The sequence below is a fragment of the Streptomyces sp. NPDC046887 genome, assembly GCF_040644755.1.
GTDB lineage: Bacteria > Actinomycetota > Actinomycetes > Streptomycetales > Streptomycetaceae > Streptomyces > Streptomyces lichenis.
Genome location: NZ_JBEYXH010000014.1, coordinates 1 through 168982, shown reverse-complemented (window position 1 = coordinate 168982; position 168982 = coordinate 1). Strand labels below are relative to the sequence as shown.

Annotated in this window: 127 protein-coding genes and 2 pseudogenes; 64 read left to right on the top strand and 65 right to left on the bottom strand. The window is 74.2% G+C overall.

The features are described 5' to 3' along the window. Positions 1 to 47: 47 nt before the first annotated feature. The 4 genes from ABZ945_RS16280 to ABZ945_RS16265 form a co-directional block, all read right to left on the bottom strand. Positions 48 to 1010, bottom strand: a complete 963-nt coding sequence (locus ABZ945_RS16280; protein WP_248637323.1) for an electron transfer flavoprotein subunit alpha/FixB family protein — start codon at positions 1008 to 1010, stop codon at positions 48 to 50. 90 nt (positions 1011 to 1100) lie between these two features. Then, entirely contained in the window at positions 1101 to 1886 is a 786-nt protein-coding gene (locus ABZ945_RS16275) for an electron transfer flavoprotein subunit beta/FixA family protein (RefSeq protein WP_248637322.1), read from the bottom strand. 259 nt (positions 1887 to 2145) lie between these two features. Continuing rightward, positions 2146 to 2667: a flavin reductase family protein gene (locus ABZ945_RS16270; protein ID WP_361269251.1), complete on the bottom strand. Its 522-nt coding sequence runs from the start codon at positions 2665 to 2667 to the stop codon at positions 2146 to 2148. Positions 2668 to 3004: 337 nt separating this feature from the next. Continuing rightward, positions 3005 to 3313, bottom strand: a complete 309-nt coding sequence (locus ABZ945_RS16265) for a thioredoxin family protein (RefSeq protein ID WP_361269281.1) — start codon at positions 3311 to 3313, stop codon at positions 3005 to 3007. A gap of 474 nt (positions 3314 to 3787) precedes the next feature. Here ABZ945_RS16265 and ABZ945_RS16260 point away from each other — a divergent pair, with 474 nt between their 5' ends. Then, entirely contained in the window at positions 3788 to 4510 is a 723-nt protein-coding gene (locus tag ABZ945_RS16260) for a lysophospholipid acyltransferase family protein (RefSeq protein ID WP_248637319.1), read from the top strand. A 61-nt stretch (positions 4511 to 4571) separates the two neighbouring features. Here the strand turns inward: ABZ945_RS16260 and ABZ945_RS16255 are convergent, their stop codons facing one another. The 4 genes from ABZ945_RS16255 to ABZ945_RS16240 all read right to left on the bottom strand — a co-directional run bounded on the left by ABZ945_RS16255 (position 4572) and on the right by ABZ945_RS16240 (position 8730). Continuing rightward, a complete protein-coding gene (locus ABZ945_RS16255; RefSeq protein ID WP_361269248.1) occupies positions 4572 to 5174 on the bottom strand; it encodes a transglutaminase domain-containing protein in 603 nt (200 codons plus the stop codon). Positions 5175 to 5268: 94 nt separating this feature from the next. Next, on the bottom strand, positions 5269 to 6372 hold the full coding sequence (locus ABZ945_RS16250) for a low specificity L-threonine aldolase (RefSeq protein WP_361269245.1): 1104 nt from the start codon (positions 6370 to 6372) through the stop codon (positions 5269 to 5271). A gap of 154 nt (positions 6373 to 6526) precedes the next feature. After that, positions 6527 to 7288 carry an SDR family NAD(P)-dependent oxidoreductase gene (locus ABZ945_RS16245; RefSeq protein ID WP_361269278.1) on the bottom strand — a complete coding sequence of 254 codons (762 nt, stop codon included), beginning with the start codon at positions 7286 to 7288 and terminating at the stop codon, positions 6527 to 6529. Positions 7289 to 7332: 44 nt separating this feature from the next. Then, complete coding sequence (locus ABZ945_RS16240) at positions 7333 to 8730, bottom strand: DUF6421 family protein (RefSeq protein WP_361269242.1); 1398 nt, start codon at positions 8728 to 8730, stop codon at positions 7333 to 7335. 477 nt (positions 8731 to 9207) lie between these two features. Here ABZ945_RS16240 and ABZ945_RS16235 point away from each other — a divergent pair, with 477 nt between their 5' ends. After that, positions 9208 to 9870, top strand: coding sequence for a glycerophosphodiester phosphodiesterase family protein (locus ABZ945_RS16235; RefSeq protein WP_361269275.1), 663 nt, complete (start codon positions 9208 to 9210; stop codon positions 9868 to 9870). Positions 9871 to 9997: 127 nt separating this feature from the next. Next, on the top strand, positions 9998 to 12583 hold the full coding sequence (locus tag ABZ945_RS16230) for an ATP-dependent Clp protease ATP-binding subunit (protein ID WP_361269239.1): 2586 nt from the start codon (positions 9998 to 10000) through the stop codon (positions 12581 to 12583). Positions 12584 to 12638: 55 nt separating this feature from the next. On the opposite strand, the gene ABZ945_RS16225 is transcribed toward ABZ945_RS16230, so the two are convergent. After that, on the bottom strand, positions 12639 to 13223 hold the full coding sequence (locus tag ABZ945_RS16225; RefSeq protein ID WP_361269236.1) for a GNAT family N-acetyltransferase: 585 nt from the start codon (positions 13221 to 13223) through the stop codon (positions 12639 to 12641). Positions 13224 to 13396: 173 nt separating this feature from the next. Between ABZ945_RS16225 and ABZ945_RS16220 the strand changes: the two genes are divergently transcribed. The 4 genes from ABZ945_RS16220 (at position 13397) to ABZ945_RS16205 (ending at position 16793) form a co-directional block, all read left to right on the top strand. Continuing rightward, positions 13397 to 14023: a DUF5134 domain-containing protein gene (locus ABZ945_RS16220; protein ID WP_361269233.1), complete on the top strand. Its 627-nt coding sequence runs from the start codon at positions 13397 to 13399 to the stop codon at positions 14021 to 14023. A 116-nt stretch (positions 14024 to 14139) separates the two neighbouring features. Beyond that, a complete protein-coding gene (locus ABZ945_RS16215; RefSeq protein WP_361269230.1) occupies positions 14140 to 15075 on the top strand; it encodes a M56 family metallopeptidase in 936 nt (311 codons plus the stop codon). Positions 15076 to 15236: 161 nt separating this feature from the next. Continuing rightward, the gene (locus ABZ945_RS16210) at positions 15237 to 15959 is read left to right on the top strand and encodes a phosphatase PAP2 family protein (protein WP_361269227.1); all 723 of its coding nucleotides are present in this window, start codon (positions 15237 to 15239) and stop codon (positions 15957 to 15959) included. Between the two features lie 138 nt (positions 15960 to 16097). Continuing rightward, positions 16098 to 16793, top strand: a complete 696-nt coding sequence (locus tag ABZ945_RS16205; RefSeq protein WP_361269222.1) for a helix-turn-helix domain-containing protein — start codon at positions 16098 to 16100, stop codon at positions 16791 to 16793. Here ABZ945_RS16205 and ABZ945_RS16200 read toward each other — a convergent pair. Next, positions 16766 to 18274, bottom strand: a complete 1509-nt coding sequence (locus tag ABZ945_RS16200) for a hypothetical protein (protein ID WP_361269272.1) — start codon at positions 18272 to 18274, stop codon at positions 16766 to 16768. The two genes, ABZ945_RS16205 and ABZ945_RS16200, sit on opposite strands and share 28 nt — an antisense overlap. 270 nt (positions 18275 to 18544) lie before the next feature. On the opposite strand from ABZ945_RS16200, the gene ABZ945_RS16195 reads away from it, so the two are divergent. Further along, positions 18545 to 19171 carry a DUF305 domain-containing protein gene (locus ABZ945_RS16195; protein WP_361269219.1) on the top strand — a complete coding sequence of 209 codons (627 nt, stop codon included), beginning with the start codon at positions 18545 to 18547 and terminating at the stop codon, positions 19169 to 19171. Positions 19172 to 19318: 147 nt separating this feature from the next. Here ABZ945_RS16195 and ABZ945_RS16190 read toward each other — a convergent pair whose 3' ends face one another. Both ABZ945_RS16190 and ABZ945_RS16185 read right to left on the bottom strand, forming a co-directional pair. Next, a complete protein-coding gene (locus ABZ945_RS16190; RefSeq protein WP_361269216.1) occupies positions 19319 to 20056 on the bottom strand; it encodes a GNAT family N-acetyltransferase in 738 nt (245 codons plus the stop codon). A gap of 71 nt (positions 20057 to 20127) precedes the next feature. Further along, a complete protein-coding gene (locus ABZ945_RS16185) occupies positions 20128 to 20484 on the bottom strand; it encodes a transcriptional regulator (protein WP_361269213.1) in 357 nt (118 codons plus the stop codon). Between the two features lie 219 nt (positions 20485 to 20703). Here ABZ945_RS16185 and ABZ945_RS16180 point away from each other — a divergent pair, with 219 nt between their 5' ends. Both ABZ945_RS16180 and ABZ945_RS16175 read left to right on the top strand, forming a co-directional pair. Beyond that, positions 20704 to 21783 carry an NADH:flavin oxidoreductase/NADH oxidase gene (locus ABZ945_RS16180; protein WP_361269210.1) on the top strand — a complete coding sequence of 360 codons (1080 nt, stop codon included), beginning with the start codon at positions 20704 to 20706 and terminating at the stop codon, positions 21781 to 21783. A gap of 125 nt (positions 21784 to 21908) precedes the next feature. Further along, positions 21909 to 22994, top strand: a complete 1086-nt coding sequence (locus ABZ945_RS16175; RefSeq protein WP_361269208.1) for an exo-alpha-sialidase — start codon at positions 21909 to 21911, stop codon at positions 22992 to 22994. A 42-nt stretch (positions 22995 to 23036) separates the two neighbouring features. On the opposite strand, the gene ABZ945_RS16170 is transcribed toward ABZ945_RS16175, so the two are convergent. Together ABZ945_RS16170 and ABZ945_RS16165 are read right to left on the bottom strand one after the other, a co-directional pair. After that, a complete protein-coding gene (locus ABZ945_RS16170; RefSeq protein ID WP_361269205.1) occupies positions 23037 to 23927 on the bottom strand; it encodes a diacylglycerol kinase family protein in 891 nt (296 codons plus the stop codon). Between the two features lie 28 nt (positions 23928 to 23955). After that, positions 23956 to 25671: an FAD-binding oxidoreductase gene (locus tag ABZ945_RS16165; protein WP_361269203.1), complete on the bottom strand. Its 1716-nt coding sequence runs from the start codon at positions 25669 to 25671 to the stop codon at positions 23956 to 23958. A 78-nt stretch (positions 25672 to 25749) separates the two neighbouring features. On the opposite strand from ABZ945_RS16165, the gene ABZ945_RS16160 reads away from it, so the two are divergent. The 3 genes and pseudogenes from ABZ945_RS16160 (at position 25750) to ABZ945_RS16150 (ending at position 28403) form a co-directional block, all read left to right on the top strand. Further along, entirely contained in the window at positions 25750 to 26349 is a 600-nt protein-coding gene (locus ABZ945_RS16160; RefSeq protein ID WP_361269200.1) for a helix-turn-helix domain-containing protein, read from the top strand. Beyond that, positions 26346 to 27938 carry a glycerol-3-phosphate dehydrogenase/oxidase gene (locus tag ABZ945_RS16155; protein WP_361269198.1) on the top strand — a complete coding sequence of 531 codons (1593 nt, stop codon included), beginning with the start codon at positions 26346 to 26348 and terminating at the stop codon, positions 27936 to 27938. Before ABZ945_RS16160 ends, ABZ945_RS16155 begins: the two co-directional genes overlap by 4 nt. Before the next feature lie 178 nt (positions 27939 to 28116). Beyond that, positions 28117 to 28403: pseudogene (locus tag ABZ945_RS16150) on the top strand (tetratricopeptide repeat protein). A gap of 1045 nt (positions 28404 to 29448) precedes the next feature. On the opposite strand, the gene ABZ945_RS16145 reads toward ABZ945_RS16150, so the two are convergent. After that, positions 29449 to 30126: a uracil-DNA glycosylase gene (locus ABZ945_RS16145; protein ID WP_361269196.1), complete on the bottom strand. Its 678-nt coding sequence runs from the start codon at positions 30124 to 30126 to the stop codon at positions 29449 to 29451. Between the two features lie 158 nt (positions 30127 to 30284). Between ABZ945_RS16145 and ABZ945_RS16140 the strand changes: the two genes are divergently transcribed. Further along, a complete protein-coding gene (locus ABZ945_RS16140) occupies positions 30285 to 31205 on the top strand; it encodes a hypothetical protein (protein ID WP_361269193.1) in 921 nt (306 codons plus the stop codon). Positions 31206 to 31468: 263 nt separating this feature from the next. On the opposite strand, the gene ABZ945_RS16135 is transcribed toward ABZ945_RS16140, so the two are convergent. From ABZ945_RS16135 to ABZ945_RS16110, 6 genes are all read right to left on the bottom strand, one after another. Beyond that, the gene (locus ABZ945_RS16135) at positions 31469 to 32521 is read right to left on the bottom strand and encodes a lactonase family protein (RefSeq protein ID WP_361269191.1); all 1053 of its coding nucleotides are present in this window, start codon (positions 32519 to 32521) and stop codon (positions 31469 to 31471) included. Positions 32522 to 33014: 493 nt separating this feature from the next. After that, the gene (locus tag ABZ945_RS16130; RefSeq protein WP_361269188.1) at positions 33015 to 34529 is read right to left on the bottom strand and encodes an FUSC family protein; all 1515 of its coding nucleotides are present in this window, start codon (positions 34527 to 34529) and stop codon (positions 33015 to 33017) included. Between the two features lie 229 nt (positions 34530 to 34758). Beyond that, on the bottom strand, positions 34759 to 35229 hold the full coding sequence (locus ABZ945_RS16125; protein WP_361269185.1) for a protein-tyrosine phosphatase family protein: 471 nt from the start codon (positions 35227 to 35229) through the stop codon (positions 34759 to 34761). A 71-nt stretch (positions 35230 to 35300) separates the two neighbouring features. Further along, complete coding sequence (locus ABZ945_RS16120) at positions 35301 to 36572, bottom strand: cation:proton antiporter (RefSeq protein WP_361269183.1); 1272 nt, start codon at positions 36570 to 36572, stop codon at positions 35301 to 35303. Positions 36573 to 36578: 6 nt separating this feature from the next. Next, positions 36579 to 37064 carry a TrkA C-terminal domain-containing protein gene (locus tag ABZ945_RS16115; protein ID WP_361269180.1) on the bottom strand — a complete coding sequence of 162 codons (486 nt, stop codon included), beginning with the start codon at positions 37062 to 37064 and terminating at the stop codon, positions 36579 to 36581. A gap of 614 nt (positions 37065 to 37678) precedes the next feature. Then, entirely contained in the window at positions 37679 to 37966 is a 288-nt protein-coding gene (locus ABZ945_RS16110) for a DUF3040 domain-containing protein (RefSeq protein ID WP_361269178.1), read from the bottom strand. 280 nt (positions 37967 to 38246) lie between these two features. Here ABZ945_RS16110 and ABZ945_RS16105 point away from each other — a divergent pair, with 280 nt between their 5' ends. Together ABZ945_RS16105 and ABZ945_RS16100 are read left to right on the top strand one after the other, a co-directional pair. After that, positions 38247 to 39263, top strand: a complete 1017-nt coding sequence (locus tag ABZ945_RS16105) for a histidine kinase (RefSeq protein ID WP_361269175.1) — start codon at positions 38247 to 38249, stop codon at positions 39261 to 39263. Positions 39264 to 39310: 47 nt separating this feature from the next. Next, positions 39311 to 39991, top strand: coding sequence for a response regulator transcription factor (locus tag ABZ945_RS16100; protein WP_361269172.1), 681 nt, complete (start codon positions 39311 to 39313; stop codon positions 39989 to 39991). 22 nt (positions 39992 to 40013) lie between these two features. Here the strand turns inward: ABZ945_RS16100 and ABZ945_RS16095 are convergent, their stop codons facing one another. Then, a complete protein-coding gene (locus ABZ945_RS16095) occupies positions 40014 to 41072 on the bottom strand; it encodes a glucose 1-dehydrogenase (RefSeq protein ID WP_361269169.1) in 1059 nt (352 codons plus the stop codon). Between the two features lie 187 nt (positions 41073 to 41259). On the opposite strand from ABZ945_RS16095, the gene ABZ945_RS16090 reads away from it, so the two are divergent. The 3 genes from ABZ945_RS16090 (at position 41260) to ABZ945_RS16080 (ending at position 42914) form a co-directional block, all read left to right on the top strand. Further along, a complete protein-coding gene (locus ABZ945_RS16090; RefSeq protein ID WP_361269166.1) occupies positions 41260 to 41754 on the top strand; it encodes an Lrp/AsnC family transcriptional regulator in 495 nt (164 codons plus the stop codon). A gap of 46 nt (positions 41755 to 41800) precedes the next feature. After that, on the top strand, positions 41801 to 42496 hold the full coding sequence (locus ABZ945_RS16085) for an HAD family phosphatase (RefSeq protein ID WP_361269163.1): 696 nt from the start codon (positions 41801 to 41803) through the stop codon (positions 42494 to 42496). Between the two features lie 175 nt (positions 42497 to 42671). Continuing rightward, on the top strand, positions 42672 to 42914 hold the full coding sequence (locus ABZ945_RS16080; RefSeq protein ID WP_361269269.1) for a DUF2087 domain-containing protein: 243 nt from the start codon (positions 42672 to 42674) through the stop codon (positions 42912 to 42914). A gap of 36 nt (positions 42915 to 42950) precedes the next feature. Here the strand turns inward: ABZ945_RS16080 and ABZ945_RS16075 are convergent, their stop codons facing one another. Continuing rightward, positions 42951 to 44240 (bottom strand): bifunctional GNAT family N-acetyltransferase/ATP-binding protein, encoded by a 1290-nt coding sequence (locus tag ABZ945_RS16075; protein ID WP_361269160.1) that lies wholly within the window; start codon positions 44238 to 44240, stop codon positions 42951 to 42953. Positions 44241 to 44732: 492 nt separating this feature from the next. Between ABZ945_RS16075 and ABZ945_RS16070 the strand changes: the two genes are divergently transcribed. Continuing rightward, on the top strand, positions 44733 to 46877 hold the full coding sequence (locus ABZ945_RS16070; RefSeq protein WP_361269267.1) for an N-acetylmuramoyl-L-alanine amidase: 2145 nt from the start codon (positions 44733 to 44735) through the stop codon (positions 46875 to 46877). A gap of 92 nt (positions 46878 to 46969) precedes the next feature. On the opposite strand, the gene ABZ945_RS16065 is transcribed toward ABZ945_RS16070, so the two are convergent. From ABZ945_RS16065 to ABZ945_RS16055, 3 genes are all read right to left on the bottom strand, one after another. After that, complete coding sequence (locus ABZ945_RS16065; RefSeq protein ID WP_361269157.1) at positions 46970 to 47839, bottom strand: PRC and DUF2382 domain-containing protein; 870 nt, start codon at positions 47837 to 47839, stop codon at positions 46970 to 46972. Between the two features lie 224 nt (positions 47840 to 48063). Next, positions 48064 to 48438, bottom strand: coding sequence for a CrcB family protein (locus ABZ945_RS16060; RefSeq protein ID WP_361269154.1), 375 nt, complete (start codon positions 48436 to 48438; stop codon positions 48064 to 48066). Then, entirely contained in the window at positions 48435 to 48830 is a 396-nt protein-coding gene (locus ABZ945_RS16055) for a CrcB family protein (RefSeq protein WP_361269264.1), read from the bottom strand. Before ABZ945_RS16055 ends, ABZ945_RS16060 begins: the two co-directional genes overlap by 4 nt. Before the next feature lie 719 nt (positions 48831 to 49549). Here ABZ945_RS16055 and ABZ945_RS16050 point away from each other — a divergent pair. The 6 genes from ABZ945_RS16050 (at position 49550) to ABZ945_RS16025 (ending at position 59664) form a co-directional block, all read left to right on the top strand. Next, positions 49550 to 50416, top strand: coding sequence for an ABC transporter ATP-binding protein (locus ABZ945_RS16050; RefSeq protein ID WP_361269151.1), 867 nt, complete (start codon positions 49550 to 49552; stop codon positions 50414 to 50416). Then, positions 50413 to 51387: an iron-siderophore ABC transporter substrate-binding protein gene (locus ABZ945_RS16045; protein WP_361269149.1), complete on the top strand. Its 975-nt coding sequence runs from the start codon at positions 50413 to 50415 to the stop codon at positions 51385 to 51387. Before ABZ945_RS16050 ends, ABZ945_RS16045 begins: the two co-directional genes overlap by 4 nt. Positions 51388 to 51391: 4 nt before the next feature. Then, entirely contained in the window at positions 51392 to 53458 is a 2067-nt protein-coding gene (locus tag ABZ945_RS16040; protein ID WP_361269146.1) for an iron ABC transporter permease, read from the top strand. Between the two features lie 315 nt (positions 53459 to 53773). Next, entirely contained in the window at positions 53774 to 57928 is a 4155-nt protein-coding gene (locus tag ABZ945_RS16035) for a SpoIIE family protein phosphatase (protein WP_361269261.1), read from the top strand. After that, complete coding sequence (locus tag ABZ945_RS16030) at positions 57928 to 58248, top strand: STAS domain-containing protein (protein ID WP_361269143.1); 321 nt, start codon at positions 57928 to 57930, stop codon at positions 58246 to 58248. Before ABZ945_RS16035 ends, ABZ945_RS16030 begins: the two co-directional genes overlap by 1 nt. 213 nt (positions 58249 to 58461) lie before the next feature. Next, positions 58462 to 59664 (top strand): alpha/beta hydrolase family protein, encoded by a 1203-nt coding sequence (locus ABZ945_RS16025; RefSeq protein ID WP_361269140.1) that lies wholly within the window; start codon positions 58462 to 58464, stop codon positions 59662 to 59664. Between the two features lie 23 nt (positions 59665 to 59687). On the opposite strand, the gene ABZ945_RS16020 is transcribed toward ABZ945_RS16025, so the two are convergent. From ABZ945_RS16020 to ABZ945_RS16010, 3 genes are all read right to left on the bottom strand, one after another. Continuing rightward, the gene (locus ABZ945_RS16020) at positions 59688 to 60962 is read right to left on the bottom strand and encodes a VWA-like domain-containing protein (protein WP_361269137.1); all 1275 of its coding nucleotides are present in this window, start codon (positions 60960 to 60962) and stop codon (positions 59688 to 59690) included. Further along, positions 60959 to 62227 carry a MoxR family ATPase gene (locus tag ABZ945_RS16015; protein ID WP_361269134.1) on the bottom strand — a complete coding sequence of 423 codons (1269 nt, stop codon included), beginning with the start codon at positions 62225 to 62227 and terminating at the stop codon, positions 60959 to 60961. Before ABZ945_RS16015 ends, ABZ945_RS16020 begins: the two co-directional genes overlap by 4 nt. A gap of 122 nt (positions 62228 to 62349) precedes the next feature. Next, entirely contained in the window at positions 62350 to 63846 is a 1497-nt protein-coding gene (locus tag ABZ945_RS16010; protein WP_361269132.1) for a hypothetical protein, read from the bottom strand. Positions 63847 to 64036: 190 nt separating this feature from the next. On the opposite strand from ABZ945_RS16010, the gene ABZ945_RS16005 reads away from it, so the two are divergent. After that, positions 64037 to 65302 (top strand): serine hydrolase domain-containing protein, encoded by a 1266-nt coding sequence (locus ABZ945_RS16005; protein ID WP_361269129.1) that lies wholly within the window; start codon positions 64037 to 64039, stop codon positions 65300 to 65302. Between the two features lie 15 nt (positions 65303 to 65317). On the opposite strand, the gene ABZ945_RS16000 is transcribed toward ABZ945_RS16005, so the two are convergent. Together ABZ945_RS16000 and ABZ945_RS15995 are read right to left on the bottom strand one after the other, a co-directional pair. After that, positions 65318 to 66979, bottom strand: a complete 1662-nt coding sequence (locus ABZ945_RS16000; protein WP_361269127.1) for an amidohydrolase — start codon at positions 66977 to 66979, stop codon at positions 65318 to 65320. 30 nt (positions 66980 to 67009) lie between these two features. Next, positions 67010 to 68500 carry a cytosine permease gene (locus tag ABZ945_RS15995; RefSeq protein ID WP_361269125.1) on the bottom strand — a complete coding sequence of 497 codons (1491 nt, stop codon included), beginning with the start codon at positions 68498 to 68500 and terminating at the stop codon, positions 67010 to 67012. 212 nt (positions 68501 to 68712) lie between these two features. Here ABZ945_RS15995 and ABZ945_RS15990 point away from each other — a divergent pair, with 212 nt between their 5' ends. Both ABZ945_RS15990 and ABZ945_RS15985 read left to right on the top strand, forming a co-directional pair. Beyond that, the gene (locus tag ABZ945_RS15990; RefSeq protein ID WP_361269258.1) at positions 68713 to 69270 is read left to right on the top strand and encodes a TetR/AcrR family transcriptional regulator; all 558 of its coding nucleotides are present in this window, start codon (positions 68713 to 68715) and stop codon (positions 69268 to 69270) included. 54 nt (positions 69271 to 69324) lie between these two features. Continuing rightward, entirely contained in the window at positions 69325 to 69960 is a 636-nt protein-coding gene (locus tag ABZ945_RS15985) for a class I SAM-dependent methyltransferase (RefSeq protein ID WP_361269123.1), read from the top strand. Between the two features lie 9 nt (positions 69961 to 69969). Here the strand turns inward: ABZ945_RS15985 and ABZ945_RS15980 are convergent, their stop codons facing one another. The 7 genes from ABZ945_RS15980 to ABZ945_RS15950 are packed head-to-tail and all read right to left on the bottom strand — an operon-like array spanning position 69970 to position 76739. After that, the gene (locus ABZ945_RS15980; protein ID WP_361269120.1) at positions 69970 to 71100 is read right to left on the bottom strand and encodes an LLM class flavin-dependent oxidoreductase; all 1131 of its coding nucleotides are present in this window, start codon (positions 71098 to 71100) and stop codon (positions 69970 to 69972) included. A 44-nt stretch (positions 71101 to 71144) separates the two neighbouring features. Continuing rightward, the gene (locus ABZ945_RS15975) at positions 71145 to 72140 is read right to left on the bottom strand and encodes an ABC transporter substrate-binding protein (protein WP_361269117.1); all 996 of its coding nucleotides are present in this window, start codon (positions 72138 to 72140) and stop codon (positions 71145 to 71147) included. 52 nt (positions 72141 to 72192) lie between these two features. Next, entirely contained in the window at positions 72193 to 72963 is a 771-nt protein-coding gene (locus ABZ945_RS15970; protein ID WP_361269114.1) for an amino acid ABC transporter ATP-binding protein, read from the bottom strand. After that, positions 72960 to 73970 (bottom strand): amino acid ABC transporter permease, encoded by a 1011-nt coding sequence (locus ABZ945_RS15965; protein ID WP_361269112.1) that lies wholly within the window; start codon positions 73968 to 73970, stop codon positions 72960 to 72962. Before ABZ945_RS15965 ends, ABZ945_RS15970 begins: the two co-directional genes overlap by 4 nt. A gap of 38 nt (positions 73971 to 74008) precedes the next feature. Next, complete coding sequence (locus ABZ945_RS15960; RefSeq protein WP_361269110.1) at positions 74009 to 74962, bottom strand: ABC transporter substrate-binding protein; 954 nt, start codon at positions 74960 to 74962, stop codon at positions 74009 to 74011. Next, complete coding sequence (locus ABZ945_RS15955; RefSeq protein ID WP_361269107.1) at positions 74959 to 75549, bottom strand: GNAT family N-acetyltransferase; 591 nt, start codon at positions 75547 to 75549, stop codon at positions 74959 to 74961. Before ABZ945_RS15955 ends, ABZ945_RS15960 begins: the two co-directional genes overlap by 4 nt. Beyond that, positions 75546 to 76739: an LLM class flavin-dependent oxidoreductase gene (locus ABZ945_RS15950; protein WP_361269105.1), complete on the bottom strand. Its 1194-nt coding sequence runs from the start codon at positions 76737 to 76739 to the stop codon at positions 75546 to 75548. The genes ABZ945_RS15955 and ABZ945_RS15950 overlap by 4 nt, the downstream gene beginning before the upstream one ends. A gap of 763 nt (positions 76740 to 77502) precedes the next feature. Between ABZ945_RS15950 and ABZ945_RS15945 the strand changes: the two genes are divergently transcribed. Together ABZ945_RS15945 and ABZ945_RS15940 are read left to right on the top strand one after the other, a co-directional pair. Then, complete coding sequence (locus tag ABZ945_RS15945; RefSeq protein WP_361269102.1) at positions 77503 to 78564, top strand: amino acid ABC transporter permease; 1062 nt, start codon at positions 77503 to 77505, stop codon at positions 78562 to 78564. Further along, positions 78561 to 80477: pseudogene (locus ABZ945_RS15940) on the top strand (FAD/NAD(P)-binding protein); the annotation flags it as partial. The gene ABZ945_RS15945 and the pseudogene ABZ945_RS15940, both read left to right, overlap by 4 nt. 6 nt (positions 80478 to 80483) lie before the next feature. Here ABZ945_RS15940 and ABZ945_RS15935 read toward each other — a convergent pair. From ABZ945_RS15935 to ABZ945_RS15910, 6 genes are all read right to left on the bottom strand, one after another. After that, entirely contained in the window at positions 80484 to 82337 is a 1854-nt protein-coding gene (locus tag ABZ945_RS15935; protein ID WP_361269099.1) for a hypothetical protein, read from the bottom strand. A gap of 37 nt (positions 82338 to 82374) precedes the next feature. Continuing rightward, positions 82375 to 86073, bottom strand: coding sequence for a DUF5682 family protein (locus ABZ945_RS15930; RefSeq protein WP_361269096.1), 3699 nt, complete (start codon positions 86071 to 86073; stop codon positions 82375 to 82377). A gap of 2 nt (positions 86074 to 86075) precedes the next feature. Beyond that, positions 86076 to 87290 carry an AAA family ATPase gene (locus ABZ945_RS15925; protein WP_361269094.1) on the bottom strand — a complete coding sequence of 405 codons (1215 nt, stop codon included), beginning with the start codon at positions 87288 to 87290 and terminating at the stop codon, positions 86076 to 86078. Then, on the bottom strand, positions 87287 to 92473 hold the full coding sequence (locus ABZ945_RS15920) for a hypothetical protein (protein ID WP_361269092.1): 5187 nt from the start codon (positions 92471 to 92473) through the stop codon (positions 87287 to 87289). Before ABZ945_RS15920 ends, ABZ945_RS15925 begins: the two co-directional genes overlap by 4 nt. Next, positions 92470 to 93330 (bottom strand): DUF4132 domain-containing protein, encoded by an 861-nt coding sequence (locus ABZ945_RS15915; protein ID WP_361269089.1) that lies wholly within the window; start codon positions 93328 to 93330, stop codon positions 92470 to 92472. The genes ABZ945_RS15920 and ABZ945_RS15915 overlap by 4 nt, the downstream gene beginning before the upstream one ends. Positions 93331 to 93532: 202 nt before the next feature. Further along, the gene (locus ABZ945_RS15910) at positions 93533 to 94360 is read right to left on the bottom strand and encodes a PhzF family phenazine biosynthesis protein (protein WP_361269086.1); all 828 of its coding nucleotides are present in this window, start codon (positions 94358 to 94360) and stop codon (positions 93533 to 93535) included. Positions 94361 to 94598: 238 nt separating this feature from the next. Between ABZ945_RS15910 and ABZ945_RS15905 the strand changes: the two genes are divergently transcribed. Continuing rightward, positions 94599 to 95996, top strand: coding sequence for an FAD-dependent oxidoreductase (locus ABZ945_RS15905; RefSeq protein ID WP_361269083.1), 1398 nt, complete (start codon positions 94599 to 94601; stop codon positions 95994 to 95996). A gap of 36 nt (positions 95997 to 96032) precedes the next feature. On the opposite strand, the gene ABZ945_RS15900 is transcribed toward ABZ945_RS15905, so the two are convergent. Beyond that, on the bottom strand, positions 96033 to 96794 hold the full coding sequence (locus tag ABZ945_RS15900) for a DeoR/GlpR family DNA-binding transcription regulator (protein ID WP_361269081.1): 762 nt from the start codon (positions 96792 to 96794) through the stop codon (positions 96033 to 96035). A gap of 301 nt (positions 96795 to 97095) precedes the next feature. Here ABZ945_RS15900 and ABZ945_RS15895 point away from each other — a divergent pair, with 301 nt between their 5' ends. The 10 genes from ABZ945_RS15895 (at position 97096) to ABZ945_RS15850 (ending at position 109189) form a co-directional block, all read left to right on the top strand. Continuing rightward, a complete protein-coding gene (locus ABZ945_RS15895) occupies positions 97096 to 98520 on the top strand; it encodes a sugar ABC transporter substrate-binding protein (protein ID WP_361269079.1) in 1425 nt (474 codons plus the stop codon). After that, complete coding sequence (locus tag ABZ945_RS15890) at positions 98517 to 99497, top strand: sugar ABC transporter permease (RefSeq protein ID WP_361269077.1); 981 nt, start codon at positions 98517 to 98519, stop codon at positions 99495 to 99497. The genes ABZ945_RS15895 and ABZ945_RS15890 overlap by 4 nt, the downstream gene beginning before the upstream one ends. Continuing rightward, the gene (locus tag ABZ945_RS15885; protein ID WP_361269074.1) at positions 99494 to 100372 is read left to right on the top strand and encodes a carbohydrate ABC transporter permease; all 879 of its coding nucleotides are present in this window, start codon (positions 99494 to 99496) and stop codon (positions 100370 to 100372) included. The genes ABZ945_RS15890 and ABZ945_RS15885 overlap by 4 nt, the downstream gene beginning before the upstream one ends. Further along, on the top strand, positions 100369 to 101358 hold the full coding sequence (locus tag ABZ945_RS15880; protein WP_361269071.1) for a zinc-dependent alcohol dehydrogenase family protein: 990 nt from the start codon (positions 100369 to 100371) through the stop codon (positions 101356 to 101358). The genes ABZ945_RS15885 and ABZ945_RS15880 overlap by 4 nt, the downstream gene beginning before the upstream one ends. After that, positions 101355 to 102317, top strand: coding sequence for a PfkB family carbohydrate kinase (locus tag ABZ945_RS15875; RefSeq protein WP_361269069.1), 963 nt, complete (start codon positions 101355 to 101357; stop codon positions 102315 to 102317). The genes ABZ945_RS15880 and ABZ945_RS15875 overlap by 4 nt, the downstream gene beginning before the upstream one ends. A gap of 420 nt (positions 102318 to 102737) precedes the next feature. Next, positions 102738 to 104852 carry an elongation factor G gene (gene fusA, locus ABZ945_RS15870; RefSeq protein WP_361269066.1) on the top strand — a complete coding sequence of 705 codons (2115 nt, stop codon included), beginning with the start codon at positions 102738 to 102740 and terminating at the stop codon, positions 104850 to 104852. A gap of 200 nt (positions 104853 to 105052) precedes the next feature. Further along, a complete protein-coding gene (locus ABZ945_RS15865) occupies positions 105053 to 105814 on the top strand; it encodes a DeoR/GlpR family DNA-binding transcription regulator (protein WP_361269064.1) in 762 nt (253 codons plus the stop codon). After that, a complete protein-coding gene (gene pfkB / locus ABZ945_RS15860; protein ID WP_361269062.1) occupies positions 105811 to 106758 on the top strand; it encodes a 1-phosphofructokinase in 948 nt (315 codons plus the stop codon). Before ABZ945_RS15865 ends, pfkB begins: the two co-directional genes overlap by 4 nt. Before the next feature lie 154 nt (positions 106759 to 106912). Then, positions 106913 to 108871: a fructose-specific PTS transporter subunit EIIC gene (locus ABZ945_RS15855; RefSeq protein WP_361269060.1), complete on the top strand. Its 1959-nt coding sequence runs from the start codon at positions 106913 to 106915 to the stop codon at positions 108869 to 108871. Between the two features lie 39 nt (positions 108872 to 108910). Beyond that, on the top strand, positions 108911 to 109189 hold the full coding sequence (locus tag ABZ945_RS15850) for an HPr family phosphocarrier protein (protein ID WP_361269058.1): 279 nt from the start codon (positions 108911 to 108913) through the stop codon (positions 109187 to 109189). 120 nt (positions 109190 to 109309) lie between these two features. Here the strand turns inward: ABZ945_RS15850 and ABZ945_RS15845 are convergent, their stop codons facing one another. From ABZ945_RS15845 to ABZ945_RS15815, 7 genes are all read right to left on the bottom strand, one after another. Continuing rightward, positions 109310 to 109798: a hemerythrin domain-containing protein gene (locus tag ABZ945_RS15845; protein WP_361269056.1), complete on the bottom strand. Its 489-nt coding sequence runs from the start codon at positions 109796 to 109798 to the stop codon at positions 109310 to 109312. Positions 109799 to 109956: 158 nt separating this feature from the next. Continuing rightward, positions 109957 to 110682 carry a type I-E CRISPR-associated protein Cas6/Cse3/CasE gene (cas6e, locus tag ABZ945_RS15840; protein WP_361269053.1) on the bottom strand — a complete coding sequence of 242 codons (726 nt, stop codon included), beginning with the start codon at positions 110680 to 110682 and terminating at the stop codon, positions 109957 to 109959. Further along, entirely contained in the window at positions 110679 to 111614 is a 936-nt protein-coding gene (locus ABZ945_RS15835) for a type I-E CRISPR-associated protein Cas5/CasD (protein ID WP_361269050.1), read from the bottom strand. Before ABZ945_RS15835 ends, cas6e begins: the two co-directional genes overlap by 4 nt. Continuing rightward, positions 111611 to 112999 carry a type I-E CRISPR-associated protein Cas7/Cse4/CasC gene (locus ABZ945_RS15830; protein WP_361269048.1) on the bottom strand — a complete coding sequence of 463 codons (1389 nt, stop codon included), beginning with the start codon at positions 112997 to 112999 and terminating at the stop codon, positions 111611 to 111613. Before ABZ945_RS15830 ends, ABZ945_RS15835 begins: the two co-directional genes overlap by 4 nt. Beyond that, entirely contained in the window at positions 112996 to 113571 is a 576-nt protein-coding gene (gene casB, locus ABZ945_RS15825) for a type I-E CRISPR-associated protein Cse2/CasB (protein WP_361269044.1), read from the bottom strand. The genes ABZ945_RS15830 and casB overlap by 4 nt, the downstream gene beginning before the upstream one ends. Further along, on the bottom strand, positions 113568 to 115091 hold the full coding sequence (locus ABZ945_RS15820) for a type I-E CRISPR-associated protein Cse1/CasA (protein WP_361269041.1): 1524 nt from the start codon (positions 115089 to 115091) through the stop codon (positions 113568 to 113570). Before ABZ945_RS15820 ends, casB begins: the two co-directional genes overlap by 4 nt. A gap of 174 nt (positions 115092 to 115265) precedes the next feature. After that, on the bottom strand, positions 115266 to 115439 hold the full coding sequence (locus ABZ945_RS15815) for a hypothetical protein (RefSeq protein ID WP_361269038.1): 174 nt from the start codon (positions 115437 to 115439) through the stop codon (positions 115266 to 115268). A gap of 161 nt (positions 115440 to 115600) precedes the next feature. Between ABZ945_RS15815 and ABZ945_RS15810 the strand changes: the two genes are divergently transcribed. Next, positions 115601 to 119335: a hypothetical protein gene (locus tag ABZ945_RS15810; RefSeq protein WP_361269036.1), complete on the top strand. Its 3735-nt coding sequence runs from the start codon at positions 115601 to 115603 to the stop codon at positions 119333 to 119335. A gap of 94 nt (positions 119336 to 119429) precedes the next feature. Then, complete coding sequence (locus ABZ945_RS15805; protein WP_361269034.1) at positions 119430 to 127565, top strand: SDR family NAD(P)-dependent oxidoreductase; 8136 nt, start codon at positions 119430 to 119432, stop codon at positions 127563 to 127565. Here the strand turns inward: ABZ945_RS15805 and ABZ945_RS15800 are convergent. Further along, the gene (locus ABZ945_RS15800; protein WP_361269032.1) at positions 127559 to 128407 is read right to left on the bottom strand and encodes an NAD(P)H-binding protein; all 849 of its coding nucleotides are present in this window, start codon (positions 128405 to 128407) and stop codon (positions 127559 to 127561) included. The genes ABZ945_RS15805 and ABZ945_RS15800 overlap by 7 nt on opposite strands. Before the next feature lie 165 nt (positions 128408 to 128572). Between ABZ945_RS15800 and ABZ945_RS15795 the strand changes: the two genes are divergently transcribed. Continuing rightward, positions 128573 to 129595, top strand: a complete 1023-nt coding sequence (locus ABZ945_RS15795) for an AraC family transcriptional regulator (RefSeq protein WP_361269030.1) — start codon at positions 128573 to 128575, stop codon at positions 129593 to 129595. Positions 129596 to 129655: 60 nt separating this feature from the next. On the opposite strand, the gene ABZ945_RS15790 is transcribed toward ABZ945_RS15795, so the two are convergent. Together ABZ945_RS15790 and ABZ945_RS15785 are read right to left on the bottom strand one after the other, a co-directional pair. Continuing rightward, positions 129656 to 133051 (bottom strand): LamG-like jellyroll fold domain-containing protein, encoded by a 3396-nt coding sequence (locus tag ABZ945_RS15790; RefSeq protein WP_361269028.1) that lies wholly within the window; start codon positions 133049 to 133051, stop codon positions 129656 to 129658. A 252-nt stretch (positions 133052 to 133303) separates the two neighbouring features. Further along, a complete protein-coding gene (locus ABZ945_RS15785) occupies positions 133304 to 134398 on the bottom strand; it encodes an ABC transporter substrate-binding protein (protein WP_361269025.1) in 1095 nt (364 codons plus the stop codon). 94 nt (positions 134399 to 134492) lie between these two features. Between ABZ945_RS15785 and ABZ945_RS15780 the strand changes: the two genes are divergently transcribed. From ABZ945_RS15780 to sbnA, 12 genes are all read left to right on the top strand, one after another. Further along, complete coding sequence (locus ABZ945_RS15780; protein WP_361269023.1) at positions 134493 to 135326, top strand: hypothetical protein; 834 nt, start codon at positions 134493 to 134495, stop codon at positions 135324 to 135326. Between the two features lie 66 nt (positions 135327 to 135392). Further along, positions 135393 to 136421: an HtaA domain-containing protein gene (locus ABZ945_RS15775; protein WP_361269021.1), complete on the top strand. Its 1029-nt coding sequence runs from the start codon at positions 135393 to 135395 to the stop codon at positions 136419 to 136421. 221 nt (positions 136422 to 136642) lie between these two features. Further along, the gene (locus tag ABZ945_RS15770) at positions 136643 to 137191 is read left to right on the top strand and encodes a hypothetical protein (RefSeq protein ID WP_361269018.1); all 549 of its coding nucleotides are present in this window, start codon (positions 136643 to 136645) and stop codon (positions 137189 to 137191) included. An 89-nt stretch (positions 137192 to 137280) separates the two neighbouring features. Then, entirely contained in the window at positions 137281 to 139980 is a 2700-nt protein-coding gene (locus ABZ945_RS15765; RefSeq protein ID WP_361269015.1) for an immunoglobulin I-set domain protein, read from the top strand. Positions 139981 to 140151: 171 nt separating this feature from the next. After that, positions 140152 to 140616, top strand: coding sequence for an ATP-binding protein (locus ABZ945_RS15760; RefSeq protein ID WP_361269012.1), 465 nt, complete (start codon positions 140152 to 140154; stop codon positions 140614 to 140616). Positions 140617 to 140744: 128 nt separating this feature from the next. Further along, positions 140745 to 141311, top strand: a complete 567-nt coding sequence (gene sigK / locus ABZ945_RS15755; protein WP_361269009.1) for an ECF RNA polymerase sigma factor SigK — start codon at positions 140745 to 140747, stop codon at positions 141309 to 141311. Beyond that, complete coding sequence (locus tag ABZ945_RS15750; protein WP_361269006.1) at positions 141308 to 142132, top strand: anti-sigma factor; 825 nt, start codon at positions 141308 to 141310, stop codon at positions 142130 to 142132. The genes sigK and ABZ945_RS15750 overlap by 4 nt, the downstream gene beginning before the upstream one ends. Before the next feature lie 129 nt (positions 142133 to 142261). Next, a complete protein-coding gene (locus ABZ945_RS15745; RefSeq protein WP_361269003.1) occupies positions 142262 to 144778 on the top strand; it encodes a Pls/PosA family non-ribosomal peptide synthetase in 2517 nt (838 codons plus the stop codon). After that, positions 144775 to 147198 carry an amino acid adenylation domain-containing protein gene (locus tag ABZ945_RS15740; protein ID WP_361269000.1) on the top strand — a complete coding sequence of 808 codons (2424 nt, stop codon included), beginning with the start codon at positions 144775 to 144777 and terminating at the stop codon, positions 147196 to 147198. Before ABZ945_RS15745 ends, ABZ945_RS15740 begins: the two co-directional genes overlap by 4 nt. Beyond that, positions 147195 to 148193 carry a TauD/TfdA family dioxygenase gene (locus ABZ945_RS15735; RefSeq protein ID WP_361268998.1) on the top strand — a complete coding sequence of 333 codons (999 nt, stop codon included), beginning with the start codon at positions 147195 to 147197 and terminating at the stop codon, positions 148191 to 148193. The genes ABZ945_RS15740 and ABZ945_RS15735 overlap by 4 nt, the downstream gene beginning before the upstream one ends. 7 nt (positions 148194 to 148200) lie before the next feature. Then, on the top strand, positions 148201 to 149277 hold the full coding sequence (gene sbnB / locus ABZ945_RS15730; RefSeq protein WP_361268995.1) for a 2,3-diaminopropionate biosynthesis protein SbnB: 1077 nt from the start codon (positions 148201 to 148203) through the stop codon (positions 149275 to 149277). 33 nt (positions 149278 to 149310) lie between these two features. After that, positions 149311 to 150366: a 2,3-diaminopropionate biosynthesis protein SbnA gene (gene sbnA / locus ABZ945_RS15725; RefSeq protein ID WP_361268993.1), complete on the top strand. Its 1056-nt coding sequence runs from the start codon at positions 149311 to 149313 to the stop codon at positions 150364 to 150366. Here the strand turns inward: sbnA and ABZ945_RS15720 are convergent. From ABZ945_RS15720 to ABZ945_RS15680, 9 genes are all read right to left on the bottom strand, one after another. Next, positions 150305 to 151090, bottom strand: coding sequence for an FkbM family methyltransferase (locus ABZ945_RS15720; RefSeq protein WP_361268991.1), 786 nt, complete (start codon positions 151088 to 151090; stop codon positions 150305 to 150307). The two genes, sbnA and ABZ945_RS15720, sit on opposite strands and share 62 nt — an antisense overlap. Then, the gene (locus ABZ945_RS15715; RefSeq protein ID WP_361268989.1) at positions 151090 to 151305 is read right to left on the bottom strand and encodes a Trm112 family protein; all 216 of its coding nucleotides are present in this window, start codon (positions 151303 to 151305) and stop codon (positions 151090 to 151092) included. The genes ABZ945_RS15720 and ABZ945_RS15715 overlap by 1 nt, the downstream gene beginning before the upstream one ends. A 57-nt stretch (positions 151306 to 151362) precedes the next feature. Further along, a complete protein-coding gene (locus ABZ945_RS15710; RefSeq protein WP_361268986.1) occupies positions 151363 to 152268 on the bottom strand; it encodes a hypothetical protein in 906 nt (301 codons plus the stop codon). A 2-nt stretch (positions 152269 to 152270) separates the two neighbouring features. Beyond that, positions 152271 to 153083, bottom strand: a complete 813-nt coding sequence (locus ABZ945_RS15705; protein WP_361268984.1) for a class I SAM-dependent methyltransferase — start codon at positions 153081 to 153083, stop codon at positions 152271 to 152273. After that, entirely contained in the window at positions 153080 to 154417 is a 1338-nt protein-coding gene (locus ABZ945_RS15700; RefSeq protein ID WP_361268981.1) for a condensation protein, read from the bottom strand. The genes ABZ945_RS15705 and ABZ945_RS15700 overlap by 4 nt, the downstream gene beginning before the upstream one ends. Next, entirely contained in the window at positions 154414 to 158778 is a 4365-nt protein-coding gene (locus tag ABZ945_RS15695) for an alpha-(1->3)-arabinofuranosyltransferase family protein (RefSeq protein ID WP_361268978.1), read from the bottom strand. Before ABZ945_RS15695 ends, ABZ945_RS15700 begins: the two co-directional genes overlap by 4 nt. Further along, on the bottom strand, positions 158775 to 159494 hold the full coding sequence (locus ABZ945_RS15690; protein WP_361268976.1) for a class I SAM-dependent methyltransferase: 720 nt from the start codon (positions 159492 to 159494) through the stop codon (positions 158775 to 158777). The genes ABZ945_RS15695 and ABZ945_RS15690 overlap by 4 nt, the downstream gene beginning before the upstream one ends. Beyond that, positions 159491 to 160855, bottom strand: coding sequence for a glycosyltransferase family 4 protein (locus ABZ945_RS15685; protein ID WP_361268973.1), 1365 nt, complete (start codon positions 160853 to 160855; stop codon positions 159491 to 159493). Before ABZ945_RS15685 ends, ABZ945_RS15690 begins: the two co-directional genes overlap by 4 nt. Before the next feature lie 318 nt (positions 160856 to 161173). Further along, positions 161174 to 162148 (bottom strand): DUF3068 domain-containing protein, encoded by a 975-nt coding sequence (locus tag ABZ945_RS15680; RefSeq protein WP_361268970.1) that lies wholly within the window; start codon positions 162146 to 162148, stop codon positions 161174 to 161176. 185 nt (positions 162149 to 162333) lie between these two features. Here ABZ945_RS15680 and ABZ945_RS15675 point away from each other — a divergent pair, with 185 nt between their 5' ends. The 3 genes from ABZ945_RS15675 to ABZ945_RS15665 all read left to right on the top strand — a co-directional run bounded on the left by ABZ945_RS15675 (position 162334) and on the right by ABZ945_RS15665 (position 164907). Next, positions 162334 to 162486 carry a hypothetical protein gene (locus tag ABZ945_RS15675; RefSeq protein WP_248634001.1) on the top strand — a complete coding sequence of 51 codons (153 nt, stop codon included), beginning with the start codon at positions 162334 to 162336 and terminating at the stop codon, positions 162484 to 162486. Further along, a complete protein-coding gene (locus ABZ945_RS15670) occupies positions 162483 to 163697 on the top strand; it encodes a helix-turn-helix domain-containing protein (protein WP_361268968.1) in 1215 nt (404 codons plus the stop codon). Before ABZ945_RS15675 ends, ABZ945_RS15670 begins: the two co-directional genes overlap by 4 nt. Before the next feature lie 106 nt (positions 163698 to 163803). Beyond that, complete coding sequence (locus ABZ945_RS15665) at positions 163804 to 164907, top strand: AI-2E family transporter (RefSeq protein WP_361268965.1); 1104 nt, start codon at positions 163804 to 163806, stop codon at positions 164905 to 164907. Positions 164908 to 164966: 59 nt separating this feature from the next. Here the strand turns inward: ABZ945_RS15665 and ABZ945_RS15660 are convergent, their stop codons facing one another. Continuing rightward, positions 164967 to 166031 (bottom strand): S1 family peptidase, encoded by a 1065-nt coding sequence (locus tag ABZ945_RS15660; protein WP_361268962.1) that lies wholly within the window; start codon positions 166029 to 166031, stop codon positions 164967 to 164969. 382 nt (positions 166032 to 166413) lie between these two features. Between ABZ945_RS15660 and ABZ945_RS15655 the strand changes: the two genes are divergently transcribed. From ABZ945_RS15655 to ABZ945_RS15640, 4 genes are all read left to right on the top strand, one after another. After that, on the top strand, positions 166414 to 167349 hold the full coding sequence (locus ABZ945_RS15655; RefSeq protein ID WP_361268959.1) for an XRE family transcriptional regulator: 936 nt from the start codon (positions 166414 to 166416) through the stop codon (positions 167347 to 167349). A 157-nt stretch (positions 167350 to 167506) separates the two neighbouring features. Continuing rightward, complete coding sequence (locus ABZ945_RS15650) at positions 167507 to 167743, top strand: hypothetical protein (protein WP_361268957.1); 237 nt, start codon at positions 167507 to 167509, stop codon at positions 167741 to 167743. A gap of 192 nt (positions 167744 to 167935) precedes the next feature. Continuing rightward, positions 167936 to 168877, top strand: a complete 942-nt coding sequence (locus tag ABZ945_RS15645) for an SDR family oxidoreductase (RefSeq protein WP_361268954.1) — start codon at positions 167936 to 167938, stop codon at positions 168875 to 168877. Continuing rightward, positions 168874 to 168982, top strand: a 109-nt coding sequence (locus ABZ945_RS15640) for a catalase (RefSeq protein ID WP_361269255.1), incomplete at its 3' end; no start/stop codon positions are given. The genes ABZ945_RS15645 and ABZ945_RS15640, both read left to right, overlap by 4 nt.

The window sequence follows — 168982 nt, the reverse complement described above, 5'->3', positions numbered from 1 at the left end:
GGCGCAGTGCGCCACGCGGCCCCCGGACCGTCGATGAACCGAGCGGGTCAGCCCTTGCGGGACTTGACCTCCTGGGTCAGCTGCGGGACGACCTCGAAGAGGTCGCCGACCACGCCGTAGTCGACGAGGTCGAAGATCGGCGCCTCGGCGTCCTTGTTGACGGCGACGATCGTCTTGGAGGTCTGCATGCCGGCCCGGTGCTGGATGGCGCCGGAGATGCCGGTGGCGACGTACAGCTGCGGGGAGACCGACTTGCCGGTCTGGCCGACCTGGTTGGTGTGCGGGTACCAGCCGGCGTCCACCGCGGCGCGGGAGGCGCCGACGGCCGCGCCGAGCGAGTCGGCGAGCTCCTCGATGATCGAGAAGTTCTCGGCGCCGTTGACCCCGCGGCCGCCGGAGACCACGATCGCGGCCTCGGTCAGCTCCGGTCGGCCGGTGGACTCGCGCGGGGTGCGGCCGACGACCTTGGTGCCGGTGGCCTGGTCGGAGAAGGACACCGACAGGGCCTCCACCGCGCCCGCGGCCGGGGCGGCCTCCACGGCGGCCGAGTTCGGCTTGACCGTGATGACCGGGGTGCCCTTGGAGACACGGGACTTGGTGGTGAAGGAGGCGGCGAACACCGACTGGGTGGCCACCGGGCCCTCGGCGCCGGACTCCAGGTCCACGGCGTCGGTGATGATGCCGGAGCCGATGCGGACGGCGAGGCGGGCGGCGATCTCCTTGCCCTCGGTGGAGGACGGGACCAGTACGGCGACCGGGGACACGGCCTCGTGGGCGGCCTGGAGCGCGTCGACCTTCGGTACCACGAGGTAGTCGGCGAACTCGGGGGCGTCGGCGGTGAGGACCTTGACCGCGCCGTGCTCACCGAGCACCGCGGCGGTGGCCTCGGCGCCGGCGCCGAGCGCGACGGCGACCGGGTCGCCGACACGGCGGGCGAGGGTCAGCAGCTCCAGGGTCGGCTTGCGGACGGCGCCGTCCACGTGGTCGACGTAGACGAGGACTTCAGCCATGGGACTTCTTCTCTCCTGCTTGCGACGTGTGAAGGGGGGCGGGTGCGCGGCCGGAGCCGGTGCGGGGCTCCGGGCCGGCCGGGGCGGGGATCAGATGAACTTCTGACCCGCCAGGAACTCGGCCAGCTGCTTGCCGCCCTCGCCCTCGTCCTTGACGATCGTGCCGGCGGTGCGGGCCGGGCGCTCGTCCGCGGAGTCGACCTTGGTCCAGGCGCCCTCCAGGCCGACGAGCTCGGCGTCGAGGTCGAGGTCGTCCAGGTCCAGGGACTCCACCGGCTTCTTCTTGGCGGCCATGATGCCCTTGAAGGACGGGTAGCGGGCCTCGCCCGACTGGTCCGTCACGGAGACGACGGCCGGCAGGGACGCCTGGAGCTGCTCGGAGGCGGTGTCGCCGTCCCGGCGGCCGGTGACGGTGCCGTCCTCGACGCTGACCTCGGAGAGCAGGGTGACCTGCGGGACGCCCAGGCGCTCGGCGAGGATCGCGGGCAGCACGCCCATCACACCGTCGGTGGAGGCCATACCGCAGATGACCAGGTCGTAACCGGTCTTCTCGATCGCCTTGGCGAGCACCAGCGAGGTGCCCATGACGTCGGAGCCGTGGAGGTCGTCGTCCTCGACGTGGACGGCCTTGTCGGCGCCCATGGACAGCGCCTTGCGCAGCGCGTCCTTGGCGTCCTCGGGGCCCACCGTCAGCACGGTGATCTCCGCGTCGTCGGCCTCGTCGGCGATCTGCAGGGCCTGCTCGACCGCGTACTCGTCGAGCTCCGACAGCAGGCCGTCGACGTCGTCCCGGTCGACGGTCAGGTCATCGGCGAAGTGCCGGTCGCCGGTGGCGTCGGGCACGTACTTCACACAGACAACGATCCTCAAGCTCACGCCGGCTCTCCTACTGCATCGTCTTAACTGAGCTGCCTTCTTGCAGGCAGCATAGGCGCCTGATCGGGCGGTTTCCGCTCGGGGCGGAGGGTGCCGCCGCCGAAAATATTACTCGCCAGTACATCCACTCCGTACCCGCTGAGCAAGCGCTTTGCACTGTGACCTGAATTACGCTCCGTAACCGGAGCCGGGCGGTCCCGGCCGGTCCGGGGCCGGGCGGTGCCGGGAGCTTCCCGGCCGGCACGTCCGGCGTCCGAGGTCAGTCCCGCAGACCGCGGAAGCGGCCCTGGTGGTAGACGAGCGGGGCTCCGCCGGGCTCCTCGTCCAGGCCGCCCACCACCACCTCGGCCAGCACCAGCCGGTGGTCGCCGGCCGGGACCAGCGCCGCCACCCGGCACACCAGCCAGGCCGGTACCCCGTCGAGCACCGGCACCCCGTGCGGGCCGGTGGACCAGCGGGTGGGCGGGGCGAAGCGGTCGGCGCCACTGCGGGCGAAGGTGGCCGCCAGCTCCCGCTGGTCCTCGGCCAGGACGTGCACGCCCACGTACTCGGCCTCGGCGAGGACGGGCCAGCTGGAGGAGCCGGTGCCCACGCCGAAGGAGACCATCGGCGGTTCGGCGGAGACGGAGGTCACCGAGGTGGCGGTGAATCCCACCGGCCGTACGCCCGAAGCGGTGACGACGGCGACCCCGGCGGCGTGCCGCCGGAAGGCGGAGCGGAGCAGCGCGGGTGAGGCGGGGTGGCGGGCATGGGAGGTGGCGAGGTCCGGCTGGACCGTCATGGCGTCGTCCTTCTGCGTCGGGCCGCGTCGGGCGCGGGCGGGGTCCGGGGCTGTCGGCTACCCGTCGGCCGGGCAGGCCGAGCGGGTGTGCGCGGATGTCAGTCCGGACAGCGCGCGCTGGCGGTACGGAGAAGGTCGACATGGACCCGCCGGCGGAGAAGCAGTTTCCTGGCCACGGCGCCAGCCTGTCCGCGCGACGAGGGCGCAGTCAAGGGCGCCCGGACCGATGCGAGATGCATCACCGCACGTCAGTGGGGGTGCGATGGAGATCACGTGGGCCGGGCGCACCTCAGCGACCGGACGGCACACCCCAGAGGTCACCAGGGGCCTTGCGGGGTCAGCCGGCGGTAACGGCGGCACCGAGCGCGGCGACGACGTCGGCGGTACGCGGCTGCCCCTCGGCCCGCCGCACGATCCGCCCCGCGGCGTCCAGGACGAGGGTGGTGGGGGTGCGGGCGATGCCGAGCGCGCGGACCAGGTCGAGCTCCCGCTCGGCGTCGATCTCGATGTGCGCCACGCCCTCGACCATGGCGGCGACCCCGGCCAGCACCCGGCGGGTGGCCCGGCACGGCTGGCAGAAGGCGGTGGAGAACTGCACCAGGGTGGCCCGCTCCCCCGGCTGCGCGCCGAGCTCGGCCGCGCTCAGCCGGTCCGGCCCCGGCGACGACGGAGCAAGGCCCGGCGCCGGCCGAGCCGGGCCGGGCGTCGGCCGATCGGAGCCCGGCCGATCCGCTCCAGGGCGCCGGTTGTCCGGATCCACGCCCAGCGGGTCCGGCCCCGCACCCAGCCGGTCGGGGTGCGGGCCGCCGGGGCTTTCGGCGGGCGGGTGCGGTAGCACATCCGGTCGTGCGGGCGGGTGCGCGCCTGCCATCCGCTCCCCGCGTTCGCGCGGTTCGCCGCTTCCGTCCCGTACCGCCACCGCTCTCCTTCCCCGCCGTTCCCGGCACCCTCGCGGTCACACTCCGCCACAACGTGACGAGAATCTCGCTCTCCGGAGTCACCAGGGCTGGCCTGTCCGGCCGCCATGGTGCACGATCGGCCCAACGCGGGATACCTACGCCTGCGTAACCTTTCCGGGAGAACCCTCCCCAGTGCCCATCACCAGAAGGGTCATCTCCAGATGGCAGAGCTCGTCTATCGGCCGGTCGTCGGCGCCGCACTCACCCTGTTCAAGGCGCTGGACCTGAAGATCGACGTACAGGGCGCGGAGAACATCCCGCGCCGGGGCGGTGCGGTACTGGTCAGCAACCACATCAGCTATCTGGACTTCATCTTCACGGGGCTGGCGGCGCTGCCGCAGAAGCGCCTGGTGCGCTTCATGGCCAAGGACTCGGTCTTCCGGCATCGGATCTCCGGGCCGCTGATGCGCGGGATGAAGCACATCCCGGTCGACCGCGCGCAGGGCGAGGCCGCCTACCGGCACGCGCTGGAGTCGCTGCGCTCCGGCGAGATCGTCGGGGTGTTCCCGGAGGCGACCATCTCCCAGTCCTTCACCCTGAAGAGCTTCAAGTCGGGTGCGGCCCGGCTGGCCCAGGAGGCCGGGGTGCCGCTGGTGCCGATGGCCCTGTGGGGCACCCAGCGGCTGTGGACCAAGGGGCGGCCGCGCAACTTCAAGCGCCAGCACATCCCGGTGACCATCCGGGTCGGCGAGGCCGTGGAGGCTCCCACCGACCAGTACGCGGGCGCGATCACCCGGCGGCTGCGGGAGCGGGTGCAGGAGCTGCTGGAGGCCGCCCAGCGCGCCTATCCGGTACGGCCCAAGGACACCGGGGACACCTGGTGGGTGCCGGCCCATCTGGGCGGTACGGCGCCCACGCCGGCGGAGGTCCGGGAGGCCACCTGAGCCGCGCGGGGCGACGGGCCTGGCCCCGCGCCGCCGCACCGCATGTCGAGCGACCCCGCCGTCACCGTACGGCGGGGTCGTGCTCGTCCAGGCCCTGGGGCAGCAGGGTCTCCAGCTGGGCCACGTCCCGGGCCGAGCGCAGGGCGCGCAGCACGGCGGGGTGGGGCGCGGCGTAGAGCAGCGGGTGGTCCGCCTCGCCGGCCTCGGGCCGTACGGTGAACGCCAGCCGCTCCCGGTCGGCGGAGAAGCGCGCGGCGCTGCCGGGGGCTCCTCCACGCGGGTCCTGGCGTATCCACTCCGTCCGGCCGGGCAGCCGTACCGCGACCAGTCCGTGGACGACGGGGAAGGTCTGGTAGCACAGGGCCGCGGGGAGGGCGCGGGCGCGGAGCAGGGCGGCCAGGGCGTGTGCCTTGGCGTAGCAGATGCCGGTGCGCTGCCCGATGGCGTCGGAGGCGCGCCAGGTGACGCGGGGGTCGCCGGTGTCCATGGAGTGCTCGATGGCGTCGCGGACGAAGGTGAAGGCGGCCTCGGCGTAGGCGACGGGGCCGGGGTGCCGGGCGGTGAGGCGGTCCGCCACCTCGCGTACCCGCGGATGGTGGTGGTCGATGGCCTCGTCCGCGGCGAGGTAGGCGGAGAGGTCCGGGTCCCGCTGGACGAGTCGCATGGCAGCGACGGTAGGGGAACGGCCGACCGGATACCAATGGTTTTCCGGTCGGCCGTATGGTTATGCGCTTCGCGGTCGTGCCGGGGAGGGCCGCTCAGCCGCGGGCCATCTCCTCCTTGAGGGCGAGCAGGAAGGCGTCCACGTCGTCCTCGGTGGTGTCGAAGGAACACATCCAGCGGACGTCGCCGGCCGCCTCGTCCCAGAAGTAGAAGCGGAAGCGCTCCTGGAGGCGGCGGGTGACCTGGTGCGGCAGCCGTGCGAAGACGGCGTTGGCCTGCACCGGGTAGAGGATCTCCACCCCGTCCACCGCCCGTACGCCCTCGGCGAGGCGCTGGGCCATGGCGTTGGCGTGCCGGGCGTTGCGCAGCCAGAGGTCCTTGGCGAGCAGCGCCTCGAACTGCACGGAGAGGAAGCGCATCTTGGAGGCGAGCTGCATCGACATCTTGCGAAGGTGCTTCATATGGCGGGCGATGGCCGGGTCGAGAACGACGACGGCCTCGCCGAAGAGCAGCCCGTTCTTGGTGCCGCCGTAGGAGAGCACGTCCACGCCGACGGCGTTGGTGAACGCCCGCATGGGGACGTCCAGTGCGGCGGCCGCGTTGGCGATCCGGGCGCCGTCCAGATGCACCTTCATGCCGAGGCCGTGGGCGTGCTCCACGATGGCGCGGATCTCGTCCACCGTGTAGAGCGTGCCCAGCTCGGTGTTCTGGGTGATGGAGACGACCTGCGGCATGGCGCGGTGCTCGTCGTCGAAGCCCCAGGCCTGCCGGTCGATCAGCTCGGGGGTGAGCTTGCCGTCGGGGGTGGGCACGGTGAGCAGCTTGAGCCCGGCCATCCGCTCGGGCGCGCCGCCCTCGTCCACGTTGATGTGGGCGGACTCGGCGCAGATCACGGCGCCCCAGCGGTCGGTGAGCGCCTGGAGGGCCGTGACGTTGGCGCCGGTGCCGTTGAAGACCGGGAAGGTCTCGGCGGTGGGGCCGAAGTGGCTGTGCATGACCCGCTGGAGGTGGTCGGTGTACTCGTCCTCGCCGTAGGAGACCTGGTGGCCGCCGTTGGCGAGGGCGATGGCGGCGAGCACCTCGGGGTGGGCGCCGGCGTAGTTGTCGCTGGCGAAGCCGCGGACGGCCGGGTCGTGGCGCCGGCGGGCGTCGGTCTTCGCGGGGTGCGCGGTGGGTGCGGGCTGTGCGGGATGGCTCACGGCGTGGCGGTCCAAGCTTGGTCGGTCACGGCTCGGTCGAGGGGTCCCCGGTCGAGGGATCCCCGGTCGACGGGGCGGTGCGGCGGACGGGCGGGGGCGCCGGGGCCGCTCCCTCGCGGGGGCGGTCCCGGCGCCGGGGCCGGTGCCGGGTGGGTCAGGGCTGCGGGGTCAGCCATACGCGCTGGGCGTTGACGTCCGCGGCGGGCCGGTCCCAGATCCCGGCGATCTGCTCGGCCAGCTCGCCGACGTCGGTGAAGCCGGCGAACTTGGCGTTGGGGCGCTCGGCGCGCATGGCGTCGTGCACCAGGGCCTTGATGACCAGGACGGTGGCGGCGGCCTTCGGGCCCTGCTCGCCGCCCGCCTTGCGGAAGGCGTCGCCGAGGGCGAGGGTCCAGGCCTCGGCGGCGGCCTTGGCGGCGCCGTACGCGGCGTTGCCGGCGGTGGGCTTGCTCGCGCCCGCGGCGCTGACCAGCACATACCGTCCGCGGTCGCTGCGCAGCAGCGGGTCGTGGAAGGCGAGGGTGGTGTGCTGGACGGTCTTGACCAGCAGCTTCTCCAGCAGCGTCCAGTGGGACAGGTCGGTCTCCGGGAAGGAGGAGGAGCCGCGCCAGCCGCCCACCAGGTGGACCAGGCCGTCGATGCGGCCGAACTCCTTCTCGGTCTTGTCCGCCCACTCGCGGGTGGCGGCGAGGTCGAGCAGGTCGACGGTGTCGCCGGTGACGGTGGCTCCGCCGTGCGCGTAGCGGGCGGCGTCCACCGCCTCGACCAGCCGCGCGGGGTCGGCGTCGGCGCCGACCACGGTGGCGCCGGCCTCCGCCAGCCGCAGCAGTGCGGCGCGCCCGGCCGGCCCGGCGGCTCCGGCCACCGCGATCACCGCGCCGTCCAGCACTCCGCTTGTCTCGGCCTTGCCCGTCATCGCCGTCGCCTCCTCCGTACCCGTACCCGTACCTGTACCCGCGGTCACGCGGCCACCGGCCCGACCGTATCCGCGGTGATCCCCTTGGTGGAAGCGATCACGTGCTTCAGCTTCTTGGACAGGGCCTCATAGAACATGCTCAGCGGAAACTCGTCCGGGAGCACGTCGTCCACCAGCTTGCGGGGCGGCTGGGTCAGGTCGAGGGCGTCGGGGCCCTTGGCCCAGCGGGAGCCGGGGTGCGGGGCGAGGTAGGTGGAGACCAGGTCGTAGGCGGCGAACCAGTGGACCAGCTTGGGGCGGTCGATGCCGTCGCGGTAGAGCTTCTCGATCTCGGCGCAGAGCTGGTTGGTGACCTGGGGGGCGCGCTCCCAGTCGATGCGCAGGGTGTTGTCGGTCCAGCGGACGACATCGTGCTTGTGCAGGTAGGCAAAGAGCAGCTGGCCGCCGAGGCCGTCGTAGTTGCGGACCCGGTCGCCGGTGACGGGGAAGCGGAACATCCGGTCGAAGAGCACCGCGTACTGGACGTCCCGGCCGTGCGGGTTGCCCTCGGACTCCAGCTTGACCGCTTCCTTGAAGGCGGTGAGGTCGCAGCGCAGCTCCTCCAGGCCGTACATCCAGAACGGCTGGCGCTGCTTGATCATGAAGGGGTCGAACGGCAGGTCGCCGTGGCTGTGGGTGCGGTCGTGGACCATGTCCCAGAGCACGAACGCCTGCTCGCAGCGGGCCTGGTCGGCGACCATGGCCTGGATGTCCTCGGGCAGGTCGATGCCGAGGAGGTCGACGGAGGCCTCGGTGACCCGGCGGAAGCGGGCGGCCTCGCGGTCGCAGAAGATGCCGCCCCAGCTGAAGCGCTCGGGGGCCTCGCGCACGGCGATGGTCTCCGGGAAGAGGACGGCCGAGTTGGTGTCGTAGCCGGCGGTGAAGTCCTCGAAGGTGATGCCGCAGAACAGCGGGTTGTCGTAGCGGGTGGCCTCCAGCTCGGCCAGCCACTCCGGCCACACCATCCGCAGCACGACGGCCTCGAAGTTGCGGTCCGGGTTGCCGTTCTGCGTGTACATGGGGAACAGGACCAGGTGCTGGAGGCCGTCCACACGGTTGGCGGCGGGCTGGAAGGCCAGCAGCGAGTCCAGGAAGTCCGGTATGGCGAAGCCGCCGTCGGCCCAGCGGCGCAGGTCGGCGACGAGGGCGCGGTGGTATGCGGCGTCGTGCGGGAGCAGCGGGGAGAGCTGCTCGACCCCGGCCACGATCCGCTCGACGGCCGCCTCGGCGGTGGCCCGGGAGGGGGCGTCATCGGCGTCGAAGCCGATGGAGCCGTCCGCGGACTGCCAGACGCGGATCTCCTCCACGGCATTCTTGAGCTCGGACCACGCCGGGTGGCTGATCACCTGGGCTGCGGTGGATACGTCCGCGCCGACTACGTCCTGCACAAGAATTTCCGTCATCTCACTTCCTCCACGGGAGAACCTCGCGTCAACGCACCGTATCTATTCACGGATCTCCACCACAAGTGCGTTCGAAACAAATTATCCTGCGCAGCCGCATCGTTACCGGGAATCTTCCTGCGGGACAGCATGACCGGTGCCGGTACGCCGCCGGTCGCGGTGCGTAGTCCTCCCGGACGGTCTTCCGGGGCGGTCCTCCCGGGCGATCCTCCCGAACCGGTGCTTCCGGACGGTCCTCCGGTACGGGTCGGAGACCCACGGTCCCGTACCGGTGGCCGGGCCGCGACCCGGGCCGCCTCCAGCCGGTCGCGACCGGCGCCGGGGTGCGGCCGCTACCCTGCGGGTGACCGGCCGTACGCACTCCCCCGTACGCACTCCCCGGAGGCGCCCGTGAGCACGGTTCCCCCCACCGACCGGCCCGACCGGCCCACCGGCGGCCGGGGCCGCCCGTTCCGGCTGCTGGGCCACCGCGGGGTGATGGGCGTCGAGCCGGAGAACACCCTGCGCTCCTTCCGCCGCGCCGAACGCGCCGGGGTGGACGCCGTCGAGCTGGATCTGCATCTGAGCGCCGACGGGGCGCTGGTGGTGATGCACGACGCCGAGGTGGACCGGACCACCGACGGCACCGGGCCGATCGCCGGGCACACCCTGGAGCGGCTGCGGGCGCTGGACGCCGGGCGCGGCGAGCGGGTGCCGGTGTTCGAGGAGGTGCTGGACGCGGTGGAGTGCCCGATCCAGGCCGAGATCAAGGACGCGGCGGCGGCCCGGGCGCTGGCGGAGGTGGTGCGGGCGCGCGGGCTGACCGGCCGGGTGGAGGTGTCCTCGTTCCATGACGAGGCGGTCGCCGAGACCGCGCGGCTGCTGCCCGGCGTACGGACGGTGCTGATCGCCAGCCGCTGGGGCGAGGACATCGCCGAGCGGGCGCTCGCGGTGGGCGCGGCGACGCTGGCACTGAACATCCGCCGGCTCACCCTGGAGACCGTCGAGCGGGCCCGGGCCGCCGAGCTGGACCTGATCGGCTGGGTGGTCAACACCCCCGGGCACTGGCGGCTGGTGCGTGCCTTCGGGCTGGACGGGGCGACCACGGACTTCCCGCCCGAGCGCCCCCGGTCTCCGCAGTCCCGGACGCCCCAGGTGTAACGGGGAGGGCGCCGGGAACCCGCGTCGTGGACTCACGGCAGGTCTCACGTACAGCGTGTCCCGGTACGGCGTGCGCGTGCCGTACGACGTGTGCCCGCGCGCCCCGGGACACCGGAACGGAAGCGATATGAGCAGTGCTTTCCCGGGTCCGGAGGGATACGGCTCCGACCCCTTCAGCGAGTTCCTGGCCCGCTTCTTCGGCAGCGGGCCGGCATCGCCGGCGGGCGGACGCCAGGTGCCCCGGTACATCGACATCGGGCGGCTGATGAGCGAGCCGGCCCGGCGGATGGTCGGTGACGCCGCCTCCTACGCGGCGGAGCACGGCAGTACGGACCTGGAGACCGAGCACCTGCTGCGCGCCGCGCTGGCCACCGAGCCGACCCGCGATCTGATCGCCCGGGCGGGCGCCGACCCGGACGCGCTGGCCGAGCAGATCGACCGGTCCGCCGGGGACGGGCCGCCGCAGTCGCGGATCGCCGTCACCCCGGCGGTCAAGCGGGCCCTGCTGGACGCCCACGATCTGGCCCGGCACTCCGGCGCCTCCTACATCGGGCCCGAGCACGTGCTGTCGGCGCTGGCCGCCAACCCCGACTCGGCGGCCGGCCGCATCCTCAACGCCGCCAAGTACGACGGCGGCGGTGGGGCCGGGGTCCCCGGGCGCGGTCCGGGGCGCGGCGGCGGGCCGGGCCCGTGGGTGGGCGACCCGGAGGCGCGGCCCGCGCCGCAGCACGGCACCCCGACGCTCGACACGTACGGGCGCGATCTGACCGACATGGCCCGGGAGGGCCGGATCGACCCGGTGATCGGGCGCGATGACGAGATCGAGCAGACCGTGGAGGTGCTTTCGCGCCGCGGCAAGAACAACCCGGTGCTGATCGGTGACGCCGGTGTGGGCAAGACCGCGATCGTGGAGGGCCTGGCGCAGCGGATCGCCGAGAACGACGTCCCGGGCACCCTGCACGGGCGGCGGGTGGTCGCCCTCGACCTGTCCGGGGTGGTGGCCGGCACCCGCTACCGGGGCGACTTCGAGGAGCGGCTGAACGCGATCATCGAGGAGATCCGGGACCACTCCGAGGAGCTGATCGTCTTCATCGACGAGCTGCACACGGTGGTCGGCGCCGGCGGGGGCGGCGGCGGTTCGGAGGGCGGCTCGATGGACGCCTCCAACATGCTCAAGCCGGCCCTGGCCCGCGGTGAGCTGCATGTCATCGGCGCGACCACGATGGAGGAGTACCGCCGCCACATCGAGAAGGACGCCGCGCTCGCCCGCCGCTTCCAGCCGATCCTGGTGCCCGAGCCCAGTGCGGAGGACGCGGTGGAGATCCTGCGCGGGCTGCGCGACCGCTACGAGGCCCACCACCAGGTCCGCTACACCGACGAGGCGCTGCTCGCCGCGGTCGGGCTGTCCGACCGCTACCTCACCGAGCGGTTCCTGCCCGACAAGGCGATCGACCTGATCGACCAGGCCGGTGCCCGGGTGCGGCTGCGCACCCACACCGACACCGACATCCGGGCGCTGGAGCGCCAGATGGACCAGCTCACCCGGGACAAGGACCAGGCGGTGGCCGCCGAGCAGTACGAGCGGGCCACCGAACTGCGGGACCGCATCCAGGACCTCAAGACGCGGATCAGCACCGGCCGCAGCGAGGAGCCGGCCGGGGACGGCCGGGTGGTGGAGGTGACCGCCGAGGACATCGCCGAGGTGGTCAGCCGGCAGACCGGCATCCCGGTCTCCAGCCTCACCCAGGAGGAGAAGGACCGGCTGCTCGGCCTGGAGGAGCAGCTGCGCAAGCGGGTCATCGGCCAGGAGGACGCGGTCACCGCGGTGTCCGAGGCGGTGCTGCGCTCGCGGGCCGGTCTGGCCGATCCCAAGCGGCCGATCGGCAGCTTCCTCTTCCTCGGCCCGACCGGCGTGGGCAAGACCGAGTTGGCCCGGGCGCTGGCCGACGCGCTGTTCGGCAGCGAGGAGCGGATGGTGCGCCTGGACATGAGCGAGTTCCAGGAGCGCCACACCGTCAGCCGCCTGGTCGGGGCGCCTCCCGGGTACGTCGGCCATGACGAGGCCGGGCAGCTGACCGAGGCGGTGCGCCGCCACCCGTACTCGCTGCTGCTGCTGGACGAGGTGGAGAAGGCCCACCCGGACGTCTTCAATGTGCTGCTCCAGGTGTTGGACGACGGGCGGCTGACCGACTCCCAGGGCCGCACGGTCGACTTCAAGAACACGGTCATCGTGATGACCAGCAACCTGGGCTCGGAGGCGATCGGCTCCGGTCGGGGGCTGCTGGGCTTCGGGGCCGGGGGCGAGGGCGCGGACGACGACGCGGCCCGGGACCGGGCGCTGCGTCCGCTGCGGGAGCACTTCCGGCCGGAGTTCCTCAACCGGATCGACGAGATCGTCGTCTTCCGCCGCCTGGACGAGGAGCAGCTGCGCCGGATCACCGATCTGCTGCTGGACGAGACCCGGCGCCGGATGCGGGCGCAGGACATCGGGGTGGAGTTCGCCCCGGACGCGGTGGACTGGCTGGCGCGGCGCGGCCATGAGCCGGAGTACGGGGCCAGGCCGCTGCGCCGCACCATCCAGCGCGAGGTGGACAACCGGCTCTCCCGGCTGCTGCTGGACGGACGGCTGCCGGCCGGCTCCCGGGTGCGGGTGTCGGAGGGCGACGGAACCCTGGTGTTCCGCACCGACGAGCCGGGCGACCCCACGGAGTAGCCCGGGAGACCCGCGGGAAACGCCCCCGCCGGGTACGGAGGCGGCCGTTTCGGTGCTACGCCGCGGGCAGGTCGGGCAGGACCGTCAGAGCCGGGAGGTCCTTGACCAGCAGCTCGAACTCCAGGTCCGGGCGCTGCGGCAGACCGAAGCGCTCGTCGCCGTACGGGAAGGGGGTCATCGTCCCGGTGCGCCGGTAGCCCCGCCGCTCGTACCAGGCGATCAGCTCCTCGCGGACCGAGATCACCGTCATCTGCATCTGGCGGGCGCCCCAGTCGGCGGCGGCCAGCCGCTCGGCCTCGGCGATCACCTGGCGTCCCAGGCCCCCGCCCTGGAGCCCGGGGCGGACCGCGAAGGTGCCGAAGTAGGCGGCCTCGCCACGGTGTTCCAGCTGGCAGCAGGCGACCAGTGCGCCGTCCCGCTCGACCACCAGCAACCGGGAGGCGGGGTCGGTGATGACGGCCCGGATGCCCTCGGGGTCGGTGCGCCGGCCCTGGAGGATGTCGGCCTCGGTGGTCCAGCCCGCCCGGCTGGCCTCGCCCCGGTAGGCCGACTCGACGAGGACGACCAGCGCCGGGACGTCGGCCTCGGTGGCGTCCCGGTAGGTGAGGGCGTCCGCTCTGCGGGGTGCTGCGGTGTCCATGGCGGGTGGCTCTCCTCCGGTCGGCTCTGGCGGGCGGCCCCGAGCGTAACGCGCCGGCCGCACGCCCCCGTACACCCCTCGTACCTCCTCGCGCCCGCGTGCGCGACCCCGGGGCCGGGCATCGTCCAGGGCGGACGCCGGTCCGCCCTGGACCGCGCCGGGGGAGGTACGAGGTGCACGGACCCGTGGTGCCCGGCTGGCTGCTGGTGGCGTTGTGCGCGGTCGCCGGGGTGTCCTGTCTGGTGCGGGCGCGCGGCTGTGCCGGGCACGCCGGGCGGTCGGCCACCGGTGAGGCGGTGATGGGGCTGGGGATGGCCGCGATGGCGGTCCCGGCCGCGGTGCCGGCGCCGCCCGCCTGGGTGTGGGCCGGGTACGCGGCGCTGTTCACGGCGGCCGCCGTCCCCGCTGTCGGGGCTGTCGGGCCGCTGCGGCGCGGACGGACACGCACCCGCGGGCGGGCGGGTGGCCACGGGTGGGCGGGTGGCCACGGGTGGGCGGCGGACCACGGCCACCATCTGGTGGGGTCGCTGGCGATGGTCTATATGGCGCTGGTGATGGCGGTCGGCGGTGAGACGGGGCCGCATCCCGGGCACGGCGGGCCGGGTGGCGGGCTGCCGCTGCTGACGGCCGCACTCCTCGCGTACTACGCGGTGTACGTACTGCGCGCGGGAGGCCGGCTGGTGCCCGTGGCGACGGCGTCACCAGTGCCCCCGGGAGGCTGGGCCGCCGGGCCGCAGATGGCGCTCGCCTGCCGGCTGGCGATGGCCCTGGGGATGGTGGCGATGCTGCTCGCCCTGTGAACAGGCTCCCGGAGAGTGACGGAATCCGAAGCTCCGGTGCTGCGGATTTCGTGGTGTGCGTCACTTGGTGTGCGAGGCCGTATCTATCAACCCCGCCCCGCTCATAGGGTGGACGCATGGTCATCCCCCTGACGCTGCTGGCGCTCGGTGCCGTGGCCGCCGTACTGGCCCCCTCCCTGCTGGCGCGGGCGCGCTGGCCGGAGCGCGAACCGGTGGTGGCGCTGTGGGTGTGGCAGTGCGTGGTGGCGGGGGTGCTGCTCAGCTTCGCCCTGTCCATGGTGTTCAGCGCGGCCGCCGCCTGGCAGGAGGTGCGCGGGCATGTGTTCGCACCGGCCCCGCGAGCGGTGGTGGAGGCGTACGCGCTCGGCGCGGACGGCCCCTGGTCCGGTGCGCTGGCCGTGCTGCTGGCCTGCGGAGGACTGTGGAGCGGGGCGATGCTGACCCGCGAGGTGCGCCGGGCGCGGGCGCGCCGCCGCCGGCGCCGGGCCGAGCTGCTGGTACGGGCCCCGCTGCTGCCCGGTGAGGAGGCGAGCCGGGAGCCGCTGGTGCTGCTGGAGGGCGAGCGGCCGGACGCCTGGTGGCTGGCCGGGCCCACCCCTCAGCTGGTGGTCACCACGGCGGCGCTGCGCCGGTTGAAGGGGCGGCAGCTGGACGCCGTACTCGCCCATGAGCAGGGGCACGCCCGGGCCCGGCACGACTGGCTGCTGCACTGCTCCTCGGCGCTGGCCACCGGGTTCCCGCAGGTCCCGGTGTTCGCCGCGTTCCGCGACGAGATGCACCGGCTGGTGGAGCTGGCCGCGGACGACTCGGCCTCGAAGCGGTTCGGCCGGCTGACCATCGCGCTGGCGCTGGTGGAGCTGAACGAGGACCGAGGGGTCTTCGGCCCCTGCCCGGCGCAGGACGCCCAGCTGCCGCGGCGGGTGAACCGGCTGCTGACCGCCGAGCCCCGGCTGACCGCGGGCCGCCGGCTGCGGCTGACGGCGGCCGCGGCCCTGGTCCCGGTGGTGCCGCTGCTGGTGGCCTTCGTACCGGCGCTGCGCACTCTGGGGTAGGAGGGCCGCGCCCCCGGTGCCTTGCCCGTTTCCTGCGGTGTCCGTGGGTTTCCCTTCGGTGCTCTCGCGGTTTCCTTCCGGTGTCCTCGCGGTTTCCCCCGGGTTGACTCGGTGGGCGGGTCGGGGGGCGTAGCCGGGCGTTCGCCGGTAAGGATCAGGGCATGCACGCCCCCTCCCCCACTCGCGGCTCGGCCGTCTCCGTCGCCCTCTGGTCCGGTGCCCTGTCCGGGCTGCTGCTCGCCCTGGTGGTGGTCGAGGCGGGGCCGGTGGTCTCCTTCGACCGCACGGTGGCGGACGGGCTGCACGCCTCGGCGGTGCGCAGCCCGGTGCTCACGCGTACCGCCCGGGTGCTGACCGACTGGGTGTGGGATCCGTGGGCGATGCGGCTGCTGGTGGCGGCCGCGGTGGTGTGGCTGTGGGGCCGTGGGGAGCGGGCGCTGGCGGTGTGGGCGGTGCTGGTCAGCGCGGTGGGCACGACGTGGCAGCAGGGGTTGAAGGCGGTGGTGGGGCGGGAGCGTCCGGTGTGGCCCGATCCGGTGGACACCGCGCACTTCGCGTCGTTCCCGTCAGGGCATGCGATGACGGCGGCGTTCACGGTGGCGGTGCTGCTGTGGCTGGCCCGGAGGCTCGGCGCCGGCGGCTGGGTCTGGCGGCTGGCGGTGGTGGCCGGGGCGGTGTCGGTGCTGGGTGTGGGGGTGACCCGGCTGTATCTCGGGGTGCACTGGTTCTCGGATGTGCTCGCCGGCTGGCTGATGGGGGTCTGCTTCGCCGCGCTGGCGGTCTGGGCGTACGAGCGGTGGAGCGCGGGCCGGGGGCCGGAGGGCGGCGGGCCGGTGGTGACCGGCCGGGCGCCGGGCAGGCAACCCGGGCAACGCGGGCAGTGAGAAGCCGTGCGTCCCGGACGATCCCCCGCGTCGCCCGGTCCGCACGGCATCCACCGCGTCGGCCCTCGGGCAGCGGCCGTCGCGGTGGCGATGGCCCGAGTATATTGGCTGCCAGCCAGTCAACGCAGGAGTTAAAGCATGACCCCGCGGAGCGCATCGGTCAATGAAGAGCTCCGTCGGCGTTCCCGGGAGCGGCTGCTGCAGGCGGCGGTGGAGCTGGTGGCCGAGCGGGGGTATGAGGACACCACGCTGGGGGCCGTCGCGGACCGGGCCGGGTCGGCACGCGGGCTGGTGTCCTACTACTTCGCGAACAAGCGGGAGTTGCTGCAGTCCGCGGTGCACCGGCTGATGCATCTGAGGCTGGCGGAGGCGCTGGAGCGCGAGCCGCGCTCCGAGGACGGCCGGGAGCGGCTGGCCCGGGCCATCGACGCGGTGCTGGGGCTGGCGGTGGAGCAGCCCCGGCTGATGCGGACGCATATGGCCGGCATCCTGCAGGCGGAGGGGTTCGTCCGCTGCGACGAGCAGCAGCGGCTGGCGGCCCTGCTGCGGGACACGGTGGTCCGCTACGGCTCGCGGGATGTGGACGTGGACTATCCGCTGCTGCGGGCACTGCTGATGGGCGCGGTGTTCGCGGTGGTGCTGCCGGGGGCGCCGATGCCGCGGGCGCGGCTGCGTTCGGAGCTGTTCCAGCGCTACGGGCTGGACTGGGAGGCGGGTACGCCGCCGGGCGGCCCCGGTGATGGGGGGCCGCCCGGCGGTGGTACGTGGCCGTCCGGGCCCGGTGGACTGCCACCGGACCGGTGGGCTCAGTCGCGGTCGAAGTCCTCGAAGTAATCAGGCTGCGTCTGGACGTTGAGCTCGTCCATCCGCACCCGCTTCGCCGGGTCGGTGCGCCGGTCGTCGAGCTTCAGCACGTCGAAGCCCTTGGCCATGTCGTTGGAGTAGATGTGGCCGTTGTAGTAGTACGCGGACCACGAACCGCCGGTGACGAGCTGGGTGGTGCTCAGCGGCCCGCGCTCGAAGTAGGCGATCTCCTTGGGCTTGCGGGAGTCGGTGAAGTCCCAGACGGAGATGCCGCCCTGGTACCAGGCCTGGACCATCAGGTCCTTGCCCTTGACCGGGATGAGCGAGCCGTTGTGGGCGACGCAGTTCTCGGTGTCGGCCTGGTGGCGGTCGATCTTGAAGTAGCTGCGGAAGACCAGCTTGCGCTTGTCGCCGCGGCCCTTGATGTCGTAGATGCCGTCCGCGCCGCGGTTCGGGCCGACCTCGGCGTTGCAGGTCGGGGCGCCGCCGCCGCCGAGCTCGTCGGTGAAGACGACCTTGTCGGCCTTCTGGTTGAAGGTGGCCGAGTGCCAGAACGCGAAGTTCACGTTGTCCTGGACCCGGTCGATGACCTTGGGCCGCTCGGGGTCGGCGATGGAGAACAGGATGCCGTCGCCCATGCAGGCGCCGGCCGCGAGGTCCTTGCCGGGCAGCACGGTGAGGTCGTGGCAGCCGGTGGTCTTGGTGACGCCCGGGTTGGTCGGGGCGCCCGGGTTGCCGCCGCCGTCGGGGCCCTCGCCCGGGAAGAGCACCGGGAAGCCGACGAGCTTCGCCTTCTGCGGGGCCTTGCGCGGCACCTTGATGACGGAGATCCCGTCATGCGGGGGCTGGCAGTCGGGGAAGGCGGCGTTCGGCGCGTACGAGGAGACGTACACGTAGACGTTCCGCCGCTCGGGCACCAGGGTGTGGGTGTGCGAGCCGCAGGCGGTTTCGACGGCGGCGACATAGCGCGGGTTGCGGATGTCGCTGATGTCGAAGACCTTCACCCCCTCCCAGGAGTTCTTCTCGGTGGCCGGCTGGGTGGTGGACGAACACGAGTCGTCGCTGCGGGAGGAATCGGTCGACAGGAAGAGCAGGTCGCCGGAGACCGATATGTCGTTCTGCGAGCCCGGGCAGAGCACCTGGGCGACGGTGCGCGGCTTGGCGGGGTTCCTGATGTCGAAGATCCGGAAGCCGTCGTAGTTGCCGGCGAAGGCGTACCGGCCCTGGAAGGCCAGGTCGGAGTTGGTGCCGGGCAGCACGTCCTTGGGGATATTGGCGAGATGGGTGATGTTGGGGCTGTGCACGACCTCGTCCACACCGGGTATCTCGCCGGACCGGATGGCCGCGGTGGCCTCGGCCTTCTGATGGGCGGAGACGCTCCCGGAGACAGTGGGGGCGTCTCCGGGGTCGGGGGTGGCGGCGGCGGGGCCGGCGGTCAGCAAGGTGGCGAGCAGACCGGCCGCGGCGGTGGCCACGCCCAGTCGTCTGCGCCGAGCGCGTACGGTGCGCAGGATCACTACGTCCTCCCAGGTTTCCGTTCGGAGTTGAACGGTGCACGGACCACGGCAGTATCTTCTTTTGCATGCACATCTCAACAGATGGCAACAGCAACGTCATGAGGATTTCTCGACAGGTGGACATGCCGACCGCTTCGGCGCGCCCGCGCACCCGTCCACGGCCCCTGGGAGGCATCAGTGCGGAAGTCCGTTAGCGGTGCGGCCCGTTGGACTGCCCCGGCGACACGGGCGGTCAGGCCGCGGGCCGGGGTGCCGGCCGCCGCGGTGGCCGTCGCCCTGGCCGCGCTCCTCGGTCTGACCGGCTGCGACGACTCCACGGCGAAGCCGGACGCCACGCCGAAGGCGGCGGCCTCCGGCAGCGGCCCGGCGGTGGTGGCGCCCGGCCGGCCCGGCGAGCCGGCCCGCACGCTGTCCCCCGAGGAGGCGGCCCGCGAGGTGGTGCCGGACACGCCCAACTCGGCCGACTACAGCTACGCCCAGATGATGATCGTCCACCATGGGCAGGCCCTGGAGATGGCCGCCCTGGCACCCAGGCAGGCCTCATCGGCCCAGGTGAAGGGGGTGGCCGGGCGGATCGCCGCCGCCCAGGGGCCGGAGGTCTCCGCGATGCGCGGATGGCTGGACCGCAACGGCGGGCCCCGCGCCCAGAGCGGTCACGACCACGGGAAGATGCCCGGTATGGCCACCGCGGCGGAGCTGAAGAGGCTGCGCGCGGCCCGGGGCGCGCCCTTCGACGAGCTGTTCCTGAAGCTGATGATCACCCATCACCAGGGCGCCCTCGCCATGGCCACCGAGGCGCTGTCGGACGGCAACAACGTCCAGGTGGAGGAGATGGCGACCGATGTGATCGCCCAGCAGACCGCGGAGATCGAGCGGATGCGGCGGATGTGAGGCCCACGGGGCCGGGGAGCGGGTCCTCCGGCCCCGGCCCCGTGGGCGCGACCCTGTACGGGTAGGGCCGACGGGCCGGACGCGCCGGGCCCCGCCCACCCGGGCGGCGCGACCGTATACGGGGCGCGGCGGCGGACCGGGGGCGGGTCAGGGGTGGCGCATCCAGATGTTGGGCTCCTGGTAGACCCCGGTGCCGGCGGCCCGGTCGACGTGCAGCACCGTGAGCCCGCCCGGGATGACGTACTCCCCGGACTCGGGGAGGGCCAGGCCGGTCCACTTCTCCCACTCGGTGACGGAGCCGGTCATCGTCTGGGAGGCGGGCGCCGCGGCGAGCACGGTGGCCCCCAGCCGTTCATGGGTGCGGATCCAGGGGTCGAGCGCGGTGCCGTCCTCGCGGCGCCAGGTCATGAACCGCTCGATCGGCGTCAGCGGGTACCGCTCCTTGGTGGTGGGGCGGACCGGGGCGAGGACATGGGTGAGTCCGGCCGCGCGGCCCGTCTCGCGCAGAGCCGTCAGCATTCGCCCGGCCAGCCCCCGTCCCTGAAGGGCGGGGGTGACGACGGCGCCGCAGACGACCAGGGTGTTGGGGGTGCGCCCCCGCTCCCGGCCCTCGACCGCGCGGACCAGGGAGTCGGTGTACCCGGCGGGCAGCGAGGAGACCTCGCCGTCCCAGTGCAGCGGTACGCCCCAGCCGGCCGCCACCGGCACCCGGTCTCCGTCCACCAGCATCAGGTCCAGGTCGGCGAACCACTCCCGCACCCGGCCGATGTACTCGGTGACCACCCGGTCCGCCGTGATGAACTCCGGGAAACCCTCACTGAAGAGGCGTTCCAGCTGCTCCTGGGGCCGGTCCCGGGCATCGGTCCGCTCGACTGTCCATGTCACGGGCCGATCCTGGCACACCGGTCGAGGGCGGTCGGCACCGAGGACGATCTTCACGGGGCCTCGCCTGGAGCTCAGTCCTCGGTCGGGCCGAGGCGGGTGGCTTGGGCACCGGCGGCGGAGAGCACGGCGGCGAGCAGCCCGGGGAAGAGCGCCTCCAGCTCCTCGCTACGCAGGGCGTTCATCTTGGCGGTCCCCCGGTAGGCCTGCCGGATGACACCGCTCTCCCGCAGCACCCGGAAGTGGTGCGTGCTGGTCGACTTGGTGACCGGCAACTCCACTTCCGAGCAGGCGAGTTCGGCACCGGCCTCGGCGAGCCGGCATACCACGCGCATCCGCATCGGGTCGGCGAGCGCGTGCAGCACCTCGGCCAGCCGGATCCGGTCCGGCTCGGGGTGGGGCAGCTCCCGCCCGGGGGTCATGGTCGTCATGGCGGCTCCACACTCATCGACGGGCGGCTGCGGGGCGGGGACGGGCGACGCCCGAGGCAACAGCACCATCATAGGCCGACCCTCGGCATAGTCGGACGACTATCGTAGTTTGACAGCAACCGTAGTACGAGGTTTACCGTACTACCGGTCGGCCCCACCGACCCGCCCGCCGCCGGCCCGTGCCGCGGCGGCCGGTCCCGCCTTGAGAGGAGCGCCCCCATGAGCGCACTGTTCGAGCCCCGTACCCTGCGGTCGCTGACCTTCCCCAACCGTGTGTGGATGGCGCCGATGTGCCAGTACAGCGCCGAGGCGACCGGTCCGGACGCCGGGGTGGCCGGGGACTGGCACTTCGCGCACTACGCGGCGCGGGCGGCCGGCGGCACCGGGCTGATCCTGCTGGAGGCGACGGCCGTCTCGCCCGAGGGCCGGATCTCCCCGTACGACCTGGGCCTCTGGAACGACCGGCAGGCCGGGGCGCTCAAGCGGATCACCGACTTCCTGCGGACCCAGGGCACCGTTCCGGGCATCCAGCTCGCCCATGCCGGGCGCAAGGCGTCCACCGACCGCCCCTGGAAGGGCGGCGCCCCGGTGACGGACCCGGAGACCGGCTGGCGGCCGGTGGCGCCCAGCCCGCTGCCCTTCGACACCGGCCACCCGGTGCCGGAGGAGCTGACCACCGAGCAGATCGCCGCGGTGGTACGGCAGTTCGCCGACGCCGCCCGACGGGCCCGGGACGCCGGGTTCGACGTGGTGGAGGTGCACGGGGCGCACGGCTATCTGATCGGCGAGTTCCTCTCCCCGTACTCCAACCACCGCACCGACGCCTACGGCGGCTCCTTCGAGAACCGCGTGCGGCTGGCGCTGGAGGTGGTGGACGCGGTGCGCGCGGTGTGGCCCGAGGAGCTGCCGGTGTTCTTCCGCATCTCGGCCACCGACTGGCTGGACGAGGCGGGGTGGACCGCCGACGAGACGGTACGGCTGGCCGCGCTGCTGAAGGAGCACGGGGTGGATCTGCTCGACGTGTCCACCGGCGGCAACGCCCCGCGGGCGGCTATCCCGACCGGCCCCGGCTACCAGGTGCCGTTCGCCGCCCGGGTGCGGGCCGAGACGGGCCTGCCGGTCGCCGCCGTAGGGCTGATCACCGAGCCGGCCCAGGCCGAGAAGGTCGTGGCCAACGGGGAGGCGGACGCGGTGCTGCTCGGCCGCGAGCTGCTGCGCGACCCCTCCTGGGCGCGGCGCGCGGCGCGGACCCTGGGCGGGGTGGTGCAGGTGCCCGACCAGTACCACCGCTCGGTCTGAGCCCGGCCGCACAGGGTCTGACCTGCGGCGCCACCGCTGGGAGGGCCGTTGTCAGTGGGCGGGTGCAGACTGGCCCGTATCCGCGACAACGGCGTCAGCGGTGGCTACGGAGGAGTGGGCGCACCATGACCGACGTACTACTGACCGCGGGCACCCGCAAGGGGCTGTTCCTCGGCCGCAGGAAGGGCGGGCGGTGGGACTTCGAGGGTCCCTTCTTCAACGCCCAGGCGATCTACTCGGTCGCCATCGACACCCGCTCGGGCACACCCCGGCTGCTGGCGGGCGGGGACAGCGCGCACTGGGGCCCCTCGGTGTTCCACTCCGACGACCTGGGGGCGAGCTGGACCGAGCCGGCCCGGCCGGCGGTCTCCTTCCCCAAGGACACCGGGGCGTCGCTGGAGCGGGTCTGGCAGCTGCATCCGGCGGGCCCGGCCGCCCCGGGCGTGGTCTACGCGGGCACCGAGCCGGCCGCGCTGTTCCGGTCCGAGGACGGCGGGGAGAGCTTCACGCTGGTGCGGCCGCTGTGGGAGCACCCGACCCGCTCGCAGTGGGTGCCGGGCGGCGGTGGCGAGGGGCTGCACACGGTGGTCACCGATCCGCGGACGCCGGACGCGGTGACGGTGGCGGTCTCCACCGCCGGGGTGTTCCGGACCGAGGACGGCGGCGCGCACTGGTCCCCGTCCAACCACGGGGTGTCGGCGGTCTTCCTGCCGGACCAGCACCCGGAGTTCGGGCAGTGCGTGCACAAGGTCGCCCAAGGCGCGGGCGACCCGGACCGGCTGTACCTCCAGAATCACTGGGGTGTCTACCGCAGCGACGACGCGGGGGCGAGTTGGACCGACATCGGCGAGGGTCTGCCGTCCGACTTCGGCTTCGCCCTCGCCGCCCATCCGCACCGGACGGACACCGCCTACGTCTTCCCGATCACCGCGGACGCCGACCGGGTACCGGCCGACCGGCGCTGCCGGGTCTACCGCACCAGCGACGGGGGCGGCAGCTGGGAGGCGCTGTCGGCCGGGCTGCCGGAGCACGACCACTACGGCACGGTGCTGCGGGACGCGATGTGCACCGACGACGCCGATCCGGCGGGTGTCTACTTCGGCAACCGCAACGGCGAGTTGTATGCCAGCGGCGACGACGGGGAGAGCTGGGAGCTGCTGGCCTCCCATCTGCCCGATGTGCTCTGCGTACGGGCGGCGGTGGTCGGCTGAGCGCACCGGCCCCGGGACGGGCCCGGGGAGGCGCGGGCGGAATCAGGCGAGCACCTTCAAGGCGCCCGGCTGCACCCGCACGGTCACCGGCAGCACGGCGTCCACCTCGCCGTCGGCGCCGTAGGGCACGGGCCGGTCGGCCTCGATGCGGACCTCCTTGCCGCGCAGCACCCGCACCTGGGGGCGGGACAGGTGGGCGCCGGTCTTCAGCTCGTTCATGAGGGAGAAGAACAGCCGCCGGGGGCCGTGCCGGATCACGACCACGTCCAGCAGCCCGTCGTCCAGCAGGGCGCCGGGGGCGATGTTGCGGCCGAAGCCGTAGTAGCCGGAGTTGGCCGCGACCACGGTGTAGCCGCGCTCCCTGTGCTCGGTCCCGTCCACGGTGATCCGGTAGGCGGCGGGGCGCCAGCCGGCCACCGCCCGGACCCCGCCGACGTAGTACGAGGCGGCGCCGCTGAGCAGCCGCGAGGTGTTGGCGTGGCGGTTGGCCACGGCGTCCACCCCCGCGTAGACGCTGCCCAGCACCGAGATGCCGGAGTGGACGGCGGAGGTGACCGCGATGGTGTCCACCACCCTGGGGGTGGAGTGCAGCAGGGTCTTCGCGAGGGCGGGTACGTCGAGGGCCTTGCCGGTCCGGCCGAGGGCGCGGGCGAAGTCGTTGCCGCGCCCGGCGGGGACCAGGCCGAGGACGGCGCCGGTGCCGCTGAGGGCCCCGCCTATGCCGCCCGCGATGCCGTCCCCGCCGACCGCCAGCACCACCCGGCCGCGTCCGCCGGCCTCCCGGGCCAGCTCGCGGGCGTGCTCCAGACTGCGGCTGTAGCGGGTCTCCAGCCCCGCCCCGGCCTCCCGGAGGAGTCGGGCGAGCGCCAGCAGGTCCGCCGCGCCGCTGGAACTGCCGGCGGCCGGGTTGACCACGGCGGTGAACTGTCGCATGTGCGCGCCTCCAGGGGGCGGGGCCGGGTCAGGGCCGGTCGGCGGAAGAGGTGGCGGAAGGGGTACGGGAGGAGGGGTCGTCGGCCCGTGGCGGCGTCGGCAGGAGGATGCCGGGGTTGAGGATGCCGTCGGGGTCGAGGGCGGCCTTGACGGAGGTCAGGGCGCGGATGCCGAGCTCTCCGGCCTCCCGGGCGTACCAGTCGCGGTGGTCGGTGCCGACGCCGTGGTGGTGGCTGATGGTACCGCCGGCTTCGAGGATGGCCTCGTTGGCGGCGTGCTTGGCCGGCTCCCAGTGGGCCACCGGGTCCTCTCCCTGGGCGGAGACCACGGTGAAGTAGAGCGAGGCGCCGTTCTCGTAGACGTGCGAGATATGGCACATCACCAGCGGGGTGGTGCCGGCCTCGGTGAGGGTGTCGGTGAGGGCGCGGCGCACCCCCTCGTAGAGCGCGGGGATGTCCGACCAGAAGGCCGCGGTCTCCAGGGTCTCGGCGAAGGCGCCCGCCTCCAGCAGGGCGTCACGCAGATACGGGGCGTCATAGCGGCCGCGGGCCCAGTGCTCGCCGGGCTCCTCCCCCGCGTACGTACCGCCGGCCGCGGTCAGTGCCTTGCGGGCGGCCGAGCGGCGTTCGGCGGTGTCCTCGGCGGTGCCCTCGTAGCCGACGACGGCCATGCAGCCGGCCGCCTCCGGCGCGGTGGAGCCGATCCGGTCGGGGTGGGCGAGGCCGATGAAGGTCTCGGTCTCGTCGGACAGCCGCAGCACGGTGGGGCGCGGCCCGTCCTGGGCGAGCCCGCGCAGCGCCGCGGCGCCGGCCTCGAAGGAGGCGAAGCGCCAGCCCTCGTAGACCCGGCGGACCGGCAGCGGCCGGATCCGCACGGTCACCGAGGTGATCACGCCGAAGGCGCCCTCAGAGCCCAGGACCAGCTGGCGCAGGTCGGGGCCGGCGGCCGAGCGGGGGGCGCGACCCGCCTGCCAGCCGCCCTCGGGGGTGGCGACGGTCAGACCGAGCACCATCTCGTCGAAGCGGCCGTAGCCGGCGGATGCCTGGCCGCTGGAGCGGGCCGCGGCGAAGCCGCCGATGGTGGCCCACTCGAAGGACTGCGGGAAGTGGCCGAGGGTGTAGCCGCGTTCGTTGAGCAGGGCCTCGGCCCTCGGGGCGCGCAGCCCGGCGGGCAGGACGGCGGTGCGGGAGATCTCGTCGATCCGCGGCGGGGTGTTCAGCCGGCGCAGGTCCAGGGCGACGAAGGGCCGGACGCTTTCCGGGGCCAGTCCGCCGACCACGGAGGTGCCGCCGCCGAACGGCACGGCGGAGACCTGGTGTTCGGCGCAGATCCGGAGCACGGCCAGCACCTCGTCATGGCTGCCGGGCAGCAGCACGGCCGCGGGCAGGTCGGTGACGTCCCCGGCGCGCAGCCGCAGCAGGTCGGGGGTGGACTTGCCGCGGGTGTGGCGGACGCGGTCGGTGGCGTCGGTGCGGACGTACGCCCCCCAGCCGTGCTCCGTCCCGTCGCGCTCGGCCTCGTCGCGCTCGTCTTTACTCTGCTTCTGTCCGCCGAGGGCCTCGGCGAAGGCGGCGAGTGTCTTGGCGGAGAGCGGGCTCGGCGGGACCTCGATGTCGTCCGGGGCGGCCGGTACCGGCGTCTCCCGCGGGGTGACGCCGAGCATGTCGCGCAGCAGCCCGATCACGGAGTCCGGCAGCGGTTTCGCCCGGGCCGGGTCGCCCCAGCCGTTCCACAACATGTCCACTTCGGTCGTTCCTCACCGTCGACGGCGCGGGGGGCTGGTTGGGTGCCCCCCGGCTCCACTGGCATTACACTGTGACAGATGACGCCCATTCGTCACAACCATGCGGACGCCGACACCGTGCTCGACGCGGCCCGGGACTGCGTCCTCGCCGTCGGGGTGCGGCGCACCACGCTGACCGATGTGGCCCGGCGCGCCGGGGTCTCCCGGATGACGCTGTACCGCCGCTGGCCGGACGTGCGGACCCTCGTCGGCGATCTGATGACCCGGGAGTGGATCGCGGTCGCCATGTCGGTGATGCCGGAGCGGGAGGACGGCACGGCCACCCGGGGCCGGCTGGTCGACGGGCTGGTGGCGGGGGTGGCGGCGTTCCGCGCCCATCCGCTCTTCCACAAGATCCTCGACGTCGATCCCGAGCTGCTGCTGCCGTACATGCTCGACCGGCGCGGTGCCACCCAGGACGCCCTGCTCGGGCTGCTGACCGGCGCCCTCGCCGAGGGCCACGCCGACGGGTCGGTCCGGCCGGTCCACCCCGAACTCCAGGCCCGTTCGCTGCTGCTGGTCGTCCAGTCGTTCACCCTCTCGCTGCGCACCATGGCCGACGAGGCCGCCCCGGGGCTCGCCGAGGCGGACTTCCTGGACGAGCTGCGCACCCTGCTGGAAAGGACCCTCGCCCCATGACTCCCGCCCTGTCGCCCACCGGCCCCTCCCTGACCGCCGAACGCCGCCGCCGCGAGCTGGCCGAACTGGCCGGGCCGGGTGGGCCGGCCGGTGGGCGGCGGGTGGACGTGCTGGTCGTCGGCCTCGGCGCCACCGGTGCCGGGGTCGCCCTGGACGCCGCGTCCCGGGGGCTGAGCGTCGCCGCGATCGACGCCCATGACCTGGCCTTCGGCACCTCCCGGTGGAGCTCCAAGCTGATCCACGGCGGACTGCGCTATCTGGCCGGCGGGCAGCTCGACGTCGCCCATGAGAGCGCGGTCGAACGCGGGGTGCTGATGGAGCGCACCGCCCCGCATCTGGTGCGCGCCCAGCCGTTCGTGCTGCCGCTCACCCCGCTGGTGTCCCGGTCGCAGGCCGCGCTGGTCCGCGCCGGACTGCGCGCCGGGGACCTGCTGCGGGCCTCCGCCCGTACCTCCCGGGCCACCCTGCCCGCCCCGCGCGGGCTGTCCGCGGTGGAGACCCGCCATCTCGCACCGGTACTGCGGCCGGCCGGACTGCGCGGCGGACTGCTCTCCTGGGACGGCCAACTCTCCGACGACGCACGTCTGGTGACCGCGATCGCCCGCACCGCGGCGGGCCATGGCGCACGGATCCTCACCCGAGTACGAGCGCTCGCCCTGGACGCCGACGGGGCCCGCGTCCGGGACGAACTCACCGGCGAGGAGACCCGGATCGAGGCCCGGGCCGTGGTCAACGCGACCGGTGTCTGGGCCGGCGGACTGGACCCGAGCCTGCGGCTGCGGCCCTCACGCGGCACCCATCTGGTGCTGCGCTCCCCCGAGTTGGCCCGCCTCGGGGCCGGGCTGCACATCCCCGTACCCGGCGAGTCCAACCGCTTCGTGCTGGTGCTGCCGCAGGGCGACGGGCGCACCTATGTGGGGCTGACCGACGAGCCGGTGGACGGTCCGGTGCCGGACGTGCCCGAGGTGCCGGAGACCGACATCGGCTTTCTGCTCGATGTGCTCGGCTCCGCGCTGGAGGTCTCCCTGGACCGTACGGACGTGGTGGGCGCCTTCGCCGGGCTGCGGCCGCTCCTTGACACCTCCGACGGCACCGGAACCGCCCGTACCGCGGACATCTCCCGCCGGCACGCCGTCCTCACCTCCCCCGACGGGGTGGTGACCGTGGTCGGCGGCAAGCTGACCACCTACCGGCGGATGGCCCAGGACGCGGTGGACGCGGCCACCGCCGCCCGGGGCCTGACGGCCGGACCCTGCCGCACCGCCGCGCTGCCACTGGTCGGCGCCGCCGCCCCCGACCGGCTGGCCGCCCTGGACGCGCCCGCCCGGCTGGTGCGGCGCTACGGCACCGAGGCCCCGGCCGTGCACGCCCTCGCCCAAGCCGACCCGGCCCTCGCCGAGCCGGTGGCGCCCGGGCATCCGGTGACGGCAGCCGAACTGGTCTGGGCGGTACGCCATGAGGGCGCGCTCGACGCGGCCGACCTGCTCGACCGCCGCACCCGGGTGGGCCTGGTCCCCGAGGATCGCGCGACGGCGCTGGAGACGGCGAAGCGGGTGCTGGAGCGGTACGCGGAGAGTCGGGCGCGGTAGGGGGGCGGGGCGGTAGCGGCGGGCGGGGCCCGGGGCCCGAGGCGGTGCCTGTTGGTGGAATATTCAACTAACAAGGCCGGTTGTCAGGGCTGCGAGCCGGCACGGGGCCGGTCGAGGAGGGAGCGTCGTGAGCTACTACGAGTTCGGCACCGCCGCCGAGCGGTGGGACCGCGCCCGGATGTTCTTCGACGCCAAGGAGTACGTCACCGCCGCCCGCATCCTCGACGGACTGGTCGAGGAGGCCCCCGAGCAGGTCGCCCCGCGGCTGCTGCTGGCCCGCGCCTACTACCACTCGGCGCGGCTGGGCCGGGCGGAGAGCGAGCTGCGCGCCGTCCTGGAGCGCGACCCGGTGGAGCGGTACGCGCGGCTGCTGCTCGGCCCACCCTGGAGCGCCAGGGCCGGGACGCGGAAGCCGCTCCGCAGCTGCGGCTGGCGGCGGCGATGGGCGGCGAGCCGGTGGAGTGAGCCGGGGGGTGGTGGAGTCGGCGGGGCGGACGTCGCCCCGCCGTCCTGGGCCCCGGTGGCCTGGAGGATGATGACTCCGGGAGGGGGCTGTGATGGCGTGGCAGCAGCAGGTGGAACGGGGCGGACGGGCGGCGGAAGGGGGACAGCCGGGGCCGCCACCTGGAGCGTTCGAGCGGTTCGGCCGGAGTCTGCTGGTCTCGATGACGGCGCTGTTCTTCGAGACGGTGGTCGTCGTGCTGTGCCTGATGGCGTACAACGACACCCAGGAACGGCCGAACGCCGACGGGGGCGGTAGCGCCTTCGGCATGGCACTGGGGGTGCCCTGCGGGGCGCTCTTCGGGTTGCTGGTGTCGGTGACCCTGGTACTGCCGCTGGTGAATCTGGGCTTCTGGCTGGGGCGCCGGTTCGGCGGTCGGGACGCCTGGTGGTGGACCCCGGTCGTGGCCGCGGCCGCCGCCGCGGTGCTCGTACCGGCCGCCTGGCTGCCACTGGGCGCCGGTCTGGCGGAGACCGTCATGGCCTGGCTGACGGCCACGGCCTATCTGGCGGTGGCGGCGCTGGCGGTGCGCCCGGTCGCCGTACGTCCGAAGCCGGCCAATACCGGCTTCGCCTTCCTGATCACGGTGCTGGTCGGACTGACCGCGGCCGTCGCGGTGACCGGACTGGGAGCCGCGGCCACGGCGACGGGCGTGCTGACGTCGTACGTACCGCCGCAGCTGTCTCGCACGAAAGCCGTCGGCGTCTGGAGCGACGGGAAGGGCGGCACCCTGCGACTGGACGCGGACGGCACGGCCACCGCCCGGGGCGTCGACGAGTACGACGGCTTCGAGGACCGGCAGGGTGAGTGCTCGGGCGCCGGCGCCTGGAGCTATGACGAGGGCCTCTCCCCCTGGAGCCAGGCGGTGGACGTGTCGATCAGCGCCTGCGCCCTGAGCGACTGGAACGTGGGCGGGACGCCCGGCCGGGCCACCCTGTACAGCTACCCGGGGCGACCCGGACTCGGGCGACACCTATGTACTGCGCCGCGCTCCCAGGAAGTGACCGGCTACGGCAGGCGCCAGTCCACCGGCTCGGCGCCCTGCTTGGCCAGCAGCTCGTTGACCCGGCTGAAGGGACGGGAGCCGAAGAAGCCGCGGTCCGCCGACATGGGCGAGGGGTGGGCGGACTCGATGGCCGGCAGGTCGCCGAGGAGCGGGCGCAGATTGCGGGCGTCCCGGCCCCAGAGCACCGAGACCAGTGGCTTGCCGCGGGCGACCAGCGCCTTGATGGCCTGCTCGGTCACCTCCTCCCAGCCCTTGCCGCGGTGCGCGGCGGGCTTGCGGGGTTCGGTGGTGAGCGCCCTGTTGAGCAGCAGCACTCCCTGGCCGGTCCACGGGGTCAGGTCTCCGTTGGAGGGGCGCGGCAGGCCGAGGTCGTCGCCCATCTCGCGGAAGATGTTCTCCAGGCTGCCGGGCAGCCGGCGGACGTCGGGCGCGACGGCGAAGCTCAGCCCGATGGCCATGCCCGGGGTGGGGTAGGGGTCCTGACCCATGATCAGTACCCGTACGTCCTGGAAGGGCTGCTGGAAGGCGCGCAGGACGTTCGCCCCGGACGGGAGGTAGGTGCGGCCCGCCGCGATCTCCCCCCGCAGGAAGTCCCCCATCTGCGCGATGCGCCCGGCCACCGGGGCCAGCGCCTCGGCCCAGCCCGGCTCGACAAGTTCACTCAACGGTCGTGCTGCCACGCCGTCACTCTACTGGTGTAACGCGCATGCTCATGACGGCTCCGCGTATCCCGGGAACGGGCCGGTCCGGTCACATGACCCGACATAACCGGACCAAGGCCGCCCTACCTCCCCCTCCCCACACCTCGGTGCGGGGTGAACCAGTAGCATGCGGCGCCATGAGCACCCCCACAGGGCCCGACAACGGCCTTCCTGTACGAATGCCGCGTCCCCGCCAGCCGGGGCGGCACCGCCGACCCGAGCCTGCCGTGGCGCCCGAGGGGGCGCCCGCGCTCGTGCTCGCCGTACCCGGTACGCCCTCCCCCGCCGTCCGGGGAGTGGCGGAGGAGATCGTGAGCATCGCCCGCTCCGAGCTCCCCGGTCTGGAGGCGGCCGTCGGGTTCCTGGACGGCGACGACGTCGAGTTCCCCTCGCTCTCCTCGGTGCTGGCGCAGGCCGCCGCGCTGCGGATGGAGCGGTATGAGTTCGCGCGCGCGGCCGGGCGCGAGGTGGCCGAGCCGACGGGCCCGGCCGCCGTCGTGGTGCCGCTGCTGGCCGGTCCGGACGCCGTGCTGACGGGCCGGGTCCGGGAGGCGGCCGCGGCCAGCGGCGCGCCGGTCGAGCTGACCGATGTGCTGGGCCCGCACCCGCTGCTCGCCGAGGCGCTGCACGTACGGCTGTCGGAGGCCGGGCTGGCCCGCGCCGACCGGGCCCGGCTGTTCACGGTGGCCACGGCGGCCGACGGCATCGTGCTGGCGACCACCGGCGGTGAGGAGGCCGTGCAGGCGGCCGGGATCACCGGGATGCTGCTGGCCGCGCGCCTGGCCGTGCCGGTGATGGCGGCCGCGCTGGACCAGGAGGGCTCGGTGGCCGCGGTGGCGGAGCAGCTGCGCGGTTCGGGTTCTCAGGCGCTCGCGCTGGCGCCGTATCTGATCGGCCCCGAGCTGGCCGAGGGGCTGCTGGACGAGGCCGCGCGGGTGGCCGGCTGCTCGGTGGCCGAGCCGCTGGGCGCGTACCCGGCGGTCGGCAAGCTGGTGCTGTCGCAGTACTCGGCGGCGCTGGGCATCACCCCGCAGCCGCAGGGCGCCGCCGCGCGCTGAGCCGCTTTCCCGCGTTCGGCACGTTGTTTCGACGCCGAAGGGCCCGTACCGAGGGATCTCGGTACGGGCCCTTGGGGTTTCCCAGTTTCCCGGGTTGCCCTTGGGGTTTTCCGGGTTGCCTTGGGGTTTCCCGGGTTGCCCATAGGGTTTCCCCGGGTTGCCCACGGGTTTCCCCGGGTTGCCCGTGGTTTCCCGGGCTTCTTCCCAGGCCGCCGCTGCAGGACCGGCGACGGCGGCGGGCAGGCAACGGCGGGGGCGCGAGGTCAGGCGAAGACCACGCAGGAGGCGGCCGGTGCCTCGACCGATCCGGCCCGTACCGGGGTGCCGGTCTCGGGGTCGAGAGCGAACCAGGTGACATCGCCGGAGCGTTCATTGGCGGCGTACAGCCACTTCCCCGAGGGATGCAGGACCAGGTCGCGGGGCCAGACGCCGCCGCAGTCCACGGTGGCGCGGAGTTCGGGCTTTTCGCCGCTCTCGTCCAGCGCGAGGACGGAGACGCTGTCGTCGCCCCGGACCGCCACCCAGGCGAACCGCCCGTCGGGGGCGATCGCGATCTCGGACGGGAAGCCGGTCGCGGAGCCGTCCTCGGGCAGCAGCGGTGTCTCGCCGACCGGCACCAGGACGCCGGCCTCGCCGTCCCAGCGGCACACGGTGAGCGTGGGCTTCAGCTCGCCGACGACATAGGCGTGGCCGCCGGCCGGGTGGAAGGCGAGGTGGCGCGGGCCCGTACCGGGGCGCAGCGCGGTCTCGCCGTGCGGGGTGAACCGGCCGGTGGCCGGGTCGAGCACGGCGATGCGTACGGAGTCGGTGCCCAGGTCCACGCTGAGCACCCAGCGGCCGGCCGGGTCGGCGGTGACCTGGTGGGCGTGCGGGCCGGCCTGGCGCTCCTCGTCGGGACCACTGCCCTGGTGCTGGACGACATGTATGGCGGGCCCGGGTTGTCCACCGCCGTCGATCGGCAGGGCGCTGACACTCCCGGAGCCGTAGTTGGCGGTGAGCACATGGCCGTGGGCGAGCGCGAGATGGGTCGGCGACTCTCCGCGTACGGGGGCGGGTCGGCCGAGCAGCCGGGGCGCGGGTCCGTCGAGGGCGAGTACGGCGACGGCGCCCCGCTCGGTCTCGGAGACCGCGTAGAGCAGGCGGCCACCGAGGGCGACGGCGAGGTAGGAGGGGTCGGCCACCTCGTCGCAGGCGCCGGTGACGGTGAGTGCGCCGCTGTGCGGGTCCACGGTGGCGGCGAGCACCCCGCGGCCGCCGGCCGAGGTGAACGACCCGATGTAGGCCCGTCCGCCCACCCGTCCTGACTGCTCCGCCACCGCGCCGCCCCTTCCCGCCGTTCGCCGGCGCCGCCGCTCGGCACCCGCGCGCGCCCGACGCTAGCAGGTCTAGACCAAGTCCCGGCACCTGGTGGGGCGATGACGCCCACCGCATACCCCGATCAGCCGCGTGCCGTGCCATGCATGCGCGCCCATATACGCGGGCCTGTGCATGCGGGTTCGGCGAGCCGGGGCGCGCCGCGGTCCGGCGCCGGGGGATGCCGCATGCCGCCGCCCCTCAGGTCGACTCGTGGCGAGCTCTCGCCAACCCGGCACTTCCGCGGTCTCCGGCTCGTTGCCCAAATAGGAAGTCAGAAGGGGGCGGGGCGTGCGAACGCGCACGGGAAAGAAGAAGACGGGGGCGGCGCGGCCTATAGATGCGGGGACAAGAGGACACATCGGCGTTGGCCACTCAAGCGTGGCCCAAGTCGCCCACGCGCCGCCGATAGCCGCTCCAGCCCGGCCCTGGGCCGCCCCGGCCCCGATCAGTCGCTCAGGCGCCGATCAAGGGGGCGCGGGTGGGGCTGCGGAGGGGGTGGGCCAGCTCGATGAGCGCCTTCTCCAGCTGGTGCAGGTGAGCGAGGGCGGGGATGGGGTCGGTGGCCGGGTGGGGCGCGTCGGCCGGGGCGGCGGTGGTGAGCTCGCGGGCGGCCTCGGGGGTGGTCAGGGCCTCCACGGCGGCCTCGACCCGCCAGCAGGCGGCGGCCAGCCGGGCGTCGTGGGAGGCCTCGGGGTCGGCGGCGACGGAGGCGAGGCCGCGCACCTCGCGGGCGCAGTCGTCGAGCAGCGCCAGCACCTGGCGGGCGCGGGCCTGGCGGGCGCGCAGGGGGCTGAGCGGGTGCACCAGAGGGGCGAGTGAGAGCCGCACACGGCCAAGCAGGGCCTCCAGCTGGGCCACGTGGGGGGCCGGGTCGGCGTCCGGGGTGCCGGAGAGCCGGGCGGCGGCCTCGGCGGTGCAGGCGTGCACACACCGCAGGGCCCGGGCGATCCAGGCGTCGGTGGTGGCGTGGGTGGTGACCGGCAGGACCAGGAGCACCGCGAGCACGGCGCCGAGCGCACCCACACCGGTCTCCAGCATGCGCAGGGCGAGCAGGGCCGGGTCGAGGACACCGAGCAGCCCGTACAGCCCGCCCGCCAGCAGCGTCACCGAGAGCATCATCCAGGTGTAGGAGACCGCGGCCGTGTAGAAGATGCCGAAGACGCAGACCGCGACCAGGGCGGCGGTCGGGCCGGGGGCGCCCTTCAGCGGGACGACGACGACCAGGCCGACGGCGATGCCGATCAGGGTGCCCAGCACCCGGCGGAAGCCCCGTACCAGGGTCTCGCCCCGGGAGGCGGTGTTGACGAAGATCCACCAGGTGGCGCCGACCGCCCAGTACCAGCGCTCGCCCGACAGCCCCTGTCCGATGACCAGGGCGACCGCGCAGCCCAGGGTGGCCTGGACCGCCTGCCGGGTGGTGGTGCGGGCGAGCCCGCGCCCCTCCTCGTACGCCGGCGGCGCGGGCAGCGCGATCCGGCGCTCGTAGCACCAGGCTCCGAACCGCACCGTCGAGCAGGTCAGCAGCGACAGCCCGACCGCGGCGTACAGCTCGGGCAGCTGGCCGGGCGCCGTGTGCAGGAACTGCGTGACGAAGAAGGTCATGAACGCGAAGACGCCCAGGGCGTGGCCGCGCGGCCCCCAGCGGCGGGCGTACACCCCGGCGCCGACGATGGCGAGGAAGACCAGGTCGCGGGCGAGCGGGTGGTCGTGCAGCAGGGCGGCGAGGGCCAGCACCGGGAACCCGGCCGCCGGGAGCAGCGCGGTGGTGATGAGCTGGCCGCGCACGGTGGCGTCGGTGACGGTGAACAGGGCGAGGAGCGCGGCGAGCCCGCCGGTGACGGCGGCGGTGAGCGAGTGGCCGGCCAGCCCGGTCACCACCACCGCACCGCCGATGCCGAGGACGGCCCGGGTGGCGGCGCGCAGCCGCAGCCGTCCCGGATCCGGAGCCGCGAACATCCTCTTCAGCACTCTGTTTCCCGCCCCTTCGTCCTGGTCTCTCCGGTGTCCCGACGACCGGCATGAAAAAGGCGCCGCGGAGTTCCGCAGCGCCATCGACACCCCTATGAGACCATCCACGGCGCTGTTGGCTCAACCGGCGCGGGATGGGGTGGGCCAATGGCACGGCGGTGGGTGGGATGGGGGAGCCAGAGGTGGGCCATTGGTGCCAGTGGGGCGGAAGGGAGGGAGGGGAGGGGGGTTACGGGTGGAAGTGGCGGATGTACCGCTTCTGCCAGGGGGTCTCGACGGCGTGCCGGTCGTAGTGGCGGCGTACGAAGGACACCGCCTCGCCGGGCGGCACGCCGTCCAGTACGGCCAGCGCGGCGAGCGCGGTTCCGGTGCGGCCGCGGCCGCCGCCACAGGCGATCTCCACCCGCTCGGTGGCGGACCGCTGCCAGGCCTCGCTCAGAACGGTCCGGGCCTCGTCGCGGTCGGCGGGGAGACGGAAGTCGGGCCAGCGCAGCCACCGCGATTCCCAGGCGGTCTCCGGGGGGCGTCGGCCCAGGAGGTAGAGCGCGTACTCGGGCGCCGGTCCGGTCGGCAGCGGATGGCGCAGTCCCCGGCCGCGGACCAGCCGTCCGGAGGGCAGCCGCAGCACGCCGGGCGCGTCCGCGTCCCAGGTGGCGGTGCGGGCGGATCCGGGGGCGTCGGAGGGCGGCGGAAGGGACATGGCCCCACCGTACGCGGGAGGGGGCGTGCGGTGGGGCCATGTGCCGGATCACGGCAGGAGCCGGCCGGGGCTCAGCGGCCTGGGGCCGGGGAGGTGGATTCGGGGGTGGTGGAGGAGGACGGGGAATCGGTGTCCGCGGGGGCGGGCTCGGGGAGAGCCGGGGGCTTGGCCGCGGCGGGGGCCGTCGGGCGGGCGCGGCCGGTGAGGCGGCGGGCGATCGGCTCGGTCCAGCGGGCGGCCAGCGGTCCGACGATCACCAGGATCAGGACGTACGCGGTGGCGAGCGGGCCGATCCGGGGCTCCACGCCGACGGCGAGGCCGGCGATGACGATGGAGAACTCGCCGCGGGCGACCAGGGTGCCGCCGGCCCGCCAGCGGCCGGCGGGCTTGATGCCGGCCCGGCGGGCCGCGTAGTAGCCGGTGGCGATCTTCGTGAGAGCGGTGACGACCGCGAGGAGGAGGGCGGGAACGAGGACCGGCGGGATGTCGGCCGGGTCGGTGGACAGGCCGAAGAAGACGAAGAAGACGGCGGCGAACAGGTCCCGCAGCGGGGTGAGCAGATTGCTGGCGCCCTCGGCGACCTCGCCGGAGAGCGCGATGCCGACCAGGAAGGCGCCGACGGCGGCGGAGACCTGGAGCTCGGCGGCGATACCGGCGACCAGCAGGGTCAGGCCGAGCACGACCAGGAGCAGCATCTCGGCGTTGTCGGAGGAGACCGCCTTGCTGATCAGCCGGCCGTGGCGCAGGGCGAGGTAGAGCACGGCGCCGACGGTGCCGAGCGAGATCAGCAGGGTGAGGGAGCCGCCCGCGAAGCTCACCCCGGCGAGCAGCGCGGTGAGGATGGGCAGGTAGACCGCCATGGCCAGGTCCTCGATGACCAGCACTCCGAGGATCACCGGGGTCTCCCGGTTGCCGAGCCGTCCGAGGTCGCCGAGGACCTTGGCGATGACCCCGGAGGAGGAGATCCAGGTGACGCCGGCCAGGGCGACGGCGGCGACCGGGCCCCAGCCGAGGATCAGCGCGGCGGCCGCGCCGGGCACCGCGTTGAGCACGAAGTCGACGGCGCCGGAGGGGTACTGGGTCTTGAGGTTGGTAACCAGTTCGGAGGCGCTGTACTCCAGGCCGAGCAGGAGCAGCAGCAGGATGACGCCGATCTCGGCACCGGTGGCCACGAACTCCTCGCTCGCCTGGAGCGGGAGGATGCCGCCGTGCCCGAAGGCGAGTCCGGCGAGGAGGTAGAGGGGTATCGGGGAGAAGCCGATCCGGCCGGCGAGGCGCCCGAGCAGACCCAGGCCGAGGATGATCGCCCCGAGTTCGATGAGCATGGCGGTCGTGTCGTGCACGGGTCTCTATCCTCCGGTGATCAGTTCGGCGACGGCGTCCACGCCTTCGCGGGTGCCGACGACGACGAGGGTGTCGCCGATGGCGAAGCGGAAGTCGGGGGCCGGGGACGGCACGGCGGCGGTGCGGCGCAGCACGGCGACGATGGAGGCGCCGGTACGGGTGCGGGCCTGGGTGGAGCCCAGGGTGCGGCCGGCGTAGGGGGAGCGTTTGGTGACCTCGATGTGCTCGGTCACCAGGTCGATCTCCATGTGCTGGTGCAGATGGGCCACCGGGTCGGGGGTGAGGAGCTTGGCCAGGGCGGTCGCCTCGTGCGGGACGAGGGTGGCCGAATCCCGGCAGTCGTCGTCGTCCTCGGGGTCATGGAAGGCGAGCATCCGCCGGCCGTCCTGGTGGACCACCACGGAGAGATGGCGCCCGCTCTCCGTCTCCAGGTCGTAGCGGGTTCCGACGCCGGGGAGGCTGGTCTTCCGGGTGTGGGCCGTGGGCTCCATCGGTGCGCTCCAAAGGACGGGGATGGGCTGTACGGGCGGGTGCGCCCGTACGTGGGGATGGGCGGGCGGCGTCCGGCGATCGGTGCGCGGTGGCCGGTGCGCAGTGCCCGGGGGCCAAGCCTGCCGCATGGTGCGGGGCGATCGCGGGCGGGGCCTGAGCGTCGGCCCCTGGGCGGTCGATCCCCGAGCGGTCGGCCGCGGTGCGCCGCCGGTCCTGCTCCGGGCCGCGGGGGGCGGGCGCATGAGGAGTACAGGCGCTGTCGGCCGCGAGGGCGGGGGCATGGCGTCCGGGTGCCCGGGCGGCGGTCCGCCCACCCGTGCGGGGCACGGATGTCCGGTGTCAGGGGCGGCCGGTATCGGGTACGGCGTCGCGCGGGGCGTTGTCCACCCGTACGGCGACCCGCACGGCGAGGCCCGGCGCACGCCGAGGAGCAGGGCGGTGGCTCGTACGTCGCATCTCCGCCCCCCCCTTCCCGACACCGATGCCGACACCGGCACTGTTCGCTCACCTCTGGCCGGGCACCCGGAAACGGGTAATGGCCAGGTAAAGAACTGTACCGCACGACGTACTACGCGAAGGCGGCCGGATCAGGGTGAAGAGGGAGGAAGCGATTTCAGCGGGACGGGCGGAACGGCGGGGTGCCGCGGTGGCGGTCCGGGTCGAAACGGTGGGCGGCGGCACCGGCACCGACCAGCCCGGTGGCGATCAGCAGCCCGTCGCCGAGGGCCACCCCGACACCGAAGAGGGCGAGCGCGGCGGCCAGCAGCAGCCAGGTCAGGCCGTGCCGGTACTCGCGGGGCCGGAGCGGACGGCCCAGGGCCATGGCCCGGGCGAACCGGGGGTCGTCGTGCCGGGTCCGCTCTGCCAGACGGCTCAGCGGATCCTCGTTCAGCGCGGTCATGATGCGTCCTCCCCTCGCGGTGCGCCGGGCGGTGTCAGCCACCGGCCTCCACCCTGGCCCGCCCCGCCCTCGCGCCACCATCGGGTATGTCCCCCATAGCGGGCGGTCGCCACCCTGTAGAGGGGACGTCGTCCACCCGGATTCCGGATGCCCGCCGCGCGGAAATGGGAGTCAGCCCCGGTGGACAGCGGCCCGGCACGCGGACAGGCTGGCCCTGCGCGGGAGGAACGCCAGAAGGGGAACCGCGGAGGTACGGCGACAAGCAGGGAGGACCGGGTCGGTGACGTTGTTCTGGCGGATCTTCCTGCTCAATGCCGCGGTGCTGCTGGCCGCGACCGCTTTGCTGCTGCTGGGGCCGGTCACCGTCTCCACCCCGGTGCTGCTCACCGAGGCGCTGATCCTGTTCTGCGGCCTGGTCGCCATGCTGGTGGCCAACGCGGCCCTGCTGCGGCTCGGCCTCGCCCCGCTGGAGCGGCTCACCCGGGCGATGACCACCACCGATCTGCTGCGCCCCGGGCCGCGCCCGGCCGTCTCCGGGCACCAGGAGATCGCCGCGCTGATCAGCACGTACAACACCATGCTCGACCGGCTGGAGGCCGAGCGGGCGGCGAGCAGCGCCCGGGCCCTGTCCGCGCAGGAGGCGGAGCGGCGGCGGATCGCCCAGGAGCTGCACGACGAGGTGGGCCAGACCCTCACCGCGGTGCTGCTGGAGATCAAACGGGTCGCCGACCGGGCGCCCGGGCCGCTGCGCGAGGATCTGCTGCGGGCCCAGGAGGCGACCAGGGACAGCCTGGACGAGATCCGCCGTATCGCCCGGCGGCTGCGCCCCGGGGTGCTGGAGGAGCTGGGGCTGACCAGCGCGTTGAAGGCGCTGACCAGCGAGTTCAGCATGGGCGGTGGGCCGGTGGTGCGGCACCGTCTGGATCCCGGGCTGCCGGCGCTGGGGCCGGAGGCGGAGCTGGTGCTCTACCGGGTGGCGCAGGAGGGGCTGACCAATGTGATGCGGCACGCGGAAGCGGAGCGCGCGGATGTGGTGCTGGGCCCGGTCCCTGGCGGGGTGGAGTTGCTGATCCGCGACGACGGACGGGGACTGGTGGGCGCCGCAGAGGGCGCCGGGCTGCGGGGAATGCGGGAACGGGCGCTGCTGGTCGGGGCCGAGGTGGCGGTGGAGCCGGGCCCGGAGGGGCGGGGGACGGAGGTGCGGTTGTACGTCCCGCTGGAGGGCGGGGCCCGCCGGCAGGCCGCGGAGGCCGAAGGTGCCGGGGGCGGGACGGTGGACGGGGGCGAGCGGGCTTGAGCGGTGCGGGAGTCGATGGCGGAGCCGGTACGGGAGCAGGGAGAGGGATGGGTACGGAGACGGGGAGCGGTGCGGGCGGGGGGCCGATCCGCATCCTGCTGGCGGACGACCACGCGCTGGTGCGGCGCGGGGTGCGGCTGATCCTGGACGGGGAGCCGGACCTGGAGGTGGTCGCCGAGGCGGGCGACGGCGCGGAGGCGGTGGAGCTGGCCCGGTCCGAGCGGCCCGATCTGGCGATCCTGGACATCGCGATGCCCCGGCTCACCGGGCTCCAGGCCGCCCGCGAGCTGGGCCGCCTCCAGCCGGGGCCGCGGATGCTCATCCTGACCATGCACGACAACGAGCAGTTCTTCTTCGAGGCGCTGAAGGCCGGGGCGGCGGGCTATGTGCTGAAGTCGGTGGCCGACCGGGATCTGGTCGAGGCCTGCCACGCGGCCATGCGCGACGAGCCGTTCCTCTATCCCGGGGCGGTCGGCGCCCTGATCCGCGACTATCTGGAGCGGACCCGGGAGGGGCGGGGCCTGCCGCCGAAGGCCATCACCGACCGGGAGGAGGAGATCCTCAAACTGGTCGCCGAGGGGCACACCTCGCAGGAGATCGCCGGGCTGCTGTTCATCAGCGTGAAGACGGTCGAGCGGCACCGGGCCAATCTGCTGGCGAAGCTCGGGCTGCGGGACCGGCTGGAACTGACCCGGTACGCGATCAGGGTCGGGCTGATCGAGCCGTAGCCGTCTCTGCGGCGGGGGGGCGTCATCCGGCGTCGAGTGCGATGACGACCTTGATGTCGTCGTCCCGCTTCTCGAACGCCTCGGTGGCCCGCTCCAGCGGCACCCGCCGGGTGATCAGCCGCCGCAGCCAGTCCGCGTCAGATCCGGCGAGCGCCTCGGCGGCCTGGTGGTAGTGGCGCAGGTTGGCGTTGACCGAGCCGACCACCGCGTCGTTCTCCAGCACCAGTTCCCGGTTGACGGTGCCGGCGTCCACGGTGAGGGAGCGGCCGCGCGGCGACACCCCGGTCAGGCAGACGATGCCGTAGGTGCCGGTGCCGGCCATGGCGTCGAACACCAGCGGCCCCGCGCCGGTGGCCTCGACGACGACGTCCGGGGCGAGCTTCGCCGCGACCTGGTCCATCGGGTCGGTGTGGTACGTGGCGCCGAGTCCGGCGACCAGCTCGGGCTTGGGCCCCTCGGCGACCCGGTCCAGGACATGGACCTCCAGCCCGCGGCGTACCCCGAGCAGCGCCGCCAGCAGCCCGATCGGGCCGGCCCCGGTGACCAGCACCCGGCGCGGCTCGAACCAGGAGCGGGCGCCGATCCGCTCCACCTGCTCCCAGGCCTTGGCGACCACGGTGGTGGGCTCCATCAGCATGCCGACCTCGGCGAGTGCCGGGTCCAGCCGGACGGCGTAGTCGCTCTCCACGGTCCACACCTCGGAGCCGTAGCCGTCCCGTTCCTTGATGCCGCGCTCGGTGTAGCGGCCGTTGCGGCACATGTCGAACTCACCGCGAGCGCACGCCCCGCACGGCTCCGGGTCGGGGCGGCGCACCACGCCCACCACCAGGTCGCCGGGGGCGAAGCCGCTGCCCGGCGGGGCCTGGCGGACCCGGCCCAGCGACTCATGGCCCAGCACCAGCCGGTCCCGCCCGGGCGGCGCCCAGCCGTACTCGCCGTCGGCGATCTCCCGGTCGGTGCCGCAGACGCCGAGGGCCACCCCGTCGACCAGCAGCTCCCCCTCACCGGGCACGGGTTCGGGCAGGTCGTCCGAGACGGCCAGAGTGCCGGCCTGGAGCGGACGCACGGTCAGCGCGCGCATGGGGCGCCTCCTGGGGAGCTGGGGATCTACGAGGGCGGGCAGGACGCTGTGCTCGTTGAGTGCCCGCCCGATGGCGCTCCTAACGCCGACCAGGGCCGCCCGTGAGGCCGGCCGAGGGCCGCCCGTGCCGGGCCGCACCGGTACGGTGGCGGAGTACCGCAGCAGCATCGGAAGGAGCGGGTCGAACATGGCCGTGGACGCCCTCGACACCCGTATCCTCCGGTTGCTGATCGAGCAGCCGCGCACCTCGGTCCGGGAGTACGCCCGCATCCTCGGCATCGCCCGCGGCACCCTCCAGGCCCGGCTGGACCGGATGGAGCGGGACGGGGTGATCACCGGCACCGGTCCTTTCCTCTCCCCCGCCGCGCTCGGCCACCCGGTGCTGGCGTTCGTCCATATCGAGGTGACCCAGGGCCGGCTGGACGAGGTCGGGGACGCGCTGGCCGCGGTGCCGGAGATCGTGGAGGCCTTCTCCATCACCGGCGGCGGCGATCTGCTGACCCGGGTGGTGGCGCGGGACAACGGCCATCTGGAGGACATCGTCCAGCGGCTGATCGGGATGCCCGGGGTGGTGCGTACCCGGACCGAGATGGCGCTGCGCGAGCGGGTGCCGCACCGGCTGCTGCCGCTGGTGGAGGCGGTCGGCCGGGCCGCCGGCCCCCGCGCCGAGTCCTCCCGCTGAGGCCCCGCGCGGAGGGGCGTGCGGCCGGGACGGGCATGCTGGGGGCATGAGCAGCGCGCAGCCGGACCTCGCCGTCCTCTTCGACCTCGACGGCACCCTGGTCGACAGTGAGCCGAACTACTACGAGGCGGGCCGCCGGGTGCTGGAGCGGTACGGGGTCACGGACTTCGGCTGGGAGCGGCACACCGACTTCATCGGCATCGGCACCCGCGAGACGCTGTCGGTGCTGCGGGCGGAGTACGGGATCGGGGCGCCGGTGGAAAAGCTGCTGGCGGAGAAGAACCGGCACTACCTGGAGCTGGCCGCCGCCTCCACGGCGGTCTTCCCCGAGATGCGGGCGCTGGTGGAGCGGCTGTACGCGGAGGGGGTGCCGATGGCGGTGGCCTCCGGCTCCTCCCGGGCCGCGATCGAGGCGGTGCTGGCCGGTACCGGACTGGATGCCTGGCTGACGGTGCTGGTCTCGGCGGAGGAGGTGGCCCGGGGCAAGCCCGCGCCGGATGTGTTCCTGGAGGCGGCCCGGCGGCTGGGGGTGCCCGCGGGGCGGTGCGTGGTGCTGGAGGACGCCCCGCCCGGTGCGGCGGCCGCGCATGCGGCGGGGATGCGGTGCCTGGCCGTCCCGTATGTCCCGGGCACCGCCGACGACCCGGCGTTCGCGAGCGCCGGGCTGCTGGTGCGCGGCGGCCAGGCTAAGTTCACCGCGGAGGCGGCGTACGCCTTTCTGCGCGACCAGCGCCCGGGGTGAGACCGAAAAGGCGTTGCCGGGTGGGGTGGGGCGGGGCAGGCTTCCCGGCATGTCCGATCATGAGCAACCCACCTCCCCGTCCGTCCGGCAACCCGCCGCGCCGTCCGTCCGGCAATCCGCCTCCTCGTCCGATGAGCGACCCGCCTCCTCGTCCGTGCCCGCCGCCGCGTCCGATGTGTCGGCGCTGTTCTCGCGCGGCCGGCTGACGGCGATCCCGCGGAAGGCGGCGCGGCGCGAGCAGCTGCTGGCGCATCTGGCCGGGACCCTTTTCGAGCGGGAGCGCTCGTACACCGAGCGGGAGGTGAACGAGGCGCTGCTGACGGTGCACGAGGACTGCGCCGCGCTCCGCCGCTATCTGGTGGTCTCCGGCCGGGTGGTGCGCAGCCGGGACGGCGCCGCGTACCGGCTGGCCGGCTGAGCCCCGTACCCGGCAATCGGGACGGAATCCGGTGGTTCAGAAGCGGGCGTGCGCGGTGATGTCGGCGCCGAACTGCTCGATCATCTCGGCGGTGACCGTGGGCCGGCACTGGGCGATCGCGGCCAGGTAGTCCTCGGTACTCGCGCCCGGGGCGGTGTCGCCCTCGGGGGTCTGGCCGGAGACTCCGAGGTCCCGTTCGAACGCGGCCTGGGCGGCGATCCGGGCCGCGTGCTCGATGTCGGCGGGGGTGAACAGCTCGCTCGCCGCCACCAGCACCGGGAGGTCCACATCGGGCCGGCCGGCCGCGTACCGCTGCCAGATCGCGGTGCGGGCCGCCTCGTCGGGGGTGCCGATGGGGATGAGGTAGTCGAAGCGGCCGGGGCGCAGGAACGCCGGGTCGAGCGAGCGGATGGAGTTGGTGGCGCACACCAGCAGCCGTTCGTCGCCCTCGCGGAAGCCGGGGATCAGCTTGAGCAGTTCGTTGGTGACCCCGTGCATCCCGCCGGGCTGGGCGGGTTCCCGGCGGACCGGGGCGATCTCCTCGACCTCGTCGATGAAGACCAGCACCCGTTCCAGTTCGGCGATCCGGGCGAAGGCGCTGCGCAGCGCGGCCGACAGATTGCCCTCGTCGGCGAGGCGGGAGGGCAGCAGTTCCACGAACGGCCAGCCCAGCCGGGAGGCGATGCCGCGGGCGAAGGTGGTCTTGCCGGTGCCGGGCGGGCCGAACAGGGCGATGGCGCGCGGTGGCCGGACGCCGTGGAGGGCGGCCCGCTCGGGCTGGGCGAGGGGGAGCACCACCCGCCGTTCGATGAGGTCCTTCTCCTTCTCCATACCGGCCACCCGGGCCCAGAGGCCGCCGGCGAGGAACCGGCCGCCGAGGTCGTCGAGGAGGGTGGCGGCGGGGCCGTGCAGTGGTTCGGTCTTCTCGAAGTAGGCGACGGCCGGCTGCCGGGTGTAGCCGGCGTTGAGCAGGCCCTCGCCGAGGAGTTCCTCCTCGGGCAGGACATAGGCGATCCGGCCGACCCTGGCGGCCAGCAGCCGCCGCTCCAGTTCGACGAGGAGCGCGCTGGCCAGGCCGCGTCCGCGCCAGGCCGAGGAGATGGCGATCCGCATCACCCAGGCCCGCTCCCCCGCGACGGTGGCCAGGGCGGCACCGATCGGCGCGCCCTGGTGGACGGCGACCACCGCGGGCTGGCGGTCGGTCAGCGCGCCGATGCACTCGGCGAGGGAGAACACCGACTCCTGCCCGAGTTCGGCGGTGGTGTCGATCAGATGGACGACCGGGGCGAGGTCGCCCTCGCGGTAGTCGCGGATGAGCCAGTTCACGGTTCCGCCCCTCGTTGCGCTGTCGGGTGGTGGTGAGGCTAGGCGCGGTGTGGGAGGGCGGGCCTGTGCCGGTTCGCACAACGGGGGCGGTGTGATTGCGCCGTTCGGGTGGTTGGCGGCGGGCGGCCGGGCGCGTACCCGCGTGGGGGGCGGCCCGCCGTGCCCGTGTAGGTTCTGTGAACCCCCGTGGCATCGGCAGCCCTCTGCGGCGTGCGCGCCGCCGTCGCCGGCTCGGGGGCGGGGCCATTCGACGTGTGGGAGGGGCGGGGACGCGTGAAGCGCCGTCGTACAGCAGTGGTGGCGGGGGCGGTGGTGGCCGCGGTGGCCGGCGCCGTGGTGTTCCAGGGGGTGACCGGGGACGGGGACACCGGCCCGGGCCCCACCGACGCCAAGCAGGGGCCGGTACGGGCCGAGGCGCGTACCAGCGCGCTGCGGTCGAGCACCGACGGGCGGGGCGCGGAGCTGGCCCGGCGGGACACCGAGCCGTTCAGCATGCTGGGGGTCACCTGGACGGATCCGTCCGCGCGGGTGCGCGGCACCGTGGAGGTCCGTACCCGGGAGGCCGGGTCCGGCCGCTGGTCACAGTGGCTGCGGCTGGACGGGGACAGCGGGCAGGGCGAGAGCGGGGCGTCCCGCGGCGGAACCGAGCCGGCCTGGGTCGGTCCGTCGGACGGGGTGGAGGTGCGGGTGAGGTCGGGCGCCGCGGTGTCCGGCCGGCTGCCCGCCGGGCTGCGGCTGGACATGGTGGATCCGGGCGGCGGCACGGTGACCGCGATGGAGCCGGCCGCGTTCGCCGTCGAGGAGACGGCCGGGGAGGCTGAGAGGACGGCTGAGCCCACGGCCGGTCCTTCGGAGCCGTCCGCCCCGGGGGAGTCCGCGGGCACCCCTGAGCCCGGCGGTACGGAGAGCACGGGCGCGCCGTCCCCGACCGTGGAGCCCTCGGTGAGTGAGGAGCCCTCGGTGAGCGCGGAGCCGTCCACCGGCCCGGTGGAGACCGCCTCGCCCACGCCGGGCGACAGCCCGTCCCCGTCCACCTCGCCGTCGGGTACGGTCTCGCCGTCGCCGAGCGGAAGCCCCTCGCCCACGGTGTCCCTGCCGCCGGCGCCGCCGTCCACCGCGCCGCGGCCGCCGATCACCTCGCGCGCGGACTGGGGCGCGGACGAGTCCATCAGCCCGGAGGAGCCGGGCTATCTGCCGGGCGGGCAGATCAAGGCGGTGGTGGTGCACCACACCGCCGAGTCCAACGACTACACCTGCCAGCAGGCGCCGGCGCTGGTCCGCGGCATCTACGCGTACCACGTGAAGCAGCTGGGCTGGAAGGATCTGGGCTACAACTTCCTGGTCGACAAGTGCGGCACCGTCTACGAGGGCCGCAAGGGCGGTGTCGACCGGCCGGTGCTGGGCGCGCACGCCTACGGCTTCAACACGGAGACCACCGGGATCTCGGTGCTCGGCACCTACACCGAGGCGGCGCCGTCCGACGCGGCAATGACCTCGGTGGCGCGGATCGCCGCGTGGAAGCTGGGCCAGTACGGCGTGGACCCGAACGGCACCGCCGTGCTCACCGCGGGCGACGCGGGCACCAGCTACTTCGGCAAGAGCTGGAAGAAGGGCGACCGGCTCTCCTTCCCGGTGATCCACGGGCACCGCGACGGCTACAACACCCAGTGCCCGGGGGACGCGTTCTACGGCAGGCTGGACACCGTACGGGCCTGGGCGGGCGGTCCCGTCGCGGGGCTGGCGCTCAAGGCGCCGACCGGGGCGGGTGTCTCGGGCGGCACCTACCACACCCGGTCCCGGCTCACGGTGAACTGGTCCGCCACCACCCCCGCCGCCCTGGTCTCCTCCTACGAGGTGCTGGTCGACGGCAAGGCCGCGGCCCGGACGACGGCGGCGGCGACCTCGGCGCAGGTGGCGCTCGCCCCGGGCCGGCACACGGTGGCCGTCCGGGCGGTGCACCAGTCCGGCTGCACGGCCACCAGCTCCCCGGCGACCGTGGTCGCGGACGCCACCGCGCCCGCCTTCACCGCCAAGCCGTCGCTGGCGCTGCGTACCGGCTCGGTCTCCACCACCGCCGTTCCGCTGACGCTCGGCTGGAAGGCGTCCGACGCCACCGCGCTGAAGGACGTCCGGCTGACCGCACCGGTCGCCAAGACCTATGGGCCGGGCACCACCAGCGCCGCGCACAGCGCCAGGCCCGGTGCGGCCACCACCTGGCAGCTGACCGCCGCCGACGCCGCCGGGAACACCTCGGCCGCCTCGGTGTCCGGGACGCCGGTCATCCTCCAGGAGACCTCGGCCACCCGGTCCGGGAGCTGGAGCACCAGGTCCTCCACCAGCTACCTGGGCGGGAAGTCGTCCTCCAGCTCGTCCAAGGACGCGGCGCTGAGCTGGACCTTCACCGGCCGCTCGGCGGCCTGGGTGGTCTCCCGCGCCGCCACCTCCGGCCAGGCGCACATCTATGTGGACGGCCGCAAGGAGGCCACCGTCGACCTGAAGTCGGCCGCCACCGCCTACCGGCAGGCGATCTGGGCGAAGACCTGGGCGAGCGGCGGCACGCACACGGTCAAGGTGGTCGTGGCCGGGACCCGCGGGCGTCCGGCGATCACCACGGACGGGCTGGTGTATCTGAAGTAGTCTCCGCCGGCACCGACAGGGACACGGCCCCGCGCGAGTGTGTCGCGCGGGGCCGTGCGTGGTGGTGCGGTGTGGTGCGCTACGGGGCGGGGTCAGCCGCGGGGGCCTCGGCGTCCGCCCTCGTCGCCGCGGCGGCGGCGCTCGGTGCCGTCGTCGTACTCGACCTGCTCCTTGCGGACCCGCTCGCTGACCTCCTGCTGCTCGGTGACCTTGTCGGTCTCCAGGCGGACCCGCTCGACCGGGACGGCCTCCTTACGGATCTCCGCCTGCTCGGCGTGGAGGGTGACCTCGGTCTGCTCCTCCTGGCCGATCCGGCCGCGTACGCCCTCGGAGGGGTCGATCGGCTCGCGGACGACCCGCACCTCCTCGTGGCTGATCGGCACGGTGGTGGTCACGTTCTCGGTGACGACGACCTTGCGCAGCCGGGCGTGGCCGACCTCGCGCTCGCGGGCGCCGACGTGCAGCCGCTCCTCGGAGCGGAGCATCTCGTGGCGCTCGGCGTCCGCGGGGCGCCCGGCGTCGGCCGGCATCCGGCCGCGGCCCTCACGGGCGTGGGCCGGGTCCTGGGCGCCGGCCATGCCGGCCGCGGAGCCGGCCGCCCCGGCGGTGCCGGTGCCCGCCTGGCCGCGGGCGCCCTGGTGGCCGTCCGTCAGGGAGTAGTGCCGGTACAGGTCGTGCTCCTGGTCGCTGTCGAGGTGCTCGTCGGCCTCGATCCGCGGGGCGTCCTTGACCCGGTCCTTCGGGTAGGCGACGTGCAGGTTCTCGCCGTCGCTGCGCGCCCCCTCCAGCGGGACGAAGGTCTCCTTGGTGCCGAACAGGCCGGTCTTGATGGTGACCCACTCCGGTTTGCCGCTGTGGTCGTCCAGCCAGACCTGCTCGACCTTGCCGATCTTCTCGCCCCGGGGGTCGACGGCCGTGAGGCCGCCGAGGTCGCCGCTGTTCAGGTAGCCGTTGCCCGCCATCGCTTGCACTCTCCCTTGCCGGCACGCGACGGAGCGGCCTGGACGCCCTCCGCTGGAACACGCGCCGTACCCACTCCCCCATCAACACCCCCGCCCGTCAAACCGGCACACTGGGGACTTCTCGGTCCGGGAGGGGTTGAGGGACGCCCGGTCAGCGGGAACCGGCTTACGCGCCCCGCCGGGCGCGCTAGGCCGTTCGGGTGAGGCTTGGGCCCTCGGGCCGGTCAGCCCAGGGCGGCCTGGGCGAGCGCCGAGCCGAGCCAGGCCGCGGCCAGTCCGGCGGCGGTGGACACCGCGACATTGGCGGCGGCCAGGCGCGCGGCGCCGGTCTCGGTGAGCCGCAGGGTCTCGTAGGAGAAGGTCGAGTAGGTGCTGAGCGTCGCGCACAGTCCCGGCCCGATCAGGTGCTGGAGGGCGTCCGGCACGGTGGTGGCGGTGGCGGCGCCGGTGAGCAGGCCGAGCCCGGCACAGGCGGCGAGGTTGACCGCGGCGGTGCCCCAGGGGACGGCCGTACGGTGGCGGGACTGGAGGGTGCGGTCGACGAGGAAGCGCAGCGGGGCGCCGACCAGGGCCCCGAGCACGACCATGGCCCAGTTCACGCGCGCCCCCGGAGCCGGTGGGAGCGGGGGGTGGCGGCGCGGCGGGTGAGCACGGCCGCGCCCCAGACCGCGAGCAGGGCGGCCGCGGGGGTGGCGGCCAGATAGAGGTGCCCGAGGCCGGTGTCGCCGCCGAGGAGGTGGTTCCCCTCCACGGTGTAGGTGGAGAAGGTGGTGTAGCCGCCGAGCACCCCGGTGCCGAGGAAGGGGCGGACCAGGCGGTGGGTGGTGGTCCGCACGGTGAGCAGGCCCATCAGGACGCCCATGGCGGCGCAGCCGGTGACGTTGACCGCGAAGGTGGTCCAGGGGAACGCGCCGGGCTCGGTCGGCCAGAGCAGGGTGGCGCCGTAGCGGGCGCAGGCACCGAGGGCGCCGCCCACCGCGATGGCGGTCAGGGTGGCGGCCTCCTCGCGCCGCCCGCCGGTGCGCGGGGCCGCCGACCGGAGGCCGCTGCCGGTGTCCGGGTCGACGGGGTCGCGGGGGTCGGTGAGCGCGGTGGCGCCCCCGGGGCGGGGCGGCTCCTCGGGGGGCGGGGGGCCGGCGGGGCCGGTAGAGCCGGGGGGCAGGTGGCCGTGGGGGTCGGCGGAGCCGGTGAGGGGTGCGGAGCCGGGGCGGCCGGGCGGGGTGTCGGGGATCTCGTCGGGCATGCGGTGGATTCCTACCTGATCGGGTCGGGCCGCCGCGCGCGGACGCGCGGCGATGCTCAGGCAGGGACCGTTGGCGGCGCACGACCGCGGTGGGGTCCGGCGGGCCCCACCGCCGGACGGCCCCCCTGGGGAGGCCGCCCGGCCACTGTACCGTCGGCCGACGCGAGCCCGAGCCGGGGCCGACCCCGTGCGTGGAGCCCGTACGCGGGCAGGCGAGGCAAGGTGGGCGGTGCGCGCCGGGTGGGCGAGGCGGCTACGGCGGCGGCCTCGGGAAGCCCGTACAAGAGCGGAGGCGCCGGACCGCGGGTCTCGGGGCGATCGGGCCCAGGGGCACGGGAGGCCCTGATCGGCTTGCGTCAAAGTGCCGCCAGGGACGGGGAGTTGACGGGGAAGCGGAGGGGTGGCTTCCGGTTGCCGGGGGGTGGGTGCCCGGGACTACTTAGGTTAGTCTAACCTTCACACTCGTGATGTCAGAAGCACATGCCGAGACCGCCCGCCGGCGCGGCCATGAACTGCTGGCCGAGGGCGTGACGGTGGCGTACGACGGCACCGATGTCGTCCACTCGGCCACCCTCGCGCTGCGGCCCGGCGAGGTGACCGCCCTGGTGGGGCCGAACGGCAGCGGCAAGTCCACCCTGCTGCGTACCGTGGCGCGGTTGCAGCGGGCCCGGAGCGGCACCCTGGCCATCGACCCGGGCCAGGAGGGCGCGGCCGACGGACTGGCGCTCAGTTCGCGGGAGTTCGCGCGACGGGTGGCGCTGATGACGCAGAGCCGGCCCACCCCGAGCGGGCTGCGGGTGCGCGATGTGGTGGAGTTCGGCCGCTATCCGTACCGCGGGCGCTGGGGCGGGGTCGATCCCGACGGCGCGGCCGCGGTGGAGCGGGCGCTCGGCCTGACCGGGGTGGCGGAGCTCGCCGAGCGCGGCGCCGAGCACCTGTCGGGTGGCCAGCTCCAGCGGGTCTGGCTGGCCAGCTGCCTCGCCCAGGAGACCGGGGTACTGCTGCTGGACGAGCCCACCACCTTTCTCGACCTGCGCTACCAGGTGGAGTTGCTCGACCTGATCCGCGACCTCGCGGACGACCACTCCATCGCGGTCGGGGTCGTGCTGCACGACCTGGACCAGGCGGCGGCCGTGGCCGACCGGATCGTCCTGCTCAGCGCGGGGCGGGTGGTCGCCGACGGCGCGCCTTCCGAGGTGCTCGACCCCGAGCGCCTCACCGACGTCTACGGCATCCGCATGGACGTCGACACCGACCCGCTGACCGGCCGGCTGCGCACCCGCGCGATCGGCCGCCACCACGCCCGACCGGAAAGGTCCCGCACCACGTCATGAGACGACTCCTCGCCACCTCCGCCGCCGTGCTCACCGCGGCGCTCGCCCTCACCGCCTGCGGTACGACCGAGCCGGCCCCGGCGAAGTCCGACAAGGCCGCCGAGAAGATCACCCTCACCGACGCCAAGGGCGCCAAGGTCACCCTGGACGGCCCGGCGAAGAAGGTCGTCGGCACCGAGTGGAACGTCGTGGAGGCGCTGGCCTCGCTCGGCGTCGACCCGGTCGGCGTCTCGGATGTGAAGGGCTACCAGGCCTGGGTCTCCGCGGTGCCGCTGAAGAACCAGCCGAAGGACATCGGCACCCGCGGCGAGCCCAGCATGGACACCATCGCCGCCCTCTCCCCCGACCTGATCCTCGCCACCAGCGACCTGCCGGCGGCCGCCGTGAAGCAGCTGCGCAAGGTCGCCCCGGTGCTGGAGGTGCGCTCCGCCGACGCGGCCGACCAGGTCGGTCTGATGAAGAGCAACCTGGACCTGATCGCCAAGGCCACCGGGCGCACCGAGCAGGCCGAGGCGGTGAAGAAGGCGTACGACGCCAAGGTCGCCGAGGGGAAGAAGGCCCTGGCGGACGCCGGGCTGGCCGGTAAGGGCATCGCGTTCGCGGACGGCTACGCCGCCTCCAACCAGGTCTCCGTCCGCCCCTTCACCAGCGGCTCGCTCGTCGGCGCCGTCAACGAGGAGCTGGGGCTGAAGAACGTCTGGAAGATGAAGGGCGACAAGGACTACGGCCTGGCCACCACCGACGTCGAGGGGCTGACCGCGGTCGGCGACGTGCCGTTCGCCTACATCGGCAACGACGCCGACGGGGATGTCTTCACCAAGGAGCTGGCCGGCAACGCGGTGTGGAAGTCGCTGCCGTTCGTGAAGAACGACAAGGTGCGCAAGCTGCCTGACGGCATCTGGATGTTCGGCGGCCCGAAGTCGATGGAGGCGTACATCGACGCCCTCGTCCCCGCCCTGACGAAGAAGTAGCCGGATGACCGCCACCGCGATGACCCGCAAGGCCGCCGAGCTGAGGAAGACGCCCAGGGCCGGTGCGGTCGCGGTGGCGGCGGCGTTCGTCCTGCTGGTCGCCGTCCTCGCCGTCGTCGACATCACCCAGGGCACGGCCTCGGCCGGACCCGCCGAGGTGTGGCAGGCCCTCACCGGCCGGGCCACGGCGGACGACGCCTCGGTACTGATCGCCTCGCGGCTGCCCCGGGCGGTCGCCGGGATCCTGGTCGGCCTCGTCCTCGGCGCGGCCGGCGCCGCGCTGCAGACGGTCAGCCGCAATGTGCTGGCCGCCCCCGACACCCTGGCGGTGAACGCCGGCGCCCAGCTGGCGCTGACCGTGCTCACCGTCACCGGGGTGTCGATCCCGCTGCTGGCCTCCTCGGGGGCGGCGTTCGTGGGCGGGCTGGCCGCCGCCGCTCTGGTGCTGGGGCTGTCCGGCCTGGGCACCGGCACCGTCCGGCTGGTGCTGGCCGGCACCGCCCTCGCCCTCGGGCTGAACGCCGTCAACGACTCGCTGTTCCTGCTGTTCCCGGACAGCACCGACGGGCTCTACCACTGGGGCCAGGGCGGCATCGGGCAGAACGGCTTCGGCGGGGTGCTCCAGATGGCGCCGGTGGCCCTGGTCGGGCTGGCCGGACTGCTGCTGGTCGCCCACCGGATGGACGCCCTGGCGCTCGGCGACGACGCGGCCCGGGGTATCGGCGTGCCGGTCCGTGCCACCCGGATCACCGTGGTGGTGCTGGCCGCGCTGCTGGCCGCCTCGGCGGTGACCCTCGCCGGGCCGATCGCCTTCGTCGGACTGTGCGCGCCCGCGCTGGTCCGGCCGCTGCGCCGCCGCTTCCCGGCGTTCGCGCGGTCCCGGGCCGCTGTTCCGCTGGCCGGGCTGGCGGGCGCGGCGCTGGTGCTGGGCGCCGATGTGGCGCTGCGGGCCGTGGTGTCGCCGGAGCTGGCGGTCGCGGTGCCCACCGGGGTGGTGACCAGTGTGGTCGGCGCCGTCTTCCTGGTGGTGCTGGCCTTCCGGGCCCGGCAGTCGCCCGGGTCCACCCCGCCGGACAAGCTGCGCATCCCGGGCCGGTTCGCCTTCACGGTGTCGGTGGCGCTGATCGCCGCCGCGCTGGTGGGGGTGGTGATCGGCGGGGTGCTGCTGGGCGACGCCAAGCTGCTGCTGGGCGATGTCGTCAACTGGCTGGCCGGGCAGGCCGGGCAGGGCGTCACCTTCGTACTGGACACCCGGGTGCCGAGGGTCGCGGCCGCGCTGCTGGCCGGGGGCGCGCTGGCGCTGGCCGGCGCCCTGGTGCAGGGGGTGACCCGCAATCCGCTGGCCGAGCCGGGAGTGCTGGGCATCTCCGGGGGCGGCGCGCTGGGCGCGGTGCTGCTGGTGACGACGGTGCCCTCGGTCGGCACCTGGGAGCTGGCCGGAGGCGCGTTCGCCGGTTCGGCGGCGGCCGCCGTGCTGGTCTTCGGGCTGGCGGCGCGCAGCGGCTTCGAGCAGAACCGGCTGGTGCTGGTGGGGGTCGGGGTGGCGGCGGGCAGTCTGGCGCTGGTCTCGCTGATGATCGTGCTCACCGACCCGTTCAACGCGACCAAGGCGCTGACCTGGCTGTCGGGCTCCACCTACGGGCGGACCTTCCCCGATGTGCTCCCGGTGGCCGTGGTGCTGGTGATCGGCCTCGTGGTGGCGGTGGCGCGGCGCCGGGAGCTGGACCTCATCTCGCTGGACGACGACACGCCGCGGCTGCTGGGCCTGGCGCTGGAGCGGGGGCGGCTGGGCTTCCTGGCGCTGAGTGTGCTGCTGTCCGCCACCGCGGTCGCCGCCGCCGGCACCATCGGCTTCGTCGGGCTGGTCGCCCCGCACGCGGCCCGGGCGCTGGTGGGCCGGCACCATGTGCGGGTGGTCCCGGTGTCGGTGCTGCTCGGCGCGGTGCTGGTCGGCACGGCCGATCTGCTGGGCCGTACGGTGATCGCCCCGGCCCAGCTGGGCGCCGGTCTGATGACCGCGGTCATCGGCACCCCGTACTTCATCCATCTGCTGCTGCGCAGCCGGCGGTAGCGGCGGGGGCGGTGCGTGACGGGGCCCCTTCCGGGTAGGCCGGACAGGGGCCTCGGCCGTTCCGGTGCCGCGTAGGCGGCTGGTCGGGAGGGCGGCGCGGGGGGCTTATCCTACGGATCGCGTCATCGCGTACCGACACGCCGCCGCGGTCACCCGAGCGGTGTGCGGGTGGCAGGGTGGCGACCCGTGCGACGGCGCCGGAGCGGACCTGGGTCCTCCGGCGGGGCGCATGGACGGATGAGCGCTCCTACGCGCCGGCCCCGTACGCGTAGCCGGGGGCCGGCTTGGACGAGAGGGTGTCGAGTGACGCGTTCCATGGACGCCGGGCGGGAACCCGCGGGCGGCGCGGCCGCCGGGGTGTTCGCCGGCGACGAGGAGGTCGGCCGCGACCTGGCCGCGGTGGACTGGGGGTCCACTCCGCTGGGGCCGCCCGCCGGCTGGCCGCAGAGCCTGCAGACCGCGGTGGACATCCTGCTCTCCTCCCGCTTCCCGATGTGGATGGCCTGGGGCCCGGAGCTGACGTTCTTCTGCAACGCCGCCTATCGGCGCGACACCCTGGGTGACAAGTACCCCTGGGCGCTGGGGCGGCCGTCGTCCCAGGTGTGGGCGGAGGCCTGGGACGCGGCCGGCTCGCGGATCGAGACGGTGCTGCGGACCGGTGAGGCGACCTGGGACGAGGCGCTGCTGCTGTTCCTGGAGCGCTCCGGCTATCCGGAGGAGAGCTACCACACCTTCTCGTACAGCCCGCTGCGGGACGACTCCGGCGAGGTCGTCGGCATGCTCTGCGTGGTCAGCGAGGAGACCGAGCGGGTCGTCAGCGAGCGGCGGATGGCGACCCTGCGGGACCTCGGCTCGGATCCGAGTGTGATCCGCACCGAGCAGGAGGTGCTGGCGTTCACCGGCCGGCAGCTGGGGCGCAACCAGCGCGACCTGCCGTTCTCGCTGACGTATCTGTTCCAGGAGGACGGCTCCGCGCGGCTGGCGAACGCCACCGGGCTGGCGGCCGGGCATCCGGCCGCCCCGGCGGTGCTGCCGGCCGGGGAGCCGGGCGGGGTGTGGCCGGTGGAGGAGACGGCCCGGGGCGGGTCGGCGCTGGTGGAGCTGGCCGGCGCCCCGTTCACGGAGCTGCCCCGCGGGGACTGGGCCGAGCCGCCGGTGCGGGCGCTGGCGGTGCCGCTGCTGCGGCAGGGCGCCGCCCCGTACGGCTTCCTGGTGGCGGGGCTGAACCGCTACCGGCCGCTGGACGCCGGCTACCGCGGCTTCGTCGAGCTGACCGCCGGGCATATCGCGGCCGGTATCGCCGGTGCGCGCTCCTATGAGGCGCAGCAGCGGCGGGCGGAGGAGCTGGCGGAGCTGGACCGGGCGAAGACGGCGTTCTTCTCCAACATCAGCCATGAGTTCCGCACCCCGCTGACGCTGATCATGAGCCCGCTGCAGGAGCTGCGGGAGCGGTACGACGGCGGGGACGAGCGGGTCCGCCAGGAGCTGGACGTGGTGCACCGCAACGGGCTGCGGCTCGGCAAGCTGGTGAACACCCTGCTGGACTTCTCCCGGATCGAGGCGGGCCGGATGCAGGCCGCCTACGAGCCGGTGGACCTGGCGGCGGTGACGGCGGAGCTGGCCAGTGTGTTCCGTTCGGCGGTGGAGCGGGCCGGGCTGGAGTTCTCGGTGGACTGCCCCCCGCTGGGCCGGGAGGTGTACCTAGACCGCGGCCTGTGGGAGAAGGTGGTGCTCAACCTGCTGAGCAACGCGCTGAAGTTCACCTTCGAGGGCTCGATCCGGGTGACCGTCCGGGCGGATGGTGGCGAGGCGGTGGTGACCGTCGAGGACAGCGGGATCGGGGTGGCCGCGGACGAGATGCCGCGGCTGTTCGAGCGGTTCCACCGGATCGAGAACGCCCGCTCGCGGTCGAACGAGGGCAGCGGCATCGGGCTGGCGCTGGTGCGGGAGCTGGTGGGGCTGCACGGCGGCACCATCACCGCCGACAGTGCGGCGGGGTCCGGGACCCGGTTCACCATCCGGCTGCCGTTCGGGGCCGGGCACCTGCCCGCGGAGGCGCTGGTCGAGGGCGCGGAGGCGGGCGCGCCGTCGGTGACCGCCGATCCGTATGTTCAGGAGGCGCTGCGCTGGCTGCCGGGCGGGCCGGCCGACGACGCTCCACAGGACGTACGGCCGGACGGCACCGGCGGTACGTCCTCCGGTGCGGCGGCCGCGGCGCGGGTGCTGGTGGCCGACGACAACGCGGACATGCGCGAGTACCTGGTGCGGCTGCTGCGCGGGGCCGGGTACCGGACGCGGGCGGTGCGGGACGGGCAGGAGGCGCTGGACGCGGTCCGCAAGGACGCCCCGGACCTGGTGGTCAGCGATGTGATGATGCCCCGGCTGGACGGGCTGGCGCTGGTCGCGGCGCTGCGCTCGGATCCGCGGACGGCGGCGGTGCCGGTGCTGCTGCTGTCGGCGCGGGCCGGGCAGGAGGCGTCCATCGAGGGGCTGACCGCGGGCGCGGACGACTACCTGGTCAAGCCGTTCGCGGCGGCGGAGCTGCTGGCCCGGGTGCGGGCCAATGTGGAGCTGGCGCGGCTGCGCGGGCACCACGCGCGGTGGCGGACGGCGCTGGTGGACTCGCTCCAGGAGGCCTTCTTCGTCTGCGACGAGGAGGGGGCGGTGGTGGAGATCAACTCCGCGTTCACCGACATCCTCGGCTACGGCCCGGAGGACCTGCCGTACGCGCCGGTCCACCCCTGGTGGCCGGACGAGGAGGCCGACCCCGACGCGCACCGCCAGGTGGCCGAGGCGTTCGCCCTGCTGATGGGCAGCGAGCGGGGCAGCTACACCATCCCGGTGACGCACCGCGACGGCCACCGGGTCTGGGTGGGTGCCACCTTCGCCCAGGCCGAGGACCCGGACACCGGGCGGACCGTCACGGTCGGCACCTTCCGGGACGTGACCGCCGAGCACTACGCCATCCAGCGGGACTCCGCGCTGGCCTCGCTGACGGTGCGGCTGGCCGAGGCCGCCGACCTGCCCGAGGCGCTGGCCGGAGCACTCTCCGAGCTGAAGGGGCTGTGGCGGGCGGCGGGTGTGGTGGCCGCCGTGTTCGACAGCTCCGGAGCGCCGCCCCGGCTGACCACCACCGATCCCGCCCGGTCCTGGCAGAGCCTGACCCCGGCGCTCCGCGAGCGGCTGGAGGAGCTGCGGGAGGAGCCGGCGCTCACCCCGGTCGCCGGGCAGACCGGCGCCGGCGTCCTGCTGGAGCACCCGCAGGGGCGTCTGGCGCTCTGGCTGGACCTCGGTGAGCGGCGGCCGTTCACCGACGAGGACCGGCTGCTGCTGGCCCTGCTGGCCGGGCACCTCGCCCAGGCGCTGGCCCGGGTGCACCAGATCGAGCAGCAGCGGGAGACCGCGCTCGCCCTCCAGCGGGCCATCCTGGGCCCCGCCCGGCTGCCGGAGGGCTTCGCCGTCCGCTACGAGCCGGCCACCCGGCCGCTGGAGGTCGGCGGCGACTGGTACGACACGGTCGCCCTGCCCGACGGCCGGATCGGCATCGTGGTGGGCGACTGTGTCGGCCGCGGGCTGGAGGCGGCGACCGTGATGGGCCAGCTGCGCAGCGCCTGCCGCGCCCTGCTGATCCAGGACGCCGACCCGGCCCGCACCCTGATGGCGCTGGACCACTTCGCCGCCGGGGTGCCCGGCGCGGTGTGCTCCACCGTCTTCTGCGGGGTCCTCGACCCGGAGACCGGGCGGCTGGTGTACTCCAGCGCCGGGCACCCGCCGGGCATCCTCACCCATCCCGACGGCACCACCCAGCTGCTGGACCAGGGCCGTTCCATTCCGCTGGCGGTACGGCTCGGGCAGTCCCGCCCGTACGGCGAGTGCACGGTGCCGGCCCGCGCCACCCTGATGCTCTACACCGACGGGCTGGTGGAGCGCCGCCGCCGGTCGCTGACCGCCGGTATCAACCAGGCCAGCGAGGCGGTGCAGGAGGGCCGGGACACCGCCGTGGACACCCTCGCCACCGAGGTGATGGCCCGCCTCGCCCCGGTCGGCGGATACGACGACGATGTGGCGCTGCTGCTCTACCGCCACCCCGCGCCGCTGGAGCTGAGCTTCCCCGCTGAGTCCGGTCAGCTCGCCCCGGTCCGCCGGGCGCTGCGCGGCTGGCTGGACAAGTGCGACCTGCCCCCGCAGACCGCGCAGAACGTCCTGGTCGCCGCCGGTGAGGCCTGTGCCAACGCCATCGAGCACGGCCACCGCCACGCGCCCGGGCAGCCGGTGTGGCTGCGCGCCGAGGCCTCGGTGGGCAGTCTCCATCTGACCGTCGCCGACAGCGGCCGCTGGCGGACGCCCACCCCCGAGGCCAGCGTCCACCGGGGCCGCGGGGTGATCCTGATGCGCGCGATGATGCAGCAGGTCACCATCACACCCGGCCCCGCGGGCACCACCGTCGACATGCACACGAGGATCGCCTGATGACCACTCCGCTCACCCTCACCGCCGACCAGCGGCCCGACGGAACGGCCGTCATCAGAGCCGCCGGCGAGATCGACATGAGCAACACCGAGGCCCTGGCCAGCGCCCTGGACACCACCCCGGGCCGGCTCGTCGTCGACCTCACCGCCGTCGAGTACCTGGACAGCGCCGGCCTCAGTGTGCTGTTCGCCCACGCCGACCGGATCGAGCTGATCGCGCCGGAGCTGCTCACCCCGGTGCTGACCACCTCGGGGCTGGCCGACCTGGCCCCCGTGCACGCCGCGGGCACCGGGCCGTATGACGGCGCTTCGCGGGACTGAGCCCCGGGGGGGCCGGGGTGCCCCAGTGGTGGCCGTGCGGCGCCGGGACGACGATGAGGTGAGGTAGAGACCGCGGAGGTCCTTCGCGCGCCTTCCGGCCTGCGGTCCCGGTTCTCCGGCCTACGGTCCCGGTCGTCCCGGGCCTACGGTCCCGGTCGTCCCGGGCCTACGGTCCCGGTCGCCGAAGGTCCCGGTCGCCGAAGGGAGTCCGCCGTGCCCCAGCTCATCGACCACCCGCTCTTCCAGATGCTCGCCGAACGCGCGCTGTTCCCGGCCACCCGGGGCGGCGCGGAGCTCGGCGAGGTGGAGCGCACCCTCGCCCGGGTCGTCCCCGGGGACACCGGCAGCTGGTACGACGCGTGGTCGGCCACCGCCGCCACGGTGGAGGAGTGGGCCGACCACAGCGCGGTCACCGGCCATCCGGTCAGCGCCCGGGAGGCGTATGCCCGGGCCACCACGTACCACCGCATCGCGTTCTCCCCGCTGTTCGGAGCGCCCGTCGATCCCCGGCTGGTGGCGGCCTTCGACCGGCAGGAGCGCTGCTTCCGGCGGTTCGCCGCGTACGCCCCGCATCCGATGACCGCGGTGGAGATCCCGTACGAGGACACCAGTCTGCCCGGCTGGCTGTGCCTGCCGGACGGCTCCGGCGGCCCCTTCCCCACCCTGGTCGCGGTCGACGGCTATGACGGCAGCGTGCACGAGATGTACTGGTCGCACGCCGTCCCGGCGGTCCGCCGCGGTATGGCCTGCCTGCTGGTGGACGGCCCCGGCCAGGGGCGGGCGCTGGTGAAGCAGGGGCTTCCGATGCGGCCGGACTGGGAGAACGTGCTGCGCCCGGTGTTCGACCTCGCCGTCACCCTGCCCGAGGTCGACCCGGACCGGATCGCCGTCATGGGGTGGAGCTTCGGCGGGTACCTCGCCCCGCGCGGGGTCAGCGGTGAGCCGCGGGCGGCCGCCCTGGTCGCGGATCCCGGGCAGTGGGACCTGCTCGACGGCTTCGGCCCGATGCTGCCGATCCCGGACGAGCTCTCGGCGCGGCTGCCGGACGTGCCGCCCGAGGAGCTGGACCCGTATCTGTCCTTCTTCGCCGAGGACCCGGTGCTGCGCTGGAAGTTCGTGCAGCGGGCGCTGTGGGTGCACGGGCTGAGGTCCCTGGGCGCGTATGTCGTGGAGACCGGCCGCTACCGGGTCTCCGACCATGTCGCCGCCATCACCTGCCCCACGCTCGTCGTCACCGCCGAGGGCGACCCGACCGGGGCGGGGGCGCGGCGGCTGTACGAGGCGCTGGAGTGCCCCAAGGCCTTTGTGCGGTTCACCGCCGAGGAGGGCGCCGGCGGGCACTGCGAGACCGGGAACCGCGCCCGCTTCGACCAGCGGGTCTTCGACTGGCTGGAGGACGTGCTCAAGCAGTCCTGATACTCCTGGCACGGCCCGGAGGGTCATGGGGCGGATCCGATGACCACCACTCTGGCCCAGTCGGGCGGCGTCCGGGGGACGTAGTCGCGTTCGTCCTCGTAGCCGCGCCGGGAGGGACGGGGGAACAGGCCGACCACCGTCCGGCACGGCGGCCTCCGCTCCGGCCAGGGCGTCTGCCCGTCGGTCAGGGCCACCACCACGTCCGGCCGGGGGTTCGCCCGCAGCGCCCGGGCGAAGCCGGAGCGCAGATCGGTGCCCCCGCCGCCGATCAGCGGGATCTCCCCGGCCTGGCAGAGCGGGTGCACCCGGTGCGCGGCCGCGTCGCAGGAGACCACGCCGACCAGGTCGCGGCGGCCGCCCACGGCGCGGGCGATGGCGGTGATCTCGGTGAGCGCGCTGCCCAGTTCGTCGTCGGTCACCGAGCCGGAGGTGTCCACCACCACGGTGACCCGGGGCGGCCGGCGGCGCAGGCTCGGCAGCACCGTGCCGGGCACCCCGGCCGAGCGCCGGGACGGCCGGCCGTAACCGTAGTCGTCGCCCGCACCGGGTCCGGAGACCGCCGAGCGGAGCGCCGCGCCCAGCAACTGCCGCCAGGGGAGCACCGGTTGGAAAGCCTCCTCGGCCCAGCGCCGCCAGCCCTTCGGGGCGTCGCCCGGTCGGCCCTCGATGGCCCGCGCCACCCGGAAGCGGACCGCGTCCTGCTGCTGCTCGCTCAGGCCGTCGGCGCCCTCCGGGCCGAGGTCCCACTCCCGTTCCAGACCGTCGGCTCCGCTGCCGCAGTCCAGCCAGGCCAGGTCCTGGGTGCGGGGCCCGAGACCGAACATCGGCAGGTAGTCCTCCATCAACTGATCCTCGGGCAGGCCGAGTCGGCCAGGATGGACGGCACCCTGCGGGCGGGCCAGCCCGTCGCCGTAGATGTCGTCGTTGATCTCGAAGTCGGCGGCGATGTTCATCCGCAGCCGGTCGCCCGGGCCGGTCAGCCCGCGCTCCCGGGCGACCCGGTCGCCTCGCCCATGGTGGTCGCGGAGCAGATGGGACACCTCGTGCACCCACACCCCGGCCAGCTCCTCCACCGGGGTCCGGCGCACGAAGCGCGGCGAGACATAGCACCGCCAGTACCGGTCCACGGCCATGGTCGGCACCCGCCGGGACTCCACGGTGCGCAGGGCGAACAGCGCGGTGGCCAGATAGGGCCGGACCCGGGCCGCGTGCAGCCGGGCCGTGTAGAGCTTGCCGAGGTCCAGCGGTGGGTCCAGCGGTGGAGGAGTGTCCGGGTACGGGGTCGGGGTGGCCGTCATCGGCCGGCCCCCGCCGCGGTGGCGGCACGGGCCGCCGCGTCCGCCCGGCGGGAGAGGGCCACCACCCCGGCGAGCCGTTCGATGGCCTCCGGCACCTCCCAGTCGGCGCGGCGCAGCGCGGCGAGGGTGGTGGCGGGGACCACCACCAGGTCCGGCGGCCCGGTCTCCACCGCCCGGCCGAACAGCGCCCAGGCGGCATCCCAACGGGCCTTCTCAGGGCGGGCGTTGACTGCTGCGACCACCCCCTCCAGGGCGGCCTGGCGGAGGTCCCCGCGCTCCGGCAGCTCCGCGCCCTCCGGGTCGGCGAGCAGCGCCTCGGGGTCCGGCAGGTCCATCCGGTCCAGGCTCGCCAGCAGTTCGAGGCCGGGACCGTCGCCCACGGTGCCGCGCACCAGCAGCGAGAGCACCTCGCGGGAGGAGCCGGCGGCGGTGGCGAAGGCGATCAGCCTCAGGGCCGTCTCCCAGCTGCGCGGCGAGGGCCAGGCCCCGCCGCGCCGCGCCTCGTCCTTCGGCAGCCGGTGCACCAGGGTGGGGCGGGTGGAGAGCAGTCCGCACACCGCCCGGCGGGCATAGGCCACGGCCTCGGGCAGCCGGTTCGGGTCGAGCCGGGGCAGGGTGGCCACGGGCCAGGTGCCGCCGAGGCCGCGTACCACCACCTGGTGGTCATGGGTCCACTGGAGGTGGACGAAGCGGTTGGCGAGCGGTGGGCTGAGCTCCCAGCCGTCGGCGGCCGAGGAGCGCGGGTTGGCGGCGGCCACGATCCGCACCTCGGGCGGCAGTCGCAGCGAGCCGATCCGCCGCTCCAGTACGAGGCGGAGCAGCGCGGCCTGGACGGCGGGGGCGGCGGTGGACAGCTCGTCCAGGAAGAGCAGCCCCCGGCCGGCCCGGACCAGCCGCACCGCCCAGTCCGGGGGCGCCATCGGGACGCCCTGCTCGGCCGGGTCGTCGCCGACGATCGGCAGACCCGCGAAGTCGGAGGGCTCGTGCACGCTGGCGATCACCGTGGTCAGGGGCAGTTCCAGGGCGTCGGCGAGCTGGTGGAGGGCGGCGGTCTTGCCGATGCCCGGCTCACCCCAGAGCAGCACGGGCAGATCGGCGGCGACCGCCAGGGTGAGCGCCTCCAGCTGGTCGTCGGGGCGCGGCTCTACGGCGGTGTCCCGCAGCAGGGCGAGCAGCGCGGCCGCGGTGTCCAGTGCGGAGGTGGGGGGCTGTACGGCTGCGGTAGTCCTCTCGGTCGCGGGGGTGGGGCGGGTGGATACGGGCATGGGTGATCACCTGCGGCTTTCTGGTACGGAAGGGCTTTCTGGTACAGAAGGGCTTTCTGGTACAGAAGGGCTTTCTGGTACGGAAGGGAGGGAGGTACGGGGGTGTGACCGGGCCGGTGCGGTCAGCGGCCGGTGGAGTGGCGCGGGTGGGAGCGGTGGCCGGCGGGTCGGGGCGTACCGATCCAGGGGGCGGGCTCCGGGTGGCGGTGGGAGCGGGATGGCCGGGTGCGCCCGGGTGTGTCGCCGTTCGCGGAGGCGGAGAGCTCCTCCGGGGCGGGGCCCAGGCCGTAGCCGGTCAGGCCGGCCCGGAACAGCCCATGGGTGATCCGCCGCCGGGCAGCCGTCTCCAGTTCGTGCCGCAGCGGACCGGCCCGGAGCACCGCGGCGGGTCCGAGCAACCCTTCGACGAGTGCCAGGGCCCCGGCGAAGTCGCCGTGGTCCAGGCGGTCCCGGACGCCTTCGAGGCGGTCCGGGGAGCGGTGGGCCCGCTCGATGGCCTGGAGGCAGGGCAGCGGGGTGCCGGTCAGCGCGGCCAGCAGCTCTTCTCGCGCGATCTCGGCGGGGTCGTGGTCCAGCGGTCTCAGGACGCCGTCGACCAGGCCGACCCGGTGCCGGGCTCCCCGGCAGTCCACGACCAGGACCCGCCGTCCGGTCGGAGCCGGGTCCTCGGCGGGTTCGGCCGGTGGGCGGCCCGGGGCCAGGGCGTCCCGGACGAGCGGATGCAGCCGGTCGGGGTGGATCAGTCCGGCGCGCAGCAGCTCCAGGTCGGGCAGGGCCCAGGTCGCGGCGTCCGGCAGTACCGGCAGGGGGCGGCCGAGGCGGCCGGAGGCCGCGGTGACCCGGGCGTGCGGCACCTCTCCGGCGCCGTCCCCGTACCCGGCCCGGTCCCCGTCTCCGTACCCGGTGAGCTCCAGCACCAGCCGGCGCCGGCCGCCGAGCCGGATCGAGACCGCCCGGGTGTCACGTCGGTCGACAGTGAGCAGGATCGCCGCCTCGGCCGCCCAGCGGTCCATGGCGCAGCGCCGGTCGGCGGGTATCGGGGCCGACGGCTGGGGGGCGCCCATCGGGGCGGCTCCGGCCCGTAGGGGCAGCTCGTCGGCCCGGTCGGCGTCCCAGAGGTGCCGGTGCAGATCGAGGCGGAACCGGGGGTCGGGGCGGGGGTGCGGATGGCGGCGGGCGGCGGGCCCGGTGCGGGTGCCGTCCCAGAGCGCCAGGCTCAGCCGCTGGCCGGCGTCCGCCCAGCCGGGCGCGGTGCGGACGACCAGGTGCAGCGGGTGCGCGCCGCCGTGCCCGGTGGGCCCGTAACGCGCCAGGGTGAGGGTGAGGCCGGGGCGGAGCAGGCCCTGCGGGGCGATTCTCGGCATATGCCAGCGCAGCAGGTCGGGGGCGAGTCGGCGCAGGTCGGCGCGGACCCGGACGGCGAGCTCGCGGCCGTGGTCACGGGCGATGGCGCGCAGATCGAGGTCGAGGTCGACGGCCGCGGCGGCACAGGCGCCCGCCCAGTCCCCGGCGGTGCGCCGGGCGGTCGCGGTCTCGATCATGGACGGGGGCACGGCGAACGCGCGCACGCGCCGCCAGAGGGTCAACCGGGGATCCGTCGTCGCGGGGTGAGTGGCCATCAGCACTCACCTTGCGAGGACGGGACCCCCTTCCGGTGCGGGGAAGAAGTAGTCATCGCGGGGAGCGTAGCCCCCGGGCGCCGCGCGGCACCAAGGGTTTTGCCGAGCCGCTCGGCCATGCGGATGAGTCGGGACAAAACTAGACTTGTCGACAAGGCTTCACTTCCCGAGGTCCCGAGGGAGGCCTCCCATGGGCGGTTCGCGGGTTCGCCGACGCGGGGTGTACACGGGCGTGGCCCTGGTGGCCGCGCTGGCGCTGCCGGCCTCCACGGGTGCGGCGTACGCGGCCCAGGGCCCGCCGGGCGGGCTTCCGGTCGCCTCCGCCGTCCTGGCGGCGCAGCCCACCCCCTCCTCGGACGCCTTCGGCTCGCTGACACCCGAGGTGGCCGACCGGCTGGACGCGGCCGTCCAGCGGACCATGCGGGACGCCGGGATCCCGGGGGCGATCGTGTCGCTGTCCGCCCCGGGCAAGGGCGAGTATCTGCGGGCCTTCGGGGTCGCCGACAAGGCGACCGGCGCTCCCATGGAGACCGGCTTCCACACCCGGATCGGCAGCGAGACCAAGACCTTCACGGTGACCGCGATCCTGGAGCTGGCCGACCGGGGCGCGCTGTCGGTGGACGACCCGATCTCGAAGTATGTCGAGGGGGTCCCGAACGGCGGCAAGATCACCCTGCGGGACCTGGCGAACATGCGCAGCGGGCTGTTCAACTACACCGAGGACGACGCCTTCGGCAAGCAGTTGCTGGCCGATCCCCGGGAGCCCCTCACCCCGCAGCAGTTGCTGGACTACTCCTTCCGGCACCCGGTCAACTTCCAGCCGAACGCGCAGTTCGAGTACAGCAACACCAATCTGATCCTGCTGGGGCTGGTGGTGGAGAAGGTCGGCGGGCAGCCGCTGCACGACTTCCTGCGGGAGAACGTCACCGGACCGGCCGGGCTCCCGGACACCTTCCTGCCGACGGGGGCCGAGTTCCCGGAGCCGCACGCCCAGGGGTACACCGACCAGGGCGGCGGGACCACCGAGGAGAACGCCACGGACTGGAACCCGTCCTGGGCCTGGGCGGCCGGCGCCATGATCTCCACCGTCCGCGATCTGCGCTCCTGGGCGCGCACGGTGGCCACCGGCACCCTGCTGGAGCCGGGGACGCAGGCCCAGCGCCTCGTTCCGCGCTCCAAGTTCGACGCGAACATCGCCTATGGCATGGGCATCTTCCTCACCAACGGCTGGATCGGGCACAACGGTTCGCTGCCGGGGTACGAGTCGGTGACGATGTACCTTCCCGAGGCGCAGGCCACCATGGTGGTGGCGCTCAACACCGACGACGTGTCCGACGGGCAGGAGCCGAGCACCCTGGTCGCCTCGGCAGTGACCAAGATCGTCAGCCCCGACCATGTGTACACGGTCCCGACGACACCGGTCGCACCCTCCACCAAGCCCTCCCCCTCGTCCTGAGTCGCCTCTGTCGGCTCAGGCGGTGTGCGCCACCTCGCCGGCGACTACCACGATCTCGGCCACCGTGCCCGGGATGTCCTCGGGGGCGCAGCGGAGGATGTCCCGGGACAGTACGGTGAAGTCCGCGGCCTTGCCCACGGTCAGTGAACCCCGCTCGTGCTCCAAGAAGTTGGCGTACGCGGAGCCCATGGTGTAGCCGTGCACGGCCGTCTCCACGTCCACCGTCTCGGCGGGCCCCCACGGTTCGCCGCCGCCGAGCGGGCGGCGGGTGACGGCGGTGTAAATGCCGACCATCGGGTCCATCTCGGCCACGTTCCAGTCGCTGGAGAAGGCCAGCACCGCCCCGGCCCGGTGCAGGCTGCGCATCGGCCAGGCCTTGTGCCAGCGCTCCGGGCCGACGTTCTCGGCCCAGTCCTGGCCGGGTCCGGCGATCTCCGGGGCGCAGTGCCGCGGCTGCATACAAGCGACCACGCCCAGTTCGGCGAAGCGCGGTACGTCGGCCGGGTCCAGGCACTCCACGTGCACCACCTGGTGGCGGGAGTCCCGGGGGCCGTTGAGGGTACGGGCGTACGCGGCGGCGTCCAGCACGGTGCGGATGCCCCGGTCGCCGGTGGCGTGGACGAAGCACTGGAAGCCGCGCGCGTCCAGCTTGGCCAGCAGCTCGGCGAACTCCTCGGGCGGGTAGAAGGTCTCGCCCCGGTGGTGGCCGCAGCCCGTGTACGGCTGGAGCAGCGCGGCGGTGCGCGGCTCCACCACGTCGTCGATGTAGAGCTTCAGCGGTCCGACCCGCAGCCGGTCGCCGTCGAACCGCCGGGCGGCCGCCTCGAACTCGTCCAGCTCGGCGTCGGTGGTGCCGCGCGGGTGGAAGAGGGCGGCGACGATCCGGGAGCGCAGCCGGCCCTCGGCGCGGGCCCGCTCGAACAACTCCAGGTCGTCCAGGGAGTTCTGCGGTTCGACCACGGTGGTCAGCCCGTAGCGGATGGCGTCGTCCAGGCTGCGGGCGAGCCGCTGGTACTGCCGCTCGGGTGAGGCCCAGGGCACGCCCAGCTCGCGCAGCGCCCGGTGGCCGTCGCGGGAGAGGCCCCGTACCGCGAAGTCGGTGACGAAGCCGGTGGGTTCGCCGGTGTCCGGGTCGGTGGCGGCCCGACCGAAGGGCAGGTCGGTGCGGTCCCGGGTGACCCCGAGGCGGCGCAGCGCGGCGGTGTTGAGCCAGGCGGTGTGCACGTCGTAGCTGAGGACGATCGCCGGGGTGTCGCCGGTGGCCGGGTCGAGGTCGGCGGCGCACGGCATCCGGCCGCCGGGGATGGCCGAGTAGTCGAAGGCCTCGGCCTCGATCCATGCGGCGTCCGGGTGGGCCGAGTGCCAGGCGCGGATCCGCTCCCGGATGCCGTCGAGGGTCCCGACACCGGCGAGCTGCACACAGGCCGCGTCGGAGCCGAGCCGGACATGGTTGTGGGCGTCGATGAAGCCGGGCAGCACCAGCCGGCCGCCGGCCTCGATCACCTCGGTGCCCGGGCCGGTCCACGCGTCCGCCTCGGCGTCGGGGCCGAGCCAGACCAGCCGGCCGCCGCGGACAGCCAGTGCCTCGGCCTGGGGCAGGTCGGGGTCGACGGTGTGGATACGGGCGCCGCGCAGGACCAGGTCGGCAGGGGTGGGGGAAGCGGGGGTGCGGGGCACGGGAACGGCTCCTTGGTACGGGCTGGCGGATCAGCGGACGACGGTGCGGCGGGCGAGCGCCGTGTAGGTGAGGCCGGAGACGAGGGCGCCGAGCAGGGTGAGGTCGGCGCCGCCCAGCGGGGCGACCAGTGGCCCGGTCCACAGCTCGGAGTCGCAGGTCAGGGCGGCGAAGACCATCCCGGCCAGCAGGGCGGTGAGGCCGGGCGGGTGGACGCCGGCCCGGTACCAGTAGCGGCCCGCGCGTCCGGAGTGCAGGGCCTCGGTGTCGTACCGGCAGCGGCGCAGCAGCATGTCGGCGAGGAAGACCCCGCCCCAGGGCGCGAACACGATGATCAGCAGGGAGAGGAAGGAGAGCAGCGAGCTGGTGAAGTCCACCAGGAACAGGGCTCCCAGGGAGCCGAGCGCGGTGACCGCGGCGCTGATCACGATGGCCCTGGCGCGGGTCCAGGGGATGCCGAGGACCTGGAGGTTGAGGCTGGAGGAGTAGAGGGTCAGGATCGAGTTGGTCACCGAGCCGAGCAGCACCAGCAGCAGGAAGGCGGGCTGGAACCAGCCGGGCAGCAGCGCCTCGGTGGCGGCGACCGAGTCGGTCATGTCGGTGCGGGTGGCGGCGGCGACCCCGGCGATACCGAGGGCCGCGGAGGAGAGGAAGCCGCCGAGCGCTCCACACCAGGTCAGCGCGCGCAGTGAGGTGTCGCGGGGCAGATAGCGGGTGTAGTCGGCGGGCATCGGGACGTAGGAGAAGGGCCCGGCCAGCATGACCACGAAGGCCAGGCTCCAGCCGGCGGCGCCGGGGGCGGTGGCGGGTGCCGAGGTGGTGTCGGCGCCTGGCAGCAGCAGCACCAGCAGGACGCCGAAGCCGGCGGCCAGGACGTAGGCGAGCCAGCGTTCGGCCAGCTGGACGGTGGCGTGGCCCCACATGGCGACGGCGAAGGTCAGCACCAGGGTGGCCGCCAGGGCGACGGCCCGGGCCGGGGTCCCGTACCAGCCGGCCTCGGCGAGCAGCTCCTGGAGGGCGAGGGTGCCGACGACCGTGTTGACCACGGTGTAGCCGATGCTGACGACCCAGTTGAGGGCGCCGGCGGGGAGGTTGCCGAGGACCCCGAAGGCGGCGCGGGAGATCACCAGGGTGGCGGTGCCGGTGCGCACCCCGCTCAGTCCGGCGGCGCTGATGGCGAAGAACGCCAGTCCGCTGACCAGGACCACGGCGGTGGCCTGCCAGAAGGACAGGCCGAAGGCGACCGCGAGGGCGCCGTTGATCACATAGGTGAAGGTGAGGTTGGAGCCGAACCAGAGCCAGAAGAGGTCCCGGGCCCGGCCGTGCCGCTCCTCGTCGGGGATGGGGTCGATGCCGTGGGTCTCCACCCGGAAGACCTCGTCACCGGCGACCCCGGTGCGGAGGCCGGCGGGGGCCGCGGAACCTTGCGGGGCAGCGGGGTCTTCCGGGGTGGTGGGGGCCGTGGGGCCTTCCGGAGCGGTGGGGGGTTCCGGCTGGGACCGGCCGGCGGTCTGGGACGCCATACGGCACCTCCTTGGATCTTGGATGCCTTGATCCTGAATCTCTTGATCCTGAATGCCCGATCTTGAATGTCGTTCAAGAAACTAGAACGGCATTCAAGATGTACGCTCGGGCAGGAAACGTCAAGGCCCCCGCACCGGGAATCCGGGTACGGGGGCGGCAGGGAGGGTGGTCAGTGGGGCGCCGGCGCGACGGACAGGTCACCCAGGAGCGGATGCTCGAAGAGGCCATGACGGTCATCGCCGAGCAGGGACTCGCCCCGCTCACCATGTCGGCGCTGGCCGAACGCCTCGGCACCAGCGGCGGGCACATCCTGTACTACTTCGGCAGTAAGGACCGGCTGCTGCTGGAGGCACTGCGCTGGAGCGAGGCCGCGCTCACCGAGGAGCGGCGCGCCCTGCTGACCCGGCGCACGGCGGCGGAGCGCCGACTGGACCAGTTCCTGGAGCTGTATCTGCCGCGCGGTCCGCGCGATCCGCGGTGGATGCTCTGGATCGAACTGTGGGCCCGCACCCAGGCCAACGAGGAACTGCGGCAGGCGCAGGAGGAGTTGGACCAGGGCTGGCAGCGCGACCTGCAGGCGCTGCTCGCCCAGGGCGTGGACCGGGGCCGCCTCGCCGCCGACCTCGACGTACCGGCCCGGACCCGCGAACTGCTGGCGCTGCTGGACGGGTTGAGCATCCAGGTCGTACTGGGACGGCGGGACGAGGACCGCGGCCGGGCGCTGGCCTCGGCCCGCGCGGCGGCCGAGCGCCTGGTACCGCGCGCCTGAGAACATGCCCCGAGGAGCGATGCGCGGACCGAGGACCGAGCCGAAGGGGACCCGATGACCGAACAGGACCGACCCAGCCGCGCCGCGGCGGTGTTCGACGCGCTGGGGGCCTCGTACGAGGAGGCGTTCGCCCATTCGGAGCCCCATCGGCGCTCGTTGGAGTGGCTGCTGGGCCGGCTGGAGCCGGGGAGCCGGGTGCTGGACGTGGGCAGCGGCACCGGGCGCCCCACCGCGGCGGTGCTCACGGAGGCCGGGCACCGGGTGCTGGGGGTGGATGTGTCACCGGTGATGGTGGCGCTCGCCCGGGAGCGGGTGCCCGGCGCGGAGTTCACTTGCGCCGATGTCCGCGAACTGCCGCTCGACGAGGCCTCGTTCGACGCGGTCTGCGCCTACTTCCCGTTGCTGATGATGGGCCGGGTCGAGCAGTCGGAGGTGCTGCGGCGGCTGGTGCGGGCGGTCCGGCCGGGCGGCGCGGTCGCGGTGGCCACGGTCGCCGCCGATGTGGAGGACGTGCCGTTCGTCTTCATGGGGCAGCCGGTGCGGGCCACCAGCTTCGCCGCGGAGGACTTCGCCGCCATGCTGGCCGGGGCCGGGCTGCGCGTACTGGCCCGGGAGGAGGCGCTGTTCACCCCGGACCACCCGGACGCCCAGCCGGAGCCGCAGCTCTTCCTCCACGGCGTACGGGAGTAGGCGCGGCCCTCACCCGGTGGTGCCGGGCGCCGGGGCGCGGTGCGGGTGGGCCCAGAGTCCGCGCGCCGCGAGCAGGGGCAGCACCCCCTCGCCGAACCAGTACGCCTCCTCCAGGTGGGGGTAGCCGGAGAGCACGAACTCGTCGATCCCGAGCCGGTGATACTCCTCGATCCGCTCGGCGACCTCCTGGTGGCCGCCGACCAGCGCGGTGCCCGCGCCGCCCCGTACCAGTCCGATCCCGGCCCAGAGGTTGGGGTGGATCTCCAGGCCGTCCCGGCCGCCGCCGTGCAGGGCCAGCATCCGGCGCTGGCCCTCGGACTCGCTGCGGGCCAGCCCGCTCTGCACCGACCGCACGGTGTCGGGGTCGAAGCCGTCGAGCAGCCGCCGGGCCTCCGCCCAGGCCTGTTCGGCGGTGTCCCGGGTGATGACATGCAGCCGGATGCCGAAGCGCACGCTCCGGCCCTCCTTCTCGGCCAGCGCCCGGATCCAGGCGATCTTCTCCGCCACCGCGGCCGGCGGCTCGCCCCAGGTGAGGTAGACATCCGCATGGCGTGCGGCGACCTCCCCGGCGGCGGGTGAGGAGCCGCCGAAGTAGATCTCCGGCCGGGGCTCCGGCACCCGGGCCAACCGGGCGTCCGCCACCCGCAGATGCTCCCCGGTGTGGTCGACGGTCCCGCCCTCCCACAGCCGGGCGACGATGTGCAGGAACTCGTCGGTACGGGCGTAGCGGGCATCCTTGTCGAGGAAGTCCCCGTAGGCGCGCTGCTCCCGGCTCTCGCCGCCGGTGACCACATTGAGCAGCAGCCGTCCGCCGGAGTGCCGCTGGAAGGTGGCGGCCATCTGCGCCGCCAGGGTCGGCGAGACGAAGCCGGGCCGGAAGGCGACCAGGAACTTCAGCTTCTCGGTGTGCCGGCTGACCATGGCGGTGGTCAGCCAGGCGTCCTCGCACCAGGCCCCGGTGGGGGTGAGCGCCCCGGTGAAGCCGAGGTCCTCGGCGGCTCGGGCGATCTGCGAGAGGTAGCCGACGGTGGGCGGCCGGTCGGCCCCGGAGGCGGTGACCGCGGTGCCGTGTCCGCCGCCGACCACATGCCGGCTGTCGCCGTTGGTGGGCAGGAACCAGTGGAAGGTCAGGCGGGACACGGGGAGCCTCCGAGGCCGGTGAGGGGTGGTGGGGGTGGTGGCCGCTACTTGGCGGTCTTGGGCAGGCCGGGCGGGTTGATCTCGGACTTCGCCACGGCCTCCGAGGACAGGCCCCAGCGCTGGAGGACCTTGGCGTAGGTGCCGTTGTCGATGACCTCGTTGAGCGCGGCGGCCAGCGGCTCGACCAGCCCGCTGTCCTTCTTGGTGGTGGCCGCGATCAGACCCTGGAGGCCGTCGCCCGCGCCGGAGAGGGTGCCGGCGATCTCGGTCTTCCCGGCGGAGGCCACCCGGTAGGCGGCGGTCGGGCTGGGGCCGAGGAAGAACTCGATACGGCCGGACTCCAGGGCGAGATAGGTGTCCGAGGCGGCCTTGTAGTACTTGATGTCGACCGGCTCCAGACCCGCCTTCTCGGCCTGCTTGCTCCAGTCGACCAGGATCTTCTCCTGGTTGGTGCCGGAGTCCACGGCGATGGTGTGACCGGCGACGTCGCGGAAGTCGTCGATCTTGAGCTTGCTGCCCTTCTTCGCCTCGAAGGCCAGGTCGTCCTTGCGGTAGGTGGCGAAGTCGTACTTCTCCTTGCGCTCCTCGGTGACGGTGATGTTGCTGAAGCCCGCGTCGTACTTGGCGGCGTCCAGGCCGACGAAGATGTTCTCCCAGGAGACCGAGGTGAACTCCGGCTTCAGGCCGAGGGTGCCCGCGACCAGATGGGCGATGTCGGTCTCCACGCCGATGCGGGTCTTGTCGTCGGTGGCGTAGAAGCCGAGCGGCGCCGAGGCGTCGGCCGAGTTGACGATCTTCAGGGTGCCTCTCTTGCGTACCGCCTCCGGCAGCGTGGCGGCTATCGCGTCCACCTTCGGGGCGGTGACCCGGTTCTGGTCCGGGCTGTTGTTGATCTTGACGGATGTACCGGTCTTGCCGGAACCGTCGCCCGGGGCCCCCACCTCGGTCGTGGCCCCGTCGCTCGGGTTGGCGCAGGCGCCGAGGAGCAGTGCGGCGGCGAGTCCGAGGACGGTGGTGGTGGCGGTGCGGCGGGTGTGCACGGCGGTTCTCCTTGCGGGATGGGTGGGACGTGAGGGAGTGAACAGGGAGTGGTCAGAGGACCTTGGCGAGGAAGGCGCGGGTGCGCGGATGGCCGGGATCGTCCAGGACGGCCGCGGGCGGCCCCTGCTCCACCACCACTCCCCCGTCCATGAACACCACGGTGTCGGCCACCTCGCGGGCGAAGCCGATCTCATGGGTGACGACGATCATGGTGGTGCCGGTGCGGGCCAGGTCCTTGATGACGTCCAGGACCTCGCCGACCAGTTCCGGGTCGAGCGCCGAGGTCGGCTCGTCGAAGAGCAGCACCTTCGGCTCCAGGGCGAGCGCCCGGGCGATGGCCACCCGCTGCTGCTGGCCGCCGGAGAGCTGCCGCGGATAGGCGCCGGCCTTGTCGGCCAGACCGACGCGCTCCAGCAGCCGGCGGGCGGTCGCCCGGGCATCGGCACGCGGGCGGCGCAGCGCGGAGACCGGGGCCTCCACCAGGTTCTCCAGGACGGTGAGGTGCGGGAAGAGGTTGAAGTCCTGGAAGACGAAGCCGATATGGGTGCGCTGCCGCAGAACGGCCTTCTCCTTCAGCTCGTACAGCCGGCCCCGTATGCTGCGGTAGCCGATCAGCTCGCCGTCGATGCTGATCCAGCCGCGGTCCACCTTCTCCAGGTGGTTGATGGTGCGCAGCAGGGTGGACTTGCCGGAGCCGGAGGGCCCGAGGATCGCGGTGACCTCCCCGGGGCGCACCCGCAGATCGACCCCGCGCAGCACCTGAAGCGGTCCGAAGCTCTTGTGGACGCCTCGGATGTCGACCATGGCCTGGTCCTCGCTCATGGCTGCTCCTTCAGGGGGCGGGGCACGGGTGCGGGTACGGGTCGGGCCGCCGCCAGGCGCCGCAGGCGCTGGAGCGGGGTGGGCGGGAGGGTGCGGTCGGCGCCGCGGGCGTAGCGGCGCTCCACGTAGTACTGGGCCACCGACAGCACCGTGGTGAGCAGGACGTACCAGGCGGTGGCGACCATCAGCATCGGGATGACCCGGCCGGTGCGGCCGTAGACCACCTGGACCTGGTAGAAGAGTTCGCCGATGGCCATCACATAGACCACCGAGGTGCCCTTGAGCAGGCCGATGATCTCGTTGCCTGCGGTGGGCAGGATGGCGCGCATGGCCTGCGGGAGGACGATCCGGCGGATCTGCCGCAGCCGGGGGATGCCGAGCGCGGCGGCCGCCTCCAGCTGCCCGTGGTCCACGGAGAGCACCCCGCCGCGGACGATCTCGGCGGCGTAGGCGGCCTGGTGCAGCGAGAGCCCGATGAGGGCGGCGCCGATGGTGCCGATCAGGCTGTTGCTGTCCACCGACCAGAAGACCGGGCCGAACGGGATGCCGACGCCCAACTCCCGGTACAGGGCACCGAGGTTGAACCAGAACACCAGCTGGACGATCATCGGGATGGAGCGGAACACCCAGACGTAGGACCAGGCCACGGTCTGGAGCACCGGGTTGCGGGAGAGCCGCATGAAGGCGAGCACGGTGCCCAGGAGGAAGCCGAGCACGGTGGCGTAGGCGGTGAGCTGGAGGGTGACCAGCACGGCCTGGACGATGGTCTCGGACAGCACGTAGTCGGCGAAGACGTGCCACTCCCAGACGGGGTTGGTGACCAGGCCGTGCACGAACTGGGCGACGAGTACGGCGACGGCCGCGGCGGCGGCCCAGCGGCCGTAGTGGCGTACGGGGACCACCCGCACCTCGGCGGGGTCGTCCTCCGTCGGGGGCAGGGGCGGGGGCTGGGTGCCGGGGGGCGCGAGGAGCGGGCCCGGCGGGGCGGGGTCGGTGGTCAGTCCCATGATGGTGTCGTGTCTCTGCTCGGCGGGCCGCGGAGGGTTCAACTTCTGGCGTGTTCGGGGGGATTGATCTCGGACTTCTCGATCGCGGAGGCGGTGGTGCCCCATTTCTCCAGGATCCGGGCGTAGGTGCCGTCCTTGATCAGCTGGTTCACGGCGGCCTGGAAGGCGGGGGTGAGCTTGGAGCCCTTGGCGAAGGCGAAGCCGACGTCCAGGCGGTGGTACTCGCCGAGGAAGGTGGTGCCGGCCGCGGGCTGGGCGGCCTGGTGGCGCAGCCCGTTGATGGTGGACATCACCACGTCGATCCGGCCCTGCCGCAGCGCGGTGTTGAGGGCGCCGGACTCGCTGAAGACACTGACCTGGTACGGCTTCTTCCCGGCCTCGGCGCACACCCCGCGCTGAGCTCGGAGGGTGGCCTCGAAGGTGGTGCCGGCGCTGGTGCCGACGGTCAGTCCGCACAGTTCGGTGAGGTCGCTGACCGGCTTCTTCAGCCTGGTGCTGCCGGTCTTCACCGCGAAGCCCTGGCCGTCGTTGATGTAGGTGACGAAGTCGACGGTCTTGCGGCGTTCCGCGGTGACGCCGAAGTTGCCGGTGCCCAGGTCGTACTTGCCGCTGCCGAGGGCGGGCAGAATCGTCTCGAACGAGGCGTCCTGGCGCTCCAGTTCCAGGCCGAGGACCTTGGCGACGGCGTCGGCGAGGTCGATGTCCTGTCCGGCGGGCGGCTTGCCCTGGCCGTCGGGGTAGTACGCCCCGGGCGGGGCGCCGATGGAGCTGCCGACCCGCAGGGTGCCCGCCTCGCGGACCTTCGCGGGCAGCAGCGCGGCGACCGGTTCCACCGTGCGGACGGCGGCCACCGGGTCGGCGGTGGGCGCGGGTGAGGCGCCGCCGGCCGCCACGGCCCCGCCGTCGCCGGAGCCGCAGGCCGTGAGCACCGGCAGCAGCAGCACCGGCGGGAGGAGGGCGGCGCGCCGGACGCGGGTGGTGGTGGGCCTCATGCGGTGGCCTCCCGGGTGGACGCGATGCGCTTCTCGAAGGGCAGCGGGCCGCCGATGGCCTCCGGGTCGGCCTCGGTGTCGAACAGCGGGGTGTAGCCGGTGACGAGGTAGAGGTTGCGGGCCTCCGGCTGGCGGTGGCCGGTGGTGAGGTAGATCCGCCGATAGCCCGCGGTGGCGGCCTCGCGCTCCAGTTCGGCGACGACCAGCCGGGCCAGCCCGCGCCTCCGGTGGGCGGAGTGCGTCCAGATCCGCTTCAGCTCGGCGGTCGCCTCGTCATAGCGGCGGAACGCGCCGCCCGCGACCGCCTCGCCGTCCTCCAGCAGCAGGACGAGCAGCCCTCCGTGCGGCGGGGTGAACTCCTGGTCGGGGTAGCGGGCGAGTTCGCTGTGCGCGTCCTTGCCGTAGCGGGCCGAGTACTCGTCGCCGAGCTCGCGCAGCAGCGGCCGCACCCGGGGGTCGGCGACCTCCACCCGGACGAAGGACCGTACGGGGGGTAGGGCTGCGGCACCGGCGATGTGCGGGGTGGTTGGCGCCTGGGCGGGGGCGGCGGGGTGCGGGGTGGCCGGCGCCTGGGCAGGGGCGGTCATCCGCGCACCGCCGCGAGAGCCGTGGATGCGGTGCGGTCGGTGTCCTGGCCGGTAGCTCGCTCGGCATCGCGTTCGGCTTCGCGCCCGGCGTCCCGCTTGGCTTCACGTTCGGCGTCGCGTTTGGCGACCTCCTCGCGGACGATCGGGATGACATGGCGGCCGAAGTCGATGGCGTCGCCCAGCAGGTCGTAGCCGCGCGCGGAGAGGATGTCCACGCCGAGGTCGTAGTAGTCCAGCAGGGCCTGGGCGACCGTCTCCGGGGTGCCGACCAGGGCGTTGGAGTTGCCGGCACCGCCGGTGGCGGCCGCGGTGGGGGTCCACAGGGCGCGGTCGTAGCGCTCCCCCGCCTCGGCGATCGCGATCAGCCGCTGGGAGCCGGTGTTCTCGGGGTCGCTGCCGCGGCGGTGGCGGACCAGGCCCTGCTCCTTGCGCTGCCGGATGGCGCCGACCGTGCGGTGCGCCTTCTCCCAGGCCAGTTCCTCGGTCGGGGCGATGATCGGGCGGAAGGCGACCTGGATGCGCGGCACGTCGGTGCGCCCGGCGGCCCGGGCGGCGGCCTTCACCGCCTCGATCTGCTCCGCGGTCCGCGCCAGCGGCTCGCCCCACAGGCAGTAGATGTCCGCCTCGGCGCCCCCGGCGGCGAACGCGGCAGGTGAGGAGCCGCCGAACGAGACACCGGGGCGCGGCTGCTGAACGGGGAAGACATCGCTGACGAAGTCCTGGAAGCGGTAGTACTCGCCCTCGTGGTCGAAGGGCTCATGGGTGGTCCAGATCCTTTTGACGATCCGGATGTACTCGCGGGTGCGGGCGTAGCGCTCGTCCTTGGTGAGGGTGTCGCCCTCCCGGCGCTGCTCGTGGTCGTTGCCGCCGGTGATGAAGTGCACCGTCAGCCGGCCGCCGCTGATCTGGTCCAGGGTGGCGAAGGTCTTGGCGGCGAAGGTCGGGTAGGAGACATTGGGGCGGTGGGCAAGCAGAATCCGCAACCGGTCCAGCCTGCTCGCCAGATACGCGGCGGCCGGTGCGGGGTCCGGGGAGCCGGAGCCGTAGGCGAACAGCACCCGGTCCCAGCCGTGGTCCTCGTGGGCGCGGCCCAGCCGGAGCGTGTACTCCCGGTCGAAGGCGGCACCGGAGCGGGCGGTGGTCTCGGAACCGTCGTTGGTCGCGGCGATGCCAAGGAACTCCACAGGCATGGAGATGACCTTTCAGCGATAAGTCGATACATGGATACGTCGTCGTACGGGGCGGTGTGCGCGGCCGGGTGGCCGACGACCGCCCCGGCGGGGCGCATCGGGCATGCGGAAGCGTCGAAGGGGCGCGCACCGGGAAACGGCGGCGCCAACAGGTGCTACGGCGTGGGTGCTACGGCGTGAGACGCGAGGCGTCGAAGGAGGCGGCGGCAGCGCGCGTCCGGCTCGTACGCTCCCGGTGCGCGGGTGGGCGTCCGCGCACGGCGGGGGTACGAGGGAGGGGTCGGCCCGCGACGGGGAACCGAGGGAGGGAAGGGCCGATCAGACGGCCCGCTGCCGCGTCAGGCGCAACACGCCGCGGACCACACCCGACCGAAGTCGATGTGGTCGCGCGAGACCAAGCGCTGCTGAGCGGCATCCATGGGGTTCATTGAGCAGTACAGAGGACTGTTCGTCAAGCGGTGAGGCGTTTCGCCGGGGGCTGCGGCAGACGGTTCGGGGCCGCAATCCGCGCTGTTCGCACCCTCGTTGGGGCCGGGCACGCTCGGCCGTGGTTGACAGGCTCACGCCGTCGGCACGTACGATCGTCGGCGGATCCGGCTCCGCACTGGTGGACGCCGCTCCGGCCGCGTTGAGGGACGCGGCGAGCGTGATGACGCGAGAACCCCCGGCCCGCACCGAGGCCGCGCGGCACCTGTGCCGCGCGCCGGCGGGTGCGCCGGGCGGTGCCCCACGCCCGCGATCCCCTCCCCCGGAGAGACCCCCGATGGTCACGCCTTCCGACGCCCTGGCCCCCGCCGCCCCCGTAACCGGTCCCGTCACCGCGGTCGCCTCCGCGCCGACCGGGCCCGCGTCCGCGGTGTCCGTTCCCCCGGACTCCGGGCCGCCGCCCCCGATCGTGCCGCGCCGGCATCTCGGCCGACGGCTGGCGGCGGCTCTCGCCCTGCTGCTCCTGGCCCGGCTGCTGGACTCGGTGGTCCGCAACGACGCCTTCCAATGGGACGTGGTGGGGCGGTACTTCACCACCGCCGCCGTGCTGGACGGGCTGCTGCTCACCCTGTGGCTGACCGCCGCGGTGATGGTGCTCGGCTTCCTGCTCGGCACCCTGGTCGCGGTCATGCGGCTGTCCGCCAACCCGGTGCTGCGGGCGCTGGGCTGGGGGTACGTCTGGGTGTTCCGCTCCACCCCGCTGCTGGTGCAGCTGCTGTTCTGGTTCAACATCGGCGCCCTCTACCCGACCCTCGGCCTGGGCATCCCGTACGGTCCCGAGCTGTTCACCGTCGAGACGGTCAACCTGCTCGGCCCGGTGCTCACCGCCGTCATCGGACTGACCCTGCACGAGACCGCGTACGCCGCCGAGGTGGTGCGCGGCGGGATCCTCTCGGTGGAGAGCGGGCAGAGCGACGCCGCCGCGGCGCTGGCCCTGGGCCGGTGGCGCACCCTGCGCCGGATCGTGATCCCGCAGGCGATGCGCTCCATCGTGCCGACCGCCGGGAACATGCTGATCGGCACCCTCAAGGGCACCAGCATCGTCAGTGTGCTGGCGGTCCACGACCTGCTCTACTCGGTCCAGTTGGTCTACAACCAGACCTACCAGGTCATCCCGCTGCTGCTGGTGGCCACCCTCTGGTACGTCGCCGTCACCACGGTGCTGGGCATCGGGCAGTTCTACGTGGAGCGGCACTACGCGCGCGGCACCGCACGCGCCCTGCCGCCGACCCCGGTGCGGCGGCTGCGGATACGACTGGCCGCCCTGCGGGCCCGGTTGAGCGCGGCCACCGCGCCCACCGCACCCACCGCCCCGTCGAAGAGCGGAGGCGGCCGATGACCGCACCCGATGACCCGTCATCGATCGTCGTGGTGGGCGCCGGGCCCCGGACCACCGGGCTGCTGGAGCGGATCGGCGCCAACGCCCCCGAACTCTGGGACGAGCGGCGGAGGTTGCGGATCCATCTGGTGGACCCGCATCCGCCGGGCCCGGGGCGGGTCTGGCGCCGGGAGCAGTCGCCGCTGCTGCGGATGAACTCCATGGCCGAGGACGTCACCCTGTTCACCGACGACTCCTCCACCATCGAGGGCCCGGTGCGGCCGGGGCCCTCGCTGGCCCAGTGGGCCGCCCAGTTCTCCGGCCGCGGCCCGCGCCACGCCCCGTACGCGGAGCCCGCCGACCCGGAGGTGCTCGCCGAACTGCGGGCCCTGGACGGCGCCGACTTCCCCACCCGCCGGGTGCAGAGCGCCTATCTGGACTGGGCCTTCCGCCGGGCTCTGGCCGCCCTTCCGCCCTCGGTCACCGTCGAGTGGCACCGGGCCACCGCGACCGAGGTGACCGGCCCCCCGGACGGCCCGCAGCAGGTGCGGCTGACCGGCCGGTCCGCCCCGCTCACCGCCGATCTGGTGGTCCTCGCCCAGGGCCATCTGGGCTCGGTGCCCACGGCCGAGCACCGGGCCCACGCCGACTTTGCCCGCCGCCACGGCCGCTTCCACCTCCCGCCGGAGTTCTCCGCCGACGCCGACCTGTCCGGGCTGCGCCCCGGCGAACCCGTCCTGCTGCGCGGCCTGGGTCTGGCCTTCACCGATCTGGTGGTGCTGCTCACCGAGGGCCGTGGCGGCGGCTACCGCACCGGGCCCGGCGGCGAGTTGGAGTATCTGCCGTCCGGCCGGGAGCCGGTGCTGTACGCAGGTTCCCGGCGCGGGGTGCCGTACCACTCCAAGACCCGCTACCGGCTGCGGGGCCCGAGGCCACCGCTGCCCCGCTACTTCGGGCCGGAGGCGGTACGCGGTCTGCTGGCCCGGGGCACCGCCCTGGACCTGCGCCGGGACGTCTGGCCGCTGATGGCCAGGGAGATCGGGTTCGGCCACTACCACGAGCTGTTCCACGCCTACCCCGAGCGCACCGCCCTGGACTGGGCCGGCTTCCGCGAGGCGTACGACCGGCTGGACTGGTACGCGCCGCGGATGGCCGAGCTGGTGGCCGCCGCCGTGCCGGACCCGGCGGACCGGCTGGACTTCGAGGCCCTGGACCGCCCGCTGGACGGGCTGGCCTTCGCCTTGCCGGACGACTTCCAGAAGCATGTGCGCGAGCTGGTCCACGCGGATGTCGCCCGCCGCGAGGACCAGCGGTTCAGCGCGGACCTGGGGGCGTTCTACGCCCTGCTCTCGGTCTACGGGCAGCTGCCGGGGCTGGTCGCCACCGGGCGGCTGACCGCCCGCTCGGTCGCCGAGGGGGTGGACGGCTGGTGGCAGGGGTTCTTCAGCTTCCTCGCCTCCGGGCCGCCCGGCTTCCGGCTGCGCCAGCTGGACGCCCTGTCCCGGGCGGGGGTGGTGCGGTTCCTCGGCGCGGACGTCCGGATCGGCACCGACGAGGCCACCGGCACCTTCACCGCCACCAGCCCCACCGTCCCCGGCCACACCGTGCGGGCCACCGCCCTGATCGAGGCCTATCTGCCCCGGCCCTCGCTGGAGCGCACCGAGGATCCGCTGCTGGCCGGGCTGCACCGGGCCGGCCGGATCGCCGAGGAGGTGCTGAGCGACGCCGGCCACACCCACCGCTCCGGGCTGCTCACCGTCTCGCCCGCCACCGCCCGGCTGGTCGACCCGTCCACCGGCGGCCCACACCCCCGGCGCCTCGCCCTCGGCGCGCCCACCAACAGCCGCGCGGTCGCCGCCTTCGCCCGCCCGGGCACCGACGCCCCCGCCTTCCGGCAGAACGACGCGGTGGCCCGCGATCTGCTCCGTACGCTCGGCGCGTCAGCGACCGTGAGCGTGGTCGGTGGCCGAGCTGGGCTCGCCGGGGCCGGAGCCGGGGGCCGGCTGCCAGGCCGCCGCGCAGAGGGATTCGGCGACGGCGGCCGTGTAGCGGGCGGCGGCGAGCCAGTGGGTGGCGAAGCCGTCGGTGTCGACGGGCAGCAGGCGGCCGAACCCGTCCCGCTCGCGCTGTGCGGCCGAGGCGCACAGGGCGGTGAGCAGGCCGGCGGCCGTGGGCAGGCCCGCCCGGCGTAGCCGGCCGGCCTCGGCGGTGGTGTCGCCCAGCAGGCCGAGGGCGGCCCGGCCCGCCGGGACCGTCTGCTCGACCCGGCGCTCCAGCAGATGGAGCGCCGACGGTGTCCCGCTGTCGCCGGGTTGCGGCGGGGCGGGGTGCACGGGGGCGCCCGGGTCGGGCAGGTCGGCGCGGCGCAGCCGGTCGAACCCGAGGTCCACGGTGCCCTCGCCGGTGGGGTGCGAGCAGGCGAGCAGGGTGAGGCGGGGGTGGGAGGCGGGCACCAGCCGGCCGATGATCCGCAGCCGCGCCCCCGGTGCCGTGGCCAGCAGCATCAGATTGTCCCGGTGGGCCAGGGCGGGATCGTCGTCGGCGACCGCGAGGCGGACGGCCGTGTCACCTTCGCACCGGGCCAGCAGGCAGCTGCCGCCCGTCTCCCGTACCGCGCCGAGGAGTTCCACGTCCAGGAAGAGCAGGTCGCTGCCGCCGCCGTCCGGGTCCGCGTAACGGGAGACGGAGGCCAGCGCCCGGGCCGCCTGCTCGGCCGGCGGCACCTCCCACAGCGCGGCGAGCGGCGGCTCCCACCAGCCCGCGCCCCGGGCGGACACCGCCTTGACGCCCTTGCCGGCCCCCAGTCGGCCGTCCGGGGAGACGGTCGCCCCGGCCACGGCCAGCCCGGCCCGGCCCAGCTCCCGATGGGTGAGCGCGGTGTCGCCGAGGCGTACGGCCCGGTCGGCCACGCCCAGCGCCCGCCCGACCCCGCCGGGTGCCACATCGCCCACGGTGTAGAGCCGGCCGTCGGGTCCGGCGACCCAGGTGCGGGCGCCGCCGTGCCCGGAGCCGGTGACCACCGGCTCGGTGAACAGCCCGTACAGCCGCAGCGAGCCGTCCGGGCTGTACGGGCGGCGGGCGCGGCCCCGGACGGCGGCCAGCTCCGCCCCGGACACCGTCCGCAACCGGTGTGCGGTGGTGAGGAGTTCGGCCAGGGCGGTGACCAGGTCGGCGGTGCGGTAGGAGGGGTCGTGGGCGCGGGCGGCGCGCAGCAGGGTGACCACGGTGATCGCGGCGGCCGCGGCGCGGGGCAGCTGGCGGAGCCTGGCGGTGTGCGCGGCCCGGAGCAGCGCCGCCTGGGCGACCGCCCCGGCCCCGTCGACCCCGGCCTCCAGCGCGGCGGCGCCCGCCGACCAGAGCGCGGCGGCCGCGGCCCGCTGGGCGGGGCTCGCCACCTCGTCGGTCGGCTCGTCGGCCGGGGGGATCGCGGTGGGTGCCGGGGGTTCCTCGGACGCGGGGGCCTGGTCCGGTGGCTCGATGGGCACAGCGGGCTCGGCGGCCGGGTCCGCCGCCGGGGCGGCGCAGGCGGCGGCCGCCCGGTGCACACAGGCCGGGGCGAGCAGGCAGCCGCAGACGATGGCATCCGGCGTCGCTACCACGCCGCCCGGGGCGTGCAGGCGCAGCGCGGTCTCGTCGTCGACCGCGATCACCACCGTGTCCCCGTCACGGTGCACCGGGTACGCGGCGAGCTTGGCGACCGCCGCGTCCAGCCGCTTGCGCAGCCGGGGCGAGAGGTCTTCCACCAGGGTGGCCGTCACCTCCGGGGCGACGGGCGGCAGCGGAGTGGTGGTCATACGATCTGCTCCGGGACGGTGACGGTGGGGTGGGTGGTCATGCGGTCTTCTCCCCTATCCAGCGGGCCAGTTCGAGGGGGCTGAGGGCCGCCACGGGCATCCCCGCGGCCACCAGCTGCCCGGCGACCCCGGTCGAGTAGCGGGGACGTCCGGCGTCGTCCAGGCTCGCGCACCCCAGGACGTGCGCCCCGGTGGCCACCAGGGCGCGCACCTCGGCCAGCAGTCCGCCGAGCGGGGCGCCCTCCTCGAAGTCGCTGACCAGGACCACCAGGGTGCGGCTGGGCACCGTGACCAGAGTGCGGGCGTGCCGGAGCCCGGCGGCGATATGGGTGCCCCCGCCCACGCTCACCTCCAGCAGGAGGGAGAGCGGGTCGTGCACATGGCCGGTGAGGTCCATGACCTCGGTGGAGAAGGCGAGGAAGTGGGTGCTCAGGGTGGGCACCCCGGCCAGTACGGAGGCGGTCAGCGCGGACCAGATGGTGGACGCCTCCATGGAGCCGGAGACATCGGTCACCAGGATCAGCCGCCAGTCCGCCGAGCGGCGGGCCCGGCTGCGGAACACCGGTTTCTCCGGGATGACCTGGACCGTGCCGTCGACGGTGCGCCGGGCGGTGGCCAGGTTGGCGCGGAGGGTGCGCGGCAGATCGAGACGGCCTCCGGGCCGCCGGGTGGGGCGGGCCAGCATGGTGCCGGTGAGCGCCGGTCGCAGCCGGGTGGCGAGCTGCCGGGTGAGTTCGTCCACCAGGCGGGCGACCAGCGGGCGCAGCGCCGCGAGGCGGGCTTCGGGGAGACCGCCGGCGTACCGCAGGACGGTGCGCAGCAGTTCCACGGAGGGGGTGGCGGCGGCCGGGTCCAGCTCGGCGAGGACATCCGGCCGGCCGGTCGCGGCCGCGGCGGCCAGCACCTCCTCCCGTACGCCCGGCCCGAAGAGCGCGGCCAGCTCCTCCGACCACTCGCGGACCCCGGGGAACGACGCCTCCCGGCCGCCGCGGCCGGAGGGACCGCCGCCGGGCAGCCCGCCGCGCGAACCCTCGCCGCGCCCCGCGCCGTAGAGCTCGTCCAGCGCGGTCGCCAGACGGGCCGCGCCGGAGGGTAGTTCATCGGTGCGGCGGCCGAGGACCAGCCGCCAGCGGTCGGCGGAGGCGAGGGTGTGTGCCTGGGTCGGGGAAGGGGTGGGGGCGGGGCCGGTGGTCGGGGGGAGGGGGCCGGTGGGTCGGGGCAGCGGCAGGCCGAGTGCGGCCAGCAGATCGCGGGCCGCGAGGTCGGCGGCGGTGCGGCGGGCCAGCTGTGCCGGGTCGTCGCCGTCCAGGCTGTCCACCCGTTCGCCGAGCCGTTCTTCCACGGTGTCCAGCAGCCGGTCCCGTGCGGCGGGGCTCAGGGTGTCGAACCCGCCGCGCAGGGCGGGCAGCCGGGCCAGGAACGCGGCGTCCGGCAGCTCCACGACCCGGTGCAGCAGCGGATCCAGGGCGGCGGCGCCGACGGTGAGCAGGGGGCCCGCCGCCGTCAGGACACCGGTGAGACGGGCGGTGAGCGCGGCCCGGGAGGCACTGTCCACGGCGCCGTCCACCCAGGAGGCGACCCGTACGCCGAAGGCTTCGGCCTCCTCGTGGCCGGTGAGCACCCGGACGGCCCCGGCGGCGGCCGCGATCAGCGGGGTGCCGTCGGCGGCCAGCCGGGCGAGGGCGTCGGTGAGCCGGATGCCGCCCAACCGGTCGGCGCGCTGAGCCAGTTCGAGCAGCGCACGGGCGTCCTCGGGCTCGTCGGAACCGGTCAGTCCGTCCACCTGGCGCACCGCCGCCGAGGTCAGCAGCTCCACCGCGTGGGCGATACGGGCGTGGCCCGTCCCCGTATGCGGCGCCTCCGGGAGCGGGTCCGGGGCCGTCAGACCGGGGAGATGACCGGCGGCGAGACGGTCCAGCAGGTCAAGACCGGCGAGGAGTTCGGGCAGGGTGCCGGCGGCGGGGAGCACCGCCGCCAACTCCGTCAGCCGCTCGCCGGTCAGGACGGGGAGCCCGCACTCGGCGGCCTGGGTGAGCCCCCGCACCACCTGCGCGGCCGTCGGGCCCTGTGCCGCCCGCTCGGCGGCCTGCCGCTGCCGCAGCACCCCCTCGGCCGCCTGGGCCGGGGTGACGCCACGGGCCCCGGCGGCGGTGAGCATCGCGGCGGTCGCCGGGGTCCACCGGACCTGCCAGCGGGTGGTGAGCGCCTCGGTCCCTCCGGCGCCGGTCACGTCCTGCTCTTGCGCGTACGGGATGCCGCAGACCGTCAGTCGGCGCAGCAGCAGCTCGCGGCGCCGGTCCAGGGCGGAGCGCGCCGGGTCGAGCCGGAGGTCGCGCGGCGACTTCTCGTGCGCGTCCCCCGGCCCGGGAAGGCTCAGCTCCTCGGCCTCGGCCTCCACGGCGGGGCCGAGACCGCTGCGGGGCGCGGCGGGCGCGGGGCGTCCGGTGCGCGTCCCGACGAGGACCTGTTCCAGGGCCTGGGCGACGGCGCGGCCGGTGCCGTAGGTCTCGCCCCTCCCCAGCACCGTCTGCACGGCCTCCAGCAGCTCGCCCCGGCCGGGCGCGGGCAGATCCCGCAGCCGGGCCAGGTCCCCGGCCACCCGGACCACCTCCCGGCCGTCCGCCGGGCCGTAGGGGTGCCCCTGCTCGCGCAGCGCGGCACAGACCCGTACCGCCGTGCGGATCAGCGCCTCGTGCAGCGCGGCCGGGTCTCCGGCCGACTCCAGCACGGTGTGCTGCCACTCCGGGTCCCGGATGCCCGCCGGGTAGCCGGAGCGGGAGTCGAGCAGCGGGTAGGTGTACGGGATGAGGGACACGGTGCACGCCCCGGGCCCCTCGTCCTCCTCGGCCCCCTTCTCCTCCACGGTCCCGGCCCCGCCCGTCGCCGACAGCAGCGCCGGGGTGTGGAAGGCCCCCACGACCACGGCGGGCCGCCGCCCCTCGGCCAGGGCCTCGGCGATATGCCGCCGCATACAGGCCTCGCGCACCAGGTCGGTGCCGTCCACCGCGCCCCGCGCCTCGGCCTCGTACCGCAGCGCCCAGCCGGTGAGCAGGGCGGCCCGGCGAAGCGCCTCCGGGGTGGAGCCCGGGGCGGGCGCCTCGACCAGCCGATCCCACAGGTCGTCACCCTCCCGCCCGGTGAGCCGGGAGCGGAGAGCAGCGGAGAGCCCAGAGCCCACCTCAGGCGCGACGGACAGTCGGCGGTCCTCCCCCGGCGCGGCGGACGGTCCCGGGCCCTCCCCCGGCGTGAGGCCGTCCGGGGCCGGGGCCGCCGGTGCGGGGGCCAGGGCCGGGGTGTCCGGGCCGCCGCCACGGGCCCAGGCGCGGTGGGCCAGCGGCAGGTCGCAGGCCACGGCGGGGATGCCGTGCCGGGCGGCCCAGCGGAGGGCGACCAGCTCCGGGGAGAAGTCGGCGAACGGGTAGAACGCGGGCTGCCGTTCGCCGCCCGGGTGGGGTCCACCGGCCGGTACGGCGGCCAGCGCGACCGGGGCCTCGGTCTCCTCGTGGGCCAGCCAGCCCAGCCAGGGCTGGAACTCGGCGGGCAGCTCCACCAGCAGGACATCGGGGGCCGCCGCGTCCAGCAGCGCCGGGAGGGCGGCCGCCAGCGAGGGCGCGTGGTGGCGCACCCCGATCAGACAGGGCAGCCCGGGCCCGGTGGCGGCGAGCGCCGCCACCGCCGCCTCCGGGGTGCCGGGCGCCACCGCGGCCTCAGCGGGGGTGGTGGTCGTCTGGCTCATCCTCAGTTCTCCAGCACCGCGCGCAGGTCCCACAGGGCGCGCCAGGTGGCCGATCCCTGCTCGGCGCGGCGGCGGACGGGTCCGTCCCAGTACCCCAGCAGCCGGGCCGCGTCGGCGGGGTCGTCCTTGCGGACGACGCCGAGGAGGTGGCCGGGCAGGAGGGAGAGCACATCCCGGTCGCCGGGGAAGTAGACGGCGGCCAGGCCCAGCGCGCCCGCGACCGAGACCGCCTCGGCGGTGCTCATCACCGTGGAGGGGCGTTCGACCTCCCAGCCCTCGGTGGAGCGGCCTTCGCGCAGGTCGCGGAAGGCGGTGACCAGGGCTTCCAGCACCGCGTCGTCCACCTGGTAGGCGGCGCCCGCGCGTTCGACCGCGGCCCGCGACTGGCGCCGGACGAGGGCGGTCTCGGCGTCCATGTCCCCGATGGGGCCGACCGTCTCGAAGTTGAAGCGCCGCTTCAGCGCGGCGGACATCTCCGAGACGCCCTTGTCCCGCAGGTTGGCGGTGGCGATCAGGGTGAAGCCGGGGGCGGCGTGGATCTGGGCGCTCTCGCCGCCGGCGAGTTCGGGGACGGCGATCCGCCGCTCGGAGAGCAGGGAGACCAGGGCGTCCTGGACCTCGGGGAGGCAGCGGGTGACCTCCTCGACGCGGGCGACGGCGCCCCGGGTCATGGCGGTGAGCACCGGGGAGGGCACCAGGGCCTGCTCGGTGGGGCCCTGGGCGAGCAGCAGGGCGTAGTTCCAGCCGTACTTGAGCTGGTCCTCGGTGGTGCCCGCGGTGCCCTGCACGGTGAGCCCGCTGGTGCCGCAGACGGCCGCCGACAGCAGCTCGGAGAGCATCGACTTGGCGGTGCCCGGTTCGCCGACGAGCAGCAGGCCGCGTTCTCCGGCGAGGGTGACCACGCACCGTTCGACCAGGGCGCGTTCGCCGACGAACTTCTGCTCGATGACCAGGCGGTGTGGCACCCCGGCGCCGGGCTTGGCGCCCTTCGGCAGGGTCAGGGGCTCTCCGGCGCTGCCCATGACGAAGGTGACGACGGCGCGCGGGGTGAGCCGCCAGCCCGGCGGGCGGGGCCCGGAGTCATGGGCGGCGAGGAAGGCCAGCTCGATGGCGTACCGGTCTTCGGGCGGGGTGGTCTGGCGGTTCTCCCGGCCGGGGGCCGCCGGGACGTCCCCCTCGGGGGTGCCGAGGGTGGTGGTCGTGGTGTCGTGTGTCATCGGCGGCGGCCCTTCCGGGGTGCGCGGGTGTCCAGTTCTTCGTAGGCGGGGGCGTCGCCGCCCCGGACCCGTGCCCAGGCGGCGGCGAACAGCTCGGGCACGGGGAGGTGCGGCAGGGTCCGGGTGGAGCCGGTCACCGGGTAGAGGCCTTCCTTCCAGGTCTCCAGCGGCAGCCCGGGGGTGCCGCGTTCGAGCCAGCCGCAGGGCAGGAAGAGGGTGCGGCCGGCGCGGGAGCGCTTGGCCTCCACGACCAGGCCGGTGGCGGCGAGTTCCGCCCGGGCCTTCTTGGCGCGGGCGGGCTTCCACTCGGTCCAGCGGGCGCAGTTGCGGTCGGTCGGGTCCGGCAGGGCCAGCAGCATGAGGTAGAGGGCCGCGGCGTCCGGGGTGAGGCCGAGGGTGTCCGCGACCTGGGCCACCAGCTCCGGCCCCGCACGGGTCGGGTCCTGGGCCGGGTACTGCGGGGTGCCGTCGGGGGCGCCCGCCGTGACCAGGGTGTCGAGCTCCTGGCTCAGCAGGGCGCGCAGGGCGCGCAGATCACCGGAGCGGGAGCCGCCGACCGTGCCCTCGACGAGTCCGAACGCCGGGTCCTCGGGGCCTTGCAGGCCGGCCGGGCGGATCAGCAGCTGCTCCTGGTCGCCGTAGCCCGGGACGAGGACCAGCGCGCTGCCGGCCCGGACCAGGCCGTCGGATTCGGCCGCTCCCTTCGGGGGCAGCCCGTAGGCGGCACGGACGGCGGGGCCGACCGGGTCGCCCGTCTCGGTCCAGGCCAGGCCGAGGTCGAGCACCAGGTCGGGATCGGCGAGACGGCGGCGCACGGCCGCCAGGCCGACGGGCAGTCGGTCCCGCAGGGGGTGGCCCTGGGGCAGGACGTAGGCGAGGGTGCGCAGCGCGGTGAGCGCCGATTCGAGCGCACCGTGCGCGCTCACCTGGTGGAAACCGGGGCGGCCGGTGCCGTCCTCGATCGGGACGACCCGGTCCAGCCAGGTACGGGAGTCCGCGTTGAGGACGCGGTCGATGTCGGCCGGGCGGGTGCCGGTCAGGTCCGCGTCCAGTTCCTCGGGGACGCGCACCAGCGAGGCCAGCCGCTCCCGCCAGACCTCGGCGGCGGCCGGTACGTCCGGTCCGCTGGTCCACAGCTGGGCCGGGTCGGCGGGCAGCAGCGCCCGCCACAGTGCGTGCCGGGCGTCCCGGGGCAGGGCGTGCAACCTGGCCTGGGCGGTCTCGAAGACCCGGGCCTTGGTGCCCAGCAGGGCGAGCGTCTCGGCGCCGGGCTCCGCTACGGCGGCGGACAGCAGGGCCGTGGACTGGAGTGCCCCGATGCCGGTGGCGGTGTGGAACGCCTCGGCGGCCTCCGGGCGCCAGGGCGCCGGGCCCCGCTCCCGTACCAGGGTGGTGAGCCGGGTGAGCCGGTCGCGGTCGATGCCCTGCCGATGGAGGTGCTCGCCGTCCAGGGTGAAGCCGGGGACGGGCCCGAAAACGCCGGTGGGGTCGTGGTCCAGGGCCAGCCAGCGCGCGGTGTCGTTGCGGTAGTCGCGGCTGCGCTCCCCGACGACCACCACGGTGCGCTCGCCCTTGCGCAGCACCTGCCCGAGGCGCTGGACGGCGTCCCGGCCCCCCTGCCCGGGTGTTCGGATGGCGTACGGCTCGATGAGCTCGATCTGGCGGACCGTGCCCTCGGGGTCGGCCAGTGGGCCTTCGGCCAGGGTGTCCAGCAGGACCAGCAGCCCGGCGCGGTGCTCCGGGGAGGTGGCCGCCGAGGCGGCCCGGTAGGCCAGTTCGGGCAGCTGGTCGAGAAGGGCGGGCCAGGACAGGGAGTCGCCGGGCACGGTCTGCTCGTCGCGCTGCCAGCCGTCGGCGGGGGTGAACGGGTTCTTGGCCGGGACGGGCGGGCCGAACGCGGGCTCGCCGGTGAGCACATGGTTCACGGCGAGGATCTGCCGGACGGCGCCCCACCGTGCCTCGCCGCCCCACCAGCCGCCGTACATCCGCTCGGGGCCCCAGGCGGTGGCCTCGCGCAGGGTGTTGTCGTCGGCGTGCTCGGGCGAGCGGTCGAAGAACATGCCCTGGGTGCGGGCGTTGTCCCGGGGGGTGGCCGGCTGGGCGGGCTGGGGCGACTCCAGGTAGCGGGCGATCGCGGCGGCCCGGTCCACGGCACCGCGGACCACGGCGGTGACGCCGGCCCGCAGCCGGGCGTCGGTCACCTCGGGCAGCACCCGGGCGACGGCCTGCTCGCTCAGCTCCCGGGAGGAGGGCCCGGTGTACTCCTCCACGGCGCGGAACGCCGCCAGGTGCGCGGCGACCGCGGCGGCCACCTCCTTCATCAGCTGTCCGGCCCGGGAGTCGTCCAGGCTCCGCAGGGCGGCCGAGCCCCGCTCGTCCCGGGGGCGCAGGGCGTGCCAGTAGGCGACGGGCGGCACATAGGGGGTGCCTGGCGCGTCTCCTCCGCCCCAGGAGTCGGGGGTGACGGACCAGAGGTTGCCGCCGGTGCCGTCGGTGTCCGCCGGGTAGGCCTCCACACAGCGGTGCTCCCGCACCAGGACGGGCCGCGATCCGCCGGGCAGGGTGAGGGCGCCCAGGGGGACCGGGCTGCCGCCGCCGGGCAGCGGGTGCGGCAGCCGCACGGTGTGGCCGTCGGGGGTGCCGGCGGTGATCCGGTGACCGTCCGCGGGGGCGGCGGTGCCCGGCTCGGTGACCGTGCGGCGGACCCAGCGGCCCAGGACCGTACCGTCCGTGCCCAGCGGGGTGTTCTCCAGGCCGGGCTGGAGGGGCAGCACCTGGCAGTGCTCGGAGAGCAGCCGGCTGCCGTCCCGCACCGCGGAGCGCAGGAAGGCGGGCAGGGAGGCCCGGCCGTGGGTGCCGCTTACCGGGTCGTACTCCAGCCAGACGTGCTGCCGGCCCTGATGGCCCTCCCGCCAGTAGCCGGTGCCGTCGGAGAGCAGGGCGCGGTGCGGCGGCAGGGAGGTGTCGCCCGCGTGCAGGGCCTTGCCGCCGGTGGCGCGGCCGCCGCCGGGCAGCGGCAGGCAGACCTCCTCCGAGGTGCCGGAGCCGCCCCAGCGGGGGATCTGCTCGCCGCCGAGGGTGAACACCTCGGCCGGGCGGTGGGACCAGTAGCCGCGCTGGGTGCCGTCCTCCCACCAGATGACCAGCAACTCGCCGTCGACGTAGCGGAACGCGGGCGCCCGCCAGTGGTCGGCGGTCGGCGGCAGCCGCAGCGTGTGCCGCAGCAGGACGCCCTCGGGACCGACGACGACGGCGCGTTCGACGGTGCTGAGGACCAGGGCGGGCCAGGCGCCGGTGACGCTCACCCCCTGCGACCGCTGGTTGCGGCGCGCCGCGGCGTCCGCCTCCGCGGTCAGTTCGGCGCAGGTCTCGTCCAGCGCGGGCCAGCCCAGTTCGTCCAGGACACCGGTGCGCAGGGAGGAGGCGAGCAGCGGCGCCACCTCATGGGCCTTCAGGAGCCGGACCGCCTCCGGGGCGACCTGTCCGGCCACCGGGCGGAACACCGCGATCCTGCCGAGGGCGGAGTGCAGCGCGGGCAGTCCACGCGCGGCGGTGTACTCCTCGGCGCGGGCGGTCAGCCATTCGCGCAGCACCGCGGAGAGCACCGGGTGCGCCGCGAGCGTGGCCAGGGTGTCGTCGTCCGGGCGGTTGTGGTGGCCGTTGCCCAGGTCGCCGACGGTCCGGCGCAGCAGGGCGCGGAAGACGGGCTCTGCGGCGACGGCGGTGAGGTCCCGGGCGCCGGGCTCGGTGTCGGCGAGCCACCGGACGAGCGGGAGGGCGGGGCGGCGCGAGGCGTCCGGGCCCGGCGCCTCCGGGTCGGCCACCGGGATGCCGGAGGCCAGGCAGAGGTCCAGGAGGTCCAGGTCGGCGACGCGCTGCCAGCGGCCCTGGAACAGCTCCACGGGGCGCCCGTCGGCGCGCAGCCGCTCGGCCATCCGGGTGACCAGGGCGAGCGTGCGCGGACTGCGGCCGGAGGTGGACCGGTGGCCCTTGCGGTGCGCCTCCCAGCGTCCGAGCCAGTCCGCCGGGGAGACGGCCGACGCCTCCCCGGAGGCGCCCTGCCCCTCCCCGGTAGCGTCCGGGAGGGCGGTCAGCAGCTCCTCGGCACCGGATGCGGCCAGCAGGGCGAGCCAGCCGTGCTCGCCGTCCCCGTCCCCGCCGTCCTCGGTGAAGGTCTCCGGGAAGAAGCCGAGCAGCCGGGCGCGCACGGCCGCGTCCCGGCGGGCGAGGTCCAGGAGCGCGGGGCGGTAGGCGGCCCAGAACGAGGCGGGGGCGCGGACCACGCCCGGCGAGCCGATCAGGTCGGCCACCAGGTCGCGTTCGGCGGCCGCGCGGTCCAGGGCGGCGGCCTTGACCAGCGCGCGCACATCCTGCGGCAGCGCCGCGTACGGCGGCATCCCGGCGGCGCAGCGCTCGACCAGCAGCCGGCGGAACTGCGTCCAGGCCTCCGCCGGGGCGAGCCGGGCCACCAGGTCCCGTACGTACTGGCGCAGCGCCTTGACGGTCAGCGCCCCGGCGAAGGCGAACTCCAGGAAGACGGCCCGTTGCCGGTCCTCGTCCACGGCCAGCCCGTGCACCCGCTCGGCCTCGCGGGCCTTGCCGAAGAAGGTGGCGGCGTAGGTGGTGTTCTCGGCCTGGAGGAAGAGCCGCGCCACCTGCTCGTAGTAGGTGGGCAGGAAGTGCGGGACGGCCCGGCCCAGGCGGGTGCCGAGGTCGTCGAAGCCCTCCTTGGCCGCTCCGGCACGGGTCTTGGCCTGCCGGCCCAGCCGCTCGATGTCCTTGACCAGGGCGAGGGCGTGGTGGCCGTTGGCCGGGTCGTTGACCAGCGCCCAGGCCGGGAAGCCCAGGGTCTCCCGGCGGACCTGGCCCACCACGGGGGCCTCGGTGGTCCGGGCCAGGCCCAGGAACTCCAGCGCCAGGTCCTCGGCCTCGCCCAGGGTGCCCGGCACCAGCCGGACCACGGGGCGCTCGCCCAGGGCGGGGTGGGTGTAGGTGCGGGCGGTCAGGGTGTCGGCGTCGTCCCGCCCGGTGGTGCCGACGGGCAGGACGGCGCCGGCCTCCAGCAGGGCGGCCGCGCGGGCCTCGGCGGCGGGAGTGGCGGCGGCCGGGTCCGTGCCGGATGCCTGCGCGGGCAGCTGGGCGGTGGTGTCCGCCGTCGTCGTGTCGGTCGTGGTGGTGCTCATGCCGCCTGCTCCTCGTTCTCCACGTCGCGTCCGGCGTAGAGCGCCGCCGCCATGCGCATGCCCTCGGACCAGGCGACGGGGCCGACCTCGGCCGCCGTCAGCGTGCGCCCCGCGGGGTCGGTCCAACTCAGGGGGCCCGTCTCGGTGCCGTAGTCGTCGTAGCCGTCGTGCTCGCCGATCCATATGCGCGCCTCGACGCTCCGGCCGTCCTCGACCACCGGGCAGACCGCGTAGCCGCCGCGGGATCGGTATCCGAGCTGGGTGGTCCGGCCGTGCAGGAAGCGCAGCTGCTTGAAGACACCGCCCGCGTAGGTGTCCACGGAGGTGCTGTCCGGGCCGAGGCCCGGCGGGCGGTGCCACACCTCGCGGAACAGCTGCTCCACCCGCTGGCCCACCCCCAGCTCGACCGCGAACTCACGCAGCTCGTCCAGGTCGTCCAGGAGGACGGGGTGCGGGACGCTGACCACGTCCGGGGTGATGCGGACCGTGTCGCCGTCCAGGTCGACCAGGCCGAGACCGCGGTCGGGGTCGACGTCCCGCAGGAATCCGGCGACCCCGCCGTCCGCACCGGTGACCACCACATCGCACAGGGCCGCCTGCCAGGCCGGGTCGGGCCACACCCGGGCGAGCACGGCGGTGGGGACCGGCAGCGAACGCACCATCCACTGCTCGACATCGGTCAGGCAGCGGCGCTCGTGCCGCTCCAGCCACTCCGTCAGCTGCCGCAAGCCGACGACCGCCGGATCGTCCTTCAGCTTGGCCGGGACGGACTTGAGCAGCCGTCCCTTCCCGTTGCGGCAGACCAGCCGGCCCGCCTCCAGGGCGACTTCGTAGTCGCCCGCCGTTACCCACCCCATGCGCTGTTCTCCCCGCCGTCCGGCCGCCACCTGACCGGCGGCACGCTGATGAGACCCGTCGACGGCGACGCACCGTGACGAGTGGGAGAGACTCTAGGGGCTCCCTGTGACAATGCGTTCGGGAGCCGCCCGTGCGTGCGCGATCGCGCGGCCGGGACGGTGGCGGGCGGTCAGGACGGCGGGCGCTGGGAGGGGGCCGGACTCAGAGGTGCAGCGTCCCGTCCAGGACGGTGACCGCGTGGCCGCTGAGGTGGACCCGGTCGCCGTGCAGCGCGGTACGCACCCGGCCGGTACGGGCGGAGACCTGGAGCCCGGTGAGCCCGTCCCGGCCCAGCCGCGCCGACCAGTAGGGGGCGAGCGCGGTGTGGGCGCTGCCGGTGACCGGGTCCTCCGGGATGCCCTCGGCCGGTGAGAAGAACCGGGAGACGAAGTCGTACCCCTGGTCGGGGCGGGCGGCCTGCGCGGTGATGATCACACCGCGTAGCCCCTCGCGGCGGACCAGTTCGGCCAGGGCGTCAAGATCGGGAACGGCGGCCCGGACGGCCTCCTCGTCGGGGAGGACGGTGAGCAGGTCCCCGAGCGCGCCCGTGCGGAAGGCCGCGTCCGGCTTCCGCCCGAGGGCCTCGGCCAGCCCCTCCGGCAGCGGGGTCTCGATACCGGGCGCGGCCGGGAAGTCCAGGGTGACGGTGCCGTCCTCGTCCGCGTGCGCCACCAGAATGCCGCTGTGGCTGCTGCGGAACCGCACGGCGCCGATGAGCCCCCGCTCGGTGCGCAGCACATGGGTGGTGGCCAATGTGGCATGCCCGCAGAGGTTGGTCTCCACCAGCGGGGTGAACCAGCGGATCTCCCAGTCCGCTTCGGACGGGTCGGGCAGCGACAGCGCGAACGCCGACTCGGAGAAGCCGAGTTCGGCCGCGACCTGCTGCATCCACGCATCCTGGGGCCAGTCCCCGGCGGGCAGCAGACACACACCGGCGGGGTTGCCGGCGAACGGGCGGTCGGTGAAGGCGTCAACCACATGGAATCGCATGGCCGCACGCTAGCGGGACCAATCCCAAGAGAAACAAGGCCAATTCACTCCCAGTGGACTGACTTTCGCTGCCCTCCTCGTGCGGCTGCTCGCGGGGTCAGCGGCGCGACCGTCGGCCGGAGCGCCGCCCGGCGTCCGGCACAGGGCCCGGTCCGCCGCCGGGAGCGCCTCTGCGCACCAGGTGGGCCCGGTCCGGGATACTGGGCCGGTTGCCATCCGACGATGCGAAGGGGCGCGCATGGGCGAGCAGTTGGGTACGGGGGCGGGCAACCGCCACGCCGTGGTGATCGGCGGCGGCATCGCGGGACTGCTCGCGGCCCGGGTGCTGGCCGAGCACGCGGCCCGGGTCACCATCGTGGAGCGGGACCACTTCCCCGAGGAGCCAGGGCAGCGCGCGGGTGTGCCGCAGGGGTGGCACACCCATGTCCTGCTGGAGGGCGGGCAGCAGGCCCTGGAGGAGCTGCTGCCGGGCGTGATGGACGAGTTGCGCGCCTCGGGGGCGCCCCGGGTCGGGATGCCCGAGGACATGGTGCAGTACCACGGCGGCCGGTGGTTCCGGCGTACCGCCGCCACCTCCCCGCTCTACACCGGCACCCGGCCCGCCCTGGAACACCTGCTGCGGCGGCGCGTACTGGCGGATGACCGGATCGGTACGGTGCAGGGCACCGAGGTCGTCGGGCTGCTGGGGGACGCCGCCCGGGTGCACGGGGTGCTGCTGCGGGAGAAGGGCGCGGGCACGGAGACCCGGCCGCTGACGACGGACCTGGTGGTGGACGCCTCGGGACGCGGCTCCCCCGCGCCCCGATGGCTCGACGCGATCGGCGCCGAACCCCCGTACGAGGAGAGCATCGACACCGGTCTCGCCTACGCCACCCGGGTCTACCGGGACGGCTCCGAGGGCACCCTGGCCGACTGCCTCGGCTACTACCTGCTGCCGGGCCCGGACCAGCCGTACAGCGGCGGGGTGATCCCCATCGAGGGCGGGCGCCATCTGGTCACCCTGTCGGGGCTGCGCGGGGACGAACCGCCCACGGACGGGGCGGCGTTCGAGGACTATGCGAAGCGGCTGCCTCACCCGATCGTGCACGACTGGCTGCGGATGGCGCGTGCCGAGTCTCCGGTACGCGGCTTCCGCGGGACGGCCAACACCCGGCGGCGCTACGACCGTCCGGGGCGGCGCCCCGCCGGATTCCTGGCGACCGGGGACGCCCTGTGCACCTTCAACCCGATCTACGGGCAGGGCATGGCGGTCGCCGCCCTCAGCGCGCTGGCGCTGCGCGACGCCCTGGCGGACCGCCGCCGGACGCCCACCACCCGGCGGGTGCAGCGGGCCGTGTTCCGCGCCTCCGCGCAGGCCTGGGCCATCTCCAGCGGGGCGGACAAGAAGATGCCGGGCGCGGAGGGCAACGTGCTGGGCACCCCGGCGATCCAGCGCCCGGCCGCCTGGTACCTCGGCCGGGTGCAGGCCCGGTACACCGGCGACCCGGTGGTGGGCAGGGCCTTCCGCTCCGTGCTGGCCCTGGTCAACCCGGTCACCGTGCTCTTCGCCCCGAAGGTCGCCCGTGCGGTGCTCTTCGCACCGGTGCCGACGACCCCGCCGGAACCGCCGCTGAAGGCGGAGGAGCGCACCGGCTGACCGACAGCCGTCTAGAGGGCCCGGCGTCCACCGCTCTCAGACCCGGAGCACCTGCGGTCCGAGCAGCTGGTAGCGGTGGGCCTCGGCGAGCGGCAGCCCGGTGTCGGTGACGATGGCCTCCAGCTCGGGTACGTCGCCGAAGCGGCAGAAGCTCACCGCGCCGAACTTGGTGTGCACCCCGGCGAACACCCGGCGGCGGGCGCTGCGGATGGCCTGGGCCTTGACCTCGGCGACCGTGGGGTCCGGGGTGGTCAGACCGTGTTCGCGGGAGATGCCGTTGGCGCCCATATAGGCCAGGTCGATGACGAACCCGGCGAGCATCCTGGCCGCCCAGTGGTCGACGGTGGCGAGTGTGGAGCCGCGTACCCGGCCGCCCAGGAGGAGCACGGTGGCGTTCGGCCGGGGCGCCAGCGCGGCCGCCACCCCGAGGGAGGCGGTGACCACGGTCAACGGGCGCTCGACGGGGAGGGACTCGGCGATGAGCTGGGGCAGGAAACCCTCGTCCACGAAGACCGTCTCGGCGTCGCCGAGCAGTTCCGCCGCCGCCGTGGCGATCCGGGTCTTCTGCGGCACATGGCGGGTGGTGCGGGTGGCGAAGGTGGTCTCGAAGCCGGCGCTCTCGACCGGGTAGGCGCCGCCCCGGGTGCGCTGGACCAGGCCGTGTTCGGCCAGTGCGCGCAGATCGCGGCGGATGGTCTCGGGCGCCACGGCCAGCCGGCCGGCCAGCGCCGCCACCTCCACCGAGCCCTGCCGCCGGGCCAGGTCCAGGATGTCGCGCCTGCGCTCGTCGGAGTCCATCAGCGTTTCCTTTCGACTGGCGTACCGGTCCGGCGGGGCTCGCGGGGGCGTGCCGGTGGCGGTGATCGTACGGTCCGGGCGGGAAACGGGCACAGCCGCCGGGGGAAACGGGCAACCCCTCACCGCCCGGAGCCGCCGTACACCGCCGTGACCCGCACCGACACGGGAAACGCTGCGGGCAGGACCGGGCACGATCGGTGCGGCGACGAAGCGGTCCCAGGCCGTGCCCCGGGGATAGAAACGGAGCCGCAGCCGGGCGTTGCCCCGCGTCCGGCGCACCCGACACGCACAGGAGAGCCGCATGCCGTCCCCGTACCTCCCTCCCCCACCGACGCCCCGCACACCACGACCGGCCCCGGTCCGCGCCTCCGCCCCGTCCCGGCGGGTGCCGATACGGCGGACCGCCGGTGCCCTCGCCGCGCTGCTGCTGCTCGCCGGGTGCGCCGGCGCCGGGGGCGAGGGCGGTATCGGCGGGGGCGGTGCGGGCACCCTGAACGTGCTGATGGTGAACAACCCGCAGATGGTGCAGTTGCAGAAGCTGACTGCCGAGCACTTCACCAAGGAGACCGGGATCACGGTCGAGTTCACCGTGCTGCCGGAGAACGACGTCCGGGACAAGATCGGCCAGGACTTCTCCAACCAGGCCGGGCAGTACGACGTGGCGACCATCTCCAACTACGAGGTGCCGATCTACGCGGCCAACGACTGGCTGCATCCGCTGGACGAGCACATCGCCCGGGACTCGGCCTTCGACCAGGAGGACATCCTGCCCCCGGTGCGCGAGTCGCTGACCGTGGACGGCACGGTGTACGCCGAGCCGTTCTACGGCGAGTCGTCCTTTCTGATGTACCGCAAGGACGTGTTCGCCAAGAAGGGTCTCACCATGCCCGCCCGGCCCACCTGGACCCAGGTCGCCGAGCTGGCCGCCAAGGCGGACGGGGCCGAGCCCGGTATGAAGGGCATCTGCCTGCGTGGCCTGCCCGGTTGGGGCGAGGTGATGGCGCCGCTGACCACCGTGGTGAACACCTTCGGCGGCACCTGGTTCGAGAAGGACTGGACGCCGGGGCTGACCTCGCCGGAGTTCCGCAAGGCCACCGAGTTCTATGTGGACCTGGTGCGCAAGCACGGGCAGGCCGGCGCCGCCCAGTCCGGCTACGCGGAGTGCCTCAACAACATGACGCAGGGCCGGACCGCCATGTGGTACGACGCCACCGCCGGGGCCGCCGGTCTGGAGGCGGCCGGCTCACCGGTGAAGGGCAAGGTGGGCTATGTCGCGGCGCCGGTGGAGCGGACCAAGAGCTCCGGCTGGCTCTACACCTGGGCCTGGGGCGTGCAGAAGGCGTCCGAGAAGAGCGATGACGCCTGGAAGTTCATCTCCTGGGCGTCCGGGGCGGGTTACGAGCGGCTGGTCGGCGAGAACGCCGGCTGGGCGGCCGTCCCGGCGGGCAAGCGCTCCTCCACCTACGCGATCCCCGAGTACCGCGAGGAGGCCGGGGCGTTCGCGGAGGTGACCCGGGAGGCCATCGCCGCCGCCGACCCGGAGAACCCCGGGGTCCAGCCGAGGCCCGCGCCCGGTATCCAGTTCGTCGCCATCCCGGAGTTCACCGACCTCGGCACCCGGGTGTCGCAGCAGGTCAGCGCCGCCATCGCCGGGCGCACCTCGGTCGGCGCCGCCCTGGACGAGGGGCAGAAGCTCGCCGAGAAGGTGGCCGGAGGCCGCCGATGAGCGCGCCCGCGACCCTCGTCAAGGACCGGGCCGCCGCCGGGCGGCAGCGGCCGGGCTCCTCCCGTACGGTCCGGGCAGGCGGTGGAGCCCGCCGCTGGGCGACCCGGGCCCCGCTGCTGCCCGCCCTGGTGTTCCTGATCGCCGTCACCCAGCTGCCCTTCGCCGCTACCCTGTTCATCTCGCTCTTCGACTGGAACGCGCTGGCCCCGGACGCCCGTTCGTTCGCCGGGCTGGAGAACTACGCCTCGGTGGCGACCGACGCGGCGCTGCGCGAGTCGGTGCTCACCACCGTGCTGCTGACCGCCACCGTGGTGGTGGTCAGTGTGGCGCTGGGGCTGGGACTGGCGCTGCTGCTGGACCGGTCGTTCGCCGGGCGCGGAGTGGTGCGCACCCTGCTGATCACCCCGTTCCTGCTGGTGCCGGTCTCCGCGGCGCTGCTGTGGAAGCACGCCCTCTACAACCCCGAGTACGGTCTGCTGAACGGCGGTTGGGCGTGGTTCACCTCGCTGTTCGGGGTGCGGAGCCCGGCGCAGCCGGACTGGATCTCCGATATGCCGCTGCTGGCGGTGGAGTTGGCGCTGATCTGGCAGTGGACGCCGTTCATGATGCTGATCCTGCTGGCCGGGTTGCAGAGCCGCCCGGCCGAGACCCTGGAGGCGGCCCGGCTGGACGGGGCGGGCGCCTGGCAGGCGTTCCGCTTCCTGACGCTGCCGCATCTGCGCCGCTATCTGGAGCTGGGGGTGCTGCTGGGCTCGATCCATGTGGTGCAGAACTTCGACGCGGTGTTCACCATCACCTCCGGCGGGCTGGGCACCGCCAATCTGCCGTACACGATCTACCAGACGTTCTACAAGGCGCACGAGTACGGACTGGCCTCGGCGGCCGGGGTGCTGGTGGTGCTGGGCACCCTGGTCGTCGCGACCTTCGCGCTGCGCGTGGTGTCCTCGCTGTTCCGTGAGGAGGTGGGCCGCGGATGACGGTCCTGACGACCACGAAGGCACCCGGCCGTCCGTCCGGGGCGCTGCCGCCGGCGGCTCGGCGGGCCCGGCGCCGGGGAGCCGCGCTGGGGCTGCTGGCCTGGGTGGCCGGGCTGCTGTTCTGCGTACCGGCGCTGTGGATGCTGCTGACCTCGCTGCACTCGGAACCGGACGCGGCGACCAGCCCGCCGTCCCTGGCCGCGCCGCTGACGCTCGACGGCTACCGGGCCTTCTTCGGCGCCGAGCCCTGGGCGCCGCTGCTCAACTCGCTGATGGCGAGCGTGTTCTCGACGCTGCTGGTGCTGCTGCTGGCGCTGCCCGCCGCGTACGCGCTGTCCATCCGGCGGGTGGAGAAGTGGACGGATGTGATGTTCTTCTTCCTGTCCACCAAGATGCTGCCGGTGATCGCCGGGCTGCTGCCGGTGTATCTGTTCGCGAAGAACAGCGGGCTGCTGGACAACATCTGGCTGCTGGTCCTGCTGTACACCTCGATGAACCTGCCGATCGCGGTGTGGATGCTCCAGTCCTTCCTGGCCGACGTACCGGTCTCGATCATCGAGGCGGCGCGGGTGGACGGGGCGCGGCTGCCGACCGTACTGGCCCGGGTGGTCGCCCCGGTGACCGCGCCCGGGATCGCGGCCACGGCGCTGATCTGCACCATCTTCAGCTGGAACGAGATGCTGTTCGCCCGGGTCCTGACCGGGGTGCGGGCCGAGACCGCGCCGGTCTTCCTCACCTCCTTCGTCACCAGCCAGGGCCTGTTCCTGGCCCAGATGTGCGCCGCGTCCGTCGTGGTGTCCCTGCCGGTGCTGGCCGCCGGTTTCGCCGCCCAGGACAAACTGGTCCAGGGCCTGTCCCTGGGAGCCGTCAAATGAGGGCAGCGCTGATCGAAGCCCCCGGCAAGGTGTCCGTCACGACCGTGCCCGACCCCTCCCCCGGGCCCCGCCAGGTGGTGGTGGAGGTGGCCGCCTGCGGACTGTGCGGCACCGATCTGCACATCCTCCAGGGCGAGTTCGCCCCCACCCTGCCGGTCGTTCCCGGCCATGAGTTCGCCGGGGTGGTCGCCGAGACCGGCTCGGAGGTACGAGAGCTGGCGGTCGGCGACCGGGTGGCGGTGGACCCCTCGCTGCACTGCCACGAGTGCCGCTACTGCCGCTCGGGGCGCGGCAACCTGTGCGACAACTGGGCCGCCATCGGGGTCACCGTGCCCGGCGGCGCGGCCCGCTACGCGCTGGCCCCGGTGGCCAACTGCGTGAAGCTGCCGGACGAGGTGGACGTACGGGACGCGGCGCTGATCGAGCCGCTGTCCTGCGCGGTGCGCGGCTATGACGTGCTGCGGAGCACCCTGGGCGCCCGGGTGCTGGTCTACGGCTCCGGGACCATGGGGCTGATGATGCTGGAGCTGGCCAAGCGCACCGGCGCCGCGAGCGTGGACATCCTGGACATCAATCCGGAGCGGCTGGCCACCGCCCGGCTGCTGGGCACCAGTCGCGCCGGAGCCCGGGCCGAGGAGTTCGACCAGCCCGACGGCTGGGACGTGGTGGTGGACGCCACCGGGAACGCGGGCGCCATCCAGGACGGGCTGGGCCGGGTCGCCAAGGGCGGCACCTTCCTCCAGTTCGGGGTGGCGGACTACGCGACCACGGCCGTGATCGAGCCGTACCGGATCTACAACCAGGAGATCACCATCACCGGTTCCATGGCGGTGCTGCACAGCTTCGAACGCGCGGCCGCGCTGTTCGCCTCCGGGGTGCTGGACGCCACGGTGTTCATCAGCGACCGCTTCCCGCTGGACGCCTACCCGCAGGCGCTGGAGCGGTTCGCGGCCGGGCAGGGCCGCAAGATCGTGGTGGAGCCGTGAGCGGTGGTGCCGGTGGGCGGCCGGTGCTGGTGGTGGGCGAGGCCCTGGTGGATTTGGTCCCGGCGGCCGACGGCGGCGGGGCCTTGCGTCCGCTGCCCGGCGGAGCGGCGGCGAACGTGGCCGCCGCCCTGGCCCGGCTCGGCGGGCACGCCGTGTTCGCCGGCACCCTCGGCTCGGACGCCTTCGGCCGCCGGTGCGAGGAGCGGCTGCGGCGGGCCGGGGCCGATCTGTCGCTGTGCGGGCGCTCGGAGCTGCCGACCGCGCTGGCGGTGGCCGACCCGGACGGCCATTCCACCCGCTACGACTTCCACCTGCACGCCACCGCGACCTTCGAGCTCACCCCGCCGCCCGGCGGACTCGACCGGTTCGCCGCGGTGTACGCCGGTGGCCTGGCCGCCGTACGGGAGCCGGCCGCCGGGGCGGTGGCGGCCGTCGCCGAGCAGGCCGCCGCGCTCGGCCGCCTGGTGGTGGACCCCAACGTCCGCGCCGACCGCACCCTGGATCCGGCGGACGGGGCGCGCAGGCTGCGTCGGCTGTGCGAGCTGGCCCGGGTGGTGAAGGCGAGCGACGAGGACCTACGGGCCCTCTGGCCGGGCCGGACCCCGGAGGAGAGCTGCGCCCGGCTCGCCGACGGGGGGCGGCTGGTGCTGCTGACCCTGGGCGCCCGGGGCAGCACCGCCTTCCTGCCCGGCGGCGGCCGGGTCCGGGCGGCGGCCCCGCCGGTGCGGGTGGCCGACACCATCGGCGCCGGTGACGCCTTCACCGCCGCCTGCCTGGACCGCTTCGCCCGCGAGGGCGTCCCGGGCCCGGGGGCGCCGGAGGAGTCGGTACGTCGGCTGCTGGAGTACGCGGGCGGGGTCGCCGCCGCGGTGGTGGCCCGGCCGGGCGCGGACCTGCCCGAGGGCTTCGCGCCCGGCGCCCCCGTACCTCTGGAGGCGGGTGCACACCGCTTGACGTAATTCGGTGTCGCGGCGCCGGTCGGTCTCACTACAGTCGGCTCGTGCGCCGAACGGCTCTGGTCCGCGGCGCCGTGGGAACCATGTCGACGAGTGAGGGGAGACCGGCCGTGCGCCACGCCGCCGCCGTCGTCCCCCGGTCCCGGTACGACGTGATCATGGTGTCCTCGGGGGTCCGGTGCCGGCTGCGCGGCCGCCACCGGATGCCCGTGACGACCACCTTCTGACGCCCGCGCCGGCGCGGCACCGCCCGCCGACCCCGTACCGTCACCGCCGAAGGCCCCTCCGCGCACCGTCGCGGGCTCCCGCCCGTGCCGATGCGCCGTCCCGCCGTACCCGACGTGCTCCGGTACGCCAGCGGGCCACCCGTCCGGGCCCCATCGCGCCGCCCCTCTTCTCCTCCCGCCCGAAAGGCCAAGGGCCGTGCGCACCACCCTTCACACCACCGTCAGCACCGCCAACTCTGTCGCCGCTGTCGCCGCTGTTGCCGCTGTCCGCAACATCGGGATCCTCGCCCATGTCGACGCCGGCAAGACCACCGTCACCGAGCGGATCCTGTATCTCACCGGCGCCGTCCACAAGCGCGGCGAGGTCCACGACGGCACCACCGTCACCGACTTCGACCCGCAGGAGCGCGACCGCGGCATCACCATCTTCGCCGCGGCCGTCAGCTGCGAGTGGGCCGGGCACCGGATCAACCTGATCGACACCCCCGGGCATGTCGACTTCGCCGACGAGGTCGAGCGCTCGCTGCGGGTGCTGGACGGGGCGGTCGCGGTGTTCGACGCGGTGGCCGGTGTGGAGCCGCAGAGCGAGTCGGTGTGGCGCCAGGCCGATCGGCACGGCGTGCCCAGGATCGCCTTCGTCAACAAGCTCGACCGGGCGGGTGCCGATCTGGACGCGGCCGCCGCCTCGATCCGCGAGCGGCTGGGCACCGTACCGCTGGTGGTCCAGCTGCCGATCGGCCGGGAGGACGGGTTCACCGGCGTGGTCGATCTGGTGCGGCCGCGCGCCCTGGTGTGGACGGACGGCGCGGACGGGTTCGCGGTGGAGTCCGTGCCCGAGGAGCTGGCCGGTGAAGTGCGCGAGCGCAGACGGCGGTTGATGGAGGCGGTGGCCGAGCTGCACCCGGGGGCGCTGGAGGAGTTCTGCGAGCACTCCGAGCTGTCCGAGGCCACGCTGACGGCGGCGCTGCGCGAACTCACCCACAGCGGTGAGGCGGTGGTGGTGCTGTGCGGCTCGGCGTACCGCGACCGCGGCGTCGAACCGCTGCTGGACGCGGTCGCGGCCTATCTGCCGTCGCCCCTGGACGTGCCTCCGGTGCGCGGTGAGCACGCCGGGGCGGTCGAGGAACGCACCGCGGACGCCGAAGGCCCGTTCGCCGGGCTGGTGTTCAAGGTGGCAGCGACGGCGACCGGTCGGCTGACCTCGCTGCGGGTCTACTCGGGGACGCTGAGGAAGGGGGACGCCGTGCTGGACGCGGGAACCGGCCGCAGCGAGCGGATCGGCCGCATCCTGCGGGTGCAGGCAGGCCGGCACACCGAGGTGGACCGGGCCGTCGCGGGTGACATCGTCGCCGTCGTCGGCCCCAAGGCCGCCCGGGCCGGTGCGACGCTCTGCGCGCCGGACCGTCCGCTGGTGTTCGAACCGCCCACGGCGGCCGCCCCGGTGGTCTCGGTGGCGGTGGAGGCACGCAGCCGCGCCGACACCGAGCGGCTGGCGTCGGCGCTGGCCCGGCTGGTGGAGGAGGATCCCTCGCTGGCCGTCCGCACCGACCCGGAGACCGGCCAGACCGTGCTGTCCGGGATGGGCGAGCTCCATCTGGAGGTCGCGGTGGAGCGCATCCGCCGTGAGCACGGGCTGGCCCTGAACTCCGGCCGTCCGCAGGTCTCCTACCGGGAGGCCCCGGCGGGCGCGGTGCGCGGCCTGGTCTACCGGCACGCCAAACAGGACGGCGGCGCGGGCCAGTTCGCCCAGGTCGTCATCGATGTGGAGGTGCTGGACGACGCCGGGACGGCCGGCGGCGCGGACCTGGTGTTCGGCTCCGCCGTGGTCGGCGGCGGGGTGCCGAGGGAGTACGTCCGGGCGGTCGAGGCCGGCTGCCGGGACGCGCTCGCCGAGGGTCCGCTCGGCGGGCATCCGGTCACCGGGGTGCGGGTGACGCTCATCGACGGGGCCACCCATGTGAAGGACTCCTCGGACCTGGCGTTCCGCACCGCGGGCCGCTTCGCCCTGCGGGAGGCGCTGCGTACGGTGGGGACGGTGTTGCTGGAGCCGGTGGCCGAGGTGACGGCCACCGTCCCGGCCGACGCCGTGGGCGGGGTGCTCGGCGATCTGGCGGCCCGGCGGGGCCGGGTCACCGGGCAGTCGACCCGCTCCGGCGCGGCGGTGGTCACGGCCCTGGTCCCGCTGGCCGAGCTGTTCGGCTACGCCTCCGGGCTGCGGGGGCGCACCCAGGGCCGGGGCTCCTTCACCTCCCGCCCCGACGGGTACGCCCCAGCACCGCGTGGGGCGGGTGGGACGGGCTCCCTCGGCTGACGCCGGGGCGGTGGCAGGGAGGGGTCGCGGGCACACGTCTCGCGGCCCCTCCCCCATGCCATGCCCAGCGCATGTGGTTGTCGTTCCGCTCCATGCCCGTGTCCGCCCGCATCTGTGCACTTCACTGTTTACTTCGCCGCCGCGCGGGCGTAGCATCCCGGAAAACCACAGACTCGGTCATGGAACGGATGTAAAACCACATGTTCGCAGCGGAGCGCCAGCAGGAGATCCTGCGGCTGGCCCGGGAGGGCGGCCGGGTGGACGTGCTGTCCCTCGCCGAGGGGTTCCAGGTCACCGCCGAGACCGTACGGCGCGATCTGAAGGCCCTCGACCGCGCGGGACTGGTGCGCCGGGTGCACGGCGGCGCCATCCCGGCCGGCCATCTCGACTTCGAGCCCGACCTCGCCGAGCGCGACGCGGTCGCCGCCGACGAGAAGGACGGCATCGCCCGGGCCGCGCTCGCCGAACTGCCCGCGGACGGCAGCGTGATCCTGGACGCCGGAACGACGTGCGCCCGTCTTGCCGCCGCGTTCCCGATGGAGTCGGAGCTGACCGTGGTCACCCACGCGCTGCCGATCGCCGCCCGGCTGGCCGACCACCCGGGGATCGCGCTGCACCTGGTCGGGGGGAGGGTCCGGCACCGGACCCGGGCCGCCGTGGACGCCTGGGCGCTGCGAGCCTACGCGGAGATCAAGGCCGATGTGGTCTTCCTCGCCACCAACGGCTTCTGCCCGGACGGCGGGCTGACCACGCCCGACCTGGCCGAGGCCGCGGTGAAGAGCGCCGCCGTGCGGGCGGCCCGCCGGGTGGTGCTGCTCGCCGACTCGGCCAAGTTCGGTCAGCAGCACTTCGCCCGCTTCGGCGGGCTGTCCGACGTCGATCTGCTCATCACCGACCGGGGGCTCTCCGACGAGGACGCCCGGGCCGTCGAGCGCCAAGGCCCGGAGGTGGTCCGCGCATGATCCTCACCGTCACCCCCAACCCCAGCCTGGACCGCGCCTACGAGCTGCCGTCACTGGACCGGGGCGCCGTGCTGCGCGCCGCCCGCGACCGGGTGGACCCGGGCGGCAAGGGCGTCAACGTCTCGCGGGCCGTCGCCGCCGCGGGCGGCCGGACGGTCGCGGTGCTGCCGCTCGGCGGCCCCGAGGGGGCGCTGCTGGGCAGTCTGCTGGGCGGCCATGGCATCGAGGCCGCCGGGGTCCCGGTCGCCGGTTCGACCCGGGTCAACATCACCCTGGTCGAGGACGACGGCACGCTCACCAAGGTCAACGCCCCGGGCCCGGAGCTCACTTCGGCCGAGGCGGAGGCACTGCTGGAGGCGGTCCGGGCGCGGTCCGCCGGGGCCGACTGGATCGCCTGCTGCGGCAGTCTGCCGCGCGGTCTGCCCCCCGAGTGGTACGCGGAGCTGGTGGCCCGCGCCCACCGGGCCGGCGGCCGGGTCGCCCTGGACACCTCCGGGGCCGCGCTCACCGCCGCGCTCGGGGCGCGGCCCGATGTGGTCAAGCCCAACGCGGAGGAGCTCGCCGCGGCCGTGGGCCGCCCGCTCGCCACGGTCGGCGACGCCGTCAAGGCCGCCGAGGAGCTGCGCGAACGGGGTGCGGGCGCCGTGCTCGCCAGCCTGGGCGCGGACGGGCAACTGCTGGTCGAGGCGGACGGCAGCTGGTTCGGGCACGCCCCGGCGGCCGCCGTCCGGAGCAACGTGGGCGCGGGCGACGCCTCCCTGGCGGGTTTCCTCGGCGCGGGCGGCGCCGGACCGGTGGCGCTCGCCGCCGCGGTGGCCCATGGCGCGGCGGCCGTGCAGTTGCCCGGCAGTGTGATGCCGACGCCGTCCGACCTGGCGCCCGCCGCGGTGACCACGGTGCGGGAGATCCCGCTCGACCGCCCGCTCACGGAGCCGGCGCCATGACCGTTCGCCGCACCCCGTCCCGTACCGCCACTCCACCCCGTACGCCCGAATCCGTCCGTCCGCTTCCCCTGGCCGCTGCCCGGACGGACACCGCCGCCCCACCATCCGCCGTTCCCCACCCCTCGCGGGCGCACCCCCGGCAAGGAGCCGTGCGATGACCGAACTGATCACCGCGGAGCTGGTCGACACCGACCTCTCCGCCGACACCAAGCAGGCCGCCGCCCGCTCGCTGGCCGAGCGGATGGTCGCCGCCGGCCGCGTCACCGATCTGGCGGGCTTCCTCGCGGATGTCGCCGCGCGCGAGGAGCAGCTGCCGACCGGACTGGAAGGCGGCATCGGCATCCCGCACTGCCGCAGCGAGCATGTCACCGAGCCCACCCTGGCGTTCGGGCGCAGCGCCCGGGGCATCGACTTCGGCGCCCCGGACGGCCCGGCCGACCTCATCTTCCTGATAGCCGCCCCGGCCGGCGCCGACACCGACCATCTCACCATCCTCTCCGCCCTCGCCCGGCGGCTGGCCGACGCGGAGTTCACCACCGCGCTGCGGGCCGAAGCCGACCCGGCCCGGGCCGCCGCCCTGATCCGTGGCGACGACGAGCGGCCCTCGGCCGTCCCCGCTCCGGAACAACCGGCTTCCCCCGACCGCCCGTTCCGCATCGTCGCGGTCACCTCCTGCCCCACCGGTATCGCGCACACCTATATGGCCGCCGAGGCCCTTCAGCGCGCCGCCGAGGCGGAGGGTGTGGAGATCGCCGTCGAGACCCAGGGGTCGGCGGGCTTCACCCGTCTCGACCCGGCCGTCATCGCGGCCGCCGACGCCGTGGTCCTCGCCCATGACGTGGAGGTACGGGAGAAGGCCCGGTTCGCCGGAAAGCCCACCGTGGACACCGGGGTGAAAGCGGCCATCAACCGACCGGCCGAACTGGTCGCCGAGGCCCGCGCCCGGGCCGAGCGAGGCGAGACCGGCGCTCCCGCCCCCGACCGGCCCGCCCCCATGGACCGGCAGCCGGACGGCGGTGAGCGTGACGGCTTCGGCACCCGGCTGCGTACCTGGCTGATGACCGGCGTCAGCTATATGGTCCCGTTCGTCGCGGCGGGCGGTCTGCTGATCGCCCTCGCCTTCGCGGTCGGCGGCTACGGGATCACCGAGGCCCCCTCGGTGGCCGAGCACTTCCGGTGGACCGAGGCCGCCAGTTGGGCCGCCCTGATGTTCCAGATCGGCGGCGCCGCCTTCGGCTTCCTGGTCCCGGTGCTGGCCGGCTATATCGCGTACGGCATGGCGGACCGCCCGGGTCTGGTGCCGGGCTTCGTCGGCGGCGCCATCGCCGTCACCATCGAGGCCGGGTTCCTCGGCGGCCTCGTCGCCGGTCTGCTGGCGGGCGCGGTGGTCATGGCGATCCAGCGGGTCGACGTGCCCGCCGTACTGCGCGGCATCATGCCGGTGGTGGTGATCCCACTGGTCTCGGCGGCGGCGGTCGGCTTCCTGATGTTCGTGGTGGTCGGCAAGCCCATCGCCTCCTTCCAGCAGGCGATGACCGACTGGCTGGGCGGGCTCTCCGGAGGCAACGCGGTCCTCCTCGGGGTGCTGCTCGGTCTGATGATGTGCTTCGACCTGGGCGGCCCGGTCAACAAGGTCGCCTACGCCTTCGCCGTGGGCGGCCTGGCCACCCCCAACGACGGCAGCCTGAAGGTGATGGCGACCGTGATGGCGGCGGGCATGGTGCCGCCGCTGGGCATGGCGCTGGCCACCACCGTGCGCGGCCGGCTGTTCAGCCGGGCCGAGCGGGAGAACGGCAAGGCGGCCTGGGTGCTGGGCGGCTCCTTCATCACCGAGGGCGCCATCCCGTTCGCCGCCGCCGACCCACTGCGGGTCATCCCCTCCGCCATGGCGGGCGGTGCCGTCACCGGCACCCTGTCGATGGCCTTCGGCGCGACCCTGCGCGCCCCGCACGGCGGAGTGTTCGTCGTCCCGCTGATCGGCCGGCCGCTGCTGTACCTGGTGGCCATCGCCGCGGGCACGCTGGTCACGGCCGCCCTGGTCATCCTGCTGAAGAGCCGCCGCCGCGCGACCGGCCCCGAACGCCTCACCACCACGGCCCCCGCCGCGGTCTGAGTGCCGCCCCCATCCCCCTCACCGTCAGGAGTCTCCCCCGTGTTCGAGCGCACCGCCGTCGTCGGCTCCGCCTCCGGGCTGCACGCACGCCCCGCCTCGCTGTTCGTCCAGGCCGCCGGCCGCCAGCCGGTCCGGGTCACCGTCGCCCGGGACGGCGGCGCCCCGGTCGACACCCGCAGCCTGCTCTCCGTACTCGCCCTCGGGGCCCGGCACGGCGACACCCTGACGCTGCGCGCCGAGGAAGAGGGCGCCGAGGCGGCCGTCGAAGAGCTGGCCGCCCTGCTCGCCACCGACCTGGACGCCAGGGAGCAGGTGTGACGGGGCGAGCGCGCGGCCGATCGGGCGACTGACGCCGTCGGAGCGGGACTTCCGCCGTCACGGTTCGGGAGTCCCGCTCCCAGGGACGCGCCGTCCACCCTCAGGACGTACCGTCCACCCTCACCCTTCCACCAGTCGCCGCACGTTGTCCACGCTGCCGCAGTCGGCGTCCAGCAGCTTCGCCCGCCGGTCCCGGAACGCCCGGCCCAGCGCGCCGCGCCGCTCGTCGGACACGTTCTCCCGGGTGTCGTTGAGCAGGCTGCGCTCCTCCTCGTCCAGATGGTGGGTCACCGCCTCGGACAGCTTCTCCAGCGCCTCGTCCCAGGCCTCCGGGTCGTCCTGGTCGGTCTCCAGCAGCGCGAGCAGTGCGGCGTTGCCGTCGTCGTGCTCCTTGGAGCCGTGCTCCACTTCCTCGTCGTCCACGTTCTTGTAGCGCTTGAGTGCCGGGTAGACCTCCGCCTCCTCGGCCTCGGCGTGCGCGACCAGCAGACCGGAGAACTCGCGCAGCGCGCCCGCCCGGTCCTCGTCCACGCTGCGCATACGCCGCAGCAGGTCCTCCATGGTGCGGTGGTCGGCGAGGATGAGCCGGACCACGTCGTCGGCTGCCATCGGGTACGTCCTCTCGTGCTCTCATGCCGGGGTCTCGAACGCCCGGCCGAGCCGCCCCGTAGGGTGCCGCCGACCGAGCGTGCCGAGCAGATGCCCCGCGGACCGCCTCCCACACCGGCCGCCGCCGAGGGAGTCTCCGGCCGTCAGCCCCGGTGACCTCACCGCACCAGGATCAGTCCGCAGCCATAAGCACGGCCGTGTCCCAGTCCCCGGGTCAGCACCTGGACGAACACGGCCGGGTCCGTCACCGTCAGCTTGCCCCTGATCTCCGCGCGCGTCAGCCGCAGCCCCTTGTGCGGCGAGGGGCTGGAGATCTGGGGCAGCATCCGGACGCCCAGGTCGTCCGGGTGCGCGTCGGCACCCAGCCGGGTGAGGCCGGTGGCCTCCACCACGGAGGGCTCGCCGAGCGGCTGGAGCCGGCGGGTGAACCAGGTCCGCACATGGTCGGGACGGGTGTGCGGCACCCGGGCGCCGCGGGTCTTCTCGGGCGAGCCGGAGGCGGGCGGAAGACTGCGGACGGGGTTGACCACGGTCCGGAAGTCGACCGTGTCGCCGACACGGAAGGTCCGGTCGAGGGTCAGCGTGACGGCCTTCTCGGCGAGGGCGGCCCGGGGGATCCGGCTCCAGTCGCCGGGCACCTGGGACTGCACCACGAGGGAGAGCAGGGCCTCCCGGAGGTTGAGCGTCCAGGTGGACAGCACCGCCATCTGGGAGCGGGCGTCGGCGCTGCCGTCGTCCACCCAGCCCCGGAAGCCGCTCATCACGGTCCGGTGCATGTCCTGGGCGTCGATGAGCGACTTGGCGACGTAGGGGTGCCTGGCCTCCAGGGTCAGCAGCGTGTGGGTGGCGACGAACCTGGCGGCCGTGGTGCGAGGCGCGGTCACGGGATGATGTTCCAATCGCGTGCACGGGAATCGATGGTCACGCGCATCCGCTCCTCCCAGCGGGCGCGGTGCTGGGGTCCCATGGCAGGGAAGCCGACCGGCTGGTCCATCACCGGACCGGTGCCCGGGAGGGGGTGCCCGCTCTCGATCCACGCCCACGGCCGGGGGTCCAGCCGGCGCGGAGGCGCTTCATAGAAGGCCGGCAGCAGGGCCACCGCCTCGAAGACCTCCTTGAGCCTGCCGGGCCAGACACCCAGCGCCAACTGCCCGGAAGGCGGGCAGGACTTGCGGCCCAACCACAGCAGACGCCGGGGATGCTCCAGAGCATGCGCGATCCGCTCCAGCAGCCTCCTGTCCTTGTCCTCGCCTTCGAGCCCGACGAGGAAGGTGGCGTCGGCCAGATACCAGCGCTCCGTGATCAGCGCCTTGCGCCGCACCTCGGCGGAGACCAGCGTCCCGGAGAGCGGGTCGGCCGTGATCCTCTTCGGCGCCCCGTACCAGCCCGCCAACTCCTGCCGCCCGAACGGTCGTACGAGGTCAGGGGATGGTTCACCGCCCTGCGCGAGGTCGTCTTCGGCCTCCTCGCCGACCGCGAGTGCGGCGGCCGCGCGGCGGTGGTCGGTGGCCAGGTCCCGAGGCCGCAGCGGATACCGGCCGGCGCCTACGGTGTGGTAGTCCCGCACCGGTTTGCCCGGGTGGTCCGCCCGCACCCCGAACCGCAGCGGGGCCAGCTCGGCGAGCGGATCAGGTCCAGGGGCGTCCCCGGGTCCGCCCGCAGGTACCGCCTCGCGCGGCAGGCCGAGCGCCGCCGCGCAGAGTCCGATGACCCCGGACTTCGTCGGCCTGCTGTGGGTGTCACGCCGCCAGAACCGGCTGGCCACGCCCCAGGACTGGAGGGGAGCGGCGAGCCGGATGAGCAGGACGTGGCTCACCGCGTCAGCTCCTCGATCTTCTTCACGGCGACCACGCTCGCTCCCGCCTCCCTCGATGCGTCCCTCAGCACGGCGTCGATCTGCGGGTCGTAGGTCAGCACCCGTGCGTCGGTCAGATCGGGGCGGCGTTCGCTGACGAAGGCGTGGTGGGTCAGCAGTCTGCGCACCGCGGCGGGACCCGCCGGGCCCTCCCCGCCCTTGTCCAACGGGTTTTCGTCCACTGGCAGTTGAAAGGCGGCGGCGTAGTTGTAGGGCCGTTCACCCTCGAAGGCGAGGACCAGCGCGGGCAGCGATCCAGTGGACGCTGTGGAGTTCTTCTTCGCCTCGGGGAACGCCTCCACGAAGGCGTTGACGAACTCCTTCTCGGCGGCGAGGGCGGCGTCCTCCGCCTCGGCCTCCGTCATCCCGGCGATGCGGAGGTTGGTGCGCAGCTGGGTCCGGTCCAGGACGGCATGGCGGTAGAAGGTGCCGGTGATCAGGGACTGGTAGCCGGTCATCCCGGCACCCGAGTCGTCCGCCGAGTCCAGGAAGTCCAGAGCGTTGCGTTTGCGGTGCAGCTTGGCGTCGTCGGCGGCCGCGTAGAAGTCATCCACCTGCTCGGCCTCCTGAACGGTGAAGGCGTGGCTGCTCTGCACGGCGCCGTCCACGTTCGGGGAGTCCGCGATCTCCGCGAGGAAGCGTCCGTAGAGCGCGATGTCGATGGCGTCCCGGGGGGCGATGGCGAGCAGTACGGCGTCGCGGTGGCGCTTGGCCAGCGGGGGAAGGGTTGTCTCGGCGGGTCCGGCTCCTTCGGCCGTGTCCACGGTGCCGTCGGGTTCGACGTCGCCGCCGTCGCCAGCACGGGCAGAGCCCTTCCGCGCTCCCCGCCGTCCTCCCCCCTTCCCGGCCGCCGCCTTCTCTTGCGCGGCAAGGTAGTCGTCCCGCCACACCCGCAACTCCTGGGCGTTCTCCTGCACATAGGCGGCAATCCGGTCGCCCGTGTCGGCCGGGGCGAAGAGAAGGACCTTGGTCAGATTGGCCACGGTCTTCTTGGCCCGGTCACCGAACTTGAGCCCGGTGGCCTCGATGACGGCGCGGGCGGTGGTGATCGCCTCCTCGCGGTCCCAACCGTGCGCCTGCTCCAGGCTCCTGGCCGTGATGAGCGCCCACTCCCGGGTACGCAGCCCGGTGCTGCGGCCCGCCAGGGCGCCGATCCCGGCGTTGGCCCGGTTCCGTGCGTGCACCCGTTCGGCCCGGCGGCGCGCTTGGCTGCTGATCATATGGCGTTCAACTCCGCCATAGACCAGGCTCTTCGGGGAGCCGTTCTCGTCCCTGACCGGGAGCACGGCGACCAGGGTCTCCAGCAGGTGCAGGGAGAGGAACTGGCTTCGGGGGGCCTGGGTCACTGGGTCGCGTCCTTCCGCGTCGTGGTGGTACTGCTTACGGTCCGGCCGCGCGTTCCCGGATGGTGGAAGTCGACCGACCACCCGTAGGCGATGCGCGCCCGGCGGTCGTACCACCGGGTCAGGTCGTCGGTGAGCCGGGTCCAGGAGGGTGGTGGCTGCTCACAGGAGCGCAGTCGGGTGACCGTGTGCTGAAGGTGCCGCCACGGAATGCGGCGACTGGCCACCACCCGTGCCAGCAGCCGCTGGGCGCCCGGGTTGTCGGGCCCACGCCCGGTGCCGTCCCCGATCCTGCGCGCCGCCGTGCCGAGGCTTCCGCTGCCGTACAAGGGCGTGGACCGGCCCTGGTGGTAGACGCCGAACAGAAAGGCCACGTTCTCGTAGATCTCGCGGTGCTTCTGTGGGCCGAACCAGCCCGCGCGGATATGGGCGTCGGTCGTCCTGGTACGGCGCAGTTCGGCCAGGCTGCCGTACTCGCGGTTGTGCACCAGGGACACCAACCAGGCGGTGAGCTGGTCTCCGCCCCGCTGGTCCGGGACGGGCCCGGTCCACTCAAGTCCGCTGCTGTCCCTCATCCACTCCCTCCTCGGAGTTCTTCGGGGGCACCGGGTGCGGCAAGCCACTCCCGGAAGCGCTGTTCGGCCCGGGCCCGGGCACGCATGCCGGTGTCGTTGGCGGGGAGCGAGTCCAGGCGGTGCTTGAGGAAGTCCTCTGCCAGCAGGCGCAGCTCGGCGGTGTAGTCGGGGAGGGCCTGCGCTGCGGGGGCTCCCAGGGCCGTTTCCTCCAGCAGATATAGGAATGGCTGCTCGGCCGCCGGCCAGAACTCACGGCGCGCGTCGAACCGGGCCTGCTGGGCCGGGCGGTCGGCGGGTTTCGGGTTCGGATACACGATCTTCCACGCCGCGTACGCGGCCCGCTCCAGGCCGTCGGCGATCCGCTCCGCGACGGCGGAGCCGTGCTGGGAGGCCCAGCACAGTTCGGCCTCCTGGGACGGGGCGTACGGAAAGTAGCCGTCCGTCCAGGTGGTGACCAGGGTCTTGTCGGCGATGAGCCCGACGGCCCAGAGCTTGTACGGCGAGTCGGGGCCGGGGCCCTCCCTTTGTCGCTCGGCGAGGGTGCCCAGCCGGCCGAACAGCCCCTGCTCCTCCTTCGTCGCAGCGGTGTAGAGCGCGTGAGCGTCACGCCACAGCGCCCGGGTCGGTGACGGCCACAGCGGCTTCCCGTGCCCGTTCATCTTCTGCTTCGGGACCGCATCCTCAAGATCACGTGCGGGGTCGAGCTCAAGAATCTCGCCGGCCCCGATCAGCACCCGGGTGACCAGCACGTCCCTGCCGTTCAACACCGGCTCCAGCAGCACCGAGCGCCCCAGGTAACTGTGCAGGTCCGCCGGGCCGGAGGTGGCGCGCCCCGGCGGCTTGACCTGGAAGCCGCGACGCTTGAAGTCCCCGCTCGTCCAGGAGTAGTTGAATTGGCCGACCTGGTCCTCGGCGGCCGGGTAGAGGTTCAACCGCAGGGTGTCCCCCAGGGTGCGGCCCTGCGCCACTACTCGAATGCGGCTCTGGAGCCGCCCTGCGGCCAGATTGGTCAGCTTCGGCCCGAGCCACTTCCCGGACAGCCGGGCCCGCCCCGCCAGCCCGTACACATGCTGGACCAACAGCGCCCGGAACGCCTCAGCGGCCGAGAGCGGTGTCGGGTCCTCCAGGTGGTAGTGGTCGAAGAACTGGCTGTAGTCACCGACTCGTTCGAGGACCAGCTGAGCCGGGCCGGTGCTTTCCGCATCCATCTTGCATCGCAACTGGCTGTTCTGACCCAGTGGGGTGTCCAGGTGGAAGAGGTCCCAGTCGTCCGCCACTCCGTCGGCCAGCCATTGCACGGCCCTGTCGAACGGGTGCCCCTCCACCACCCAGGCGTGCCACTCGTCGGGGGACACGGGGTGATCCCCGGCCGCGAAGCAGATGGCCAGCAGGTATTCGATGAGCGCGACCCCCTCACCCGGGGTGGCACCTGAGAGGTTGCCGCTCAGCTCGTCGGCACACCGAAGGGCATCCAGCAGCGAGAGGTCGACGGCCTCGTTTTCGAGGGTGATGCCAGGCACGCAGGGGCGGTGGCGAGGGTCCCAGGAGGGGCGCGGAGTGCTGGTGTTGGACGTATCGGGCAAGGTGGCGCGGACCGCTCTCGTCAGGTTCGGAGGGTGACCCAACGGACGCTAGCAGTAAGCGCGTTGCGGCGGAGGCGTTTCAGGACACCTCCACCACAGATGCCTGACTCGTCAACGCGGCGGGCGGCGCTTCATCAGGATGGTGAGGGTGGCTCGGGCATCGCGGCGGCGGTCGGGGGTGCGCGCCAGGATGGAGGTGAGGGCCACGGTGGCGAGGACGACCGGATAGGTCGCGGCGCCGGCGGCGGCGAGGATGACGACATCGGGGAGGGCAGCAGGAAGCACGAGCACGGTGGTCCTTTCGGAGAGTGCCCGGGCTTCGAGTGCCGGGCTGTGGTTCCACTCTGGCGAGCCGGGGCCCGTTAACCGAGACCTGTGAGAGACCACTGAAAAGCGGCAGGTCAACCGGCATGTCATGCACATTCATGCATCAGGGAGGAAGCCGGATGGCCAGCGATCCGAAGACGCATCAGAGGCGGATGGCCTTCGGCGATGCGTTGGAGGGCCTCCTGACCCGGGCCGGGTTGAGCCCTTCGCACTGCGCGACCCGAGTGGGCGTCAGCCGGGTAACGGTCGACAAGTGGCGCAAGGGTGAAACAGCGCCCCGGAGCACCAACGCAAGCCAGATACGACAGTTGGTAAGCCAGCTGCGCGGGGAGCTCGGGGAGACCGCCGGGTTCGATGAGACGTGGCAGCGTCTGCTGGAAGCCGCCCAGCAAGAGAGCGCGGATCACCAGGGCAGCGCCGAAGGCCGCGGGAAGCTGCGGGAGTGGTTGGCCCGCTTCGGCGCCGAGGAATACGTGAACAGTGCCTTGCACGATCGGGTCGCGGAGCTCAGGGCCATGCGGGACTTCATCCAGGCCACCGGAAGCGACGCACCGTCGTACCTCTGGTGGCAGGCGGCGAGTCGGACCGGAAAGTCCGCCCTACTCGCACACTTCCTCAAGGAGCTGCCAGAGGACGTCGAGATCGTGGCCTGGTTCATTCCCTCAACCCCTAGCGGAACGCCCTCCTCACACGTCACGCAGAAGCTGGTGGGCCGGTTGTACGAGCTTCTCGACAGGAGGCAGCCCGCCGCGCCTCAGGACCTCAACCCCGACCAGTTGCAGAGGCTGTTCCAGGATGTCGCCATCCGCTGTGCCAACAAGGGGCGCAGGCTGCTGGTGATCGTGGACGGGCTGGACCGGGACGCGGCCTGGCAGGCTTGGCAGGGAGGCGTGTGGGACGACCACCCCGGCCTGCCGAGCATCGCGGCACTGCTCCCGTATCCCGACGTGCCCCGCCCCCGGCGAGCGTCCAAGCATGATGACAAGCGCACCATCCGCGTCATCGTGTCGAGTCTCCCGGTCACCGAGCCGCCGCCGGATGTGCCCTCGGACCACCCGCTGCGGCAGAGCGGGGTGGTACGGGCGCTGCACCCCGTGGAGCGGCTGCCGGGCTACGCGGACGCTCGGGCACGCGAGGTGCTTGCGCCGCTCTATGAGGCCGAGCCCGACCGCACCATTGTTGGTCTGCTGGCCTGCGCGGGATCGGGCCTGAGCGTGCTGGACCTGACAGAGCTGGCCAGGACGGAGCGCGTCCAGACGGAGCGCGCGTTGGCGGTCGCCCGATGCCACCGGTTCGGCAGCGACCTCGACCACGGGGGCCATGTCCTCGTATCGGAGCGGCTGCTGCGAGCCGCGCGGGAGAGAACGGATGCCGACCTGCGGGTGCGCTGTCTCGACGCGCTGCATGCCTGGGCCGACGACTGGCAGGGGCGCGGTTGGCCGACTTCGACGCCGCGCTATCTGTTGTCGCACTACCCGGGGCTGCTGCATGGCCGGAGCGGACGCCGGGAACGGTATGTGCTCGACCCTCGCCGCCAAGCTCGGATGGTCGCGGAGGGTCTGGCCGACGAGGCGCTTGGGCAGCTCGACCTGATTTCCGGGACGGAGGACGCGGACCTCACACTCGCCGCACGGGTCGCCGCGTCCAGGGACCTGTTGACCCGGCAGGGACGGCCCGTACCGCTCTACTTCCCTCGCCTGTTCGCACTGGCCGGCGATACGGCGCGGGCCCGGGAGCTGGCCCTGTCAGCGCCGATGGCCTCGGATCGGGCGGTCTCGCTATCGAAGGTGGTCGAGGTACTCGGCCAGGAGGGGCGGGCAGGGAGCGGGGAACTGGCGAACGAGGCAGCCCACTGGGCGCAGCACGCCATGGCGGCCGACCGCACCAGGACGTACGCCGGAGTGGAGCCGCCCTCCGCCGAGCTGGCGCATGTCGGGTGCCGGCTGCGCTCAAGCGGCCACCGTGAGGCGGGCGTCGCGGTGCTGAAGTCGGTGGTGGCCTGCGAGGCCATGAGCTGTGCAGCCCGCGTCATGGCCGCCAAGGAGCTGGGCGCCCACTGCCTCGTCGCACTTGCGGAACGCGCGGAGGAACTGAGCCAGGGTGAGCTGCGGGACCAAGCCGAGGCGCTGGCACTGTGGACAGAGTTGGCCATGGCAGTGGGGAAGGATGACCGCGCGTTCCAATTTGTCGCCCCCAGGACCCGTCCGCGAGCAGACACCCTCTGGACGGCCAAGTGGGTCGGCAACGCCGCAATCCGGCAGCGAATCGAAGTCTTCTGCGACTCGTTGGACCCCCTCGCGGATCTGGAACACAACGACCTGCTGGCGTTCGGCGCGGTGGCTCTCGCATCGGACCGCCCTCTGAAAGCGCAGAAGCTCGCGCAACGGGCTCGATGGGCCTTGCGCCATGCTTTCACCGATCCTGAGTACCGCTCCCCCGCCGACCGCGCCCACCTCGGCCTCGAACTCTCCACCACCCTGGCCCGCGTCGTCCACGCGCTGCTGGTCGTCGGCCAGCCGGTCGCCGCCCGGGGCCTGCTGGATGAGGTTCCGGACCGGCTCCGTACCGATGCGCTCGGTGACGACATCCGGGAGGCGGCCTTCGCCGTGCTGGAGCCGGGAGGCGCCGTGTACTCCGGCGCAGAGGAGGAACCGGCCGAGCCCGCCGAGGTCGCGGTGATCGAGGAGGCATTGAGGCGGCACCCCGCACGTGGCGAACGGCTCCTCGCGGAGGCCTTCGGGCAGTGGGAAGGGGAGGCCGCGGCCGTGGGCGGACCCGTGTGGAGGCTGCCGCTCGCCGAGGCGCTGGCCGCAGGCGGGCAGGTCGAGGAGGCGGTGCGGCTCGTGGGAGGTGCGGGCGAAGCCGGTGTACGGGCGAGGGGTCTGGCCGCCGTGTCGATGGGCTGTTCGGCGAGCGGGGCCGCGGTCGAGGCGGCGCGGTACGCCCGGGAGGCGGAGGCGGAGGCCGAGGGGCTGGAGGACGCGGTGGTGCGGGGAGCGGTCGCCCAGGCGCTGGCGCACACTGGTGACGCCGAGGCCGCGGAGCGGTGGACGCGCGGGGAGGGAGCGCGGAGCACGGCGCGCCACCAGGACGAGCAGTCTCGTACCGCCGTGGCGGTGGGCCTGGTCCCGTACGATCCCGAAGCCTGCGGTCGGCTGGTGGGGGAACGTCTTGCCGTACTGGAGCGGTCGGCTCGTATGCCGTATCTGCGCGGCAGGGTCCTGCCTGCGGTGGCGGAACTCCTGCTGGCGCTCCCCGAACCGCGACGGCCCGATGCCCGGATGTGCGCGGCGCTGGAGAGCTTCCGCGCCGCCCGGGGGGAGGACATCCGGTCGTGGGACCCGCGCGCGGTGCTGGTGCATGCGCTGCTCGATCTGGGCGCGATCCCCCATGGCTCGCCAGCGCTGGGGGCCAGGCTGGACAGCTGGGAACAATCCATGGCCGGTACGCCCCATGCCGTGGGTCCGCCGGTCGCGGAATGGGCCGTGCTGCACGCGGTCCGCGGGGATGTCGAGGCGGGGTGCCGGATCGCCGGACGGGGTCGGACCTCGCAGGAACGGGCGGCGGCTCTGGCGGCGGTGGCGACCTGTCTCGCGCGGGTCCGGACGGTGGTGCCCGCCGCCCAGGCCGACGGGGCTCAGGAAGATTCCAGACTCCGCTTCCTGGCGCTGGCTCATGCCCTCGGTCCGGAGTCGGCTCCTGACGAGGAGCGGGCTCGGTACCTGGTCCGGCAGGTGTTGGCAACTGAACACTGGTACTACGCGCTCCCGTTGCTGCCTCGGCTCGCCCCGAGCGCGCTGCCTCCGCTGGCGGACCTGGCGCTGACTCATCTCCGGCTCCGGCCGAGTGATTGACGGGGGTGGTCACGGGGGTGCAGCGGCCGAAAGGCAACTTTCCGGCCTCTGTCGGCATCCTCAACCACAGGTCCACGGAGGAGGGTTCGAGCGCATGGGACGGATGGGTGCGGGCGAGGCGGGTGGGATCGTCAGGCCGCTGCCGGAGATATTGCGGGAGCATGCGCGGCGGCGCGGTGGGAAGGTCGCCTTCGAGGATGGGCGCACCCGGCTGACCTATGGGGAGCTGGACCGGAGGACCGGGCGGCTGGCCGGGCATCTGGTGGGGCTCGGGCTGGGGCGGGGCGAGCGGGTGGCGATCCTGCTCGGCAACCGGGTGGAGGCGGTGGAGAGCCTGCTCGCCGTCGTCCGGGCGAGCGGGGTGGGCGTGCCACTGGATCCGGGGAGCTCCGGGCCCGAGCTGGCCCGGCTGCTTGACGACTGCGACCCACGGGTGATCATCACCGAGCGGGGCGGGCCGGTGGTGCCGTCTCGCCCTGGAACGGTCCTGGTGGTGGTGGATGGCTCCTCGGCGTATCAAAAAGGGCTCGGATACGAGGAGTTGGTGAGGGCGGAGCCGGGGGCGCCGACTCGGGACGATCTGGGGCTGGACGAGGTGGCGTGGATTCTCTACACCTCGGGTTCGTCGGGGACCCCCAAGGGCGTGCTGCTGAGCCAGCGCAACCGGCTCGCTCCGGTGGCGGCGGGGCTCGCCGGGGTGCTCGGCATGGACGAGGACGATCGGCTGCTGTGGCCGTTGCCGCTGCACCATGCCATGAGCCATGTGGTCTGTGTCGTGGGAGTGACGGCGGTCGGGGCGAGCGCGCTGGTCCTGCCACGGTTCACGGTGGCGGAGGTGATGCGCCGACTCAGGGGTGAGGAGGTGCCGTTCACGTTGCTGGGTGGGGTGCCGACGACGTACTCCGCCTTGCTGGACGCGGTACGGGGCGAGGTGGTCGGGGGGCGGGATGACGGGCTGGGGACGCCCGCGCTACGGGGTTGTGTCAGCGGGGGCGCCTCCGCCGGGCCCGCGTTCCGGCGGGACTTCGAGGCCATCTGCAAGGTGCCCTATCTGGAGCACTACGGCAGCACCGAGGCCGGCCCGGTCACCATGTCGGCACCGGAGGACGGGACGGCGGCCGAGTCGTGCGGCCGGGTGCTGCCCGGCATCCGGGCCCGCGTCGGCGGCGGCGACGGCGGACGGGAGGTGGGTGAAGGGGAGTTGTGGGTGAGCGGGCCGGGGGTGACGGCCGGGTACCACGGGCGGCCGGAGGCCACCGCCGAGGTGTTGGTGGACGGCTGGTTCCGTACCGGGGACCTGGCGAGGCTCGACGGTTCGGGACAGCTGGTGATCACCGGCCGGGCCGGTGATCTCATCATCCGCGGCGGGGCGAACATCCACCCGTCCGAAGTGGAGGCGGTGCTGCGGCGGCTGCCGGGGGTGGCGGACGCCGCGGTGGCCGGGCAGCCGCACCCGGTCTTCGGTGAGGTGCCGGTCGGCTATCTGGTGCCCCGGCCCGGCGTTGCGCTGGACCGGCGCCGGCTGCTGGCCGCCTGCCGTACCCAGCTGACCGCGTACAAGGTGCCCGCCGAGCTGTACGAGGTGGAGGAGATCCCCCGTACGTCTTCTGGGAAGATCCGGCGGGGGACCTTGGCGGAGCTGGGTGGGCGGATGCCAAAGGTGAGTCCGGCCGCTGCCGTAAAGGACCTCGGGGATGCGGCGGAGGTGCTGGAGCTGGTGCGGCGGGAGGCGGCCGCCGTGCTGGGGCGCCCGGGCGAGGAGGTGGAGGCCCAGACCGCGCTGCGCGATCTGGGCATGGACTCGCTGGCGGCGACGGTGCTGAGGGAGCGGCTGTCGGCGGCGACCGGGCTGCCGCTCTCCGAGGCCGTGGCCTTCGACTTCCCCACCGCGGCCGCGCTCGCCGATCATCTGCGGACGCGAGGCGGCACGATCCCGGCCTCCGTCGCCGTGGTCGGCTCCCAGGAGCGGGACGAGGACGATCCGGTGGTGATCGTGGGGATGGCCTGCCGCTATCCGGGTGGGGTGGCCTCTCCGGAGGAGCTGTGGCGGCTGGTGGCCGAGGGGCGGGACGCGATCGGCCCGTTCCCCGACGACCGGGGCTGGGACATCGAGGCGCTCTACGACCCGGACCCGGAGCGGCCGGGGCGGACGTATGTCCGGGAGGGCGGCTTCCTCACCGGGGTGGACCGCTTCGACCCGGGCTTCTTCGGCATCTCCCCGCGCGAGGCCCGGGCCATGGACCCGCAGCACCGGCTGCTGCTGGAAGTGGCCTGGGAGGCGTTCGAGCGCGCCGGGCTGGACCCCCGGGCGCTGCGCGGTTCGCCGACCGGGGTGTACGCCGGGCTGATGTACAGCGACTACGCGAGCCGGCTCGCCGAGACGCCCGAGCATGTGGAGGGGTACCTCGGCATCGGCAACGCCGGCAGCGTCGCCTCGGGCCGTATCGCGTACACCTTCGGGCTGGAGGGGCCGGCGATCACCGTGGACACGGCCTGCTCGTCGTCCCTGGTGGCCCTGCATCTGGCGGCCCAGGCGCTGCGCCGGGGCGAGTGTTCGCTGGCGCTGGCCGGCGGGGTCACCGTGATGTCGGCGCCCTCGTCGTTCGTGGAGTTCAGCCGGCAGCGGGCGCTGTCGCCGGACGGCCGCTGCAAGGCCTTCGGGGCGGCCGCCGACGGTACCGGCTGGGCCGAGGGCGCCGGGATGCTGCTGCTCACCCGGCTGTCCGAGGCGCGCCGGACGGGGCTTGAGGTGCTGGCCGTGGTGCGCGGCTCGGCGGTCAACCAGGACGGTGCGAGCAACGGGCTGACCGCGCCGCACGGCCCGGCGCAGCAGCGGGTGATCCGGCAGGCCCTGGCGGACGCGCGGCTGGCGCCCGGGGACATCGACGCGGTGGAGGCGCACGGTACGGGCACCCGGCTGGGCGATGTCATCGAGGCGGAGGCGTTCCTGGCGACGTACGGGCGGGAGGCGCGGGAGCGTCCGCTCTGGCTGGGCTCGGTCAAGTCGAACATCGGGCACACCCAGGCCGCCGCCGGGGTGGCGGGCGTCATCAAGACGGTGCAGGCGATGGCGCACGGGGTGCTGCCGCGCACCCTGCACGCCGATGACCCGACGCCCCGCGTCGACTGGTCGTCGGGGCGGGTGGCGTTGCTGACCGGGGAGGTGGACTGGCCGGCCGGGGCGGGCCGTCCGCGCCGGGCCGGGGTCTCCTCCTTCGGCATCAGTGGCACCAACGCCCATGTGATCCTGGAAGAGCCCCCAGCGGGCCCGCTCCCGACGGAGCCGACGGGGACGGGGGCGGTGCTCTTCCCGCTCTCGGCGAGGAGCGGGCCCGGGCTGCGGGACCAGGCCCGGCGGCTGTACGAGCGGGTGGCCGCCGACCCGGGACTGGCGCCGGTGGATGTCGGGTACTCCCTCGCCACCACCCGGGCGGCCTTCGAGCACCGGGCGGTGCTTCTGGCCAAGGACCGGGAGAGTCTGCTCGGCTCCCTGCGGGCGGTGGCGGAGGGTGGCGCGGGAGGGGGGCTCGGGGTGCGGACGGGTACCAGTCGGCGACACGGCCCGCTCGCCTTCCTCTTCACCGGGCAGGGCAGTCAACGGGCGCGGATGGGTGCGGAGTTGTACGCGGCTCGGGAGCTGTTCCCGGCGTTCGCCCGGTCGTTCGACGAGAGCTGCGCGCTGCTGAACCCGCTGCTGCCGGTGCCGCTGCGGGAGGTGGTGTTCGCCGACGGTGACGGTGACTCGGAGGCGGGCGCGCTGCTGCGGACCACGCGGTTCGCGCAACCCGCGCTCTTCGCTCTGGAGACGGCGCTGTTCCGGCTGCTGGAGTCCTGGGGCGTACGCCCGGATCTGGTGGCCGGCCACTCGGTGGGCGAGGTGGCCGCGGCGCATGCCGCCGGGGTGCTGTCGCTCGCGGACGCCTGCACCCTGGTGGCCGCCCGGGGCCGGCTGATGGACGCCCTGCCGCCGGGCGGTGCCATGGCCGCGATCGGGGCCGGGGAGGCGGAGGTGGCCGACCGACTCGCCAAGCTACCCGGGGTGGTGGAGATCGCGGCCGTGAACGGGCGCGGCTCGGTGGTCGTGTCGGGGGACGCTGAGGCGGTACGGGAGGCGGTGGCGTACTTCCGGGAGCGGGGCCGGTCCACCACGCCGCTCCGGGTGAGCCATGCCTTTCACTCGGCCCGGATGGAACCGATGCTGGATGCGTTCGCCGAGGTGGTGGGGAAGTTGGACTTCACCCGGCCTTCGATTCCGCTGGTCAGCGCGGTGCCGGGGCGGGCCGCCACCGACGAGGAGCTGTGCTCGCCGGAGTTCTGGGTGGAGCATGTCCGCCGTCCGGTGCGCTTCGCCGACACGGTCGGACAGCTCGGCGCCCTGGGTGCCGCGCACCATCTGGAGCTGGGGCCGGACGGGGTGCTCAGCGGGCTGGTACGGGACTGTCTGGCGGGTGGTGATGGTTCGGGGGGCGGTGCCTCCCCGGCGGCCGGGCCGTCGCCGCTGGTGCTGCCCACGCTACGGGGTGGGCGGGCCGAGGCGGACACCCTGCTGGACGCCGTGGGAGCGTTGTACGCCCATGGGGTGCCGGTGGACTGGCGGGCGCTGTTCACCGGGCGCGGCGGGCGGCGTACCGCGCTGCCCACGTATGCCTTCCAGCGCCGTCGCTACTGGCTGGACGTACCCGCCCGGCAGCGGTCGGGCGCGCCCCGGCCGGAGGGGCGGGCCCATCCGTTTCTGTGGTCCCGGACCCAGACGGCCGATGACGGCGGGCTGCTGCTGTACGGGCGGCTCTCGCTCTCCGACCAGCCCTGGCTGGCCGACCACAGGGTGGCGGGGGCGGTGCTGCTGCCCGCGACGGCCTGGGTGGAGATGGCGCTGTACGCGGGTGGGCTCGCCGGTACGCCGGTCCTGGAGGAGCTGGCTCTGACCGCACCGCTGCCGCTGCCTGGGGACGGATCCGTCGAGGTGCAGCTGAAGGTGGCGGAGGCCGAGGCGGACGGCCGGCGGTCGGTGGTCTTCCATGCCCGACGGGAGGGCGGGCCATGGGAGCGGCATGCCTCGGGAACCCTGGCGGTGGAGGAGACGGAGGGGGCAGCGGGAGGCCGGGGGCTGGAGGTGGCGTGGCCGCCGTCGGGGGCGGTGCCGCTGCGGCTGGATGAGCGGGACGCCAACCCGTATTCCCTGCTGGCCGGTGGCGGGTTGGGCTATGGGCCGGCGTTCCGGGGGCTGCGGGCCGCCTGGCGGGACGGGGAGGCGCTGTACGCCGAGGTCGAGCTGCCCGAGGTGGTTGCCGGAGGCGGGGCGGACTTGGCCGACGGGGCGGGGTTCGCCGGTGGGGCGGACTCGGCCAGTGGGGTGGGCTGGGCCGGTGGGGCAGTCTCCGCCGACGGGGCGGGATTCGCTGTGCATCCGGCGCTGCTGGACGCCGCGTTGCATGTGCTGGCGCTCGACGGTCTCACGGCGGACGGCCCCGACGGCGGGCTGGAACGGGGGATCGCGCTGCCGTTCGCCTTCGGCGGCGTACGGCTGCACTCCCCCGGCACCCGGCGGCTGCGGGTGCGGATGGCTCCCGGGCCGGACGGGCGGACCGGGGTGTGGCTGACCGACGAGGCGAACGCCCCGGTGCTGACGGTCCGTTCACTGGACCTCCGCCCCCTGCCGCCCATGGCCGGCCCGACGGCGGGGCTGCACCGGATCGACTGGGTGCCGCTGCCCCGGCCGACCGGGCAGCCGGAGGCGGGGACGGGGTGGGGCGTCCTGGGCGAGGGGGGCGAGGCGCTGGTGGGACGGCTCGCTCCCCCGGGCTCCGGGGTCCCGGTGTACGCGGATCCGGCGGCGGTGGCGGCGAGCGGCCAGGTGCCGTCCGTGGTGGTCGCCCCGCTGCCGATGCCGTCGGGGACGGGCCATGGTGTACCGGGGGCGGCCGAGGTCCGCTGGGCTGCCGCCCGGGCGTTGGCGCTGGTGCAGGGGTGGCTCGCCGAGCCGCGATGGGCGGACTCCCGGCTGGTTGTGGTCACCTCGGGCGCGGTCGCGCTGGACGGCGCCGGGGAGGATGGTCCGGTGCCCGCCCATGCGCCGGTGTGGGGGCTGGTCCGCTCGGCACTGCGGGAGAATCCGGGCCGCTTCGCGCTGGTCGATGTGGACGAAGACGCGGAATCCTGGGCAGTGTTGGCCGCGTTGGTGGCCGCCCCGGGGCTGGGTGCCGAGACGGCTGTGCGGCGGGGTACGGCGTATGCGCCGGAGCCGGTCCGGTTGGACGTTTCGACAGGCGTGCGGCGGCTCGATCCGGAGGGCACCGTGCTGGTCACCGGCGGCACGGGTTCGCTGGGGATGCTGGTGGCCCGCCATCTGGTGGCCGCCCATGGCGTCCGTCGGCTGCTACTGGTCGGCCGCCGCGGACCGGAGGCTCCCGGGGCCGCCGAACTCGTCGCGGAACTGGCCGAGTCGGGCGCCGAGGCGACCGTACGGGCCGGTGATGTCGCGGACCGGGCGTCGCTCGGCGCCCTGCTCGACGAGGTGCCGGCGGAGCATCCGCTGACGGGTGTGGTGCATACGGCGGGGGTGCTGGACGACGGGATCGTCCCGGCGCTCAGCGCCGGCCGTCTGGAGCGGGTGCTGCGGCCCAAGGCGGATGCCGCCCTCCTCCTGCACGAGCTGACCCGGGGCCTCGATCCGGCGATGTTCGTGCTGTTCTCCTCGGTGGCGGGGACGTTCGGCTCGGCCGGGCAGGCGGGCTACGCGGCGGCCAACTGCGTACTGGACGCCCTGGCCGCGCACCGCGGGCGGCTCGGTCTGCCGGGTACGTCGATCGCCTGGGGACCGTGGCGGCAGAGCGGCGGGATGATGGCGCACCTCACCGAGGTGGATCTGCGGCGGATGGCCCGGGCCGGGTTCGCACCGTTGGACACGGAGGAGGGGCTGGCCCTGTTCGATGCCGCGGTGGCCGGTGAGGATCCGGTGGTGGTGGCGGCCCGCCTCGATCCGCAGGCGCTGAGGGGTGGCGAGGCCCCGGCCCCGGTACGGCCGCGACCGGTCGCCGCCCCGGGCGGTACCGGCTCGCCCCTCGGCCCTCGGCTGACGGCCACCGCCTCCCGGGGCGAGCGGGAGGGGCTGCTGCTCGCCGAGGTCAGAGGCCTGGCCGCCCTGGTGCTCGGGCATCCCGAGGGGGCGGAGGCGATCGATCCGGACGGGTTGCTGGCCGAGCTGGGGCTTGACTCGCTGGCCGCGGTGGAGCTGCGCAACCGGCTCTCGGCGGCGGTCGGGCTCGCCCTGCCCACCACTCTGCTGTTCGAGTTCCCCACACCGCGGGCGGTCGCCGCCGAACTGGTGGAGCGTCATGCACGGGAGGCGGCCCACGACGGACCCGATCGTGAGGTCGACCAGGGCGGGGTGCCGGAGACGGAGGGCGGCGGTTCCGACTTCCTCGGTGCTCTCTTCCGTGGCGCCTGCACCCAGGGGAGGACCTATGACGGCATGGTGCTGCTCACCGCCGCCGCTCGGCTGCGTACCGTCTTCGACTCCGCCCGGGCGGCGGCCGGTGCGGTGCTCCCGCCCACCGTGCTGGCGGCGGGTGGCGTGGGGCCCCGGGTGGTCTGCTTTCCCGCCCTCAGTCCGCTGTCCGGGCCCCAGGAGTACGCGCGGTTCGGTGCCGGTCTGAGGGGTCTGCGCCCGGTGTCGGCGCTGCGCCATCCGGGCTTCGGGGCCGGGGAGGCGCTGCCGGCCGACCTGGACGCCCTGGTCACCGCCCAGAGTGCGGCGGTGCGCGCGGCGGCGGGCGGCGGGGAGCCCGTGGTGCTGCTGGGGCGCTCGGCGGGTGGTTGGGTGGCGCAGGCGGTGGCCGAGCGGCTGGAGGCGGAGGGCTCCGGTCCGCTCGCCCTGGTCCTGGTCGACACCCATCCGAGCGACGACACCGGAAGCGCCGGGGAGCTGTCCGCGATGACCTCGGACATGCTGCACCGGGCGGCGGAGTTCGCCTCGGCGGATCCGGTCCGGCTCACCGCCATGGCCGGCTACTTCGGCCTGTTCGCCGGCTGGGAGCCCGGCCCGCTGCCCTGCCCGACGCTGTTCGTACGGGCTCGGGACCTGCTGCCGGGCACCGAGCCGGCCCCGGAGTGGGGCCGGCCGCACTCCGAGGTCGCCGTGGACGGGGACCACTTCACCATGCTGGAGGAGCATGCCCGTACCACCGCCCGGGCCGTGGACCGCTGGCTGGCCGAGGTGCTCCCCTACTGACCGGCCTGGGTGAAGTCGGTGCGGGCGACATACTCCGAGAAGTCGCGCGGCGGTCGGCCCAGCGCCTGCTGGACGCCGTCGGTCACCTCGGCGCCGCGCTCCTCCCGGATGTGCCGGAACAGCGCGGCCAGCAGCTCGGTGTCGGCCTCGGCGAATCCGGCGGCCGTGAGGTCGGCGCGGTAGGCGGCCTCGTCGACCGGGACGAAGCGCAGCGGGCGGCCGGAGGCGCGGGCGATCTCGGCGACCGCGTCGCCGAAGCTGAGCGCCCGGGCGCCGGAGAGCACATAGGTGCGCCCGGTGTGCCCGCCCTCGGTGAGGGCGACCGCCGCCACCTCGGCCAGGTCCTCCAGGTCGACGAAGGGCTCGCGGCCCTCGCCGGTGGGCAGCCGCAGCTCGCCCTCTCCCAGCAGGGGGGCGAGCAGCTCGAACTCGGTGAAGTTCTGGGCGAACCAGGTGGGGCGCAGGATCGTCCACTCCAGGCCGGACTCCTGGACCGCCCGCTCGGTGGCGAGGTCGTCCTCGCCGGGCAGCTCGTCCCAGACCCGGGCGGAGAGCAGCACCAGCCGCCGGGCCCCGGCCTTGGCGGCGAGCTCGGCGAAGCCGGCCACCTCGGCGGGCGAGTCCGCGGTCTCGGAGTCCACCACGTACACGGCGTCGACGCCTTCCAGGGCCGGGCCCCAGGTCGAGCGGTCGGACCAGTCGAAGCGGACCGCGCTGCGGCGGGAGGCGACGACGGGGTCCAGCCCGCGGCGGCGGAGCTCGGCCGCGACCCGGCGCCCGGTCTTGCCGGTGCCGCCGAGCACCAGGATCTTGGCGGGGGTGGAGGGAGTGTGAGAGGTCATGGGGACCAGTACACCGCGCCCGGATCGCCGTCGCGATGGCTGATCCGCTCGTTTCGATGTCCGATCGTCTCGTTTCCCGGGGGTTTCCCTTGGGAGTCGGTGCTTCGTCTCCCGCCGGTTTCCTTCGGGGTTCGCGGCGGCCGGCGGTTTGTAGGATCGGGTGGCATGGATGACGCGTTGTCGGGCCTGCTCCAGGATGTCCGCCCGCAGGGGGCGCTCTTCGACCAGTCGGTGGTCAACCCCCCGTGGTCGCTGCGTTTCCTCGACGCGGCCCCGCTCTCCCTGCTGACCATGGTCAGCGGTGGCGGCTGGGTGGTCCCGGACGGCGGGGAGCCGGTGCGGCTGCTCCAGGGTGATGTGGCGATCGTGACCGGGCCTGAGCCGTACACGGTGGCGGACGATCCGGGGACGCCGCAGCTGGTGCTGGTGCACTCCGCCGACCGGTGCACCACCCCGGGCGGGGCGCTGGTGGTCGGGGACGCCCTGCCGATGTGCGGGCCCGGCGAGGGGGCGGACGGGCGGGGTGGGGCGGAGCTGCTCCGGGGCACCTTCCAGGTGCGGGGCAGCGTCTCGGAGCGGGTGCTCACCGCCCTGCCGAGGGTGGCGCTGGTGCCCGCCGCCCCGGAGGGCTGCCCGGCGCTGGAGATGATCGAGGCGGAGCTGCGGCGGGACACCCCCGGGCGGCAGGTGATGCTCGACCGGCTGCTGGACCTGCTGCTGGTGTGCGCGCTGCGGGAGTGGTTCGAGCTGCCGGGCGCCCAGGCCCCGTCCTGGTACCGGGCGCACACGGATCCGGTGGTCGGGCGGGCGCTGAAGCTGATGCACGGGGATCCCGCGCACGGCTGGACGGTCGCCTCGCTGGCGGCGGAGGCGGGGGTGTCCCGGGCCCGGTTCGCGCGCCGGTTCGGCGAGCTGGTCGGGCAGTCCCCGATGGCGTATCTCACCGAGTGGCGGATCTGCCGCGCCGCCGATCTGCTGGCCCGTACCGATGCCACGGTCGACGCGGTCTCCCGCCAGGTCGGCTACGCCAACGCGTACGCGCTGAGCGTCGCCTTCAAGCGCACCTGGGGGATCCGGCCGACCGAGCATCGCGCCCGGGCCCGGGCCGCGCGGGCGACGGGCCAGGGAGTCGGTGCCGACGCCGGTGTCGGGCGGGACCTGGCCAAAGTGGCCGGCGCGCGGGGCTGAACCACCGCGCGCCGGCCGCCCCGCCCAGACCGTCAGGGGCAGGTCGTCAGGGGCGGGTCGTCAGGGGCGCTCGCGGTCGTGGAGCGCGGTCACCTCCTCGGGGGTGAGGGCCCGGTCGAAGGCCTGGACCCGGTCGACGGCACCGTGCCAGAAGTCGACGTTGCCGCCGCCCCACTTGGCCCGGCCGACGGACAGCGGGCCGGTGCTGACATCGGCGGGGCCGGCCGGGGCGGTGGCGGCGAGCCGGCCGTCGAGGTAGAGGCCGAGGGTGCCGCTCTTCGCGTCGCGCACCCCCACCAGGTGGTACCAGCGGCCGAGTTCGGGGACGGTCTCGGCGCGGGCGCGGTGGGCGCCGGGGGTGCTGAAGGCGAAGGCGCCCTGGCCGTACTGGAGGTAGAAGGGGTTCTCCCGGCGGCGGCCGTCCTGGCTGACCGCGGTGGAGTAGTTGCCGGGCAGGGAGGCGAGCTTCACCCAGGCGGAGACGGTGTAGTCCCGGGTGGTGTCCAGGACGGGCCCGTCGGTCTGGGCGTACTGCCCCTTGCCGTCGAAGGACAGGGCGCTGCCGCTGACGCCGGGGGTCCAGCCGGTGCCCGCGCTGAGCTTCAGCGGCCGGTGCTGGGGGCCGCCATCCTGGGCGGTGGTGCCGCTTCCCTCGTCCAGGGCCCAGGAGCCACCGCCCTTCGGCGCGGGTCGGGCGCCCGCGGCGGCGCCGGCGGCGATGACCTTCTCGTTGACCTGGCGGACCCGGACCGGGTCGACCTTGATCTCCCTGCGGTCGTAGGTGTAGAGCCCGTTGAGCTCGTTCTCCAGGTCGGAGATCTGGGTGTAGACCGAGCCGGAGAGTTCGGCGCCGGCCGCCTCCAGATAGAACTTCTCGGTGTTCTCGACGTACGTGCGGGTCAGGGCCTCCTTGTCGGCGACGCCGCTGTAGATGACGGTCGGCGGGCCGGGCCACATATGGCCGGGGGTGCGCAGGGTGAAGCCGCCGTGCTCACCGTCCATGGCGGCCCGGGTGGCGTCGGGGTAGGCGGGGTCGGTGTTGTTGTAGTCGTGGTGGTCGATGATGTCGCCCTTGCCGGAGTCCCCCTTGGAGTTGCAGCAGTTGACCCCGCTGTGGGCGTTGACCACCCGGGACGGGTCGGCGGCCTTGACCTGTTCGGCGATGCGTCCGGTGGCCTCCCGGTCCCATTCGCCCCAGCCCTCGTTGAAGACGATCCAGCCGATCACCGACGGGGAGTTGTGGTGCTGGCGCATCATCGCGCGGCCCTGGTCGGTGAAGGCCGTGCGGCCGGTCTCGCTGGTGAGGTCGCCGGAGACGAAGTCCTGCCAGACCAGCAGCCCGAGCCGGTCCGCGTGGTGGAACCAGCGCGCGGACTCCACCTTGATGTGCTTGCGTACGGCGTTGAAGCCGAGCTTCTTGTGGGCCTTGAGGTCGAAGGCGAGGGCCTGGTCGCTGGGCGGGGTGTAGAGGCCGTCGGGCCAGAAGCCCTGGTCGAGCGTGGCGAGGGAGAAGATCGGCTTGTCGTTGAGGACCAGCTTGGGGAAGCCGCCGACGTTCTTGACGGCGATCTTCCGCATGCCGAAGTAGCTGCCGAGCCGGTCGGTGGACCTGCCGTCGGTCAGCCGGACGTCGAGGTCGTAGAGGTAGGGGTCGTCGGGGCTCCACAGCCGCTGGTTCGCCACCGGCAGCCGCAGTTCGCGGTTGGCCGGTCCGCTGACCCGGCCGACCACCCTGCCCCGGGTGTCCCGGGCGACGGCCTCCACCCGGGCCTTCGGGGAGGCACCGGCGGACTCGGCGGTGACCGTGAGGGTGCCGCTGTCGATGTCGGGGGTGGTGACAAGGTTGTCAATGGCGGTGTCGGCGACGGGTTCCATCCACACGGTGCCCCAGATGCCGGAGGACTGGGTGTAGAAGATGCCGCCCGGGTCGGTGGACTGCTTGCCCTTGGGCTGGTCGGCACCGCCGGTGTCGGTGACCGCGACCACGACCTCCTGCGGCCCGCCGCCCCGGAGCGCGTCGGTGGCGTCGGCGGTGAAGGCGTCGTAGCCTCCGGTGTGTTCGGCGATCTGCCGCCCGTTGACGTAGATCCGGGACCGGTAGTCCACCGCGCCGAAGTTGAGCTTCAGCCGGTTGCCGCGGCCGATCTTCCAGCCCTTCGGCACCTCGATGAGCTTGCGGTAGAACATATGGTCCTCGTGCCGCTCGATCCCGGAGAGCTGGGACTCCACGGGGAACGGGACGATGATCCGCTCGTCGAGGTTCCGGCCGAACACCGGCTGCTCCCCGGCCTTCGCCGCGCTGAACTGCCAGGGCCCGTTGAGGTTGCGCCAGGCCGAGCGGACCGCCTGCGGGCGGGGGTACTCCGGCAGGGGCCGCTTGGTGTCGAGTGTGTCGCCCCAGGGGGTGGTGAGGCGGTGGGTGGAGGTGTTCCGGGCGGTGCGGGCGATCTCGGGCACGGCCTTGCCGCCGTCGGTGAGGCCGCCCTTGCCGTCGTAGACGAAGCGGACCTGCTGGTTCTGCTGGATGGGCTTGGCGAGCCGGACCAGGAGGGTGTCACGCTCCCCGCGCGGCACCTCGACCGAGGAGATCGGCATGGCCGTGGTGTCCGCCTCGACGGTCAGATGCTCCCTGACCCGGCCGATGTCCCCGACCCGGCCTTCGAAGCGGGCCCGCAGGCTGCGCCCGTCCCGGCCCGCGGTGAGCTCCACCGGATAGACCTCGAAGTCGGCCGGCGGGGTGAACGCCGACTCGGGCACCAGCTGCTTGGGCACGGTGGGGGTGGACCAGCGCAGGAACATATTGGCCCCGCCGGTGTCCTGGAACATCTCCAGCCGGAAGTCGTACGTCCGGCCGGCGGTGAGCCGGACCGGGGCGCTGGTCTGCTCCCTGTCCCAGTCGGGCACCCAGTGGTCGATGACCGGCTTGCCGTCGACGAGGAGCCGGAAGCCGTTGTCGCCGATGCCGTGGAAGGTGTAGTCGCCGGTGGCGGGCGCCTTGATGCCGCCCGTCCAGCGGGCGGTGGTGTGCTCGGCGCCGCCGGTCAGCTTCTCGAAGGTGGTTGCGAGGCCGGGGAGGTTGATCTGCGGATCGAGTGAGGTGCCGCCGAGCTCGGCGAAGTCCCGGGCTCCCGGCGCCGACATACGGAAGTACTCGCCCTTCAGCCCGTGCACCTCGATCGGGGGCTTCTCGGCCGGGGCCTGCTGCCGTCCGGCCGACGCCTGCTGATGGTCTGTCGCGAACGGCTGTTTCCCGGTCGGGGCCTGCTGTTTCCCAGTCGGGGCCTGCTGTTTCCCGGCCGGGGCCTGCTGTTTCCCGGCCGGGGCCTGCTGTTTCCCGGCCGGGGGCGGCGCGGCGGTCGCGGTGCCCGGTGTCAGCGCGGCGGCCGGGAGCAGCAGCGCGACGGCGGTCAGCAGCGCTCGCAGCCGGTTCCGGTGGCGGGTGTGAGGTGGTGTCATCGCATCTGTCCCCTTGTCTGTCTCCTCGGCGGAGATGGCGAGGAAGTCGGGGCGCCCCATGGGCCGTTGTCGGCCCGCTTCACGATTTCAACGATGTAAAAACGGGGTGCGGGGGAATGACAGCATGCGTGGGCACGGCTGTCCATACCTCGCGCAGGGACTCGTGCAGGGACTCGTGCACCGCACCGGGCACCACCCCGCGCGCGGTCCGGTCGCGCCCGCCGGGCGGCCGGACCGCGCGCCCACCGGGGCTCAGGTGCGGTGGATGCGGTCCACCAGGATGTCGATGACCAGCGGTGTCCGGGGCCCGAAGGAGAGCAGGACACCGTCCTCCAGGGCGATGACCCGGCGGTCCGCACCGGCCGGGGTCTGGCTGATTCCGGGGATGGCGAGGAGCCCGTCCATCCCGCCCACCGAGTCCAGCCCCTTGGACATCATCAGGATCACATCCGGCTCCGCGGTGACCAGGGCCTCACTGGTGAGGGGCGTGAACGGCCGGTCGAGACCGGACTCCTTGCCCGCGTCCACCGCGCCGGCCGCCTCCAGCAGCGAGTCCCCGCCGGAGCCCTTGCCGCCGATCAGATACACGGCCGCGGTGCCCCGCATATAGAGGAAGGCGACCTTGGGCCTGCTGCCTTTCGGCACGGCCGCCCGCGCTTCGGCCAGTTGGCCGGCGATCCGCTCGCTGAGGGCCCGCCCCGCCCCCGGTACGCCGAGGGCCTCGGCGACCCTGGTGGTGCGCGTCGAGACATCAGCCAGCTTGCTGGCGGGGTCCAGCACCACCACGGGGGTGCCCGAGGCGCGGATCTGGTCGATGGCCTCGGAGGGCCCGGTGTCGGTGTCGGCGAGCACCACCGTCGGCTTCAGCGAGAGCACGCTCTCCGCGCTCACATCGTGGGCCTTGGTGACCAGGGGCAGCTTCCTGGCCTCCTTGAACGTGGCGGTGATGTCCCGGCCGACGACCCGGTCACCGAGGCCCAGGGTGAACACGATCTCCGCGACCCCGCCGTTGAGCGGCAGGATGCGCGAGGCGTCGGTGACGGTGACCTTCCGGCCGTCGGAGGAGCCGACGGTGACGGGCAGCTCCGGGGTGGGCGGCTTGCCCTCCAGCGGGACCACGGAGTTGGTCGCCAGCTGCTTGGCGGCGGCCGCGGCGCGGGTGCCCGCGTCGGCGGGGGCCGAGGGCGCCGAGGTCTTGGCGGAGCTGCCGGCGCCACCTCCGCAGCCGGCGAGCAGCGCCGCCAGGGCAACGGCGAGAGCGGCGGCACCGCTGCGGAGGGAAACACCTCGACGAACGGCAACACCTCTGCGGGCGCTCGGTAGTTCGGCTCTTCCAGGGGTGCGCATCGCTCGGTCGTTCCCTCTCCTCCGGCACGAACTCAACCCGTAATACTTTAGGTTAGGCTTACCTGAGTTGCCTATGTGGGGGGTGCGGACACGCATGCGTATGCACAGAACCGGCCAACGGGCCCCGCGGGTCGGACCCGCGGCGCTGGCACTGGCTTCCGCCCTGGTCATCGCGGCCTCGCCCGGTGCGGCGGCGGCCGGCGGATCGGCGAAGGGCCCCGAAGGGCAGAGCCTCACCGTGTCCAAGACGTCCGGATTGAACGCGACGGGTGAGACGGTCACCGTACGGGGCTCCGGCTACAACACGGAGAAGGGCATCTATGTCGCCTTCTGCGTGGACAACGGTGTCGGGAAGACCCCGACCCCCTGTGTCGGTGGGGTCGATATGTCGGGAGAGTCCGGGGCCTCGGTGTGGGTGTCCTCCCACCCGCCCTCGTACGGGAAGGGGCTGGCCAAGCCCTACCAGGGCAGCGGGCGCAAGGGCGGCTTCTCGGTGAGCCTCAAGGTGCGCGCCAAGGACGCCAACACCGACTGCACCAAGCCCGGGGTCAGCTGCGCGGTCATCACCCGCAACGACCACACCCGGGGCGGCGACCAGAGCCAGACCGTCCGCATCCCGGTCACCTTCGGCGGCGCGGCGGCCCCGGGCAAGCCCACGCCGAGCACCGGCCGCACCAACTCACCGTCGAGCGACCCTGGTTCGACCGGCACACCCAGCCCGGGGGCCACCACCGAAGGCACGACCCCGTCCGACGGAGCCTCCGCGAGCGCCGCGCCCGGTGGCCCGCTGGCCTCCACCGGCTCCGGCACGGCCCTGCCCCTGTCACTGGGCGCGGCGGGACTGGTGGTCGCCGGAGGTACGGCCTGGCTGTGGGCCCGTCGCCGCCGGTCCGCCGGAGCGGGTGAGAGCACCCCCGCGGCGCGCTGAACCATCTGTCCGAGACCGTCCCATCCCATCGCAGCGGGCGTACGGCCGCGCACACCAGGGGGCTTGATGAACAGGAAGGCGGGCGCCGCCGCCCTGGCCGCGGGAGTGCTGCTGGCGCTCCTCGGCCAGCCGTCGGCGGGCGCACGGGAGAACGAGCCGCGAACGCCCCGGGAGGTGTCCGGCGGCTATGCGAGCTGGGCACCCGCGGGCGGGAGCCTCACCGGCCGCGGCGGTGCGGAGGTGACCGTACACGCCGACCGGCCGGCCACCGCCGGTACGGGAGAGCGCGTCTGGTTCCCCGTGGGCGGCGGCAGCGCGGACCCGGCCGCCGGGGACGCCACCATGGAGCTGACCGGCACGCTGCGACTCACGACGGCGAGAGCCGGCGGTACGGAACTGGCCCTCAGCGAACTGCGGTTGAGCCTGGACGGCGGCCGGGGCACCCTCTCGGCGTACGCGGCCCAGCCGGGCGCCACCGAGCGGCTGCCTCTCGCCGAGGTGCACCCGGGCGACACGGCGCCCCTGGTCCGGGATGCGGGAGCGACCTGGTCCGGGCTGCGGCTCACCCTGACCGAGCAGGGCGCCGCGCTGCTCTCCGGCTGGAGCGGTGAGCGGTACGAGAAGGGTGGCGAACTGGCCCCGCTGGACGTCACCGTGGGGCTGGCCGGCCAGGGTGACGGGGCCGGTGTGCCCGCCGAGGGGCCGGGTAGCCCGCCGTCACCTGAGGCCCCAGCACCGGGGAGCACCCCCTCAGCGCCCACCGAGACGCCCACCGAGACCCGCACCGGCGAACCGGCCGCCCCGCCGACCGCGGCCCTGGCGCATCCGGCCGTGGCCGCCGGGGGCGAACAGCTCATCAGCGGCGCCGGGTTCACCCCCGGCGAGGTGGTCCTGGTCGCCATCGACGACGACACCCGGTATGACGTGGTGGCCGACGGCGAGGGACGGGTGTCCCAGGCGTTCCCGGTGTACCGGACGGCCGCCCCGGGGGCACACACGGTCGAGCTGCGTCCGGTGTCCGGCACGGGCAGCCCGCCCTCCGCCGGGTTCACCGTCACGGTTGCCGACGACGCCACGGGGGCCGGGAGGCCCTGAGCCGTCACCCGTCGGCGCGGCCCTGGGAGCGGACCGGGAACGGTCCGCTCTCCAGGCACGCCCTGACGTCTCAACCCGTGGCGAAATAAGCCCAGTTGGTCTCACCACAGTTCTCTCACACTCTGTTGACAATCGATTCGATCTTGACTTAGGTATGCCTTACCTAAGTTCGGATCGAATCCCGATCCGGGCGCCGCCTGCCGAAAGGTGTGCTGTCACCCATGCGAGCCATCAAGGTCCTGTCCCCTGCCCGTATCGCCGCCCGCGCCGGCCTCGCCGTCGTCGCGTCCACCGCGCTCACGCTGGGCCTGGCCACCTCGGCCTCGGCCGCCACCTCGACCCGGACCGTCACCGACGGGGGCGTGACCTACAACCTGAAGCTGACCTCGCCGAACACGGCCGCCGGCGCGGGCCAGGTCATCACGGTCACCGGCTCCGGCTACAACCCGTCCCAGGGCATCTACGTCGGTCTGTGCGTGGTCAACGGCGCTCCGGGCGCCAACAAGCCGACCCCGTGTCTCGGCGGCCAGGACCAGTCCGGCACCACCGGCGCCTCGCACTGGGTGAACAACAGCATGGGCGGAACGCTCCCGAACACCTCCAAGTTCGGCCCCGGCGGCACCTTCACCGCGAAGATCTTCGTGAAGGCCACCCTTCAGGACGGCAGCGTCTGCGGCGAGGACGTGACCTGTGCCGTGGTCACCCGCGCCGACCACTTCGACACCAATGACCGCAAGTACGACGTCCACGTGCCGATCACCTTCCAGTAGCCCGCGCGCGGCCGGGCCCCGTGACCACGGGGCCCGGCCCTCCGCGTTCCCCGGGGTGCCGGACGCACCCGACAAGTGAGGACCACTCCATGGCAGTTGACCCGACGGACCGGCGGCGACCGGGCCGTGCGGCCGTCCCGCCCTCCCGGCGCGGACGTCCGGCGCTCCTCGCGGCCGCCGCGCTCGTATTCGCCTCCGTCGCCGCCGCGTCCGTCGCCACCGGCCCGGGCGCACGGGCGGCGGACACCCCGCGGACCGCGCTCGGCAAGGCCGGGCAGAAGCTCACCGTCTCCGCCTCCGCCAACCTGGACCCGGCCGGTGAGACGATCCGCGTCACCGGCTCGGGCTATGACGAGAGCAAGGCCATCTACGCGGCCCTGTGCAAGGACAACGGCGACGACCGCATCCCCTCACCCTGCCTGGGCGGCGCCGACACCACCGGCGGGGGCAGCGCCTCGAAGTGGATCGTGCCCAAGGACGACCCGTACGCGGGCGAACTCGCCCTCCCCTGGGGCGATGGCGGCACCTTCGACGTCCAACTGAAGCTGACCGCCAAGGACTCCAGTCTGGACTGCTTGCAGGTGGCCTGCTCGGTGGTCACCCGGGTCGACCACCGGGGCAGCGGCGACCGCTCCCAGGACGTCCGCATCCCGGTCACCTTCAAGGGCCAGGATCCCGGCGGGGGCGACGGCGGCGACGGGGTGGACGTGCCGCCCGGCACCGTCAGCCATGTCAAGGCCGCCGACTTCACCCGGGCCGGCAAGCCGCTGGACCTGCTGGTGCACCCCGGTTCGGGCAAGCTCTACGTCGGCGCCGACAACATCGCAGACACCGCCGACGTCAACGAGCAGGGCCTCTACGTCCTCGACGCCGCCGACGGCACGGTCCGCAGCCACATCAGCAAGGCCCCCGGCTCCACCGGCGCCCTGGCCGACCGCCGGGTGCCGATCCTCGCCGCCCCGCTCCCGGGCGACGGCGTCGTCTTCCACTACCCGCTGCGCGGCCTCGGCACCGCCAAGGACGGGGACACCGCGGCGCGGGGCGTCTGGCTGCCCGGCGCCACCGTGACCGGCGCGGGCCCGGGCACCAAGGCCGCCACCACCCTGGTCCAGCAGGGCGGGACGCTCACCGAGGTCACCACCGCCACCGGGGCCGCCGAACGGAGCCTCACCCTGGACGGGGGCAGCCGGCTCGGTGTGGACATCGCGCGCGGCGCCGCCTGGTCGGGCTACGCCGGAGGGAAGCTCAGCCGGGTCGACACCGGCTCCTTCACGGTGACCGCCGAGGCCGCCCTGCCGGAGGACAGCCTCTGGTTCGTCGCCCCCGACCCCGCCACCGGCAACGTCTGGGCGGGCAGCGGGAACAGCGTCCGGATCTTCGACCAGGACGCCAAGCCGCTGAAGACCATCGAGGGCCGGGACCGTCCGGTGGACATCGCCTTCGACGGCACCTCCGGCCGCGCCTATGTCGTCTGGCAGGACAGCGGCGACACCGGTGACGGCGGCGACAACAACGGCTCCCTGGCGGTCTACGACACCCGGACGCACCAGGAGGCCGCCACCCCCACCCCGCTCAACGGCAACCAGGGCCAGATCGGCCAGGCCTCGGTCGCCGTCGTCCCGGGCGGCTCGGCCGTCTATGTGGCCAGCCCCGCCGAGGGCAAGGTCACCAGGCTGGACCGGCGGGTCTCCCCCAGGGTCGTCCAGACTCCTGCCGACCGCTCGGCGGCCCCGGGTGACGAGGTCTCGTTCGTCGCCGCCGCCGAGGGCACCCCGGAGCCCGCGGTGCGCTGGCAGGTCAGCGCGGACGGCGGTCAGAGCTGGCGGGACATCGAGGGCGCCACCCGCAACGCGTACACCTTCACCGCCCGTACCGCCCAGGACGGCTACCGCTACCGCGCCCAGTTCACCAACGCCGCCGGCACCACCCGTACGTCGCCGGTCACCCTCACCGTCACCGAGCCCGGCGGGGACAACGGAGGAAACACCAGCGGAGGAAACGGGGGCAACGGAGGAAACGGCGACGACGACCAGCAGCCCTCGGGCACCAGGACGATCACCGGGCCGGACGGCCAGAAGCTCACGGTGACCCCGGTGAACCACCTCGCCACCAAGGACCAGAAGCTCAAGGTCTCCGGCTCCGGCTACGACGAGGCCAAGGGCATCTATGTCGCCCTGTGCGTGGACAACGGCGCGGGCGAGCTGCCCACCCCGTGCGTCGGCGGGGTCGATATGACCGGCTCCTCGCACAGCTCCGCCTGGATCTCCTCCAACCCGCCGGACTACGGCCAGGGCCTGGCGAAGCCGTACGGCAAGGGCGGCACCTTCTCGGTCGAGCTCACCGTGGACGCCAAGGACCAGTACACCGACTGCTTCAAGAAGACCTGTGTGCTCGCCACCCGCGCCGACCACACCCTCTCCGGCGACCGCTCGCAGGACGTCAAGGTCCCGATCGCCTTCACCGGCCAGGACCCGGTCGCCACCGACGGCGGGGACGGGGACGGGGACTCCACGGGCGGTGCCTCCGGGGGTACGGGGAGCTCCGGCACCTCCGGATCCACGGGCGGTACGGGCACCTCCGGGACCGCCTCCGGCGGGTCCGTCGGAGGCAGCGGTCCGGCCGGGGGTTCCAGCGGCACCGTGGGCGGGACCTCGCCCACCGGGGGCGGCGGCAGCCTGGCCTCCACGGGTGTCACCGTGCTGACGCTCGCCAGCGTGGCGGGTCTGCTGATGGTCGGCGGCTGGTTCGCCTACCGGCGCGGGCGCCTCGGGGCACGCCGTACGGACTGACACCCCGTACACACGGACATCCCATACGTCCGTACCGGGCCGCTCCGGCCGTCATCCACGGCCGGAGCGGCTACGAATCCCCTCCGCGGAGAGCGGTCCGGCGCGAGTCCCCAGAGTCCCGCAGCCCGCGGGGCCGACCCGCCGGCGCTCCTCCGGAGATCGGGGGCGGTCATGTCCACCAGCGCACCGGCGCCACTGATGCCACCGGCTCCACCGGTACGCGAAGACCGGCCGGCCCTGTCCGGGGACCGCCGGGCACCGGCCGCCGCCCGCCGGGCGACCGCCCGGTTGCTGGCCCGGGCGGGCTGGGGGCGGCAGCGCACGGCCGACGCCGTCCTCATCGTGTCCGAGCTGGTCACCAACGCGGTCCGGCACGCCCCCGGACCCTGCCGGCTCACGCTGACCGAGCGCGCGGGTGTCCTCGACATCGCGGTCGCCGACACCGGCGAGGAACTGCCGCAGCGCTGGACCCACGCCGGGGAGCGGGGCGGCTTCGGGCTGGTGCTGATCGAGCGGCTCGGCGGTCGGCTGACGGTGGTCCCCGCCCTCGGCGGCAAGACCGTGCGGGTCCGGCTCGACCGGCGGGCGGAGAGCGGTGGGCCGCCGTCGGGCCGAGCCGGGGAGCGCCCCCGGTGAGGGCCGCCGTCGCCCGCCGGGGCCCGGCCCGCTTTGCGGGCGGTTCGCGGCGGCACCAAGCTGGGAGGGAGGGACCGGGCCGACGGCGGCGTGGCCGGCGCCCGGTCACGACCCACTGGGAGCTGCGCTTGCCGAAGGGACCCGAGCAGAACGCCGCCGAACGGGAGCTGCTCACCCGGACGGCCCACGGGGACATGGCGGCGTTCACCGAGGTCTATGACACCTTCGCCGACTCCGTGATGGGGCTCGCCTGCCGGATCCTCCAGGACGCCGCGCAGGCCGAGGAAGTCACCCAGGACGTGATGATCGAGGTGTGGCGCACCGCGGACCGGTTCCGTCCGGAGCGCGGTTCGGCCAGGTCCTGGGTGCTCACCCTGGCCCACCGCCGGGCGGTCGACCGGGTCCGTTCCGCCCAGGCGAGCAGCGAGCGCGAGTGGCTGGCGGGGGTGCTGGCCGGGGACCGGGCGTTCGACGAGGTCGCCGAGACGGTGGCCGAGCACGACGAGCACCGACGGGTCTACCGGTGCCTGGCGTCCCTGGCGCGGGCCCAGCGGGTGCCGCTGGTCCTCGCGTACTACCAGGGCATGACCTATGTGGAGGTCGCCGACTCGCTGGCCACCCCGCAGGGCACGGTGAAGTCCCGGATGCGGGCCGGTCTGCGCCGGCTGCGCGCATGTCTGGAGGGTGCCTGGTGACCACCCCCCGAGGGCCGTACGAGGCGCAGGAGCCGCACGGGCCGCATGAGCCGGTCGGGGCGTATGTGCTGCACGCGCTGCCGCCCGCCGAGGAGGCGGCCTTCGAGAACCATCTGGCCGGCTGCGCGGAGTGCCGGCGGGAGGCCGACGCCTACGCCGCCGTGCTGGCCGTACTGGCGGAGGCGCCGCTCCCCGCGACGCTCTGGCCGCGGCCGGAGGCGGTACGTCCGGTGGCCGCGCCGCCGAGGGTACGGACCCGGGTGCTGGACCAGGCCGCCCGTACCGCCCAGGAGCGCCGCGCCTCCCTGCCGGGGCAGCGGGCCCGCCGGCGCCTGCTGAGTCTGGCACTGGCGGCGGCCGTGGCAGCGGCGGCGGCGCTCGGCGGGGTCGCCGCCTGGCAGCACGGCCAGGCCGACCAGGCGCGGGAGCGGGCCGCCCGGGCGGAGAGCGCGGCGCGCACCGCGGCGGCCCAGCTCACCGAGATCCTCACCGCCTCCGATGCCACCGTCCACACCGCCGGGCTGCCGGACGGCGCCTCGGTCGGGATCATCGTCGCGGAGAGCGAGAACAAGGCCGCGTTTACCGCCCAGGCCCTGCCCGCGCTGCCCGGTGGGCAGGTCTATGAGCTCTGGTACGCCTACGGGACCGATGACCTGCGGCCGGCCGGGCTGGTGTCCGGCGCGGGCGGCGAGGCTATCCGGCTGATGGACGGCTGGGTGGGCGACGCGGTGGCCGTGGGCATCAGCGTAGAGCCCGCGGGCGGCTCCCGGCAGCCGACCACCGAGCCGCTCGCGGTGGTGCCGATCACGGCTTCCGACTGAGCCGCGGCACGACGGGAAACACCAGGGCAACCCCTGGGCAACCCTCGCCCCCACACACCGCAACACCGAAAATGCGGAGAAATCCGGCAGCCATGTCATACGCCACCCGTTCTGTCTCGAATACCTGCTATGACCGCCGGACTCACCGATACGCTCACCGGAATTCTGGCCGAGGTCACCGCCGCTCCGGCGGTCTCGGCCGAGAGTGACTTCTTCGCCGAACTGGGCGCGGACTCCCTGGTGATGGCCCGGTTCTGCGCCCGGGTCAGAAAGCACCCGGAGCTGCCTCCGGTCTCGATGCGGGACGTCTACCGCCACCGCACCACCGGGGCGCTGGCCGCGGCCCTCGCCGAGAGCCGCCCTCCCCGGCCCGAGCCCGAGCCGGAGCCGGATTCCCTGGCCGCCCCGGCAGGTCCGGGAGACGGCGGGTACGGGCCGTACCTCCGCTGTGCGGTGCTCCAAGCGCTGCTGTTCTGCGGGTACGCCTGCCTCGTCGCCGTGATCACCGCACGGGGCTATGAGTGGATCTCGGCGGCCGACGGCGCGCTGGACGCCTATCTGCGGTCAGTGGTCTTCGGCGGTGCGGCGCTGCTCGCCCTCTGCCTGCTCCCGGTGGCCGTGAAGTGGCTGCTGGCCGGGCGGTTCCGGCCGGGTCGGCGGATCCCCGTCTGGAGCCTGGCGTATGTCCGCTTCTGGCTGGTGAAGACCCTGGTGCAGGCCAATCCGCTGGTGCTGCTGGCCGGTTCACCGCTCTACTCCCTCTATCTGCGCTCGCTGGGCGCGCGGATCGGCCGGGGCTCGGTCGTCCTCAGCCGCCATGTGCCGGTCTGCGCCGATCTGTTCAGCTGCGGCCGGCGCTCGGTGATCCGCCGGGATGTGTACCTCAACTGCTACCGCGCCGAGGCCGGGGTGATCCACACCGGGACGGTGGCCGTCGGGGACGACGCGCTGGTCAGCGAGGCGACCGTGCTGGACATCGGCAGCTCGCTCGGCGACCGGGCCCAGTTGGGTCACGCCTCCAGTCTGCACAGCGGGCAGGCCGTCCCGGACGGCGAGCGGTGGTACGGCTCGCCCGCGGGGCCGGGCACGACCGACTTCCGGGCCGTGCCGGCGGTCGGCCGGGGCACCCTGCGCCGGATCGCCCACGGCGTGCTGACGGTGCTCGCGGTGGCGCTGGTGTACCTGCCGCTCGCCATCGGCGGGGTGGGCATCCTGTTCGCCGGGGTACCGCGGCTGGAGGCCGCCCTGGCGCCCGGGCCGACGGCGCTGACCTCCTGGGTCTTCTACGGGGAGGTGCTGGCCCTCGCCGCGGTGGTCTTCTTCGGGGCGCTGCCGCTGGGGCTGCTCTTTGTCGCCACGGTGCCCCGGCTGCTCGCCCGCGCGCTGCGCCCCGGCACGGTGTACCCGCTGTACGGGGTCCGGTACGCGGTGCACCGCTTCATCGCGCTGACCACCAACCGCCGTTTCCTGATGCGGCTGTTCGGCGACAGCTCGGCGGTCGTGCACTATCTGGGCGGCCTCGGCTACCGGCTGCGGCCGGTGACACAGACCGGGTCCAACTTCGGCACCGAGGTCCGGCACGAGAGCCCCCGACTGGCCTCGGTGGGCACCGGGACCATGGTCGCCGACGGGCTGTCGCTGCTCAACGCCGACTACTCGCACACCTCGTTCACGGTGTCCCGGACGGCCATCGGGCCGCACAACTTCCTCGGCAACCAGATCGCCTACCCCTCCCGGGGCCGCACCGGCGAGAACTGCCTGCTGGCGACCAAGGTGATGGTCCCGGTGGACGGCGAGGTGCGCCGGAACACCGGGCTGCTGGGCTCCCCCAGCTTCGCCATCCCGCGCACGGTGCGGCGGGACACCGCCTTCGACGACATCCGCGGCGACGGGACCGGGCTGCGCACCCGGCTGGCCGCCAAGAACCGGCACAACGCCGCCAGTATGGGCCTGTATCTGCTGACCCGGTGGCTGTTCTTCAGCTGGATCACCCTCCTCGTCACGGTGGCCGCCGAGCTGTACGCCGGGTACGGGGTGTGGGCGATCGCGCTCGCCAACATCGCGGCCGTGCTCTCCGGACCCCTGTACTTCGCCCTGGTGGAGCGGGTGACCACCGCCCGCCATCCCCTGCGGCCGATGTTCTGCTCGATCTACGACCGGCGCTTCTGGTACCACGAGCGCTACTGGAAGGTGCCGTCCGAGACCTATGTGCGGGTGCTCAACGGCACCCCGTTCAAGAACGCGGTGATGCGGGCCGCCGGCGTCCGGATGGGCCGCCGGGTCTTCGACGACGGCTGCCATCTGACGGAACGCGCCCTGGTCGCCATCGGCGACGGCTGCACCCTCAACGCGGGCAGTGTGGTGCAGACCCACTCCCAGGAGGACGGCGCCTTCAAGTCCGACCGCTCGGTGCTCGGTGCCGGGTGCACGCTCGGCGTCCGCGCCTTCGTCCACTACGGCGTGGTGCTGGGCGACGGGGCGGTGCTGGCGCCCGACACCTTCCTGATGAAGGGCGAGTCCGTGCCGCGCCGGGCCCGCTGGGGCGGCAACCCGGCCCGCCCGCTGCCCGTCCCCGTACCGGTCCGGACCCCCTCCCCCACCCCCGTACCGCATCCGGCCAGGACTCCGGAAGGCAGCCGGCCATGAACACCGAAGCCGCACCCCCGCCCGTAGCCGACCGCACCGCCCTCCCGTCCTGGACCCGTGCGCCCCGCCCCGGCGCCGCCGAGCACATCGAGCCGCTGCCCGCCGAGCTGACCGAGGCCCTCGGCCGCACCGCGCGGGGGCTGGGGGTGCCACCGGCCACGGTCTGTTTCGCGGCACACCTGCGGGTGCTGGCGGCGCTCAGCGGCTCGACCGAGATCACCACCGGCTACGGGGCCGGGGTGGTGCGCCGGGTGGCGGTCACCGCCCCCGACTGGCGCGGGCTGGTACGCGCGGCCCATCGGGCGGCGGCCGAGAGCACCCCCGCCGCCCAGCCTTCGGATGTCGTGTTCGACCCGGTCGGCACCGAGGCCGCTGCCGCCGGGCGGGCCGGGCTGCGGGTCGCCGTGCTGGGCGGCGAACGCCCGTACGCCCTGCGGCTGCGCTACCGCACCGAGCTGCTCGACGCACCCGCCGCCGCCCGGATCGCGGGCTACCACCGGACCGCGCTCGCCCTGCTCACCGCCGACCCGAAGGCGCCGCAGGCCGGGCAGAGTCTGGTGTCGGCGGCGGAGATCCGCTACCAGACCGAGGAACTGGCCGCCGGGCCGCACTGCCCGCTCCCCGACCTGCGGGCCCATCAGCTGTTCGAGCGGCAGGCCGCCGTCCGCCCGGACGCGGTGGCCGTGGTCCACGGCGAACGACACTGGACCTTCAGGGAGTTGAACGTCCGCGCCAACCGGCTGGCGCACGCACTGCTGGCCGAGGGGCTGCGCCCCGAGGACCGGGTCGCGGTGGTGCGGGAGCGCGATCCGGAGTGGATGGCCTCGGCGCTCGCGGTGCTCAAGGCGGGCGGCGCCTATCTTCCGGTGGAGCCGCACTTCCCGGCGGCCCGGATCGCCCGGATGCTGGAGCGCGCCTCCTGCCGGCTGGTGCTGACCGGCGCCGGGATCTCCCCCGGCCTCACCGAGGCGCTGGCCGACCGGCCCGGCACCGCGATGCTGGACGCCGAAGCCGTCTCCGCCGGGCCCGGGGCGGAGGCCGACCCCGGGTTGCCGATCGGCCCCGGTCGGCTGGCCTATGTCTACTTCACCTCCGGCTCCACCGGTGAGCCCAAGGGCGCGATGTGCGAGCACGCGGGGCTGCTCAACCATCTGCTGGCCAAGATCCGCGATCTGGGGGTGGACGCCGGGCAGGTGGTCGCCCAGAGCGCCCCGCAGTGCTTTGACATCTCGCTCTGGCAGCTGCTGGCGGGTCCGCTGACCGGAGGACGGACGCTGCTGGTGGAGCAGGCGGCGGTACTGGACGCCGACCGGTTCCTGGACACCGTGGAACGGGGCGGGGTCACCGTGCTCCAGGTGGTCCCCTCCTATCTGGACGCCCTGCTGGCCGCCCTGGAGCGGCATCCGCGCGAACTGCCCGAGCTGCGCTGTGTGTCGGTGACCGGCGAGGCACTCCGGCCGGAGCTGGTACGCCGCTGGTTCGCGGCCCGCCCGGGCGTCCCCCTGGTCAACGCCTACGGGCTGACCGAGACCTCCGACGACACCCACCACGAGATCCTGCACCGGCCCCCGCCGGGCGACCGGATTCCGCTGGGGCGGCCACTGCCCAACGTACGGGCGTATGTGGTCGACGAACGGCTGCGGCCGGTGCCGCTGGGCGCCCCCGGCGAGCTGGTCTTCTCCGGGGTGTGCGTGGGCCGCGGCTATCTGGGCGACCCCGAGCGCACCCAGGCGGCCTTCCCGGACGACCCGCTGGACCCCGGTCACCGGCTCTACCGCAGCGGCGACCTCGGCCGGTGGACCCCGGACGGCAAGCTGGAGTTCCTCGGCCGCCGGGACGGCCAGGTGAAGGTGCGCGGCTTCCGGGTGGAGACCGGCGAGGTCGAGAACGCCCTGCTGCGGGTGGACGGGATACGGGACGCGGCCGTGGTCGTCGGCCGGCCACCCGGCGGCGCGGCCCGGCTGGTCGCCTTCTGCGCCGGGCCCCGCCCGATAGCCGACGACCGGCTGCGGAGCCAACTCGCCCGCCGGCTGCCGGAGTATCTGCTGCCGGACGCCTTCCACTGGCGGTCCGCGCTCCCGCTCACCGCCAACGGCAAGACCGACCGGAAAGCACTGGCGGAGCTGGACACCACCGAAGCAGCCGCGTCCGGCCCCGAGGCTCCGCGCGGCCCGGCCGAGGAGCGGCTTGCGGCGGCCTGGGCGGAGGTGCTGGGCGTTCCGGTGGAGCGCGTCGGCCGGCGGGACCACTTCTTCTCGCTGGGCGGCGACTCGCTGTCGGCGGTCCGGCTCGCCGTTCGGCTGGACCGCTCGGTCTCCGTCAGCGACATCACCGCCCACCCCGTACTGGCCGATCTGGCCGCCCTGCTCACCGATCGTTCCCGTGACCGATCCGATTCCCGGCAAGGAGTACGACGATGACGTCCCCGACTCCGCTGATGGCCGTCCGGCCCACCCGGCAGCCCGAAGCCCCACCGATCATCGACGCCCCGCCCGGCGACCCCGGCGGCTGGGCCACCGCGCACCGCGAGGAGCTGCGTACCACGGTGACCCGGTACGGGGCGGCGCTGGTCCGGGGCCTCGGTCTGAGCACCCCTGACGAGGTGGCCGCGGTCGCCGATGGACTGGGCGCGGCGCCCATGGTCGAGCGCGAGGCGCTGGCCACCCGCCGGACCTACCGGCCCGGTGTGTACTCCTCCGCCGACTGGCCGCCCCAGCAGCGTATGTGTATGCACCATGAGTCGAGCTACACCCTGCCGTGCCCGTCCCTGCTGCTGATCGGCTGCCTCACCGCGCCCGGCACCGGTGGGGAGACCGGCATCGCCGATGCCGCCGCCGTGCTGGACGCCCTCCCCGAGCAGCTGGTGCGCCGCTTCGAGACCGAGGGCTGGCTGCTGACCCGCGCCTACCAGGACGAGATCGGAGCCACCCTCGGCCAGGCCTTCGGCACCGAAAACCCGGGCGAGGTGGCCGCGTACTGCGGTGCGCACGCCATCGAGACCGAGTGGCGGGACGGCGGCGGGCTCCGCACCCGTCAGCGGCGCCCCGCCGTGGTACGCCATCCGGCCGACGGCCGCCGCTGCTGGTTCAACCAGGTCGCCTTTCTCAACGAGTGGACGCTGGACCCTGAGGTCCGGGAGTACCTGATCGAGATGTACGGCGCCGACGGGCTGCCGTTCACCACCCGCTACGGCGGCGGCGATCCGATCGACGAGGAGACGGTACGGCTGATCAACGCGGCCTACGCCGAGCACACCGTGCTGCGCCCCTGGCGCTCCGGCAATCTGCTGGTCCTGGACAACCTCCGTTCCGCGCACAGCAGGGAGGCCTACGAGGGGCCTCGGGATGTCGTCGTGGTACCCGCCGACCCGGTCCGGCTGTCCGCCCCCGCCCCCACCATTCGAGATTCGAGGTGACTGAGCCATGCCGCTCGCCCCCATCCCCGCCCCCGCGGCGCCCCTCGCCTCCGCGCAGGCCGCCGGCGCGCCGTCCTTCGCGGTCGTCTCCGGTGACCAGGTCCAACGGGCCCTGCTCGGACGGGAGAAGGAGCTGGTCCAGGTGGTGGAGGCCGCCTACCGGCTGCATGGCGCGGGGAGGTCGGTCAACCCTCCCTCCTCCTTCCTCCGCTTCACCGACCGGCCGACCGCCCGGATCATCGCCCTGCCCGCGTCGATCGGCGGGGAGGTCGGAGTGGACGGGATCAAGTGGATCTCCAGCTTCCCGGCCAACACCGCCACCGGGCTGCCCCGGGCGTCCGCGGTGCTCATCCTCAACGACCCGGTGACCGGCTACCCGTTCGCCTGTCTGGAGAGCTCGATCATCAGCGCCAGCCGTACGGCGGCGTCCGCCGTCTCGGCGGCCGACCGGCTCAGCCGGGGCCGGCCGCGGCCTCGGCGGGTGGGCTTCTTCGGCGCCGGGCTGATCGCGCGCTATGTCCACACCTTCCTGGCCGCCACCGGCTGGGAGCCGGAAGAGATCGGGGTGTACGACACCTCTCCCGCCAGCGCCTCGGCGTTCCGGCTCTATCTGGAGCAGTCCGGCGGACATGGCCGGGTCACCGTGCACCCGGGGCCGCGCGAACTGGTCGGCTACAGCGACCTGGTGGTGTTCGCCACCGTCGCCGGAGCGCCGCATGTCCACGACCCCTCGTGGTTCGCGCACCATCCCCTGGTGCTCCATCTGTCGCTGCGGGACCTCGCCCCGCGCGTCCTGCTGGACGCGGTGAACATCGTGGACGACATCGAGCACTGCCTGCGGGCCGCCACCTCGGCGCAGCTGACCGAACAGCTCACCGGTAGCCGGGAGTTCCTGCACGGCACCCTGGACGATGTGCTCACTGGCCGGGTCACCGTGCCGGCCGACCGGACCGTGGTCTTCTCCCCGTTCGGCCTGGGCGTCCTGGACCTCGCGGTCGGCAAGTACGTCTACGACGAGGTGGCGGCGTCCGGGGAACTCCGGGTCGCCGACGGCTTCTTCCACGAGCTGCGCCGCTACGGCTGACCACCCCACCCACCCTCCGAGGAGGAATCCGCCGTGCCCGTCATCTCGGTCCCCCACGCCTTCAACGAGGAGGACCTGTACATCGACCTGCGGGGCCACCTCGGCCGTCCGCTCTACCTGAAGTGCGAGGGGTTCAACTTCGCCGGTTCCATCAAGCTCAAGGCCGCCCGGGAGATGGTCGAGTCCGCCGAGCGGGAAGGGGCGCTCACCCCCGGCTCGTCCATCCTGGTCGAGTCCTCCTCGGGCAACCTCGGGGTGGCGCTCGCCATGATCGCGGCGAGCAAGGGGTACGGCTTCCTCTGTGTCACCGATGCCCGTTGCAACCTGGCGACCCGGCTGCTGATGGAGGCGCTCGGCAGCCGGGTGCATGTCATCCGGGAGCCGGATCCGGAGAGCGGACTGCTCGGCGCCCGGCTGGCCTACGTTCGCAGGCTCTGCGCCGCCGATCCGCGCCATGTCTGGCTGAGCCAGTACACCAACCCGGCCAACTGGCGTGCGCACTACCGCAGTACGGCTCCCGCCATCGCCCGCGCCTTCCCCCGGCTGGATCTGCTCTTCGTCGGCGCCGGGACCACCGGCACCCTGATGGGCTGCGCCCGGTTCTTCCGGGAGTGGCACCGCCCGGTGCGGGTGGTCGCGGTGGACAGCGCGGGCTCGGTGAGTTTCGGGGGCCCGCCGGGCCGCCGGATGATCCCGGGGCTGGGCATGAGTGTGCCGCCACCGCTGCTGGACCGCTCCCTGGTGGACGACGTGGTCAGCGTGGACGAGGCCGACACCGTGCGCACCTGCCGCCAACTGGCCCGTCGGGGCTTTCTGTTCGGCGGCTCCACCGGCACGGTCGTCAGCGGCGCGGCGGCCTGGCTCGCCGAGCACGACGCCGATGGCGTCCATGAGCTGACGGCCGTGGCGATCTCGCCCGACCTCGGCGAGCGCTATCTGGACACCATCTACCAGGCCAACTGGGTGGAGGCCCTGTACGGCGCCGACGCCCTCCGCCCCGCCGCCACCCCCGCCGGGACCGACCCGTTCACGGCAGCCGGCGCACCGCCCCGGGGGTCCGGCCCCCGGGCAGGAAGAGCACCGAGTTGACATACCTCTCCCGGCCGGGCGCCAGGGTGCGCCGGAGCATGCCGCGGTGCACCAGATGCTCGGTGCGGCGCTGGTAGGCGGGGAGGTCGAAGCCGGTGAGCGGGCGCCAGCCGTCGGAGAGCAGCACCCAGCCCGCGTAGCCGTGTTCGGTCGCCAGCAAGTCCACCACGGGGGTGATGGGCCGGATACGGGTCTCCAGCTCCACCAGCAGCGCCGGGCGCCGCCGGTCCAGGACACCCCGCGCCCCGCGCAGGGCGGCCAGTTCGCCGCCGTCGGTGTCCACCTTGATGAAGACCACGTCCCGCACCCCGAGGCTGTCCACGGTCACCGTGGGCACCTCGACGCTGTGTCCGTGCACCCCGGCGCGGGTCAGCGAGGAGAGGCCGCGGTCCCCGTTGTCGCCGTCCGGCAGCCACAGCTCGGCGGTGCCCTCCCGGTCGGAGGCGGCGGCCTGCACCACCCGAACGTTGGCGGGCAGGGCGGCCCGGAGATGGGCCGCCAGATGCGGGACCGGTTCCACGGTAACCACCCGGGTGCAGCGGTCGGCCAGCCGCCGCGACCAGGGCCCGAACCAGCCTCCCAGGTCGATGGCGGTGCCGCCGGCCGGGCAGTAGTCGGTGAGCCGGGCCAGTTCGGGTTCCAGCCTCGGGTACAGCGCCCGGGCGGTGGCGCCGACCAGCCCGGTGGGCAGGTGGGCGGCGACGGAGGCGGCCAGGGTGCCCATCAGCCCTCCGTCCGGGGTGAACGGTCGGCGGCCGCGGCAGCTGCGCCGGCCAGCGGTGTCCCGGAGGAGGGGAGCAGCTGCGGGATGCCGTCCACGATGGGGTAGCGCAGCTTCAGCCGCGGGTTGACCAGGGCGTCCTGGGTGGGCAGCAGGGTCAGCGGACCCTTGTCCAGCGGGCAGACCAGGATGCTGAGCAGCGGATCGTCGGGGGACATGGTGGGCTCCTTCACAGGGGGCGGCTCTCACGGGGGCGGATCTCACGGGTGCTGATGTCAGGTGTGCGGGCGGAGGGGCGCGGCCGGGGCCGGGACGTCATGGCGGGGCAGGGTCAGCAGGACGCCCAGCGCGAGAGCGGTCCCGGCCAGCCTGAGCGCCAGCGGCAGGGGCTCCGCGGGCAGCGACTCGCCGAAGGCGAAGGTGCCGAGGACGGCCGCGAAGACGCAGCTGACCGTGGTGCAGACGGGCACGATCAGCGAGGCCCGGCACCGTTGCAGCGCGGCCTGGGACATCACCAGCCCGGCGGCGGCCGTGCACAGCAGCAGATACGGGTACGGGGAGGCCGCCAGGGCCAGTGCGGCGTCCACCGGGCCGTCGCCGTACGGGAGCGAGGAGGCACCCTTGACCGCGAGCGAGCTGACGCCGTACAGCAGCCCCACCGCCACCCCGTAGCCGATGCCGCTGGTCGGCATCCGGTGCGGTCGGCGGGCCCGCTGGTCCACCCTTCCGTACAGCCAGATCCCGGCGGCGAGCGCGGGCAGGCAGACCAGCAGCACCGTCGGCCAGGGCGCCGAGCGGCCGACGCCGTCCCCGTCGCGGAGCGAGGCGACGACCATGACCAGGGCGGCGAGCACCGCCGGCAGGGCGTGCCGCTCCCGCCCCGAGGTCCGTTCGCCGAGGACCGCCGAGGAGAGCAGCAGGAGCAGCACCAGGCCGGAGACGAAGATGCCCTGGGCGGCGGCGATCGGCAGGGTGCGGTAGACGGCCAGCTGGGCGGCGAACCCGGCGGCCAGGGCGAGGGACCCGGCCAGCCAGGCCGGGCTGGCCGCCAGGGTGAGCACGGTACGCAGCGGGCGGGCGGCGGACAGCTCCGGCAGCCGGCCCAGCGCCCGCTTCTGCAGGACGAAGCCCACGCTGTACAGCGCGTTGGCGAGCAGCGCGGCCGCCACGCCCCACCACACGGCTACCGCCGCCGGGCGTGCGCCAGCAGGATCGACGCGGCCGAGGGGACGGCGCAGGCCACCCGGTCGGCCAGCCGCAGCCCGCGCGGCACCCCGTGGAAGGGCGCACCGGAGATCCGGACCTCGGCGAAGCCGGACGCCTGGAGGAAGGAGCGCAGGGCTCGGGCGGTGTAGAGGCGCAGATGGCCCACCACCTCCCGGCCCGGGCGGCCGTGCACCCCGCGCAGACTCACCTCGGAGAACACCGGCTGCACCCCGGCCAGCAGCAGCGCCCGGTTGTACCAGGCCGCCAGGTTGGGGGTGGAGAGCATCAGATGGCCGCCGGGCCGCAGCACCCGGCGCAGCTCGTCCAGAGCGGCGTCCGGATCGACCAGATGCTCGATGACCTCGCTGAACAGCACCGCGTCCGCGCAGCCGTCCGCCAGCGGCAGCCCCCCGCCGTCCAGTTCGCCGCGCACCACCCGGTCGACCCGGGTACGGGCCCGGCGCAGCGCGTCCTGCGACCAGTCGACGCCGACCAGCCGGTGGCCGGTGAGCAGGGGTGCGGCGGTGGCCGCGGCGGTGCCGTCGCCGCAGCCGATGTCGAGGACGAGCGCCCCGTCCGGACCGTAGGCGGCGGGCGGGCCCAGCGCGGCGGCCAGCAGTACGGCCTGGCGGCGGGAGCGGGCGTCGCCCGAGGCGACGGGGACGGCCGGGTCCTCGTAGAAGTCCCGCAGGCCGTGCAGAACGGGCCGGGCCCCGGCGGTGTCGGTGGTTCCGGTTTCCTCGGTTGCCCCGGTCGTTGCCTGGGGTGCCCCGGTCGTTGCCTCGGTCATGGTGTCTCCCCCTGGGCCGGGGCGCCGGTGGCGGCCAGATGGCGGGTGAACAGCTCGCGGAGCACTTCGGCGTCCTCCTCGCCGAGCAGGGCCCGGGACCAGCGCAGCACCAGATGGAGCCGTCCGCCGGTGGAGGCGGTGGTGAAGGTGAGCCCGCGCGGCATCCGGGCGGGCGCGGAGAACCAGACCCGCTCGGCCCGGCCCGCGTCGCCGAAGTCCAGTGGATAGGGGACGCGGCCGATGTTGCTGAGCAGGGTGGTGGAGGTCCAGGGCGCGGCGAGCTGCCGCAGCGCCCGGGTGGCGCGCGCCCGGACGGCCACCGGGGCGACCGGGGCGGTGAGCAGCGCGGCGCCCAGCCCGAGCGGGCGGCGGGGCAGCGTCTTCAGCAGCCGGGTGCGTTCGGCGGTGCGGCCGAGCAGCTCGGCCGGGTCCGTCCCCGGGGCGGTCTCCGCCGCGGAGTAGGCCACCTCGACCAGCCGGGTGCCGTTGCCGATCGGCATCCCCGGGCCGCGCGGGCGGTCGTCCACCGGCATGGTGATCCGCACCGGCCGGTCCTGGTCCCCGCCCCGGCGCCGGTTCCAGTCGGCGACGGTGAGCGCGGTCGCCACCAGCAGCTGGTCGTTGACGGTATGGCCGGAGCCGGGTGCCCGGCGGGGCACCGGCAGTTCGCAGACCAGCATGCCGTTGCCGGGGGCGGGCGGTCCCGGGTGCCCGGTGGCCACCCTGGCGGGGCGGCCGGGGGTACGGGCCGGCCGGGTGCCGGCCGCCGGGCCCGTACCGCCGCCGCCCGGTGCGGACCGGGTCGGTGGCTCGGCGAAGGGCGGGGCCCCGCCCGCGTACACCTCGGCGGCGGTGGCCGCGATCCGTAGGCAGGCCGGTCCGTCCATGGCCGCGTGGTGGAGGGTGAACAGCAGGACGCAGCCGGGCCGTTCGGGTTCCTCGACCACATCGAGCCGCAGTGGCGGGGAGGCGGTGAGCGGTGGCGGTTCGGCCAGCGCCCGCCCGCGCGCGGCGGCCAGCGCCCCGGCCACTCGGGGCGGGAAGGCGACCACCTCGGTGTCGGGTGCGCCGGTCAGCTCCCAGGCGTAGCGCAGGGCGAGCGGACGGGGTGCCCGCTGGCGGACCAGGGCGCGCGGATGGCGGGTGAGGGCGGTGGCGACGGCGGCCCGCAGCCGCTCCGGGTCGGGCCGCCCGGGCAGATGGATCTCGATATGGACGGTGTCGGGCTCGTCCGGGTCGGCGCAGTGCCGGGCGATCTCGTCCACCACCGGGAACGGCAGCCGTCGCGGCGGTCCACCCGGCCGGGCGGAATGCTGCTGGTGGGTGGCGGTCATGGCGTACTCCTCGGGTGGTGGTGCTTCCCGCGGCCCGTGTCCGTCTCCGCGTTCGTTTCCCTGACCGACTCCGGGTTCGTTTCCCTAGTCGTTTCCTCGGCCGTTTCCTTCGGGGTTTCCTCCGTTTCCCGGCCCGGGCCGCCCGTTTCCCGGTCCGGGCCGCCCGTCTCCCTGGGGAAACCGCGGTCGGGCCGCTCGTCCGGTTCACCGGCCCGGTGCAGCCCGCGCGGGCGGATCGGGCCGACCGTCACCAGGGCGGCGAAGAGGGCGAACAGGGCCAGCAGTTGGGCCGTGCTGCCGAACGCGCCCCGGTCGGTGGCGAAACCGTCGTCGGCGCCGAGCGCGGCCACCACTCCGGCCGCCGTCATCGCCCCGAACGCCACCAGGGCCAGCAGTCCGGGCCGCAGCCAGGCCACCACCGCCAGCAGCGGCACCAGCAGGGCGAGCGGCCCTGCCACGATCACGGCCGCCGCGGTCAGCACCAGGCAGCCGAGCAGGAGCCCCGGGCCGGGCGGCGCCTCGGTGAGGCCGACGGACCGGCCAGTGGACGGACCGGCTGCCTGGTCGGGGGCGGCCGGGCGGCGGCGGCCCACGGCCAGCGCGGCCAGGGCGAGCAGCAGCACCCCGGCGCCGATCAGCCCGGCCTGGTAGAGGGTGGCGGGGGTGTACTCCAGGGTGACCGTGCCACCGGTTCCGGCGGGCACCAGCCAGCCCTGCTGCCAGCCGTCCAGCCGTACCGGCTCCAGCTCCTTGCCGTCGAGGGTGGCCCGCCAGCCTCGGTTGGCGTTCTCATGGAGCTGGAGGTAGGAGGCGGTGCCCGCGCCGACGCGGACGGTTCGGCGGTCCGCGTCGCCGGTCAGCTCGCCCAGCGGGCGGGAGGCGCCGGCCGCGGCCTCGGGGTCCGGGTCTCCGGTGCTCAGGGTGACCGAGGTGAGGGCGAGCGGCCCGGTGTCCCCGGCCTGGACGGTGTGGGTGCGGCGGTCCAGCGCGACCGTGCCGCCCTCGGTGCAGGGGGTGACCGCGATCGGCCGGCGCTCGGTGAGGTCGCGGACCCGGCCCTCGGCGCGGGTGGCGAGGAACCGCCCGTCCACCGAGAGGATCGGGCCCTGGCCGCAGGGCAGACTGAACCGGGTGCCGGGGTCGGGCTGCGGGGAGCGGAACCTCTCCAGCGCCGGGATGTACACCTCGCTGAGCCCGACCGGGAGTTGCAGCCGGTCGTCGGCGACCGGGTTGTGCAGGGTGAGCGGGGCGCGCCGGGAGATGGTGATGTCCATCCGGTCGGTGCTGATGGGGGCGAAGCGGGCCATCCCGTTCTCGTCCACGGAGGCGATCGCGGTGCCGTCCGGGGAGCTGATCTGCACCTGCTCGGGGCGGGTGGAGAGCCCGCCGGCGGCGGCGAAGACGATCTCGCCGACCGAGGTCCGCTCGGGCCAGCGCAGCCGCAGGACCGGGCGTTCCCCGGCGATCCAGGCGGTGGTGAGGTCGCCGTCGGTGAGGTTGCGCGGGGAGAGGGCGGTGCCCAGCCGGGCGGTGGAGTCGGCGGTGACGGTGATCTGCCGCTGCCGTCCGGTGAGCCGGTAGAGCAGCTGGTCCAGGGCGTCGCCGGGCACCGGAAGGGCGGTGGCGCGCACGGTGTAGTCGCCCTCGCGGACCGCCTCGAACTGCCGGTTCAGCCCGGTCTCGGCGGTGACGGCGGAGAGCCCGCCCGGGTCGGAGCCCCGGTTGAGGGTGTAGACGACGGAGTCGCCCGGTTCGTCGGGGGTGTCGGCGGGCAGCGCCAGGGCGCGGCTGACCTGGAGTCCGGGGACGGTGATCTCACTGAACCCGGCGCCGGTGAGTCCGGGCCGCCCCTGCTGGGAGTCGAGGATGGTGACCTTCAGCCAGGCGGCCTGGCCGGGTGGGGCGGGCACGTCCTGCGGGGTGCCGTCGGGGCGCAGCGGGCTGTCGCGGTGGCCGAGGTCGGTCTCCACCCGGACGACGGTGGGCGCGGCGCGGACGTCCCCGCCGGGCAGCGGGGTGAGCCGGATGGTGGCGGGGACGGCGGTGCGGCCGGTGAACTCGACGCGTACCCATTCGCCTTCGGGGCTGGCGGGTGAGCCTTCGGCCCAGCCGGTGTCCGGGTTGCCGTCGAAGGCGCCGACCGGGTCGTACTGGGGCAGGTGGAAGAGCCAGTTGCCGACGGAGGAGGCGGTGACCGAGGCGGCTCCGCGCAGTACGGCGGTGGTCTGGTGGCCGGCGCCGCGGATGGGGAGGATCTGCCGGGGTGCGGCCCCGGGGTCCTGGACTGCCTCGGCGGGGTTGCGCTCGTCGGCGGTGTAGGTGTGCGAGGTACCGGAGTTGACCAGGCCGAAGCGGGTGTCGGCGCGCCGCATCCCGTCCCCGGAGGCGTACACCGGAGGCTTGTCGACGCCGGGGTGGGCGTCGCCGGTGAGGACCGCGGGCCGACCGGTGAGGGTGTCGCCGGCGGAGAGCGGGAGCAGGGTCTCGGGGCCGCCGCTGACCACGGCGGTGCCGGCGACCGGGGTGAGGCGGGCCGGTCCGGGCGCGGGCAGTGCGGCCGGCGGGGCGTAGACCTCCACGGCACGGCGGCGCGGGTAGAGCGCCTCGACCTGGACGGGGGTGTCGTCGGCGATCCGGCCACCGGTGGTGACCGGGCCGAAGCCGGCGACCCGGCGGAAGCCGGAGGCCTCCAGGGTGCGGACGACGGTGGCGGTGGGGACGTAGCCGAGCTGGTCGGGGTCGAGGTCGTTGCGGACGACGACATGGCGCAGCCCGGCCCGGTTGAGGTATTTGGCGAGTCCGGGGACCTCGCCGCCGGAGGTGAGGGCCTGTTCGACGGCGTCCATGGCGCGCCGGTTGCCGGGGGTGCCGAAGGGCACGTAGTCGCGCTGGGCCCAGGGTGAGCGGGCCAGCGCGTGCAGCGGCTGGTCGATGGGCGAGCCCCAGGTGTAGATGCCGTGCGCGGTGGCGGGCACCACCAGGGCGCGGTCCTTGGGCGCGTTCTTCGCCAGCCAGTCGGCGGTGGTCTCCCAGTAGGCGGGCAGTTGGCGGAAGGAGCCGGGCTGGAGCACCCGGCCGTCGAGGTAGGGCAGGAAGAGTCCGGGCAGCACCAGCAGCGCGGCGAGCGCGGGCAGATGGCGGCGCACACGGGTCCTGGTGGCTCCGGCGGTGAGGTGGGCGAGACCCAGGATCAGGGCGAGGGCGAGGCCGGTCTGGAACTTGTAGATGTTGCGGAACGGGGCCAGGGTCCCGTCCAGCCACTGCTGTACGGAGCCGTGGAACGGCGCGCCGAGGGCGCCGCCGTAGCCGGCCAGGGTGATCAACGCGACGGTGAGCACGGTGAGCACCAGCCAGCGCCGTTCGGGCAGGTCGCGGCGGGCGAGTCCGGCCAGGCCCAGGGCGGCGGCGAGCGCGGAGCAGCCGATGACCAGGACCGAGGTGGCGACGGCCCAGCCGGCCGGCAGCCAGGGGTCGCCGAAGTCGAGGTAGCCCACCCAGTTCCCGGCGCCGCGCAGCAGTTCGGTGGCGGACATGGTGGAGGTGGTGGTGTGGGCGGTCTCCACGTACGGCATGAAGTTCTCGCCGTATCCGCCGAGCAGCAGCAGCGGCACGGTCCACCAGGCGGTGGCGGCGACGACCAGCGGGGTCCACCAGGCGATGAGGGCCCGTTTGCGCGGGCCGCCGGGGCGGCTGAGCAGATAGAGCCCGGCGGGCAGCAGGGAGGCCAGCGTGGAGGCCGCGTTGACGCCGCCCATCAGCGGGATGAGCAGCGCGGAGCGGGCCGCGGCGAGCCTGGGCGTGAGCCGGGGGTCGGTCAGCGGCAGCAGCACCCAGGGCAGCAGGGCGCCGGGCAGCGCGGCGGCGGAGGTGGAGCCGACCACCGTGGTGTACGTGGGCCACAGGGCGTAGACGGCGGCGGCGAGCAGCCGGCTGCGGTCGGAGCCCACCGCGAGGCGTTCGGCCAGCCGCAGCGCACCCCAGAACGCGGCGGACACCACCAGGGAGAGCCAGAGCCGCTGGCTGAGCCAGACGGGCAGCCCGACCAGGTCGGCGGCGGCGTGGAAGGGCAGCATCGGGATGGCGTAGCCGATGTACTGGTCGGCGATGCCGCCGAAGCCGGCCCGGTCGTGCCAGAGGGTGCCGAGGTCGGCGAGGAAGCCCCAGGGGTCGGTGACCACCCCGAGCTTGGTGTCGAAGGTCATCCGCCCGGGTGCGGCGGCCAGGAAGGCGGCGAACACCACGGCCCAGAAGCCGGCCAGCCAGCGCCGGGAGCGCGGGCGCGGGCCGGACGGCCGGGCGGGGCCGGGGTCGGGGCGGCCGGGCGGCGCGGCGGGCGGACGGATGTGCAGTGTGCTGGTCATGGGCACCGCCGGAGGATGAGGAGGAGGTTCCAGGTGGCGAACTCGCGCACCACCGGCAGCCGGGGCGCGAGTTCGGGGAGCAGCGGCCAGTAGCGCGAGCGGGCGGTGACGATCCGTACGTCGGTCCGGGCGCGGACCTGGCGCAGGGTCCGGCCGACCCCGACCGGGAAGAGGTTGACGCCGAGCCGGTGCTTGGCGGTGCGTCCGGTGCGCCGCTCGTAGCGGTGGCGGGCCCGTTCGGCGCCGAGGTAGTGCCAAGGGGCCCACTCGTGGCCGCCCCAGGGGGAGAGCCAGTTGGTGAAGGAGAGGTAGACCATGCCGCCGGGCTTGGTGACCCGCACCATCTCGCTGAGGAAGGTGGCGGGGTCGGCCACATGCTCCAGGACGTTGGAGGAGAAGCAGACGTCGGCGGCGCCGTCGGCGAGCGGCAGCAGATAGCCGTCGGCCCGTACCGCCGCTCCGGCGGGGGCGGCGGCCAGTTCGGCGGCGTCCGGTTCGAAGAGGTAGCCGTGCGCGCCGCGCCGGCGGAACTCGGCGGTGAAGTGGCCGCGTCCACCGCCGATGTCGACGACCGTCCGGCCGTCGACCCGCAGATACCGCTCGACCTGATCGGCGGCGTCCCGGGCCAGCAGGTCGTAGACGGCCGCCGGATCCTGCTGCTCGCGCAGAAAGGCGCGGAAGAGGGTGAGGGAGCGGTGGAACGAGGGGTCCTTCACGCGCGGGCACCGCCGCCCGACCGGACCGGCGCCGCCTCGGCGAGCCGCGCCCCGTCCCGTACGGGCATGGGCACGGCCTCCGGCAGCGGGGCGCCGGCGGCCTCCAGCGCGACGGCGCGGAAGCGGCGGACCGTGGCGTGCCAGCGGTAGGCCTCGGCGTGTTCGGCGGCGGCCCGGCCCATGGCGAGGCGCCGTTCGTGGTCCAGGGCCAGCGCGCACCAGGCCGCGGCGAACGAGGACTCGCCCCGCGCCAGCAGCCCGGTCACCCCGTCCACCACCGAGTCCCGCAGTCCGGGGACGTCGAATGCGAGGGTCGGAGTGCCATGGGTAGCCGCCTCGGTGACGACCAGGCCCCAGCCCTCCACCGCGGCCGGGTGCAGCAGCAGCCAGGAGGCGCCCAGCAGCTTGTGCTTGGCCTCCTCGGTGACATGGCCGGTGAACTCCACGCCCGGGCCGGCCATCCGCTCCAGCCGGGCCCGTTCGGGGCCGTTCCCGGCGATGACGAGGCGGCCGCCGGTGACCGGCCGTACCCGCTCCCACAGCCGCAGCAGCATGTCGACCCGCTTGTAGTCGACCAGCCGGCCGAGGGCGGTGAAGACCGGCTCGGCCGCACGGGGGGCCGTCACCCGGGGCTCGCTGACCCCGTTGGGGACCAGCCGGATCCGGTCGCCCGGCACCCCGATCCCGCGCAGTGCGGCGGCGGTCGACGGGGAGACGGCGACCAGCAGGTTCCCGGCGTGCGCCCGGGCCAGCGCCCAGTGCTCCAGCAGCCGTCCGGCCCGGGCCAGCGGGCGGGGGAAGCGCATCCCCCACAGGTCGGTGTGGACGTGGTTGACCAGGCAGAGGGTGGGCCCGTCGTGCCAGAGCGGGGCCAAGTACGGCATGCCGTTGCAGACCTCGACCAGCAGGTCGCAGGAGCCGACCTGGCGGGCGAAGGCCCGGCGCGCGCCGAGGAAGTGGCCGAGGTCGGACCCGGCGGACACCACCCGGTAGGACCGGTGCACGGCCGGGCCGCCGCAGAGCAGCGTCACCTGGTGCCCCTCCGCCACCAGCCCGCGCGCCAGCTGGTCCACCAGCAACTCCGAGCCGCCGGCCGAGGGATGGGACAGATCGCGGTGGGCGAGGAAGACGATATGCCGCGGCCCTGCCGTCGCCGGGCGGCCTGCCCACTCGGCCGCCGGACCGGGGGCGGGACCGGACGGCAGTGGACCGGCCAGGGCACCGGCAGCGGGTTCGGAGAGGAGAGCGGCCGGGGGGCCGGGCGCGGGTTCGGTGGTGGTGCCTGCCGACGTACCGGACCGCGGCCCGGGGGTGCGGGTGGGGTGCGGGCCGGTGCGTGGGGAGGGGACGTGCCGGGGCATGCGGTGCTCCAACGTGTCGGGTGCCGCGAGGTGCCGGCCGGGGCGCGGCGGGGCGCGGCGCCGCCCGAGGGCCGCGACGGGGCCGGGGCGGTGGCGAGGCGGTGGGTCCGCCGGGGTGCGGGTGAGGGTGCCGGGGGCCGGCGGCAGAGGGCGGGTACGGGCGGGGCGAGGTCGGGAACAGGGACGGGTGACCGGTGGGGGCGTGCTCAGTGGTCCGGCCAGTGTCCGGGGTGGTTCCAGCCACGGCTACTCACCGGTATGACAACTTCGGCGGTCGCGTGGGCGCCGTTTTTCGTCCTCAGGTGAGCATGGGGACCGTCAGGTGAGACGTTCCGGCGCCGTCTCGGCCGCCCGTCGGCGCCGTCCGGCGCGGACCAGCAGCACCGTGCCGCCGGCGGCCAGGAGCGCGCCGAGGATCCCGGCCGCGACCGGGACCATGCTGCCCAGCAGCGCGAGCCGGCGGCTGTCAGCCGAGGCCAGGGCCACCTGGTGGCGCTGGGTGGCGGGGGTGAAGGCCAGCCGGTCGCTGTCCAGCAGCACCACCGCGTCCTTCTTCGCGCCGGGCGCCCGCAGGGTCTTGCGCGGGCCGATGGCCGCGAAGACGATGCGCCCGGTGGCCCGGTCCACCACCAGCTCGATACGGCTGTTGGCGTACCACTCCTCGGCCAGCACCTGCGGGGTGCGGGGGCGCCCCACCAGCCGTCCGGGCACCTGGCGCACCCCGGTGCGGGTCGGCTCGACGCTGCCGGTGAAGCGCAGCCCCTCGTACCCCTGGATCCGCGTCCGGCCCGCGTAGCCGAGCCGGACGGCCGCGCCCAGGGTGCCGTCCCACCAGCGGTAGGAGCGTTCCTCCACGTCGAAGGGGAACTTCAGATAGGCCTCGCCGTCGAAGACCGGGGTCTCTTGGCAGCAGTGCACCGGCTCGTTGGTGGCGCGGTCGGTGACCCAGCGCTCCAGCGTCCACTGGAGGGAGTCCCGTACGTCGGTGGCGGGCAGGGTGTGGTCGGCGTCGACCGAGGTGGACACGTCCCAGACCGCGTTCCCGCTGCGCAGGCTGTCGGCGACGTCGCCGCGTACCTGGCGGGTGATGGTGAGGCGCCGGTCGTCCACGGTCTTCAGCGCCGAGGTGTCGAAGTAGCTGCCGGTGCCGGTGAAGACGGTGGTGGTGTCGGTGTCGACGGGGGTGCGCTTGGCGTGCGGCAGCACATGGCCGGCCAGCAGCGGGGCGAGGACGAGGAGGAACACCCCGGCGCCCAGCAGGGCGAGGGGCAGGGTCAAGGCGGTGCGGCGCATCCGGGCAACTCCTGGACGAGGCTGTCGGTGGGAGGCGCACGGACCCCGGGCCGGTCAGCCCGTCGTTTCCGGACCCGACCGTAGGCCTGCCCTTGACTCCGCGTCAATGAGCTGGTGACACTGGGCCATTCGCCGGTGGGGGCCGGCCGCTTCGTGGGACGAGCCGCCTGCAAGGAGACCCGCCCATGCGCACCCTGACCGCCGTCGCGATCACCGTGGTGGCCGCCGCGGCCCTCGCCGTCGCCGCCGCCTTCGCCGTGGTGGCCCTGCTCGACGCACCTCCCGAGCAGCCCAACACCCCGCTGATCAGCTACGACACCTCCCCCACCGGCCGATGACCACGCACCGGCCGCTCAGCCGCAGCGCCTGGAGCGAGGTGCCGCCCCGGCAGGTGGACGAGTTCGCCCACCGGGTGCTGGCCGAGTCCGACGAGCTGGCGCACGCCATCCTGCGCGAGATCCGCCAGGACTTCCCCCATCTGCGGCTGGTGGAGGACGAGACCGGTGAGCCGCTGGCGCTGGTCGGCATCCGCCGCGCCATCGAGGGGTTCGTGCAGCACCTCGCCGCCGGGGCGCAGAACCCGCGGGTGCCGCCGGCGATGTTCCAGCAGTTCGGCCGGGGGGAGGTACGGGTGGGGCGCAGCCTGGACTCCCTGCAGGCGGTCTACCGCCTCGGGGTCCGTCTCTCCTGGCGCCGGTTCGCGGACATCGGCCAGCAGGTCGGGATCGCCGCCCCGGCCATGTACGAGCTGGCCGAGTCCGGGTTCGAGTATCTGGACGGTCTGGTGGAGCAGTCGGTACGCGGCTATGCCGAGGCGGCCGCGCGTCGCGCCGGGGAGCGGCTGCGGTTGCAGAAGCAGCTGATCGACCTGCTGCTCACCGACCACCACGCCGATCCGGCGGCGGTGCTCGGCGAACGCGCCGCCCGGGTCGGCTGGGAGCTGCCGGAGACGGTCTGCGTCGGGCTGCTGGTGCGCCCCGCCCGGGAGGCCGTCGCCCCGGCGGTCGGCGAGGAGATCCTGCTCGACATGGACGCCGAGCAGCCCCGGGTCGTGGTGCCCGAGCCGGACACCCCGGGGCGGCTGGACCTGGTGGAGCGGGCCGCCGCGGGCTGGTCCGGGGCGCTCGGCCCGGTGGTGCCGCTCGCCCGGGCGGCGGTCTCGCTGCGCTGGGCGGCGACCGCGGTACGGCTGGTGGAGAACGGCGCCCTGCCCGCCGGCCGGGTGCTCAACTGCACCGACCACACCCAGGAGTTGCTGCTCCTGCCCTCCCTGGAGCTGATCGACGCGGCCGCGGCCCGCCGGCTCGCGCCGCTGGACGCGATGAGCCCCGCGCAGGCCGATCGCACCGCCGCCACCCTGCTGGCCTGGATCGAGACCACCGGCGGCGCCCCCGAGGTCGCCCAACGGCTGGACGTCCACCCGCAGACCGCCCGCGCCCGGCTCCGCCAGGTCCGTGAGCTGTGGGGCGACGCGCTCGACGACCCGGACCGCCGCTTCGAGATGCTTCTCCTGCTCCGCGCCCGCCGGCTGCGCCGCGCTCCGGAGTGACGGCGGCGGGCCGGGGCGCGTCCCGGCCCCGCCGAAAGCGGTGCCGAGGCGCGGGCACCGCCCCCCGTCCCCCGGGGTGTGAGCAGCGCCCCCATAGGGTGACGCCATGCCTGCCACCCTGAGCTCCAGAAAAACCGCCGCGGCGCTGCGCACTTCGGCCCGTGTCTCCCTCGACCTGCTGCTGGTCCTGGTGATCGCGGCCGTTGCCGTGTGGCTGCTGGGGCGGATGTGGTCGATCGTCTGGCCGCTCGTGGTGGGCCTGCTCCTCACCACCCTGACCTGGCCGCCGGCCCGCTTCCTGCGGCGGCGCGGCTGGCCGCCCGCCCTGGCCGCGTCGGTGGTGACCGTCCTCTTCCTCCTGGTCGCGGCCGGCGTCCTGGCGCTGATCGTGGTGCCGGTGGGGTCCGAGTCCGCCGAGCTGGCCGACGGCGTGGTCGAGGGTCTGAAGACCGTACGCGACTGGGCCGCCGGTCCGCCGCTGAACATCGGCGACGACCAGATCACCAAGGCCATGGACTCCGGGATCGCCCGGTTGCAGGACAGCGCGGGCAGCGCGGTCACCACCGTCGTCACGGGGGTGAGCACCGTGTTCGACGGCATCGTCACCACCGTGCTGGCGCTCTTCCTGATGTTCTTCTTCCTCAAGGACGGCCCCCGCTTCCTGCCGTGGCTGACCCGTCAGCTCCCCGGCCGGCTCGCCGTCCACCTCCCGGTGGTGGCCGAGCGCGGCTGGAACACCCTGGGCTCCTTCGTCCGCTCCCAGGCGTTCGTCGGTCTGCTCGACGCGGTCTTCATCGGTCTTGGCCTGTGGATCGTGGGCGTGCCCCTGGTGCTGCCGCTGGCCGTGCTGACCTTCGTCTCCGCGTTCGTGCCGATCGTGGGCGCCCTGTTCGCCGGCTTCGTCGCGGTGCTGATCGCCCTGGTGTCCAACGGCCTGACCGACGCGCTGATCGTGCTGGCGATCATCGTCCTGGTGCAGCAGCTCGAAGGGAACGTCTTCCAGCCCATGATCCAGAGCCGCGGACTCGGCCTCCACGCGGCGGTGGTCCTGCTCGCGGTCACCCTCGGCGGCAGTCTCGCCGGCGTCGTGGGCAGCCTCCTCGCGGTCCCGGTCGCCGCGCTGATCGCGGTGGCCTGGAACTACGCCCGCGAACAGCTCAGCGACCCGCCCGGGGAACCGGCGGACGCGCCCGCCGCCCCGGCGGCCTAGGATCCACCAGCCGGGACGACGGGACCGCGGAGCGCCGAGGGGAGTCGGGGCTCCGCGGGTCAGTAGAGCTCGACTCCGTAGTGCTGGAGGGCTTCGGTGACGGGCTGGTAGTAGGAGACGCTGTCGGAGCCGCAGGACAGGTTGCTTCCGGAGGCGATGCCGTAGGCGGTGGTGCCGGAGAACAGCGGTCCGCCGCTGTCGCCCTTCTGTGCGCAGACACTGGTCTTGATCAGGCCGGTGACGCTGCCCTGGGCGTAGTTGGCGGTGGCGTTCAGTGCGGTGACCTTCCCCGTGCGCACGCCGGAGGTCGAGCCGCTGCGGGTGACGGTCTGGCCGACGACGGGGTCGCCGGCCGAGACGATGTCCTGGTGGGTGCCGCCCCCGGTGGAGACATCGCCCGGAGGGGTGTCGCCGCCCCGATAGCGCACCAGGGCGAAGTCGTTGCCGGGGAAGCTGGAGTTGACCGTGTCCCCGAGCACCCGGGTCTTGGACTTGTCGGCGTACCAGGTCTTGGCCGCGTTGCCGCAGTGGCCCGCGTCGAGGAAGTAGTACGTGGAGTCCTTCGTGACGTTGAAGCCGAGCGAGCAGCGGCTGGAGCCGAAGTAGACGGCGTCGCCCCCGCTGGCGGTGGGGCTCAGCTCTCCCGGGATCCGCTCGACGCGTACGGCGGCCCCCAGGGAGCGGGCGGTGCGGGTGAGTGCCGCCATCCGGGTGCCGGTGACGGTGGCGTCGGCGGAGACGACGACCTGGTTGGACACCGGGTCGATGGCCCAGGCGGTGCCGGCGATCCGGGCATCGCGGCCGAGCACGGCGACGGCCCGGTCGAGTTCGGCGCCGCTGCGGCCCACCGGTACGGGCACGGCACCCCGGGCGCGTACCGCCGCGGCGGCGGCGCGGTCGGTGACGGTGATCACCAGCCGGCCGTTCTCCAGGTAGGAACCGGCGCTTCGGGCGCGTCCGAGGTCGCGCTGAAGGCCGGCGGCGAGGGTGTCGATCCCCCTCGCGTCGGCGGGTTCGGGGGCGGGGGTGGCGGCCTGTGCGGGTGACAGGGCCATCGCGCCGGCGATCGTGGCGGCGGCGGAGAGGGCCAGGGCGAGGCTCCGGCGGGAAGGGGTGAGGGGCAAGGGAGTGCTCCTTGGGGAGGGGGGCGGCATCGGCGGTGCTCACTCTGACGCGGACATGACAATCCAGGCCCGCATGGCACCTCGGACGGCTGACGGAAGGGCCACCGGGGCCGATCCGCCCCGGTCACCGGAGCGGATGGTGCGGCACCGCGGTGGGACCAAGACTGGACCGGAGCGTCAGCCACACACAACCCCAGTCCGGCGGGCGGGTGTTGACAACCGCGGACAGAGCTGTTGACGCGGGCCGCAGCGCCCGTCCGGACGCTTCCCCCCTTCCCCGCTCCGGCCTTCCAGGCCCCGGGGAGCCTGGACCGGGCGCCCTGGGGAGTGCCACCATGCGGGTGCCATCCACCGGCGGCGTGGCACGCAGGGAGGGGGTCCGATGCCCCGGCAGCAGCCGATCACCGAGCCGGACGAGTTCGCCCGCGTACTGAAGGCGGCGCTGAGCCGCCGCGGCCTTCCCCTCAGCCGGGTGGTGGCGCACCTGGCCCGTCGCGGCATCCCGTTGAGCGCGGCGGCCCTCAGCCTCTGGCAGCGCGGGCAGCGCCGCCCGGAGCGGACGGCCTCCCTCCGGGCCGTGGAGGAGCTGGAGTCCATCCTGGAACTCGACTCCGGGACCCTGACCGATGTGCTCAGACCCGCGCCCCCGCGCGGCGCGAGCCTCCTGCCGGCGGCCGATCCCTCGGCGCTGCGCCGCCTGCTCGGCACGCGGTCCTCCGCCGAGCAGGCCCTGGGCACCTCGATCGAGCGCCTCAACGAGCATCTCCGGCCGGTCAGCATCCGGGATGTCGTCCACCTCGACCGCGACGGCCGGGTCCACCGGGTCACCGTGTTCCACGCCCTGCGAGCGCTACGTGACGGGGCCGACCGTCTGACCGGCATCTTCCAGCTCGACGCCGGACAGATCCCGCTGCGGGACATCACCGTGCACTCGGGAAGGCTCGGCGCCACCCGTCTGGACCGGGCTCGCAACTGCCTGGTCGTGGAGTTCGCCTTCGGCAGGTCACTGGCCAGGGGCGAGACCTCGATCATCGAGTACGAGCTGCTGATCGGAGGACGTGACGCGGCACCGGTCACCTGTCACGAACGCGTCATCAGAAACCGGCTGCGCGACCTCGTGATCCAGGTCCGCTTCCACCCCGAGACCACTCCGGCGCACTGCGCCGTCCACAGCCGCCGGGATCTCGGCGCCACCCCCCGGAAAGTCCGCCGCATCCCGGTCGACGCCTCTCCCCAGGCACATGTCATCCTGCGCGACCCGCCCCCCGGGATCCACAGCCTCTCCTGGACCTGGCCCCCCGGCGCTCCCCCCTCCTGAACCCCGGACCACGCGGGCCTCCAGCAGATCGGCAGGCGGGCGGAAGGGCGCCCAGGGCGCGCGTCCATTCGACGGATATCGGGGCGGGAGGTGCCGTGTCGCGTGCTGAGAGGGCATGGATATGCACGTTTCACTGGCATCTGTCAAGGAGGTAGAGATGCGCGTGCGCAACGCTGTCGTCACCACGGTCGCCCTGGTGGGCCTGTCGATCGCCGGGGCTTCTTCCGCCCTCGCGTGCGAGCGGCACGACGGCCCGGACCGGTCCGCCGCCGGTGGCTACTCGAACGAGGGCTTCGCGGGGCGGTACTCCAACATCGGCGGACCGGCCGGGCTGACCACGGCCGAGGCCGCCGGGTACGACCATGACGGCGGCTTCGTGGTCGAGGGCTTCTGAGCCCTTCGGCCGCACCGGCGGGCCATGCCCGGGTGCCCCGCTCTCCCCTGCGGCAGCCGCCGCGGGCCGGAGGCGGGGCACCCGCGTGCCGGGACGCCGGGACGTTCGGGCGTGGTCGCCGTGAGGGGCGCAAGGTACCGGCCTCGTCAGGTCCGAGGTCGTGGGCGGGAGCCGACGCGGAAGGAGCCGAAGATGGGGCGGAACAGCACCGGAGCGGGCGTTCGCGGGGGCGGGGGGCCGTTGTACGGGCGGGTCGCGGTGGTGACGGGCGCGGCGCGCGGTGTCGGTGAGGCGCTCACCCGGCGGCTGTCGGCGGCGGGGATGCGGGTCGCGCTGGTCGGGCGCGAGTACGGGACGCTCTGCCGGGTGGCGGCCTCGCTGCCCACGCCGGGTGTCTGCGTCGAGACGGATGTCACCGACCGTGCCGCGCTCGACCATGCGGCCGGTGAGGTGGCCCGGCGGCTCGGACCGGCCTCGGTGGTGGTGGCCAACGCGGGGATCGCCACCGGTGGGCCCTTCGCCGCGACCGACCCCGACCTGTGGCAGCGGGTCGTGGACGTCAACCTCGGCGGGTCCGCCAACACCGCCCGGGCCTTCCTCCCCCAGCTCACCCGCACCGGCGGCTACTTCCTGCAGATCGCCTCCACCGCCGCCTTCGGCTCCGCGCCCATGATGAGCGCCTACTGCGCCTCCAAGGCCGGGGTGGAGTCCTTCGCCCAGGCGCTGCGCGGCGAGGTGGAGCCCGACGGGGTCACCGTGGGCATCGCGTACCTCCACTGGACCGGCACCGACATGGTCGCCGGCATCGAGGACCACCCGGTGCTGCGCGCGCTCCGCCGCCACCAGCCGGGCTTCGTCCGCCGGGTCCACCCGCCCGCGCGGGTGGCCGACTGGCTCGCAGGCGGCATCGCGCACCGCGCCCACCAGATCTACGCGCCGCCCTGGCTGCGCTGGTGCCAGCCGCTGCGCCCGCTCTTCCCCGCGCTGGTCACCCGGATCGCCCGGCGCGAGCTGCGCAGCACGTCCACCGCCGAGCTGGGGGCCGATGTGCGGCTGCTGGGGGCGGGCGGGCGCGCCGACTGGGACTCGTTCGCCTCGGCCCGCCCCGGTCCCGAGCGGCGCCCGCCCGGCTGAGAGGCGCGTACGACGAGCACTCGCTCACCGTCGGACCGGGCGGGCCGATCCTGCTCCAGGACGCCTACCTGATCGAGCAGATGGCGCAGTTCAACCGGGAGCGCA

Bases quoted from the DNA above. Each gene is read 5' to 3' on its own strand.
- ABZ945_RS16255 (WP_361269248.1), bottom strand. From the start codon at position 5,174: ATGCGACTCGTCCAGCGGGACCCGGACCTCTCCGCCTACCTCGCCGCG.
- ABZ945_RS15945 (WP_361269102.1), top strand. From the start codon at position 77,503: ATGGTCACGCCTTCCGACGCCCTGGCCCCCGCCGCCCCCGTAACCGGT.
- ABZ945_RS16005 (WP_361269129.1), top strand. From the start codon at position 64,037: ATGGGCGGTTCGCGGGTTCGCCGACGCGGGGTGTACACGGGCGTGGCC.
- ABZ945_RS15695 (WP_361268978.1), bottom strand. From the start codon at position 158,778: ATGACCAGCACACTGCACATCCGTCCGCCCGCCGCGCCGCCCGGCCGC.
- ABZ945_RS15715 (WP_361268989.1), bottom strand. From the start codon at position 151,305: ATGTCCCCCGACGATCCGCTGCTCAGCATCCTGGTCTGCCCGCTGGAC.
- ABZ945_RS15915 (WP_361269089.1), bottom strand. From the start codon at position 93,330: ATGGGGTGGGTAACGGCGGGCGACTACGAAGTCGCCCTGGAGGCGGGC.
- ABZ945_RS15925 (WP_361269094.1), bottom strand. From the start codon at position 87,290: ATGACACACGACACCACGACCACCACCCTCGGCACCCCCGAGGGGGAC.
- ABZ945_RS16125 (WP_361269185.1), bottom strand. From the start codon at position 35,229: ATGTCCCTTCCGCCGCCCTCCGACGCCCCCGGATCCGCCCGCACCGCC.
- ABZ945_RS15845 (WP_361269056.1), bottom strand. From the start codon at position 109,798: ATGGCAGCCGACGACGTGGTCCGGCTCATCCTCGCCGACCACCGCACC.
- ABZ945_RS16030 (WP_361269143.1), top strand. From the start codon at position 57,928: ATGACCACTCCGCTCACCCTCACCGCCGACCAGCGGCCCGACGGAACG.
- ABZ945_RS15705 (WP_361268984.1), bottom strand. From the start codon at position 153,083: ATGACCGAGGCAACGACCGGGGCACCCCAGGCAACGACCGGGGCAACC.
- ABZ945_RS15920 (WP_361269092.1), bottom strand. From the start codon at position 92,473: ATGAGCACCACCACGACCGACACGACGACGGCGGACACCACCGCCCAG.
- ABZ945_RS15740 (WP_361269000.1), top strand. From the start codon at position 144,775: ATGAACACCGAAGCCGCACCCCCGCCCGTAGCCGACCGCACCGCCCTC.
- ABZ945_RS15905 (WP_361269083.1), top strand. From the start codon at position 94,599: ATGGGCGAGCAGTTGGGTACGGGGGCGGGCAACCGCCACGCCGTGGTG.
- ABZ945_RS15865 (WP_361269064.1), top strand. From the start codon at position 105,053: ATGTTCGCAGCGGAGCGCCAGCAGGAGATCCTGCGGCTGGCCCGGGAG.
- ABZ945_RS15700 (WP_361268981.1), bottom strand. From the start codon at position 154,417: ATGACCGCCACCCACCAGCAGCATTCCGCCCGGCCGGGTGGACCGCCG.
- ABZ945_RS15935 (WP_361269099.1), bottom strand. From the start codon at position 82,337: ATGACCACCACTCCGCTGCCGCCCGTCGCCCCGGAGGTGACGGCCACC.
- ABZ945_RS16045 (WP_361269149.1), top strand. From the start codon at position 50,413: ATGAGACGACTCCTCGCCACCTCCGCCGCCGTGCTCACCGCGGCGCTC.
- ABZ945_RS15880 (WP_361269071.1), top strand. From the start codon at position 100,369: ATGAGGGCAGCGCTGATCGAAGCCCCCGGCAAGGTGTCCGTCACGACC.
- ABZ945_RS16065 (WP_361269157.1), bottom strand. From the start codon at position 47,839: ATGGCGGGCAACGGCTACCTGAACAGCGGCGACCTCGGCGGCCTCACG.
- ABZ945_RS16260 (WP_248637319.1), top strand. From the start codon at position 3,788: ATGGCAGAGCTCGTCTATCGGCCGGTCGTCGGCGCCGCACTCACCCTG.
- ABZ945_RS15810 (WP_361269036.1), top strand. From the start codon at position 115,601: ATGGCCAGCGATCCGAAGACGCATCAGAGGCGGATGGCCTTCGGCGAT.
- ABZ945_RS16010 (WP_361269132.1), bottom strand. From the start codon at position 63,846: ATGGCCACTCACCCCGCGACGACGGATCCCCGGTTGACCCTCTGGCGG.
- ABZ945_RS15655 (WP_361268959.1), top strand. From the start codon at position 166,414: ATGCCCCGGCAGCAGCCGATCACCGAGCCGGACGAGTTCGCCCGCGTA.
- ABZ945_RS15785 (WP_361269025.1), bottom strand. From the start codon at position 134,398: ATGCGCACCCCTGGAAGAGCCGAACTACCGAGCGCCCGCAGAGGTGTT.
- ABZ945_RS15795 (WP_361269030.1), top strand. From the start codon at position 128,573: ATGGATGACGCGTTGTCGGGCCTGCTCCAGGATGTCCGCCCGCAGGGG.
- ABZ945_RS16235 (WP_361269275.1), top strand. From the start codon at position 9,208: ATGGGCGTCGAGCCGGAGAACACCCTGCGCTCCTTCCGCCGCGCCGAA.
- ABZ945_RS15930 (WP_361269096.1), bottom strand. From the start codon at position 86,073: ATGAGCCAGACGACCACCACCCCCGCTGAGGCCGCGGTGGCGCCCGGC.
- ABZ945_RS16090 (WP_361269166.1), top strand. From the start codon at position 41,260: ATGGCCGTGGACGCCCTCGACACCCGTATCCTCCGGTTGCTGATCGAG.
- ABZ945_RS15955 (WP_361269107.1), bottom strand. From the start codon at position 75,549: ATGACCGCCCCTGCCCAGGCGCCGGCCACCCCGCACCCCGCCGCCCCC.
- ABZ945_RS15965 (WP_361269112.1), bottom strand. From the start codon at position 73,970: ATGGGACTGACCACCGACCCCGCCCCGCCGGGCCCGCTCCTCGCGCCC.
- ABZ945_RS15885 (WP_361269074.1), top strand. From the start codon at position 99,494: ATGACGGTCCTGACGACCACGAAGGCACCCGGCCGTCCGTCCGGGGCG.
- ABZ945_RS16020 (WP_361269137.1), bottom strand. From the start codon at position 60,962: ATGACGGCCACCCCGACCCCGTACCCGGACACTCCTCCACCGCTGGAC.
- ABZ945_RS16230 (WP_361269239.1), top strand. From the start codon at position 9,998: ATGAGCAGTGCTTTCCCGGGTCCGGAGGGATACGGCTCCGACCCCTTC.
- ABZ945_RS15805 (WP_361269034.1), top strand. From the start codon at position 119,430: ATGGGACGGATGGGTGCGGGCGAGGCGGGTGGGATCGTCAGGCCGCTG.
- ABZ945_RS15650 (WP_361268957.1), top strand. From the start codon at position 167,507: ATGCGCGTGCGCAACGCTGTCGTCACCACGGTCGCCCTGGTGGGCCTG.
- ABZ945_RS16050 (WP_361269151.1), top strand. From the start codon at position 49,550: ATGTCAGAAGCACATGCCGAGACCGCCCGCCGGCGCGGCCATGAACTG.
- ABZ945_RS15765 (WP_361269015.1), top strand. From the start codon at position 137,281: ATGGCAGTTGACCCGACGGACCGGCGGCGACCGGGCCGTGCGGCCGTC.
- ABZ945_RS16095 (WP_361269169.1), bottom strand. From the start codon at position 41,072: ATGCGCGCGCTGACCGTGCGTCCGCTCCAGGCCGGCACTCTGGCCGTC.
- ABZ945_RS16100 (WP_361269172.1), top strand. From the start codon at position 39,311: ATGGGTACGGAGACGGGGAGCGGTGCGGGCGGGGGGCCGATCCGCATC.
- ABZ945_RS15995 (WP_361269125.1), bottom strand. From the start codon at position 68,500: ATGGCGTCCCAGACCGCCGGCCGGTCCCAGCCGGAACCCCCCACCGCT.
- ABZ945_RS15735 (WP_361268998.1), top strand. From the start codon at position 147,195: ATGACGTCCCCGACTCCGCTGATGGCCGTCCGGCCCACCCGGCAGCCC.
- ABZ945_RS15780 (WP_361269023.1), top strand. From the start codon at position 134,493: ATGCGTATGCACAGAACCGGCCAACGGGCCCCGCGGGTCGGACCCGCG.
- ABZ945_RS16160 (WP_361269200.1), top strand. From the start codon at position 25,750: ATGACGCCCATTCGTCACAACCATGCGGACGCCGACACCGTGCTCGAC.
- pfkB (WP_361269062.1), top strand. From the start codon at position 105,811: ATGATCCTCACCGTCACCCCCAACCCCAGCCTGGACCGCGCCTACGAG.
- ABZ945_RS15670 (WP_361268968.1), top strand. From the start codon at position 162,483: ATGACCACGCACCGGCCGCTCAGCCGCAGCGCCTGGAGCGAGGTGCCG.
- ABZ945_RS15950 (WP_361269105.1), bottom strand. From the start codon at position 76,739: ATGCCTGTGGAGTTCCTTGGCATCGCCGCGACCAACGACGGTTCCGAG.
- ABZ945_RS16270 (WP_361269251.1), bottom strand. From the start codon at position 2,667: ATGACGGTCCAGCCGGACCTCGCCACCTCCCATGCCCGCCACCCCGCC.
- ABZ945_RS15675 (WP_248634001.1), top strand. From the start codon at position 162,334: ATGCGCACCCTGACCGCCGTCGCGATCACCGTGGTGGCCGCCGCGGCC.
- ABZ945_RS16175 (WP_361269208.1), top strand. From the start codon at position 21,909: ATGACCGACGTACTACTGACCGCGGGCACCCGCAAGGGGCTGTTCCTC.
- sbnB (WP_361268995.1), top strand. From the start codon at position 148,201: ATGCCGCTCGCCCCCATCCCCGCCCCCGCGGCGCCCCTCGCCTCCGCG.
- ABZ945_RS16225 (WP_361269236.1), bottom strand. From the start codon at position 13,223: ATGGACACCGCAGCACCCCGCAGAGCGGACGCCCTCACCTACCGGGAC.
- ABZ945_RS16140 (WP_361269193.1), top strand. From the start codon at position 30,285: ATGAGCACCCCCACAGGGCCCGACAACGGCCTTCCTGTACGAATGCCG.
- ABZ945_RS16035 (WP_361269261.1), top strand. From the start codon at position 53,774: ATGGACGCCGGGCGGGAACCCGCGGGCGGCGCGGCCGCCGGGGTGTTC.
- ABZ945_RS15970 (WP_361269114.1), bottom strand. From the start codon at position 72,963: ATGAGCGAGGACCAGGCCATGGTCGACATCCGAGGCGTCCACAAGAGC.
- ABZ945_RS16185 (WP_361269213.1), bottom strand. From the start codon at position 20,484: ATGACGACCATGACCCCCGGGCGGGAGCTGCCCCACCCCGAGCCGGAC.
- ABZ945_RS15985 (WP_361269123.1), top strand. From the start codon at position 69,325: ATGACCGAACAGGACCGACCCAGCCGCGCCGCGGCGGTGTTCGACGCG.
- ABZ945_RS15990 (WP_361269258.1), top strand. From the start codon at position 68,713: ATGCTCGAAGAGGCCATGACGGTCATCGCCGAGCAGGGACTCGCCCCG.
- ABZ945_RS15960 (WP_361269110.1), bottom strand. From the start codon at position 74,962: ATGAGGCCCACCACCACCCGCGTCCGGCGCGCCGCCCTCCTCCCGCCG.
- casB (WP_361269044.1), bottom strand. From the start codon at position 113,571: ATGAGGGACAGCAGCGGACTTGAGTGGACCGGGCCCGTCCCGGACCAG.
- ABZ945_RS16280 (WP_248637323.1), bottom strand. From the start codon at position 1,010: ATGGCTGAAGTCCTCGTCTACGTCGACCACGTGGACGGCGCCGTCCGC.
- ABZ945_RS16085 (WP_361269163.1), top strand. From the start codon at position 41,801: ATGAGCAGCGCGCAGCCGGACCTCGCCGTCCTCTTCGACCTCGACGGC.
- ABZ945_RS15775 (WP_361269021.1), top strand. From the start codon at position 135,393: ATGAACAGGAAGGCGGGCGCCGCCGCCCTGGCCGCGGGAGTGCTGCTG.
- ABZ945_RS15760 (WP_361269012.1), top strand. From the start codon at position 140,152: ATGTCCACCAGCGCACCGGCGCCACTGATGCCACCGGCTCCACCGGTA.
- ABZ945_RS15680 (WP_361268970.1), bottom strand. From the start codon at position 162,148: ATGCGCCGCACCGCCTTGACCCTGCCCCTCGCCCTGCTGGGCGCCGGG.
- ABZ945_RS16180 (WP_361269210.1), top strand. From the start codon at position 20,704: ATGAGCGCACTGTTCGAGCCCCGTACCCTGCGGTCGCTGACCTTCCCC.
- ABZ945_RS16015 (WP_361269134.1), bottom strand. From the start codon at position 62,227: ATGCCCGTATCCACCCGCCCCACCCCCGCGACCGAGAGGACTACCGCA.
- ABZ945_RS16215 (WP_361269230.1), top strand. From the start codon at position 14,140: ATGGTCATCCCCCTGACGCTGCTGGCGCTCGGTGCCGTGGCCGCCGTA.
- ABZ945_RS15800 (WP_361269032.1), bottom strand. From the start codon at position 128,407: ATGACCTCTCACACTCCCTCCACCCCCGCCAAGATCCTGGTGCTCGGC.
- ABZ945_RS15665 (WP_361268965.1), top strand. From the start codon at position 163,804: ATGCCTGCCACCCTGAGCTCCAGAAAAACCGCCGCGGCGCTGCGCACT.
- ABZ945_RS16240 (WP_361269242.1), bottom strand. From the start codon at position 8,730: ATGACGGAAATTCTTGTGCAGGACGTAGTCGGCGCGGACGTATCCACC.
- ABZ945_RS15910 (WP_361269086.1), bottom strand. From the start codon at position 94,360: ATGCGATTCCATGTGGTTGACGCCTTCACCGACCGCCCGTTCGCCGGC.
- ABZ945_RS15855 (WP_361269060.1), top strand. From the start codon at position 106,913: ATGACCGAACTGATCACCGCGGAGCTGGTCGACACCGACCTCTCCGCC.
- ABZ945_RS16070 (WP_361269267.1), top strand. From the start codon at position 44,733: ATGCTGGGGGTCACCTGGACGGATCCGTCCGCGCGGGTGCGCGGCACC.
- ABZ945_RS16210 (WP_361269227.1), top strand. From the start codon at position 15,237: ATGCACGCCCCCTCCCCCACTCGCGGCTCGGCCGTCTCCGTCGCCCTC.
- ABZ945_RS16170 (WP_361269205.1), bottom strand. From the start codon at position 23,927: ATGCGACAGTTCACCGCCGTGGTCAACCCGGCCGCCGGCAGTTCCAGC.
- ABZ945_RS15645 (WP_361268954.1), top strand. From the start codon at position 167,936: ATGGGGCGGAACAGCACCGGAGCGGGCGTTCGCGGGGGCGGGGGGCCG.
- ABZ945_RS16040 (WP_361269146.1), top strand. From the start codon at position 51,392: ATGACCGCCACCGCGATGACCCGCAAGGCCGCCGAGCTGAGGAAGACG.
- ABZ945_RS15770 (WP_361269018.1), top strand. From the start codon at position 136,643: ATGCGAGCCATCAAGGTCCTGTCCCCTGCCCGTATCGCCGCCCGCGCC.
- ABZ945_RS16205 (WP_361269222.1), top strand. From the start codon at position 16,098: ATGACCCCGCGGAGCGCATCGGTCAATGAAGAGCTCCGTCGGCGTTCC.
- ABZ945_RS15895 (WP_361269079.1), top strand. From the start codon at position 97,096: ATGCCGTCCCCGTACCTCCCTCCCCCACCGACGCCCCGCACACCACGA.
- ABZ945_RS15890 (WP_361269077.1), top strand. From the start codon at position 98,517: ATGAGCGCGCCCGCGACCCTCGTCAAGGACCGGGCCGCCGCCGGGCGG.
- ABZ945_RS16155 (WP_361269198.1), top strand. From the start codon at position 26,346: ATGACTCCCGCCCTGTCGCCCACCGGCCCCTCCCTGACCGCCGAACGC.
- ABZ945_RS16115 (WP_361269180.1), bottom strand. From the start codon at position 37,064: ATGGAGCCCACGGCCCACACCCGGAAGACCAGCCTCCCCGGCGTCGGA.
- ABZ945_RS16245 (WP_361269278.1), bottom strand. From the start codon at position 7,288: ATGACGGGCAAGGCCGAGACAAGCGGAGTGCTGGACGGCGCGGTGATC.
- ABZ945_RS15720 (WP_361268991.1), bottom strand. From the start codon at position 151,090: ATGGGCACCCTGGCCGCCTCCGTCGCCGCCCACCTGCCCACCGGGCTG.
- ABZ945_RS15900 (WP_361269081.1), bottom strand. From the start codon at position 96,794: ATGGACTCCGACGAGCGCAGGCGCGACATCCTGGACCTGGCCCGGCGG.
- ABZ945_RS15790 (WP_361269028.1), bottom strand. From the start codon at position 133,051: ATGACACCACCTCACACCCGCCACCGGAACCGGCTGCGAGCGCTGCTG.
- ABZ945_RS15685 (WP_361268973.1), bottom strand. From the start codon at position 160,855: ATGCCCCGGCACGTCCCCTCCCCACGCACCGGCCCGCACCCCACCCGC.
- ABZ945_RS16110 (WP_361269178.1), bottom strand. From the start codon at position 37,966: ATGACCGCGCTGAACGAGGATCCGCTGAGCCGTCTGGCAGAGCGGACC.
- ABZ945_RS15745 (WP_361269003.1), top strand. From the start codon at position 142,262: ATGACCGCCGGACTCACCGATACGCTCACCGGAATTCTGGCCGAGGTC.